This is a genomic window from Kushneria sp. AK178 (assembly GCF_053903105.1).
On sequence record NZ_CP096381.1, the window covers coordinates 2,977,723 to 3,208,408 of the forward strand.

Sequence of the window (230,686 nt, forward strand, 5' to 3'; positions counted from 1 at the left end):
TCACCGAAGAGGTCATCAAGACCATGCACGAGCACTGCCGCGAGCCGCTGGTCATGCCCCTGTCCAATCCGACCTCGCGCATCGAGGCCACGCCGCGCGATATTCTGGAGTGGACCAACGGCGAGGCGCTGGTCTCCACCGGCAGCCCCTTCAAGCCGGTGACCATCAATGATCGCAAAATCCCCATTGCCCAGTGCAACAACTCCTACATCTTCCCGGGCGTGGGGCTGGGGGCGATCACCGCGAAAGCCTCACGCATCACCGACGGCATGCTGATGGCCGCCTCGCGAGCGCTGGCCGACTGCTCGCCGGTCGCGCTTGAAGGCAAGGGCGCCGTCCTGCCGCCGCTGTCCGATATTCAGGACGTGAGCAGGAAAATCGCCACCGCCGTGGCCCGACGCGCCCAGGAGGATGGCGTGGCGCTGGAAACCAGTGACGAGACCATCCAGAAGGCGATCGAGGCCAACTTCTGGCGGCCGCGCTACCGTCAGTATCGCCGCGCCTCCTACTAAACCGACCAACCGACAACAAAAAGGGCGCCCGAAGGCGCCCTTTTTAATGACGCGACAACGGTCAGGTTCGCGCAGCCTGCCCTTTGGTACTGGCGGCCTTTTTGCGTCTGGCCGGGAAGAAGGTGCCATTGCGCAGATCCGCCTCGATCTCCTCCAGCGAGCGCCCTTTCGTCTCCGGCACGTAGCGCACGATGAATACCAGAGCGGCAATGGTGATCAACGCATAGAGCCAGAAGGTGCCCGAGGTGCCCAGCGCCGTGATCAGCGACAGCGTGGTCAGCGTCATCAGCAGATTGAAGATCCAGTGGCTGAAAGCGCCGACGCTGGCACCCTTGCCGCGCACGAAGAGCGGATAGACCTCGGCATTGATCAGCCACAGGCAGACGCCAAAGCTCGAGTTGAGCGCCATGTAGATGGCCAGACACGCCACCAGCGTCCACTGTGCCGCGGCGTTGTCCGGCGAGCCGCCGATGAACAGCGCCCCCATGATGATCAGCGCCACGGCCGAGCCCGGCACCATCCAGAGTAGAAAGCGCTTGCGACCGATGCGATCGACCAGAAAGATGCCCAGCACGGTGGCCAGATTGATCAGCACCGCCCCGCCCACGGCGGCCAGCACCGAGGCGCTGTCGCCGAAGCCGGCGTCACTGAGGATGGTGGGCGCGTAGTAGATCAGGGCGTTGTTGCCGGTAATCTGGGAAAACATGGCGATACCAAAGCCCGCAATCAGGGCCGGCCGCACCCATGAGCTGAACAGGTCCCGCCAGCTGCCTTCCGGCTGCGCGGCAATCTCCTTGATCTCGTCAAGCTCCTGCTGCGCGCCCTGTCGGTCGCCGCGTACGCGCTCCAGAATGCCCAGCGCTTCCTCCTCGCGATTCTTGCCCAGCAGCCAGCGCGGGCTCTCCGGCAGCAGCAGCATGCCGATCATCAAAACGACGGAGGGGATGATGCCGAGGCCGAACATCCAGCGCCACTGGTGCCCGAGGCCATAGCCGGTGAGATAGGCCACCAGAATGCCGAAGACCACCATGAACTGGAACATCACTACCAGCTTGCCGCGATGGGCCGGCGGGGTGACCTCGGCGATATAGACCGGAATGATCTGCGTGGCGCTGCCGGCGGACAGCCCGAGAATGAAGCGCGCCAGAATCAGCACGCCCACACTGGGCGCCGCCGCCGACAGGACCGATCCGAGCGTGAACACCAGTCCGACCAGGGCGATCGACCAGCGCCGCCCGATGCGATCGGAGATGGGGCCGGTCCCCAGACAGCCCACCAGCGCCCCGAGGATGATGGCACCGGTCACGATCTGCTTGAGCGTATCGTCGAGCGCAAAATCGCGCGCCAGCCCCAGCAGGGCCACCCCGATAATGCCGGTATCGTAGCCGAACAAAAGCCCGCCCAGCGCGGCAATGACAGATACCAGGGCGACCAGGGTCTTGCCCTGAGGCCCCTTGCGCGCACTCTCCGCGTGATGATTCATGAACACTCCTGAAGCCGGCTGAATCGTGTCAGCGTGACACTCAAAAAAATGCCCCGGCGATCAACGCCGGAGCCTGCTGGTCATGATTATAACCTGAAGTCACGCTGATGCCGCCCCGGCGACGTCACGGAAATGCCCCTGAATGGTGACATCGTGTTAAACCCCATCAAGGGTTTATAAAAACCGGATGCGTCCGCCATCCCAGCCGATGACACGATCGGCGCGCGCCCGGGTCCCCTCGATCCGCTCGGCATTGGGGCGGTCGGTGCTCGCCACCCAGGCCCGGGCGTCAGACGCGCTGCGGCCAAAGCGCATGTGACGCTCGACCAGCCACTCCTCGCGCAGCCCGGTGTCGACCTCGACATACCAGACCTCATCCAGCATTGCCTTGACCCGATCCCAGGGCGTTTCTTCCAGCAGCAGATAGTTGCCCTCGGTCACCACCAGCGGGGTTTCGGGCGACACGGCAATACTGGCGGCAATGGGCTCCTCGATTTCGCGGTAGAAGCCGGGCGCATAGACCGTCTCGCCCGCCTGTGGCGCACGCAGCCGCGTCAGCAGCGAGACATAACCGGCGCCATCAAAGGTATCCGACGCGCCCTTGCGCTCGGCGCGCCCCAGACGGGCCAGCTCGCGGTTGGAGAGGTGATAGCCATCCATCGGCACCACCTGCATATCGTCACCGAGATGCTTCAGCAGCGCCTCACTGACGCTCGACTTGCCGGCCCCCGGCGCCCCCACCAGCCCCAGCAGCGCCCGGGGCCGGTCACGGATCAGCGCCCGGGCCGCCGCGACGACCGCGTCATCGATCAAAATGTCCGCCACATCGTTTTCAGACGTCATCATCCCGTCCCGGAAATTTGTCAGCGCTTTCAAAGGGGTAGGACATGAAAAGGCCGGCCCTGTCAGGGGCCGGCCTTTTGACTCAAAACGCTGTGGTTACAGGCGCTTTTCGATCATGCCTTCCAGCTTTTCCTGATCCTCGGCAAACTTGTTGATGCCTTCGGCCAGCTTGTCGTTGGCCATGGGATCCTGGTTATGCTGCCAGCGGAACTCGGCCTCGGTCATTTTCTCGACCTTCTTGTCGCCGGCACCGGTGTCGGTCACCTTGCGCTCGACCTCGCCTTCAGCGTTGGCCAGCTCTTCCAGCAGCGCCGGGGAGATGGTCAGGCGGTTGCAGCCGGCCAGTGCCAGTACCTGATCGGTGTTGCGGAAGCTGGCGCCCATGACCACGGTGTCGTAGCCATAGTTGCTGGCGTAGTCGCATACGCCGCGCACGAACTTCACGCCCGGGTCTTCATCGGGGCTGTAGCTTTCCACGCCGTCACGCTGCTTGTACCAGTCGGTGACACGGCCCACGAAGGGCGAGATCAGGAAAACGCCGGCTTCGAAGCAGGCGCGCGCCTGGGCGTCGCTGAACAAAAGCGTCAGGTTGCAGTTGATGCCTTCGCCCTGAAGCTGCTCGGCGGCACGAATGCCCTCCCAGGTGGAGGCGAGCTTGATCAGAATGCGGTCGCGATCGACGCCGGCCTTTTTATAGAGATCGACCAGCTTGCGCGCCTTCTCGATGCTCGCATCGCGATCAAACGACAGCTTGGCCGCCACTTCGGTGGACACCAGGCCCGGCACCAGTTTGGTGATCTCGGTGCCCACGACCACCGACAGGCGATCCACGGCGTGCTCGAGACGTTCTTCGCGGCTCTGGCCTTCAGTCTCCTTCTTGACCTCGGCCAGTGTCTTGTCGATCAGCTCCTGATAGCCTTCCAGATCGAAGGCCTTGAGCAGCAGCGACGGATTGGTGGTGGAGTCATGGGGCTGGTATTTCTTGATCGCTTCCAGATCACCGGTATCGGCGACGACCTTGGAAATCGCCTTGAGGGACTCAAGTTGAGTTGCCATGTATCACTCCATCGAATCGATTGGGGCCAGCCGAAGCGTTGGCATCGACTGACCGCGATATTCATGCAGGGACGGCTCACGACCGTCTGCAACGAAATTCTACCGTGTCAGAGATTCAGGATAGCGGTCTTTAAGCATTTCGACATAGTCTGCGTAGACATCTGCATAGCGCGATACGTTATCCCTGTCAGGAGATGTGAGGGTAGATCGGTCAATATCAACCGCATGGCGGCAGATATCACTCAGTGACGTCTTGCGCCCCTGCATGTATTCATCGCACCACTGCGCCTGCAATGCCCCGCCCAGCGCGGCCGCCTCGCGAACCACCGGGCAGACCAGCTCCACGTTCATGATGTCGGCAATCATCTGTCGCCAGACGCCGCTGTTGGCACCGCCGCCCACCAGACGCAGCTGCTCGGGGCGAATATCGAAGGCTTCCAGCAGATCCAGTCCGTAACGAAGTCCGAAGCTGGCGCCCTCCATGACCGCCCGGCAGAGATTGTCCGCCGAGAAGTTGTGCGCCGACAGCCCCATAAAGCTGCCGGTGGCCTCCGGCAGCATGGGCACGCGCTCGCCGTTGAAAAACGGCAGCACCCGGACACCCTCGGCACCGATGGGCGCGCGCGCCACGGCCTCGTTGAAGGCCTTCACATCGTGTCCCAGCACACGGCCGAGCTGACTGGTGGCGGAGGTGACGTTCATGGTGCAGATCAGGGGCAGCCAGCCGCCGTGACTGGCGCAGAAATTGGCCACCAGCCCGTTGTCGGTAATCGCCGGCTGGCCGGCGCTGGCATAGATGGTGCCCGAGGTGCCCAGACTCATGGTGACGGCGCCGGTCTGGATATTGCCGGTGCCGATCGCCCCCATCATGTTGTCGCCGCCGCCGGAAGAGACGATCACGCTACTGCCCAGCCCCAGCCGATTGGCAATCTCGCGCCGCACGGTACCGGCCGGCTGATGCGGCTCGATCAGTCGCGGCAGCACGCGCTGCGGGTCCAGCTCGGGCGCCACTTTCGAGAACGCCTCCACATGCCAGCAGCGCTTGCGGGTATCGAACCAGCCGGTGCCCGAGGCATCGCCATATTCGGCGGTGTACTCGCCGGTCAGGTAGAAATTGAGATAGTCGTGCGGCAGCAGAATCCGGGCGATGCGGTCATAGGCATCGCGATGGTGGCGGCGCAGCCACATCACCTTGGAGGCGGTGTAGCCGGTCTGGGGCACCACGCCCAGCGTGTCCAGACAGCCCTTCTCGCCCCCCAGCGCCTCGATGTATTCCGCGTTTTCCTTCGAGGATTCGGTATCGTTCCAGAGCTTGCCCGGATAGACCGGCACGCCCTGATCGTCCAGGGCCACCATGCCGTGCTGCTGCCCGGAGATGCCGATGCCGCGAACGGCGCCGGCATCGATGCCGGCCGCCTCGATGGCCTGATGGAAGGCGGCTTCAAACGCCTGCACCCACCACTCGGGATTTTGCTCGCGGCGGCCGCTTTCACGGCTGATCAGCTCATGCGCCTGCTGCCCCTCCCCGATGATGACGCCGTTTTGCGCATCCAGCACCACCACCTTGGTGCTCTGTGTCCCACAGTCCACGCCGATATACATGGGCTCTTCCTGTTCGAAAATGCTGTTCTGGCGACGGCTCAGCGTACCGATTCCACCGTGGCCCGCGCCCCCTGCTGATGCAGACGGGACAGCGCCTCGGTATAGGCCTCGACAAAGCGCTCGTTATCGACCAGATCGCCGAACACTTCCCGGTTGTCGATAAAGGCCAGCGGATTGTCGCGGTTGCGCTGGGCAATCTCGTGAAGCTCATCTCTTATGCGGTCGATGATCTCGATCGGTTCATTCTGCTCGTCCACGCCTTCAGCGTAGCGGGCCCAGCTGGCCACCACCGCGGCCGAGCGCTTGATCTCGCCGTCACGCTCGAGCTGCTCGCGGATCACAGGCAACAGCCACTTCGGAATGCGATCGGAGCTCTCGGCGCACAGCCGCGCCAGGGTGTCGCGAATCTCGGGATTGGCGAAGCGCTCGATCAGCGTGCGGCGGTAGTCATCAAGGTCCACCCCGGGGACAGGCGCCAGCGTGGGCGTACCTTCCTCGACCATATAGTTGAGCAGAAAGTCGGCGTAGAGCTCGTCCTGGCAGACCTCGTGGGCGTAGCGGTAGCCGTCGAGATAGCCGAAATAGGTCAGCGCCTGGTGGCTGGCGTTCAAAAGGCGCAGCTTCATCAGCTCATAGGGCATGACGTCATCGACTACCTGCACGCCGACCTCGTCGTAAGCCGGGCGGCCCTGGTTGAAGTGATCCTCCAGCACCCACTGGGTGAAGGGCTCACACACCACGGGCCAGCCGTCCTCTATATCAAAGCGCCGCTTGATCTCGGCACGATCCTCATCGGTGGTCACCGGCGTGATGCGATCCACCATCGAGTTGGGAAAGTGCACCTGTTGCTCGACCCAGTCGCCCAGCGCCGGGTCGCGGCGCCGGGCAAAGGCCACGAAGGATGCCTTCGCCACGTCACCGTTGGCCTGAATGTTGTCACACGACATGATCGTAAAGGGCTCGATGCCCTTCTCGCGCCGGCGCGCCAGCGCCTCGGTAATCAGCCCGAAAAAGGTTTTCGGCGTCGCGTCGGCGTCCAGATCGTGACGCACATCGGGGTTGTCAAAATTGAACTCGCCGGTGACGTGATGGAATTTATAGCCGCCTTCGGTGACGGTCAACGAGACGATGCGGGTCGTCTCGGCCGCCAGGCGCTCGATGACCGTCTCGGGATCGTCCGGGGCATAGAGATAGTCCACGATCGAGCCGATCACCCGCGGTTCCCACTGGCCATCGGGATGCTTGAGCACCAGGGTGTAGAGGCCGTCCTGCGCTCTGAGCACCTCCTGCATGCGCCGATCCCCGGGCATGACGCCCACACCGCAGATACCGAACTCCAGCGCCCTGCCCTCGTTCATCAGTTCGTCGAGATACATGGCCTGATGGGCGCGGTGAAAGCCGCCAACGCCGAAGTGAAAGATGCCCACGCTGACATCGTCACGATTGTAGCGAGGCCGTGCCACCGCCTCGCCCAGCTGATCAAGATGGTCTGCCTTCAGCGCTGTCATGCCGTCACTCCCTGGGTTGTCGACCGTTCACACGGCCCGTTGCCGTCATTACGCGGTGGCCTGCGCCGAGGGTGCAGCCGGGGCCTCTGCCACCCCCAGCGCCTCGTCGCTTTCGATATCAAAAAGATGGACATGATCCGGGTCGAAGGCCAGCGTCAGCGTGTCACCGATTTGTATCCCGGGATGCGCCGCCAGCTGCGCCGTCACCAGCGTCTCGCCCACGCGCACCTGCGCCATGGTGACCGGTCGACGAAGGCATGTGCCGCCTCGGGGCTGTTAGGCATGAAAATTCCCTCAATCCGTCATGATCTGGTCACCATGGCCACCCGGGCCATGGACCTGATCGAGGACGCCCTGCACTCCGGCAGCCGACGAGGGACGCGCCAGGTGGTGCGGGGCCATCTTCACCTGCCCGACGAGACCGGCTGAGCACGCCTGCGCCCCGTTCAGGGCCGCGACGGTGCATCGTTGTCCGACGAAGCGGCGTCCGATGGCGCCTCAGTGTCTTCTTCATCACGTGATTCGGGCGGGGCCGCCATCACGTCAGGCTTCTCGGGCGGCTGATCTGCACCGGCTCCCTTTCCCTGCAGGTGCGCCAGCAGGCCATCGATGTTTTCCAGATGAATGCTGGTGCGCGGCACCGCCAGATCGAAGCCCTCCTCGTCCATGCGCCGCTTGAGGCGCAGATTGAACTCGCGGGTGACCTCCCACTGCATGACCGGCGCGGTACGAAAGCTGGCCCGCACGATGGCCGAGCCTTCGGTAAAGCTCTCCACGCCCTGCATCTCCAGCGCCGACCAGATCTTGAAGCGAAACAGCGGGTCGTTGCGCATGCCGCCGGCGGTCTCCTCGATCATCTCGATGGCCCGGTCGATGCTCATGCGCTGGGGCACGCGTACCCGGAACATGGCGTAGCCGAACTCGCGCGAATAGTTCTGCACCGCCTTGATCTGGCTGAAGGGTACCGAATGAACGATACCGTCCAGATCACGCAGGCGGATGGTGCGCAGGCTGAGCTTTTCGACCGTCCCCATGTTGCCGCCGACATCGACGAAGTCGTCGATGGCCAGGGTGTCCTCTACCAGAATGAAGATGCCGGTAATCAGGTCCTGTACCAGCGTCTGGGCTCCGAAGCCTACCGCCAGACCGATGACACCGGCACCGGCCAGCAGCGGCGTCACATTGACGCCCAGATTGGCCAGCGCCGCGATCGAGCCGATCACCACGATGGTGACAAACACCACATTGCGCATCAGCGGCGTGATGGTTTCGGCCCGCGCCCGGCGCGCCCGGCCACGCTGGGAGCGCGAGGTGGACGTCATGGCCCGGTGGATCGCCGTATCGGCAAGAATCCAGATCAGCCAGCAGATCAACACCGTCAGCCCGATACTGAACAGCGGCTGGGCAATACGCTCGCCCACCCCGCCGGTACGGCCAATATTCAATATCGAAAAGCCCCAGACCTGGGCGGCACACTCGGCAAAGACGACCCAGCAGGCCAGATGCGCCAGCACATAGCCGAACCGGGTCAGGCGCCGGGTATAGAGCGAACGCCGCGGTCGCTGGCGCACCTGCTGGCTGCTGCGGCGCAAAAGACCGGTCACGATCAGCGTCACGATCATGAGTGCGGCGGTCAGGATCGCCCGGGCAAAGACCGAGCGCACATCGCCGCTGTAGGTCAGGATCGCCAGCAGCGAGGCGGCCACGATCAAAAGCGCCGGGATGTGCCAGACCCGGCCCAGTACCTGAATCAGATCACTGATGGCCCCGCCCTCGCGACGCTGGCTCAGCGGTCGGTTGCGAATCAGATGGCGGATCGGGCGCCGAAAGCGCACCACGAAAAAGCCGGTCAGCACGACGGCCGCGATGTTGACCACCTCGGCGCTGAAGTTCGCCAGGTCACTGCCGAGCGCTTCGGTGAGCAGATTGGCATTGAGGGCATCCCCCAGCGCCGCCACGCTGCCAATGTAGAAAAGCGGCCAGGCCGCCTGCTGGCGCAGCAGACGCAGCGCCGTGCGTCGATGCCCCCAGGAGAACAGTGAAAAGACCACTTCACAGGCCGAGGCGAACACCATGCCGCACAGCGCCGCCCAGCCGAGCGTGGTCGCCAGGGTCATGCCGGGCGTGGGGCCCATCCGGAAGGTCACCGCCAGGGTACCGGCAAAGGCGACTCCCATGGGCAACAGCCGGCGCAGGCAATAGCGCATCAGCACCACGGCGGTGGGCTGCTCGGGCAACCGCTGTTCCACGCCGTAATGTTTGCCCACGGCACGAATCAGTGCATAAAGCAGCAGGCCTGCCGCCAGCTGCACCGCCAGCGTGATCAGAAAGTCCCGTATCAGTATCCAGCGACTGCCGCGCTCGCCGAATCGCTCGGCAAGGTCATCCAGCGCGCTATCGGCGCTTCGCTGCCAGCTCTGGGCCAGGCTGCGCCCTTCGCCCTCCTGGCCGGTCACCTCCTCGAAGGTGGTCGCCAGCGCCCCCAGCAGGCCGCGTCCGGTCGCCCCCGGCGGCCCCTGCGCCTCGTCGCTGTCGATGCGAGCCTGACTGGCCTGTCTTAAATCCCGCAGCCCCTGCAACAGCGACTCTCGCTGCTCGCTGTTTTCAAGCGTCGAGATCAGTTGATCGAGCGAGTCGCGAATCTGCTCGGGGGAGGCCTGCTCACTGTTGCCGTTGTCACCGCCGCCCGACCCCAGCCCGGCCAGCTCGGCGGCCGAACCATGGGCCCGGGGGACGCCCACCAGCACCATCAACATCAGCATCAAGATGACCGCGACCGCCCGGTGCATCGCTGTCGGCGGCCGGAGCCCTGTTATCGCCTGCATTGCCTGATATTCCTGTCACTTCAATCGGGGGCAGCGTGACCTGGTCGGGCCCGGCTCACAAGTCACGCGTGCCGGTCACGGTCGCCTCCCGCCATGACCGGCCGGTGCAGGCCCCTGAAAACGTCGCGATCGACCCGGCGCCTCTGGCCGGACCCGGCCGGAAAACGGTTGAAAAAATATTGACACTGGCTCATCATACCCGGCCATTAAATCTGGCTGACCAACATTTTTGCGGAGCGCGCCATGAAATCAGGCATCCACCCCCAGTACCGCACGGTGATCTTCCACGACACCAACGCCGATACACACTTCAAGATTCGCTCGACCGTTAATACCGGCGAAACCATCGAGTTTGAAGGCGAGACCTATCCGCTGGTACGTCTGGATATCTCTTCTGCCTCGCACCCCTTCTATACCGGCCAGCAGCGTCAGGCCAGCTCCGAAGGTCGTGCAGCGCAGTTCCGTCGTCGCTTCGGCAACTTCGGTACGCGCGGCGGGCAGTAAACTCCGGGCGCACGCCGCCCTCGTCGTACGGCCCTGTTCGGTCCGATATCCCGAACACCGCAGCGCTCCTGTATGCCCGAAAGTCTCTCTTTCGGGCGTCAGGGCTGCTCCCTCTGCGCCGCGCATGGCGTTTCCCGCTTCCGATAGCCCCCTTGTGACATAAATCAGACTGAATCACGCTCTCGGGCATGAACCCGCCACGCGCGCTATTGTCTTATTGTCAGCCATTTTGATTCAGCCACTACCCGTGAGGAGTGTTTACATGGCAGATCAAGGTTACAACGCCGCCTGGCGCATGGCCGAACAGATGAAGGCACGCGCCCGGGCCGCACAGCCCTCCCGTCAGCCCGGCGCCCTGAAAATGCTGGGCGCCTGGATGATCTTTGGCATCCTCCTGATGCTGGGCAGCGTATTGGCCCTGTTCTTTATCCTGCTGGGCTGGGCCATGATGCCGCTGGTGCGCCATCGCATGAAAAAGCAGGCCGGTCAGCAGGGCCACACCTGGCAGGGACAGACCGCCACCCCCAACGGCCATGCCACGCTGGAGGGCGAGTACGAGATTCGCCGCGACGCCCACGCTCAGCACCACTGATTTCCCTTCTACCCGGGGACTGAATAAAGCCGGCGCTGCCGGCTTTTTTAATGCTCGACCGTCATGCCGGCAGCCCCCTTGAATTACCGGCGACACGCCCCGACATCCTATATAATGAGCCTGCTAACGACATATTGGCAGCACACCCCTTTCGCCGTTTTTAGAGGCCACCATGTCCCTACTTGCCAATACCCGCCTGTCCGTTCTGGATCTGGCGCCCGTGCGTCAGGGCGGTGCCATCAGTGAGACGTTTGATAATACGGTCACGCTGGCACGCCACGCTGAATCGCTCGGGTATCACCGTTTCTGGCTGGCCGAACACCACAACGCGGCCGGCATCGCCAGTGCCGCCACCTCGGTGCTGATCGGTCACGTGGCCGGCGCCACGTCGAGCATCAGGGTCGGCTCCGGCGGCGTCATGCTGCCCAACCACCCGCCGCTGGTGGTGGCCGAGCAGTTCGGCACGCTGGCCACGCTCTATCCCGACCGCATTGATCTGGGGCTGGGTCGCGCGCCCGGCACCGACGGTGCCACCATTGCCGCGCTGGGCCGCAACCCGCAAAGCGGGGTTCACGATTTTCCTCAGCAGGTGGCGGAGCTGTCGCGCTATCTGGACGATGAAAAGCCCGGGCAGCGCGTCAGCGCCTGGCCGGGCCAGGGCACGCACGTGCCGCTCTGGCTGCTGGGCTCCAGCGGCTACAGCGCGCAGCTTGCCGCGCAGCTGGGACTGCCGTTTGCCTTCGCCGGCCAGTTCGCGCCGGGCTACATGATGGAAGCGCTGCGGCTGTACCGCACCAACTTCCAGCCCTCGAGCGTGCTCGATGCGCCCTACGCCATGGCGGGCATCCCGGTCGTCGCCGCCGACAGCGACGAAGAGGCGCAGTATCAGGCCACCACCCAGCAGCAGAAGTTTCTGTCGCTGATCCGGGGGCAACGCATTCAGCTGGCGCCGCCGGTGCGCGAGATGGACTGGAGCCCGCACGAGCAGGCCGCCATCGCCAACAACCTGGGCGCCTCCATTGTGGGCGGCCCGGACACCGTGCGCCGCGAGCTCGAGGCCTTTATCGAGCGTACCGGCGTTGACGAGGTGATGATCAACTCGGACTTTTATGAGCATGCCGACCGGCTGCGCAGCTACGAGATCATCGCTGACATTCGCTCGTGACGCCGTCAGGCGCCCCGAGCGCCGCGGGGCGTCAGGCCGTGCTGCCTGACGCCTCTGCCCGCTCCCGACCTGCCAGTGCTCGATTGGTCACGAATACCGCCACCGCGATCACCGCCCCGCCCAGATCGGTCCATAGCCCCGGGAAAATCAGCATCAGCGCCCCGGCAATGGCCAGCAGTCGCATCACTGCATTGACCCGCGTCCACAGATAGCCCTCGGCGGCCACCGCCAGCAGGGTCACCCCGGCAATGCTGGTGACCAGCACCATCGCAATGTTGCTGAGGGTGGAATCGATCATCAGCATCTCGTGGGCAAACACGAACATGAAGGGCACCACGAACCCGGCGATCGCCAGCTTCATGGCCTGAAAGCCCGTAGCGTTGGGCGAGCCGCCGCTGATGCCGGCACCGGCATAGGCGGCCAGCGCCACCGGGGGCGTCAGATTGGCAAAGATACCGAAGTAGAACACGAACATGTGCGCCACGAACACGGCCGTGTCGTTGCTGCCGGAGAGCTCGCGAAACAGCGGCAGGTTCAAAAGAATCGGCGCGGCCATGGTGCTGGTAATGATATAGGTCGGGATACTGGGCAGCCCCATGCCCAGCACGATGGAGGCCAGCATGGTCAGCAGCAGCGTGACCATCAGCTGGATTGTGGGACTGGGAATCTGCGAGCCCAGCGCCACCACGGCATCGGCCGCCTCCAGCGCCACGCCGGTGAGCGTGGCCACGCCCACGATGATGCCGACTGCCCCGCAGGCCACGGCCACCGGAATGGCATTGCGAATCCCGCCTTCCATGGCATCGACACAGTCCCGCGCGGTCATGGTCTCGGCCACGATGCCGCGACTGGCGCGCAGCGCGTTGATGATCATCGGCACCGCAATCACCGCCAGCAGCCACACTCGCCCGGCGGACACGGCCGGCACGTCCCGACCCATGACAAGCCCCGCCAGCTGCGGCTGGAAGATCAGCGCCAGCAGAATCAGTGACAGACCGATCACCACGCGACGCGTGCCGCAGATCAGGATCGTGGCGCCGATCGACCAGAAGGCGGCAAAAAATGGCGCGCGCCCGTCGGCCAGCAGCCAGATCAGCACGGCCATGGGAATCAGCAGATGGCCGCGCTCGATCATGACCGCCCGCACCGGCGAGAGCTGATCGCGCGGAATGCCCTTGAGGCCGTTGCGCAGGGCGCGCAGATGCACCTGGATCAGCACGCCCAGATAAAAGAGCAGCGCCGGGATGATGCCGGCCAGCATCACCTGGGTGTAGGGCACCGACAGCACCTCGGCCATGATGAAGGCCGCCGCCCCCATGATGGGCGGCAGAATCTGGCCGCCCACGCTGGCTGCGGCCTCCACGGCGCCGGCAAAATTGGGCTTGTAGCCGGTCCTTTTCATCAGCGGAATGGTGAAGGCCCCGGTGGTCACCACGTTGGCAATCGCCGAGCCGTTGATCGAGCCCAGAAAGCCGCTGGCAATCACCGCCACCTTGGCCGGTCCACCGCGGGAATGCCCCGCCACCGCCAGCGCCAGGTCGTTGAAAAGCTGGCCCAGTCCCGACTTGCCCAGAAAGGCGCCAAACAGAATGAACAGGATGATATAGCTGGCCGATACCGCGATCGCCGAGCCCAGCAGGCCCTCGGTGATGTAGACCAGATGCGACATCAGCTGACGGCCGATCGCCATCAGGATATCGGGGTTGAGCTGGGGGTAGAACGACAGCCGGGCGTAGAGGCCGTAGGCCAGAAAGGCGGTGGCCAGCAGCGTCAGCCCCCACCCGGTGACGCGCCGGGTGGCATCCAGCACCAGCAGGATGGCGATGATGCCGATCACCATGTCCAGGTCGGTGATGCGCCCGGCGGCCAGAATGATGCGCTGGGCGGAGACGATCATGTAAACCCCGATACCCAGCGCCAGAAGCGCCAGTATCACATCGCGGATCGGCACCCGGTCGCGTGCCCCCTTGCGGGTAAAGGGGTAGAGCACAAAGGCCAGCGCCAGCAGCGTATAGAGGTGGATGCTGCGCTGCTGAATATCGATCAGCGGCCCGGCCGTTGAGGTATACAGATGAAAGATCGCCAGCAAAACGGCCAGCACCGTCACCGCACGGGCAAACAGGGCCGGCAGGCTGTGGCGTACGGCACTTTCACGATCGTATTTTTCCAGTAGCGCCGGATCCAGCGCGGCGCTGTCATCCCTGCCCACCAGACCATCGGTCAGCTCGGCGCCATCGCGGTCATCCGCTTGTCTGCTCATGTTGTTGTCTCCGTGACGGCGCGACATGTTACTTGCTTGTCAGACGTCAGCCGATGCCACCACGGGCGCCACAGCCCCGTAAGCACCGCGATCACCGGCAGGCGCTGCGATTGAAAATGCAGCAGTGGCGCCGCGCCCAGGGCCCCGAGGTCGAAACAGTAGCCGCCGTAGCCCATGCGGTAATGCTCGCGCGATGCCGCCTGAACCAGCAGCGGGTCCACCGGCCGATGGAGGTCATTCAGCACCACCCAGCCGTGCTCGAGCTGGCTGACCGGCCCGATATCCGGCACCCCGGCACCGAAGGTCTTGAAGCGGCTGCCCACCACGTCAATGCCGCCAGCGGAAAGCTCGAAGATTTCGACCCAGTCCTCACGCTCCACCGAATGCTGCCAGCGCAGTGAAAATTGCGTGCCATCGCCGCCGGACAACACGTAGCGTTGTGCGCGCTCGCCCCCGGCGGTCAGCTCACTGACCACCAGCCAGGGGCGGGGCCAGCCCAGCATGACCGTCAACGCCAGCACGCACAGCGCCGGCCAACGTCGGCGACGTGGCACTGGAAGGATCAGCTGGCGTTCTGGCTCTCACCATCGCTGGCGCTGTCATCCTGCGACGCGCTGTCTTCGCGGCTGTCGTAGTAGCGCTGGGCACCGGGATGCACCGGCAGCACCAGGTCCTGATCCAGCGTATCGGCGCCCACTTCACGCAGGGCGCCCACGGCGACCTGGCCGGAGCCGAGATACTCGTCAAAGCGACGCGCCAGCTCCTCGGCCACGTCATCACGCATGCTGGCCGGCGCGATCAGGAGATTGCGGATGGCCACGGTATTGACCGGCTCGGAGAGGTCATAGCGCTCGGCGGCATCGGCCGGAATGGTATAGCGCTGATAGTAGGGATAGTCGTCCATCAGCGTCTGAGCAGTATCGCCGTCGATGTTGACGAAGTGGATATCGCGGCTCTGCATCAGACCGGTAATGTTGCTGTTGGGCACGCCGGAGGTGAAAAAGGCGGCATCAAGATTGCCGTTGCTCATTTCGGTGACGCTATCGGCATAGCCGGTATGGCTGACGCGCCCCAGATCGTCATAATCAAGGCCCGCCGAGGCGAGAGCGATTTTGGCGCTGGCTTCCACGCCCGAGCCGACCTGCCCCACGCCGATACGCTTGCCGGCCATGTCCTCGATGCTGTCGATGCCGCTGTTGTCGAGCGCCACGACCTGTACCACGTTGGGATAGAGCCCGGCGATGGCGGTAATGTCAGCGGCGCTGCCCTCGAACTGGTTCTGACCGTTTGCAGCGTCATAGGCCACATCGCTCATGACGATCGCCAGCTGGTTGAGCCCGTCCTGGATGTTCTGAATGTTCTGCACCGAGGCGCCGGTCGAGACCACCTGCACGTTGCTGACCAGCGAACTGTCCTCGAGCACGGACTTCAGCGCACCGCCCAGCGCATAGTAGGCGCCCGAGGTGCCGCCGGTGCCGAACACCAGCTGGACGGGCTCTGCCGCAGCCTCGCTGCTGTCGTTCGGGCCATCGCTGCCCTGCTGCTCGGCGTTTGCAGCGCTGTCGGTCTGCTGATCGTCGCTGTTATCGCCGCAGCCACCGAGCATCAGCAGTGCCAGCGAGGCCGCAATGAGTCCGCCCTTGTAAGTCATGATGCCTTCCCCTGATCCGTTGGTCTCGTGCGCTCTTGTTCGTCGAGCACTGTCGTGCGAGGCCAATGTATACAGGGGCCAGGGCGTAATACAACGCGCCCGGCGTCTGACAGGCACCGGGCGCGGCATCCATTGGTCGTATTGAAAAAATCACAATGTCATGATCTTTCCCGGGCCGACCGACCGACAAAATCATCGATGAGCGCCGCCAGTCGCTGCGGCATCTCCATGGGCAGCAGGTGCCCGTGATCGGGAATCACCTCGAAACGCGGCGAGGCAAACTGGCCCAGTACCAGCGCCTGCTGGGTCTGCGGCGGCAGTGAAGGGTCCCGGTCGCCCACGACGATCATCGTCGGGTAGTCCAGCACGCCCACCTCGGCGGCAAGATCCTCCCGGCTACCGTGGCGCGGCCAGGCCTGCCACGCGCCGGGCGAGGCGCGCATGGCATCCTCGACGGCGTCACGATGGCGCGCCGGAGAAATATCTTGCGCGATGGCACCGTCGATAAAGGCCTCGGCCTGCTCGCGGCTGTGGTCAAAGGCCTGCTGAAATTCACGCTCTTCGTCGCTGACCGGCTGCGGACCGGCCGGCGCCGGCGCCACCAGCACCAGCGAGGCAAGCCACGCCGGGCGTCGGGCGGCCAGCACCATGGCCACCTTGCCGGAAAAGGAGTGGCCGACCAGCACCACCCGCTCGAGCCCCAGCGCCTCGATGGTCTGTTCGACCTGATCCGCCATGGCGCGGGTATCGAACCCGTCCCGGTCGGCGGCATCGCCAAAGCCCGGCAGATCCAGCGCAATGCAGCGATGCTTTTGCTCCAGTTCGGGGATGACGTCGAGCCATTCGCGATGTGAATTGCCGAAAAAGTGCATCATCACCAGAGCGGTTTCGCTCCGGCCACGATCGATCAGTGGCAGCATGTGCTCTCCCTGTACACGCCTGGAATGTTCCCGCTGAGCATAGCTGGCGTTCGCGTCGCTGACAGCGATCGTTTGTCGATGACCGCGCAGGCATGCCTATACTGAGCCTCATGTTCAACATACGTCGGTGACACCGGTCACCCCTCGAACGACGACAGAGGATGCATGCCCATGGATACCAGCGGTTATATTATCGCCAGCGACAGCGCCATCATTGGTGTTGGAGAGACCATCAATGAGGCTGCCGAACAGGCGCTCGAGTGGAGTGATGATTACGATGGCGTCGAGGCGCTGATCGAGGATATGGAAGGCGATCTCGACAAGGCCCACGAAGAGGATGGCAAGCCCTATCTCCGCCGGGCCACCGCCGCGCTTATCGAGGCCGTGGAGAAGGGTGGCACGCCGGAGCAGTGGACCATCATCGACAATATCGCCTGTACCGCCGAGGAGGCCACGGAGCACAACAGCTAGCGCCATGCCACGGCGTCAGAGCAGACGCCGGATGCCCGGCAGCCCGCCCAGCCATTTCTGAGCCAGAACCAGCAGGTTGCCGGGTTCTCTGGTCAGGTGATGCTCCTGCTCGTTTTCATCCACGGTCACCCAAAAGAGTCGCCCCCGGTCATCCTGCTCGACCCTGAAGCTGCTGGCCGGGCTCAGCGCTCGCTCGATCACGTCATCCAGCTGTGACACCAGAGCGTCGTGATCCACGCGCAGCCCCATCTCGTTGTTCCACCAGGTCGAGCGTGGATCCACATTGAACGAGCCGATAAAGAGTCTTTTGTCGTCCATGACCATGGCCTTGCCGTGCAGGCTCGAGGCCATCGCGCCGAAGTGATGCATGCGCCGCCGGCGCGGCTTGTGGCCGTGGCGCAGCTCATACACGTGGGCGCCCCTTTCCAGAAAGCGCCGGCGCCAGGGCGCATACCCCCCGTTAACCGCCGGCATATCGCTGGACTTCAGGGAGTTGGTCAATACGGTGACATCGACGCCCCTTTCCAGCAGCGCCTCCAGATCGATCACGTCCCGCTCGCTGGGAATGAAGTAGGCCGAGACAATCTTTATCTGCTGTTGCGTCTCGTCAATCATGGCGCCGAGCGCCGGTCCCATGATGAACTCCCGCGGCGGATAGCCCGGCTGACAGGATTTGTCGGGATGATCCCAGTAGAGCTCGCCGCGGGCCTGCACCAGTTCGCCCAGCCCCGCGTCAAGCGCGCGCGACTCGTCATGGTAGATGGGCAGAAAGGGGGAATCCGCCAGCGACTCACCGGCAAGCGTGGTCCTGAGCTCATCGCGCAGCACCTGCCAGTCATAGCCCGACTCTTCGGGCACCAGCGCCGACAGGGTTCGCACGCAGCGCCCGTGCCAGTACCGACTGAAGCATTCGCGCATCTGATCGGCGATGCGGCCGCCAGCCACCAGCATGTCGAGATCGGCGAAGTTGTAGTCACTGTTGGTGATGAAGTAATCATCGCTGAGATTGCGTCCGCCCGCGATGCCGACCGCGCCATCCACCAGCCAGAGCTTGTTGTGCATGCGACGATGCGACCGGCGAATGGTCAGTGCCATCGCCAGCCGATGGCTCCAATAGTAGCGTCGCCAGAAGGTGACCGGGTTGAAAAGGCGCACCTCGATGCGCGGATGAGTCTCCATGGCGCGCAGCTTGCGCTGTACGTTAATGGCGCTCAGATCATCCACCAGCATTCTGACGTCGACACCCCGCTCGGCTGCAGCCAGCATTTCGGCCATCAGCACCTGGGTAGTCGTCCCATCCTCAAGGAGATAGGTCAGGCTGTCGATGCTGTGATGAGCGTGGCGCGCCAGATGTGCGCGCGTCTCAAAGGCCTCGACGCCGTCGGACAGCAGGCGCATGCCGCTATGATCATCCGATGCCGAGCCATGCTGGCGCGCCCAGTGCACCAGCGTATCGGTAGTGTTGTCATTGGTCATGGAAGGACTCATGGTCGCGGCGCTTCAGCGACCGATTGCGGTGATAACGGCGCAACAGCGCGGCATAAAGCGCTGCCACGAGCATGGCGGCCAGGACAAGCCCCTGGGATGGACGTTTCAGATGTTCAGGCAACAGGGTCTCAAAGAGCACGATCAGAATAAAGCCGAGCGTCTGGGTCGCAATGGCCAGAATACGTGGCGTATCGCGACGCGGGGAGCGGAAATCGGGCATGACAATCACCGGCAGCAACATGGATCGGCGAGCACCATCGGCCACGCCGGTCAGACAAGTCTAACGCATGATGGAAAAAACGGATGGGTCTTCTCGATAGCATCGGGCTGTTGTCGTCCCCGGTGCCTCTGGCCGTGGCGTGTGCCACGGTAACGCTGCTGGCAGCACACCGCTTCGGCCCGGCGCCACGTCCTGTCATGACACGCTGGGCGCTGGGGGCCCTGCTGTTCTGGTCGGCCGGCGCCGGACTCGCAGCATGGTACCTTCAGGGCATGCCCTTCCATGCGCCGTGGCCGGGCCCTGTATGGCACGCCGGCATGGCCCCCGCCGCCGGCCTGATCGCCCTGCTGATCTGGACGCTGTGGCACTGCCGCCGGCACCCGGCACTGCGCCGGCGACTCTGCGCCCTGATCATGATCACAAGCGGGCTCTGGTGGGGGCTGGAGCAGTGGCGATCGACCCTGCAGGCACCTCTGCCCGATGCCCTGCCTCCGCTGGCCTTCGAGTCGCTCGAGGGTCGCTCGGTCATTCCGGCCCATGATGACAACAGTCGCTATCTCCTGCTGTGGCGAAGCGACTGCAGGGCCTGCCGGCGATGGCTGCAGCAGCTGGCACAACGGCCTGCCGACCAGCGCCCCGCCATGGTGCTGGTCAATCAGGGCGAGACGCTTTTGAGCGTCATCCGCTATCTGGATCAACATCCCGACCAGCAGCTCGGACTCAAGGACACGGCCCTGCTGATGGACCCGCGACAGCGCCTGCTGGCCCTGACCCACCAGCGCCACCTGCCGGTGCTGCTGCACGTGGCAGCCGACGGCGCCCTGACGCTACGACATGAGCTGTCTGCACCGGCCGCGCCCACATTGCGGTAACACATGCTCACATCAACGCCCCGCAGACCGTCTCTTTTGGTTAAGATGGGCACCCTTTTCAAGGGTCATGGCAAGCGGCCCGTCGCTGCCACGACCTGCGACCGTCATGCACGGTCACTGACCGATTCACATCTGTACCCGCGCGCCCGCGAGGCGACACTGTCGAGGCATCATGAGCAATTTTATTCCCGGTCAACGCTTCATCAGCGACGGCGAAACCGAGCTGGGGCTTGGCACCATCTTGAGCTGCGATGCGCGCAGCGTGACCGTTTTGTTTGCCGCCAGCGATGAAACCCGCACCTACAGCGTGCGTGAAGCGCCCCTGACCCGCGTGGTGTTCGGGCGCGGCGACCGCATCGATACCGATGACGGCCAGAGCCTGAGGGTCAGCGAGCTGCGCGAGGAAGGCGGTCGGATCACCTACCTCGGCCAGGACGACAACGGCGAGCGCGAACTGCCCGAGTCGCGCATCAGCGATCGCATGCAGTTCCATCAGGCCCGCGACCGCCTGCTGACCGGCCAGATCGACCGCAACGACGCCTTCAACCTGCGCTATCGCAGCCTGCAGCATCTGGCCCGCATCGAGCGTCATCCCGGCTTCGGACTGTCCGGACCGCGCATCGATCTGATCCCCCATCAGCTACACATCGCCGAGGCCATTGCCGAGCGCCGTCTACCGCGCGTGCTGCTGGCCGATGAGGTGGGCCTTGGCAAGACCATCGAGGCCGGTCTGGTGCTGCATCGCCTGCTGCTGACCGGGCGCGTCGAGCGCGTTCTGATTCTGGTCCCGGACAGCCTCACGCATCAGTGGCTGGTCGAGCTGCTGCGCCGTTTCTCCATCGAGGTCACGCTGCTTGATGAGCAGCAGAGCGAGGCGCGCGGCGGCGACGGCAATCCGTTCGAGTCGACGCAGCTGGTGCTGGCCAGCCAGCAGTGGCTGTTTGCCAGCCCCGAGCGACAGAATCAGGCACAGGCCTGCCACTGGGACATGGTCATCGTCGATGAGGCCCAGCACCTCGAATGGGCCCCGGACAGCGGCGGCTATACCGGCTACCGCTGCGTTGAAGCCCTGGCGAGTCAGCGCACCGGCCTGCTGCTGCTCAGCGCCACACCGGAGCAGATGGGCGATGTCAGCCACTTTGCCCGGCTGCGCCTGCTCGACCCCGAGCGCTACCACGACCTTGAAGCCTTTCGCGCCGAGCAGCAGGATCACGCGGCGCTGGCCGACGCGATCGAGGCGCTCGAGCACCTGCCGGCCGACACGCAGCATTGCGACACGCTGCACCGCCTCGTGGCCGATGACGCCCAGGGCACGGGCCTGCTGAATGACCTGATGCAGGCCGGGGTGGACGAGCAGCCGTCGCTGCGCGAGTCGCTGCGACGCGTGCTGCTTGACCGCTACGGCATCGGCCGGGTCATGTTTCGCAACAGCCGTCGACATGTCAGCGGCTTTCCGGCCCGCCATCTGCACGTCAGCGAGCTGGAAAACCCGGGGGCCTATCGTCGCATCGAGCAGCGCCTCCAGCGCGATGAGGACTATCTCGACAACCTGCTGATCGAAACCGGTCTGGACTACCCGGAAATCCTGCTCTACCCCGAGGCGACCCTTGAGGCCCGCCGTCAGGACGCCGATGACAGTGACCGCTGGTGGCGCCTTGATCCGCGCATGACGTGGCTGCGCGAATGGCTCAAGGCGCACCCCAATGACAAGGCCCTGCTGATCTGCCATTACGGCGACACCGCGCGGGAGCTGGCCGCCGGGCTGCAGATTTTGACCGGCCTGCACGTGCCGGTGTTTCATGAAGACATGACGCTGATCGAGCGCGACCGCGCCGCGGCAGCCTTTGCCGAAGTCGAGGATGGCAGTCCGCTTTTGATCTGCTCGGAGATCGGCTCCGAGGGGCGCAACTTCCAGTTCTGTCACCATCTGATCCTGTTCGATCTGCCGCCCCACCCCGATCAACTGGAGCAGCGCATCGGCCGGCTGGATCGCATCGGTCAACAGCACGACGTCGAGATTCACCTGCCGGTCATGACGGGCAGCCCGACCGCGGCGCTGCTGCGCTGGTATCAGGAGGCCCTGGCGGCCTTCGAGGCCCCCGGCGGATTGGGCAGCGTGGTCAGCGATGCCCATGGCGATGCGCTGTTTGACGCTTTGCTGGATGATGAGGCGCTCGAGGCGGTGATCGAACAATCCCGGGCGCTGGCCGTGCAGACGCGCCGGGAGCGCGAGGCCGGTCGCGATCGCCTGCTGGGCTGGAGCTCGTTTGACCCCCGCCGCGCTGATGCCATGATCGAGGCGGTGCAGGCGCTGGACGAGGACGCGACGCTGGATCGCTATCTCGACCAGGCGCTGGATGTCTTCGGCATCGAGACCCGGGACACGGACGAAGGCCTGACCTATCTGCATCCGGGGTCTCACATGGTCGATGGCATGCCGGGACTGATTCGCGGTGAGGAGGGCTTTACCGCCACCCGCTCGCGAGCGCGGGCGCTGGCCCGTGATGACCTTCAGCGCCTGTCCTGGGAGCATCCATTGGTGCGTGAAATGCTCTCGCGGGCAACCAACGACAGCATGGGCAACACGGCGCTGGCACTACTGGGGCATCCGTCCATCCCTGCCGGGCGCTATATGCTGGAAGCCATCTTTCGAACGCGCACCAGTGCGCCGAAGACGCTGCACGTCAATCGCTTCTTCCCGCCGGCCACGGTGCGCGTGCTACTGGATGAATCCGGCCAGGTGCTCTCCGACAAGGTCTCCTTCGGTGGACTGGCGAAGAACCTGCGTCACGTCAAAAAGGGCGTGGCCCGGAATCTGATCCGTGAACGCCAGCAGCAGCTGCGCGAGCTGTTCGATCAGGCCGAGCAGCAGGCCGAGACAGAACTGCCGGCGCTGGTGGATCAGGCCAGAACGCAGATGACACAGCAGCTGGATGACGAGATCGAGCGGCTCGAGGCGCTGGCCCGGCGTAATCCGGACGTGCGCGACGAGGAGATCGAGATGCTGCGCCAGGAGCGTACGGCGCTTGAAGAGGCCATCGCCGGCACCCGCCTGCAGCTGGATGCCGTGCGTGTCATCGTGACCGTGGACCCGCAGTAAGCGGGTCACCTGGCCTGCCGCGCCGCTCAGGCGGCGCGATTTTCGATGGCCGCCAGGGCCTTCTCGAGGGTGGGGTACTCGAACCGGAATCCGGCGGCCTCGAGCCTTGCCGGCACCATGCGGGCCCCGGTCAGCAACAGCTGGGACATCTCGCCCAGTGCCAGCGAAATAGCACCGCCCGGTACGACAAAGGGCGCCGGCCGGTTCAGGCTGGCGGCCAGCGTGCGGGTAAATTCGGCGTTGGTCACGGGCTGGGGCGCCCCGGCGTTCCAGGCGCCGCCGACATCGTCACGCTCGAGCAGAAAGTCGATGATGCGTACCAGATCATGGCGATGGATCCAGGGCATGTACTGCTGCCCCTTGCCGAGGCGGCCGCCCACCCCCAGCCGGAACATGGGCCGCATGGGCTTGAGCATGCCGCCGTCGCGGTCCAGTACCAGACCGATGCGAAGACAGGCCACCGGCATCTGCTCGGTTTCCAGCTTCCGTGCCTCCTCTTCCCACTCCCGGCACAGCCGATGGGCGAACTCGTCATGGGGCGAGGTCTGCTCGGTGACTTCCCGGCTGCCCTGGTCGCCGTAATAGCCCATTGCCGAGCCTGAAATCACCTTCCCCGGCGGCTGTTCCAGACGCCGGCACAGCTCACCCACATCGCGCGTGGCCCTGACGCGAGAGTCGATCAATTGACGCTTTTGTGCGTCGCTCCAGCGGCGATTGAAAATGGGCTCGCCGGCCAGATTGACCACGGCATCTACCGACCGGTCGGCAAAGTCGACCGCGGCAGCGCGCGCCGTCACGGGCACACCGATGGTGGCGTGAGCCTTGTCGGGCTGACGCGACACCACCATCAGCGTATGCCCCTTGTCGTGCCAGTATTGACACAGCGCCTGTCCGACAAACCCGGTAGCGCCGGTAATGACTATATTCACGTTATCCCCCCGCTTGGCTGGCTGACGTTCGCGACCATCGACCATGGTAACCGGCCGTGTTTCAGGTATCCGGCAGCAGCGTTTTCAACGTCGATGCGCTTTCTGATACATATAATGTACAAGCTTTATGGCACGAACGCCCGGTGCCCCGGGCCGGCCCGGGGTCAAACACCTTCAGACAATTTGAGGCTTGCGTGGACTTCTTGCACAATATCGCCATTGTCGGTGCCGGCGTGGCCGGTCTGGCTGCAGCCCGGGCGCTGCAGCAGGCGGGGCACAACGTACAACTTTTTGACAAGGGGCGCCGCCCCGGTGGGCGCATGTCCACGCGTGCCAATACACACGGGGTGTTCGATCTGGGCGCCCAGTACTTCAGCGTGCGGGACCCCGAATTTGCCCGGCTTATCGAGACATTCGAGCAGCGCGGGGTGGTGACTCGGTGGCCCCGGGTCATGGCGCATGTCGATAGCGGCCGATGGCAGACGCGCCGTCCGGCGCATCCCCGCTACTCGGGAACGCCTTCCATGGCCGCGGTGACCGACGCCATGGCCGCATCACTGACGATCCATCGGCAGGTGCGTGTTACCGCCATGACGCGCCCCCGGTCAACATGGACGCTCGAGGACCACAACGGCGGCCGCTGGTCAGGATTCGATCACGTCATTCTGGCCCTGCCGGCGCCTCAGGCAGCCGAACTGCTGGGCGACGAAGTGGCGTCCCGCTTCTCCCTGCCCGCCATGTCGTCGTGCTGGAGCGCGTGGCTACGGTTCGAGGCCCCCCTGCCCATGCCGGCGGGGATCGAGACATGGCACGGCGCCCTGCTTGAAGATTCGCCGGTGCTGCGCTGGGCGGCTCGTAATCAGACCCGCCCCGGGCAGGCAGAGGGCGAGCGCCTGTCGCTGCTGGCCCGCGATGACTGGTCCGACCGGCACCTCGAAAGGGACGCGGCCGGGATAGCCGACGAGATGGTCAGCGCCTTTCGAGCGTGCTATCCCGAAACGCTGCCGGTCATCGAGGCGCATGGCGCCCATCGATGGCGCTACGCCCAACCCTGCCGCCAGCCGCCGGAAGGTGGCGACGGCTATCTCATCGATAACCCGATGGGCCTGTCCCTGTGTGGCGACTGGTGCATCGATGGACGCATCGAGGCGGCCTGGCAGTCGGGCACCCGCCTGGCACAGGCCCTTGGCCCCCGACCGACTCAATCCACTGCTGATCAAGGAATGAAACCGTCATGACAACCGCACTGATCGTACTGGCTCACGGCTCTACCGACAGCCGCTGGCAGGCCCCCTTCGAGACGCTGGAGCAGCGCCTCAAGGCACGCATGTCGTCGCCGGTACGGCTGGCCTACATGGAGCTCTGTGACCCGCTGCTCGAAGACGTGGTCCAGCAGCTGCACGCCGACGGGTTTGACAGCATCGATATCCTGCCGCTCTTTTTTGCCGCGGGACGCCATTTGCGCGAGGACGTACCGGGACAGCTGGACGCCCTGCGTCAGGAGCACCCCGGACTCTCCCTGACCCTGCTGGACCCGGTAGGTCAGCACCCCTCGTTTGCCGATGTCGTGGTGTCGATCGTGGCGGAGAATCAGCGTGACAGCAGTTGTACAGACTGAAGATTGACGTACAACACCTGTTCAAATACTGCTACACTCCCGTCATACACAGGTTAAATTTATTCGTTCGGCCGTGATCGTTGACGCAATCGTGTTTGCAGGTCGAACCGCTCATTTTCGCAACGTGGCGCACGCATCACATGTGGCGCCACGCTCCTGGCAGCAGGAAACGCGAAGGAGGCTCTCTTTACCATGACCGAGAAAGTGGCAAGTGCCGTTGGTGGACCGCTCTATCCCATCCGCGAAGTATCGCGCCTGACCGGCGTCAACTCGGTAACGCTGCGCGCCTGGGAGCGCCGCTACGGACTGATTCAGCCAAGACGAACGCCCAAGGGCCATCGTCTCTACGCGCGCGAGGATATCGAGCGGGTCGAGCGCATCCTGCAGTGGCTCAACCGCGGGGTGCCGGTCAGCCAAGTGGGAGAACTGCTTGACCAGGCATCCGGCGACACCCCCGCCGAGACACAGGACAGCGCCCCGACGTCGGCCACGACCGAAGAGGCAGCGCCGGATCACGACTGGGAAGGTCAGCGCCTCGAGGTCATCGATGCCGTGGCCGATTTTGATACCAACCGGCTCGAAAACCTGTTTACCCGCAGCATGGGGCTCTACCCGGTCAATACCGCCATCTCGCGTCTGTGGCAGCCCGTGGTCGAACGCCTCGAAAACACCCGGGCCGAGCAGGATACGCCCATGGCACAGCGCTGCTTTCTGGAATCCTTTTTGAGAACGCGGCTGGGTCTGCGGCTGTATCATGGCAACCATGAAAACACCGAGCCGCGCCTTTTGATGAGCTATCTTCCCGGCGGCTGCGGTGCTCTCTGGCAGCTGCTGCTGGCCTTTACGGCCAGCAGTGCCGGCTTCTATATCACGCTGTTTGATGGCCCGGTGCCCGTTGGCGAGCTCATCGACGCTGCTCGCAAGAAGGAAGCCAGAACCATCGTGCTTTCCGGCGCCATGGAAGCCGATATCGACGGCCTTCGTCACCAGCTTTCGCAGGCCGATTATCAGGGCATTCTGCCTATCCGCGTGGCGGGTTCGATCACCCGCCAGCTGCGCGACGTGGATGAGGAGAATCTCAGCGCGCTGGACAACGATCCGGCCCGAGCCATTGCACAGCTGAGACTGGCAACCGCCCGTCACGGCTGATGCCCACAACATCATGAACTGACCGCGACCCGCCTTTTGGCGGGTCGCTTGCGAAAGGAACGGGGCATGCTGCGTACCCAACGTCAGCTGGTCTGGTTTCGAACCGACCTGAGATGTGAAGACAACACCGCGCTTTATCATGCCGCACAGCGCGGTCCCGTGATCGGCGTGGTGTGCTGGACACCCAAGCAGTGGCGGCAGCACGGCCATGGCGATAACAAGCTCGATTTCTGGCGGCGCGGAATCGATGCCCTGTCCGAACAGCTGGGCAGACTCAATATCGCCCTGAAGATCATCGACGCCGACAGCTTCGATGTCCTGCCCGACCGGCTTTGCGAACTGGCCGACACGCTCGGGTGCGAGGCGCTGCATTTCAATGATGAATATGGCCTCAACGAGCGTCAGCGCGACCGTCGAGTCAGCGAGCGATTTCGCAATCATGACTACGAAGTGCATCGCTATACCGACCAGGTGGCCTTCACACCCGGCGAACTCAAAACCGGTGACGGCCGCTATTACAGTGTCTTCACGCCCTTTTACAAGAGCTGGCTCAAGAACATCGGCGCCGATCAGCTTCAGCAGTTTGAAACGCCCGAGGCGCAAACGGCGCCTGATGATGTCACTGCCGATGCCCGGCCCGAGCTCGATACCGGCAGCGCCGTCGTCGATGCCGACAGCTGGCCCGCCGGAGAAGAAGCCGCCCAGAAGCGTCTGGCCCGGTTTCTGCAGAAACGGGCGCATCACTACGATGAGGGACGAGACTTCCCTGCCATGAAGGCCACCAGCGGGCTATCGGCCTGGCTGGCACTGGGAATGATTTCATGGCGCCAGTGCCTCAACGCGGCGGCGGCCAGAAACGGCGGCCACCTGGGCGATGGCGACAGCAACCTGCAGAGCTGGATCAGCGAGATCATCTGGCGCGAATTCTATCAGCATGTGCTGGTAGGGTTCCCCCGCGTCAATTGCCATCAGCCGTTTCAGGAACATACGAAGGCCATGGCCTGGCGTGACAGTGACGAGGACTTCCAGCGCTGGTGTGAAGGCAATACCGGCTATCCGCTGGTCGATGCGGCCATGCGCCAGCTGACCACGACCGGCTGGATGCATAATCGCCTGCGCATGGTGACTGCCATGTTTCTCAGCAAGCATCTTTTGATCGACTGGCGTCGTGGCGAGGCGTTTTTTCTGCAGCATCTGGTGGATGGCGAACTGGGTTCCAACAACGGCGGCTGGCAGTGGGCGGCCTCCACGGGCACGGATGCGGCCCCCTACTTCCGTATCTTCAATCCGACCACACAGTCGAGACGCTTTGACCCGGAAGGCACATTTATTGCAGAGTTTGTGCCCGAACTGGCAAGCGTTGCCGCCAACAAGCGTCATGCGCCCGATGCCGCCACCTGCCGGCAGACGGGCTATCCGCGCCCGATGGTGGATCATCGCGCGGCGCGTCAACGCGCGCTGGACGCCTTCAAGGCATTGAGTTAAACGTAGCTGAAGAGTGATTCCGGAGCAGCAGGCTCACGCACCGGCCCTGGCGTGCATTTCGCCACCTCTATCAGTAAACTGGGCCCGCTCCTTCGGGAGACCCTATTCCTTTGATTTCCGGAACATGTCAGTGACCACGCAACACTCCTTTAACCGTGATCAGCTGCTTGCATGCAGTCAGGGCGAGCTTTTCGGCCCCGGCAATGCACAGCTGCCGGCACCGAACATGCTGATGCTGGATCGCATCACCAACATTCAGGAAGCGGGTGGCAGATACGACAAGGGCGAGCTGATCGCTGAGCTGGATATTCACCCCGATCTCTGGTTTTTCCAGTGTCACTTCCCGGGCGATCCTGTCATGCCCGGCTGCCTGGGTCTTGATGCCATGTGGCAGCTGGTGGGTTTCCATCTGGGCTGGCTGGGCAACCCCGGTCGCGGCCGCGCTCTTGGATGTGGCGAGGTCAAGTTCTCCGGACAGATTCTTCCGGATGCCGGAAAGGTCACCTACCATATCCATATCAAGCGGGTGATCACGCGCCGTCTGATCCTCGGCATCGCCGATGGCATCCTGTCCGTGGACGGCCGCGATATCTACGAAGCCAACGACCTGCGCGTTGGCCTGTTCACCTCCACTGCGAATTTCTGATGGGGAGGCTCCCATGCGACGAGTGGTAGTCACTGGCCTGGGCATTGTCTCCTGCCTGGGCAACGATCAGCATCAGGTACTTCAATCCCTGAAAGAAGGCCGTTCGGGCCTTCGCTTTCGCGACGAGTACGTCGAGCGCGGAATGCGAAGCCATGTGGCCGGCGTCGTGGACATTGATCTGGACGCTCTGGTCGATCGCAAGCAGCGCCGCTTCATGGGCGACGCTGCCGCCTATGCCTATGTTTCAATGCAGCAGGCCATCGATGACGCGGGACTCGAAAGCGATGACGTGTCCAACATGCGCACCGGTCTGATTGCAGGCTCCGGCGGCGCCTCTTCTGCCAACCAGGTGGAAGCGGCCGACGTTCTCCGTGACAAGGGGCTGCGCCGGGTCGGACCCTATCGGGTGACCCGGACCATGGGCAGCACCGTATCGGCGTGTCTGGCCACCCCTTTCGGCATCAAGGGCGTCAACTATTCCATCTCCTCGGCCTGCGCGACCTCGGCCCACTGCATCGGCAGCGCTGTCGAGCAGATTCAGCTGGGCAAGCAGGACATCGTCTTTGCCGGCGGTGGCGAGGAAGAGCACTGGACCCTGTCATGTCTGTTCGATGCCATGGGCGCCCTGTCCACCGCCTATAACGAGCAGCCCGACAAGGCTTCCCGCGCCTATGATACCGCCCGTGACGGCTTCGTTATCGCCGGTGGCGGTGCCATGCTGGTGCTTGAAGAGCTCGAGCATGCCAGAGCGCGCGGTGCAAAGATCTACGGCGAGGTCGTGGGTTACGGCGCCAATTCCGACGGTCACGATATGGTCGCGCCGTCCGGTGAAGGTGGCGCCCGCTGCATGCAGCAGGCGCTGGCGACCGTCGAGGGGGATATTGACTATATCAACACCCACGGCACCTCGACGCCGGTGGGCGATATGTGTGAGCTCAAGGCCCTGCGCAGCATCTTTGGCGACAGGGTACCGGCGCTCTCCTCCACCAAGTCCCTGACCGGTCACTCCCTGGGCGCCACCGGTGCCCAGGAAGCCATCTATTCGCTTTTGATGATGCAAAACGATTTCATCTGCGCCTCGGCCAACATCGATGAAATTGACCCGGAAGCGACGGATCTGGATATCGTGACCCGGCGTCGTGACGGGGTGCGCCTCGAGCGCGTGCTGTCCAACAGCTTCGGGTTTGGCGGGACCAACGCCTGCCTGATCTTCCAGCGCATGGCCGAGTAGCCCTGCTGCCGCACCGGCCGCTGAATCAAAAAGGGCGCCCTTCGGGGCGCCCTTTTTCATGTTCTCGTCTCCTGTGTTGTCCTACAGGGCGCTGGCAGAAGCCTCTTCGATAGTGGGCCGGGGGACGCTCGAGATGCGCGAGAGCTGCTGCTCGATCCACTGCTCGACCTCCCGGGTCACCTCATCCGGCGTACGATCCCTTGTCATGATGGGCTCGCCGATCACCACGTTGATCTGTCCGGGCCGTTTAATGAAGCTTTTGCCCGGCCAGTGCTCACCGGCATTGTGCGCCACCGGCAGTATCGGTGCCCCGGCCCGACAGGCCATATGAATACCGCTTTTATTGAAGCGGCGACGCTCACCGGGCGGTACTCGTGTCCCTTCGGGAAACAGCAGCACGGAAAGCCCGGAGGCCAGTCTATCGGCCCCCTCGCTCAGAACCGCTCTGAGCGCGCGGGACGGCCTTGATCGATCCAGCGGAATGGGTCTGAGCATTCGAAGCGCCCAGCCAAATACGGGAATTTTCAAAAGCTCCTGCTTGAGTACCGTACACATCGGTGACTTGATGGTCTGCAGAAACAGGGTTTCCCACTCACTCTGGTGGTTGGCCAGCACCACACAGGGCGCATCCGGGATATTGGCACGGCCCTCGACCCGATAGCGCACGCCGCAGCAGAGACCGAACCAGAAGACGATAAAGTGATTGTAGAGATTCAACACCCGAAAGCGGGCGTTGAGCGGCAGGCAAAATGCCAGCGGCACCAGGGTGACAGCGCTGACCATAATGGCTGCCAGATAGCCGGTATAAAACAAAAAACTGCGCAGCGCCCTCACGGAGCCTTCTCCTCGTCAAAGCGTGTCTGGCACCACTGCTCGAGCATGGTATCCAGCGCCAACCGCCAGGGCTTTTGATGGACACCAAAGGTTTCGAGCATCTGACGACAGTTGAGTACGCGCCGTAGCGGCTGATCATGATGGTGGTGCAGAGGCTGAATCCGGCCGGGCGTCAGGTCGAGATGCCTTCTGGCCAGCTGAATTTCCAGCTGATGACGCACCACGCCGTGAAAGGTATAGAGACTGACCGGTTCAACACCGGCAAGATGGTAAGTCCCCCACGCATTGGCGCCTGAAAACTGCTGCGCCAGCATGCCGATAACGGCACGCGCCACAGCCTGCACGGGCGTGGGACACACGATCTCGTCATCTGCCGCGCGCAGCGGCCGACCATCGACCATGGCGTCCAGCATGTCGGCCAGCCAGGCATTCCGGCCTTCCAGTGCCATCAGCGGTCCGATGCGCACAATAAAATGTCTGTCCAGCTGCCGGCGCAGCTGATTGCCCATTTCCAGTAGACGCTGCAGCCCTTCATCACGCGGCGCCGGCAGCGTGCTCTCCTCGATGGGCATGTCCGACCCGGCGTCAAAGATCTGATCACTGACAAACCAGACCAGCGGCACGCCGCAGGCGCGACAGGCGCTCATGACAGCCGCCACCTGATCGACGTGCGCAGCCATTTCAGCATAATCAACACTGACAGGGCACAGCAACGGCGGAAAAATGACAGCGTCCGGCGCCCATGCTTCAAGCTGTGATGGGCCACACTGATGCCCCGGCTCGGCGATCAGCTCGACATCGCTTCGCAGCGCGCTTTCATCGATCAGCGCCCGACCCAGACAGTGATCGGCATCAAGCAGTAATAATTTCATTGATTTTGCAGCCTGACAGGAAATGACGTCACTCTCGGCGGGCAGTGACGCGGCAGGCCCGACACTTTACAAAAAATTGCCGGGGGTTGCACTGTCCGCCCTGCATCATGGCCGCGGCGCGGCCGCCTCGCCTCGACCGCGTCATGATCGTCTATCCTCCATCCATGAGGATTAGGGCTCACATCATTCATGGATCGAAGTGCATACGCATGACAGAACAGGTCAGGACCGTCACCCGTCACCGCAGCGGCAAGGGATTCACCTACCGTGACGATCGGGGCAACACCTTCAGGGACCGTCAATGGCGTCAATGGATCAAGCGTCTGGCCATCCCGCCGGCCTGGCAGAACGTGGTGGTCACCCTCGATGTCGATGCCCGCATCCACGCCACGGGCCGGGACAGCGCCGGGCGCAAGCAGTATATCTATAACAGCGAGTGGCGCGAGCAGCGCGAGAAGATGAAATTCGACCGCATTGTCGACTTTGCCCAGCGGCTGTCGACGATGCGACGCATCACCGGTCAACACATGGTGCGGGAGGGCATGCCGCGCGAGAAGGTGCTGGCCTGCATGGTCAGGCTGCTGGATACTGCCTACTTCCGACCGGGCAACGACAGCTATCGGGAGCAGAACGACTCCTACGGCCTGACGACCATGCGCTCGCGCCATCTGATCATCAACGGCAGCGAGCTGATCTTCGACTATCAGGGCAAGAGCGGCCAGCAGCAGCACAAGGTGGTCGAGGATGAAAGACTGGCACAAATTGTCGGAGAGCTTGATGATATTCCCGGCTACGAAATCTTCAAGTACTTCGATGACGAAGGGCACAAGGTGCGCGTCGACAGCCACGACCTCAATGACTACATCCATGAGGTGATGGGCGAGCGCTTCAGTGCCAAGGATTTTCGTACCTGGGCAGGCACCTCGATCGCGGCCCTTGCGCTGGATGAACTCGGCATCGGGGATGACGACGACGCCAGTCAGCAATACATTCGTGACGCCGTGGAGCGGGTGGCCGGACAGCTGGGCAATACGCCCGCCATTGCGCGCTCAAGCTATATTGACCCGAGGGTAATCGAAAGCTATCTGGACGGCCGGCTCTTGCGCCACTTTCAGGAGCAGATCGAGGAGGCGCTGGCGCATGAAGAGCTGACCGGCCCCGAAGAGCGCGCCATTTTGAAACTGCTGCAGAGTCGTTTACAAAGGACCCCGCAGGACTACAACACTGCATCTGCATAGCCTGGTGTCGACGCCGATAGTAGGCTTGCCAAACTATTGTCAGCGATGTTTACCCCGGTAAATCGACACACCTGTTCACGCAGCCTTTTTCAGGGAGACAGGCGGCCTGCTGCTTATCGAACGGCACGAGCCGTACTTTCCCTGTCAGAATATTTACCCTGTACACACCGCTCTGGGGACGCTTTGAATGGAAAAACTGGTCGGCAAGAAAATTCACGTGGTCATCGATAATATAACGACCGGCGGCGGTATCGAGCGTGTCTGCAGCGTCATACTCCCGATGCTGGCGCAGGAAGCCAGCGTCAGGATCATCGGGTTGCTCGACACCGAATCACGCACCACCTATGACTTCCCCGATATCGACATTGTCCCGCTCAACAAGGATCACCTTTCCGGTCAGCTCGGCTACCTGAAACTGTTGTCGAAAGCCTTCGATATGATCAAGAGCGATCGGCCGGATGTTGTTCTCTATCCCAGCATGGGAAGACTGACCGTCTTTGCAGCCCCCTTTGTCATGAAGGACCGGCGCCTGTCGCGTCAGACACGCCATATTGCCTGTGAACATATCGCCTTTAGCAGCCATTCAGGCATGGTGTTGAAACTCAAGCGCGCCACGCTTCCGCGTTACGACCGGGTCATTTTTCTGACCTCGAGAGATGTCAGCAAATTCAGGGACCGGTCAAAATTTCTGTACATTCCCAATCCGTCTCCCTTCACGGAAGTTTCTCCCGCCAGAACCGCACCGTCCAGCAAGGTGGCCATTGGCGTGGGGCGACTGACTCATCAGAAAGGGTTCGACCTGCTGATTCCGGCGTGGAAAAGCTTTATCGCCAACCACCCCGACTGGAAGCTCATTATTGTTGGTGAGGGTGAAGACCGTGACAAACTGCAGTCGCTGATTCGCGAGCACGAACTGGAAAACCACTGCGAGCTTCATGGCAACAGCAACGATATCGGAGCGCTGTACCAGCGTGCTGACATCATGCTGATGCCGTCACGATTCGAGGGTCTGCCGATGTCATTGATAGAAGCGCAGTACCATGCGCTGCCTATCGTGGCCTTCGATTGCGAAACAGGACCGCGGGAAATCGTGACCGATGGCGAGGATGGGTATCTGGTCCCGACCTTCGATCAGCAGGCGTTTACCGATGCCATCGACAAGGCCATCTCGCCTGAAAGGTATGAAGCGCTGTCCCAGGCAGCCACCCGGAGCGCCAAACGCTTTGATCGCCAGGAAATCATTCATCACTGGAAACAGCTTTTCGCTTCCATGTCGGCGTAAGGGCATCCTTCACGATTTTCCGACATAAAAAAGTGCCTTCCATCAGGAAGGCACTGCAAAGTCTGCTTCAATCATCAAGCGATGAACGAGGGATCAAAACGGGATCTCGTCGTCGAAGTCATCGAAGCTGCCGGGGTTGGGCGCACCGTTGTTGTTGCCGCCCTGATTCCCCTGCTGCGGGTTCTGGCCATACTGATTCTGGCCGTAACCGCCCTGCTGCTGGCCGCCACCCTGCTGAGGACGGCTACCGCCACCGGACTGACCATAACTGCCGCCGCCCTGGGGTGCGCCCTGGCCGCCGAAGTCGCCGCCCTGGGCACCGCTGCGGCTGTCCAGCATCTGCATGTCGTTGGCCACGATTTCGGTCGAATAGCGGTCCTGACCATCCTGCCCCTGCCACTTGCGGGTCTGCAGGCGTCCCTCGACATAGATACGCGAGCCCTTTTTCACATACTGCTGCGCAATTTCGGCCAGCTTGTTGAACATGACAACGCTGTGCCACTCGGTACGCTCCTGCCGCTGGCCGCTTTGCCGGTCGGTCCAGCTATCGGTCGTTGCCAGACGCAGATTGCAGACAGGACTGCCGGAGGGCAGAAAACGTACTTCCGGGTCCTGACCCAGATTGCCGATCAGTATGACCTTGTTTACCCCACGGGCCATGTTTCTCTCCAGTGCCGACTGGCATGTTTGAACGAATGTGCTGCCCAGGACATTGCCTTGACATGATCGTCTATAATAACTGTATGGATATTCACTGCAATGCAGGCCTTGCCCCGTCTATCCCCGACAAGGCACGAGCCGTCCTTCAAACGGCTGCCTGTCGTGTCTTTTGACCGGCATTTGCCCCTTCATGGCGTGCAGCCGCCATTTTACCGGGCTGTGCACCACATGGAAAACGCTGTGCGCTGCATTTTGCGCCCTGCTTTCAACTCCTTCTATAGTGTCTTTCCGACGCCGGCGATGAGGTAGGTATGGATCGTATTTCGGTGAGTGGTGCCCGCACTCACAACCTGCAAAATATTGATGTCGAGTTACCCCGTGACAAGCTGATCGTCTTCACCGGGCTCTCCGGCTCAGGCAAGTCTTCTCTGGCCTTTGACACCCTGTATGCCGAGGGCCAGCGGCGCTACGTGGAATCGCTGTCGACCTATGCCCGACAGTTTCTCTCCATGATGGAAAAACCCGATGTCGATCACATCGAAGGGCTGTCGCCGGCCATCTCCATCGAGCAGAAATCCACGTCTCATAACCCGCGCTCGACCGTGGGCACCATCACCGAGATCTATGACTATCTGCGTCTTCTCTATGCCCGGGCCGGCACGCCACGCTGCCCGGACCACGAGCTTGACCTCGAGGCACAAACGGTCTCGCAGATGGTCGATCAGACGCTGGCGCTGGAGGAAGGCACCCGGGTCATGCTGCTGGCGCCCATTATCAAGGGGCGCAAGGGTGAACATCAGCAGGCTTTGACCGAGCTGCGTACCCAGGGGTTCGTACGCGTGCAGATCGACGGTCAGACCTACGAATTCGATGAGCTGCCCACGCTCGAAAAGAACAAAAAGCACGATATCAGCGTCGTGGTCGATCGTCTCAAGATTCGTCAGGACATCGAGCAGCGGCTGGCAGAGTCGTTCGAGACCGCTCTGGGGCTGTCCGACGGTGCGGCCATACTGCACTTCATGGACGGCGACCGCGAAGACATGATCTTTTCCTCGCGCTTTGCCTGCCCCATCTGCGGCTATTCGATCGCCGAGCTCGAACCCCGGATGTTCTCCTTCAACAATCCGGCCGGCGCCTGTCCGAGCTGTGATGGTCTGGGCGTGCATCAATTCTTTGATCCCGGCAAGGTCATTCGTCAGGACGATCTGTCGCTGGCAGAAGGCGTCATCAAGGGGTGGGACAGACGCAGCATCTATTATTTCAATCAGCTTGAAGCCGTGGCCGCGCACTACGACTTCGAGCTGGAAACGCCCTGGAAACAGCTGCCACAGCGCGTTCAGGATGTCGTCCTGCACGGCAGTGGGCGTGAGTCCATCTCGTTTTCCTACGTCAACGACCGTGGCAAAAAGGTCTCCCGGGAGCACGCCTTTGAAGGGGTACTGCCCAACATGGAGCGCCGCTACCGGGAAACCGATTCAAGCACGGTGCGTGATGATCTGTCGCGTCATCTTGCCGTGCGCCCCTGCCCCACCTGCCACGGCAGCCGGCTGCGCCGTGAAGCGCGCCATGTCTTCGTGGACGAGCACTCACTGCCGGCCGTGGTCACCAAGCCGATCGGCGAGGCGCGCACGTTTTTTGAGGCCATGGATCTTCCCGGACGCCGGGGCGAGATCGCCACGCGCATCCTGTACGAAATTACCAGCCGCCTCGAATTTCTGGTCAACGTCGGGCTTGATTATCTGACGCTGGAGCGCAGCGCCGATACCCTGTCAGGCGGCGAGGCCCAGCGCATTCGACTGGCCAGTCAGATCGGTGCCGGGCTGGTGGGCGTCATGTACATCCTTGATGAGCCCTCCATCGGCCTTCACCAGCGGGACAACGACCGCTTGCTGCAGACCCTGACCCGGCTTCGTGACCTGGGCAACACCGTCATCGTGGTCGAACACGACGAGGATGCCATCCGCTCCGCCGATCATGTGCTCGACATGGGTCCCGGCGCCGGCGTTCACGGCGGCCGGGTCGTCTCTCAGGGCACGCCGGAGGAGATTGAAGCCGACGAGGCATCGCTGACCGGTCAGTATCTGTCAGGCAGCCGCCGTATCGAGATCCCCTCACCGCGCACACCGGTGACCCCGGAAAAAATGCTGCGCCTGACCAAAGCCAGCGGCAACAATCTGGACAACGTCGACCTGTCGCTGCCGCTGGGGCTTTTTGTCTGTGTCACGGGGGTGTCGGGCTCGGGGAAATCGACCCTGATCAATTCCACCCTGATGCCCGTGGCTGCCCGCGAACTCAACAAGGCCACGACGCTGACGCCGTCACCGTTCAAGGATATCGAAGGGCTCGACCAGCTCGACAAGGTCATCGATATCGATCAGAGCCCCATCGGCCGTACGCCGCGCTCCAACCCGGCTACCTATACCGGCATCTTTACGCCGATTCGTGAACTGTTTGCCGGCACCCCCGAGGCGCGATCCCGCGGCTACAAGCCCGGGCGATTCTCCTTCAACGTCAAGGGGGGACGCTGCGAGGCGTGTCAGGGCGAGGGCATGATCAAGGTGGAAATGCATTTTCTGCCGGACATCTACGTACCCTGTGACGTCTGTGGCGGCCGCCGCTACAACCGGGAAACGCTGGACGTTCTCTACAAGGGACACAGCATTCATGACGTGCTGGAAATGACCATCGAAGAGGCCGTCGACTTCTTCTCGCCGGTGCCCGCCATCGCCCGTCGTCTGCAGACCCTGATGGATGTGGGGCTGTCCTACATCAAGCTGGGGCAGAGCGCCATCACGCTTTCCGGCGGCGAGGCACAGCGCGTCAAGCTGGCCCGCGAGCTGGCCAAACGGGATACCGGCAAGACGCTCTACATCCTGGACGAACCGACCACCGGGCTACACTTCGAGGATATTCGGCAGCTGCTGGGCGTACTGCACCGCCTGCGCGATCAGGGCAATTCGGTGGTGGTCATCGAGCACAATCTTGATGTCATCAAGACAGCCGACTGGATCATCGATCTGGGGCCCGAGGGCGGCTCGGGCGGTGGCCGTATCATCGCCGAAGGGACGCCGGAAGAGGTCAGCGAACAGGAGATCTCTCATACCGGACGCTTTCTGAAACCGCTGCTGGCACGGGGTTATTAGCAGGCCAGCCGCCCCGGGACAACGCCGGAAGCGACAGTGCTTCCGGCTTTTTCATGCGGCAGTGACTGCATCGATGCAGGCCGGGTCAAGCTCGGGCAGCGTTTCAAACGCCGGCCTTGCATAGTAATATCCCTGATGACGCATGATGCCGTGCTGATACAGCCAGCGCGCCTCTTCCAGTGTTTCCACGCCCTCCGCCACCAGCCCGACATCCAGCGCCTGCGCCATCGAGACCATCTGACGCACCAGCGTCTGCCGTCTCGCATCATGATCGATACCGGTGATCAACACTCGATCCAGCTTTAAATGGTGCGGCGTCAGCTCCGTCAAAAGATCGAGATTGGCATGCCCCGTTCCGAAGTCGTCCAGCGCTACCGTAAAGCCCATCTCGTGATACTGCTCGACGATATGGCGCAGGTGGTCGCGATCGACAACATGCTCGTTCTCGGTAATTTCAAAGATCAGCTCGCTGAGAGACCAGCTCACCCGCCTGGCGGCTTCAAGTGTGGCCCGAATGCAGGCGCGCGGCTCATAGACCGCGTTGGGCAGGAAGTTGATGGAAAGCTTCGAGGTCATGCCCAGCTGACCGGCCATTTCGATAGCCCGTACGCGGCAGGCCTGATCGAAAGCATAAAGATGTTCCGCCGTTACCCGTGACAGCACCGACCAGGCCGACTCACCGTTGACGCCGCGAACCAGTGCCTCATGGGCAAAGGCGGTTCGGGTTTGAAGATCGACGATAGGCTGAAAGGCCATGGTAAAAGCGAAAGGCAGGTCGTGCTGACAGTTCTCGCACGTTCCATTGACGAAATGACATCCCACGGCAGGTACTCAAAGGCTGACTGGATGGTCAGTATGCGCTATCTCGTCTTTTTCAGAGACAAAAAAAGCCGACCCGGAGGTCGGCTTTTCTGACGGTAGTAGAGAAGACAGCTTATTCTTCGCCGCTGGCTTCTGCTGCTACCGGACGATCCACCAGTTCGACGTACGCCATGGGCGCGTTGTCGCCGGCGCGGAAACCGCACTTCAGGACGCGAACATAGCCACCCGGACGGGTGTTATAACGCGGACCCAGCTCATTGAAGAGCTTGCCGACCGTATCCTTGGAACCGGTACGGCTGAACGCCAGGCGACGGTTGGCGACGCTATCATTTTTTGCCAGCGTGATCAGCGGCTCAATGTAGCGACGCAGCTCCTTGGCCTTGGGCAGCGTGGTTTTGATCATTTCATGCTCGACCAGTGAAATGCACATGTTCTGGAACATGGCATTGCGGTGCGAGCTGTTACGGCTTAGATGACGACCGGTTTTACGATGACGCATGGATTAGATTCCTTACCAATCTGGGGCGCGAGTCACCCGTTCAGGCAGAGGCCTTGTCGTCCTTCAGACTCGCCGGCGGCCAGTTGTCCAGCCGCATGCCAAGTGAAAGATTACGAGCCTCGAGAACGTCCTTGATTTCGTTCAACGACTTCTTGCCGAGATTGGGTGTTTTAAGAAGCTCTACTTCGGTGCGCTGAATCAGATCACCGATGTAGTAGATATTCTCGGCCTTGAGGCAGTTGGCACTTCGGACAGTCAATTCAAGATCGTCAACAGGACGCAGCAGAATCGGATCAATCTGATCTTCCTCTTCTTCTACTTCCTGCTCTTTCTCGGCTTCAAGATCGACGAAGGCGGCCAGCTGCTCCTGCAGAATGGTTGCAGAACGACGGATGGCTTCTTCGGGATCCAGCGTGCCATCGGTTTCCAGATCAATGACCAGCTTGTCGAGGTCGGTACGCTGTTCAACGCGCGCCGCTTCGACAGCATAGGAAACGCGGCGAACCGGCGTATAAGTGGCATCAAGCTGCAGTCGGCCGATGGCGCGAGACTCGTCATCGCGCTCGGCACGCACATCAGCCGGCTCGTAGCCACGGCCACGCATGACGCGCAGTTGCATCTTCAGTTCACAGCCATCATTGACATGGGCAATGACATGATCCGGATTGACAATCTCGATGTCATGATCAGCGGCGATATCGCCGGCTGTCATGATGCCCGGGCCCTGCTTGTTCAGCGTTAATACAACGTCATCGCGGCCATGCATCCTGATGGACACGCCCTTCAGATTCAGGAGGATCTCGATGACATCTTCCTGAACACCTTCGATTGCGCTGTACTCATGCAGAACGCCTTCGATTTCTGCTTCAGTAATCGCACATCCGGGCATGGATGACAGCAGAATACGACGCAGGGCGTTCCCGAGAGTATGACCAAAGCCGCGCTCGAAGGGCTCGAGCACGATCTTTGCATGATTCGCGCTGACTTCTTCGACCTTGATATCACGAGGTCTTAGAAACTCTGTCACTGAACGCTGCATATGAACACCTATCAGGCTGCCAAACGGTTAATCCAAAAAAGCTCAATGCTTATTTGGAGTACAGCTCGACAATCAGGTTTTCGTTGATGTCGGCAGACAGGTCGCCGCGCTCAGGCAGAGCCTTGAAAGTGCCTTCCATCTTCTTCGAGTCAACGTCGACCCAGCTCACATCGCCGCGGTTGCCGGCAAGTTCCAGAGACTGCTGAATGCGTGTCTGGTTCTTGGCCTTTTCGCGAACGCTGACTACATCGCCGGGACGGACCTTGTAGGAGGCGACATTGACAGTACGACCGTTGACAGCGATGGCCTTGTGGCTGACCAGCTGGCGAGCTTCGCTGCGGGTCGAGCCAAAGCCCATGCGATAGACGACGTTGTCGAGGCGAGTCTCGAGGAGCTGAAGCAGGACTTCACCCGTGGCCCCCTTCTGACGCGCGGCTTCCTTGTAATAGTTGCGGAACTGCTTTTCCAGCACGCCGTAATAACGACGGACCTTCTGCTTTTCACGCAGCTGCGAGCCGTATTCGGAAAGACGCTGACGGCGCTGACCGTGTTGACCCGGGGGAGTCTCTGATTTGCACTTCTTCTCGAACGCTGTAACGCCACTTTTCAGAAAGAGGTCGGTACCTTCGCGACGAGAGAGCTTGCACTTCGGACCAGTATAACGTGCCATGAGTGTGTCTCCTTAAACGCGACGCTTTTTCGGCGGGCGGCACCCGTTATGCGGAATGGGTGTCGCGTCGGTAATGCTCTGCACGCGAAAACCGGCGGCATTCAATGCGCGCACGGCGGACTCACGGCCGGGCCCCGGGCCCTTGACCAGTACGTCGACGTTTTTCACACCATACTCGGCTGCAGCGGTTGCTGCACGTTCACTTGCCACTTGGGCAGCGAACGGGGTGCTCTTGCGAGAACCACGAAAACCCGAACCACCGGCAGTGGCCCATGAAAGAGCGTTGCCCTGGCGGTCTGTGATCGTCACGATCGTATTGTTAAAAGAGGCATGGATGTGGGCAACCGCATCCACGACCTGCTTTTTAACCTTTTTACGGTTACTGCGCGGGTTAGCCATGTTTGATGTTCCTGAATTCTAAACGCCGGACATGCGTTTATTTGCGAATCGGTTTACGCGGGCCCTTACGGGTACGCGCATTCGTCTTCGTGCGCTGCCCGCGCATCGGAAGACTGCGACGATGGCGCAGACCACGGTAGCAACCCAGATCCATGAGACGCTTGATATTCAGCGTAATCTCACGGCGAAGGTCGCCTTCCACGGCATATTGGCCAACTGCAGTACGCACTTCGTCAAGTTTCTCGGCGGAGATGTCTCCAACCTTGACGTCGGGTGCGATACCTACCTGCGCACAGATTTCCTTTGCGCGGGTGCGACCAATACCGTAGATGTAGGTCAGCGAGATCGCCGCATGCTTGTTGTCCGGGATATTGACGCCTGCAATACGGGCCATCAGCTTTCTCCGAATTTGAGCGGCTTGCTCGGTTAATCGTCTGTAAAAGGCGCAATAGCATATCTCCCCTGACCGTTCATGGCAAGGGGTATGTATTGCAGCCTCTCTCTTTGGCAGTGAAGCAAGGGCTTGCTGCCCATACCGTTGTCACACCGGGACCGGATGACAACGCGATCAGACCCTGCGGTCTGAATGGTAAATGGCAGGCGCCCTCTGGCAGCCTGCCATTACCGGGCCATGTCAGCGCATGATGCCGCCGCTACCATAACCCTTGAGGTTTGACTTCTTCATTACGGACTCATACTGACTGGACATCAGATGAGACTGAACCTGCGCCATGAAGTCCATGACGACCACTACCACGATCAGCAGCGAAGTGCCGCCGAAGTAGAAGGGTACCTGCCAGGCCACCATGAGAAACTGTGGCATGAGCGAGACCAGCGTAATGTAGAGCGCACCAAACAACGTCAGACGCGTCATGACCTTGTCGATATAACGCGACGTCTGTTCACCGGGCCGAATGCCGGGCAGAAACGCCCCTGATTTCTTCAGGTTATCAGCTACATCCTTCGGGTTGAAAACCAGAGCGGTGTAGAAAAAGCAGAAGAAAACAACGGCAGTTGCAAACAGCAGGATATACAGCGGCTGCCCCGGACCCAGCGCCTGGGAAATGGTTGACAGCCATCCCATGTTTTCGCCCTGCCCGAACCACTGACCCAGCGATGCCGGGAAAAGAAGAATGCTCGAGGCGAAGATGGGCGGGATGACGCCGGCCATGTTGACCTTCATCGGCAGGTAGCTGCTCTGACCGGCATACATCTTGTTGCCGACCTGACGGCGCGGATAGTTGACCGTGATCCGGCGCTGTCCACGCTCGATAAAGACAACAAAGGCAACCGTTGCAATACCCAGCACGCCAAGCGCCAGCAGCGGCAGTATATTCCAGGCACCATCATTGCGCGCCAGCTCGAAGGACTGACCGAGAGCGCTGGGTAGACCGGCCACGATACCGGCAAAGATAATCAGCGAAATGCCGTTGCCGATCCCCTTTTCGGTAATCTGCTCGCCCAGCCACATCAGGAATACGGCACCTGCCACAAACGTGGTGACCGCCGTAAAGTAGAAGCTGAAATCGGCGCTGTAAGCGACCCCGTTACTGACAAGCCCTACTGACATGCCGATCGCCTGGATCAGCGCCAGTAACACCGTGCCGTAGCGAGTGTACTGGCTGATCTTTCGACGGCCGGCCTCGCCTTCCTTCTTCAGCTGTTCTAGCTGCGGCGAAACCACGGTCAGAAGCTGCATGATAATTGATGCAGAGATATAGGGCATGATGCCCAGTGCAAAAATGCTCATGCGCTCCAGAGCGCCACCCGAAAACATGTTGAACATGCTCAGGATGGTGCCCTGGTTTTCTCTGAACAAGGCAGCGAGCTGGTCAGGATTGATACCGGGGACTGGAATGTGGGCACCGATACGGTAAACCACGATTGCGATAAAAACGAATCTCAGGCGAGCCCAGAGCTCGCCCAGACCGCTTTGATTGTTAGCCGGTACTTTTCCTGACTTGGCCATTTAGTCCTCTACCTTGCCACCGGCGGCTTCAATGGCAGCCCGTGCACCCTTGGTGACTTTCAGACCGCGTACGGTAACGGCGCGATCAAGGCTGCCGGACAGCACAACCTTGGCATGACGCGTCGCATTCTTCAGTACGTTGGCCTTTTTCAGGCTGGTCATGTCGACGATGTCACCCTCGACACGCGCCAGCTCATTGAGGCGAACCTCTTCGCTGACCAGCGACTTGGCAGACGTGAAGCCGAACTTGGGCAGACGACGCTGCAGCGGCATCTGACCGCCTTCAAAACCCGGCTTGATCGAACCACCGCTGCGCGAGGTCTGACCCTTGTGGCCACGGCCGCCGGTCTTGCCCAGACCGGAACCGATGCCGCGTCCGACACGCTTTTCTGCGTGCTTGGAACCCGGCGCCGGGCTCAGGCTATTGAGTTTCATGGTCATTACTGAGCTCCTTCAACGCGAACGAGGTAGTTGACCTTGTTGATCATGCCACGAACGGCCGGCGTGTCTTCGAGCTCAACCGTATGGTTGATGCGACGAAGACCCAGACCGCGCATGGTGGCCTTGTGTTTTTCAAGTACGCCGATCGTGCTGCGCACCTGAGTAACCCTGATTGTGGCGGACATGGCGCTTACCCCGTAATCGCTTCAACGGACAGGCCACGCTTTGCCGCAACGTCTTCGGGAGAGCGCATCGAAGCGAGTCCCTTGACGGTTGCGCGCACGACGTTGACCGGATTGGTCGAGCCATAGCACTTGGCCAGAACGTCATGTACACCTGCCAGTTCCAGCACCGAGCGCATCGCACCACCCGCGATGATGCCGGTACCTTCGGAAGCAGGCTGCATGAAGACCTTGGAAGCACCATGGTTGGCACGTACCGGGTACTGCAGCGTATGACCGCGCAGCTCGACCTTGATCATGTTGCGATGCGCCTGGTCCATCGCCTTCTGGATCGCAACAGGCACTTCACGTGCCTTGCCGCGACCGAAGCCGATACGACCATTGCCATCACCTACGACGGTCAGAGCGGTGAAACCGAAAATACGGCCGCCCTTGACCACTTTGGCAACACGGTTGATCTGAACAAGCTTTTCCTGCAGATCGCCGTTGCCCCTCTGTTCATTATTCGCCATCGTAGAACCCTTTAGAATTGCAGGCCGCCTTCGCGCGCGGCATCAGCGAGGGCCTTGACCCGACCATGGTACCTGAACCCGGAACGGTCAAAGGCAACTTGAGTAATTCCCGCTTCCCTTGCACGCTCGGCCAGCAGTGTACCAACGCGAGCAGCAGCATCGGTATTGCCGGTCGCATCTTCACGCAGCGACTTGTCGAGCGTGGAGGCGCTGGCCAGTACCTGACCACCGTCTGCGGAAATGATCTGAGCGTACATGTGACGCGGCGTGCGATTGACGCTCAGACGACTGATACCAAGTTCGCGGATCTTGGCGCGCGTGCGGCGGGCACGACGGAGACGAGCTTCTTTCTTCGCGTTCATAACCCTGCCTTATTTCTTCTTGGCTTCTTTACGAAGGATGCGTTCATCGCTGTAACGAACGCCCTTGCCCTTGTAGGGCTCCGGCGGACGGAACGCGCGAATCTCGGCAGCCACCTGACCAAGACGCTGCTTGTCAGCGCTCTTGAGAACGATCGTGGTGTTTTTGGGCGTTTCAACTACCACGCCTTCCGGCACCTCGTAATCGATCGGGTGAGAGAAACCAAGTGTCAGGTTGAGTACCTGGCCGTTGGCCTGAGCGCGATAACCGACACCGGTGATTTCCAGTGAACGGGTAAAGCCCTCGGAAACACCAACGACCATGTTGTTGACCAGGGCACGGGTAGTTCCGGCCATGGCCCAATTCTTGGCTGAAGCGCTGGGTTCGAACGTCAGCTGATCATCCTGCTGATCAACCACAACATCGTTGTGAACGTTCATTTCCAGCTGCCCCTGACCGCCCCGGACGGTCAGCCTGCCTTCCTCGAGCGTGACTTCCACACCGCTGGGCAGCTTAACCGGGTATTTTGCAATCCTGGACATCATAGACTCCTAGAATACGGTGCAGATGACTTCACCGCCGACGCCTGCCTGGCGCGCCGCACGATCGGTCATGACACCTCTGGATGTAGACATGATGGCCACACCCAGACCGTCTGCTACGCGCGGCAGTTCGTCCTTGCCCTTGTAGTTGCGAAGGGAAGGCTTCGAGGCACGCTGAATGTGCTCGATAACCGGCTTGCCTTCGAAATACTTGAGGGTAATCGTCAGGTCAACCTTGACGTCGCCTTCAGTGGAGAAGTCGGCAATGTAACCTTCTTCCTTCAAAACACGCGCGACTTCGACCTTGATCTTGGACGACGGCATGGTCACCGTCTCCTTGGTCGCCATCTGCGCATTACGGATACGAGTCAGCATATCCGCGAGTGTATCCTGCATGCTCATTGATAACGCTCCTGATGCGATTACCAGCTGGACTTGGTCAGGCCGGGGACATCGCCGCGCATGGCTGCTTCACGCAGCTTGTTGCGCCCAAGTCCGAACTTGTTGTAATAGCCGTGCGGACGGCCGGTGACGCGGCAGCGATTGCGCCGGCGAACCGGGCTCGAGTTGCGCGGCAGTTTCTGCAGCTGCAGCTGCGCATCAAAGCGCTCTTCATCCGAGCTATTGACGTTGTGAATGATTGCCTTGAGTTCGGCACGACGGGCTGCGTACTTGTCTACCAGCTCGGCGCGCTTGCGCTCGCGCTCAACCATGCTCTTCTTTGCCATGATTACACCTTTATTTCCGGAAGGGGAAGTTCAGCGCACTCAACAGTGCACGAGCTTCTTCGTCGGTGCCGGCAGACGTCGTGATGGTGATATCCAGTCCGCGAACACGATCAACCTTGTCGTATTCGATTTCGGGGAAGATGATCTGTTCACGCACACCCATCGAGTAGTTCCCGCGGCCATCAAAGGATTTCGCATTGAGACCACGGAAGTCACGAATACGGGGAATCGCAATGTTGACCAGTCGATCAAGGAAATCCCACATACGCTCACGGCGCAGGGTCACCTTGGTACCGATCGGCCAGCCCTCGCGCACCTTGAAACCCGCAACGGACTTGCGAGCCAGGGTCACGATCGGCTTCTGACCGGAAAGCTTTTCCAGATCAACCACGGCATTATCGATCAGCTTCTTGTCGCTGGTCGCATCACCGACGCCCATGTTCAGGGTCACCTTGGTGATCCGGGGCACCTGCATTACGTTGGCGTAGCCAAACTGCTCTGTGAGCCTGGCCATCACCTCGTCTTTATACTGCTGTTTCAAGTTCGCCATGTTGCCACCCGAATCGCGTTAGGCGTCGATCTGCTTTTGCGTCGACCTGAAGATACGGATCTTGGTACCGTCGTCATTCATCTGAAAGCCGACCCGATCCGCTTTGCCGGTCTCCGTATTGAAGATGGCAACGTTGGACCCGTGGATCGGAGCCTCACGCTCAACGATACCCCCCTGATTACCGGCCATCGGGTTGGGTTTGGTGTGACGCTTGATCATGTTCACACCCGAAACCACGTAGCGCCCGTCCTGCAGAACCCGCTTGACGGTGCCGCGCTTGCCCTTGTCCTTGCCGGCGATGACGACGACTTCATCATCACGTTTGATCTTGCGCATAATTCCGCCTCGCTCCTTACAGCACTTCGGGCGCCAGGGAGATAATCCGCATGAACTTCTCGTTACGAAGCTCGCGGGTTACCGGCCCGAAAATACGAGTGCCTACCGGCTGCTCGTTGGCGTTGTTCAACAAAACCGCCGCATTGCCATCGAAGCGGATAAGAGAACCATCCGGACGGCGGATCCCGCTGCGTGTGCGTACGACAACGGCCTTGAGCACCTGGCCCTTTTTGACACGGCCACGCGGAATCGCTTCCTTGACCGTTACCTTGATGATGTCACCAACACGGGCGTAACGGCGGTGAGAGCCACCCAGGACCTTGATGCACTGGATCCTGCGCGCCCCGCTGTTGTCGGCGACATCCAGCATTGTTTGCGTTTGAATCATCGGTTTTCTCCAAACCTTAACTGATGCACGGGTTCAGGCAATTGCCTTACCCTCTGGCCTGCTCGACGACTTCAACCAGAGTCCATGCCTTTTTCTTTGAAAGCGGCCGACACTCTTCGATGGAAACCAGATCGCCGATGTGGGCCTGATTGGTTTCGTCGTGCGCATGCAGTTTGGTGGAGCGCTTCATGTACTTTCCGTAGATCGGATGGCGCTCACGACGCTCGATCATGACAACGATCGATTTTTCCATCCGATCACTCACCACACGTCCGGTGAGCCTGCGTGCTTGATTTGCCTGTTCTTCGGCCATTTCAGTCCACCTTCTCGTTGAGCACAGTCTTCACGCGCGCGATGTCGCGGCGAACCTGTTTGAGCAGATGGTTCTGGCTCAACTGACCGGTAGCCTTCTGCATCCGCAGGTTGAATTGCTCGCGCAGCAGTTCGAACAGCTGCTCATTGAGCGCTTCGGTCGACTTGTCACGAAGTTCCTGAGCTTTCATTACATTACCGTCCGTTTCACAAAGGTAGTGGCAACGGGCATCTTCTGAGCCGCGAGGCTGAACGCTTCGCGCGCAAGCTCTTCCGATACGCCTTCAATCTCGTAGAGGACCTTGCCCGGCTGAATCTGAGCGACCCAGTATTCGACAGAGCCCTTGCCCTTACCCATACGGACTTCGAGCGGCTTCTCGGAGATCGGCTTGTCCGGGAACACGCGGATCCAGATCTTGCCGCCACGTTTGACATGGCGCGTGATAGCACGACGGCCGGCTTCAATCTGACGAGCAGTGATGCGACCGCGACCGGTCGCCTTGAGGCCGTACTCGCCGAAGCTCACGCTGCTACCGCGATGCGCCAGACCGCGATTGCGGCCCTTTTGCTGCTTGCGGAATTTGGTACGCTTGGGCTGTAACATCGACTATCCCCTTACTTGGAACCTTTCTTCTTGCCGGGAGCGGCAGTCTGCGAGCTGTTCTGCTTCGCACGGACTTCGTCGATCCCACCAAGAATTTCGCCCTTGAAGATCCACACCTTGACACCGATGACACCGTAAGTGGTGTGCGCCTCATACACCGAGTAATCGATATCGGCACGCAGGGTGTGAAGGGGAACACGGCCTTCGCGATACCATTCCGTGCGCGCGATTTCTGCACCGCCGAGACGACCGGAAAGCTGAATCCGGATGCCCTTGGCGCCCAGGCGCATGGCGTTCTGGACGGCCCGCTTCATGGCACGACGGAACATGACACGACGCTCGAGCTGACCGGCAACGTTCTGCGCTACCAGCGCAGCGTCGAGTTCCGGCTTGCGGACTTCCTCAATGTTGACGTGCACCGGCACGCCCATGAGGTTGGTCAGATCGCGACGCAGGCGCTCGACATCTTCACCCTTTTTGCCGATCACGATACCCGGACGAGCGGTATGGATGGTAATACGGGCGTTGTTGGCCGGACGCTCGATGTGAATCCTGCTGACAGAAGCACTTTTCAGGCGCTCGGACAGGAAACTGCGAACTTCGAGATCGTTGTTGAGCTTATCGGCATAAGCGCCGCGCTCGGCGTACCACACGGAGGTGTGATCCTTGACGATCCCGAGACGAATACCGATTGGATTGACTTTTTGACCCATCTGGTCGACTCCTACTTCTCGGCTACCTTGACGGTGATATGGCAGGTACGCTTGTTGATGCGATCTGCACGGCCCTTGGCACGCGGCAGAATACGCTTGAGCGTCATGCCCTCATCGACACAGATGGTCGAGACGCGAAGCTCGTCGATGTCCATGCCGTTATTTTCTTCCGCGTTGGCGATAGCAGATTGCAGTACCTTTCTCACCAGCACCGCCCCTTTCTTGGGCGAGAATGCCAGGATATTCAGCGCTTCTGCGACCGGCTTGCCCCGCACCTGATCTGCCACCAAACGTGCCTTCTGGGCGGACAGGCGAGCGCCGCGCAATTTAGCAGCTACTTCTTCCATTGTGGTCCTCTCCCTTACCGCTTGGCTTTCTTGTCAGCCGCGTGACCGCGATAGGTGCGGGTGGCAGCAAATTCGCCCAGCTTGTGGCCCACCATCTCTTCGGAGACATGAACCGGTACATGCTGGCGACCGTTATGGACAGCAATGGTGAGTCCTACCATGTTCGGCAGGATCATCGAGCGACGCGACCAGGTCTTGATCGGTTTGCGGTCGCTCTTTTCCACAGCCGCCTCAACCTTCTTCAAAAGATGAAGGTCAATGAAGGGACCTTTCTTAAGTGAACGTGGCACAGCCGTTACCCCTTAAATACTGATGTTTGGCCTTGCGGCACCGTTTATCTGGCTTTGCGACGACGCACGATAAGCTTGTCGGTACGCTTGTTCTTGCGCGTCTTGTGACCCTTGGTCGGAATACCCCAGGGGGTTACCGGATGACGGCCACCACTGGTACGACCTTCACCACCACCGTGCGGGTGATCCACCGGGTTCATCGCAACGCCGCGAACTGTCGGGCGTACGCCTCTCCAGCGCTTGGCACCGGCCTTGCCGAGCTGCCCGAGGCTGTGCTCGGAGTTGCCGACCTCGCCCAGCGTGGCGCGGCATTCCGCCAGGATGCGACGCATTTCACCGCTGCGCAGGCGCACGGTGGCATAGTTGCCTTCACGTGCTACCAGCTGAGCACTGGTACCGGCGCTGCGTACAAGCTGGGCACCCTTGCCGGGCTTGAGCTCGATGCAGTGAATGGTCGAACCCACCGGCACATTGCGCAGCGGCAGAGCGTTGCCCTGACGAATCGGGGCATTGACACCCGATTCCAGGCGATCGCCTTCTGCAACACCCTTGGGGGCAATGATGTAACGGCGTTCACCGTCCATGTACTTCAGCAGTGCGATGTGGGCACTGCGATTCGGATCGTACTCGAGACGCTCGACGATGGCGGGTACGCCATCCTTGTTGCGCTTGAAGTCCACCAGACGATAGTGCTGGCGATTGCCACCACCCACGTGCCGGGTAGTGATACGACCGTAATTGTTGCGTCCACCCGAGTGCGACTGTGCTTCGGTCAGTGCCGCGTACGGACGACCCTTGTACAGCCCTTCGGTAACGACCTTCACCTTGTGGCGACGGCCGGCGGACGTTGGTTTTGTCTTGACTACTGCCATGATCCGTTCTCCTGCCTCACTCGGCGCCGGTGAAGTCTTCGAGCGTTTCGCCCGCAGCCAGGGTGACGTAGGCCTTGCGATAGCCGCTGCGATGACCTTCACCGCGGGCGTTGCGCTTGACCTTGCCCTTCATGTTCAGGACCTGGACGCTGTCGACCTTCTTTTCAAAAAGCGCTTCTACGGCTTTCTTGATTTCGGGCTTGGTAGCATCACTGGCGACCTTGAAGACGTACTGGTTACGCTCTGCAGCGTAAGCCGCCTTTTCGGTCATGTGCGGACCAAGCAGCACCTGGAATACGCGTTCCTGATTCATGCCAGCTTCTCCTCGAACTTGCGGAGGGCGGGTACGGTCATCAGCACCTTGTCGTAGGCAATCAGGCTGACAGGATCCGCGCTCGACGCTTCGATCACGTCCACATTGGGGATGTTGCGAGCGGCCAGATAAAGATTCTGATCCAGCTCATCAGTCACGATCAGCACCCTTTCCAGACCGAGCTCGGAAAGACGACCGACCAGCTGTTTTGTCTTCGGGCTGTCTACCGTGAAGGCATCAACGGCGACAAGACGCTCCTGACGCACGAGCTCCGAAAGGATGGAGCGCATGGCAGCGCGATACATCTTGCGGTTGACCTTCTGGGAGTGATCCTGCGGACGCGCCGCAAAGGTCACGCCGCCGGTACGCCAGATCGGCGAACGGATGGTACCGGCACGAGCACGACCGGTGCCCTTCTGACGCCACGGCTTCTTGCCGCCACCGCGAACTTCAGAACGGTTTTTCTGTGCACGAGTACCCTGGCGCGCACCTGCCATGTAGGCAGTCACGACCTGGTGTACCAGCGCCTCGTTGAATTCCTTGCCAAAGGTCTCGTCGGAAATCTCGACGGCTCCGGCTCCTGCACCTGCAAGATTGAGATTCATCGTTACCTACCCCTCAGCGAGCTTTGACAGCGGTGCGCACGATCACATCGCTACCGGCAGCGCCGGGAACGGCACCCTTGACCAGCAGCAGATTGCGTTCGGCGTCAACACGGACGATTTCAAGGCTCTGAACGGTGACACGCTCGTTACCCATCTGACCGGCCATCTTCTTGCCCTTGAAGACGCGACCCGGCGTCTGGCACTGGCCGATGGAACCCGGAGCGCGATGCGCCAGGGAGTTACCGTGGGTGTTGTCCTGCGTGCGGAAGTTCCAGCGCTTTACTGAGCCCTGGAAGCCCTTGCCCTTGGACGTACCAGTGACGTCAATGAGCTGGCCTGCTTCGAAGAGGGATACGGTGAGCTCGCTTCCAGCCTGCGGATCTTCCTCGCCTTCGGCAAGACGAAACTCCGCCAGGAAACGACCGGCCTCGACACCTGCACTGGCATATTGCCCGGCGATTGCCCTGGTGAGGTGCTTGGCCTTGCGCGAGCCTGCGGTTACCTGAACGGCACGGTAGCCATCGGACTCGAGAGTCTTGATGCGCGTGACGCGGTTGGGCTCGACTTCAATAACGGTTACCGGCACGGATGCGCCGTCTTCGGTGAAGATGCGGGTCATGCCGCTCTTCTTACCGACCAAACCGATAGACATGTTCAGTCTCCTTTAGTGTACGGGGCTATCACCCGCTATGGCTGCCCTTTCCAGAGCATTCCACTAGCACATTGTGTGACGCCATCACGGCGTGAGCGGCTGGACCAGGTCCCTGAATGCCGCGTAAGTGACTAGTGTTGGGTTAATCAACCTTGATCTGGACGTCTACACCAGCTGCCAGATCAAGCTTCATCAGGGCATCAACCGTTTTCTCGGTCGGCTCAACGATATCCAGCACACGCTTGTGGGTACGGATCTCATACTGATCGCGCGCGTCCTTGTTGACGTGCGGTGAAATCAGGATGGTATAGCGCTCGCGCTTGGTCGGCAGCGGAATCGGACCGCGAACCTGCGCGCCGGTGCGCTTGGCAGTATCCACAATTTCCTGTGCAGACTGATCGATGAGACGATGATCAAAGGCTTTCAAGCGAATGCGAATTTTCTGGTTCTGCATTACCCGGGACTCCAGGGAAATTCAAGACGATGTCGGACGCCGATGGGCGCCTGACCGCCTACGCACGTCTCAAAAGGATGCGCATTATAGGCAGGCACTCGCTCAGAGTCAAACATGCATATGACAAAGGGGCCTCCGGACGGAGGCCCCTTTAGATTTCGAGCAATGGAATCACTCGACGATCTTGGCGACAACACCGGCGCCAACGGTACGACCGCCTTCGCGAATGGCGAAGCGCAGACCGTCTTCCATGGCGATCGGGGCAATCAGGGTAACAACCATCTTGACGTTGTCGCCCGGCATGACCATCTCGACACCTTCCGGCAGTTCACAGGTACCGGTAACGTCGGTAGTACGGAAGTAGAACTGCGGACGGTAGCCCTTGAAGAACGGCGTGTGACGACCGCCCTCTTCCTTGGACAGGATGTAGACTTCGGACTCGAACTTGGTGTGCGGCTTGATGCTGCCCGGCTTGGCCAGAACCTGACCACGCTCGACATCATCACGCTTGGTGCCACGCAGCAGCGCACCAACGTTTTCACCGGCACGACCTTCGTCGAGCAGCTTGCGGAACATCTCGACACCGGTAACGGTGGTCTTGACGGTGTCCTTGAGGCCGATGATCTCGACTTCTTCACCTGTCTTGACGATACCGCGCTCAACACGACCGGTGACAACGGTACCACGACCGGAGATGGAGAAGACGTCCTCGATCGGCATCAGGAACGGCTGATCGATGGCACGCTGCGGCTCGGGGATGAACTCGTCCATGGCGCGAACAAGGTTGGCAACAGCGGTGGTGCCCATGCCGTTGTCGTCCTTGCCGTCCAGCGCCATCAGGGCGGAACCGATGATGATGGGCGTGTCATCGCCCGGGAAGTCGTACTCGGACAGGAGTTCACGAACTTCCATTTCGACCAGCTCGAGCAGCTCTTCGTCATCGACCATGTCCGCCTTGTTCAGGAAGACAACGATGAACGGAACGCCAACCTGACGAGACAGCAGGATGTGCTCACGAGTCTGCGGCATCGGGCCGTCGGCTGCGGAACAGACCAGGATGGCACCGTCCATCTGGGCGGCACCGGTGATCATGTTCTTGACATAGTCAGCGTGCCCGGGGCAGTCAACGTGCGCGTAGTGACGGACTTCGGACTGGTACTCAACGTGGGCCGTCGAGATCGTGATACCACGCTCGCGCTCCTCGGGAGCGTTGTCGATGGTATCGAAGGCACGCCAGTCACCACCGAATACCTCGGCGGAAACACGTGTCAGGGCTGCAGTCAGCGTAGTCTTGCCATGGTCAACGTGACCGATGGTGCCTACGTTTACGTGCGTCTTGGAACGTTCAAATTTTTCCTTGGCCACTGCTATAACCTCTTTGTCAGCTAACGGTTATCATTTCTGGTTGATGACGGCTTCGACGATGCTGGACGGTGCCTCATCGTACTTCGCAAACTCCATGGAGTAGCTTGCGCGGCCCTGGGTCTGAGAACGCAGATCGGTCGCGTAACCGAACATCTCACCCAGTGGCACAATGGCGCGGATGACCTGGCCTGCGCTGGTGTCATCCATGCCCTGAACAAGACCACGCCGACGGTTGAGGTCGCCCATGACGTCACCCATGAATTCTTCCGGGGTGACCACTTCAACACTCATCATCGGCTCGAGCAATACTGCTCCGGCCTTGCGTGCGCCCTCCTTGATCGCCATCGAAGAGGCAACCTTGAAGGCATTCTCATTGGAGTCAACGTCGTGATAGGAACCATCAAACAGCGTGACCTTGACGTTGATCATCGGGTAACCGGCGATGACACCGTTCTGCAGCTGCTCAAAGGCACCCTTTTCGACGGCCGGCACGTACTCCTTGGGAACCACACCGCCCACGATTTCGGAGTTGAACTTGAAGGTCAGCTCCGGGTCATCGCCGCGATCGGCATCCGTCATGGGTTCGATACGCAGATAGACGTGACCGAACTGGCCGCGACCGCCCGACTGGCGTACGAACTTGCCTTCCTGCTCGACACCGGACTTGATCGTCTCGCGATAAGCCACCTGCGGCTTGCCGATGTTGGCCTCGACCTTGAATTCGCGACGCAGGCGGTCCACAAGAATGTCCAGGTGAAGCTCGCCCATACCGGAGATAATGGTCTGCCCGGTCTCTTCATCGGTCTTGACGCGGAAGGACGGATCCTCCTGAGCCAGTTTGCCCAGTGCAGTCCCCATCTTCTCCTGGTCGGCCTTGGACTTGGGCTCTACCGCAACCGAAATAACCGGTTCGGGGAACTCCATGCGCTCCAGCACGATCTTGGAGTTGGGATCACAGAGCGTGTCACCGGTGGTCACGTCCTTGAGCCCGACACAGGCGGCAATGTCGCCGGCGTAGACCTGCTTGATTTCCTGACGGCTGTTGGAGTGCATCTGAACGATACGACCAACACGCTCGCGCTTGTCCTTCACCGAGTTATAGATCTGGTCGCCCGAATTGAGGACGCCTGAATACACGCGGATAAAGGTCAACGTGCCGACAAAGGGGTCGGTCGCGATCTTGAATGCCAGCGAGGAGAACGGCGCACTGTCATCGGCTTCACGGGTCTCGATGGTACCTGCAGCGTCATCGAGCTCACCCTCGATCGCCTTGACCTCGGTCGGCGACGGCAGGTACTCGATGACCGCGTCCAGCATGGCCTGCACGCCCTTGTTCTTGAACGCAGAGCCGCAGGTGACCAGCACGATCTCGTTGTCCAGCGTACGACGACGCAGACCGGCCTTGATCTCTTCGATGGAAAGATCGCCCTCTTCGAGATACTTTTCCATCAATTCTTCAGAGGCTTCGGCGGCGGCTTCGAGCATGTGCTCGCGCCATTCCTGAGCGGTCTGCTGAAGCTCGTCGGGAATGTCGACCAGGTCATAGGTCATGCCCCTGTCGGCTTCATTCCAGGCGATGCCCTTCATCTGCAGCAGATCGATAACGCCCTTGAAGTTATCTTCCGCTCCCCAGTTGATCTGGATGGGAACGGCATTGGCGTTCAGACGCTTGCGCATCTGCTCGACGACCATGAAGTAGTCGGCGCCCACGCGGTCCATCTTGTTGACGAACACCATGCGGGGAACTTCATACCGGTTGGCCTGACGCCAGACGGTTTCGGTCTGCGGCTGCACACCGGAGCTGCCGCACAGCACGACGATCGCACCATCAAGAACACGCAGGGAACGCTCGACCTCGATGGTGAAGTCAACGTGCCCCGGGGTGTCGATGATGTTGATGCGGTGCTCATCGAACTGCTGATTCATGCCGCGCCAGAAGCAGGTCGTTGCAGCGGAGGTGATGGTGATACCACGCTCCTGCTCCTGCTCCATCCAGTCCATGACGGCAGCGCCTTCATGAACTTCCCCGATCTTGTGGGAAAGGCCCGTATAAAAGAGCACGCGCTCGGTCGTCGTTGTCTTGCCGGCATCAACGTGGGCGCAGATACCGATATTGCGGTAGCGCTTGAGAGGAGTCTTGCGTGCCACGATAGCGTATCCTGTAGTTGGAAGCGCCTTCGCTGGAAGGCGTTTCTATTAGAAGCGGTAGTGAGAGAAAGCCTTGTTGGCTTCTGCCATACGGTGGACGTCTTCACGCTTCTTGACAGCAGCACCCTTGCCTTCGGCAGCATCCATCATCTCACCGGCCAGCCGTTGCACCATGGTCTTTTCACCACGATTGCGTGCGGCATCTACCATCCAGCGCATGGCCAGTGCCTGACGACGAGAGGGACGGACTTCAACGGGCACCTGATAGGTAGCACCGCCAACACGACGTGATTTGACCTCGACCATAGGCTGGATGGCTTCCAGAGCCTTGTCGAAGATGCCCAGCGGCTCATCATTGGAGCGTTCGGCGACGCGATCCAGCGCACCGTAGACGATGCGCTCGGCCGCGGACTTCTTGCCGCTGATCATCAGATGGTTCATGAACTTGGCCAGGCGCTCGCTTCCGAACTTGGGATCCGGCAGGATTTCGCGCTTCGCCGCAATACGTCTTCTAGGCATGATAAGCCCTCAGTCAGAAGAGTCTTTCAGGTAAACCCGGGACCAAACACCTTCAGGGTGCGCTGCCCGGCCTTACTCTTATCAGACCGTGTAAATTGTGTCGGTACCGATCAGGACTTCGGCTTCTTGGTACCGTACTTCGAACGTGCCTGCCGACGGTTCTGAACACCCGAGGTATCCAGCGCACCGCGTACCGTGTGATAGCGCACACCCGGAAGGTCCTTGACTCGGCCGCCGCGGATCAGAACCACGGAGTGTTCCTGAAGGTTATGGCCTTCACCGCCGATATACGAAGACACTTCGTAACCGTTGGTCAGGCGAACACGACAGACCTTACGAAGCGCCGAGTTCGGCTTCTTCGGCGTTGTTGTATAAACGCGCGTGCAGACACCGCGGCGCTGCGGGCAGGCCTGAAGCGCGGGGACGTCGCTTTTGGCCTGCTGGCGCTTGCGGGGCTTGCGCACCAGCTGATTAATCGTTGCCATAAAAGGCTCGCTCCAATGATGATGATACAAAACAGCAGGGACAGGACGCACCTGCCCCTACTGTTAAAGGCTGCGAATTCTAAGGGTTCGCCTGCAAGAGCGTCAAGTCCTGCGCCTCGTGGCGCAGAACCCTTCGTCCCTTAAAGATCGTCGTCAGCATCCAGCGCGGTCAGATGCTCGCCCAGCTGCTGTTCGACATCGTAGGCCGAAGGATGCGGATCGTGCGCGGCACCCTCCTTCCTGCGACGACGTTCGGCATGGTGGGTCAGGCCGGTTCCTGCCGGGATAAGGCGACCAACGACCACGTTTTCCTTCAAACCGCGCAGATAATCGCGCTTGCCGGTCACGGCTGCTTCGGTCAGCACTCGCGTGGTCTCCTGGAAGGAGGCGGCCGAAATAAAGGACTCGGTAGCCAGCGACGCCTTGGTAATGCCCAGCAGAACACGGTCGTATTTGGCCGGGAACTTCTCCTGCTCCTGCAGTCGTGCATTCTCGGCCAGAACGCGGACCAGCTCCACCTGATCACCCGGAATCAGCGTGCTGTCACCGGCATCGATGATCTCTACCTTGCGCAGCATCTGACGCACGATGACCTCAATGTGCTTGTCGTTGATGCCGACGCCCTGCAGTCGATAGACGTCCTGGATCTCAGCCGTGATGTACTTGGCCAGCTCGCTGACCCCCAGCAGACGCAGGATGTCATGCGGATTGCTCGGGCCATCGGAGATGACCTCACCGCGCTCGACGGTTTCACCCTCGAAGACACCGATCTGACGCCACTTGGGAATCAGCATTTCGATCGGATCGCCATCGTCCGGCGTAATCATCAGGCGACGCTTGCCCTTGGTTTCCTTGCCAAAGGTAATGGTACCCGTGGCTTCAGCCAGCACCGCGGCTTCCTTGGGCTTGCGCGCCTCGAACAGGTCGGCGACACGCGGCAGACCACCGGTGATGTCCTTGTTGCCGGACGCTTCTACCGGAATACGGGCGACTACCTCACCGATGCCGATTGCCGAGCCGTCATCGACGGAGACCACCGCATTACCCGGCAGCATGTACTGTACCGGCGTATTGGAGCCCGGCAGGGAGACCGCTTCGCCACGCTCGTCCTGCAGCATGATCATCGGGCGCTTGTCGCGGCCCGAGGTCGGACGGTTACCCGACTCGATCACCTCGATGGAGGACAGACCGGTCATCTCATCAACACTTCTGTTGATGGTGACGTTCTCTTCCATGTCGGTGAACTGAACGCGACCTTCCACTTCCGAGACGATCGGATGGGTGTGGGGATCCCACTTGGCCACGACCTGACCCGACTCGACAAAATCACCGTCCTTGATGGACAGCTCGGCCCCGTAGGGCAGCTTGTAGTACTCACGCTCGCGGCCATGCTCATCGGCCACGGCCAGAGCACTCGAACGCGAGACCACCACCAGCTTGCCGTCGCTGCGCTCAACATGCTTCATGTTGTGCAGACGTACCTTGCCGCCGTGCTTGACCTGGACACTGTCCACGGCCGAGGCACGCGAGGCCGCACCACCGATGTGGAAGGTACGCATGGTCAGCTGGGTACCCGGCTCACCGATCGACTGTGCCGCGATGACACCCACCGACTCACCGACATTGACCACATGGCCGCGGGCCAGATCACGGCCGTAGCAGGAGGAGCAGACGCCGTGCGCGGTTTCACAGGTGATGGTCGAGCGAACCACAATCTCATCGACACCCATGGTATCGAGACGGTTGCACCAGGCTTCATCCAGCAGGGTATTGCGCGGAATCAGCACTTCCTGTGTTTCCGGATCCACTACATCACGTGCTACCACACGACCCAGCACACGCTCGGCCAGCGACACGATGATGTCGCCACCCTCGATGACCGGATGCAGGGTCAGGCCCTCTTCCGTGTCACAGTCGGCCTCGGTCACGACCACGTCCTGAGCCACATCGACCAGACGACGCGTGAGATAACCGGAGTTGGCCGTCTTCAGTGCCGTATCCGCCAGACCCTTACGGGCGCCGTGCGTCGAGATGAAGTACTGCAGTACGTTCAAGCCTTCACGGAAGTTGGCCGTGATCGGCGTCTCGATGATCGAGCCATCCGGCTTGGCCATCAGGCCACGCATACCGGCCAGCTGACGGATCTGGGCGGCGCTACCACGCGCACCGGAATCCGCCATGATGAAGACGCTGTTGAACGATTCCTGCTCGACCTCGTTGCCCTCGCGATCGGTCACCATCTCCTTGGAGATGCCGGTCATCATGGCGCGGGCCACCTTGTCATTGGCCTTGGACCAGATGTCGATGACCTTGTTGTACTTCTCGCCGGCCGTCACGAGACCCGAGGAGAACTGGTCCTCGATCTCCTTGACCTCCTCCTCGGCCGACTCGATGATCTCCTTTTTGGAGTCGGGGATCACGAAGTCGTTGACACCGATGGACGCCCCGGACCAGGTCGCCAGGCGGAAGCCGGTATACATCAGCTGGTCAGCAAAGATGACCGTTTCCTTCAGCCCGACCAGCCGGTAGCCGGCGTTGATCAGCTGGGAGATCGCCTTCTTCTTCATCGGGCGATCCACCATATCGAACGGCATGCCGCGCGGTATGATGCGGAACAGCAGTGCACGACCGACCGTGGTGTCCTTGACCGACACCTGCTCGACAAGTTCGCCACTCTCTTCATCGCGCGACCATTCGCTCAGACGCACCCGGATGCGGGCGTGCAGGGCCACGCTCTGGGTACCAAAGGCACGCTCGACCTCATTGAGATCCGAGAAGGCCATGCCCTCGCCCTTCGCACCGATGCGCTCGCGGGTCATGTAGTAAAGACCCAGCACGACATCCTGCGACGGCACGATGATAGGATCACCGTTGGCCGGAGACAGTACGTTGTTGGTCGACATCATCAGCGCACGCGCTTCGAGCTGGGACTCCAGCGTCAGCGGTACGTGCACGGCCATCTGGTCACCGTCAAAGTCGGCGTTGTAGGCCGCACAGACCAGCGGGTGCAGCTGAATGGCCTTGCCCTCGATCAGCATCGGCTCAAAGGCCTGGATGCCCAGACGGTGCAGCGTCGGTGCGCGGTTAAGCAGTACCGGATGCTCGCGGATGACGTCGGCAAGAATGTCCCATACCTCGGGCATTTCGCGTTCGACCATCTTCTTGGCCGCCTTGATGGTCGAGGCCTGGCCGCTCCCCTGCAGCTTCGAATAGATGAACGGCTTGAACAGCTCGAGCGCCATCTTCTTGGGCAGACCGCACTGGTGCAGACGCAGCGTCGGCCCCACGGTAATGACCGAGCGACCGGAGTAGTCGACACGCTTGCCCAGCAGGTTCTGACGGAAGCGCCCCTGCTTGCCCTTGATCATGTCGGCCAGCGACTTCAACGGACGCTTGTTGGAGCCCGTAATGGCGCGACCGCGACGGCCGTTGTCCAGCAGGGCATCCACCGACTCCTGCAGCATGCGCTTTTCGTTGCGCACGATGATATCCGGGGCCGACAGGTCCAGCAGACGCTTGAGACGGTTGTTACGGTTGATCACACGACGATAGAGGTCGTTGAGATCGGAAGTGGCAAAACGGCCGCCATCCAGCGGTACCAGCGGCCGCAGATCCGGCGGCAGTACCGGCAGCACTTCCATGACCATCCAGCCCGGATGATTGCCCGAGCGATAGAAGGCTTCCAGCAGCTTGAGGCGCTTGGAGAGCTTCTTGATCTTGGTATCCGAATTGGTCTGGGGGATCTCTTCACGCAGACGCTCGATCTCTTCACCCAGATCGATATCGGACAGCAGGGCCTGAACGGCTTCGGCACCCATGCGGGCATCAAAGTCGTCACCGAACTCTTCGAGGGCTTCGAAATACTGCTCGTCGTTGAGCAGCTGACCGCGCTCCAGCGTGGTCATGCCCGGGTCGATGACCACAAAGGATTCGAAATAGAGCACACGCTCGATATCACGCAGGGTCATGTCCAGCAGCAGACCGATGCGCGACGGCAGTGACTTCAGAAACCAGATGTGGGCGACCGGCGAGGCCAGCTCGATGTGACCCATCCGCTCGCGGCGTACGGAGGCCTTGGTGACCTCAACGCCACACTTTTCGCAGATAATGCCGCGGTGCTTCATGCGCTTGTACTTGCCGCACAGGCACTCGTAATCCTTTACCGGACCAAAAATCTTGGCACAGAACAGGCCATCGCGTTCCGGCTTGAACGTTCGATAGTTAATGGTCTCGGGCTTTTTGACCTCGCCAAACGACCAGCTGCGGATCATGTCCGGAGAAGCAAGCGAGATCCGAATGGCATCAAATTCTTCGGACTGCGCCTGCGATTTAAGAACTTTGACCAGATCTTTCATGGGGTCGGCTCCGTTGCGGAGTTGTCATGAGCGGGGCCCGATTCATCAGGACCCCGCGGACCTTCATAGGGTAAAGGTGGCGCTTAGCCTTCCAGCTCGATGTCGATACCCAGCGAGCGGATTTCCTTGACCAGTACGTTGAAGGATTCAGGCATACCTGCCTGCATGCTGTGATCACCGTCGACGATGCTCTTGTACATCTTGGTACGACCTTCCACGTCGTCGGACTTGACCGTCAGCATCTCCTGCAGCGTATAGGCCGCGCCATAGGCTTCGAGTGCCCAGACTTCCATCTCGCCGAAGCGCTGGCCGCCGAACTGCGCCTTGCCGCCCAGCGGCTGCTGGGTAACCAGCGAGTACGAGCCGGTCGAGCGGGCGTGCATCTTGTCATCCACCAGGTGGTTGAGCTTGAGCATGTACATGTAGCCTACGGTGACCGGGCGATCGAACTTCTCACCGGTACGCCCGTCGTAGAGATCCATCTGACCGGATTCCGGCAGATCCGCCAGGCTCAACAGCCCCTTGATCTCCTGCTCGCGAGCACCGTCAAAGACCGGCGTGGCGATCGGTACACCGCCCGACAGGTTTTTGGCCAGTGCCAGTACTTCCTCGTCGCTCAGCTCATCAAGGTTTTCCTGACGACCACCGCTGGTGTTGTAGACCTTGTGGAGGTACTCGCGGATCTCGGCAAGCTGCTGGCCTCGTGCATCATGCAGCATGCGATCGAGCTTGCGACCCAGACCGTGTGCCGCCATGCCGAGGTGCGTCTCTAGAATCTGACCGACGTTCATTCGCGACGGAACGCCCAGCGGGTTGAGCACGAGATCAACCGGCGTGCCTTCATTGTCAAACGGCATGTCCTCGACGGGCATGATGGCTGAGATAACACCCTTGTTACCGTGGCGGCCGGCCATCTTGTCACCGGGCTGGATGCGACGCTTCACGGCCAGATAGACCTTGACGATCTTCAGGACACCCGGCGCGAGATCATCGCCCTGGGTCAGCTTGCGCTTTTTGTCCTCGAAACGCTCTTCCATCTCCTTGCGACGGGTCTCGAGCTGCTCGTCGGCCTGGTGCAGAAGTTCGTTGAGACCGTCATCCTGCAGGCGCAGCTTCGACCACTGGGCACGCGGCAGCTCTTCGAGATACTCGTCGGTCAGAACATCGCCCTTGGAGAGGCGCGGACCGCCGTTGACCGGCTGGCCGGACAGGGCACGCTGCAGACGCTCGTAGGTCGCGTTTTCGGCGATACGATAGGTTTCCTGCAGATCCTTGCGGACTTCATCCAGCTGCTGCTGTTCGATGGAGAGCGCACGGGCATCCTTGTCCACACCGTCGCGAGTAAAGACCTGAACGTCGATGACCGTACCGCGCATACCGGTGGCGGCGCGCAGGGACGTATCCTTCACATCAGAGGCCTTTTCGCCGAAGATGGCACGCAGCAGTTTCTCTTCCGGCGTCAGCTGGGTTTCGCCCTTTGGCGTCACCTTGCCGACCAGAATATCGCCCGGATTGATTTCGGCACCGATGTAGACCACGCCGGACTCATCCAGCTTGCCCAGCGCTGCCTCACCCACGTTGGGAATATCCGAGGTAATCTCTTCGGCGCCCAGCTTGGTATCGCGCGACACACAGGTCAGCTCCTGGATATGGATCGTGGTAAAGCGATCCTCCTCCACGACACGCTCCGAGATCAGCATCGAATCCTCGAAGTTGTAGCCGTTCCAGGGCATGAAGGCGATACGGATGTTCTGTCCCAGCGCCAGATCGCCGGTATCCACCGACGGCCCGTCTGCCAGGATGTCGCCGATGGCCACCCGATCCCCCTGGTGTACGATCGGACGCTGGTTCTGACAGGTGTTCTGGTTCGAGCGTACGTATTTGGTCAGGTTGTAGATGTCAACGCCGGCTTCGCCACCGATGATTTCATCTTCGTTGACCCGGATAACGATGCGCTTGGCATCCACGGAATCAACCACACCACCACGGCGGGCCACGGCGCAGACACCCGAATCGCGCGCCACGAAGCGCTCCATGCCGGTGCCGACCAGCGGTTTGTCCGCCTTCAGGGTCGGTACCGCCTGACGCTGCATGTTCGACCCCATCAGGGCGCGGTTGGCGTCATCGTGCTCAAGGAACGGAATCAGGGCCGCAGCCACCGAGACGACCTGACGCGGCGACACATCCATCAGGGTCACCTTGTCGGGCGCCATGAAGGTGGTCTCGCCGCGGTGACGGACCTGCACCAGGTCATCGATCAGCTGACCGTTCTCATCCACCGTGGCGGAGGCCTGGGCGATGATGAAATCACCCTCCTCGATCGCCGACAGATGCACGACCTCATCGGTGACCTGACGATTTTCCACCTTGCGGTAGGGCGTCTCGAGGAAACCGTAGTGGTTGGTATGACTGTAGGTGGCCAGCGAGTTGATCAGACCGATGTTCGGGCCTTCCGGCGTTTCGATCGGGCACAGACGACCATAGTGCGTGGCGTGAACGTCACGCACTTCAAAGCCGGCACGCTCGCGGGTCAGACCGCCCGGCCCGAGCGCGGACACACGACGCTTGTGCGTGACCTCGGACAGCGGGTTGTTCTGGTCCATGAACTGGGACAGCTGTGAAGAACCGAAGAACTCCTTGACCGCCGCCGCAACCGGCTTGGCATTGATCAGATCCTGCGGCATCAGGCCTTCGCTTTCCGCCATGGACAGGCGTTCCTTGACTGCGCGCTCGACACGCACCAGCCCCACACGGAACTGGTTTTCGGCCATCTCGCCGACACTACGGATGCGGCGGTTGCCCAGGTGGTCGATATCGTCAACGTCGCCAAAGCCGTTACGGATATTGATGAGCTCCCGGAGCACATCAATGATGTCGTCATGGGTCAGAACACCCGGGCCTTCGTCGCTGTCGCGACGCAGACGGCGGTTGAACTTCATGCGGCCCACGCCGGACAGGTCATAGCGGTCTTCGCTGAAAAACAGGTTGTTGAACAGCGATTCGGCCGCTTCCTTGGTGGGCGGCTCGCCCGGACGCATCATGCGATAGATTTCGACCAGCGCTTCCAGCTGCGACCCGGTGGAATCAACACGCAGGGTGTCGGAAATGAACGACCCGGTATCGAGGTCGTTGGTATACAGCGTCTCGATGGTGGTAATACCGGCCTGACCCAGCTTTTCGAGCAGTTCGAGAGTCAGCTCGGTGTTGCAGGCCACCAGCAGCTCGCCGGTATTGGGATCGACCTGATCCCTGGCCAGCGTCTTGCCCAGCAGGTACTCCATCGGCACATCGAGGCGATCGATGCCGGCCTTTTCAAGCTGACGGATGTGCTTCTGGGTAATACGGCGCCCTTCTTCGACAATGACGTTGCCGTCGTTGTCGGAAATATCAAAGCTTGCCGTATCACCGCGCAGACGCGCCGGTACCAGCTCGACGGAGAAACCGTTTCTCTCGACGTGGTAGACATCGGTATCAAAGAAATGCCCGAGAATATCTTCGGCACTGTAACCCAGCGCGCGCATGAGCACGGTGGCCGGCAGCTTGCGGCGACGGTCGATGCGCACGAAGACGTTGTCACGCGGATCGAATTCGAAATCCAGCCATGAGCCGCGATAGGGAATGACGCGTGCCGAATACAGCAGCTTGCCCGACGAGTGGCTCTTGCCCTTGTCGTGATCAAAGAACACACCCGGGCTGCGGTGGAGCTGAGAAACAATAACGCGTTCGGTACCGTTGACCACAAAGGTACCGTTTTCGGTCATCAGGGGGATTTCCCCCATGTAGACTTCCTGCTCCTTGATATCCTTGATCGCCTTGTTGGAAGACTCGCGATCGTAGATGATCAGGCGTACCTTGACGCGCAGGGGCGCTGAGTAGGTCACGCCCCGCAGCTGACACTCCTTGACGTCAAAGGCCGGCGTGCCGAAGCGGTAACTGACATACTCGAGTGCCGCGTTGCCCGAAAAGCTTTCGATCGGGAACACGGATTTGAAGGCGGCATGCAGACCAATATCATGGCGACCTTCAGGGGCACGATCCTGCTGCAGGAAGTCATAATAGGAATCAAGCTGGATGGCCAGCAGGTAGGGCACATCCATTACTTGGGGCAGTTTGCCGAAATCCTTGCGGATGCGTTTTTTCTCAGTGTATGAGTAAGCCATCTGTAATCCCCAGCTTGTTCACCATGAGTGACTGGCGTGATCGGTACACCAGCGGATTGGCTCCATCAGGCGCCAACGGCAAGCCCCCGGAAGAAGGCTCGCCGCTTGAAGTTTTCCGGATCGCCTTAGCGTACTGATGCTCTCTACGTGAGCACGCTAAGCCCATCCGGCAACAGAAAAAGGCCGGCGGCGGTCAGCTCATCTGACCGCCACCAGCCGTCATGCTATAACGCTTTCAGGCAGAACACTGATTACTTGAGTTCCACGGTAGCGCCAGCTTCTTCCAGCTGCTTCTTGGCTTCTTCAGCATCTTCCTTGGACATGCCTTCCTTCAGGGTCGCCGGAGCGCCGTCAACGGCACCCTTGGCTTCCTTGAGGCCAAGACCGGTGATTTCACGAACCACCTTGATGACGTTGACCTTCTTGTCACCCGGTGCTGTCAGGATCAGGTCAAATTCGGTCTGCTCTTCAGCCGCTTCGGCTTCACCGCCGCCGCCGGGGCCTGCGACAACAGCTGCTGCTGCGCTGACGCCGAACTTCTCTTCCATTGCTTCGATCAGTTCGACAACTTCCATGACGGACATTTCAGCAACAGCGTTGATGATGTCTTCTTTACTCAGTGCCATGATTGCATTCCTGTACTTTGCGGGGCAAATGTCTGCCCTGTGAAATTTTTCCGAACGACGTGCCGATCAGGCCGCTTCTTCTTCGCCCTGCTTCTGGTCGCGCAGCGCTGCCAGCGTGCGAACCAGTTTGCCGGCGGAAGCTTCCTTCATGACGGACATCAGCTTGGCGATGCCTTCGTCATAGGTTGGTATGCTCGCCAGACGATCGATGTTCTGTGCATCGATGTACTCGCCGTCGTAGGCCAGCGCCTTGACTTCAAACTTGGGCTGCTCACGAGCGAAATCCCTGAACAAGCGCGCACCGGCGCCCGGATGTTCAAGAGAAAACGCCAGCAGAGACGGACCAACAAAAGTCTCGTTCAGGCACTCCCAGGAAGTGCCCTGCAGGGCGCGACGCGCCAGCGTGTTACGCACAACGCGCAGCTGGACGCCATTTTCGCGGGCCTTTTTGCGCAGCGCCGTCATGGCGCCAACGTCAACGCCGCGAGAGTCGGCTACGACAACGGAGAGCGCCTGTCCGGCAGTTTCGCTGACCTCAGCGACAATTGCCTTCTTGTCTTCAAGACCCAGGGGCATATTTTCACTCCTCGTGTCGGCCATTCGGAAGAATGGCCATCGTGGTTACCATCTACTGATGACATACAGCAGAAGGGTTGATGGCGAGTTATCGATCGATAACCGGCGCCATCTGCGCAGGCCACTTACCCGGGGTAAGTGATTAAGCTGCCCGACGGGGCAACACCTGCGGTCTTTGACGGCGCCCCGCCCCACCACGGGCACGGGGACCGCAAAGCAATCGGTAGATGACGATCAATTCATGTAGGAATGATCGACGGTAAGACCAGGACCCATGGTCGTGGACAGGGAAACCTTCTTGAGGTAAACCCCCTTGGAAGTGCTGGGCTTGAGCTTTCTCAGGTCGTTGATCAGCGCTTCCAGGTTGCCACGCAGGGCTTCGGCCGTGAAATCGACCTTGCCGATGCCCGCATGAATAATGCCGTTCTTGTCGGTACGAAAGCGCACCTGACCGGCCTTGGCGTTCTTGACGGCAGTCGCCACATCCGGCGTTACGGTACCCACCTTCGGGTTGGGCATCAGACCGCGCGGCCCCAGAATCTGACCCAGCTGACCGACAACGCGCATGGCGTCCGGCGCAGCGATGACAACGTCAAAATCAAGGTTGCCCTTCTTGACGTCCTCGGCCAGCTCATCCATGCCGACAACTTCAGCGCCTGCTTCACGAGCCGCGTCAGCCGCCGCACCCTGAGCAAAGACCGCGACACGAACATCACGACCGGTGCCATTGGGCAGTACGGTAGCACCACGTACCACCTGATCCGATTTACGCGGATCAACACCCAGGTTGACAGCAACTTCCACACTTTCCTTGAACTTCACCGAGGAAATTTCGGACAGCAGTGCCGTGGCTTCATCAACGCTGTAAACGCGCGAGGTATCAACACGGTCGCGAATCAGCTTCATGCGTCTTGAAAGCTTGGCCATGATCAGAGACCCTCCACGTTCAGGCCCATGCTGCGTGCAGTACCAGCAATGGTGCGCAATGCAGCTTCAAGGTCGGCAGCCGTCAGATCAGGCTCCTTCGTGCGTGCGATCTCTTCGATCTGATCACGCGTTACCGTGCCGACCTTGTTCTTGTTCGGCTCGCCGGAACCGGACTTGATGCCTGCAGCCTTCTTGAGCAGCACCGGCGCCGGCGGCGTCTTGGTGACAAATGTAAAGCTGCGATCGGCATAAACCGTGATAACGACGGGTGTCGGAATACCGGCTTCCATATCCTGGGTTTCTGCGTTGAACGCCTTGCAGAACTCCATGATGTTGACGCCGTGCTGACCGAGTGCCGGACCGACCGGCGGACTGGGATTGGCCTTACCAGCTGCAACCTGCAGCTTGATATAAGCCTGAACTTTCTTGGCCATGATGAACTCCGATTGGGTAATAGCGCCTTGCGGCTCCCCTGACTATCGATGCAGCCCTGCTGCACCACCAGCTGCCCCTGATACTAGAGCTTCTCGACCTGCGAGAACTCCAGCTCCACGGGCGTAGAGCGCCCAAAGATCAGGACACTGACCTGCAGACGACTCTTTTCATAATTGACTTCTTCCACTACGCCATTGAAATCCGCGAAAGGACCATCGGCCACTCGAACGGTCTCACCGGCATCGAACATCGTTTTCGGACGCGGTTTTTCAGTACCGTCCTGCACGCGACGCAGGATGGCTTCTGCTTCGTTCGGCGTAATGGGAGCAGGCTTTTCTGGCGTCCCACCGATAAAGCCCATGACTCGAGGGGTCTCGTTGACGAGATGCCAGCTACGGTCATCCATCTCCATTTCGACCAGCACGTAACCGGGATAAAACTTGCGCTCGCTCTTGCGGCGCTTCCCATCGCGCATTTCAACGACTTCTTCAGTGGGCACCAGTATTTCGCCGAAATGATCTTCCATCTCATAAAGCTTCACGCGCTCGTTGAGCGAGCGCATGACCTGCTTTTCAAAACCGGAATAGGCGTGGACAACGTACCAGCGCTTAGTCATGCAAGCTCCTAACCAATAAGAGTCGACACCAGCCAACCGAAGAACATATCAATCAGCCAGAGCAACAGGCCCACAATGACGACTGCGCCCAGCACGATAGCGGTCGTTTGAAAGGTTTCCTGGCGGGTCGGCCAGACAACGCGCTGAATTTCCTTCTTGGCGTTTCTGGCAAGCGATGTCAGCTCACGTCCTCGACCGGTCGTCAATGCAATGCCCAGAGCGGCCACTACCAATACGACCACACCGATCACGCGATAGATCATCGGCTGATCGGCAAAATAGACATTGCCCGCTACCGCGACAGCAACAAGCACCACAGCAGCAGCCCACTTGAGCGCATCAAAACGGGTATCCTGCACTTCGGCGGTCTGTTTCATGGGGAAGAAAACTCCTCAGGAGTGCGGCAATCGATGTACACACAAAAGCTGCCAATCCGAGGAAGACTGGCAGGCCAGGAGGGACTCGAACCCCCAACCTGCGGTTTTGGAGACCGCTGCTCTGCCAATTGAGCCACTGGCCTGTAACATTGTCGTCGTGATCGCCTTTGCGAGCGGCGTGCACGATATCAAAACGCCCGACACACAACAACCCACACATCGGACTAAAAAGGGCGACCCTGTCGGCTCGCCCTGAATGGAGCTCATGGACGGATTTGAACCGTCGACCTCACCCTTACCAAGGGTGTGCTCTACCCCTGAGCTACATGAGCATAACCCTTTGCCACAACTGGAGCGGGCAGCGGGGATCGAACCCGCATCATCAGCTTGGAAGGCTGAGGTTCTACCATTGAACTATGCCCGCTTGCCCAATCTTTCGACCGACGGCGCGATCGAAAAAAAATCTTGGTGGAGGGAGGAGGATTCGAACCTCCGAAGCTTTCGCGGCAGATTTACAGTCTGCTCCCTTTGGCCACTCGGGAATCCCTCCAACTTGGCGGCAAATTATACCGGCATAGACAGGCTTGTCAAGCCCTGCTTCTTTTGCCGGAACGCCCTGTCTCTACAACGACATGGCCTGCCCCTGGAACGCGACGCATTCTGTCAGAGCAGCTGAGTGAAAGCAAGTGCCTGACGCAATTCATCTAGATCCGCCGGAGCCATCACATCAGGCATACCGGCCAGCCGTCCCTGCTTTTCGTTGAGGGTCAGCGGGAAAAGCGCTTCAAGACCGGCATAAACCATATCCGGCCAGTGAGCATGCGGCACTCGAAGACCACGTGATACCAATGCCGCATCCCCGCCGGTGATCAGTAGTGGCAGTGCAATGCCCCGGGCATCACAGATTTCCATGTAAAGCCGGTTGATGGCACTGGTGGCCGCCATGAATACGCCGTGGTTGACGGCATCCACGGTGTTGGTCCCCGGCGAGAGTATGTGCAGTGCATCCTGCTCGGGGTCGATCGCCACCTTGCGGGTCCCGAGTTTGAGGCTCTCCTTCATAAGCCTGAGCCCCGGAACAATATAGCCTCCGATGTGCTGTCCATCAGGCAATACCGCATCCATGGTGATGGCACTGCCACAGTCCACCGTACAACAGCCGCCGGTCAGCTGGTGACCGGCCAGCACACCGAGCCATCGATCCACGCCCAATCGCTCGGGCGCGTCATATCCGTTACGAACACCCAGTGCTTCAACAGTGGAATGCGCAATATGGATTTCATCGACGCGCCGCTTCAAAAGACGGACGGTATCTTCCAGTACATCCTGACGGGCTACATTCGATATCCGAATGGCGTCAACGATTTCCAGATCGGGAATGTCCGAGCCCGAACGCCATTCATCCCGTGTCCACATGGCTCCGCGAGCCCGAATGTCACTGGTCTGCCGGTCCTTCAGGCGCCACTTTGATAACGTGTTGCCAATATCAAGGTCCAGAATCATGAGCGACCACGCAGACTGATTTCGCCACCTGCAAAGTGCTTGCACTCATCACCGATCTTGACAACGAGATTACCCGTGTCATCAACGCCCTGGGCAATACCCTCACTCACCGTATTGCCCTGATGAATCCGAACCGGCTGCTCCCGGTAGACATGGTAATCGTTCCAGCGATCACGCCAGGAATAAAATCCGGTTTCCTCGAAACGCTCCAGCATCCGTATATGCCCTTCGATCATCGCACCAACCAGCGCATTGCGCGATATCCCGGGCGCCAGATCCGCGAGGGTGGTCACCGGCTGTCCGATGTCTGTCCGCCCCCTGACGGAAAGACGAACGTTGATGCCCACGCCGATCACCACCTGACAGGGGCCGGCAGTATCTCCCCGGACTTCGACCAGTATTCCGCCAAGCTTTGAAACGCCCGAAGGCGTCGGAACCAGAAGATCGTTGGGCCATTTCAGTGCGATGTTGACGCCCTGCTCTGCCAGCAGATCCGCCATGACCACGCCCACCGCCAGACTCAACCCCTCCAGCGCCCCCACACCGCTTTCAAACTGCCAGCCGATGGAGAAGTGAATATTGCCGCCCCACTCACTGTAGAAAGAGCGACCGCGCCGACCACGCCCGGCGCTCTGCCACTCGGCCAGGCAGACCTCGCCGTGGCCGGCGCCCTGCATAAAGCGCTCCAGCAGGAAGGTATTGGTAGAACCGATCGAATCTTCCACGAACAGATGCCTGAGATGCTGACGTGCAGAGCGTGACAGACCTGCCACAATACTGGTACCGCGCAGGGGCTCCGGTGGATCAACAAGGCGATATCCACGTCCTCTTGCTGTCTCGACAGCAAGCCCAAGCCCCTCGAGCTTGCGCAGCTGCTTCCAGACAGCGGTGCGTGACACGCCAACCTCTCTGCCCAGCGCTTCCCCCGAATGGAAGTCGCCATCGCTCATCAGTCTGATCAGATCACTGACACTCATGGGATTGCATTCATATCCTGGAACCCTTGTATACGACCCGGCCCGTGACGAGCACTGTTTTTTAATGCCCGGCAAGGCTCGAAAACAAAAAGGGTACCCCTTTGGGTACCCTTTGTAATCCACGAACGTTGTATTTGAACTCAATGATAGCCCTCGCCGGCGCGCACCTTGCCTCGAAAGACATAGTAACTGTAGGCCGTATAGGTGAGCACGATGGGCACCAGAATCACATATCCCACAATCAGAAACGTCTGGCTGGCGCGGGCCGAAGAGGCATCCCAGAGCGTAATATCGGGAGGAATGATCAACGGGAAAAAGCTGATCACCAGCCCCGACAGCCCGAGGAAAAACAGCCCCAGCACCTTGAAAAAGAGTCGGCGCTCGTGGGAATGCGTCACGTCGTTCCAGATACTCCAGGAAAACAGCGCCACCAGAATCGGTACCGGGGCAAACCAGGCGATATTGGGGAAGGTAAACCAGCGCTCGGCAATACGCCCGTTGGAAAGAGGCGTCCAGACACTGATCACGACCATGGCCGTCACCAGCAACAGCGTCAGGGGACGGGCCAGTTGATAGAAACGCTGCTGAAGATCTCCTTCCGTTTTCATGATCAGCCAGCCGGCGCCCAGCAGCGCATAGCCTGCCATGAGTGCCACCCCCGTAAAGAGCGCAAAGGGCGAAAACCAGTCAAAGGCACCGCCCTGATAGGCGCGCTCCGACACGGTCAGCCCGTTGATGATGCCGCCCAGCACGACTCCCTGACTGAAGGTGGCCACCATCGCACCGCCGCTGAAGGCCAGGTCAAACCACTTGCGCGAACGATTTGACTTGAAGCGGAATTCGAAAGCGATCCCACGGAAAATCAATGCCAGCAGCATCAGGATCAGGGGAAGATACATGGCCGGCAGAATCACCGAGTACGCCAGTGGGAAGGCGCCATACAGGCCTGCCCCTCCCAGAATCATCCACGTCTGATTGCCATCCCATACCGGGGCCACGGTATTCATCATGACATCCCGTTTCTCATCCCCCTGAATAAAGGGGAACAGAATGCCTACTCCCAGACTGAAGCCATCCATCATCACGTACATGGCGACAGCGAAACCGATCAGCAAATACCAGATGACGGGTAGATCAATTGTCATGCTCATGGCTCCCAATCAATTTTGCTCTTCGAAGCTGCCATCGGCTGCCGACATGGGACGCTTGGGCTGACGTTCATGGCCGGGCCCCCCTTCGGGCACCATTTTCATGGGCTCTGATTTGATCAGCTTCAACATGTAGTAGATCCCGATACCAAAGATGATGGCGTAAACCACCATGAAACCGATCAGCGTTGTCACCATGCTCGCCAGACCATGCGCTGACACGGCGTCCTCGGTTCGCAGCATCCCGTAGACCACCCAGGGCTGACGACCCGCTTCTGTCGTGATCCAGCCTGCCAGCAGGGCAATGAAGCCCACCGGCGTTGTGAACAGTGCCACGCGCTGGAACCAGCGCGCGTCGTAAAGCTGCCCCTTCCAGCGCAGAAACAGCCCCAGCACACCGATTCCCAGCATCAGCATGCCCAGCCCCACCATGATCCTGAAACTCCAGAACACCAGCGGCACATTGGGCCATTCGTCGCGGGGCCAGTCACTGAGCCCCTGAATCTGACCATCGAGGGTGTGGGTCAGTATCAGGCTACTGGCATAGGGGACGGTCAGCTCAAATCGATTAGTCCCCTCGTCCATGTCCGGCAGGGCAAACAGGACCAGCGGCATTCCTTTCTGCCCCGGCTCGTTCTCCCAGTGCCCCTCCATGGCCGCCACCTTGGCAGGCTGATGCTCCAGCGTATTCAGACCGTGCATGTCCCCGGCGATGATCTGCACCGGCAATGCGACCAGAATGGCCCACATCGCCATGGAAAACATCTTGCGCGCTGCCGGGTCGCGACGATTGCGCAACAGGTGATAGGCCCCGACGCCACCAACAACAAAACCGACCGAGATAAAGGCGGCCAACCCCATATGAACGATGCGATACGGAAAGGAGGGGTTGAACATGATCTCGAGCCAGTTGGCTGGCTCAAAGCGGCCATCGATGACTTCATAGCCGGCAGGGGTCTGCATCCAGCTGTTGGACATCAGAATCCAGGTCATCGAAATCAGGGTACCCACGGCCACCAGACAGGTCGCCGTAAAATGCAGGCGCTTGCTGACCCGGCCTTCCCCAAACAGCATGATGCCGAGAAAGCCTGCCTCCATGAAAAAGGCCGTCAACACCTCATAGGTCAACAGCACCCCTGTGATATCACCTGCCGTTTCGGCAAAACCACTCCAGTTGGTGCCGAACTCGTAGGCCATGACCACACCCGAGACGACACCCAGGCCGAAAACCACGGCAAAGATGCGCACCCAGAAGCGATACAGATTATGGTAAATCTCGTTGCCCGTTTTTAACCACAGTCCTTCCAACACCATCAGGTAGCTGGCAAGTCCGATCGAAAAGGCGGGAAAAAGAATATGAAAGGAGACGGTAAAGGCGAACTGGAAGCGCGCCAGATCTAAAGCATCAAACCCCAGCATTGGCTTGGCTCTCCTGCCTTGGGTTCTGAACGGTCACGGAATCTATGAAGTTAGAGCATTCCAGCAACAAAGTGAAACCCTCGGGACATCATGTCGCATGGCGTACGCTCCGGGTCGAGAAGCGCCATGGAAGGCGATAATCAAGAGCAATGCTGCTCGACAAGGCGTCGATACAGCATTGGAGGGGACTAGACGTGGAGGGCAGGCACCGGATCGGGCCACGCCGCCGCAGTGCGGGATTCCGGGTCTCGGTAATCGATGGCCATGACCGCACTCAAAACGGTCACGACCAGTATCGAAATGCCGAACAGCTGGCGAGCCCAGCGACTATCATCTTCCCGGTGATAACGAGCAATGGCGATATAAAGCCAGTAGAGCGTTATGACAGTCATGACCGCCAGATAGATGTAACCGGTATACCCTGCGAATGTGAGCAGCATTGCAGCAATGCCGAATGCGACGATATAGACAACGGTCTGACGCTTGGCAGATGCCACGCCTTTTGCAACCGAGAGCACGGGTATGGAAGCCGCTCGATAATCCTCCAGTCGAAAAATGGCGATCGCATAGGAATGCGGCATTTGCCAGAGGCTGAAAATCAGCAGTACCAGCACCGCCCCCAGATTGAACTGATTGCTGACGGCACAGTAGCCGATGACCGGAGGGGCGGCACCTGACAAACTGCCGATCAGCGTGCCATGCACTGAATGACGCTTGAGCCAGAGACTGTAGGCGCCGACGTAAATGGCAAAGCCGAACAGGGCCACTGCTGCTGCCAATGGATTGGCCACCAGCAATAAAAGTAACAGGCCTGCTGCACCCAGCAGGCCGGCCATGATCAGCGCAGAGCGAACATCGATCGTGCCTTCGACAAGCGCACGCTTGCGCGTACGCGCCATGTTCTCGTCAATGTCACGATCGATGACATTGTTGAATACACAGCCGGAAGCAACGACCAGCGACACCCCGATGACGGTGGCGAAAAACAGCAGCAGGTCGATGCTTCCTCTCGAAGCCAGAAAGAACCCCCCTGTTACCGAGATCAGATTGCCGAAGACAATGCCCGGCTTCGTTAGCAGGAGATATCTTTTAAGCATCGGGACGGGCTTACATCCCGACCATGGTGTTGTGGTTAAGGTGGTACATGATCCATACCGAGCCCACCACCAGAATGCCGACTATGATCAGAGTGAACCAGATCGACAGGCTGTTCCAGTAAGAGCCTTCGGGCTCCTTGAGATGCAGGAAGTAAACAACCTGCACCACGATCTGGACCACTGCCGTGACCACGATCACCGCCAGAGCCACGGTCTGTGGCAGCACACCGGTCATGACGATGCCAAAGGGGATGACCGTCAGGATGATCGAAAGGATCAGCCCGGTGGTGTAGGACTTGAGACTGCCATGCTCATGCTCATCATGAGCCGGGTTTTGATTGGACATTACAAGACCCCCATCAGATAGACGATGCTGAATACGCAGATCCAGATGATGTGCAGGAAGTGCCAGAAAAGGCCCAGACACATCAGGCGTGACTTGTTGCCTTCATTAAGCCCCTTGCTGGCAATCTGCAGCACTAGAATGATGCCCCAGATGATGCCCGAGGTAACGTGCAGACCGTGGGTGCCGACCAGGGTAAAAAAGGACGACAGGAAAGCACTGGTCTGCAGCATGGCCCCTTCGTGTACGAAGTGGACAAATTCGTAAACCTCGAGACCGACAAAGACAGCTCCCAGTATCAGCGTAACGATCAGCCACTGTATGGTTCGCTGCTTCTGGCCGGCGTTGAAGGCAAGCGTTGCCAGACCGATGGCAAAGCTGCTCGCCAGCAGTACGAAGGTGTTGAGCAAAACGATCGGCAGCTCAAAGAGCTCGTCGGCGGTCGGGCCGCCTGCGTAGTTGCCCCCCAGTACGGCATAGACCGCAAACAGGGTAGCGAACAGTACGCAGTCGCTCATGATATAGATCCAGAAGCCGAAAACCTTGGTTTCCGTCGGATCGGGGTGATGTTCATGATGCTCATGCCCTCCGGCATGAGCGTCCTGATGGTTCACAGATTGAGTCGACATGAGTTACGCCTGATTTGACAATTTTTGATAACGCCGACTTTCGATGCGCTCTACTTCGGCAGCGGGAACGTAGTAGTCAATATCGTCATTGAAGGTTCGGTGCACCATGGCGCCGAAGATCACCACCAGCGAGGCGATGGCCAGCCACCAGATGTGCCAGATCAGAGCAAAACCGAACACCGCGGAAACAATACCGATCACGAAGCCGATCGCGGTATTTTTCGGCATATGGATATCCTGGTATTCGGCAGGCTTTTGCTCGCTGATGCCCTTTTCCTTCATGTGCCAGAAGGCATCGCGCTCTTCAACCACGGGCGTATGCGCGAAGTTGTAGAAGGGCGCGGGTGAAGGAATGGACCATTCCAGCGTACGACCGCCCCACGGATCGCCCGTCTCGTCGATCAGCTCATGACGCTTGCGGAAGCTGACAAACACCTGCAGCAGCTGCAGACCGATACCCGCGGCGATGATAAGCGCCCCGATGGCTGCCACGATCAGCGGGAACTGCCACTCGGGATTGTCGTAGCTGGCAAGACGACGCGTCATGCCCATGAAGCCCAGCGCGTAGAGCGGCATGAACGCCGTGAAAAAGCCCACGATCCAGCAGAGCGCCGACGCCTTGCCAAGCTTCTCATCAAGCTTGAAGCCACATACCTTCGGGAACCAGTAGGCAAGGCCTGCCAGGTAGCCAAAGACCACGCCACCGATAATGACGTTATGGAAGTGGGCAATCAAAAACAGACTGTTGTGCAGCACGTAGTTGGCGCCCGGTACGGCCAGCAGTACCCCGGTCATGCCACCGATGGTAAAGGTAATCAAAAAGCCGATGGTCCAGATCATGGGAACACTGAACTGAACGCGTCCCTCATACATGGTAAACAGCCAGTTGAAGATTTTGACCCCGGTAGGTATCGCGATGATCATCGTCGTGATGCCGAAGAAGGCGTTGACGTTGGCACCGGCACCCATGGTGAAAAAGTGATGCAGCCATACCACAAACGACAGGATCGTGATCGCGACCGTGGCGTACACCAGCGACGTGTAGCCAAACAGGCGCTTTTTGCAGAAGGTCGCCACAACCTCGGCAAAGACACCAAACGCAGGCAGCACCAGGATGTAGACCTCGGGGTGGCCCCAGGCCCAGATGAGGTTCACATACATCATCTGGTTGCCACCCATGTCGTTGGTGAAGAAATGGGTGCCAAGATAACGATCAAGCGTCAGCAGCGCGATGGTCGCCGTCAGGATCGGAAACGCCGCAATGATCAGCACGTTGGTGCACAGGGACGTCCAGGTGAAAATCGGCATCTTCATCAGCGTCATGCCCGGCGCACGCATGCGCAGGATGGTGACGAAGAAGTTCACCCCGGTCAGCAGTGTCCCCACACCGGCTATCTGTAGACTCCATATCCAGTAATCCACGCCGACGCCCGGACTGTACTCGATACCCGAAAGAGGTGGATAGGCCAGCCAGCCGGTTGCCCCGAACTCGCCCAGAAAGAGCGACACGTTGATCAGGATGACACCTGCTACAAACAGCCAGAAACTCAACGAGTTCAAAAACGGATAGGCGACGTCACGCGCACCGATCTGCAGCGGCACCGCGATGTTCATAAGGCCTGTCATGAACGGCATGGCCATGAAAAAGATCATGATGACGCCATGCGCGGTAAAGATCTGATCGTAGTGGTGCGGTGGCAGATAGCCTTCGGCACCGCCGGCGGCGATCGCCTGCTGGGAGCGCATCAGCAGCGCATCCGAGAAGCCGCGCAACAGCATGACCATCGCCACGATGATGTACATCACGCCGATACGCTTGTGATCTACCGAGGTAATCCACTCCTTCCAGAGGTAACCCCATTTGCCGTAGCGGGTAATCGCTACCATTATCGCCAGACCTATCAGTGCGGCGCCGCCGACGGCGCCCCACACGATAGGATCCATGACGATCGAATCCCATGAGAGTTTTCCGAACATATCTACTCCTCGGCCCCGTCAAGTTCGTTGAATTGCGAGCTTAAATCCGGTCTTGCGAAACTGTTGATGACATCGTTGTAAAGCCCGGGAGTCACGTTGGAAAAATACTCGATCTCGTTTTTCTCGGTGGGCTTGATGAGCTCCTTGAGCGTGGCGGGGTCCAGCGTGCGCGAGGACTGCTCGGCGTTGGCCACCCACTGATCGAACTCTTCCTGCGTCATCGCCAGCGTACGGAAATTCATGTAGCTGAAACCGGCGCCGCTGTAGTTGGCAGAAGTGCCAAAAAAATCACCCGTACTGCTTGCCATCAGATGTACGGTGTTTTTCATGCCCGCCATGGCGTAGATCTGGCTGCCCAGACGGGGCACAAAAAACGAGTTCATGACAGAGCTTGAGGTCACCTCGAACTCGATCGGCGTATTCACAGGGATGGCCAGTTGGTTGATGGAGGCCACGCCCTGCTCGGGGTAGATGAACAGCCACTTCCAGTCCATCGACATGACCTGGACCGTTATGGGCGGATTATCGGCATCAAGGGCCGCTTTTGGGTCAAGAGCATGCGTGCTGCGCCAGGTGATCACGGCCAGAATCGCGATAATGATCAGCGGTATGCCCCATACCACCACCTCAATCTTGTTGGAGTGGGACCAGTTGGGCGAGTACTTGTGGTTTCTGATGTAGTTATAGCGCCAGGCAAACAGGATCGTCATGATGATGACCGGGATGACCACGATCAGCATCAAAAGCGTTGACGTAATGATAAGCCGCTTTTGCGTTTCGCCGATCGGACCCTGAGGATCAAGCACACCATAACCGCACCCGCTGAGTAGCAATGCCACAGCAGCAAACAGCGACACCCTCTTAAGAATGTCCGAATAGTTCCATTTTCTCATCTCACGCTCTCTTGAACGGCCAGCTTGAACACTTCGCTTTTGCCCGGCCGGAGGGGCCGGAAATGCGTGACAGGTACCTGCCTGCTTCCGATTACGGTCTGACAGCAACGTTTACGGATAGCATCTACTGCGCCAGACAGCCTGACGTTACAGGAGTATCTGATGGTTTTATCGTTGGAAATGACTGTCCTGGACGGATGCTCCCCGCCTGTAACCGCTCCCAGCAGGGAGGTGACTGAAAGTCATCTGACTGGCTGAAAGCGGCAGGCATGACAGCCCTGCATGGCGCTATATGCTGCCACCGCTATTGTTCAGTTTTTTACCTGCTGACTTCAAGTGCCGCGACAAAAGCTTATTTAGACTTTAGCATTAAAATGCATGCCCTCAAGAGGCGTTAAGGTCAGTGGGCACTTCGCCCCAAAGCCTTATATGATCAGCTTTTTGCAGCGACAGAAGCCGAAAGCATCAATTGAACAATGTTAAATCACTGCGACAAAACACCGCGGCATGATACATGGAACCTTTAACCGATTCCATTCGTCACATAAGAGCCTGCTTCCATTCATTCTCCGGTTCGACATTTGCAGGACCGGCTTGATGTACTGTCAGACCATATACAAATTTCCTGCGACCTGACCAGGCCGTTAAAATAGAGCCCTGCCTCAAGGTTTTCGGAGAATCATGAAACAAATTTCACTGAACGCGGGTGAATACCGTGCTGTCGCCGGCCTGGGCATGTTGTATGCCTTTCGCATGCTGGGACTTTTCATGGTATTGCCCGTGCTTGCCCTTTACGCCCGGGAGCTGGAAGGGGCAACCCCTTTTCTGATCGGTATTGCGCTGGGAGGCTATGGTCTGGCACAGGCCATTTTTCAAATTCCCTTCGGCACACTGTCGGATCGTCTGGGCCGCAAACAGATTATTGCCCTTGGACTGCTGCTCTTTTTTGCCGGCAGTGTCATGGCAGCTCTTTCGACTTCCATTTACGGTGTCATTGCCGGACGCTGCCTGCAGGGTAGCGGCGCTATCGCCGGCGCATTGATGGCACTGCTGGCAGACAAGACACGAGAAGAAACAAGAACCACTGCCATGGCGGCCATCGGCATGAGCATTGGCCTGGCCTTCGGTCTGGCAATGGCGCTCGGTCCGTTTCTGGCAGAAGTGTTCGGGCTTTCAGGTGTTTTCTGGAGCACGGCCCTGCTCGCGCTGGTTGGCCTGCTGATTCTCTGGCGACTGGTGCCCTCGGCGCCGGCCAGACAGCATCGTGATGTGGGCGTGGACCCGCGTCAGTTAACGAAGATGCTGTTCCAGCGTGAACTCCTGCGCCTGAATTTCTCGATCTTTGCCCTGCATGCCATCCTGACAGGTTGCTTCATTGCCCTGCCTCTGAGACTCGAAAGCCTCGGCATCGACGCTCAATATCACGGCTGGGTCTATCTTCCCGTCATGGCAGTCGGTTTTTTTGCCATGGTGCCATTAATCATTGCTGCAGAAAAATATCGGCACATGAGAGCGGTCTTCATGGGGGCCGTTGCTGCCATGACACTGGCACTTCTGGCACTGGGTGAAGCAGGCCATGCCAAATGGTCACTGCTCTTGTTGTTATTGGTGTTCTTTACCGGCTTTAACCTGATGGAAGCCATGCTGCCTTCCATGATCAGCAAGCTCTCCCCTGCCGGCGCCAAGGGCACTGCCATGGGCGTGTACTCTACCTGTCAGTTTTTAGGTGCCAGCGTCGGCGGCGGTCTGGGGGGGGCAGTTGCCGGTCACTTCGGTATCGATGCTGTCTTTCTTTTTGCCGCGGCGTTGGCGGCACTCTGGTTTTTGAGCATTTTGAACATGACCGTTCCCAGACACCTTTCCAGTGAAGTTGTCTCCCTGCAGGGAAAGAACGTTGCTGACATTAATGAGTGCAGCAGACAACTCAGGAGCATCACCGGCATCGAGGATGCGCTGGTCGTCAGGGAGGAAAATGTGGCTTACCTGAAGATTGATCGTGACACCATTGATCGGGAAGCGCTGACACGCTGGCTACAGAACACATCGTAATTCAGGCCCTGTTTTCGGCCATGATTTCAATAAAAGGCACCCTTCGGGGTGTCTTTTTATTGTGTTTTATTTGGACAACAAAGAAGGAATGCTCGTCTTTTAGAAGGCTTTCTCATGACAGGGAACGGCACTCCGAGCGCTTGTATATTTTCATGGACCGTTGGCAGCGACGAGGAGATCACGGCGCTGCGGGCGATGGCGACCGCATAGGCGCCGCGCGCCGGTCACGTCAGTGACCGGCGGCCGCGGCCCGGCGGTTTTTTCGAGCGCACATAAAAGAACCCCGGTCCTTTGGGACCGGGGTTCGGAAGGGGTGCCTGACGATGACCTACTCTCACATGGGGAGACCCCACACTACCATCGGCGCGGAGCCGTTTCACTGCCGAGTTCGGGATGGGATCGGGTGGGACCGGCACGCTATGGTCGTCAGGCAATTCTGCAGACCGGCTGCTTTCGAGCAGCGGGTCGTAATCGGGATCATGCTGATCGATACGTTCCGTGTATCCGGCGTCGTGTGACGCGAACCACTTGGGTGTTATATGGTCAAGCCTCACGGGCAATTAGTACGCGTCAGCTCAATGCATTGCTGCACTTACACACCGCGCCTATCGACCTCGTCGTCTTCGAGGGCCCTTCAGGGAGCTCGAGGCTCCAGGGAAGTTTCATCTTGAAGGGGGCTTCCCGCTTAGATGCCTTCAGCGGTTATCCCGTCCGCACATAGCTACCCGGCGGTGCCATTGGCATGACAACCGGTACACCAGCGGTGCGTCCACTCCGGTCCTCTCGTACTAGGAGCAGCACTTCTCAAACTTCCGACGCCCACGGCAGATAGGGACCGAACTGTCTCACGACGTTCTAAACCCAGCTCGCGTACCACTTTAAATGGCGAACAGCCATACCCTTGGGACCGACTTCAGCCCCAGGATGTGATGAGCCGACATCGAGGTGCCAAACACCGCCGTCGATATGAACTCTTGGGCGGTATCAGCCTGTTATCCCCGGAGTACCTTTTATCCGTTGAGCGATGGCCCTTCCATACAGAACCACCGGATCACTAGAACCTGCTTTCGCACCTGCTCGACATGTCCGTCTCGCAGTCAGGCACCCTTATGCTCTTGCACTCATTGCACGATTTCCAACCGTGCTGAGGGTACCTTCGTGCTCCTCCGTTACACTTTGGGAGGAGACCGCCCCAGTCAAACTACCCACCACACACTGTCCTCACACCGGATCACGGTGCGGAGTTAGAACGCCGATGATGCCAGGCTGGTATTTCAAGGTTGGCTCCACCCCGACTGGCGTCGGGGTTTCAAAGCCTCCCAGCTATCCTACACAAGCAACATCAGCGTCCAGTGTGAAGCTATAGTAAAGGTTCACGGGGTCTTTCCGTCTAGCCGCGGGTACACTGCATCTTCACAGCGATTTCAATTTCACTGAGTCCCGGGTGGAGACAGCGTGGCCATCATTACGCCATTCGTGCAGGTCGGAACTTACCCGACAAGGAATTTCGCTACCTTAGGACCGTTATAGTTACGGCCGCCGTTTACCGGGGCTTCGATCAGGAGCTTCGCCCCGAGGGGCTAACACCATCAATTAACCTTCCGGCACCGGGCAGGCGTCACACCCTATACGTCCGCTTACGCGTTGGCAGAGTGCTGTGTTTTTAATAAACAGTTGCAGCCACCTGGTCACTTCGGCCGGTCGCCGCTCGAGCCGCGAGGGCTGTCACGGTTACCGGCGCACCTTCTCCCGAAGTTACGGTGCCATTTTGCCTAGTTCCTTCACCCGAGTTCTCTCATACGCCTTGGTATTCTCTACCTGACCACCTGTGTCGGTTTGGGGTACGATCGCATGTTATCTGAAGCTTAGAGGCTTTTCCCGGAAGCGTGGCATCAGTGACTTCCAGACCGTGGTCTGTTCGTCTCGTGTCTCGGCTTGAAGAGGACCGGATTTGCCTGATCCTCAGGCCTACGCACTTTCACCGGGGCAACCAGCGCCCGGCTCACCTAGCCTTCTTCGTCCCCCCATCGCAATAACATCCGGTACGGGAATATTGACCCGTTTCCCATCGACTACGCCTTTCGGCCTCGCCTTAGGGGTCGACTCACCCTGCTCCGATTGTCGTCGAACAGGAACCCTTGGTCTTCCGGCGGGGCGGGTTTTCACCGCCCTTGTCGTTACTCATGTCAGCATTCGCACTTGTGATACCTCCAGTATACCTCACGATACACCTTCGCAGGCCTACACAACGCTCCTCTACCGCGCATCCAGAAGGATGCACCCGCAGCTTCGGTACCCGGTTTGAGCCCCGTTACATCTTCCGCGCAGGCCGACTCGACCAGTGAGCTATTACGCTTTCTTTAAAGGATGGCTGCTTCTAAGCCAACCTCCTGGCTGTCTGTGCCTTCCCACATCGTTTCCCACTTAACCGGGATTTTGGGACCTTGGCTGGCGGTCTGGGTTGTTTCCCTTTTCACAACGGACGTTAGCACCCGCTGTGTGTCTCCCACGCTGTACTCACCGGTATTCGGAGTTTGCCTCGGGTTGGTAAGCCGGGATGGCCCCCTAGCCGAAACAGTGCTCTACCCCCGGTGGTAATACGTGAGGCGCTACCTAAATAGCTTTCGAGGAGAACCAGCTATCTCCGAGCTTGATTAGCCTTTCACTCCGATCCACAGCTCATCTCAGCATTTTTCAACATACTTGAGTTCGGACCTCCAGTCAGTGTTACCTGACCTTCATCCTGGCCATGGATAGATCGCCCGGTTTCGGGTCTATTTCCAGCAACTAGTTCGCCCATTTAAGACTCGGTTTCCCTGCGCCTCCCCTATTCGGTTAAGCTCGCTACTGAAAATAAGTCGCTGACCCATTATACAAAAGGTACGCAGTCACCTAACAAGTAGGCTCCCACTGCTTGTACGCACACGGTTTCAGGTTCTATTTCACTCCCCTCGCCGGGGTTCTTTTCGCCTTTCCCTCACGGTACTGGTTCACTATCGGTCAGTCAGGAGTATTTAGCCTTGGAGGATGGTCCCCCCGTCTTCAGTCAGGGTTTCACGTGCCCCGACCTACTCGATTTCACAATGCTCGGATTTCGGCTACGGGACTATCACCCGCTATGGTCAGACTTCCCAGACTGTTCGCCTATCGGTTGCACTGCTTAAGGGCTGCTCCCCGTTCGCTCGCCGCTACTGAGGGAATCTCAATTGATGTCTTTTCCTCGGGGTACTTAGATGTTTCAGTTCTCCCGGTTCGCCTTCATGAGTTATGTATTGGCTCATGAATACTTACCTGATGGTAAGTGGGTTTCCCCATTCGGAAATCGCCGGGTCGCAGGTCATTTGCCACCTCACCGACGCTTATCGCAGGCTGTCACGTCCTTCATCGCCTCTGACTGCCTAGGCATCCACCGTGTGCGCTTGATCGCTTGACCATATAACCCCAAGGGGTCCGGTCACGATCACACGACATTTCGCCGGATACGTCCAAAACGTATCACAACTTTTACGTTGTCTGCCGGCCGGGTCACAACGCTCATCGCGGAGATGAGGTGTTCACCGACCGGCAGGTCAGCATGATCCACATTGTTAAAGAGCGGTACTGTTGAAAAACAACAGTCAGAAATCATGTCGATGATTGTCATCATCATGACTTTTGACTGTGGCTTCATCAAGGAAAGTAGAAGACTGACCACCGGGCTGTATGGTGGAGCCAGGCGGGATCGAACCGCCGACCTCCTGCGTGCAAGGCAGGCGCTCTCCCAGCTGAGCTATGGCCCCGACAGGTTGGTGGGTCTGGGCAGACTTGAACTGCCGACCTCACCCTTATCAGGGGTGCGCTCTAACCAACTGAGCTACAGACCCAAGCAGTCTTCGCTCTATCCGATCAGGCAATTTGTGTGGACGCGCTGACTCGCGAGAACACGTTAGTCGTTTAAGGAGGTGATCCAGCCGCAGGTTCCCCTACGGCTACCTTGTTACGACTTCACCCCAGTCATGAACCACACCGTGGTGATCGCTCTCCCGAAGGTTAAGCTAACCACTTCTGGTGCAGTCCACTCCCATGGTGTGACGGGCGGTGTGTACAAGGCCCGGGAACGTATTCACCGCGCCATTCTGATGCGCGATTACTAGCGATTCCGACTTCACGGAGTCGAGTTGCAGACTCCGATCCGGACTGAGGCCGGCTTTTTGGGATTGGCTTCACCTCGCGGATTCGCAACCCTTTGTACCGGCCATTGTAGCACGTGTGTAGCCCTGCTCGTAAGGGCCATGATGACTTGACGTCGTCCCCACCTTCCTCCGGTTTGTCACCGGCAGTCTCCCTGAAGTTCCCGGCCGGACCGCTGGCAAAAAGGGATAGGGGTTGCGCTCGTTACGGGACTTAACCCAACATTTCACAACACGAGCTGACGACAGCCATGCAGCACCTGTCTCTGCGTTCCCGAAGGCACTCTCCCATCTCTGGGAGATTCGCAGGATGTCAAGAGCAGGTAAGGTTCTTCGCGTTGCATCGAATTAAACCACATGCTCCACCGCTTGTGCGGGCCCCCGTCAATTCATTTGAGTTTTAGCCTTGCGGCCGTACTCCCCAGGCGGTCGACTTATTGCGTTAACTGCGCCACCAAACCCTCAAGGGGTCCAACGGCTGGTCGACATCGTTTACGGCGTGGACTACCAGGGTATCTAATCCTGTTTGCTACCCACGCTTTCGCGCCTCAGCGTCAGTGTCAGTCCAGAAGGCCGCCTTCGCCACTGGTATTCCTCCCGATCTCTACGCATTTCACCGCTACACCGGGAATTCCACCTTCCTCTCCTGCACTCTAGTCTGCCAGTTCCGAATGCCGTTCCCGGGTTGAGCCCGGGGCTTTCACATCCGGCTTGGCAGACCGCCTACGCGCCCTTTACGCCCAGTAATTCCGATTAACGCTTGCACCCTCCGTATTACCGCGGCTGCTGGCACGGAGTTAGCCGGTGCTTCTTCTGTGGGTGATGTCCTTCATGCCGGGTGTTAACCGGCATGCCTTCTTCCCCACTGAAAGTGCTTTACAACCCGAGGGCCTTCTTCACACACGCGGCATGGCTGGATCAGGGTTTCCCCCATTGTCCAATATTCCCCACTGCTGCCTCCCGTAGGAGTCCGGGCCGTGTCTCAGTCCCGGTGTGGCTGATCATCCTCTCAGACCAGCTACGGATCGCGGCCTTGGTGAGCCGTTACCTCACCAACAAGCTAATCCGACATGGGCTCATCCGATAGCGCAAGGTCCGAAGATCCCCTGCTTTCTCCCGTAGGACGTATGCGGTATTAGCTCGGGTTTCCCCGAGTTATCCCCCCACTACCGGGCAGATTCCCATGCATTACTCACCCGTCCGCCGCTCGTCAGCGGGTAGCAAGCTACCCCTGTTACCGCTCGACTTGCATGTGTTAGGCCTGCCGCCAGCGTTCAATCTGAGCCATGATCAAACTCTTCAGTTCAAGATGAAGCTTTGAGATTCTTTAATCGACACTGCAAAAGCAGTCTCGAAAGGCGAATCAATCCGGGCTCGAGGTCAAACTAGTACTCTTGACGAGTGTTCGTCTGCTCGATTATCTATGTGACTGGTGCCACACGAGCCAGACGCCCACACAAATTGCCTGATCGACTTGTTAAAGAGCGTCTCGAAGATGTTGTCAGCTGCCGTTGGCGGCTGCTTCGAGAGAGTGGGCATTTTACAGCCCTGCATCGAAAGGTCAACTACTTTTTTTCGATGCGGAAGTCAGCGGCTGGAATCAAATCCTGATTGAAGCGACCAAAACATTAGTCAAAACAATCACCTGCAGACTTCCCCGCTGCCTCGTCGCCGTGTGCTCCGTGGCAGCGGATGCGTACTTTATAGATCAGACCGGGTGCGTGCAACCCCTTTCGACAAAAGATTTTACCGACATGCATAACCAGGCATCAACGTTCCCGGCCAGAGCAAACACTTCCCGTCCATCGTATAAAGAAAAGGCCCGCAGCTCATATCGTCTGCGGGCCTCATGGATCTTCCTGACCCCGTAACACCACCGTCCATGGTGGCGTCTCTGAAATTTACACCGAGGCTTCCCTTCCATGGGTGCAACGCTTCCGTACGTCCGCTGCCTCGGTGTATGTACAACCTACCTGACTGTAGCGGTCATGTCCAACTTTTTTACAGAAAAACTGCTGCAGGTGTATGACTTGTCCAGGAATAAGGTTATCCCTTGTATAAGTGGACTCTGGCGTAGCGCTTTTTGCCGGCCTGAATCACGTACTCATGACCTGTTGCGAGCATATGCCCCGGCTCGATCTTGTCCCCATCCACCCAGACACGCGCGTTTTTCAGCATGTCCTTTGCCTGAGCACTATTGTTGGCGAGTCCCGCGCGGTTGAGGATCAGGGCGATGGGCGCCTCATCCATTTCCTCGACAGTAACCTCTACTTCCGGCAGATCGTCGGGCAGCTCCCCCTCCTTGAGCTGATTGCCACTGGCACGGTGTGCCCCGGCGGCCGCCTCTTCACCATGAAAGCGGGCGACCAGCTCGCGTGCCAGCACCATTTTTACATCACGCGGGTTGGCGCCATTGTCCACCTCGCTCATCAATGCCCTGACCTCGTCCATCGGCTTGAGCGAGAGCAGTTCGAAGTAGCGCCACATCAGCGAGTCCGGCATGGACACGATCTTGTTGAACATTTCGCCGGGGCGGTCGGTAATACCGACATAGTTGCCCAGCGACTTGGACATCTTCTGTACACCATCCAGTCCCTCCAGCAGCGGCATGGTCAGTACAACCTGCGGCGACTGCCCGTAATGCTTTTGCAGCTCGCGCCCCATTAACAGGTTGAACTTCTGATCGGTGCCGCCGACCTCGATGTCGGCCTCCAGCGCGACCGAGTCATAGCCCTGAATCAACGGATAAAGAAACTCATGGATGGCGATCGGCTGGTTGCCGCGATAGCGCTTTTCGAAATCATCGCGCTCGAGCATGCGCGCCACCGTTGACTGGGCCGCCAGCCCGATCATGTCGGCAGCAGACATGGCGCTCATCCATTCGGCATTGAACACCACTTTTGTACGCTCGGGATGGAGCACCTTGAAGACCTGCTCCTGATAGGTGCGCGCGTTGGCCATGACGTCTTCTTCCGTCAGCGGCTTTCGGGTCACGCTCTTGCCGGTGGGATCACCGATGCGACCCGTAAAATCCCCGATCAGAAACAGCACCTCATGGCCCAGATCCTGAAACTGGCGCAGCTTGTTCAAAAGCACCGTATGCCCCAGATGAAGATCGGGCGCCGTGGGATCAAAACCGGCCTTGATGCGCAGCGGCCGGTCCAGAGAGAGCTTTTTCTCCAGCTCCTCCTCTATCATCATCTCGTGGACACCGCGCTTGATCAGCGCCAGCGCATCGGCAACATCGGCCATGACCTGCATCTCCTGTTGTCAGGTAATTGCAACTGCCCCTCCCGGCCCTCGGCTCGTGGAAGAACAGCAAGAAATGTGGCGCATGATAGCATGGTGTCAAAAGCGGCGACCGCCCCGTCAGGAGTGAGTAAATGAGTCTTGTGATAGGTCTGATGTCCGGCACCAGCCTGGATGGTATCGATGCCGCCCTGGTGGAATGCGGCCCTCATCAGCGCCCCGTGCTGCTGGAAGCTACCGGCCTCGACATGCCGGAGCCTCTGCGCCGCCAGCTGTGGCAGCTGTGTCACGCCAGGGAAGCGGCCTTCGAAACGCTGGCCGACACCGAAGAGGCCTTCTGCCGGCTCCAGGCACAGGCCGTCAGCGCGCTGCTCGCCAAAAGTGGCCATACGGCCCGGGAGATCGACGCCATCGGCAGTCACGGCCAGACCATCGAGCACCGGCCGGACGGCCCCTCTCCTTATACATGGCAGCTGGACAACCCATCGCGTCTGGCCGAACTGACCGGCTGCCGCGTTGTGGGCGATTTTCGCCGGCGCGATCTTGCCGCCGGCGGCCAGGGCGCGCCGCTGGCGCCCGCCTTTCATGATGCGCTCTTTCGCGATGCACGACAGTGGCGCGTACTGCTCAACCTGGGGGGCTTTGCCAATGTCACCCTGCTGCCCCCCGAAGGCAGCAGCACACCGGTCGTCGGTTTCGACACCGGTCCGGCCAACGCCCTGCTGGATGGATGGTATGCCCGCCATCACAACGGCCGGTTCGATCTCGATGGCGCATGGGCAGACCAGGGGCGCTGTCAGCCGGCCCTGCTGACACGTCTATTGAGTGATCCCTTCTTTGACACCATGCCGCCCAAGAGCACCGGCCGGGAACACTTTCATCTGCAGTGGCTGGAGGCCCATCTGGAGGATGAATCACCGGCAGATGTTCAGGCCACGCTCCTGACGCTGACCGTTGAAAGCATTGCCCGCGATCTGGAGCGCCATCTTTCTGACGAGGCTCGAGCCGCTACCAGCGTTATTCCCTGCGGCGGTGGCGCACACAACCGTGCCCTGATGGCCGCACTGGCGGCACGCCTGTCGCCCGTTGGCATCGAATACTGCGAATCGCTGGGCTGGTCGCCGGACTGGCTGGAGGCCGGCGCCTTTGCCTGGCTGGCATGGCGGCGACTGGAAGGGCTGCCGGGCAATCTGGCCTCGGTGACCGGCGCGGCGGGACCACGCGTTCTGGGGGGCCTTTATGAGCGCTGACACTGTCCGATAACAGCCGGGGCGTCATGCTGCCCGAATGCCCGGGCTATGGGCCCTGCTCATCCCGAACGATCAGGCCCTCGGCCGCCAGCCTGGATACGGCCGTCTCCATGGTCTGCATGCCCAGTCCGCCGCCGGTCTGCAGGGCCGAATGGATCTGCGCCACCTTGTCTTCCCGGATCAGATTGCGGATGGCCGGCGTCGCAATCAGTATCTCGTGTGCCGCAAGCCGCCCGCCACCGATACGCCGGACGAGCTGCTGGGAGACCACCCCCTGCAGCGATTCGGAGAGCATGGCGCGCACCATCGCCTTTTCATCACCGGGGAAGACATCCACGATGCGATCCACCGTTCGAGCCGCGGACGTGGTATGCAGCGTGGCCAGCACCAGGTGTCCGGTTTCGGCAGCCGTCAGCGCCAGACGCATGGTTTCCAGATCGCGCATCTCGCCGACCAGTATCACGTCGGGGTCCTCGCGCAGGGCCGAGCGCAGGGCACTGGCCACACCATGCGTATCGCGCTGCACCTCACGCTGATTGATCAGTGCCCGGCGGGAGTGGTGGACAAATTCGATGGGGTCCTCGATGGTGAGGACATGCTGGGGACGCGAGGCGTTGATATGATCCACCATGGCCGCCAGCGTGGTCGACTTGCCCGAGCCGGTAGGTCCGGTCACCAGTACCAGACCGTGCGGACAGGACGCCAGCCGTCGAAAGACATCACCGAGCCCCAGCGACTCGAGACTGGGTACATGCGCAGGAATGGTGCGAAAGACGCCGGCCACGCCTCTATCCTGATGGAAGGCGTTGACCCGAAAGCGTGACACGCCGGGCACGTCAACGGAGAAATCGATCTCCAGCGCCTCCCTGAACAGCTGCTGCTGCGTCCGTGTCATGACCGCCGTCAGCAGCCGATGGACATCGTCGTTTTCAAGTGCCGGGGCGTTCAGACGGCGAATGTCGCCATCGACACGCATCATGGCAGGCAGACCCGCCGACAGGTGCAGATCCGAGGCACCCTGTTTTGCCGTAAAAGCCAGCAGTTCGGTAATATCCATGCGTTCGCAGTTCCGGACGTCACAAAGAGCGATCACTCATGAGCGATCAGCAGTCACGCGCGACCCCAGATCAGGGCCACCCGGTACAGGGCAATATCGTCGCGGCCCGCCGCCGACTTGAGCAGGCGCTGTCAAACGCCCATCGGGAGGCGAACAGTGCCGCCCTGCTGGCCGTGAGCAAGACCAAACCGGCGGCCATGCTGCGCGAGGCACATGAAGCCGGTCAGCGCCTGTTCGGCGAGAACTATCTGCAGGAGGCGCTGGAGAAGCAGCACTCGCTGGCAGACCTTGAAGACATCGAATGGCACTATATCGGCGCGCTTCAGTCCAACAAGACACGCGAGGTCGCCGAGCACTTCAGCTGGGTCCATACCGTGGACCGCGAAAGGATTGCCCGGCGTCTGAGCGAGGCACGTCCGACCGCCCTGGAACCGCTCAACGTCTGTCTGCAGGTCAATATCAGCCGGGAGGTCTCGAAGTCGGGCGTAACACCAGAGGGGCTGCCGGCGCTGGCCGGACAGGTACTGGCCCTGCCGAACCTTCGCCTGCGCGGACTGATGTCGATTCCGGCCATCAGCGATGACCCGGCACAGCAGCGTGCGCCTCACGCCGCACTGCGCCAGCTTTTCGAGCAGCTGATCGAACGCTATCCCGATGCGCCGCTGGACACCCTGTCCATGGGCATGAGCGGCGACCTGGAGGCCGCCGTCGACGAAGGCGCCACGCTGCTCAGACTGGGAACGGCCATTTTCGGCAGCCGCGACTGAACCCTCCGACCACAAGGACGCTTTTCATGGCAAGTCAACTGACCTTTATCGGCGCCGGCAACATGGCCAGCGCCATCTTTGGCGGATTGATCGACAATGGCTACCCGGCCGGCGCCATCACGGCCACCTCCCCGGATGAAGCAGTGCTCGAGCAGCACCGGGCCCGCTACGGCATTCAGACCACCACTGACAATGCAGCCGGTGTCAGCGAAGCCGATGTCGTCATTCTGGCCGTCAAGCCGCAGATCATGCGTGAGGTCTGCGAGCCGCTGCAGGACGCGCTGCAGATCAGTCGCCCGTTGATCATCTCCATTGCCGCCGGCCTTACCCTCGACACCCTGGGGCAATGGCTGGGCGATGACAGTCTGCCGATCGTGCGCTGCATGCCCAATACGCCGGCACTGGTGGGCAAGGGCGCGACGGGCCTTTATGCACCGCCCGGTCTTGGCGAGGATCACCGTGCGCTGGCCGGGGATCTGCTCTCGGCCGTGGGTATCGTTGAATGGGTCGAGGAAGAAAGCCAGCTCAGCGCCGTGACGGCGATCGCCGGCAGCGCACCTGCCTACTTCTTCTACATGCTGGAAGCCATGGAAAATGCCGGCGTGGCGCGCGGCCTGTCACGCGAGACTGCCCGTCGACTGGCCGTGCAGACGGCGCTGGGAGCGGCCCACATGGCGAGTGAAAGCGAACATGACCCGCAAACGCTCAAGCAACAGGTCATGTCGCCGAAAGGTACTACGGAGCGCGCCGTTGCCAGTTTCGAGCAGGCCGGCTTCGAGAAAATGGTGGATGATGCCACACTGGCCTGTTTCGAGCGTGCCGAATCGCTGGCACGTGAACTGCGGGATCAGTAAATTCACTGTATCTGTCATTTCGTGACGACATAACGGAGAGTCTCCATGGGGAGCGCACTGGGCGACACCGGCATCATGCTGGTCAACACCCTGATCAACCTTTATCTGTTTGTGCTGATGCTGCGCTTTTTGCTGCACGCTTCACGTGCCGACTACTACAACCCCATCAGCCAGGCGATCGTCAAGGCGACCTCGCCGGTGGTGGCCCCCTTGCAGCGCGTATTGAGACCTGCCGGCCCGATCGATATCGCCACACTGGTGGTCGCGCTGATCTTCAAGATGGTGGGCATCGCCCTGATCTGCATGGCCATCTTCGGCTTCCCGCCCATCGGCCTTCTGGTCATTGCGGCGCTGGCCGGCGTGGTCAATGCCATTTTGAAGATCTATTTCTTTGCCCTGATCATCATGATCATCCTGAGCTGGGTGGCCCCCCAGTCCGGCCATCCCGGCGCGCTGCTGGTGTTTCAGATCACCGAGCCCATCATGGCGCCGGTACGACGCGTCATCCCCTCCATCGGCATGATCGACCTCTCTCCCATCGTGGTCTTTTTGCTGATCAACGTGCTCGACAGCTTCCTGGTGGGCTCTCTCAGCCGCGCCGCCGGACCGCTGGCCCCGCTGATATAGCGACCGACAGGCTGTCGTGTCCGGCCACGACAGCCTCCTCACCGACCTCTCGCCCGCCGCCTGCGGCGATATGCTACAGTGCGGCTGCGACGGTGGGTCACGACTTCGGCCTGCCCTGTCTGACCGGATTTGAGTGCTGATGCCCGAGACACTGTCTTCTACGTCGGTTGGCCTGGTAACCCCGCAGGTCGCCCGCTTCGATACGCCCCTGATGCTGGCCTGCGGCCGTGAACTCCCCGCCTTCGAGCTGGTGTATGAGACCTACGGTACGCTCAACGAAACCGCCAGCAATGCGATTCTGATCTGCCATGCCCTGTCAGGGCATCACCACGCGGCCGGCTACCACCATGTGGACGATCGCAAGCCCGGCTGGTGGGATGCCCATATCGGTCCCGGCAAGAGCATCGACACCCGACGCTTTTTTGTCGTGTCGGTCAATAATCTGGGCGGCTGTCACGGCAGTACCGGCCCCTCCAGCGTCAATCCGGCCACCGGCCGCATCTGGGGGCCCGACTTCCCGCTCATGACGGTCATCGACTGGGTCAACAGCCAGGCGATGCTGGCCGACCGGCTGGGCATCCAGCGTTTTGCCGCCGTGGTGGGCGGCAGCCTGGGTGGCATGCAGGTGCTGCAGTGGGCCATGAGCCTGCCCGAACGGGTCGCCAACGCCGCCGTCATTGCCGCCACGCCGCGACTTTCGGCCCAGAACATTGCCTTCAACGAGGTCGCACGCCAGGCCATTCGCTCCGACCCCGAATTCTTTGACGGCTGGTACAGCGAACATCAGACCCTGCCCCGACAGGGGCTGCGACTGGCACGCATGGTTGGCCATATCACCTATCTGTCGGAGCACTCGATGGGCGCCCGGTTCGGGCGTGACCTGCGTACCGACAGCCTCAACTACGGCTATGACGTCGAATTCGAAGTCGAGTCCTATCTGCGCTATCAGGGCGATACCTTCTCGACGCGCTTTGATGCCAACACCTACCTGCTGATGACCAAGGCGCTCGACTATTTCGATCCGGCCGGCGAACATGACGATGACCTGCCCCGGGCGCTGTCGACAGCGACGTGCCGCTTTCTGGTGGTCAGTTTCACCACCGACTGGCGCTTTGCCCCGGCCCGCTCGCGCGAACTGGTCGATGCCCTGCTGCGCGCCGGCAAGCATGTCAGCTATGCCAATATCGACTCCTCCCATGGCCATGATGCCTTTTTGCTGCCCAACGAACGCTATGAAGCCGTGCTGGGCGGTTTCATGACGCGGATCGCCAATGACGTGGAACGTGCCGCCGGAGACAATGCGTAATGCGTGCCGACCTTGCACTGATTTATGACTGGGTGCCCCACGGCGCTCGCGTTCTGGACCTGGGCTGTGGCGATGGCACCCTGCTGGCGGCGCTGGCCGGTCACAAGCAGGTCACGGGCTATGGACTGGAGATCGACAGCGACGGCATTTCGCGCTGCCTTGAAAAGGGGGTGGATGTCATCGAGCAGGATCTGGACCAGGGGCTGGCCAACATTCCCGACGATGCCTTTGATCTGGTGGTCATGACCCAGGCCCTTCAGGTGCTGAGACGTCCCGACCTGATGCTCGATGAGATGCTGCGGGTCGCCCATGAATGCATTATTGCCTTCCCCAACTTTGCCTGGTGGCGTCATCGCCTGTCACTGGGAATCAGGGGCCGCATGCCGGTATCACGCGCCCTGCCGCATGCCTGGTACGACACACCCAACATTCACCTGTCGACCTTTCGGGACTTCGCCGATCTGTGCCGCATGCAGGGGCATACCATTACCGACCGCGCAGTGGGCAACGGCAGCAAGGAAGGACAGTGGCGCCACAGGCGCTGGCCCAACCTGTTCGGCCAGGACGCCATCTTTCGGGTACGCCGCTGAGACACGAGACGCCCAATGTCATAGACTTTGGTATAATGGGTAGATTCTTTGACGCTCAGCGAGGCCTGAACATGAACTTTCATACCCGCAAGTGGATCAAGCCCGAGGACCTCAACCCCAACGGCACGCTTTTCGGCGGCAGCCTTTTGAAATGGATCGACGAAGAAGCCGCCATTTACGCCGTCATTCAGCTGGGCAATTCGCGCGTGGTGACCAAGTACATGTCCTCCATCAACTTTGTCTCCAGCGCGCGTCAGGGCGATATCATCGAGCTGGGCATTACGGCCACCCGGTTCGGCAAGACATCGCTGACCCTGCACTGCGTGGTACGCAACAAGATCACCCATAAAAATCTGCTGACCATCGACGAGATCGTTTTCGTCAACATGGGGGATGACGGCAAACCCGCCGCCCATGGCAAGACCGAGATCACCTATCTGCGCGACCGTGAGCTGGAAGGCCCCGACAGCGTCACCTGAAGCTAATCAAGACGGCGGTAGCGACAGGCCGTGATATGGTCCGGCGTGATGTCACAGCCCAGCATCATGATCTCGACACCGGCCTCGCATGCCGACTCAAGGGTGCGGGCATAGTCGGGGTCCAGATGCGCCGCCGGCCGGACATGGTTGATACCGGTATGAGCGGCCAGAAAGATCAGCACCGCCCGGTCGCCGTTGGCGCGCAGCGCCATCAGGGTGTCCAGATGGCGCCGGCCGCGCGCGCTGACCGAATCCGGAAAGTAGCCACAGCCGTCGGCTTCCTTCAGCGTGACCTGCTTCACTTCCAGCCAGACAGGCGCCTCTCCTTCCGGTGTCAGACAGAAATCGAGCCGTGATGCCCCGGTTTTCACCTCGCGCCGCAGGGTCCAGGGCTTGCGAAACGGCAGCAGTGCGCCGGTTTCCAGCGCTTCCTGTACCAGCGCATTGGCACGCCCGGTATGAATGGACGCCAGCGACCCATCCGGCAGCTCGATCAGCTCCCAGGTCCACGCCAGACGCCGCTTCGGGTTGTCGTGCCAGGAGACCCAGACCCGGCAACCGGGCACGTTGACGGCGCGCATCGACCCCGTATTGGGACAGTGAGCCGTAATGATGCGCCCGTCATCGAGACGAATATCGGCCAGAAAACGCTTATAGCGTGCCACGAGCACGCCGGACCACAACGGCGGCAGCTTCATGTTGTGTCAACCTCGGCCGATATCCTGTTCTGCAGCGTCATGAGGCGGTCTCCGTACCGTCTGACTTTCGTGGAAACCGGGTTGCAATCAACATGGTTTTCCTATAAATAGCACTACCCTGAATCACGCGATGCGGTACTCAAAAAGACGCTTGCGGGCCTACGGCATCGCGCTTACCTGCAGTGAGGCAATTTCCCATGGCAGTAGCCGAGACGCAGTCGCCTGATACCTTCACGCCCTATGAGCCCTCGCCGGGCGAAGCGTACATGAACGAGCAGCAGCTGGCACACTTTCGCCGGATCCTGCTCGGCTGGAAAGCCGACCTGATGGCCGAGGTCGATCGCACCGTACGCCACCTCCAGGAAGATGCCAACAACTACGCCGACCCTGCCGATCGTGCCACGCAGGAAGAAGGCTTCAACCTTGAGCTGCGCACACGCGATCGCGAACGCAAGCTGCTCAAGAAGATCAACGAGACCATCGAAAGAATCGATGACGATGACTACGGCTTCTGCGAGGCCTGTGGCATCGAGATCGGCATCCGCCGTCTGGAAGTCCGCCCCACGGCCACGCTGTGCGTTGACTGCAAGACGCTGTCGGAGCTGAAGGAAAAACAGCTCGGAGGCTGAATGCCGGGCACGACTCGCATTGAACATGGCCCCGCGGTCGTTGGTCGCTTTGCACCGACGCCCTCGGGGCCACTGCATTTCGGATCGCTTCTGGCCGCGCTGGCCAGCTGGCTTGACGTTCGCGCGCGCCGCGGGCGGTGGCTGCTGCGCATCGAGGATATCGACCCGCCCCGCTGCCCGCCCGGTGCCAGCGATACCATTCTTCGGCAGCTCGAAGCCTTCGGGCTTTACCACGACGGCCCCGTTGCTTATCAGCACGACCATGACGGCGACTATCAAAAGGCTCTGGAAACGCTTGTGGCCCGCGGCATGGCCTATCCCTGCAGCTGCACGAGAAAGGAGTGGCAGCACTCGGGCATCTATCCGGGCTGGTGTCGACACGCCCCGCTGCATCCCGAACGGGACTGCGCCTGGCGCTTGCGAACCGATCTCGGTGCCCCCGATATCTGCTGGCAGGATCGCCGGCTGGGCAAACAAAGCTGGTCGCTGCAGGAGCTGGGCGACGTGGTGCTCAAGCGACGCGACGGCCTCTGGGCCTATCAGCTGGCCGTCGTGGTTGACGACGCGCGTCAGGGCGTTACGGATATCGTCCGCGGTGCCGACCTTCTCGACAACACGCCCTGGCAGGTTCGACTGCAGCAGGCGCTGGGCCATTCAACTCCCGACTATCTTCATCTCCCGCTGGTTATTGCCGACAACGGCCAGAAACTGTCCAAGCAGAACCTTGCGCCCGCCCTGCCGCTGCAGGATCACGCCGTGCGCCCGCTGCTGCATGAGGCGCTCACGCTGCTGGGACAGACGCCGGACCCTGCGCTGCGTCATGCCCGGGTCGATGAACAGCTGAAAAACGCCGTCATGCATTGGCAGCCGCACAATCTGTCCCGTCGGAATGTTCAATGCACGACATCAAAGTGACCCATATCGACCATCGTCGTCTTTTTTTACGCCATGTTGCGCGTATGCTGATCCTAGCCAACAAGGACAATGCACCAATAAAAAGCATCTGTGCAGCGTTTTTGCACCTTAAAAGTGCAATAGAGACCGCGAGGCACGCCCTGCGTCAGTGAAGCGGCTCTGCCGTACTATTAAAAAACGCATAAGCACATGAAATAAAAGATTTATTTTTTGGATGGCACGTATTCTGCTCCGACACGACTGACTAAAAAAATAACAGCGATCGTTCGAATCGGCTTCCAACAACAACAATGCCGACTCCCGATCAGACGGCCTTTAACAACAACAATAAAAGGTCTGTCACAAACACGGTGGTTAGTGAGCCGATAACAACAAGGGCTCGACAGCACAAGAGACGTTACAACAACAACAAGCGTCTTTCGCTATCAGAATACGGTGTCACGGCAGCGCTGCATGACAATAACAACACAGCGCTGCGACACTCCGGAACAACAACAATATCGCCGGAGCAGCCCTATGGCTGTCGTCATGGAAGATTGTTTTGAATACGAGATGTTCGCAGCCGTCGGAGCACAACAACAAGAGACCGCGGCAGGTCGCGTTTGGTGAACATGGTACGTATTCAGGGCGATGCGCCATCACGAAGAAAAATCACGATGCAACATGATTGCCGGGGAGACGACATGTCTCCCCGTTTTCATTACTGGAAGCAGCGTTATATGACAGTCTGCTTTGCAAGCTTTTGTTGCTCGGCTACACTGAGCCTCTGATCGGCGTGCCGGCTTTACAGGGCGCGGACAGATCGGAGCTTCATGGCCGATTGATGGATGGTCGGCTCCGGAATTTTCATCAGGTCAACATGGCTTCACCTTGACGCCCACCATTCTTCCGCGTGATCAACATCCCATTTCCCGACGAATGCTCAGCGACAATGCGCTGAAGGTTCTTTATCGTCTCAATCAGGCAGGTTTTGAAGCCTATCTGGTAGGGGGATGTGTCAGAGACTCCCTGCTCGGACAGGTGCCCAAGGATTTCGATGTCGCCACCAGTGCCACACCGGAACAGGTCCGAGGCGTCTTTCGCAACGCCCGCCTGATCGGCCGGCGCTTTCGCATCGTTCATGTCCGCTTTGGTCGCGAGATCATCGAGGTCACCACCTTCCGCGGCGGCCATGACAACGAGCAGGCCGATCGACACTCGCACCAGTCCGAAGAGGGACTGCTCCTGCGTGACAACGTCTGGGGCAGCGTCGACGAAGACGCCCTGCGCCGCGACTTTACGGTCAACGCGCTCTACTACAGCGTCCGCGACTTTGCCATTCATGACTGGACCGGCGGTCTGGAGGATCTCGAACATCGCGTATTGCGCCTGATCGGTAATCCGGACCAGCGCTACCGTGAAGACCCGGTACGCATGCTTCGTGCCGTACGCTTTGCCGCCAAGCTGGACTTTACGCTGGCTGATGAGACCGAAACACCGCTGGCGGCGCTTGCCCCGCTGCTGTTGCAGATTCCACCGGCACGCCTGTTTGAAGAAGTCCTCAAGCTCTTTTTGTCCGGCCACGCCCTGAGTACCTTTCACGGCCTGCGTCGCCATGGCCTTTTCGCCATGCTGTTCCCGGGCACCGAGGAGTCGTTTGCTCAGCTGAGCTGGGCGCAGCCGATGGTCGAACAGGCGCTGATCAATACCGATGAGCGCATTCGTGCCGACAAACCGGTCACCCCTGCCTTTTTGTATGCCGCCCTGCTCTGGCCGGCCACGGTCGCGCAGACCGCCCAGCTGATCGAGGACGAGATCCCGCCGGTCCCGGCGGCGCAGCAGGCTTCCCAGCAGGTCCTCAATCGCCAGCTGCAGCATACCTCCATTCCCAAGCGTTTCAGCCTGCCCATGCGCGAGATCTGGGACATGCAGCTGATGCTGCCGCGCCGGCGCGGCAAGCGGCCCTTTCAGACGCTGGCCCATCAGCGCTTTCGCGCCGCCTATGACTTCCTGCTGCTCAGGGAGTCGGCCGGTGAAATCGACTCGGGCCTGGGGCAGTGGTGGACGCGCTTTCAGGACGCCAGCGAAAGTCAGCAGCGTGAGATGGTACAAAAGGTAGAGCAGGGGCAGGACGACACGGCCATCGACGACGACGCGCCCGAAAGCATGCCCATGCCCTCCCGCAAGCCCAGACGCCGCCGACGACGGCGTCCGCCCCGGGATGATCAGACGTGAGTCATACCGTCTGGATCGGACTGGGCAGCAACCTGGACTCTCCCCATCAACAGGTCCTGACCGCGCTGGAGGGTCTGGCGGGGCTGCCGCTGACCCGGCTCGATGCCCGCTCTTCCCTTTACAGCAGCCGGCCGGTGGGGCCGCAGGATCAGCCCGACTTCGTCAACGCCGTGGCCGTACTGAACACACGGCTGTCGCCGCTTGCCCTGCTGGACCAGCTTCAGGCGCTGGAGCAGCGCCATCGACGCGTGCGAAAGCAGCACTGGGGGCCACGGACGCTGGATCTGGACATGCTGCTGTATGACGACCGGGTACTCGATCTGGCGCGCCTTGTCATCCCTCATCCCCGGCTTGGCGAACGCGCCTTTGTGGTCCAGCCCATGCTGGAGATCGCCCCCGATCTGCGTCTGCCGGGCGAGCAGCCATTGCACCGGCTATCGGCCGCCCGCCCCTCGAATGACTTGAAGCGCCTGGCGCTGTGACCCTAGACTCGAGCAGCCGTATCGGCTGCCGACCGTCGAGGGATGCATGACCCACCCCACTACCATTCAGACACTGAACGAACGTCGTTCACAGGGACAGCCCTTCAGCTGTCTCACCGCCTATGACGCCACCATGGCAACCCTGGCCGCCAATGCCGGCATCGAGGTTTTGTTGATCGGAGACTCGCTGGGCATGGTACTGCAGGGGCATGGCTCCACCCTGCCCGTGACGCTGGACGACATGATCTATCACACCCGCTGTGTGGCACGGGCCGACACGACCAGTCTGATCATGGCGGATCTGCCCTTCATGACCAACACCACGACCACGCAGACACTGCAGGCGGCCGGGCAGCTGATGCAGGCGGGCGCCCACATGGTCAAGATCGAGGGCGAGGCGTGGCTGGCCGAGACAGTAACCGCACTGACACAGCGCGGCGTGCCGGTCTGCGTTCACATGGGATTGACGCCGCAAAGCGTCAACGCACTCGGGGGTTACCGCGTGCAGGGGCGCGACGCGCAGCAGGCCGACGCCATGCTCGACGCCGCCCGAACGCTGGAACAGGCCGGCGCCGCCGTCATTCTGCTGGAGTGCGTCCCTCGTGAACTGGCAGGGCGCCTTCGTGACGCCCTTGAAGTGCCGGTCATCGGCATCGGCGCCGGGCCTGACGTGGATGGCCAGATTCTGGTCATGCACGACATGCTGGGGGCCACCACGAGCCGCCCGCCACGGTTCGTCAAGGATTTCATGGCAGACACCGGCACCATCAGCGGCGCGTTCAAGGCCTATCATGAGGCGGTCACGACACGCCGCTTTCCCGCTACGGAACACTGCTTTTAACATCGGAACAAGGCATGCAAACGTTTGACGATATTCCGGCTCTACAGCGGACCCTGGCCGGCTGGCGGCGCGAGGGACTACGGATGGCGCTGGTGCCCACCATGGGCAATCTCCATGAAGGCCACCTGAGACTGGTCGATGCGGCACGCCAACACGCGGACCGCGTCGTGGCGACCATCTTTGTCAATCCGCTTCAGTTTGGCCCGAACGAGGATCTGGCGCGCTACCCGCGCACTCTGGCGGAGGATCAGCGCCTGCTGGCCGAGCGCGGCTGCGATGTGCTGTTCGCTCCGAGCGTCGACACGCTCTATCCCGAAGGTCAGAGCGGTCTGACGCGGGTCAGCGTACCGCAGGTTTCGGAAGGGCTCTGCGGCGCTCACCGTCCGGGCCACTTCGACGGGGTGGCGACGGTGGTCAGCCTGCTGTTCAATCTGACCCGCCCCGATGTGGCCTGCTTTGGCGAGAAGGATTTTCAGCAGCTGGCCGTCATTCGCAAGCTGGTCCGCGATCAGCACATGCCCATTGATATCGTGGGCGTGCCCATCGCCCGCGACGACGACGGGCTGGCACGTTCATCGCGCAACGGCTATCTGGATCACGACGCGCGAGCGCGGGCCGGTCAGCTGTATCAATGTCTGATCGATAGCGCCCGGCGCCTTGACCACGGGGAAAGCAGCGAAGCGGTGCTGGCACAGGGCCAGCAGCAGCTGGAGAGCGCCGGGTTTCGCCCCGACTATCTGGCGCTTTGTGACGCCATGACCCTGCAGCCCGTCAGCACCTGGCAGCCCGGATCGGTGCTGCTGGTCGCGGCCTGGCTGGGCAATACCCGTCTGATCGATAACCTCCCCTGCCGATCATGATGCTCTGGCGCCCGGCACGTCTCGAGGATGTGAAAACGCTGTCGGACTGGATCGACTCACCCGAGGCACTCGCCCGGTGGGGCGGCCCATCGCTGACATGGCCGGTGATCCCCGAAACGCTGTGGCAGCAGATCGAGGCAGACGCCTTCCCTTCTGCGGCCCTGGAAAACCACGGTACGCTCCAGGCCTTCGGGCAGCTGGCCCCCCCGTGACACGGCTTCGACATGGCATCTGTGTCGGCTGATCGTGGCACCGCACTGCCGGGGTCAGGGGCTGGGCGAGAGGCTCTGTCGCCACCTCATCGAGCAGGCCACCCGGATGGGCGCCACGCAGGTCACGCTCAACGTCGCCATAACCAACGAGCACGCCGTTCGGCTGTATCGGCGCCTCGGCTTCGTCAATGCCGGCCCCGTCAACGATCGCGGCATACAGGCCATGACGCTGTCGCTACAACCCTGCGCTCCCCGCCACTCATGAAAAAGGGCCTGACCCCGGAAGATTCCGGCATCAGGCCCTGCTCTGTCACTGCCGCATGGCACGGCGCCCATTGAACGGACGCCGTGCTGCCGGCAACGCTGAAGACTTACTCTTCCAGCGTTGCTTCGAAAGCAGCCTTTTCTTCTTCGCCGATCTCCTTGATGGACAGCTTGACGCGCCCGCGGTTGTCGATGTCCAGTACCTTGACGGTGACCATCTGGTCCTCGCTGAGGTAGTCGCGAACATCGTTGACGCGCTCGGGAACGATCTGGGAGATGTGGACCAGCCCATCGGTGCCCGGCATGAAGTTGACGAAGGCCCCAAAGTCGGCAATACGGACAACCTTGCCGCGATAGAGCTTGCCGACCTCGGCTTCAGCCGTGATGCCGAGCACGGTATCCATCGCCTTCTGGGCGCCGGCCTTGGTCTCGGCGTAGATGCGCACGCTGCCGTCATCGTCGATATCGATCGAGGCGCCGGTATCTTCACAGATCTGGCGAATGGTGGCGCCGCCCTTGCCGATCACATCACGGATCTTTTCGGGGTCGATCTTGAGACGCGCCATGGTGGGCGCATGCTCGGCCACTTCGCCGCGGCTCTGCGCGATCACGCGATTCATTTCGCCCAGGATATGCTGACGGGCATGGAAGGCCTGCTCCAGCGCCTTTTCCATGATCTCTTCATTGATCCCTTCGATCTTGATGTCCATCTGCAGCGCCGTGATGCCCTCGGCGGAGCCGGCCACCTTGAAGTCCATGTCACCGAGGTGATCCTCATCACCCAGGATATCGGTCAGCACGGCGAAGCGATCATCTTCCTTGACCAGCCCCATGGCGATACCGGCCACCGGGGCCTTCAGCGGCACACCGGCATCCATCAGGGCCAGCGAGGAGCCGCAGACGGAAGCCATCGAGCTGGAACCGTTGGACTCGGTAATTTCGGAGACCACGCGGATCGAATAGGGGAAATCATCGGCAGACGGCAGCATGGCGGAAACGCCACGGCGTGCCAGACGACCGTGGCCGATTTCACGACGCTTGGGAGAGCCGATGAAGCCGGCCTCGCCCACGCTGTAGGGCGGGAAGTTGTAATGCAGCATGAAACGGTCGTGGCGCTCACCGTCCAGGCCTTCGACCATCTGCGCATCGCGAGTGGTGCCCAGGGTCGTGGTCACGATCGCCTGGGTTTCGCCGCGGGTAAAGATGGCGGAACCATGCGTGCGCGGCAGTGCGCCCACTTCGATGTCCAGCGCCCGAACGGTAGAGTGATCACGACCGTCGATACGCGGCTCACCGCTGAGCACGCGCTCTCGCACGATACGCTTTTCGAGCCTGGCAAAGCCGTTGCTGATGTCTTCATCGCTGTAGAGCGCGGCGTCACCCTCGGCAAGCTGGGCCTTCGCCTGCGCCTTGAGTTCGTTCAGACGATCCTGGCGCGCCATCTTGTCGGTAATCCGATAGGCCTCGCCGATGCCCGCTTCATAGCCGCTGGCCAGCGCGTCCTTGAGCGCCGAATTCTCGGCCTGCGGCTGCCAGTCCCATTTGGCCTTGCCGCCTTCATTCACGAATTCGTTGATGGCCCTGATGGCTGTCTGCATCTCTTCGTGGGCAAAGAGCACGGCACCGAGCATTTCATCCTCGGACAGCTCCTTCGCCTCGGACTCGACCATCAGCACGGCCTTCTCGGTACCGGCGACGACCATGTCGAGTTCGGAGCCCTGCAGCTCTTCCTGAGAAGGGTTGATGAAATAGCCTCGCTCATTGGTGAAGGCCACGCGCGCCGCGCCGATCGGCCCGGCAAAGGGAACGCCGGAGATGGCCAGCGCCGCCGAGGTGCCCAGCATGGCAGCGATGTCGGGATCCTGATGGCGCTCGGCCGAAAGGACCGTGCAGACCACCTGGACCTCGTTCATGAAGCCCTTGGGAAACAGCGGACGGATCGGGCGATCGATCAGGCGCGAGGTGAGCGTTTCCTTTTCACTGGGACGCCCTTCACGCTTGAAAAAGCCGCCGGGGATCTTGCCGACCGAATAGGTCTTTTCCTGATAGTGCACGGACAGCGGGAAGAAATCCTGCCCGGGCTTGATGTCCTTTCTGGCCACGACCGTACACAGCACCACCGTGTTGTCCATGGTGACCAGTACACTGCCGGTAGCCTGACGGGCCAGACGGCCGGTCTCCAGCGTGACGCTGTGATTGCCGTATTGAAATGTCTTTTTTACCGCGTTCAATGCGTTGTCCTTTTCTCGTAAACCATTCATCCGCTTCGATGTCATCTTAAAATCAAACGCCCCGGGTGTCACTCTTGCGCCGGGCCATAACAAAAACAGGCGGCTCCCGATCGGGAGCCGCCTGTCAGTGTCTACCGGAAAAGTGACGCAATCAGCGACGCAGACCCAGACGAGAGATGATCTGCTGATAGCGATCAAAATTCTTGCGCTTGAGGTAATCCAGCAGCTTGCGGCGCTGGTTGACCATGCGGATCAGACCACGACGCGAGTGGTGATCCTGCTTGTGATCCTTGAAGTGGCTCTGCAGCGTGACGATGTTGTCCGTCAGCAGGGCGATCTGAACTTCCGGCGACCCGGTATCGTTGTCGCCAGTACCGAATTCCTTGACGATTTCGGCCTTGCGTTCGGCAGTCAGTGCCATGTTACTTCTCCAGTCCAATATGCCTGAGCATTGATAAGTGTCGAAGACCACGCATATTTGCAGTCTTCGCGAAAACTACCGGCCCTCGCCGGCAGTATTGATCAACCGTCGGGGCGAACACTGCCCCGACGCATTGATCGTGACCACGCCCAGAAGCGCGTGATCGTGATAGAGCCTTGCAACGCTGCCTTCGGCCAGACCGGCCGTCTCGAGCGAGATGGCCTGGCCGTGCATGATGCGCCGGGCACCTGCAGCGTCGGTTACCAGTACCGGAAGATGCTGAATCAGCACATCGACGGGCAAAAGCCTCTCGAGACGCTGCTCGTCGCTCATGGCTTCCAGCGCTTCGAGATCCAGCATATTGCTGCCATCGAAGGGACCGGTTCCGAGTCGGCGCAGCCCTTCAAGATGGGCCCCACAGCCGAGGCGCTCGCCGATATCCTCGGCCAGCGTGCGAATATAGGTGCCCTTGCTGACGCTGACATCCAGCGCAAACCCCTGGTCATGTCGCGATGTGAGCGCCATATCATAAATGCTCACGCGCCTGGGTGCACGTGCAATCTCCCGCCCGGCACGCGCATGCTCATAGAGCGGTTTGCCCTGATGCTTGAGCGCCGAATACATGGGCGGCACCTGATCGATGTCGCCGATAAAATCGGCCAGCACGGTGTCAATGTCACTGTCATTCAGCGAAGGCACGGTGGTCTGCCTGAGTACTTCGCCTTCACGATCGCCGGTATCGGTCACCGTACCCAGACGCACATCGGCCAGGTAGCGCTTGTCGGCATCCAGAAGCCAGGAGGAGAACTTGGTGGCCTCTCCCAGACAGATGGGCAAAAGACCGGTCGCCATGGGATCCAGTGTTCCGGTATGGCCGGCCTTTTGCGCCTGATAGAGACCGCGCACCTGCTGCAGGGCACGGTTGGAGGTTACGCCCTCACGCTTGTCCAGCAGCAGCACCCCGTTAATGGGACGCCCGCGACGTCGTCTTGCCATCAGTCGCTGCGCTCCGGGCCCTGATCGTCATCCTCGGGGGCCCGGTCACGATCGGACTGCACGGCACGTTCGATCAGACTCGACAGCTCGTGACCGCGCGTGACGGACTCATCGAAGTGAAACCGGAGCTCGGGCACATGTCGAAGCTTCATGGTCCGGGCAACGCGCGAGCGCAGAAACCCGCCGGCCCGCTTGAGCACGGCGAGGTTTTCACGGATGCGCTCCGGATCATTTTCTCCCATCAGGGTGACGTGAACATCGGCATAGCTCAGGTCACGACTGACATCGGCCGAGGTGACCGTCACCATGCCCAGCCGGGGGTCCTTGACCTCCCGCTGGATAAGCTGCGCCAGCTCGTGTGCCAGCTGCTCGCCGACCCGATCCGTACGACTGAATTCACGCATGAACCGCTCCCGTCATGGGTACAGCGCTCACAGGGAGCGCTGAACCTCGATCTGGTCGAAGACTTCGATCTTGTCGCCGACCTGGACATCATTGTAGTTACGTACCCCGATGCCGCACTCCATGCCGTTGCGCACTTCGTTGACGTCATCCTTGAAGCGGCGCAGGGATTCCAGCTCCCCTTCGTAGACCACCACGTTTTCACGCAGGACACGGATACGCTTGTTGCGGTGTACGTTGCCCTCGACCACCATGCAGCCGGCGACCGCGCCGATCTTCGGTGCCCGGAAGACATCGCGCACTTCGGCCACACCGACGATGTCTTCACGCCACTCCGGTGCCAGCATGCCGCTCATCGCCTGCTTGACCTCGTCGATGAGCTGGTAAATGACGCTGTAGTAGCGCAGGTCCAGCCCTTCACGATCGACAATATCCCGCGAGGAGGCATCGGCACGAACGTTGAAGCCAACGATGATGGCGTTGGAGGCAACGGCCAGGTTGGTGTCGGTTTCGGTGATGCCACCGACGCCGGAAGAGACCACTGCAACCTTGACCTCATCGGTGGAGAGCTCTTCAAGCGCCCCACGAATGGCCTCGAGCGAGCCCTGCACGTCGGCCTTGAGCACGATATTGACGGTGGCGGTTTCGTCCTGGCCCATCTGGCTGAACATGTTCTCCAGCTTGGCCTTTTGCTGACGCGCCAGACGTACTTCGCGATACTTGCCCTGACGGAAGTTGGCCACTTCGCGCGCCTTCTTCTCGTCGGCCAGCACCATGAAGTCGTCACCGGCTTCCGGCGTACCGCCCAGACCGAGAATCTCGACCGGCATGGAAGGCCCGGCTTCGTCGACCTGCTTGCCCAGTTCGTTGACCAGAGCGCGGACACGACCGTAATGGAGTCCGGCCAGCACGACATCGCCCTTTCTGAGCGTGCCGGTCTGTACCAGCACGGTGGCTACCGGACCGCGGCCGCGATCCAGACGGGATTCAACCACAACCCCCTTGCCGGGTGCCTCGGGAACGGCCTTGAGCTCCAGAACTTCGGAGACCAGCAGGACCGCTTCCAGCAGCCCGTCGATGTTCTCGCCACTCTTGGCGGAAACATGGACGAACTGGGTGTCACCGCCCCACTCTTCCGAAATCACGCCGCGCTGTGACAGTTCGTTGCGCACGCGGTCCGGATCGGCACCGGGCTTGTCGATCTTGTTGACCGCCACGACCAGCGGTACGCCGGCAGCCTTGGCATGCTCGATGGCCTCGACCGTCTGCGGCATGACGCCGTCGTCGGCGGCGACCACCAGGATGACCACGTCCGTGGCCTGCGCCCCGCGAGCACGCATGGCAGTAAAGGCCGCGTGACCCGGCGTGTCCAGAAAGGTCAGATCGCCGTTGTCATGTTCGACGTGATAGGCGCCGATATGCTGGGTAATGCCGCCGGCCTCGCCGGTGGCGACCTTGGTGCGACGGATATAGTCCAGCAGCGAGGTCTTGCCGTGGTCAACGTGACCCATGACGGTCACGACCGGCGCACGCGTGATCTGCTCGCCCTCATAGGAGATGTTCTCGAGCACTTCGGTCTCGAGCGCATCTTCCTTGACCAGCTTGGGCGTGTGGCCCATCTCCTCGACCACGATCGCGGCAGTATCCTGATCGATGGTCTGATTGATGGTCACGGCCGCGCCCATCTTGAACATGGCCTTGATGACTTCGTTGGACTTGATGGCCATCTTGTCGGCAAGGTCTGCCACGCTGATGGACTCAGGAATCGGCACTTCACGTACGATGTTCTGTACCGGTTTCTGGAAGCCATGAGCGTTGTCACTGCGATTGCTGCCACCACGGCGGCTGCCACGGCGCTGCTCGGCACGCTTGACCTTCTTGCCGCCACGCTTGCGTTCGTTGCGCTCGCTGCGTTCGTCGGCATTATCACGGCGCTCGTCACGACGCCCACCGGAGGACTTGCCACCCTCACCACGACGGGTGTTACGCCGGCTGTTGTCATTGCGCGGCTCGCGTGGCGGCGCATCCACGGCCGGCGCGCCTTCTTCGACGCTTTCCTCTGCCACCGGTGCCACGACCTCTTCTACCGGCGCCGCCTTGTCGGTAACGCTCTGGGTCGACTCGGCGCTCTCCTGTACGGGAGCCGTCTCGGCAACTTCGGGCGTCGCTGTACTCTCGGGGGCCTCGACCGCCTGATCACCGTTGGTGACCTGCTCGGCCGCAGGCGCCTGCTCTTCCTGTTCCTGCTCCTGCTCGCCGTTTTCCTCGTCACCACGCTTGACGTAGGTACGCTTTTTGCGCACCTGCACCTCGATGGTCTTGTTGCGGCCATCGCCGGTACGAATCTTGCTGCGGGTCTTGCGCGTCATGGTAATCCGGTTCTTGTTACCGCGCGCGCCGGCACCGCCGTGGCTTTTGGTGAGATAATCGAGCAGCGTCTGCTTGTCTTCTTCCGATACCGCATCGTTTTCTGCCTTGTGCGGCAGGCCTGCTTCACTCATCTGCTCGAGCAGGCGGCTGACATCACGCCCCACCTTGCCGGCAAATTCCTTGACTGTTGTTTCTGCCATTTATGACCTCCTGAGCCCGTGACCTGTCGCGATACGATGGATTATTCGAACCACGGCGCCCGGGCCGTCATGATCAGTGCCGCAGCACGCTCTTCATCCATTCCCTCAATATCCTTGAGGTCTTCAATGGACTGCTCGGCAAGATCTTCCATGGTGATAATTCCTCGCCCGGCCAGCCGGTAGGCAAGATGCTGATCCATGCCCTCCATCGAGAGCAGATCCTCGGCGGGTGCGGTGCCATCCAGTTCTTCTTCGGACTTGATTGCCAGATTGAGCAATTCATCCTTGGCCCGCGCCCGCAGCTCCTCGACCAGCGACTCGTCAAAGCCTTCGACTTCCAGCATCTCTTCCAGCGGGACGTAGGCGACTTCCTCGAGTGAAGTGAAGCCTTCTTCCACCAGCAGCCTTGCCAGCTCTTCATCGACATCAAGATGATTGATGAAGTATTCGATATAGCTGTCGAGCTCCTGCTCGCGACGCCCCTTGGCTTCCTCCTCCGTCATGACGTTGAGCGTCCAGCCGGTCAGTTCGCTTGCCAGACGCACGTTTTGTCCGCTGCGACCGATGGCCTGCGCCAGATTGTCCTCGCCGACCGCGACATCCATGGCATGGGTATCTTCATCCACCAGGATGGAGGCCACATCAGCAGGCGCCATGGCATTGATGACCAGCTGAGCAGGATTATCGTCCCAGAGCACGATATCCACACGCTCGTTGCGAAGCTCATTGGATACGGCCTGCACCCTGGAACCGCGCATGCCGACACAGGCGCCCACCGGATCGATGCGACGGTCATTGGTCTTGACGGCGATCTTGGCGCGGGAACCCGGATCACGTGCCGCCCCCTTGATCTCGATCAGCTGCTCCGAGATTTCGGGTACCTCAATGGTAAAGAGCTCTACCAGAAATTCCGGACGCGTTCGTGACAGGATCAGCTGTGCACCGCGCGCCTCGGGATCCACACGCCAGAGCAGCGCCCTGACACGCTCATTGAGACGATAGCGCTCGCCCGGGATCATTTCACCGCGCGGCAGAAACCCTTCGGCGTTGTCGCCCAGATCAATGATCAGGCCGTCACGAGTGGTTTTCTTGACATTACCGCCGACCAGCTCACCTTCGCGTTCAGTGTACTGGCGCACGATTTCGGAACGCTCGGCTTCGCGTACCTTTTGTACAATAACCTGCTTGGCGGTCTGAGCAGCGATGCGGCCAAATTCGGCCGACTCGATCTGCTCTTCCACGACCTCGTTCAGATCCAGCGGATCGTCGCGCTCTTCTGCCGCGCCCAGCGGTATCTGACGTGCCGAGGTGGTGTACTCCTCATCAGGCACGACCGTCCAGCGCCTGAAGGTTTCGTAATCGCCGGTACTGCGATCGATGCGTACGCGAATGTCGACATCCTTGCCTTCGTAGCGCTTGCGGGAGGCGCTGGCCAGCGCCGCCTCGACGGCTTCGAAAATAATGTCGCGGGGGACACCCTTTTCATTCGATATTGCATCGACGACCAGCAAAATGTCCTTGCTCATGCCTGTGCCTCGCCAGAAAAGTCCTTGTTGTCATCAAGCATCAGTTATCAAACCCGGGCACAACGCGTGCCTGCTCAATGGTCTCGATAGGAAATCCATACTCTTCGTCGTTGAACTGCAGCAGCACTTCATCACCCTCGACACCTGCCAGCAGCCCCTTGAAACGACGCTGCCCCTCAAAGGGCGCACGCAGCTTCAATGTGACGGTATGACCGGCAAAGCGGGCAAAATGTGACAGGGAATAAAGCGGGCGATCCATCCCGGGAGAGGACACTTCAAGCTGATACTGTCCGGGGAGAGGGTCTTCTACGTCCAGAAGAGCACTGACCTGCCGACTGACATCGGCACAGTCTTCAACGCTGACACCGTTTTCATGGTCGATATAAACGGTCAATTTTGAATGCTTGCCCTGAGCATTGTAATCGATGCCCCAGAGCTCAAAGCCGAGCGCTGCAACGGCGGGTTCTATCAGCGTATGCAGTGTTTCTTGCCTGGTTGGCACGACATGGCCTCCTGCAGTGGCATCAGGCACCTGAGCGAAAATACAGGAGAGCAGATGAGGTGACTGATGAGCGATCTTGTTGCGCTGTAACAAAAAGCCCCTTCGATGGAAGGGGCTTTTCGGGAAAAATTGCCATCCAGTGACTCATGGATGGTAGCGGGGGCCGGATTTGAACCGACGACCTTCGGGTTATGAGCCCGACGAGCTACCAGGCTGCTCCACCCCGCATCAATAGCGCAATCAGTATAAGGACTTTGTCCTGCCGAATCAACATGATCCGTCTGTCGCGGCTTGCAGTTCCGATGGTGCCGAAGGCGGGACTTGAACCCGCACGACCGTAGGGTCACTACCCCCTCAAGATAGCGTGTCTACCAATTCCACCACTTCGGCTTTCGGTTGAACAGAATCTGCATCCTGTTCTGTCTGACGACCTTCTGCCAGACAAATGATGAAGCGCTATCGGGCGGGCGCCTCATCACTGGCGCGAGATTATGCATCCCCTGACCCGATTCGTCAAGCGATACATGGCCTCCCGTTTTAATCGCTGCTGCTGTCGCTGCTGGAAGGCACTGTCAGGCCTTCGGCGCCCTCATCGCTTTCCTGCTGGGCGGCAGGAGCACGAGGCGCATCATCGCCATCATCCAGACTTGGTGCGCTGCTGCGCTGCTGCTCGATGACCCGCGCGTCGGGAATACCGCTCCGGGAGTCGGCACTGCCGCCGCTGTTGACCAGCCAGGCAAGTCCGAGCGAGGTCGCGAAAAACAGGGCGGCAAGCACTGCCGTCAGGCGTGCCAGCGTCTTGGAGGCGCCCTGCGAGCCCAGTACCGTTTGCGAGGCACCGCCTCCAAAGGAGGCACCAGCTTCGGCCCCCTTGCCGCGCTGCAAGAGCACCAGCGCGATCAGGCTGATGGCAAGGAGAACGTGAATCAGAATGATGGCAACGTACATTTAATCAACCTGCTGCGTGACAAATCGCAATAAAGTCATCGGGTTTGAGCGAGGCGCCGCCTATCAGCCCCCCATCGATATCCGGTCGGGAAAGAAGATCGGCAGCGTTATCGGCTTTCATGCTACCGCCATACAGCAGTCGCATGCCCTCTCCCAGTGCCGGATCCCTGTCGGACAGCCACGAGCGAATCATGGCATGAACCTGCTGCGCCTGCTCGGGGGTTGCCGTGCGGCCTGTACCGATGGCCCAGACCGGCTCGTAGGCAATGACCAGCCGTGAGCGCTCTTCCACGGCCAGGGCGTCAATGACGGTGCTGACCTGTCCCAGCACCACCGTCTCTACCCTGTCCGCTTCTCGTTCCTCAAGCGTTTCGCCAATACACAATATCGGCGTCAGCCCGCCATCCAGTGCGGCCCTGACACGAGCCAGTACGGCCTGATCGTCTTCGCCGAACAGGGTTCGACGCTCGGAGTGGCCAACCAGTACGTGAGTGACGCCGCACTGTACAAGCATGGGAGCACTGATCTCACCGGTGTAGGCACCCGATGATTCGGGGTGAAGCGTCTGAGCACCGAGAGCGACCGGGCTGCCTGCCAGCAATCCCTGCGCCGATGTGAGCAGCGTAAAGGGCGGGATAATGGCAACGTCAACGCTTGAGGAAATCTGCGCCGACATCAGCGCCTGCGTCATTGTTTCCAAAAGCTCCGGCGAGCCGTTCATCTTCCAGTTGCCGGCAATCAGCGGCTTACGCATGGTGACTTCTCCCTAGCCTGTCGGGAACAGGAAAGTATTGGTAGACGCCTCCGCAGGGAGGGCGATGGTAATGGAGCGATGGCGTGAGCACAACCACGCCCCGCTTTCTTCACTCCCGGACAGCCGACATGCCCCGTTCGATTTCGTCGGCGATCTTTTGTGCCAGCGCCTGAACGTCAAAGCGCGGGCGGCCTTCCACCATGACGCGGATCAGCGGCTCCGTGCCTGAAGGTCTCAACAGCACGCGTCCGGAATCGCCCAGCGTCTGCTCGACATCCCTGACCGCAGCAGCCACCGGCGCGCTCTCCATCAGCGCCGCCTTGTCGATGCCCGGCACCAGACGCACGTTGACCAGGGCCTGCGGCGCCTTTTCCATGCCTTCCAGCAGTTCATCGAGACGTCGCTCTTCGATCACCATGGTGACCAACACCTGAAGCGCGGAGACAATACCGTCACCGGTGGTCTGGGCATGGCCGCAAAGAATATGCCCGGAGGATTCACCGCCCAGCTGCCAGTCTCGCGCCTGCATCTGTTCGATGACGTAGCGGTCACCGACCCTTGCACGCTCAAAGGGAACCCCCAGCTCTTCCAGCGCTGACGCCAGCCCGAAATTGCTCATCAGGGTACCGACGACACCGCCACCCAGCACACCACGACGCTGACGGTCACGGGCAATGATGTAAAGGATGTCATCACCATCCACGATGCGACCGGCGTGATCCACCATGATCACACGATCCCCATCGCCATCAAAGGCGATGCCGAGATCGGCTCCGGTTTCGAGTACCCTGTCGCGCATGGCTTCCGGATGGGTAGAGCCGACCTGCTGATTGATGTTGAGCCCGTCGGGCGTTACCCCCATCGTGATGACTTCGGCGCCCAGCTCGCGAAAGACATTGGGCGCGATGTGATAGGTCGCCCCGTTGGCACAGTCGACGACGATTTTCAGACCGTGCAGGCCGAAGCGATTGGGCACCGTCGACTTGCAGAATTCGATGTAGCGGCCGGCGGCATCCTCGATACGCACCGCCTTGCCCAGCCGGTCGGGGCCTACCGTTTCCTGAAGCCCATCGAGCTCGCGCTCGATCTCGTCTTCCAGGGCGTCAGGCAGCTTGGTGCCATGCTGGGAGAAAAACTTGATGCCGTTGTCCTGATATGGATTGTGCGAAGCGCTGATGACCACTCCGGCACTGGCGCGCAGCGTGCTCGTCAGATAGGCAATGCCCGGCGTCGGCATGGGCCCCAGCAGCGCCACGTCCACACCGGCTGCCGAAAAACCGGCCTCCAGCGCAGACTCGAACATATAGCCGGAGATACGGGTATCCTTGCCGATCAGTACGCGTGCCCGTCGGTTCTGACGCGCAAAGACCCGTCCGGCCGCCCATCCCAGACGCAGCATGAAATCTGCCGTAATGGGGGCCTGACCGACCGTGCCGCGAATCCCATCCGTACCGAAATATTGTCTTGCCATTGCTATTTGCCTTCCTTGAGTACTGCACGAGTCATGCCAACGGCATCCGCGCTGGCAGCAACATCATGTGTTCTGATAATCCAGGCCCCCTTGCTGATGGCAAGGCCCGTCAGCGCCAGCCCACCATAAAGGCGCTCATCTACCTCGCGCGACAGCACACGACCGATCATGCCCTTGCGTGAGGTTCCCACCAGCAGCGGATACCCCAGACGCTGGAGATACTCTAGGCGATTCATCAGGCGCAGATTGTGCGCAAGCGTCTTTGCAAAACCAAAGCCCGGGTCGACCAGCAGCCGTTCGGCAGCGATGCCGGCGTCATGGCAGCGCGCAATCTGTTGCTCCAGAAAGATCGCCACCTCTTCCTCGATAGGGCGCTCGTAATATGGATCATTCTGCATGTTATCGGGCTCGCCCACCATATGCATGAGGCAGATGGGCAGTCCCGAAGCCGCTGCCGCCTCAAGCGCTCCCGGGCGTCTCAACGAGCGCACATCATTGATCATGCCCGCGCCCGCTGCCGTTACGGCGGTCATGACCTCCGGCGCGCTGGTATCCACTGACACCAGCGCACTCAGCTCACTTGTCAGTCGCTCCACGATCGGTACCACCCGATCCAGCTCCTGCTGGAGGCTTACCGGCGTGGCCCCGGGTCGCGTGGACTCGCCGCCAACATCGATGATGTCAGCCCCCTCGCGAAGCATCTGCTGCGCCCGGCGCAGGGCCGCATCGCCTGCGGCATGCCGGCCCCCGTCGGAAAAGGAGTCCGGGGTAACGTTGAGGATGCCCATGACATGGGGGCTGTCCAGCGTCAGCTGGTGACGCTCGCCGCACGCCATGAAAGTCGCTGCATTCGACATGATGATTCCTGAAACATGAACTGACGATCTGCATTGTAATCGGCAGGCATAAAAAAACCGCCCCGAGGGGCGGTCATGATACGTAAAACGTGAATCAATGTCCGGAGGAGCCTCCCAGCGGATCGGAGGGGCGACGCCGCGTATCATCATCGGTGTTATCCCCCTCCGGCTCATCGACCGGACGAACATCCGAAGGGCTGGTGTCGGATACTCCCAGACCACCGCTCGGGCCACTGCCCCCCGGCTCCTTCGGCGGACGCGGATCCCGCCCATCCATGATATCGCTGATCTGATCGACATCGATGGTTTCATACTTGATCAGCGCCTCGGTCATCGCATCCAGCTTGTCGCGATTGTCGTGCAGGATCTGCTCGGCCTGCTGATAGCACTCATCGATGATGCGGCGAATCTCGCGATCCAGTCTCGACGAGGTTTCTGCCGAGGTGAACTTGCCGCCACCGCCACCCGGACCACCCAGGAACTGATGCGACTCGTCCTCGTCATACATCAGCGGCCCCATCTCCTGCGACAGGCCCCACTTGGCCACCATGTTGTGGGCAAGCTCCGTGGCACGCTTGATGTCGTTGGAAGCGCCGGTGGTGACACCGTTGGGCCCCAGCGTCATCTCCTCGGCGATACGGCCACCGAATAATGAGCAGATCTGGCTGATAATCTGCTGACGCGTAAAGCTGTAGCGGTCCTCATTGGGCAGGAACATGGTGACACCCAGCGCCCGACCACGAGGAATGATGGTGACCTTGTAGACCGGGTCGTGCTCCGGCATCAGCAGACCAATGATCGCGTGGCCCGACTCGTGATAGGCCGTGTTGCGCTTTTCCTTTTCGGACATGACCATCGAGCGCTTTTCGGCCCCCATCATGATCTTGTCCTTGGCCTGCTCCAGCTCATTCATGCTGATCAGGCGACGGTTCTTGCGGGCGGCAAACAGGGCGGCCTCATTCACCACGTTGGCAAGCTCCGCCCCCGAAAAGCCCGGTGTACCACGCGCGATCATCTCGGGTTTAACGTCATCGGCCAGCGGCACCTTGCGAAGATGCACGCCCAGAATATGCTCGCGCCCCCGGATATCGGGCAGACCCACAGTGACCTGACGGTCGAAGCGACCGGGGCGCAACAGCGCGGGGTCAAGGACGTCAGGGCGGTTGGTCGCGGCAATCACGATGATGCCTTCGTTGGCTTCGAAGCCGTCCATCTCGACCAGCAGCTGGTTGAGGGTCTGCTCACGCTCGTCGTGTCCCCCACCCATGCCGGAGCCACGCGAACGACCCACGGCATCGATCTCGTCAATAAAGATGATGCAGGGCGCCTGTTTCTTGGCCTGCTCGAACATGTCACGGACACGAGAGGCGCCCACGCCGACGAACATTTCGACGAAGTCGGAACCCGAGATGGTGAAAAAGGGGACCCTGGCCTCGCCGGCGATTGCCTTGGCGAGCAGTGTCTTGCCGGTACCCGGGGGCCCCACCATCAGGACACCGCGGGGAATCTGCCCGCCGAGTCGCTGAAACTTGGAAGGGTCCTTGAGAAAGTCGACCAGCTCTTCAACCTCTTCCTTGGCCTCATCGCAGCCGGCCACATCCTTGAAGGTTGTCTTGACCTGCTCATGGGACAGCAGCTTGGCCTTGGACTTGCCAAAGCTCATCGGCCCGCCCTTGCCGGAACCGCCGCCCTGCATCTGCCGCATGAAAAACAGGAAGATGCCCAGAATCAGCAGAATGGGGAAGCTGGCAATCAACAACCGTGACCAGATGCTCTGCTGATCGGGCTCCTTGCCGATCACGGTCACATCATGGCTGAGCAGATCGTCCATCAGACGTGGATCTTCAGCAGACGGCCGGATGGTCTGGAAATTGGAACCGTCCTCGCGCTCACCACGGATATCGTAACCATCAATGGTAACCTGACGAATCTGGTTGTTTTGCACCTGCTCGACAAACTGGGAGTAGTTCATCGCCTGCGGCGAATTATCGACGCTGAAGTTGTTGAACACCGTCAGCAGAACCGCTGCGATAATCAACCATAGGATCAGATTCTTGGCCATGTCGTTCAAGGGGACACCCTCACTACGTGATTCTGCCTGCCAGGCGCGGCCCGGTATGTGTCGGATAGTTTGGGGCGCAGCCTGCCGATTACAAGCTCAAGCGCGGAAACCACGCCCCAGTAGATATACTTCTCGCGATCTTGGGCGCGATGCATCGGGTTTGCGGGTAACTACCTTATCGAACCGAAGACGCATTTCCTTTAGATACTGATCAAACCCCTCACCCTGAAAGATCTTGGTCAGGAAATCGCCGCCCGGCGTCAGCACCTGCTGCGCCATGTCGAGCGCCAGCTCGACAAGATACATGGCGCCCGGCTGATCGATGGCCCTTTGCCCGCTCATGTTGGGCGCCATGTCCGACAGGACCACGTTGACCGGCCGGTTGCCGAGCGCCCTGAGCATAGCATGCAGCGTCTGCTCTTCCGTAAAGTCACCCTGAATGAAGTCCACTCCCGCAATGGCATCCATTTCGAGGATGTCAGTGGCGATGACCTGCCCATGATCACCGACGCGTGCCATGGCGACCTGACTCCAGCCGCCCGGCGCCGCCCCCAGGTCCACCACATTCATGCCCGGTGCCAGCAGACGATCACGATCGTCTATTTCAAGCAGCTTGTAACTGGCGCGGGAACGATAGCCATCGGCCCAGCTGCGCTTTACCCAGACGTCATCAAAGTGTTCCTTCATCCAGCCGTTATCGGCGGAAGTCTTTTTGCCGGCAGACGGCTTTCTGGCGCGTGTCACATTAACTTCCGAAAGCAGGGATTGCAGTGCTACAGCGATCAAACGCCAGAGTAACAACGCCGCAATGCGCCGAACGTGCGACAACCGTTGGCGCCACTACCGCTGTCTGGAGTAAGATGAGTGCACATGAAAAGGGATCGAGAGTTTTCAACATATCATGAGCCTTACAGCGGCACAAAAGAAAACCCTGCGCAGCGTCGGCCATATTCTCAATCCGGTTGTCCGGATCGGTGACAAGGGCCTGACCGAGGGTGTCATGGGAGAGCTCGAACGCGCGCTCGCCGATCACGAGCTGATCAAGGTCAGCATTGCCGGCGCCGAACGCGACGAGCGAGCCGAAATCATCAATCATCTGCTGGCACAGTCCGGCGCCGAGCTGGTACAGAGCATCGGCAAGACCGCCCTGCTGTATCGTCACAATCCACAAGCGGACCCCAGACTCTCCAACGTGGCACGCTACACCGAGTAGCCGCCCCGGTACATGCGTCTTCGAGACAGAAGGTCCGAATCAAAAGGCCCCCGACAGTGTCGGGGGCCTTTTTCATGACGGGGCCGATATCCCCCGAATCAGGCGATATGTTCGACGCTGTCGATTTCGTATTCAACGTCGCCACCGGGCGTGCGCACGTTGACGACATCCCCCTCGGACTTGCCGATCAGCGCGCGCGCAATGGGGGAGTTGACCGAAATCTTGCCGTTTTTGATGTCGGCTTCATCCTCGCCCACGATGCGGTAGGCCACCTCTTCTTCGGTCTCGAGGTTCAAAAGCCTGACCGTGGTACCAAAGATGACGTTGCCGTTATGTGGCATTTTGGTGACATCGATGACCTGGGCATTGGACAGGCGCGCCTCGATCTCCTGGATACGCCCCTCGATGAAACCCTGCTGCTCGCGCGCGGCGTGATACTCGGCGTTCTCCTTCAGGTCGCCGTGTTCGCGCGCCTCGGCAATGTCCGCGATCACTCGCGGACGATCAACACTCTTGAGCTGGTTGAGCTCTTCACGCAGGGCCTGCTCGCCCTGCACCGTCATCGGCACCCTGGTGGTCATGCGGTTACACTCGTATGGAGTTCCTGAAGTCGCCGCACGGTAATCTCGTTACCATACTCAAGCGCCATGCACACGGCACGCGCCCCGGCCAGGGTCGTGGCATAGGGCACCTTGTGCGACAGCGCCGAGCGGCGAATCATGGAAGAATCGTTAATGGCCTGCCGTCCCTCGGTCGTATTGACGATGTAGGCAACCTCATCGTTTTTGATCATGTCGACAATGTGGGGACGGCCTTCAAACACCTTGTTGACCGGCTCGACCGGCAGATCGGCAGCCTCGAGGGCCCGTGCCGTACCGCTCGTCGCGATCAGCGTGAAACCCAATGTTAACAGAGAACGCGCCACGTCAATAACGCCCTCCTTGTCGGGGTCACGGACCGAAAGGAACGCCCGGCGGTCGCCGCTCAGCGCCGGGATGGCCTCGCCGGCACCCAGCTGGGCCTTGTAAAAGGCCTCGGCAAAGGTCGCTCCGGTCCCCATCACTTCGCCGGTCGACTTCATTTCCGGCGTCAGGATCGGGTCCACGCCCGGGAACTTGTTGAAAGGGAAGACCGCCTCCTTGACGCTGTAGAAATCCGGAATGTGCTCCCGGGTAAACTCGAGCTCGGACAGCGTCTTGCCGGCCATGACGCGCGCCGCCAGCTGTGCCAGCGAGCGCCCGATGCACTTGGAGACAAACGGCACGGTACGCGAGGCGCGCGGATTGACCTCGATGACATACACTTCGCCATCCTGCCAGGCCAGCTGCACATTCATCAGCCCCACGACGTTGAGCTCCAGCGCCATACGCTGCACCTGATCGCGCATGCGATCCTGCACCTCTCCCGGCAGCGAATAGGGCGGCAGCGAACACGCCGAATCCCCGGAGTGGACGCCCGCCTGTTCGATGTGCTGCATGATGCCGCCGATCACGACATTCTTGCCGTCACTGATGGCATCGATATCCACCTCGATGGCGGCATTGAGGAAATGGTCCAGCAGCACCGGCGAGTCGTTGGAGACCTTGACCGCATGGGTCATGTAGTTCTCGAGCTCGTCGGCCGAATAGACGATCTCCATGGCGCGTCCGCCCAGCACATAGGAGGGCCGCACGACCAGCGGGTAACCGATCTTTGCCGCCTTGACGAAGGCGTCTTCAAAGCTGCGTGCCGTGGCGTTATTGGGCTGTTTGAGGCCGAGCTTGTCGATCATCTGCTGGAAGCGTTCGCGATCCTCGGCGCGATCGATGGCGTCCGGCGCGGTGCCGATAATGGGCACGCCCGCGGCCTCCAGATCGCGCGCCAGCTTCAGCGGCGTCTGGCCACCGAACTGAACGATCACGCCCGCAGGCTTCTCGGTTTCGACAATGGCCAGCACGTCCTCGAGCGTGACCGGCTCGAAGTAGAGACGATCGGAGGTGTCATAGTCGGTCGACACGGTCTCCGGGTTGCAGTTGACCATGATGGTCTCATAGCCGTCCTCGCGCATGGCGAGCGCGGCGTGAACGCAGCAGTAGTCGAACTCGATACCCTGACCGATCCGGTTGGGACCGCCCCCCAGCACCATGATCTTCTGTCGATCGCTGGGGTCGGCCTCGCACTCCTCTTCGTAGGTGGAGTACATGTAGGCCGTCGAGGTCGGAAACTCGGCCGCGCAGGTATCGACCCGCTTGAAGACCGGACGCACATCCAGCGTCTGGCGACGCTCCCGGAACGCCTTTTCACTGACGCCGATAAGACGGGCCAGGCGCGCATCGCCAAAGCCGCGACGCTTGTAGAAGTAGACCTGCTTGCGGCTGAGATCATTCAGGGACGTCTTGGCGATCTGACCTTCCAGCACGATCAGCTCCTGAATCTGGATCAGGAACCAGCGATCGATTTTGGTGAAGTTGAACACCTCATCCAGCGAATGACCGGCCCGGAAGGCATCTGCCACGTAGAAGATGCGATCGGCACCGGGGCGCTGCAGCTCGCCCTGCATCAGCTGCCGCGACGCCTCATCGAAATTCGACAGCTTGGGGTCCAGGCCATCCACGCCGATTTCGAGTCCCCGCAGCGCCTTTTGCAGCGATTCCTGGAAGGTGCGCCCGATGGCCATGACCTCGCCCACCGACTTCATCTGGGTCGTCAGACGGTCGTTGGCCTGCGGGAATTTTTCGAAGGTAAAGCGCGGAATCTTGGTGACCACATAGTCGATGGCCGGTTCAAACGAGGCCGGTGTGGCACCGCCGGTGACCTCGTTTTGCAGCTCATCGAGGGTGTAGCCCACCGCCAGCTTGGCGGCGACCTTGGCGATCGGGAAGCCGGTCGCCTTGGAGGCCAGCGCCGACGAGCGCGACACGCGCGGGTTCATCTCGATCACCACCATACGCCCGGTATCCGGATCAACGCCGAACTGCACGTTGGAGCCGCCGGTTTCCACGCCGATCTCACGCAGCACCGCAAGCGATGCGTTACGCATGATCTGGTATTCCTTGTCGGTCAGCGTCTGGGCCGGGGCCACGGTAATGGAGTCACCGGTATGCACGCCCATCGGATCGAAGTTCTCGATGGCGCAGACGATGATGCAGTTGTCGCTTTTATCGCGCACCACCTCCATCTCGTACTCTTTCCAGCCCAGCAGCGACTCGTCGATCAAAAGCTCATGGTTGGAGGAGAGCTCGAAACCGCGATGGCAGATCTCTTCGAACTCTTCGCGATTATAGGCCACGCCGCCACCGGAGCCGCCCATGGTGTAGGACGGGCGGATGATGCAGGGAAAGCCCAGTTCGGCCTGAATCTCCCAGGCCTCTTCCATCGCATGCGCGACGCGAGCCCTGGGGCACTCAAGCCCGATGTTTTTCATCGCCTTGTCAAAAAGGTCGCGGTCCTCGGCCTTTTCGATCGTCTGGGCGTTGGCGCCGATCAGCTCGACCCCATACTCGTCGAGCACGCCGCGGCGGTCCAGCTCGAGCGCACAGTTCAGCGCGGTCTGCCCGCCCATGGTGGGCAGCACGGCATCCGGGCGCTCGCGTTCGATGATGCGCGCCACCGCCTCCCAGGTCACCGGCTCGATATAGGTCGCATCGGCCATGACCGGGTCGGTCATGATGGTGGCCGGATTGGAGTTGACCAGAATGACCCGGAACCCCTCCTCGCGCAGCGCCTTGCAGGCCTGGGCGCCGGAATAGTCGAACTCACAGGCCTGACCGATAACGATGGGGCCGGCGCCAATGATCAGAATGCTTTTCAGGTCGGTACGTTTTGGCATGACGATTTCACTGCGTCGAAAAATGGGATGCGAACAAGTCGAATACGAGGGCAAGCCGGCCGCCGCGGACGGCGACCGGGTCGAGTCAGGCCGGCTGGCGGCGCGTCTCCATCATGGCCACGAAGCGATCAAACAGCGGTGAAACATCATGTGGCCCGGGACTGGCTTCCGGATGGCCCTGAAAGCTGAAGGCCGGCGTATCGGTCAATTCAATGCCCTGCAGGGTATTGTCAAACAGCGACCGATGGGTGGCGCGAATATTGGCCGGCAGCGACGCCTCGTCAACGGCGAATCCGTGGTTCTGACTGGTGATCATGACATGGCCGCGATCGATATCCAGCACCGGATGGTTGGCCCCGTGGTGGCCCTGCTTCATCTTGACGGTGGTCGCCCCGCCGGCCAGCGCCAGCAGCTGATGGCCCAGACAGATGCCAAAGACCGGCGTGCCGGTGGCCAGAATTTCCTGAATGGCCTTGATGGCGTAGTCACAGGGCTCGGGGTCGCCGGGGCCGTTGGCCAGAAAGACGCCGTCAGGGTTCATCGCCAGCACCTCGCTGGCCGGTGTCTGCGGCGGTACCACGGTCAGGCGACAGCCGCGGCTGGTCAGCATGCGAAAGATGTTGTGCTTGGTGCCATAGTCATAGGCCACCACGTGCCGGGCGCGGTCGCGCTGGCGAAAGTCGGCGTAGCCCTGGCCGAGCTGCCATTCGCCGTCGTGCCACTCATGAATCTCGCGGGTGCCGGCCTCACGCGCCAGATCCATGCCCTTGAGACCCGGGAAGTCGCGGGCGGCGGCCAGCGCACGCGCCACGGCCTCATCACCCTGGGCCTCCGCGCCGGCGACAATGGCACCGTTCTGTGCGCCCTTGTCGCGCAGCAGGCGCGTCAGACGGCGCGTGTCGATATCGGCAATGCCCAAAATGCCGTGGGCGGCCAGATAGTCGTCGAGGGCGCGGACGCTGCGGAAGTTGCTGACCAGGCGCGGCAGATCGCGAATGACAAGGCCGGCGGCATGAATGCGGTGGGATTCGACATCTTCTTCATTGATGCCGGTGTTGCCGATATGGGGATAGGTGAGCGTGACAATCTGGCGAGAATAGGAAGGGTCGGTCAGGATCTCCTGATATCCTGTCATGGCCGTATTAAAGACCACCTCGCCACTGGTTTCTCCGTCGGCGCCAATGGAGACACCGTGAAATACGCTGCCATCCTCGAGCGCCAGAATCGCGGGTTTGATCAATGCAACGTCCTCCACAGGGCAAAAGAGACTGTCAGCGCAAGCGACATGCCACAACGCTGAGTGCAAAACCGGCCGTCTGGCGACCCCGTTGACCATGCCCGCGGCGCGCCCTGACTGAAAGCGCGACCCCGGGCTGCAAAAAAGCGGGACAAAACCCCGAAGGGTTTCATCCCGCTTTTGCTATCGCCATGGTCTGCGGGTTCGACCCGGCCAAATTGCGCCGATGATATCGGATTTCATCGGCGCGTGCCATTATGCGATGACCGTCGGTGGTCAATGTCGCCGATAAACCCCGTTTACTTGAGCCCCAGCACGTCCTGCATGTCGTACTGTCCGGCATGCTGATCCATCAGCCAGTGCGCCGCCCGGACCGCACCGCGACCAAAGGTCAGCCGGCTGGAGGCCTTGTGGGTAATCTCGATGCGCTCGCCTTCGGCGGCAAACAGTACGGTATGCTCGCCCACGATATCGCCGCCGCGCACGGTGGAAAAGCCGATTTCGCGGGCACTTCGCGGGCCGATCTGCCCGACGCGCTGGTAGACACCGTCCGCCTTCGGATCACGCCCCAGCGGCTCGGCCACGGCGCGCCCCATCATCAGGGCCGTACCGGACGGCGCATCCACCTTGTGGCGATGGTGGGCCTCGATGATCTCGATATCAAAGCCGGCATCGCCCAGCGCCCGCGCCGCTGTGGACAGCAGATTGAGCGACAGATTGACCCCGGTGCTCATGTTGGCGGCAAACACGAAGGGGACCCTCGTGGCGTAGCCTTCAAGCGTCTCCAGCTGGGCATCATCGAAGCCGGTCGTGCCGATCACGAGGCGCTTGCCGTGCTCGGCGCACACGGCCAGATTGTCGAGCGTCAGCGCCGGCGTGGTGAAATCGATCACGACATCGATGTCATCGATGATCGTCTCGAGGCTGCCGGCAAGCGTGACGCCCAGCCGTCCCTGACCGGCCAGCTCCCCGGCATCGGCGCCGACCAGTGAGCTGTCGGGGCGCACCACGGCGCCGGTCAGCCGGGCGCTGTCATCCCCGTGGACGGCCTCGATCAGCATTTTGCCCATGCGCCCTGCAGCGCCCATGATGGCGATTCGTGTCACGCGTCCTCCTGCCTGTTGATTCATGACCGTTATTGATGAGCGTTCAATGCGTGCCACTATAGCGTATCCCCGCCCATGATCGGATGCCCCATGACAGACAGGCCTTTCTCCCGGTATCTCTCCGTGTCATTGCTGGCCCTGTGCCTGACGCTGCTGCCCGGCTGTACCCGGGCGGGCATCGTGGACCCCGGCGGCCCGGCGGGCGGCTCGCGCCCCGAGCGTCTCGAGTGGTGCGGCATGCTGGAACTGCCGGATCGCATGCCCGATGGCCGGCCGCTGGGCGGGCTGTCGGAACTGGCCTTCGATCCGGACAGCACCCTGTTGTACATGCTCTCCGATCGCGCCCGGCTCTATCGCGCCCGCCCCCATTTTGATGACCGCCAGCAGCTGAGTCGCCTTGAACTGCTCGACTCGACACCCCTGCGTGATCACAAGGGGCAGCCGCTCGAGATGCCACGAGCCGACAGCGAATCCATGGTACTGATCGAGGGAAACAACGGTGAGACGCAGCTGCTGATCGGCTTTGAACGTCAGCATCGACTGCAGCGTTTCACCACTGACGGCCGGCCGCTGGGGAAGGCCCTTCAACCCTCGGCACTGGCAGGGGCAGCCTACAACGGCAGTTTGGAAGCGCTGGCCAACTCTCCGGTCCACGGCATCATCGCCGGACTGGAGTTTGCCTCACAGGGCATGGCCGCCAATGAAAGCCGCCTGTTCGATCTCGACGGTCGCCAGTGGCGCTGGCAGCGCGCCGGGGACAATAGCGGCCTGACCGCCATGGCGCCGCTGGACGATGACCTCCTGCTGCTGGAACGGGACTTCGAGGTCGGCAGGCCCCTGACCATCTCGCTGCGCCGCGCTCGTATCACCGATACGCCGCAGGGCAGCGTGGTTCCCGGTGACACCATCGCCCGGCTGGCCAGCGACGAGGGCTGGCGGCTGGACAACTTCGAGGGGCTGACCCGTATCGCTGCGCAGCGCTATCTGATGGTCAGCGATGACAACTTCAGCTGGCTGCAGCGCTCGCTGCTGGCCTGCTTCGAGCTTCCCGACGAGGCGGGCCCCGGCTCGTGACGGCCCCTCCCGTGGCAGCGCCGGTACGGCTCAGGCCTCTTTTGCGTTATCCGCCAGCAGTGCCTCGAAGGTCGTGATGTCACCACAGCGATCCGGTGCATAGCCGTTGAGCGCCGCCACCTCCCTCAGAAAGCCCTGCGAGCTCATGTGGGCGAGCAGCGCCTGCAGATTGTCCTGCATCAGCCGATCGCGGTGGCAGATCAGCAGATAGTGCTCGGTGGCCAGAGGCACGAAGCCGAGTCCGAACTGTGCTGCCGCCGCCTCGACGCCGAAGCCGGCGTCGGCCATGCCGGCCGCCACATAGGCGGCCACCGCCGTATGCGTGAACTCCTCATGGCGCGCGCCGTGGAGCTCGGTTTCGTCGACCCCGTGCGCCGTTCGCAGCAGATCGAACAGCATGCGCGTGCCGGAGCGCTCGTTGCGGTTGATGAACCGGACCTCGGAGCGCACCAGATCCCCCATGCCGCGGACCCGGTCGGCATCCTCGCGGCGCAGCATCAGCCCCTGACGCCGGGTCACGAAGCGAATGACCGCCAGCTCCTGCGTCATCAGCCAGGGCTTGTAAAACGCCATGACCTGCTCGGCCAAATGCGGATCGCTGGGCACGTGAAAGCTGGCCAGATCACACTCGTCGCGGCGCAGCGCCTCGAGCGCCTCGATGGAGGAGCAGTAGCGCAGGTCCAGATCGCCCGGGAACTCCGGCAGCAGCGATACGGCATAGCCGTGGCTGGCATGCAGACGCAGGACCGGATGGGCGCCGTCCAGCAGCTGCTGCAGCTGATGGTTGAGCTCGGAGGCCATGCTGTCGATCTGGGGCCCCAGCCGCGCCCGCACCCGCTGCTCCGCCCACAGCAGCTTCTCGCCCAGCGGCGACAGCTGCGTCCCGTGCCCCCGGCGCATCTCCACCAGCGCCATGCCGAAAAAGGCCTCGCCCCGGTTGAGCAGGTTCCAGGCGTGGCGATAGGAGATGTTCGCCTCGCTGGCGGCACGGGTGAGCTTGCCGGTCTCGCGCAGCCCTGCCAGCAGCACGAACAGTACCGGGTCGAGCAGCTCGCCATCCTCGCGGTAAAAGCGCCATGACGGGACGATGTTCAACTTTGTGCTAAGCATTTTTGTTCATATTTTGCCGCCGTATCGGGAGTGCTAATTTGGTCACGAACGTGACCCTGACATAAAGCAGTTATGCACAACGATTCCTATAAGACGATCGGATGAGCGCTGTCGCTTCAATCCTCCGACCTGATGAGATCCGGCCATGTCACAGACTTATTCTCCCGTCGCCGACGCCTGGACACCGGCGCAGCTGCAGGCAGTGATCGACGCCCATCGTTCGATGCCGGGCGCCATGCTGCCGACGCTGCACGCCATCCAGGACCGCTTCGGTTTCATCCCCGATGCCGCGGTCCCCATGATCGCCGAGGCGCTGCGCCATACCCGCGCCGAGGTCCACGGCATCATCAGCTTCTATCACCATTTTCGTACCCATCCACCGGGGCGCAGCGTGATCCAGATCTGTCGCGCCGAGGCGTGTCAGTCGGTCGGCAGCCGCCGGCTCGAGGCGCACGCCAAAAAGACCCTGGGCGTGGATTATCACCAGACCACGCCGGATCATGAGTTCACGCTCGAGCCGGTCTACTGTCTGGGCAACTGCGCCTGCGGCCCCTCGGTGCGCGTCAATGACGACGTCTATGGACGCATGACGCCCGAGCAGTTCGATGAACTGACCGATGAGCTGTCGGCGACCGTCGTGGAGGTGAAGTGATGGCCATTACCGTTTATGTCCCCCGGGACACCACCGCCCTCGCCCTCGGCGCCGATCGCGTGGCGGCTCGGCTGGAGCGCGGCGCCCGGCAACGCGGCGTGGAGATCAATCTTGTGCGCAACGGCTCCCGCGGGCTGTTCTATCTGGAGCCGCTGGTCGAGGTCGAGACCGCCGAGGGGCGCCTCGCCTACGGTCCGGTCACGCCGGGCGATGTTGAGGGTCTGATCGAGGCCGGTCTGTTCGAGGGGCGCCAGGCGCACTCGCTGGCGCTGGGGCCGACCGAAGAGATCGACTATCTCAAGCGCCAGCAGCGCCTGACCTTTTCGCGCATCGGGATCACCGACCCGGTATCGCTCGAGGACTACACCACCCTGCGCGGCTTCGAAGGGCTGAAAAAGGCGCTGGCGCTGGACAGCCAGGCCGTTGTCGACGAGGTCAAGACCTCGGGGCTGCGCGGTCGCGGCGGCGCAGCCTTCCCGACCGGCATCAAGTGGCAGACCGTGCACGATCAGCCGCCGGGCCAGAAATATGTGGTCTGCAACGCCGACGAGGGCGACTCCGGCACCTTCGCCGACCGGCTGGTCATGGAGTGTGACCCCTACATGCTGATCGAGGGTATGGCCATCGCCGGCCTCGCCGTGGGCGCCGAGCAGGGCTACATCTATCTGCGCTCGGAATATCCGCTGGCCCACGACATTCTCGACGACGCCATCGCCCGGGCCATCGCTGCCGGCTACCTGGGCGACAACCTCCTCGGCAGCGGCCGCGCCTTTCATCTGGAGGTGCGTCTGGGGGCCGGCGCCTACATCTGCGGCGAGGAGACTTCCCTGCTGGAGAGTCTTGAAGGCAAGCGCGGGCTGGTCCGTGCCAAGCCGCCGCTGCCCGCCATCGAAGGGCTGTTCGGCCGCCCGACCGTGGTCAACAACGTGCTGTCGCTGGCGGCGGTTCCCTTCATCCTCGATCAGGGCGGTCAGGCCTACGCCGATTATGGGCTGGGCCGCTCCCGCGGCACGGTGGCCCTTCAACTGGCCGGCAATGTTCAGCGCGGCGGGCTGGTCGAGCTGGCCTTTGGCACCAGCCTGCGGGAACTGATGGAGGGCTTTGGCGGTGGCACCCTGAGCGGCCGCCCTCTCCGGGCCGTGCAGGTCGGCGGTCCGCTGGGTGCCTATCTGCCCGAAAACCAGTGGGACCACCCCATCGATTACGAAGGATTTGCCGCCTTTGGCGGCGTGGTGGGCCACGGTGGCGTGGTGATGTTCGACGACAGCGTCGACATGGGCGACCAGGCCCGCTTTGCCATGGAGTTCTGCAGCGTTGAGTCCTGCGGCAAGTGTACGCCCTGCCGGATCGGCGCAGTGCGCGGCGTGGAAGTCATCGACCGCATCCGCGACGGGGAATCGGCGGAGAAGAACCTCGCCCTGCTCACCGATCTCTGCGACACCATGGTGGATGGCTCTCTGTGTGCCATGGGCGGCATGGCGCCGTTCCCGGTCCAGAGCGTCATGCAGCACTTCCCTGATGATCTGACACCTCGACAGGCCGCAACGGCAGGAGGTACGACATGCTGAATTATTTCGATCCCAAACAGGTCGATGCCCAGCAGTTCAATGCGGGACTGGGCGGCGTCGGCGACTACCAGAACGCCTTCAACCCGGCGTTTTTCGACCGCGATATGGGCACGCCGGCACGCACGTCGGAAACCCCGGTCGAGCTGACCATCGACGGCACCGCGATTCGCGTGCCGGAAGGCACCTCGGTGATGCGCGCCGCCGCGCTGGCCGGCATCACCATTCCGCGCCTGTGCGCCTCGGACAATCTCGAGGCGTTCGGCTCCTGCCGGCTCTGCGCCGTCGAGATCGAGGGGCGCCGCGGCATGCCGGCCTCGTGTACCACGCCGGTCACCGAAGGCATGGCGGTCACCACGCAGAACGCCAAAATCGCGAAGCTGCGCCGCAACATCATGGAGCTCTACATCTCCGACCACCCGCTGGACTGCCTGACCTGTCCGGCCAACGGCGACTGCGAGCTGCAGGACATGGCCGGCGTGGTCGGGCTTCGCGAGGTGCGCTACGGTTATGAGGGCGCCAACCATCTCGACGCCGAAACCGACGACTCCAACCCCTACTTCAGCTTCGACCCCAGCAAGTGCATCGTCTGCTCGCGCTGCGTGCGCGCCTGCAACGAAGTGCAGGGCACCTTTGCGCTGACCATCGAAGGGCGCGGTTTCGATTCGAAGGTGGCCGCCAGCCAGAACGAGCCGTTCATGGACTCGGAATGCGTCTCCTGCGGCGCCTGCGTGCAGGCCTGCCCCACCTCGACGCTGATGGAGAAAAGCGTGATCGAGGAGGGCGTGCCGGAGCACAGCGTCATTACCACCTGTGCCTACTGCGGCGTGGGCTGCTCGTTCGAGGCACAGATGAAGGGCGACAAGGTGGTCCGCATGGTGCCGTACAAGGGCGGTGACGCCAATCACGGCCACTCCTGCGTCAAGGGCCGCTTCGCCTTCGGCTACGCCACTCATAAGGATCGCATTCGCGAGCCGATGATTCGCGATTCGATCGACCAGCCCTGGCGGGCCGTCTCCTGGGAGGAGGCGATCAGCTTTGCCGCGCGTCGCCTCAAGGAGATTCAGGGCCAGTACGGACGTGAAAGCGTCGGCGGTATTACCTCGTCGCGCTGCACCAACGAAGAGACCTATCTGGTTCAGAAGCTGGTCCGCGCTGCCTTTGGCAACAACAATACCGACACCTGCGCCCGTGTCTGTCATTCGCCCACCGGCTATGGTCTCAAGACCACGCTGGGCGAGTCCGCCGGCACCCAGACGTTTGACTCGGTCATGAAGGCCGACACCATACTGGTGATCGGCGCCAATCCGACCGATGCGCATCCGGTGTTTGCCTCGCAGATGAAGCGCCGGCTGCGTCAGGGCGCCACCCTGATCGTGGCCGACCCGCGCCGCATCGATCTTTTGAAGACACCCCACGGCGGCGGGGGCATGCACCTGGCGCTCAAGCCGGGCACCAACGTGGCACTGGTCAACGCCCTCGGCCATGTGGTCGTCACCGAAGGCCTGGAGGACACCGACTTCATCGCTCGCCGCTGCGAGACCGATGCCTATCAGCGCTGGCGCGAGTTCATCTCCGAGCCCCGCCACGCCCCGGAAGCGGTGGAAGCCGAAACCGGCGTGCCGGCCGACCAGGTGCGTCGGGCGGCCCGCGCCTATGCCAGCGCCGGCAATGGCGCCATCTACTATGGCCTGGGCGTCACCGAGCACAGCCAGGGCTCCACCACGGTCATGGCGATTGCCAACCTGGCGATGGCGACCGGCAACATCGGTCGTGAAGGCGTCGGGGTCAATCCGCTGCGCGGCCAGAACAACGTGCAGGGCTCCTGCGACATGGGCTCGTTCCCGCACGAGCTGCCGGGCTATCAGCACGTGGCCGACCCGGAGATCCGCCAGCGCTTTGAAAGCGTGTGGAACGCAAAACTCGACGACGAGCCGGGGCTGCGCATTCCCAACATGTTCGATGCCGCCATCAACGGCACCTTCAAGGCGCTTTACGTGCAGGGCGAGGATATCGCGCAGTCCGACCCCAACACCCAACACGTCGAGTCGGCCCTGTCAGCGCTGGACTGTCTGATCGTGCAGGACATCTTTCTCAACGAGACGGCGAAATACGCTCACGTGCTGCTGCCGGGCGCCACCTTCCTCGAGAAAAACGGCACCTTCACCAACGCCGAGCGGCGCATCAACCGCGTGCGCCGGGTCATGCCACCGGTGGCCGGCAAGGAGGACTGGGAGGTCACCCAGGATCTGGCCAACGCGCTGGGCTATCCCATGAACTACAGCCACCCCTCCGAGATCATGGACGAGGTGGCCAGTCTGACGCCGACCTTTACCGGGGTGAGCTACGACAAGCTCGAGCAGCTCGGCAGCATTCAGTGGCCCTGCAACGATGACTACCCGCTCGGTACCCCCACCATGCACGGTGTGGACTTCCCGATCGGCAAGGGGCACTTTGCCATCACCGAGTACGTGGCCACCGATGAACGGGTCAATCCGCGCTATCCGCTGCTGCTGACCACCGGACGCATTCTCAGCCAGTACAACGTCGGCGCGCAGACACGGCGCACCGCCAACAGCAGCTGGCATGAGGAAGATGTACTGGAGATCCACCCGGCGGATGCCGAGGATCGCGGCCTCAACGATGGCGACTGGCTGGGGATTCGCAGCCGCGTGGGGCATACGGTACTGCGCTGTCGCATCAGCGATCGCATGGCACCGGGCGTGGTCTACACCACCTTCCACCATCCGGGCAGCGGCGCCAACGTGATCACGACCGACAACTCCGACTGGGCCACCAACTGTCCCGAGTACAAGGTGACAGCCGTCCAGGTCGAGAAGGTCTCGCAGCCGTCGTCGTGGCAGCAGCAGTTCCAGCGCTTCGACGAGCGCCAGCAGCGCTATCTGGCCGATGCCGATGCCCCGGAGCCGGCGCTCAAATGAGTGCCGGTGGTCATGACCCTATCGGGAGTGGACACCTGACATGAACGATCCCAATGCACCGCTGATCAAGATGGTCAATCAGATCAGCGCCAACAATCGCCATCATGACAGCGATGAGGCGGCGGCCGAGCAGATTGCCGGCCATCTCAAGAAGTTCTGGGCCCGCGACATGAAGCGTCAGATCATCGACTACGCCGAGACAGACGGCAGCGAGCTGGACCCGGTAGCCCGCCTGGCGGTGATTCGACTCAAGACCATGTCGGGCATCGTGAGAGACTGGGAGGAAACCTCCGACGCCGGATGATCCGCACGTCCTGTTGTTCCAGGACATAACGATGGGCCCCGCTCGCGCCGGCGAACGGGGCCCTTTTCATGTCTGAGCCCCGGCCCGGAGGCTCTCCTGTCACCTGAAGCCATTCTGCTCGCACTGCGAATTTTCGCCCGACACCGCTCGACGCCCTGCCGGAAAGTTCGCATAATGCCGAAAAACGCAAATGATAAACCTTATCATCCCATGACAGGGCGTTTCCCGATGCTGCCCTGGCAGCGCGCCCACCTCTCTGGCCACGACAATTCCCATGAAACGACATCTTCTGCTGACCGCTTTTATCGCGCTTGCCCTGCTCTCCTGTGTCGCCCAGGCCCGGGAGGTGGTTGTAACCGACGTGGCCGGCCGCCAGGTGCCTGTCGATACCCCGGTCGAACGCATGATCCTGGGAGAAGGTCGCCAGATCTATCTCTTGAGCGCTCTGCAGCCCGAGGCGCCCTTCAGGGGGGTGGTAGGCTGGCGTGATGATCTCTCTCAGGCCGACCCGGAAACCTGGGAGGCGTATGCCGACAGATTCCCCGAAATGAAGGAGATTCCGACCTTTGGCGGTTTCAAGGACGGCACCTTTGACGTGGAGCAGGCCGCCGCGCTGAGTCCCGACGTGGTTTTCATGAACATCGAGGCCAGAACGGCCACCGAGGATGCCGGCTACGAGGACAAGCTCGCCGCACTGGGGATTCCCATCGTCTATGTCGACTTTCGCGAAAACCCCATCAGGGACACGCCGGCCTCGATCCGGCTCATGGGGCAACTGCTGGGCAAGGACGAGGCTGCCGAGCGCTTTATCGACTTCTCCAGCGAGCAGATGGCGCGTGTGACCGACGTGATCGAAAAGGCCGACCCGGAACGCCCGCGTGTCTTCATTGATCGCGCCGGCGGCTACTCCGATGACTGCTGCATGAGCTTTGGCCCGCACAACTTCGGTGACTACGTGCGCATTGCCGGCGGGCAGAACATCGCCGATGACATCATTCCGGGCACCTTTGGCACCCTCAACCCCGAACAGATCATCGCCTCCAACCCCGAGCAGGTGGTGGTCACCGGCGGAGACTGGGAAGCCTACGTGCCCGGCGGCGCCTGGGTGGGTGTCGGCCCGGGCGCGGACATGACCGAGGCCCGGCGCAAGCTCGAGGCCCTGACGCACCGCACCGCCATGACCGGTATCGAGGCCGTCAAAAACGACCAGGTCCACGCCATCTGGCATCAGTTCTATAACAGCCCCTACTACTTCGTGGCGGTGCAGCGACTGGCCAAATGGTTTCACCCCGGGCTGTTCGAGGACCTTGACCCCGATGCCACCATGGCCGAACTTCACGAGCGCTTTTTGCCGCTGACCTATCAGCCGGGCTACTGGGTATCGCTCGAGACGAAAAATGACTGATACAACGGCTGCCATGACCGCCTCCGAACAGGGACGTACCTTCTATCGCGCCACGGTGCTGCGCCGCCAGCTGATCCTGCTGGGGCTTCTGGGGGCGCTGTTTCTAAGCTTTTGCGTCGATCTGGCACTGGGGCCGGCCCGCTATGACCTGATGCAGGTACTGAAGGCGCTGATCACGCCCGGCTCGGTCAGCGAGCAGGTCAATGTCATTGTCTGGCAGATCCGCATGCCGGTGGCACTGATGGCGATCGTGGTCGGCGCCAGCCTGTCGATTGCCGGCGCACAGATGCAGACCATCCTGAGCAACCCGCTGGCGAGCCCCTTTACGCTGGGCATTTCGGCCGGCGCCGGCTTCGGCGCGGCCCTGGCGCTGGCGTTCGGGGTGTCGATCATTCCGGCGGCCGTGGACTATATCGTGCCGATCAACGCCTTTCTGGTCGCCATGCTGACGGCACTGATGATTCATCTGTTGAGCATGCGCCGCGGCGTGACGATCGAAACCATCGTGCTTTTGGGCATCGCCATGGTGTTTATCTTCAACGCCCTGATGGCGCTGATCCAGTTCTTTGCCAGCCAGCAGGCGCTGTCGGCCGTGGTGTTCTGGACCATGGGCAGCCTGACCAAGGCGACCTGGCCCAAGTTCTGGGTGGCGCTCACGGTGCTGGCGATGGCGATACCGCTGCTGGCTCGCCATGGCTGGGCGCTGACCGCCATGCGGCTGGGTGATGCCAAGGCCGAGAGCATGGGCGTGCGCCCGCGACGGCTGCGGCTTCAGGTGTTGATGCTGGTGTCGCTGCTGGCGTCAGTATCGGTGGCCTTTGTCGGCACGATCGGTTTTATCGGACTGGTAGGGCCGCACATCGCGCGGATGCTGGTAGGCGAAGATCAACGCTTCTTTTTGCCGGCCTCGGCCCTGTGCGGCGCCCTGATCCTGTCGGTAGGCTCGGTGATTTCCAAGATGCTGATCCCGGGCACGGTGATCCCCATCGGAATTATCACCTCGCTGGTGGGCATCCCGTTTTTCCTCTTTCTTGTTCTCAACCAGAAGAAATCGACATGGTAAGCCTGACGCTGGAACAGGTCACCGCCCACTACGGCAAGCGTGAAGTGCTTTCAAGCATTACTACGCCGACGCTGTCGGGCGGTCAGGTGGTGGCGCTGCTGGGGCCCAACGCCGCGGGCAAGTCCACGCTGTTTCGACGCATTCTGGGGCTATTGTCCGGCGGCGGCCATGTCCGGATTGCTGGCACCAGTGCCGAGCGGCCGGTGGCCTACATGCCGCAGGAAACCCGCATCGATGCGGTACTGAGCGTCTATGAAAGCGTGCTGCTGGCGCGAATGCAGGGGCGTCGCCTCAAGGTACAGCCCGAGGATCTGGCGCAGGTGGACGCCGCGCTCGATGAGCTCAATCTTGTGCCGCTGGCCCGGCGGTATATCAGCGATCTCAGCGGCGGACAGCGCCAGCTGGTCAGCGCCGCCCAGGCGCTGGTACAGGCCCCGGATATCCTGCTGCTCGATGAGCCCACCTCCGCGCTGGACCTGCATCGCCAGATCGGGCTTTTGAGCGTGCTGCGCCGGCTGGCCGAGCAGCGTCAGATGCTGATCATTGTGGCCCTGCACGATCTGGGCCACGCGCTGCGCTTTACCGATCAGGCCATCGTGCTGGCCGGGGGCGCCCTGAAAGCATGTGGCCCGACGCGAGCCGTGGTGACTTCCGAGCTGCTGCGGGAGGTCTATCAGGTCGAGGGGCGCATCGAGACCTGTTCGAGGGGCACGCCGCTGCTGGTGGTCGAGACGGCGCTTTAAGGGGCGCAGCCGACACGTGGCGGCGCCGCGTCAGCAGGACCGGGCGGCGCGCCCGCCTTCGGGCTACTCCAGCACTTCGAGCCTGACCGGCGCCACGCCGCTGCGGATCATCCCGATCCGACCGGCGGCCGCACGGGACAGATCGATCACGCGCCCGCCCGTAAAGGGCCCCCGGTCGTTGATGCGAACGACCGCCTGGCGCTGATTGTTCAGGTTGGTCACCCGCACCCGGGTGCCGAAGGCGAGCGTGCGGTGGGCCGCCGTCATGGCGTTTTTGTCATAGCGCTCGCCGCTGGCCGTTTGTGCGCCCTGATATCGATCATTGTACCAGGAGGCTTCTCCCGTGGCGGTAGCGCCCGGGGCGTCGGACAGCTGATGACCGGCACAGCCGCTCAGCACCAGCAGACACAGCAGCGCTGCCAGCCACGACCCCCTGTTTGACCGGTCCTCGACCGGCATTGATCCTGTCGACATGCGTTCACACTCTCCATAAAAAACGCCCCGCAGTCTATCAGAGCTGCGGGGCGTTTTTTACGAAGCGTTTGTGAAGGTTATTGCCCCTTCACCTCGATATCGACCTGAATATTGCCGCGTGTGGCCTTGGAGTACGGGCACATCTCATGGGCCTGAGCGATCAGCTTTTCCGCCTCGTCCTGAGGCAGGGCGACCTCCGCCGTCAGCTTGACCGTCAGGTTGTAGTCATGATTTTCGGAATTCAGCGCGACATGGGCCGCGACCGGAATGTCTTCCAGCTTGTGACCCTGCTGGCGTGCCACGCCCATTGCGGCGCTGGCAAAGCAGGCCGCATAGCCGGCCGCAAAGAGCTGCTCCGGATTGGTGGCGTCGGTGCCGCTGCCCGGCATGGCAAGATCGACGTCGAGAATGCCATCGTCGCTTCTGGCGTGGCCCTTGCGTCCACCGGACACATTGACGGTGGTTTCATACATGACTGACATGATGCGCTCCCTGTCGTGAAAACCTGTGGCAAGCGTAGCCGATACTTCTTCACCACGCCCGGTTAAAAAATGGCCATAAAAAACCCTGCCGGATGGCAGGGTTGTGATATCGATACGAACGCTTATGAGCGCATGTCATCGAAAAACTTCTTCACGCCATCAAACCAGCGGCTCTTGCGCGGCGAATGACGCGTGTCCGTGCCGTCCAGGCTCTCCTGGAACTGACGCAGCAGCTGCTTTTGCTCCTCGTCGAGATTGACCGGCGTTTCCAGTACCACCTTGCACATCAGATCGCCCGGCGCACCGCCACGAACCGGCTTGACGCCCTTGCCGCGCAGGCGGAACAGCTTGCCGGTCTGGGTTTCGGGCGGAATGCGCAGCTTGACGCGACCTTCCAGCGTCGGCACTTCCAGCTCGCCACCGAGCGTGGCATCCACGAAGTTGATGGGCACTTCGCAGTAGAGATCGCGCCCGTCACGCTCGAAGATGGCGTGCGCCTTGATGGCCACCTGGACATACAGATCGCCTGCCGGGCCGCCGTTGACGCCGGCTTCGCCTTCACCGTTGAGACGAATGCGATCTCCGGTATCGACACCGGCCGGAATCTTGACCGACAGGGTACGCGTTTCCTGGATGCGCCCTTCGCCGTGGCACTTGCGGCACGGCGTATCGACGCTTTGCCCCTGACCGTGACAGGTCGGGCAGGGCTGCTGCACGGCAAAGAAGCCCTGCTGCATGCGAACCTGGCCCATGCCGTTACAGGTCGAGCAGGTGCGCTTGCTGGTGCCGGGCTCGGCGCAGTCACCATGGCAGCGATCACACTCGACCAGACGCGGCACGCGAATGTCGACAGTGGTACCGGCGACGGCCTCTTCCAGATCGATCTCAAGGTTGTAGCGCAGATCCGAGCCGCGCGCAGCACCGCCCGGGCCACGACGCCCGCCGGCACCGCCGAAGATGTCGCCGAAGACATCACCAAAGATGTCGCTGAAGCCACCCGCGCCGCCGGCACCGCCAAAGCCGCCGCCGCCAAAGCCGCCCCCCTGACCGTCTACGCCGGCATGACCGAACTGGTCGTAGGCCGCCCGCTTGTCGCTGTCGGCCAGGACTTCATAGGCGTCAGAGACCTCGCGGAACTTTTCGGCAGCAGTCTCATCATCCGGGTTGCGGTCGGGGTGATACTTCTGCGCCAGACGGCGATAGGCCTTTTTGATTTCACGGTCGTCGGCGCCGCGCTCGACGCCGAGGACCTCATAGTAGTCGCGCTTGGACATGGTGTAACGGATCCTCCGAAGTCTGACACCTGCAAAAACAACGCGGGAGCCAGGCTCCCGCGTTGGACAGCTTAGCCGTGAAAGGCCTTACTGCTTTTTCTTGTCGTCGTTGACTTCTTCGTAGTCCGCATCGACCACATCATCACCGCTCTTTTGCTGCTCGCCTTCCGGCTGCTCACCCTGCGCCTGTTCGTCGCCCTGCTCGGCGTACATCTTCTGCGCCAGGTTGCCGGACGCTTCGGTCAGGGCATCCAGTTTCGGCTGGATCTGTTCCTGATCGTCGGTCTTGAGCGCTTCTTCCAGCTCGGAGATGGCGTTTTCGATGCTCTGACGATCTTCGTCAGTAGCCTTGTCACCCGCTTCATCCAGCGTCTTGCGCGAGGCGTGGATCATGCCGTCGGCCTGGTTGCGCAGCTGTACCAGCTCCTCGAACTTCTTGTCCTCGGCCTCGTGCGCCTCGGCGTCCTGAACCATCTGATCGATCTCTTCATCGGAGAGACCGCCGGAGGACTTGATGACGATCGACTGTTCCTTGCCGGTCGCCTTGTCCTTCGCGGTGATGTTCAGGATGCCGTTGGCGTCGAGATCGAAGGCTACCTCGATCTGCGGCACACCACGCGGTGCCGGCGGAATGTCGGCCAGGTCGAAGCGACCCAGCGACTTGTTCTGCCCCGCCTGCTTGCGCTCGCCCTGCAGCGCATGGATGGTCACCGCGGTCTGGTTGTCCTCGGCCGTGGAGAAGGTCTGTGTCTTCTTGGTCGGGATCGTGGTGTTTTTCTCGATCAGCGGCGTCATGACACCACCCATCGTTTCGATGCCCAGCGTCAGCGGTGTGACGTCGAGCAGCAGCACGTCCTTGACGTCGCCGCCGAGTACGCCGCCCTGGATCGCGGCGCCCATGGCCACGGCTTCATCGGGGTTGACGTCCTTGCGGGCATCCTTGCCGAAGAACTCGGCAACCTTTTGCTGGACCAGCGGCATGCGCGTCTGGCCGCCCACCAGGATGACGTCCTGAATCTCGCTGTTGGAGAGACCGGCGTCCTGCATGGCGGTCTTGCACGGACCGAGCGAGCGCTGAACCAGGTCCTCGACCAGCGATTCAAGCTTGGCGCGGGTTACCTTGACGGCCATGTGCTTGGGACCGGTCTGGTCTGCCGTGATGTAGGGCAGGTTGACTTCGGTCTGCTGCGCGGAGGACAGCTCGATCTTGGCCTTCTCGGCAGCTTCCTTGAGACGCTGCATGGCGAGCGAGTCGCCGGACAGGTCGATGCCGGCGTCGGTCTGGAACTGCTGCACGAGATAGTCGATCAGCTTCAGGTCGAAGTCTTCGCCGCCCAGGAAGGTATCGCCATTGGTGGCGAGTACTTCAAACTGCTTCTCACCGTCGACATCGGCCACTTCGATGATGGAGATATCGAAGGTACCGCCGCCCAGGTCGTAGACTGCGATGGTGCGATCGCTGCCCTTGCTGTCCATGCCGTAGGCCAGCGCTGCCGCGGTCGGCTCGTTGATGATGCGCTTGACTTCAAGACCTGCGATGCGACCGGCGTCCTTGGTGGCCTGACGCTGGGAATCGTTGAAGTAGGCCGGCACGGTGATGACCGCTTCGGTCACTTCTTCACCGAGATAGTCCTCGGCGGTCTTTTTCATCTTCTTCAGGACTTCGGCGCTGACCTGCGGCGGCGCCATCTTGTTGTCGTTGACCTGGACCCAGGCATCGCCGTTGTCGGCTTCGATGATGCTGTAGGGCACCATCTTGATGTCCTTCTGGACAACGTCGTCCTTGAACTTGCGGCCGATCAGACGCTTGACCGCATACAGGGTGTTGTTCGGATTGGTCACGGCCTGGCGCTTGGCCGCCTGACCGACCAGTGTCTCGCCGTCATCGGTGTAGCCGATGATGGAAGGCGTGGTACGTGCGCCTTCGGCGTTTTCGATTACGCGGGTCTTGTCACCATCAAGCACAGCCACACAGGAGTTGGTTGTGCCAAGGTCGATACCGATAATGCGTCCCATAGAATCACCTCGAAAAATCTTCTGAACCAAAAATGCTTTCGATGCGCAGCCAGCGCTGCGTGGATGTCTGCCTATGTGTGGGCATTACGTCGCTTTTCAAGACCCCACACGACTCATTGTCGACAAATCATCCCCGGCCGGGTCAGGCCTGCTTGCTTACCACCACCATGGCCGGACGGACCAGGCGGCCATTGAGCGTGTAGCCCTTCTGCATGACGTCCATGACGGTGTTGGGATCCATTTCCGGATTGGCCACCTGGGTCATGGCTTCATGATATTGCGGATCGAAGGGCTCGCCGTGCGGGTCGATCTGCTCGACGCCAAACTTGTTGAGGACATCAAGCTGCAGCTTCAACGTCATCGATACGCCCTCACGGTGCGTTTCGCTGACATCCTCACTCATGCTCTCGAGCCCCTTTTCAAGGCTGTCCACGACCGGCAGCAGTTCCTTGACGAACTTCTCCAGTGCAAACTTTTTCGCCTTGTCGGCATCCTGTTCGGCACGACGCCGGGCGTTCTGCGCCTCGGCGGCTGCCCGGACCTGCTGATCCTTCGCCTCGGCCAGCTGCTGCTCGAGCTCTGCCACGCGACCGGCCAGCACGTCGGCCTCCTGATCGCTCTGGCTCAGCATTTCCTCGTCGTCCGTCTGCAGCACGCCTTCGATATCCTCGATGGCATCCGTGTTGTCGGCGTCAAACGACTGCGGCTCGGCGTCGCGGTCGGCGCGCTCGAGCTCTTCATCCTTCGGATCATGCGGCTTGTTGGCCATACCCCACTCCTGACTCGCTGTGTCGACTTTGGTCATGGCGCTCATTCTGCGCGGGCAGTACGCGACCGGCTGTCAGTGCGTCATCCTGTAGAGCGACATGGGTGCTGAAAACTGTTTACCCAGATGGGGCATTCAAGTCGCGATCTCAAGGCGTGAGGGCAACGAAATTACCAATTCAGGGTATTGAAGCCCGATGGGAGCCGCTGTATAAAAACACATTCACTGTATATAAAGTCAGTTACCAACCCACTGAACCCAGCCATTTGCGACCACGCAACGGGAGTGGCCATGCTGTCTCAGCTATCCATCAGTAACTACGCCATCGTCGAACACCTTGAACTGGATTTCCGGGATGGCATGACGGCCATCACCGGTGAAACCGGGGCCGGCAAGTCCATCCTTCTGGATGCACTTGCCCTGTGTCTTGGCGAGAGAGCCGATGCCGGCAGCGTACGTCACGGTGCCAGCCGGGCCGACCTGGCGGCTCGCTTCGATGTGGCGCATCTACCTGATGCCCGCGCCTGGCTTGCCGAGCGCGACCTGGACGAGACGGAATGCCTGCTGCGTCGCTCGGTCACCGCCAATGGGCGCTCGAAGGCCTGGATCAACGGCGTGCCGGCCACGCTGTCCGATGTAAAGGCGCTGAGCGAACACCTGATCGATATTCACGGCCAGCATGCGCATCAGACCCTGATGCGAGAAGAGACACACCTGCGCCTTCTGGATGACTTTGCCGGCCATCGCGACGAGGTCGAGCAGCTCACGCAGATCCATCGCCAGTGGCAACAGGCCAGTCGCCGTCTGAAAGCGGCACGGGAAAGCGGTGACGAGCAGCAGGCGCGCTATCAGCTGCTGCGCTACCAGGTAGAAGAGCTCGATGCTCTGGCCCTGGGCGAGGAAGAGCTTTCCGCACTGGAAGATGAACAGACCCGGCTGGCCAATGCCGAGGAGCTGATCACCCAGGCACAGTTTGCCGCGGACTGCTGCGATGACGATGACAGTAGCGCCCTTTCGCAACTGACACAGGCCCGACAGCGTCTGGAGCAGCTGCCCGGCAGCGACAGCGGCTCTCTGGCCAACATCCTGAGCATGCTGGGTGATGCCTGCATTCAGCTGCAGGAGGCCGGCTACGAGCTGCATCGCTACATTAACGATACCGAGCTCGACCCTGATCGCCTGATGACGGTCGAGTCCCGTCTGGCGGAGATTCACCGCATCGCCCGCAAGCATCACGTCATGCCCGAGGAAGTACCGGCGTTGCATCAGCGTCTGCAAAGGGAGCTTTCCGCGCTGCAAAACAGCGGCGAAGACATGGATACTCTGGTAGAAGCCACGGAAACGGCGCGCAATGCCTGGCGCGAACTGGCTCAAAAAATCTCCGAGCAGCGCACTGAAGCGGCTCGCCGCATGGGCGAAGAGGTGCAGTCCCAGCTGGCTTTTCTGGGCATGGAAAAGGCGGGCTTCACCGTCGATATTGCACGCCGGGAGAGTGCTCAGCCGGAAGGCATGGATCGAGTCGGTTTTCTGATCAGTGCCAACCCCGGACAGCCGGCCCGGGCGCTGACCCGCGTGGCGTCGGGCGGTGAGCTGTCACGCGTCAGCCTTGCCATCCAGGTCGTGGCGGCACAGCACAGCACCATACCAACGCTGGTCTTTGACGAAGTGGATGTGGGCATTTCGGGCGCCACGGCAGAAATTGTCGGGCAGCTACTGCGTCAGCTGGGCAGTCACGGCCAGATCCTGTGTGTCACCCACCTGCCTCAGGTGGCCGCGCAGGGCCATCAGCACCTGCACATCGAAAAGCAGGCGGACGAGCAAACCACCCATACCACCATGGCGCTGCTTGATGAGAGCGGACGCGTGCGGGAACTGGCACGCATGCTGGGCGGTGTGCATCTTTCGGAGCGCACGCTGGCTCATGCTCGTGAAATGCTGGATGTCAGCCAGCGCTCCGCCCATTGACCGACCCGGCTGCCCCTGACGTCAAAACGCCGCGAATCATCGCGGCGTTTTCGTGATCACCCCTGGCTGCGCGGCCCTGATCAACGGCGATTGCCGCCATCCTGGCGTGTGGCGCTTGACCCCTTGGGCCGAACGTAAAGTACCAGAGCGTGATCCACCAGTTCATAGCCACGCTCTTCGGCCAGCTCACGCTGACGACGCTCGATATCGCGATCGAAGAACTCGACGACCTCGCCGGTCTCGAGACACAGCATGTGATCGTGATGCTCTTCCTGAGACATCTCGAATACGGCATGGCCACCATCAAAGTTGTGACGCACCACAAGGCCTGCGGATTCAAACTGTGTCAGTACACGATAAACCGTGGCCAGACCAACGTCTTCACCGGAATCCAGCAGCGCCTTGTAGACGTCTTCGGCGCTCATGTGCAGATCCTCTTCGCGGGTTGCCTCGAGGATCTGAAGGATTTTTACGCGAGGCAGGGTCACCTTGAGCCCCGCCTTGCGTAACTCCTGATTTCTATCGGCCATGGTAGCTCTTCGCAGTCTCTGGATGTATCGGGTATGATCGATCAAGGCAAACGATAGGGAAAGTCCCAGGCAAATGCAAAACACGCTCAAGCTTATAATTTTTTCTTTTCTGGTCAGCCTGTTAGCAGCATGCGTGTACAAGCGCGACCTGCCACAGGGCAATCTCATCACCCCCGATATGGTGTCGCAGTTACAGCCCGGCATGAGCCGTCAGCAGGTGGTACAGGTCATGGGGAGCCCCCTGATGTACAACGCCTTTGACGATTCACGCTGGAACTATGTCTATCGGCTGAAGGATGCTGATGACAATATCACTGAAAAGCAGGTTTCGCTTGTCTTTAATGGCAATCAGCTGGCCGATGTTCAAACCTCCGGAGATATCGGTGCAAGCCCCGACATCGAGCAGCGGGATGCTCCCGCCTCTGCCGCTGCTGCGGGGCCCGGGGAGACCATTTCACCAATGGGCAACCCGACCTCGAACCCCGAAGGCGGCTCGAACGATCCCACCCTGTAACCCCCCGGGCCTGCCGCCCTTTCAGACCTTTCGCCGGGCCCGGGCCCGGCGAGCCTGTTTGGGATCGATCTGAAGCGGTCGGTAGATTTCGATACGCTCTCCCTGCCGGATGACCCGTTCGGCAGGTGATTTGACATGCTCACCAAAGATGCCCAGGTGCAACGAGTGAAGGGGCATCCCTGCCAGCGCTTCTATCCGCTGGCAGAGCCCCGAGGCTTCAAGCGCCGCCAGCACTGTCGTGCCCTGCGCCACGGTTACGGTCTCAAGGTACTGCCTTTCGGGTGTCGCCCAGGCCACTTCGCAGGTAATACTGCTGTCATTGCCCTTCATCAACGGCCATACACCCTGTCTGCGCGCTCGATAAAGGCATCGACCAGCTGGCCTGCCAGCTGATTGAAAAGGCGCCCGAAGGCCATGCCCAATAGCCGATTCGAAAATTCGAATTCCAGATGCAGCTCCACCCGGCAGGAGCGATCATCAAGTGCCACGAATTTCCAGTAGCCTTCAAAACGCTTGAATGGGCCGCTGGCCAGTGACAGGTCGATACGGTCAAAGGGCTTGAGTTTGTTGTGAGTCCGAAAGGTCTGCTCGATGCCGCCCTTGCCCAGGGTCAGCTCGCCTATCAGGTAGTCTTCCCCCTTCTCTACCGTACGCGCATTGCGACAGTTGGGTAGAAACTCGGGGTAACGCTCGAAATCATTAACCAGCTCAAACATCTGCTGATCGGTATGGCGCACCATCGCGGAGCGATCAACGGTGGGCATGCCCTTCTCCCATGACGCAGGCACGCTCAGCGCGTACCATGGTTGACGTTTTTTCACACATGCTTGAATGATATCACGCCTCCCCCCATTTCAAGGTGAGCACGCGCATGTGATGCATTGCATGATTCCTATAGTCAAGGAGATGACATTTCGATGGGCAAGAAGAAACACCAGCCCTCAGGCAATCTGATTGCCCAGAACCGCAAGGCGCGCCATGAGTACCATATCGAGGAGAGCTTCGAAGCAGGGCTCGCGCTGTCAGGATGGGAAGTCAAGAGCCTGCGTGCCGGCAAGGCTCAGCTGACGGATACCTACATTCTGGTACGCCGTGGCGAAGCATGGCTGCTGGGCGCCCATTTTACTCCGTTGAGCACCGTCAGCACGCATGCCGTGGCAGAGCCGGACCGCACGAGAAAACTGCTGTTGCACAAAAAGGAGATTGCCAGGATCTTCTCGCGTACCCAGGACAAGGGGCATACCTGTGTGCCGCTGCGCCTTTACTGGAAAGGCCATATCGTCAAGTGCGAACTGGCACTGGTGGTGGGCAAGCAAAAGCATGACAAGCGGGAAACCGAAAAGCGCCGCGATTGGGAACGGCAAAAGGCGCGCGTGATTCGTGAACAGCGCTAGTCCAACAATTCGGCCACATGGCAGTGGCGGCATGAAAGGCAAGATGACGCGGCCCTGTCATGGCAGGCGATTGGCGTCAGCAGGAATTGTTGCTATAATCTTTCAGTGATTCGGGGGCGTTCTGGATTCGACGCCGGTTGCAGATCCTGAGGTGCATGCCGAGAGCGTAACGTATCTCGTAAATACCACGTTACTTTAAAATAGTCGCAAACGACGAAAACTATGCTCAAGAGGGCGCGCTGGCAGCATAAACCCTGCCGGTAACCTTCTTACCCCGAAGCGATGTGCCTGTTCATCGTGACGGGGCTACGAGCCAAAGCTGACAGGATCGCGGTTGGTTTTGTTCTCGCATCAACCGCTAAACATTAGAGAGCCCGCTGTATCGGATCCTGCTCGTCGGAGCCAATACGGTTGAAACAAAAGACGAAACTAAGCATGTAGAGCTGATGGACGAGTGCCGGCGGACGGGGGTTCAACTCCCCCCGCCTCCACCAAACATCAAAAGGGCCGCTGAAAATCAGCGGCCCTTTTTATTGGCATATGGCCATTGCCAAAGGCAAGGACGCAAGGCAAGCCCTGCACGGAATTTTAAAATGATGTTGCCTTTAAGAAAATATCTAAATTTTTAGTAACATTTAAATATTTTAATTTTTCTATCCTTTTTTGGACTGTATTCTCCCGGCTTTTGTATGTGCGCTGCAAGTTATTGAATTGACAACTACCACCGTCTGAACAACATCTGTCTGCTATTCTGAAATAGTATCTACTGTCACTTTGCGCGATCCAGCCTACCTGTCAGCAGGTGCAACACGATTTAATGGCGTGGACCATTTAATCCGTTTTTTAATTTCCCTGGTTGGCAGCGCTAACTGTGCAGAAAGTAACAAAAGTTACATAAAGCGACCTGCAGCACCACTTCGGCACATCGCAGTGGCAGGCACGCTGCCAACATTGATGCAATCGCAGCTAACGCCTATCGGAATGATGTTTTCCATGGATGGCGCTATACCATTTTTCAGGTCAAACTGAAAAATGGTGTGAGTACCTTCATACACGGTTCAGCGAACCTTTATTCATTCGTTAACCGGCAGGGCTATCCATGGCCGACTCCGGGCATCATCCGATACCCCCCCGTTTCAGGGGACAGCTGTATCGCAGGGGTATCCAAGAATGAAGGAGGGCATATGCCCAGGGCCGTAAAAAACCTGTTTGCCGACTCGCTGACGGCTGATTCGGAGCCTCAAATGAACAAGCAGGACAGCAGTATTGTCGATGTGGAAAAGAAGGACCACATCGGGGAATTCCTGCGCCTGGCGCGTCGCAGCATCATGAATGTTCTTCCTGACAAGTGGCATACGGCGCTGCGTTATCGACGAGTGTTTGGCGAATTCCCCGATCTCAGGAATCCGCGCACCTTCAATGAAAAGATCTGCTATCGCAAGATTAATCCGCAGCCCATCTACTCCGTCCTGAGCGACAAGATTGCAGCGCGTGATTATGTGGCCCATACCATTGGCGAGCAGTATCTGGTGCCCTGCTATGCGATAGAGTCCGAGCCCACACCGGCAACCTATTCAGCATTGCCGGAAAGCTTTGTCATGAAAGCCAATCATGGCTTCGGCTACAATCTGCTCGTACGCGACAAGGCCGATCATCCGTTTCCACAGATATATAATCTGGGACAGCACTGGTTGAGCCAGGATTTCTACGATGTCTGCCGCGAAGCCCACTATCGCGAGATCAAGCCCCGCCTGATCTTTGAAAAGCTGCTGGTGGATGACCTTGGCAACATCCCCAAGGACTTCAAGTTCCACTGCTTCCAGCGGGAAGGCGAAGAACCGGTTGTTTTTATTGAAGTAACTCACGACCGTTTTACCAATTACAAGGTCGATTTTTATAATCAGGACTGGGAACTGGTAGAGATCCGTCAGCCCGAGGTCAGCACCGGGCAGGCCATGCCCCGGCCCCAGCAGCTTGATGAAGCTCTCGAGCTGGCGCTCAAGCTTGCCAATGGTTTCTCTTATGTGCGTGTGGATTTCTATCTGGTCGGGGATGCGATCTATTTCGGTGAGATGACCTTCACGCCGACTGCCGGCCTGACCAAGTTCAAGGATCGTGATACCGATCGTCAGTGGGGCGCTCTGTTCGACGTTTGAGTCCCCTGTCTGGACATGGCAATCACGCGATTGCCATGTCCAGCACTACTCGCCCTGTTGCGCGTCGGTATTCACCGGCATGCGAAGATCACGCTGCCATCGACGCACCTTCAGACGCTGACGGCGCTTGCCCAGCTGCTGGGTACCAATCGTTTCAGGCACAAGGCTCAGCTTCCTGTCATCGTCATACTTCATGTTGAACCGCCGACTGGCACCTATCGGGCTTGTCTCGGCGCCAAAAATCATGATCAGACGAATTTCAATGGTACTAAAGCCCTCGTCGCCGGTTGGACGACAGCTTTCATCCACACTGATGCCATGTTCGCTGGCGACCTTTTGCAACAGGGCCCTGAAGGTGCCCGCATTCATGTATTCACCGGACCCCAGCGGCCCCTGTCGCGTTACCTGACGCAGTTCCTTCGTGTCAACGCCGCTGCTGCTTTCTCCCTGCTCATCCACCGTATCGGTCACATCCGTCACGTACTGGCCATCACTGGTTTCGAGCTTGACGATAATGCTGTCTACAAAAACGGCGGACTGACTCATGTTACTGACGATACAGCGTGAATCGATGCCGCGCCCATAACCGTGGTTGATAATGATCTGGGGTCGTCGCTGCACGCGAAAGTTATGCAGGAGAAGCTGCAGGTAGACGCCCCATATCACCAGCATGCCGACACTGGTCAAACCGCTGAAAACCGTGGCGTTTTCCTGTATCCAGTCCCATAGATTACTTAAAAAATAGATCACTGCCGTCCCCTGAAACGTATGCGTCCGGATACCATCCTGCCCCGCCCCTGAACACGCTCTCTATCAACACAAGCATGGCTGAAAAAGCGACTGTCTGCCCGGACCTGCGCCCCATCGACCAATTGATGCCCTGACAGCCCACATCGGATGACAAGAGCCGGCTATAGTATTAATGAGGCCGCCGCCACCCTGCGGCCAGCTGCGTGAAACATGTCGTATGTCAGTGACATCAACACTGTTTGGACCTCGGATGGTCCTGGGAGTGCATCATGATTCATCATGTCTGGGGCCTGATGGCTCACCCTCATCGAGAGTGGAAACACATCAAGGGGGAACACGAAAGCGCAACACACATGTACGCCAGCCATGTTCTGCTGCTGGCCACCATACCTGTCGTTTGTGCCTTTATCGGTACCACTACCGTGGGCTGGGGCTTTGGTCGCTCTGCCGTAGTGACCCTGTCGGTCACCAGCGCCCTCCAGCTGGCCATCATCTTCTACCTGGCCATCCTCGGCGCCATCGCCCTGATGGGACTGGTCATTCATCGCATGGCGCAGCGATACCCCTCCCACCCGGACCTGAATCAATGCATCGTGTTTGCAGGATATGTGGCGACCCCCATGTTTCTGGCCGGACTGGTCGCGCTTTACCCGCTGCTATGGCTGTGCGTACTGGCCGGTGTCGCAGGCCTTTGCTACACGGGCTATCTGCTCTATCTGGGGATTCCGGGCTTTCTGGATATTGATCGCAAGGAGGGCTTTATTGTCTCCAGCTCAACGCTGGGTATCGGTGTGCTGGTGCTTGAAGTGCTTCTTGCCATTGCCGTGCTGCTCTGGGGATATGGCGCCCATCTGGTCTATTGAGAAGACAGGCTGTTGCAGCAGGTATCAATAAAAAGGGAGCTGCCGGTGGCAGCTCCCTTTACGGCAGATAATATCTACCGACTTACTCGGGGCGGATGGCAGAAGCCTGCAGACCCTTTTTACCCTGAGTGACGTTGAAGGAGACCTTCTGGCCTTCCTGCAGCGATTTGAAACCTTCTGCCTGGATTTCGGAAAAGTGTGCGAACAGATCGTCGCCACCGTCGTCAGGAGAAATAAAACCGAAACCCTTGCTGTCGTTGAACCACTTGACTGTGCCAGTTGCCATGCGTTTGATACCTGTGCAATAGATTAATGATGGTCAGCCCCGAGCGGGCAAAACAGGATAGCCATTCATGTGCTCTCGACAGGATCGATTACAACTGACGATATGCTGCCTTGTTAACCACCTCGGTTCATAGTGCACCCATCCCCCCACCCGGTCAAGCAACCCTTTAGCAGGGAAGGTAATAAATACGGGAGGATCGTTGATGTATGACATGACTGACGCCGTTCGATCACACCGGCAGGACCATGTCGCCACGCAGTGATCAACAGCATAACGATGTCATGACATCGTGCCATCGGACAGGCATAAAAAAACCGCCTGTGGAGGCGGTTTCTTTTTTCGAATCACATCAGGTGATATCGAAATGGTGCCGGCTGAAGGAGTCGAACCCTCGACCTACTGATTACAAGTCAGTTGCTCTACCAACTGAGCTAAGCCGGCATATTCAGCATGACAGATACTGAAGTGGCTGGGGTACCAGGACTCGAACCTGGGAATGCCGATACCAAAAACCGGTGCCTTACCACTTGGCTATACCCCAGCAGATGGTGGCCAGAGACGGAATCGAACCGCCGACACGAGGATTTTCAATCCACTGCTCTACCGACTGAGCTATCTGGCCGCTGCCAACGGCTGCGTATTAAATCGAAAACCGCCTTGCGGGTCAACACCCATTGCCGAATTATTTCAAAAAATTATTGGGAGGGCGGCACATAGCCTTCGGCACTGTCGGTTTCCTCGTTGTTGAAAAACCGCGTCATTTGCGCCATCAGGTAATCCCGCGTCTCGGGATCAAGCATGTTGAGCCGCTTCTCGTTGATCAATCTGGTCTGCAGCGCCTGCCACTCCTCCCAGGCCTGTCTGGAAACATTGTCGTAGATGTCCTGGCCCTTGGCGCCAGGCAGGGGCGGCATCTGCAGTCCTTCCATCTCCTGCTGATACTTGCGGCAAAATACCGTACGAGTCATTGAAATACCTTTTAGCGGATGCGTTTCTACAGCAGCGTAGATGATGACAGCGACGCCAGCAGTGCCTTGACCGGCGCCGCCAGTCCAATACTGTCGGGCTGGTCCGGATCATACCATCGCCAGCCGGCTGCGGCGTCATCATGACCTCGCCCTGCCAGATGCGCCTGAACCGGCGTGATCTCGAATCGAAAATGGGTAAAGGCATGTGTAAAGCATTGCCACTGCCCCTGAACCTCACTGCCGGGCATGGCGTCGAAAAGCCAGGCGCGCAGGGCGTTTTGATCGTCAAACTGCGGCAGCCCCCACAGACCACCCCAGAGCCCGCTGGCGGGGCGCTGTTCGAGCAGCACACGACCGTCATCATCACGCAGCATCAGCATCACGGTCTGACGAACGGGCTTTTCCTTTTTCGGTTTCGATTCGGGAAAGCGGTGCTCTTCTCCACGGGCATGTGCCACGCAGTCCTTCTCAAAGGGACACAGCAGGCAGCTGGGGCGTCGACGCGTACAGAGCGTGGCGCCCATGTCCATCATGGCCTGCGTGAAATCGGCACAGCGCCAGTGCGGTGTATAGTACTCCGCCAGCTGCCAGAGCCTGCGCTCGATATCCGACCTGCCGGGCCAGCCTTCCACGCCATGGAGCCGCGTCAGCACCCGTTTGACGTTGCCATCCAGAATGGGCGCGCGCTCATCGGTTGCCTGGGCAATAATGGCTCCGGCCGTCGAGCGGCCGATGCCCGGCAGGGCGCTCAGGGCCTCCACACTTTCGACCGGAAACCGGCCGCCATGCTCCTCGACCACGCAGCGGGCAGCCCGATGAAGATTGCGGGCGCGGGCGTAATAGCCCAGCCCTGTCCAGAGATGAAGCACCTCATCCTGCTCGGCCGCCGCCAGCGCTTCTACATCCGGAAAGCGCTGCATGAAGCGCTCGAAATAGCCGATAACGGTGGCGACCTGCGTCTGCTGCAGCATGATTTCCGACACCCAGACACGATAAGGGCTCCTGTCCTGCTGCCACGGCAGATGGGTGCGGCCATACTGATCAAACCATCCCAGCAGCCGGGTGCGAAAATATTCGGCATCCAGCGGCTGCGGGGCCTCTACAAAAGTACTCACGAATTGGCACTCGTTTGGAAATGAAACACGAAAAGCGCAGGCGCCACACCCATTGAGGCGCCTGCCATACGACGTGATTACTGAAAAAGTCCCTTGATGGCGTTTTTCAGATTGCTGCCGGACTCCTCACCCAGCTTGTCTTCGATACGCTGGCCCAGTCTGCCCTCGAGCTGGCGGTCCAGATGCTCGCGCAGTGTCTCCCTCCCCTCGCTGGCCGCCGTTTTCTGCAGGATGGTGCGAAAGGCATCGGTATCGAACCGGCACCACTGACCCGGCGACGCCTGCAGATCCCCCGAACAGCGCAGCGGCAGCTGTATCCGACCCAGGCTGTCGCTGACCGGGCACCCGCGGACATCGGCGGTATTGACCAGCCGGGCGGCCAGCGCCATATCCAGCTTCTGCGCCCCCAGATCGACTCGACCGCCGCCGGTCATATCGATGCCCGGCAGCGCCACCGCCAGATCGTCGTTTTTGACGACACCATCGACAATATCGAACGTGGCCGAAAACTCGTCGAACCTGGTATCGCTGCCCCACTCGTGCGAAGTGCTGTTGCCCTGCAGCATGGCTGCCGTGGTGCAGAGCTGTCCCGGCAGGTTGACCCCTATCATGGCGCCATCGGTAATCTCGAACGCGGCCTCGCCATTCAGACCGGCCAGCAGCGAGACCGGCGCTTCAAGCGTGGAGGACAGCGTCGCGCTGGCCTCGAGCGTGCCGCGAAAGAGATCATCACGACCCAGCGCATCGTGCAGCAGGGGTTGCAGCGCCACCCCCGACAACCGTGGCTCAAACGACAGCGCCGCCGATGAGGCATCAACGTTCATGGCACCACTGGCCCTGAGCGCTCCCTCATAAAGATCGGCCACCAGCCTCGGGAGACGGTAGCGTCCGTCGCGCCCCTGTGCCTGCAGCGCCACGTTCTCGAGATGAAGGCCATGCACGTCGAGCGCCTCGAGTCGCAGGTTCAGATCAAGATCAAGCTCACGTGCCAGCGCCTGAATCCTGTCACTCAAGGGGCGCTCCTGCCCGGCGTCCTGCGCACCCTTTTCTTCCTGCTCCTGCGAGGGCTGCGGCGTGCTGTCTGTCCGAGGCGCCCTTGTCGGCTCCGGCGGCAGGTAGCGATCCAGATCCAGGGCGCCGCCTTCGATGTCGGCATGCAACAGCGGCGGCTCAAGGCCCAGCGACGCACTGCCCTCGAAGGCAGTACCATCGACATCAAGGGTGAGATCCGTCAGGTGCGCCGTCTCCCTGTCGCCCTCGACGCGGGCGGCAAATCCCACACGCTGCAGCGCCTGGGCATCGGCGGTCGCCGGCAATTGACCCAGACGCTCCAGCCAGCTGCGCAGATCGCCCGGCGCCATCTCGAGCTGCCCCTGCCAGTTCAGATCCCCCCTCAGGTCACGGGCTTCGCCGCTGCCGGTGAGACGCAGCAGCTGGCCACTACCGAGCGTCAGATGGTTCAGGATGGCAAGCTCCTCCTTGAGCGACACCTCACCGCTGACGTTACCGTTCAGCGGCAGGGCATGCTCGCCCAGTCCCGGCCAGTGAAGGGTGCTGTCAAATGTCGCCTTGTCGAAGCTGTAGCGCTGCTGTCCCAGATCCGCAGCCAGCCTCGAGGCATCGACGCTGAAGCGCTGATCATTGGCATCATCCAGTGCCGGCAGACGTGCTGCTCCCTTCATTGTCAGTCCGTTCAGGGTGTACACGGCACTGTCGAGATCGACACTGGCCTGACTTTTCAGATTGATCCTGCCGGTCATTTCGGGCCGGGTACTTTCCATGGCAAAGGAGAGCTCCAGCGGAAAATTGCCCCCTGACGTCACATTGGAGGCGGTCAGGGCCAGCGAGGAGAGCGTGATCTCGCGGTCGTGCTGCTGATCATCCAGATGCACCCGGCCGTCGCTGATCTGCACGCTGGCAATATTCATGGCCAGAGGACGCTCGCCTGCCGTGGTGACGCGCTGGGGCCGCCGCGATGTCGAACTCGGTGGCGCACTCTCCTGGCGCGCGGCGGTATCGATCAGCGGCTCCCAGTTGCCGCGCCCCTGCTCGTCACGTCGCAGATTGAGACGCAGCCCATCCAGCGTAAAGCCGTCGACTTCGATGTTGCCGGTCAACAGCGGCGCGAACCGTATCCGCGCCTCGGCCTGTCGAAAGGCGGCAAAGGGCGCGTCGTCATCGCTCTGATCCGGAAGACGCGCCGAGGCGTCTTCAACGGTGATACCGATGCGCGGATAGAAGGTCCAGGACAGCGGACCGTTCAGCGACAGCTCCAGCCCCGTACGTTCGCGCACGGCATCCGCCAGCCTCGGCTTGAGGTCGTTGGGGTCAAGAAAGGTCGTCGCATAAATGACTACGGCCACTGCCAGCAGTCCCAGCACACCCATCGCCGCCAGCACTATCCTGAACAACGCTTTCATTGATACTCTCCAGAAGACCCTTCACACCCGACACCCCCTGACGGGGCCTGTCGTCATGCCATGAGCCGGTTCATCAGTGGCGCTCGCCAGTGTAGCGGATGGTGATTGCCCTTCTCTATAATGGCACGCCGGCGCAAGCGCTCGAGCGCCCCATCATCGGCATGCCCCGGCGCATCGATTCGCGCAGGCGTGACCCGCTTTTGGTATCGTTGTTACCCATTACGCCTTCGAGGCGGTGAGCCGTTTTCTACAGGGAGCCTTCATGACCCAGTCGCCGCGACGCGCCAGTATTTCACGTCATACCAGCGAAACGCGTATCAGCGTCTCGCTTGACCTTGACGGCCAGGGCGAACTCAACGCCGATACCGGCGTGCCCTTTTTCGAGCACATGCTCGACCAGATCGCGCGCCACGGCATGATCGATCTGTCAGTCCATGCCGATGGCGACCGGCACATCGATGACCACCATACGGTGGAAGACACCGGCATCACGCTGGGCCAGGCCTTCGCCGAAGCGCTGGGCGACAAGCGCGGCATTCATCGCTACGGTCACGCCTATGTCCCGCTGGACGAGGCGCTCTCGCGCGTGGTGATCGATTTCTCCGGTCGCCCGGGGCTTTTCATGAACGCCGCGTTCACGCGTGACACCATCGGTGCCTTCGACACCCAGCTGGTGTCCGAGTTCTTCCAGGGCTTCGCCAGCCATGCCCGTGCCACCGTGCATATCGACAATCTGAAGGGCGACAACGCCCACCATCAGGTCGAAACCATTTTCAAGGCCTTCGGCCGCGCCCTGCGCATGGCCGTCTCCCCGGATGAGCGCATGACGGGGCGGATCGCCTCGACCAAGGGCAGCCTGTAACCCAATACCGTCCGGTCGGCGCAGTGCCGGCCGGCAAGGAGCGTGTTCAGCATGACGATTGCCATCATCGACTACGGCATGGGCAACCTGCACTCGGTGGCCAAGGCCATCGAGCATGTCAGCCCGGATGAGCGGGTCACCATCACGCGGGATGCCCGTGCCATCAAGGGGGCTTCCCGCGTGGTGCTTCCCGGTCAGGGCGCCATCCGTGACTGCATGGGAGAGCTCGAACGCACCGAGCTGACCGGTCTGGTCAAGGAGCTTCTCCTTGACGCCAGCAAACCGCTGCTGGGCATCTGCGTCGGCCAGCAGATGCTGATGGACAAAAGCGAGGAGAACGGCGGCGTACGCTGTCTGGGCTACATGCCCGGTCGAGTGACGCGCTTTGACGACTCGGCCCTGGACGATCAGGGCCAGCGGCTCAAGGTCCCCCACATGGGATGGAACCGCGTCCACCAGCACCACATGCACCCGCTCTGGGAGGGCATCCCGACCGGCGAGCGCTTCTATTTCGTGCACAGCTACTTCGTCAGGGCCGATGACGACGCCCACGCGATGGGGTATATCGATTACGCCGGCAGCCGGGCCCATGTCGCCACCGGCCGCGACGCCGTCTTTGCCGTACAGTTCCATCCGGAAAAGAGTGCCGATGCCGGCCTCAGGCTGCTGGCCAACTTTGTGACCTGGTCGCCCTGAGCCCGGCAGCGTCCAACCCCTTTCACGACAAGGATAAAGGAATCCCCATGCTGGTCATCCCCGCCATCGACCTGAAAGACGGTCAGTGTGTTCGCCTCAAGCAGGGCCGTATGGAAGACTCGACCACCTACGGTGAAGACCCGGTCGCCATGGCCCAGCGCTGGGTGGATGCCGGCGCACGACGACTGCACCTGGTCGATCTCAACGGCGCCTTTGAGGGCCGCCCGGTCAACGCGGACGCCGTCAGGGCGATTGCCGAGCGCTTTCCGGATCTGCCCATCCAGATCGGCGGCGGCATCCGCACCCGGGAAGTGATCCAGAGCTATCTAAACGCCGGTGTCAGCTGGGTCATCATCGGCACCCAGGCCGTGCGCGACCCCGACTTCGTTCGACAGATGTGCCGAGAGTTCCCCGGTCATATCATGGTCGGGCTCGACGCCCGTGATGGCTATGTGGCCACCGACGGCTGGGCGGAAGTCTCCACCATGCGCGCCGTGGATCTGGCCCGCCATTTCGCCGAGGATGGCGTCAGTGCCATTATTTATACCGACATTTCGCGCGATGGCATGATGAGTGGCGTCAATATCGAATCAACGGTTGAAATGGCCAGCTACGGTGGGGTACCGGTCATCGCCTCCGGCGGCGTGACCGATATCGAGGACGTGCAGAAGCTGGCGGATGTGGCCGCTGCCGGGATCGTCGGCGCCATCACCGGACGCGCCATCTATGAAGACAAGCTTGATCTGGCCGAAGCCCAGATCCTGTGTGACGCCATCGACGCGCGGCGCGGCTGACGCCCCGGAGAAGCACATGACACTGGCCAAACGCATTATCCCCTGTCTGGACGTCGATCGCGGTCGCGTAGTCAAGGGCGTCAATTTTCTGGGCATCCGGGATGCCGGCGACCCGGTCGAGGTTGCCCGGCGCTACAACGAGCAGAATGCCGACGAGATCACCTTTCTCGACATCACCGCCAGCCACGAGGCGCGTGGCACCACGCTCGACATGGTCAGCCGGATTGCCGGCGAGGTCTTTATCCCGCTGACCGTTGGCGGCGGCATCCGCAGCTGCGACAACATTCGCGCCCTGCTCAATGCCGGAGCCGACAAGGTCTCGATCAACACGGCCGCCGTCACCGACCCCGACTTCGTGTATGAAGCCGCCGAGCGGTTTGGCAGCCAGTGCATCGTCGTGGCCATCGACGCCAAGCGGGTCAGCGAGGACGGCGAGCCGCCGCGCTGGGAGATCTTTACCCACGGCGGACGCCGGCCGACCGGCCTCGACGCGGTCGAATGGTCGCGCAAAATGGTGGACTACGGCGCCGGTGAGCTGCTGGTGACCAGCATGGACCGTGACGGCACCCGGGAGGGCTTCGATCTTGGCGTCACGCGGGCCATCAGCGACGTTGTGTCGGTGCCGGTGATCGCCTCGGGCGGCGTCGGCAGTCTTGACCATCTGGCCGCAGGGGTGAAGGAAGGTGGCGCGGATGCGGTGCTGGCCGCCAGCATCTTTCACTTCGGCGAGTACACCATCGAGCAGGCCAAGCAGTACATGGCCGATCAGGGCATCGAAATGCGCCTGTAAGCCGGCCCGGCACGGCGTCGATTCCCGGCGCCGTGTCTCTGCCCGGTTACGCCTCGCCCGGGTCGGCCGTCAGCCCCAGATTGCTGACGCCCTCGTTTTTCCCCAGCGTTCGCAGCTCGCGAAGACCGGCGCGGTCCAGCGTCTGCGTCTCGACCGTCTCCAGCACCGCCAGCTGAAAGGCCCGCTCATCACTCATCAGCTCGTGATCGTCGATCAGGGCCTCGCGTTCGGCATCGTCATCGATCGCCTCACCGGCACTCATCTCGACAAAGCGCTCGATGCCACCGATGGAGAGGCGACTGACGTCGACGGCTGCCTCGACCGCCGGTCCTGACAACACGTCCATGCAGGCCGAAAGCGCCAGCGTCAGGTCCCGCGCGATGCGCGCCCCGAAGCTGTCGTCATCTTCCGGCGGCTCACAGGCAGCAAGCTTTTCCGCCTGGCGCTCAAAGTTGATGCGGGCATCGCGCACGCCAAGGCTTTCCCACACCAGTGCCAGGATACTGGTCACGCCGTGGGCATCCCCCGCCGCGCCGACCTCGGCATAGAGACGGTAATTGGGCATCAGCCGCTCGCTCAGCGCGGCCATGAAGGCGAGCGCCTGACGCGACGACAGCGCCCGCAGACGCGTTTCAAACCCCGGTGCGATCATGGTGGGCATTGCTTCTGCTCCCTGCTCGGAATACATCATGGTGAGATGGCTGGTGTCATGACGGCAGCGCCGGTTGCCCTGACTCCGGTCAGGGCCAGAAAAAGCGCTCGGGGATGCGCCCGCGCGCATTGAACACCACGCCTTCGGCACTCAGCAGTTCGCGCTGCTCACGAGCGCCGTCATGGTCGGCCAGGCGACCGCCGGCGGCCACCACGCGATGCCAGGGCAGCGCATGCCCCTGCGGCAGTGTTCGCAGCAGCGCCCCGATCGAGCGGGCCGTGGCGCCCTCCGTCATTCCGGCGATGGCCCCGTAGGTCGTCACACGTCCTTCAGGAATGCGGGCAATAATGGTCGTGGCCTGCTCCCGTACCGCGTCGCGCATGGCATGTCCCGGTGTCTGTCCATATCGGTGTATGCTGGACGATCAGACTCTCGTTATCCATCATGGCCCTATCATGCATATCTATTTTTTACAGCATGCGTCGCATTTTGGACCGGCCCGACTCGCGGACTGGTTGACCAGCATGGGCCACAGTTTCAACGTCTGTCGGCTCGACGTCGACGAAGTGCCGCCGCGCCCCGGCGATTTCGACGCCCTGATCGTGCTGGGCGGCCCCGAGCAGATTGTTCAGCACGGCTGGGCCAAACGCGAGCAGCATCTTATCGAGCGCACGCTCAAGAGTTCAAAGCCGATGATGGGGCTGGGCTACGGCGCGGAGCTGATTGCCGCCTCGCTGGGTGCCATTGTCTCCCCCAATACCCACGGCGAGTTCGGCTGGCAGGCGGTGCGCGGCAACGAGGACGGCGATCTCGATCTGCCGACACGCTTCGAGGCCTTTCTCTGGCACCGACGCATTTTCGGCCTGCCGGAAGGCGCCATTTCGATCGGTGCCAGCGAGGCGAGCCCCCTGCAGGGCTTTACCTGGGATGGCGCGCGCGTGGTGGCCATGCACTGTCACCTGGAGGCCACGCCGGACTGGGTTCGAACGCTGACCGAGCTCGAGGCGCAGAGTCTTTCAACGCCGGGGCGCTGGGTGCAGTCGCGTGACGAGATGCTCGAGGACAGCCGGCGCTTCGCACAGCAGGCGGCCATCCTGGACCGGGTCATGATCGACTGGTTGCGCCTTTGAGCATTACCCGGCGCCGTCGCTTCGGCGCTGCTGATCGACGGCCTCACGCACGAACGCCAGCACCTCCTGCCAGGTGCCGGTAAAGGCGGGGCCCTGCTCGGCCTGGCGCAGCTGATAGCGATACATGGGATCGTAGTATTCACTCAGAAGCGGCGACAGCCAGCCATCGTGGGCCTGACTGTCGCCCGTGGTGACATGCGCCTCAAAGGCCTGCTGCTGCAGTTTTAAAAGCCGCTCCAGGCGGGCACTGCCCAGGCGCTTTTTCAGGCGCACCAGCGCGCTGACCAGCTGACGACGCATCAGCGCCCAGCCCAGCCAGGGGCCATAGGCGCTGCGATACTGGCTCCAGAGATCGTCGATATAGTCACGGCGTATCTGGGCCAGGCGCCACGCCAGCGGCATCTCGATCAGCACCCGGGGTGCCGTGCAGAGACCCTGCCAGAGCGACAGCGGGATCTCGACGCTGCCGATACGCCGGGATTCATCCTCGAAGATATAGGGTGCCCGACGATCGGCAAGATCCATCGCCAGCGCATGTTCAAAATCGATCTGCGCTGGCGGCTGCCCCGGCTGACGGCCAAAGCTCGAGCCCTTGTGACGTGCATGCCCTTCCAGATCGATGCCGCTATCGAGCGCCTTGATCAGGTCGGTCTTGGCACAGCCGGTCAACCCGGCAATCACCAGCGACGGTGCGCCGGCGGCCTCCTCGGTGAGTGCCATCAGGGTGCGCCGCGCCGCCTTGAACCCGCCTTTCAGCCGCGGCACGTCAAGGCCTTCCTCCGCCAGCCAGCGCTGGGCAATGCCTGAACGCTGGCCGCCGCGCGCGCAGTAGATCACCGCATCGGGGTGACGTTCGATGGCGTCGCGCCAGGCCGCCAGGCGACTGTCGCGCAGGGGGCCGCTGACCAGTTGATGGCCCAGCCTGAGGGCGGCATCGCCGCCGCTCTGTCGATAGCAGGTGCCGACCTGCGTCCGCTCGTCGTCATCCATCAGCGGCAGATTGATGGCCCCGGGCAGCGCGCCCTGGGCAAACTCGACCGGCGCACGCACATCGATCAGCAGTGAGGGCGCCCTGAGCTGCTCGAGCGTCGGGCTCAGCTGTTCGCCCTGTTTAGTGCTGGACATGAAAGACGGCATCGCCCTGTCGGGTAACACATTCGCCGAAGGCTTCCAGGGTCAGGCCGTGCTCGCGACCGATGCGTTCGACATCATCCTCATAGGCGGGGTCCACGGCCAGTACCAGACCGCCGGAGGTCTGCGGGTCGCAGAGCCACTGCCAGTGATAGTCATCCATGGCCGGCATCAGTGAACCCATGGCGTGATGGTTGCGCTCCGTACCGCCCGGTACCGCACCCTGGCGCAGGTAGCCATCCGCCTCGGGAATACGCGGCAGGCGCTTGAAATCGATCCGGGCGGCAACATTGCTGGCCGTACAGATCTCCCCCAGATGCCCGGCCAGTCCGAATCCGGTGACATCGGTCATGGCATGAACGCCGGGCACGGTGGCCAGTTTCTGTCCGATGACATTGGTGCGCAGCATGGTGTCGCGCGCCAGCCCATGATGCTCCGGGGCCAGCAGGCCGCGCTTTTCGGCCGTGGTCAGCACCCCAACGCCCAATGGCTTGGTCAGATAGAGCCGATCACCGGGGCGCGCGCCGCTGTTGCGCTTGAGATGCTCGAGCTGAACCAGCCCGTTGACGGCCAGCCCGAAGATGGGCTCGGGCGCATCGATGGAGTGACCACCGGCCAGCGCCAGACCCAGCTCGCGACACACCGACTGGGCACCGGCCAGCACCTCACCGGCAATCTTCGGTGAGAGCGTGTCCACCGGCCAGCCCAGGATGCCCAGCGCCATGATGGGCCGCCCGCCCATGGCAAAGACATCGCTGATGGCATTGGTGGCGGCAATGCGCCCGAAATCGAAGGGATCATCCACGATCGGCATGAAAAAGTCGGTCGTGGCGATCAGACCCTGACCGTCGCCCAGATCGTAGACGGCGGCATCCTCACGGTCCTGATTGCCGACGATCAACTTGTCGCTGAAAGCGCCGGGACCGGCATTTTTCAGCATCGTGTCCAGCACATCCGGGGCAATCTTGCAGCCGCAACCGGCGCCGTGACTGTACTGGGTAAGACGAATCTGTGTCATGAACTGCTCCCTGTATGATCCGCAATAAAATCGATGACGCCACCGCACTGTGCCATTGCGGCCGGACCCCGGCCAGCGCACCGAGGGGCCACCCGATTGGACTAGATGGCCTCGAGCGCCTCGGAGAGCCGGTCGACTGCAATGACCTCCATGCCGGCCGGTGCCTTTTTCGGCGCGTTGCCTCGCGGGACGATGGCGCGGGTAAAGCCGTGCTTGGAGGCCTCGACAATGCGCTCCTGGCCGCTGGGGACCGGACGAATTTCACCCGAGAGCCCGACCTCACCGAACACCACCAGCTCGCGTGGCAGCGAGCGGTTCTGAAGGCTCGAGACCACGGCCAGCAGTACCGCCAGATCCGCACTGGTCTCCAGCACCTTCATGCCACCCACCACGTTGATGAATACGTCCTGATCGCCGGTAAACAGGCCGCCGTGACGATGCAGTACTGCCAGCAGCATGGCCAGGCGCTGGGCATCAAGGCCGACCGCCACGCGCCGGGGATTGCCCAGTGCCGATTCATCCAGCAGCGCCTGTACTTCCACCAGCAGCGGCCGGGTGCCTTCCCAGACCACCATGACCAGACTGCCGGGGGCCATTTCTTCGCCACGGGACAGGAAGATGGCGCTTGGATTCGTCACCTCCCGCAGCCCCTGCTCCAGCATGGCGAACACCCCCAGCTCGTTCACCGCCCCGAAACGGTTTTTCTGTCCGCGCAGGGTACGAAAGCGCGAGTCCGAGCTGCCCTCGAGCAGCAGCGAGGCATCGATCATGTGCTCCAGCACGCGGGGCCCCGCCAGAGCGCCATCCTTGGTGACGTGCCCTACCAGCATCAACGCCGTGCCGGTCTGCTTGGCAAAACGGGTCAGCGCCGCGGCCGATTCACGCACCTGTGCCACGCCGCCCGGGGCCGAGGAGATATCTTCCAGATGCATGGTCTGGATGGAGTCAATGATCAGCACGGCAGGTTTTTCCCGCTCGGCCATGCCCAGAATGGTCTCCACGCTGGTTTCGGCCAGCATGGAAAGCCCCTGGGTGGGCAGCGAGAGACGATGGGCGCGCATGGCAACCTGAGACAGCGACTCTTCACCGGTGACATAGATCACGCGATGCTGCTGTGCGAGATGACAGGCCGTCTGCAGCAGCAGCGTCGATTTGCCCGCCCCGGGATCACCACCCAGCAAAATGGCGCCGCCGGGTACCAGCCCGCCACCCAGAACGCGGTCAAACTCGCCATAGGTGGTCGAAAAACGCGGCAGCTCGCTCAAATCGACCTTTGACAGGTCGGTCAGCGCCACGCCGGCGCCACCGGCATAGCCCTGACGCGCCGTACCCGCGCCGCCACCGGTACGAGAGGCGCCTGACAGGCGTATTTCGGTCAGCGTATTCCATTCACGGCAGTTGCTGCACTGCCCCTGCCATTTGGAATATTCAGCACCGCACTCGGTGCATACAAATGCGCTTTTGGCTTTTGCCATGCTGCCTGTCCGGTCTTTTGAATAATGTCAGACATGAAAAAGGGCGGCCTGACGCCGCCCTTTGGTCAACACTGCCATCAGGGCAGCATCACCGGTCTTACTGCTGTCGGGTCAGACGCAGGGTCTCGCCGTTTTCGAAACGACGCAGCTGCGGGTCCACCAGTTCGAGCGTCGAATCGTTAACACGCTCGAAGTAGTACACCTGCCCCTCACCGGAAGGCGTCAGCTCATACACGGTGGCCGAGGGATCATCCTGCATGCCGCTGATCACGTCCCAGTTGCCGCTGTAGGTTTCGGTGGGCGGGTTCTGGGGATGCCCCTGATACTGGGCATCCAGCTCGAACGTGCGATCCTGCGGATCGGTCGCGTTCTCGTCGCCCTGCAGATCGACCGTCAGCGCGATACCGTTACAGTTGCGACACGGCAGCGTGCCCGTGTAGGTGCGCGTTTCGCTCTGTGCCTGTGAGGACGGGGCCGTCGCCCCCGCGCTATCGGTCCCCTGCTCACCGCCAGTGCCGGCACAACCGGCCAGCAGCGCCATCAGAGCCGAACCGGCCAGCAACGTTTTCATCTGCATGAAGCTTACTCCTGATGCATGTTTTCTGGTCGTCTGAACGACCGGTGCCCCCTAGCATAGCTGCTTGTCGGGGGCCCCGGAAAGACACCAGAGCACATAGAGTCACTACGGCAGGGTCAGAAACCGTTAGCGTGCCTGCTCATCCAGAAAGGGATAATCGGTATAGCCCTTTGCGTCGCCACCGTAGAAGGTATCGGGGTCGGGTTCGGCCAGCTCGGCGCCGAGTCGAAAGCGCTCGGGCAGATCGGGATTGGCAATGAAGGGTCGGCCGAAGACAGCCGCATCGCCGATACCGCGCTCGATCAGATCCACTTCGCCCTGGGCCGTGTAGTGGCCGCAGAAAAGCAGTGCGCCGTGACGGAAACGGGCGCGCAGGGCGCGACGGAAATCGTCGGTCAGGTGGATATCATCGCCGGCCCAGTCAGGCTCGTTGACGTGCAGATAGGCGAGCTCACGCACGTTGAGCTGCTCGGCCAGGTAATAGGCCATCTGTTCGGATTCGTCATCCTTGAGACCGAAAATCTCGATAAAGGGCGATATGCGCAGACCGACCCGGTCATAGCCAAAGACACTGGCGACGGCATCCACGATCTCGAGCACCACGCGGGCGCGGTTTTCGATCGAGCCGCCGTAGCGGTCGGTGCGCTGGTTGGAGCCGGTGGCCAGAAACTGCTGCAGCAGGTAAGCATTGGCGGCGTGGACTTCGATCATGTCAAAGCCGGCACGCAGCGAGCGTACAGCAGCCTGACGATAATCCTCGACCAGCCCGGGAATTTCTTCGGTTTCCAGCGCTCTCGGCGTGCTCGCGTCCTCGCGGCCGGCGCTGCCATCCTCGAATTCCACGAAGGCCTGGGCGCCTTCGCCGCGCAGGGCGCTGGGCGCGACCGGCTGCTGCCCGTCGGGCTGAACGCGCTCGTTGGAGACCCGGCCGACATGCCAGAGCTGCAGCGCGATGCGACCACCGTGAGCATGCACGGATTCCACCACACCTTTCCAGCCGGCTTCCTGCTCATCGGTCCAGATGCCCGGCGTATAAACATAGCCCGCAGCCGTCGGCGAGATATTGGTCGCCTCGGCGATGATCAGCCCGGCCCCGGCCCGCTGACCGTAGTAGATCTCCTGCAAGCGCCCCGGTACACGATCCGGCGTACGGGCGCGGGTCAGCGGCGCCATGATGACGCGGTTGGGAATTTCCAGTGACCCCAGTTGAAGCGGCTCGAATAGAACATCATGCATGGTGGGAACCTCCGTGTTCGATGACACTGATATCATCAGGAATTGTCAGTCAGCCTCGTATATGGAGACTGTTAGCCTGCTTATCAAGTCATTGAACAACAAATCCTTCAGTGCTTCGTCACGAAGGTCCAAATCCTTCAATCAAACGCTGGCGCAGAGCGTCCATTCCCCAGCGGGCACTGTCCTGATCCGGCAGCATGCCCGAACGCCAGCCCCACTCGCCAAACTGCTGCAGTACGCTCGTATCCCGGCTCATGACATGGACGGGGACGTCCAGACTGGCGCCCTCTCCGGTAATGATGGAGGCTGGCTGATGATCGCCCATGGCGATAACCACCAGATCATCATCACCGTAATGCGTCACGAATGACGCCAGCGTCTCGAGCGCATAGTCCACGGATTTGAGGTACTGGGCACGCACACGGTCGCTGTCCTGCCAGACCACATCGGGCGGGTCGCCGGCGCTGGCCCACTGATTGAAGATGCGACCCTCCCCGACATCTGCCCAGTCGATCAGTGGCGGGATCGGTGTCCAGGGGGCGTGGCTGCTCAGGGTGGCCATTTCTGCCATGACGGGGGCACGCTCGGTGTCAGCAAGCTCAAGGCGCTGCAGTGCCGAATACGTGTACTGATCCGGCATGGTGACCCAGTTGAAGGGTGCTCCCTCATAGCCAAGATTGCGCACATCATAGACCTGGTCAAAGCGGTAATAGCGGTTGGCCGGCCATTCACGCGTCAGGGCCGGCTCCACGGCCAGGGTGCGCCATCCGGCGCGATTGAACAGGCGTGTCAGCGAGACGCGCTCGGTGTCCAGCAGCCAGTTGTAGCGCCGCTGTGAGTTGATCCAGAGCCCCGACTGCAGCGTGGCGTGCGCCAACCAGCTCTGGCCGCCGACCGTGGGAGATATCAACCAGGCGCTACGGGTGCCAAACCCTGCCTGCCCCAGTTCGTCGTCAATGGCGGCCATGCGCGCGCGCATGACACCGGCATAGCGCTCATCTTCCAGCGCCGTGCGCCCATAGGACTCGATGAAGACGAACAGCACATCACGACCTCTCAGACCCTGCAGGAGCTGCTCGGCGGGTATCTCTGCGACGGGATCCTGTCCGGCATGTTCCTTGAGAGCGGCAAGGTCCTGAAGGTTCTGCCGGGACTGCGACACGTGCTCGACAATCAGCCGTGAGGATTCTGCCGGCCGGGCAGTGTCATGCCAGAAACTACTCGCAAGGGACGCCACCAGCAGCCCTGCCACAACGGACCAGAGCGTCACGCGTGATCGTCGCGGACCGTCCAGTGCGCCATGGCGCCCCAGAAGCCACAGTCCGATGATCAAAAGCGCCAGCACCAGCAGCAGTATCATGACCAGCCCGGCGGCCAGCAGCCACGCCCTGTCGGTGCCGATCGTGCCGCTGAGCACATTCCATCCCGGCCCCAACAGACGCCAGTCCGAGACAGGATCGAAGATTCGCCAGTAGGCCTGCAGGGCGATCATATCAGCCAGCTTGATCAGCACCAGCAGCAGCAGCGCAATCGCCAGCAGCGGGGATAGAACCGCTCTCGCTCGACGCGGGGCGCACCACAGCACCATCAGCATTAACGGTAGTTCGAGCGGGGGCAGCCATGCATCAAACTGATTGAGCGCCGTGGTTTCGTTGGGCAACGTCAGCACGAGATACCCCAGCAGAAGCGTTGCCCCCATGGCGCTCATGCGTCCGATGTTTCCAGTCACCGCTCCGTCTCCCGGCCATTCGATAAAGCCGTCCATATTAGCAGCTGCGGGCGCACGGACGAGGCTTGCGAACCTTACGGGCAGGGGTCAACATGCGCTTACCGTATTGTCCCCTGGCAGAGAGCAGCGATGAGCAAGTTCTGGAGTCCCGGCGTTGACGCACTGACGCCCTATGTCCCCGGTGAACAGCCGCGGCAGCGCATGATCAAGCTCAATACCAACGAGAATCCCTATCCACCATCAAAGGGGGTCGAACAGGTCCTCAGGCAATTCCCGTGTGAACAGCTGCGCCGCTATCCGGACCCCGAGTCCCTGGCACTGCGTGACATGCTGGCCCGGACCTATAACGTGACCCGGGATCAGGTGTTCGTGGGTAACGGCTCGGATGAGGTGCTGGCCTTTGCCTTTCGTGCCTTTTTTCAGCGTGAAGGCGAGGCACTGGCGATTCCGGAGCACACCTACAGTTTCTACCCGGTCTACTGCCAGCTTTACGGCATCGATCTGCAGAGAATCGCATTGAACGATCGCTGGGAAATCCCGCTGGCGCATTTCCCGGAGACGGGCCATGCCGGCATTGCCTTTGCCAACCCGAACGCACCCACGGGCCATGCTCACGATCGTCAGGCCATCAAATCACTGCTGGAGCGTCAGCATGAACGCGTGGTGCTGGTGGATGAGGCCTATCACGGCTTCGGCGGTGAGAGCGCTGTGCCGCTGATCGATGACTATCCCAATCTGCTGGTTACGGGCACCTTCTCGAAATCCCGCAGTCTGGCAGGCATGCGTATCGGTTTCGCCATCGGCTCAAGAGAGTTGATCGAGGGGCTGGAGCGCATCAAGGACTCCTTCAACTCCTACCCGCTCGATCCGCTGGCCAGCGCCGTGGGGATCAAAGCCCTTGAAGATACGCAGCATTACGATGAGTGCTGCCACGCCATCATGGCAACACGTGATCGCACGGCTCAGGCACTGAAGGATCTGGGGATGGAGGTGCTGCCCTCACGGGCCAACTTCCTGTTTGTCCGGCCGGGGCAACAAGACGCCGCGTCGGTGGCGGCCGGCCTGCGCGCCTCCGGTATCCTGGTGCGTCACTTCTCAAAGGCTGGTCTGTCCGACTGGCTACGGATTTCGATCGGCAGTGACGAAGAGATGACGGCGCTGGTTGATGCGCTGCGGGCGATGGCGACCGCGTAGCGCCGCGCGCCGGTCACGTCAGTGACCGGCGGGCGCGGCCGGCGATTTTTTCGAGCGCACATAAAAGAACCCCGGTCCTTTGGGACCGGGGTTCGGAAGGGGTGCCTGACGATGACCTACTCTCACATGGGGAGACCCCACACTACCATCGGCGCGGAGCCGTTTCACTGCCGAGTTCGGGATGGGATCGGGTGGGACCGGCACGCTATGGTCGTCAGGCAATTCTGCAGACCGGCTGCTTTCGAGCAGCGGGTCGTAATCGGGATCATGCTGATCGATACGTTCCGTGTATCCGGCGTCGTGTGACGCGAACCACTTGGGTGTTATATGGTCAAGCCTCACGGGCAATTAGTACGCGTCAGCTCAATGCATTGCTGCACTTACACACCGCGCCTATCGACCTCGTCGTCTTCGAGGGCCCTTCAGGGAGCTCGAGGCTCCAGGGAAGTTTCATCTTGAAGGGGGCTTCCCGCTTAGATGCCTTCAGCGGTTATCCCGTCCGCACATAGCTACCCGGCGGTGCCATTGGCATGACAACCGGTACACCAGCGGTGCGTCCACTCCGGTCCTCTCGTACTAGGAGCAGCACTTCTCAAACTTCCGACGCCCACGGCAGATAGGGACCGAACTGTCTCACGACGTTCTAAACCCAGCTCGCGTACCACTTTAAATGGCGAACAGCCATACCCTTGGGACCGACTTCAGCCCCAGGATGTGATGAGCCGACATCGAGGTGCCAAACACCGCCGTCGATATGAACTCTTGGGCGGTATCAGCCTGTTATCCCCGGAGTACCTTTTATCCGTTGAGCGATGGCCCTTCCATACAGAACCACCGGATCACTAGAACCTGCTTTCGCACCTGCTCGACATGTCCGTCTCGCAGTCAGGCACCCTTATGCTCTTGCACTCATTGCACGATTTCCAACCGTGCTGAGGGTACCTTCGTGCTCCTCCGTTACACTTTGGGAGGAGACCGCCCCAGTCAAACTACCCACCACACACTGTCCTCACACCGGATCACGGTGCGGAGTTAGAACGCCGATGATGCCAGGCTGGTATTTCAAGGTTGGCTCCACCCCGACTGGCGTCGGGGTTTCAAAGCCTCCCAGCTATCCTACACAAGCAACATCAGCGTCCAGTGTGAAGCTATAGTAAAGGTTCACGGGGTCTTTCCGTCTAGCCGCGGGTACACTGCATCTTCACAGCGATTTCAATTTCACTGAGTCCCGGGTGGAGACAGCGTGGCCATCATTACGCCATTCGTGCAGGTCGGAACTTACCCGACAAGGAATTTCGCTACCTTAGGACCGTTATAGTTACGGCCGCCGTTTACCGGGGCTTCGATCAGGAGCTTCGCCCCGAGGGGCTAACACCATCAATTAACCTTCCGGCACCGGGCAGGCGTCACACCCTATACGTCCGCTTACGCGTTGGCAGAGTGCTGTGTTTTTAATAAACAGTTGCAGCCACCTGGTCACTTCGGCCGGTCGCCGCTCGAGCCGCGAGGGCTGTCACGGTTACCGGCGCACCTTCTCCCGAAGTTACGGTGCCATTTTGCCTAGTTCCTTCACCCGAGTTCTCTCATACGCCTTGGTATTCTCTACCTGACCACCTGTGTCGGTTTGGGGTACGATCGCATGTTATCTGAAGCTTAGAGGCTTTTCCCGGAAGCGTGGCATCAGTGACTTCCAGACCGTGGTCTGTTCGTCTCGTGTCTCGGCTTGAAGAGGACCGGATTTGCCTGATCCTCAGGCCTACGCACTTTCACCGGGGCAACCAGCGCCCGGCTCACCTAGCCTTCTTCGTCCCCCCATCGCAATAACATCCGGTACGGGAATATTGACCCGTTTCCCATCGACTACGCCTTTCGGCCTCGCCTTAGGGGTCGACTCACCCTGCTCCGATTGTCGTCGAACAGGAACCCTTGGTCTTCCGGCGGGGCGGGTTTTCACCGCCCTTGTCGTTACTCATGTCAGCATTCGCACTTGTGATACCTCCAGTATACCTCACGATACACCTTCGCAGGCCTACACAACGCTCCTCTACCGCGCATCCAGAAGGATGCACCCGCAGCTTCGGTACCCGGTTTGAGCCCCGTTACATCTTCCGCGCAGGCCGACTCGACCAGTGAGCTATTACGCTTTCTTTAAAGGATGGCTGCTTCTAAGCCAACCTCCTGGCTGTCTGTGCCTTCCCACATCGTTTCCCACTTAACCGGGATTTTGGGACCTTGGCTGGCGGTCTGGGTTGTTTCCCTTTTCACAACGGACGTTAGCACCCGCTGTGTGTCTCCCACGCTGTACTCACCGGTATTCGGAGTTTGCCTCGGGTTGGTAAGCCGGGATGGCCCCCTAGCCGAAACAGTGCTCTACCCCCGGTGGTAATACGTGAGGCGCTACCTAAATAGCTTTCGAGGAGAACCAGCTATCTCCGAGCTTGATTAGCCTTTCACTCCGATCCACAGCTCATCTCAGCATTTTTCAACATACTTGAGTTCGGACCTCCAGTCAGTGTTACCTGACCTTCATCCTGGCCATGGATAGATCGCCCGGTTTCGGGTCTATTTCCAGCAACTAGTTCGCCCATTTAAGACTCGGTTTCCCTGCGCCTCCCCTATTCGGTTAAGCTCGCTACTGAAAATAAGTCGCTGACCCATTATACAAAAGGTACGCAGTCACCTAACAAGTAGGCTCCCACTGCTTGTACGCACACGGTTTCAGGTTCTATTTCACTCCCCTCGCCGGGGTTCTTTTCGCCTTTCCCTCACGGTACTGGTTCACTATCGGTCAGTCAGGAGTATTTAGCCTTGGAGGATGGTCCCCCCGTCTTCAGTCAGGGTTTCACGTGCCCCGACCTACTCGATTTCACAATGCTCGGATTTCGGCTACGGGACTATCACCCGCTATGGTCAGACTTCCCAGACTGTTCGCCTATCGGTTGCACTGCTTAAGGGCTGCTCCCCGTTCGCTCGCCGCTACTGAGGGAATCTCAATTGATGTCTTTTCCTCGGGGTACTTAGATGTTTCAGTTCTCCCGGTTCGCCTTCATGAGTTATGTATTGGCTCATGAATACTTACCTGATGGTAAGTGGGTTTCCCCATTCGGAAATCGCCGGGTCGCAGGTCATTTGCCACCTCACCGACGCTTATCGCAGGCTGTCACGTCCTTCATCGCCTCTGACTGCCTAGGCATCCACCGTGTGCGCTTGATCGCTTGACCATATAACCCCAAGGGGTCCGGTCACGATCACACGACATTTCGCCGGATACGTCCAAAACGTATCACAACTTTTACGTTGTCTGCCGGCCGGGTCACAACGCTCATCGCGGAGATGAGGTGTTCACCGACCGGCAGGTCAGCATGATCCACATTGTTAAAGAGCGGTACTGTTGAAAAACAACAGTCAGAAATCATGTCGATGATTGTCATCATCATGACTTTTGACTGTGGCTTCATCAAGGAAAGTAGAAGACTGACCACCGGGCTGTATGGTGGAGCCAGGCGGGATCGAACCGCCGACCTCCTGCGTGCAAGGCAGGCGCTCTCCCAGCTGAGCTATGGCCCCGACAGGTTGGTGGGTCTGGGCAGACTTGAACTGCCGACCTCACCCTTATCAGGGGTGCGCTCTAACCAACTGAGCTACAGACCCAAGCAGTCTTCGCTCTATCCGATCAGGCAATTTGTGTGGACGCGCTGACTCGCGAGAACACGTTAGTCGTTTAAGGAGGTGATCCAGCCGCAGGTTCCCCTACGGCTACCTTGTTACGACTTCACCCCAGTCATGAACCACACCGTGGTGATCGCTCTCCCGAAGGTTGAGCTAACCACTTCTGGTGCAGTCCACTCCCATGGTGTGACGGGCGGTGTGTACAAGGCCCGGGAACGTATTCACCGCGCCATTCTGATGCGCGATTACTAGCGATTCCGACTTCACGGAGTCGAGTTGCAGACTCCGATCCGGACTGAGGCCGGCTTTTTGGGATTGGCTTCACCTCGCGGATTCGCAACCCTTTGTACCGGCCATTGTAGCACGTGTGTAGCCCTGCTCGTAAGGGCCATGATGACTTGACGTCGTCCCCACCTTCCTCCGGTTTGTCACCGGCAGTCTCCCTGAAGTTCCCGGCCGGACCGCTGGCAAAAAGGGATAGGGGTTGCGCTCGTTACGGGACTTAACCCAACATTTCACAACACGAGCTGACGACAGCCATGCAGCACCTGTCTCTGCGTTCCCGAAGGCACTCTCCCATCTCTGGGAGATTCGCAGGATGTCAAGAGCAGGTAAGGTTCTTCGCGTTGCATCGAATTAAACCACATGCTCCACCGCTTGTGCGGGCCCCCGTCAATTCATTTGAGTTTTAGCCTTGCGGCCGTACTCCCCAGGCGGTCGACTTATTGCGTTAACTGCGCCACCAAACCCTCAAGGGGTCCAACGGCTGGTCGACATCGTTTACGGCGTGGACTACCAGGGTATCTAATCCTGTTTGCTACCCACGCTTTCGCGCCTCAGCGTCAGTGTCAGTCCAGAAGGCCGCCTTCGCCACTGGTATTCCTCCCGATCTCTACGCATTTCACCGCTACACCGGGAATTCCACCTTCCTCTCCTGCACTCTAGTCTGCCAGTTCCGAATGCCGTTCCCGGGTTGAGCCCGGGGCTTTCACATCCGGCTTGGCAGACCGCCTACGCGCCCTTTACGCCCAGTAATTCCGATTAACGCTTGCACCCTCCGTATTACCGCGGCTGCTGGCACGGAGTTAGCCGGTGCTTCTTCTGTGGGTGATGTCCTTCATGCCGGGTGTTAACCGGCATGCCTTCTTCCCCACTGAAAGTGCTTTACAACCCGAGGGCCTTCTTCACACACGCGGCATGGCTGGATCAGGGTTTCCCCCATTGTCCAATATTCCCCACTGCTGCCTCCCGTAGGAGTCCGGGCCGTGTCTCAGTCCCGGTGTGGCTGATCATCCTCTCAGACCAGCTACGGATCGCGGCCTTGGTGAGCCGTTACCTCACCAACAAGCTAATCCGACATGGGCTCATCCGATAGCGCAAGGTCCGAAGATCCCCTGCTTTCTCCCGTAGGACGTATGCGGTATTAGCTCGGGTTTCCCCGAGTTATCCCCCACTACCGGGCAGATTCCCATGCATTACTCACCCGTCCGCCGCTCGTCAGCGGGTAGCAAGCTACCCCTGTTACCGCTCGACTTGCATGTGTTAGGCCTGCCGCCAGCGTTCAATCTGAGCCATGATCAAACTCTTCAGTTCAAGATGAAGCTTTGAGATTCTTTAATCGACACTGCAAAAGCAGTCTCGAAAGGCGAATCAATCCGGGCTCGAGGTCAAACTGATACTCTTGACGAGTGTTCGTCTGCTCGATTATCTATGTGACTGGTGTCACACGAGCCAGACGCCCACACAAATTGCCTGATCGACTTGTTAAAGAGCGTCTCGAAGATGTTGTCAGCTGCCGTTGGCGGCTGCTTCGAGAGAGTGGGCATTTTACAGCCCTGCATCGAAAAGTCAACTACTTTTTTTCGATGCGGAAGTCAGCGGCTGGAATCAAATCCTGATTGAAGCGACCAAAACATTAGTCAAAACAATCACCTGCAGACTTCCCCGCTGCCTCGTCGCCGTGTGCTCCGTGGCAGCGGATGCGTACTTTATAGATCAGACCGGGTGCGTGCAACCCCTTTCGACAAAAGATTTCATTTTTCTGTCACGACGATATGGATGTCGGGTCAGAACGCAGATAGCCGTTTTCTTCAAGACAGGCTTCCAGTGCCTCCCTGCCCTTGACCAGATGCGCGCGCATGCCCAGCCTCCGGGCAGCCTCAACGCACTCCGGGTTGTCGTCCAGAAAGGTGATCCATGAGGGCGTACATTCAAGTGCGTCAAAAACGTACTGCCAGGCACGCGGGTCCGGCTTGCGGTAACCGATTTCGTGCGAAAGGAAGACCGCATCAAAACAGGCCGCCAGACCGGTACGCTCCACGACCGGCCAGTGCAGGGCGTTATTGTTGCTGAGAATGGCCATGTAAAACCGCGGATCGATTCTTTCGAGCAGCTCGAGCGTGCCGGGATAGAGGCCGGTCACCCAGCCGGCATAGTGCCGACCGAACGCTTCGGGCGTCATATCCAGCGCAAGGGCGTCGACGGCAGCCTCGAGAAAGCCTTCGGAAGACGCCCTGCCGGTTTCGAAGGGCTCGAGCGGGGCGAACTCCAGCCAGAATCGACGTGCCTCCTCCCGGCTCAGCCGTCCATTCGTCAACGCGACAAGCGGCGTCGTGCCGTCCCAGTCAGCCAGCACACCGCCGACGTCAAACAGAAGTATCTCGCGCTGCATCATGTTCCTCTCTCCAGAATCGGGTTACCCCCAGAGGGCCCATAGCCTGCTGCCGATATTCTGTAGCGCTCCATAGGGCGGCAGCCAGGGCGTCATCGACACCATCACGACGCCCATGAGCAGTGCCGTTTGAGGCGTACCGTAATCGTAGAGCTTGAAGGCCGTGCCAAAGGAGCGTTTCAGACGTCGCCCCTCGATGTCGATACTGTAGATCTCATCCAGCAGGAGATGAATGAGTACGCCGATCAACATCGCGCCAGCAAACAGCCATGACTGGGTCGCAGTCTGTATGAAGAGATGGTAGCTCACCGCTGCCACGGCAAGTGCCGACAGCACTGCCGCCAGCAGGGAGTGCCAGATGCCGCGATGCACGGAGAAACGCTTGAAAAGGGTACTCAAGGGATATCGAACCAGAAGATAGGCACCTATCCCCACACCGCTCAGCTCGACCAGGGAAAGAAAGGGCTGCAGGGCCGACACACAGCCGATCACGGCGAGCATGGCCATTAGTGTAAAGATCAGGCGCACCGCGCGTGACTGATCGGCATCGATGTCCGGCACCACACCGCCCAGTGCCACCAGCCCTGCGATCGGAACACCATCGACAAAGGGCCAGAGGCCGGCCTGCCAGCCCAGCCCCCCGATCAGCGCCCCGCCTGCAGCAGCCACCGTAAAATGCGTTGTAAAATTGGCCATGATTCAAATACTGGATAAAAACCCATATTATGGCGCAATTTTTCCAACAACAACAATGATCTAGAGAATGCCGAAAACGATATTATCCGTTTTCTTCGGCCAGAAACTCATCCTTGAGGGCGACGTAATTGGCCGCCGAATACTCAAAGAAGCGATATTCGGCCTCCTTGAGCGGCCGCAGCTGGCGCACCGGATTGCCGCCATAAACGTAGCCGCTTTCCAGATGCTTGCCGGGTGGCACCACGGCCCCCGCCGCCACCAGCACCTCACTTTCCACCACCGCGCCATCGAGCACCGTGGCATTCATGCCGATCAGTACCTTCGAGGCGATGGTGCAGCCATGCAGGATGGCGCGATGCCCGACGGTCACATCATCGCCGACCGTCAGCGGGTAACCCCCGGGGCTATAATCACTGGCGTGCGTGATATGAAGAACCGAGCCATCCTGAATGCTGGTGCGAGCGCCGATGCGGATATGGTGCATGTCGCCGCGAATCACGGCAGTGGGCCAGACCGAGGTATCATCCCCCAGCGTGACGTCTCCCAGCACCACGGCGGTATCATCGATAAACACGCGCTCGCCCAGCGCCGGCGACATGCCCCTGAAGCTTCGAATACTCATCTCAACTCTCCCTGCCCGATGTGTGATACCAGTCTGCAACACGCACAGCCATGCCGCCAGCCTCTCTCCCTGTTCTGCCGGTCCGGTCCGATCAGCCGGATTGACCGCTCAGGAAAAAGCCCAGCAGCACCACCAAAAGCAGTGGAATGGACACCCAGCGCACCACCCCCCGCCAGAGCCGATAAAAGCGCTCCCCGGCACCGATGGCCGCTACCGCACGGGGAGCATCCATGACCCAGGCCGCAAAGACGGCAATCAGCAGGCCTCCAACGGGCAGCATGATATCGATCGGTAGCGTCGTGGCCAGATCAAACAGGGTCATCTCCCCGACAGGGCGAACATCCGACCAGACAGAGAAGGAAAGCGCCGAGGGCAGTCCCATCAGCCAGACCCCGGCACCGATCACGAGAGCGGCCACCCGGCGCGTCATGCCGAGATCGCCCAGCATGGCCACCATGGGTTCGGCCAGATTGATGGAGGAGGTCCAGGTCGCCAGCAGCAAAAGGACAAAAAAGGCGCCCAGCCACAGGGCGCCCCCGGGAAGATCGGCAAAGGCGATGGGCAGCGTCACGAACATCAGCCCCGGCCCGGAATCCGGCGCCATGCCCTGAGAGAAGACAATCGAAAAGATGGCGATACCGGCCAGCAGCGCCACGGCCACATCGAGGATGGCCACGGTCACCACGGCCCGGGGCAGACTCTGATCGTCGGGCATATAGGCCCCGTAGGCCATCAGCGCGCCAGCCCCCACCGCCAGGGTAAAGAAGGCATGTCCCATCGCATTGAAGACCGCCATGGGCGTCAGCGCCGAAACATCAGGCTTGAAAAGCCATGCCAGTGCGGTCGCGAATCCGCTGGTGGTAAAGGCATAACCCACCAACAGGATCAATAGTCCATACAAAAGCGGCATCAGCAGATTGTTGAGCCGCTCCAGGCCGCCACCTACACCGAGGGCCACCACCGACATGGTCAGCAGCAAAAAGAGGCTGTGATTGAGCAGCACCCGCCCGGGGCTTGCCAGAAAGGCCTCAAAGGCCCCGCCGATCTCCTGTGGTGAGCGCGAGGAGAAGCTGCCGCTCAGCGCCTCTATCAGATAGTCGATCGACCAGCCGGACACCACCGAGTAGAAGGAGAGAATCAAAAACAGGGTGATACCGCCGAAAAGTCCGAGCCAGCCCCAGTGTCGGCTTTTTTTTGCATCGCGTGCCAGAAAGATCAGCGCCTGCATCGGCGCACGTCGGCCGGCGCGCCCGATCATGATCTCGGCCATCATCACCGGCAGGCCCAGCAGCACGAGAAATATTACATAGAGCAGCAGGAAGGCAGCACCGCCGTTTTCACCGGTCATCCAGGGAAAGCGCCATATGTTGCCCAGACCTACGGCCGCCCCCGTCACTGCTACAATAAACGCACGGCGTGATCCCCAGCGCTCCACCACCTCGGACATGTCCTGCATCCCTTCCATCGCGCCATGAGGCGCACCGAATCAGCTCACGATGCCGCGTGCCCGCATTGAAACCGGCACCCGACACCCTCATTGTCAACAGTATATCTTTCGCCAACCGCGAGGTCGCTTCATGTCTACCAATCCCCTGCTCGAATCCCATGCGCTTCCCCCTTTCGAGGCCATTACGCCGGACAGCATCGAGCCGGCCGTGGACGAGCTGCTCGCGCGCAACAAGGCCGCCATCGAAAGACTGGTCGAGGAAGGCAATCATACCTGGCAGGGGCTGGCCGCACCGCTTGAAGCGATCAACGACCAGCTTTCCCAGGCCTGGTCGCCGGTGTCACACCTCAATGCCACCATGAACTCACCGGCCCTGCGCGAGGCTTATCAGGCCTGCCTGCCGAAGCTGTCGGCCTATGGCACCTGGCTGGGTCAGCATGAAGGCCTTTTCAGGGCGTTCCAGACGCTGGCCGAAAGCGACGAGTACCGCCAGCTTGATCAGGGCCAGCGCAAATCGATCGACAACACCCTGCGCGATTTCCGTCTGGCCGGTGTTGACCTGCCGCCTGAAAAAAAGGCCCGATTCGGCGAGATTCAGGCCCGCCTCTCGACACTCTCCAACACCTTTTCCAACAACGTGCTGGACGCCACCCAGGCCTGGCATCTGGATGTCCCGCGGGAGCGTCTGGGCGGGCTGCCACAAAGCGCGCTGGACACGCTGGCCGCCAATGCCGAAGCCAAGGGCGTCGAGGGTTATCGCATCACGCTCGACTTCCCGAGCTTTTTCCCGATCATGAGCCACGCCGATGACCGCGCCCTGCGCCAGGAGGTCTATACCGCCTTCGTCACCCGCGCCTCCGATCAGGGGCCCAACGCCGGCGAATTCGACAACTCCGACGTCATGGCCGAGATCGTGACGCTGCGACAGGAGCTCGCCGGGCTGGCCGGCTTTGACACCTACGCCGACTACTCGATGGCCACCAAAATGGCCGACAGTCCGGATCAGGTGCTCGATTTCCTTCATGATCTGGCCAGCCGCGCCGTACCGCAGGCGCGGGAAGAGTTCCAGACACTCAGCGACTTTGCCCGGGACGAGCTTGGCATTGAAGAACTGGCCCCCTGGGACACCGGCTACGCCAGCGAAAAGCTTCGTGAAGCGCGCTACGCCATCTCACAGGAAGAGCTGCGCCCCTACTTCCCGGCGCCCGGCGCCGTCGACGGGCTGTTCCGGGTCATCGGCAAGCTCTTCAACGTCAGCTTTCAGGAAAACACCGACGCCCCGCGCTGGCACAGCGACGTGCGCTTTTTCGACATCCTGGAAAACGGTCAGCCCATCGCCGGCTTCTATCTCGACCTCTATGCCCGGGAAGGCAAGCGCGGCGGCGCCTGGATGGATGAATGTCGCGTCCGACGCGAGCGCGGTGATGGCGAGACCCAGCTGCCGATCGCCTATCTGACCTGCAACTTTACCCGTCCGGTGGGGGATCGGCCGGCGCTTTTGACCCATGATGAAGTCCTGACCCTCTTTCACGAGTTCGGTCACGGGCTGCATCACATGCTCACGCGTCAGACGGTGGCGGATGTCTCCGGCATCAACGGTGTGGCGTGGGACGCCGTCGAGCTGCCCAGCCAGTTCATGGAAAACTTCTGCTGGGTGCGCGAAGGCCTTGATCTGATCGCCGCTCACGTGGATACCGGTGAACCGCTGCCGGACGACCTGCTCGAACGTCTTCAGGCGGCCAGAAACTTCCATTCCGCCATGACCATGGTGCGCCAGCTCGAGTTCTCGCTGTTCGATCTGCGCCTGCACCGCGAGCATCGTGCCCCGCAGGCCGACGACATCCAGTCCCTGCTCAACAGCGTTCGCGATCAGGTCTCGGTTGTGCCCAGAGTTGACTTCAACCGCTTCCAGCACGGCTTCAGCCATATCTTCGCCGGTGGCTATGCGGCCGGCTACTACAGCTACAAGTGGGCCGAGGTCCTCTCCGCGGATGCCTGGTCGGCCTTTGAGGAGGCCGGTGTCTTCGATCAGGCCACCGGCATGCGCTTTCGCACCAGCATCCTGGAACAGGGCGGCGCCCGGGATGCGGCCGTTTTGTTTCAAAAATTTCGTGGACGCGAGCCCAGTATCGAACCGCTGCTTCGCCACAGCGGTATCCACCGGGCGGCCTGATCCCCCGTATCATGACCGGCAGTCACTACTGCCGGTCCGGAGGTCTGATGAATCAGCAAACACCCAAACGGTTTATTGCCGGCGCCATCTGCCCGCGCTGTAACGCCATGGATCGCATTCGTAGCTGGGAAAGCAACGGCACCCGCTATCGCGAGTGCGTCAGCTGCGACTTTTTTGAACAGCTGCCCATGGATGAAGAAAGTCTCGATCCGCTGGATACGCGTGTTTCCAAAAACCGTCCCGAACCGGAAAGCGACGATTTTCAGCCGGTCAAAATCATCGATCCGGGCAAGCACTAGCGCCTGCCGCGGGATCAGCATTAAAAAAGGCCCTGCCGGGTAACCGGCAGGGCCTTTTAATCATCGGCACGGGTGATCAGCTGTTGTCTTCGATCACACCGCAGGCCCAGCGGCCGCCGCCGCCGCCCAGGTGCGGGGGCTCGCTGTAAGTGTCACCGCCTTCGTGAATGACGACCGCATGGCCGGCCAGATCACTTTCTGTCAGGCGAGGCGCCAGCACCGGCGTGTTGATGTTGCCATCGTTGTCCGCGACCACCAGCGGCATATCGCCCAGGTGGCTGTCCTCGACATACGGGCCGGCATGCGTATCCGTCTCTTCCGGATCAAAGTGCCCGCCGGCAGCCCCGGCCGGTGTCACTTCCCCATCGCTGGTGGAAGGCTCGCAGCTGGGATTGGCGTGCAGGTGAAAGCCGTGCATCCCCAGGCCCGGCAGACCGGAAATATCGGGCGTGGCCAGCAGCCCGTACTCGGTATCCTCGAAGGTCACGGTGCCCACGGAATCGCTTACGCCCTCATCCGTTGCCTTGTGCAGTTCAACGGTGGTCTCTGCCATGGCCAGGGGCGCTACTGCCAGCAGTGCTGATGCCAGAAACAGTCTTTTCATTGGAAGTCCTCTCGAGTCGGCCCGTTAACGGTTGGTATCTCTCAAAGACTAGTTCGTCTGCCGGCCCGCGACCAATCCGGGTCGAGGCGTCTCAAGCGACAGCTCAGTGACGATATTCGTGCAGGCCTCTGCCTGATTGAGCGTATAGAAGTGCAGACCCGGCGCCCCCTGGTCCAGCAGCTGCTGGCAAAGGCGCGTCACCACCTCATGGCCGAAGGCGCGAATGCTCTCGCTGTCATCACCGTAGGCTTCCAGCTGACGACGCACCCAGCGCGGAATCTCGGCCCCGCACATCTCGGAGAAACGGGCGAGTTTGGTGTAGTTGGTGATCGGCATGATGCCCGGGATGATCGGCACGTCCACGCCGCGGGCCCGGACCCGATCCACGAAATGATGATAGGCATCGGGATTGAAGAAGTACTGCGTGATGGCCATGTCGGCGCCGGCACGCACCTTGTCGGCAAAGTGATCGATATCGCGCTCGAAGCTGCTCGCCTGCGGGTGGCATTCGGGATAGGCCGCCACGGTCAGATCGAAATGATCGCCGGTCTCCTCCCGGATGAAATCGACAAGGTTGCGCGCATAGCGAAACTCCCCGACGCCCATCATGCCCGAGGGCATGTCGCCCCGCAGGGCCACGATCCGTTGGACACCGTGGTCACGGTACTGCGTCAGAAGCCGGCGAAGATCGGCCCGGTCGCTGGCCACGCAGGAGAGATGTGGCGCCGTGCAGATGCCGGTATCGCGGGCAATGTTTTTGACCGCGTCGAAGGTGAAATCACGCGTGGAGCCGCCGGCGCCAAAGGTGACCGAAAAAAAGCGCGGATCGAGTGTCGCCAGGCGGTTGTAGACCTCCGGCAGCCGGTCACGACCGGCGTCGGTGCGCGGCGGAAAGAACTCGAAGCTGATATCGGGTGAACGCAGGTCACTCATGGGTCTGAAGGTCCTTTTGACGAATCACGGCGTCGACCGCACAGGACGCAATGCCATGTCTGCGACCTGCCTGCTACCGGCAGCGGTCAACCATCGATTGATGTCATGTATTGTGACGACGCCAGCGGACCGGGCCAAATGAAAGATTCGGGGGCACTGATCAAGCAGGATTCATGTTCGGGCGACAGACACGTTCAGGGCGAACGACAGGCGCAGGGAGCGATTTTATCGCGAAACACAAAGCGATGGCGGAAAGGCGTGGGAGTCGAACCCACCAGGGACTGCTGGCAGCCCCTCTCGGGTTTGAAGCCCGAGCGCCCCACCGGGGAACGAAGCCTTTCCGAGGTCAGACAGTTTCAGCACGTGTTACAACGTGGCCGCATGATAGCCTAATTAATGCCACATGTCGGCCCGGCGCACGATGTGATCATCACGCACCCGCCGTGTATAGCCGATTCGATCAAAAAATTCGAGAATCAGAACCGCCAGCTTGCGCCCGACCCCCAGCCGGTCGCGGAAGCTTGCCACATGCGCGGCACCCTGCTGCGTTTCAATTTCCCGGATCATGTCGGCCATATCAGATACGGCGCGGGCCAGAAAGAAATGGTCCCGACGCACGTGATAAACACGCCCCAGTCGGGCCGCCGCGGTCAGCACCTGGCGCACCCGCGCCTCTTCGATATTTTCCAGTCCGGCCAGGTCACGCACGCGGGGCGGGTCGAAGGGCGCCTCGGCCAGTCGGGGCTGCAGCTGCTGCCAGAGGGTTTCATCCTCGGTGGACAGCGCCGCCTGATGCGCCGGCAGCGACAGGAAAGGCCCCTGCTGCTTCAGCACCCCATCGCTCATCAGTGGCTGGAGAATCTGACGAAACAGCGCGCTGGGCATGTTCGGCACCACCTGACGACGCAGGCGTTCGCGCTCGGTGCCCAGCATGGCCGGCTCACGCTCGTGGTTTTCGGTAATCACCTCGACAATGCGCGTACGCAGACGCTCGAGCATCTCGGGTGAAAAGGCCCGCATGTCCTGCCCCGCGCTGATGACCCGGGCGCCCAGCGCCTCGAACTCGCGGGCCAGCGAGGCCGGTGTGCGATTGAAATTGCGCGCCAGACCACGAACATCCGGGCCGTCCTGACGCAGGCTCAGGGCCACCCGAAGCGGCTCGGCCAGGGCCATGGTGCTGCCGGCACTGCCCATGACCGCCTGACGACAGCTTTCCAGCCACTGCAGCCGCGCCGGCGAGCGCTGCCCGCGGCGCGGCGGCGTGCCATCAAGCACGACGGCACCGCCGATGGTATGCCGTGCTCCGTGGTCCCGGACGATGACCCGATCCCCCATGCAGGCATGCAGCGGCGTTTCCAGAATCATCTGCGCCAGCATGCGCTGGCCGGGCAGCAACTGCTGCCCTTCCAGCAGGGAAATACGCCCGATGACATGCGATGCCCCCAGGTGCAGATGCACACCCGACCAGTGACTCAAGGGCGGCGCATCCTCGAGAAGCTCCAGGGCGATATCCACGCGCGTCAGCGCCGGCGTGGGCAGCGCCTGTGCCACCACCCAGTCACCGCGCTGCACGGTTTCCCGGTCGATGCCGGGGCCGGCCAGATTCAGTGCCAGCCGGTCGCCCTGACGAGCGTGTTCCGCCACCCGACCCTGACGACGAAGTCCCCGGACGCGCGCCTCATGGTCCGAGGGAAACAGCCTGACGCTGTCACCGACCGCAATGTCGCCGGCCACGACCGTGCCTGTCACCACAAGGCCCGAGCCGGTCTTGGTAAAGGCGCGATCCACGGCCATGCGGAAGTTGCCCTGCACCACCTCGGCCTCATTGGCCCGGGCCCGCTGCCAGAGCGTTTCCTTCAATGCAGCAACGCCCTCGCCGGTGCGGCTGGAGACCTCCAGAACATGAGCGTCTTCCAGCGGCGAACCGGCCAGCAGCGCCCGGATCTGCTCGTGCACCGCTACCAGCCGCTGCCGGTCGACCAGGTCACACTTGGTCAGTGCGACCACGCCGCGACCGATACCCAGCAGACGCAGTATCTGCATGTGCTCCCGGGTCTGTGGCATGACGCCATCATCGGCGGCCACGACCAGCAGCATGGTGTCGATGCCCGCCACTCCCGAGAGCATATTGTGGATAAAGCGCTCGTGGCCGGGCACATCGATAAAGCCCAGTTCGACATCGCCGACCATCTCCGGATAGGCGTAGCCGGCCTCGATGGTCAGACCGCGCGCCTGCTCCTCCTGCAATCGATCGGTGCTGATACCGGTCAGCGCGTGAATCAGGGCTGTCTTGCCATGATCGACATGGCCTGCCGTGCCTACAATCATGATCCGCTGTCCTCGTCGAGCGAGAGATGGCAGAGCTGGTCCACAAAGGCGCGCTCATCGAGCTCGCTGTGCAGACAGCGCAGGTCGAGCCACAGGGCGCCGTCGTGCAGTCGTCCGATCACCGGTCGCGGCAGCTGCCTGAAGGCGGCCTCGATCCGGCGCAGCGCGCGCTCGCCGAAACGGCGCTCATGGGCGGGCGGCGCGATGACCAGCGCCCGGCTGGGCAGACGATCCACCGGCAGCGCCCCGCTGCCCAGCTGGCTTTTGCATGTTTCGATACTGACCTGCATGCGGGGCAGCTGCTCGGCCAGAACGGGCTGCAGGCGCTCTGCCGTGGCCGCGATATCGGTTTCATGGCGGGTCAGCAGTGCCAGGGTCGGAATATCGCGCGCGATGTCGTCACTGTCCCGGTACAGCTGCAGGGTGGCTTCCAGCGCCGTCATGATCAGCTTGTCCACCCGCAGCGCCCGCTTGAGCGGATGGCGGCGGATGCGATCGATACAGTCACGGCTGCCCACGATCAGACCGCACTGCGGACCGCCAAGCAGCTTGTCGCCGCTAAAGGTCACGACATCCGCACCGGCCTCGATGCTCTGTCGGGGGCGGGCCTCGTCGGGCAGCCCCAGAGCAGCCATGTCGGTCAGGGCGCCGCTGCCCAGATCCACGATAAAGGGTACTCCGCCGGCGTGTGCGATGCGGGCCAGTTCGCTCTCCTCCACGGCGGCCGTGAACCCTTCAACGGCGTAATTGGACGTGTGCGCCTTGAAGATCATGCCGGTGGCATCATTCATGGCCTGCTCGAAATCGCGTGAATGCGTGCGGTTGGTCGTGCCGACTTCGCGCAGATAACAGCCGGAGGTATGCATGATGTCGGGCAGACGAAACGACCCGCCGATCTCGATCAGTTCGCCACGCGAAATCACGGCTTCGCGACCGGCCCCCAGCGCCGACAGCGTCAGCACGACGGCCGCAGCGTTGTTATTGACCACGGTGGCCGCTTCGGCGCCGGTCAGCTCACACAGCAGCGACTCGACGACCTGGTCGCGATCGCCCCGGTGCCCGCTGTCGACGTCGTATTCCAGTGCCAGTGACTGTCGGGCGGCCCGCGTCATGGCCTCGATGGCGGACTCGGCCAGCGGTGCCCGCCCCAGATTGGTATGAATGACGGTGCCGGTCAGGTTGAACACGCCCGGCGCGCGGGAAGCGGCCAGTGTCCGGGCTCGGTCAAGCGCCTTCGCGGCCAGCTGCGCCGGATCGAGAAGCGCCTCACCGGGCCGGGAGAGACGCTCGCGTTCACCGGTCAGCAGCTCGCGTACGGCACGCCGTTTGAGACGATGGCTGACCGACGAACGCTCCATCACTGGATGAGACAGCAGCACATCAACCGCCGGCAGGTAACGTCGCGGGTCATCCATCAAGGGCTCCTTTCATGGGCGAGCGTGTCTGGGATAAACACATGTCTCATTCTTCAATGCATGCCCCATCATCCACTCACGCACCGGCGACAGGACAGGCAACAATCTGCTTGGAATCGGACCATACGGTACACCATCAATCAAGTCGGCCATCATCCCTTAAAAAAGTGTTGAGACAAGCCTCGAGGCGCTTTTGCAGAGAATGTTTCGCTATAACAAAATAAAAAAACGCGCTCATGATGAGCGCGTTCGAGACAGGCGAGGCGGGTCGTCACCCGGCAACCAGCCAGGGATTATAGCTGCTGCGTCCGATATCACGCTCGTTGGCGATCATGATATCCAGCCCGAGACTGGCCAGATCGTCCGCCAGGGCATCGGCATCCACCTCGGTGTCGAGATGCACGATCTTCACATAGCTCTCACAGGCACCGCAGGTTTCTGCCCTGACCGGGAGCGGGCGCTTGCCGTCTTCGCCTTCAAGACCGACATAATCGAGCTTGCCGGTTTCAAAGCAGGTCGTACAGCGCGCCCGTTCCATGTACCACTCGGTGGCACAGATCGAGCACTGCATATAGCGCACGCGTGACCGCTCACGCCCGACCTGGATGAGGCTGGCCACCGGCAGCGCACCGCAGCAGGGGCAGACCGTCTGCGCCGTGCCCTCTGCCCGCTTTGGAGGCCGCGGCAGGGCGCTGCTCTGACGCAGCCAGGCCACCTGCAGCGCCGCTGCGACCAGCGGCATGAAGGCACGGGTCTCTTCCGTGCCGCTGCCGGCCCCGAGAACCTCCGAGGCGATTGCCTGTCGTGTCGTCTGATCCAGCTCGCGCAGCTGGCGGATCAGCTGCTGCTGCGCCTGCCCCACGTTGAGCTCCAGTGCATCGCAAATCGCCTCCAGATCCGCCTGCCAGTCCAGATCCGCCTGCAGCGATTGCACCGACAGGGGCGGCATGCCGTGCTCCAGCGCCAGATCAAAGGCCTGACTGTCGGGGGCAAAGGTGCTGGTACGCTTTTGCAGGACCTGATGCTGGGCCTGCGCCAGACGTGCGGCGAAACCGAGGAAATCGGCCATCGAGCGCATGCGCCGGGACAGATCGCGCAGGCGGCGCGCCCGGTGACTGAAAAGACGCCGCTCGGGCAGCACCACAGCGGGGGGTTCAACCACCCCGCCGGGGGCCGTACCGTAATCATGTTCAGCCTGATGTTCGGCCGTCATGGCGAGCTCCGTGATGGGATGTCGTGTCACGCCCGTGAGCGTTCTCGTCTCCCGCGCGCTGCGAAGGATCCTTCATCTCTTCTTCATACCAGAGGGGATGATGATGCTTCGCCCAGGCATGCGTTACCCGCCCGCGGGTCATGGCCTTGACCGATCCCTTGACCCAGATGGCGGCATACACATGCACGATGATGGTGGCAATGCCGACAAAGGCGGCCAGAGCGTGCACAAGGCTGGCCACGCGGATCAGCGGAATGGGGAAGAAGCCGGCAAACCAGGGCCGCCACATGATCACACCAGTGATCAAAAGCACCGGAATGCAGATGACCAGCGCCCAGTACACCATTTTCTGGCCCGGGTTGTACTTGCCGATGGCCGGCAGCTTGTCATCCCGGTTATTGAGCACATCGCCCATCTGGCGCATCCACTGCACATCGTTTTTCATCAGCATGTTGTACTTGAGCTGTCGTACCGCAATGATGACGAACAGCACAAACAGCACCACACCGATGAAGGGGTGCAATACCCGCGACCAGACCGGCCCGCCCAGCGAGTGGCTGAAAAAGAAAAACGGTGGATGAAAGAAGGCAAGTCCTGACAGCGTCAGCAGAACGAAGGCGACTGCCATGGCCCAATGGTTGGCCCGGGTACCAGGGCCGTAACGCAGCATGGTCTTTTGTTTCTTGAAGTTCATGACCGATGCTCCTCTTCACGTGAGACACGATGATGATCATCGTTTTCGCCAAAGACTTCCTCATCCGTGGGCTCTTCCTTCGGGCCCTTGGTAATGTAATGGAAGAAACCGGCAAAGGCCGTGATCCCCAGAATCGCGGACATGATGGGCTTGGTAATGCCCTTCCAGGCACCGACGACCGGCGAAATGCGCGGGTCCTTGGCCAGACCGCTGTAGAGCCCGGGCTCATCGCTGTGATGCAGCACATACATGACGTGCGTGCCGCCCACGCCGGCCGGGTCATAGACGCCGGCCTGCTCATAGCCCCGCTCTTTCAGGTCGTTCACACGCTTGTCGGCGCGCGCCAGCATGTCCTTTTTGCTGCCAAACTCGATGCAGTTGGTCGGACAGGCCTTGACGCAGGCCGGCTCCAGACCGACGTTCACGCGATCAGAGCACAGGGTGCACTTGTAGGACTTGCTGTCCTTTTCCGAGATACGCGGAATGTCAAACGGACAGCCGGTAATGCAGTAGCCGCAGCCGATGCAGTTGTTGGAGTCGAAGTCGACGATGCCGTTGGCATACTTGACGATTGCCCCCGGGGCCGGGCAGGCCTCCAGGCAGCCCGGCTCGGCGCAGTGCATGCAGCCATCCTTGCGGATCAGCCAGGACAGCTCCTTCTCCCGGCTGACGTCATCACCGCCCACGAAGTCCGTTTCCACTTCGTTGAAGCGCATCACCGTCCATGACTCGGCGGTCAGATCCATGGGGTTGTCATACACCCCATGGCACTCACCCACGTCATCACGCAGGTCATTCCACTCCATGCACGCGACCTGGCAGGCCTTGCAACCGATGCACTTGGAGACATCGATGAGCTTGGCCACTTCTACCACGTCATCGCGGACATGCGGTGCCGGCAGAGTCGTCGCGGAACGGGCAACGATATTTTGTGAGTTGATCATATGCCCTCCCTTATGCCTTCTCGACCTTGACGATGAATGACTTGTATTCCGGTGTCTGGGTATTGGCATCACCCACGACAGGCGTCAGGGCATTGATCAGATAGCCCTTTTTCGCCACGCCGGTAAAGCCCCAGTGAATCGGAATACCCACGTGATGCACGTCACGATCCCCGATGCGCATCGGCTGCATGCGTTGGGTCACCACCGCTACGGCCTTGATAAAGCCGCGGTTGGAGGAGACCCGCACCCAGTCACCCGCCGCCACGCCGATCTCGTCGGCGAGCTGATGGCTGATTTCCACGAACTGCTCCGGCTGCACGATGGCATTGAGCTTTGCGTGCTTGGTCCAGAAGTGGAAATGCTCGGTCAGACGATAGGTCGTGGCTGCATGCGGGAACTCTTCCCGAGTGCCGAGCGCCTCGCGATCCCCGTCATATATCCGGCCGGCCGGGTTATTCTTCGCCAGTGGATTGTTCGGATGCAGCGGGTTGTTATCGATCGGCGACTCAAAGGGTTCGTAATGCTCCGGGAACGGACCGTCCACCATGCTCTGGCCGCCGAAGAAATTGCCGCCGCCGGAGGGCTGCATGATGAACGGGCCCTGACCCTTTGCCGGATCGGAGGTGATCGGGAAATCCGGAATATCGGCACCCACCCAGCGACCCTGCTCGCTGCTCCACCACACGAACGCCTTCTCGCGACCCCAGGGCCTGCCCTGCGTATCGGCACTGGCACGGTTGTAGAGCACGCGGCGGTTGGCCGGCCATGCCCACGCCCAGCCCAGCGTATTGCCGGTACCGTACGGGTCGGAGTTGTCGCGCCGCGCCATCTGGTTGCCGTCCTGCGTCCAGCAGCCGGAAAAGATCCAGCAGCCCGAGGCAGTACGGCCATCGCCTGTCATTTCGGAGAACCCGGAAAGCAGCTCACCGGCGCGACGGATCACATTGCCGTTGTCATCGGTCAGATCGACCAGCGCACGCCCGTTGTACTCCTGCGCCAGCTCTTCCGAGGAAGGGGCTTCGGGAATGTCGTAGTCCCACTTCAGATTCAGGATCGGGTCGGGGAAGACACCGCCCTCCTGCCGATACAGCTCACGAAGCCGAATGAACAGATCCCCCATGATGCGGGTATCCGGGCGCGACTCGCCGGGCCCCTGCGCGGCCGCCCAGTGCCACTGCAGCCAGCGGGCACTGTTGACGATCGAGCCGTCATCCTCGGCAAAACAGGTCGTGGGCAGACGAATGACCTCGGTCTGGATCTGCGACGGATCCACATCATTGTATTCGCCGTAGTTCTTCCAGAACTCGCTGGTTTCGGTATTCAGCGGGTCCATGACGACCAGGTACTTCAGTCGCGACAGGCCTTCGGTCACCTTCTGGCGGTTGGGGAACGACGCCAGCGGGTTGAAGCCCTGACAGAAGTAGCCGTTGATCTCGCCCTTGTGCATGCGCTCGAAGGTATCGAGAACGTCATACAGCGGTCTGGAGAGCTTGGGCAGCCAGTCAAAGCACCAGTTGTTCTCCTCGGTGGCGGCATCGCCGAACCAGGATTTCATCAGGCTGACATGGAATTTCTCGTAGTTTTTCCAGTACGAGACCTCGCCTTCCAGAATCGGCTGCTTGGCGCGCTTCTGGATATACGCGGGATAGTCCTGCTCGGCAGCATTGGCCAGGCTCATGTAGCCCGGCAGCAGCTGCGACAGCAGCCCCAGATCCGTCAGCCCCTGGATGTTGGAGTGGCCACGCAGGGCGTTGACGCCCCCACCCGGCATGCCCATGTTGCCCAGCAGCAGCTGGACCATGGCCGCGGTACGAATGATCTGCGAGCCGATGGAGTGCTGCGTCCAGCCCAGCGCATAAAGAATCGTCATGGTCTGGTGCGGCACGGCCATTTTGCCGATTTCCGCCCAGATATGCTCGATATGCTCTCGGGGCATGCCACAGATGCTCGACACCGTATCGATGTCATAGCGGCTGTAGTGCTCGCGCATCAGCTGATAGACGCACCTCGGGTGCTGAAGCGACATGTCACGCACGGCGTAACCGTCATCGCCCAGCTCATACATCCAGGACGACTTGTCGTCGTAGGCGCGCTTTTCGGGGTTGTAGCCGGTGAAGATACCGTCTTCGAAACCATAGTCTTCACGCACCAGAAGCGAGGCATCGGTGTAGTGAAGCACGTATTCATGCTGAATCTGATCGGTCGTGATCAAATAGTGAATCAGACCGCCCAGAAACGTGATATCGGTTCCGGTACGAATAAAGGCCTTGTAGTCGGCGACTGCACAGGTACGCGTATAGCGCGGATCAATGCAGATCAGCTTGGCCTTGTTGTGCTCGATGGCCTCGGTGACCCAGCGAAAACCCACGGGGTGAGCTTCGGCAGAGTTGCCGCCCATCGAAAGAATCATGTTGGCATTGCGGATGTCGACCCAGTGATTGGTCATGGCACCGCGACCGAATGTTGGGGCAAGACCTGCCACCGTCGGTCCGTGTCAGACGCGCGCCTGGTTGTCGAACGCTACCATGCCAAGATTGCGCACCACCTTGTGGGTGATGTAGCCGGCTTCGTTGGAAGCGCCGGAGGCGGCCAGAAAGCCGGAAGTCGTCCAGTGATTGACGGTCTGGCCGCTCTCGTCACGCTCGACGAAGTTGGCATCGCGGTCATCCTTGATGTGACGTGCGATCTTGTCGAGTGCCTCATCCCAGCTGACGCGCTTCCACTCATCGGAGCCCGGCGCGCGGACCTGCGGATACTCGAGGCGGCCTTCGCTGCGCACGAAATCCAGCAGCCCCGAGCCTTTCGGGCACAGGGAACCACGGGATACCGGATGGTCCGGGTCCCCCTCGATGTGGAAGATTTCCTGGCGGACGTTCTTGGAACCGTCGCCATGGCTGTAGATCAGGATGCCGCAACCCACCGAGCAGTAGGTGCAGTTGTTACGGGTTTCCTTGGCGTGCGTCAGCTTGAAATGACGCACGGACGCCTCAGCCGACTCCGGGGCGAACCCCATCATCGCCATGCTGGAAGAAGCAACACCTGCCGCCCCCAGCTTGAAGAACTGTCTTCGGGTTACATTAACCGTCATGGGTCAATCTCCTCATCGCCTGCCGGATACCAGCTGTCAGGGGGCAGGCGTCATGCTTGAACATCGGCCCGGGGGCGCGATGCGGCCGGTCACTGTTTATCGGCACGACACTACCGATTATTGATACGTCCCATGCCTGGGATGTTTTTTATCGGATACTGCAAAGAAGGGGATCGGGATCGGATGACGCCCGTGGCGTCGTGAAGACAAAATGTCGCACAAACCGATCTTCCGGGACATTCTACGTTTGGTCATCGTCGGGTTTCAAAAGTAAACGTCACTATTTTTTAACGCTTTTCAAAACCCGATTAAATTCAGTCTGTTATATTCGAAGCGCGATGACCCGGTCATAATGCTTTTTTAATCCCGGGCCACGGCGGTCTCCTCATCGGCCAGCCAGTCCTCCGCTTCGGTCTTTTCACGCTGCCCCGACGGCGGTCTCGGATCGTCCACCAGGGTCCTGTTTTGCCAGTCGACCAGACGCAGCCGGCCATCAAACTCCTCGACCAGCGCCGTGCAGTTTTCGACCCAGTCGCCGTCGTTGCAGTAGACGAAGCCTTCACACTCACCGAAAAACGGAATGTGAATGTGGCCGCCGATATAGCCATCCACATTTTCGCGACGCACGCGCGCCAGCGCTGACTGACGAAAGGCGCCGGCGAAGTGCTTGACGTTGCTGGACCGGCGCTTGAGCGCCGCCGACAGCGACCAGTACGGGCGCCCCATCCGGCGACGCGCCTGTACTGTCCAGCGGTTGGTGCGGCGCATGGTGTGAAGCGCCATCTCGCCGACAACCAGCTTCCAGCGGGGCGCCTTGAAGTGGCCGTCGAACTCGTCGCCATGGCTGACCAGCAGCCGCCTGCCGTCTCGGGTGACGTGCACGGCGTCGCGGCGGACCTCGATGCTGCGAAAGGTCTCGCCACAGAAGGTGCGAAAGGCGGCGTCGTGATTGCCCGGGATGTAGATCACCTCGCAGCCGGTACGGGCCAGCCGCAGGATGTGGCGCACCAGCCGCTGCTGATGAGCATCCAGGACCGAGATGGCCCGGCGCTTCATGGCAATCAGATCAAAGACATCCCCGACCAGATACAACCGCTCCGGGCGCACCTGCTGCATTAAATGAAGCAGCAGAATGGCCTGCGCATCGGGGGTCCCCAGATGAAGGTCAGAGACAAACAGGGTGCGTACATTGGGCCGCATGGCCATCATGATCCTCCGGACACTCTTGACAACGCCCACCGGCATCAGCCGAACTTTGAGCCAGAACCCTCAATTATCGACATAACACCGAGCTACGTCGAATTGCCGCATTCCGGCCATCCCCCGAATGACTACGCTGTCAGTGCAGGACAGGATAAATCCCCCTTTCAAGGAGACCTTCAATGTCTGCGCCCAGCGAAAAAGTCTTTATCAGTCCCGCCCGCTATGTCCAGGGGGCCAACACACTCTCCCGCGCCGGCCACTACGTGTCGCAGCTGGGTCGGCAGGCGCTGGTCATTGCTGACGATCTTGTCTGGAAGATGGCAGGCGAGACGTTGAGCGACAGCCTCAAGGGCAGCGATATGCGCTTTGAACGGGCCATCTTTGAGGGCGAATCCTCCACTGCCGAAATCGACCGGCTCATCGAACAGGGCGAGCGGTACGGGGCCGATGTGGTCATCGGCTTTGGTGGCGGCAAGACGCTCGATACCGCCAAGGGCGTGGCCGACAGGATGAACGCGGCCTGCGTCGTACTGCCCACCACCGCCTCAACGGATGCCCCGACCAGTGCGCTGTCGGTCATCTACAGCGACGAGGGCGAATTCGAATCCTACCGCTTCTATGACAGGAACCCCAACCTGGTACTGGTCGACACGGCCATCATCGTCAAGGCACCGCCGCGCTTTCTGGCCTCCGGCATTGCCGATGCGCTGGCCACCTGGGTCGAGGCGCGTGCGGCCATTCGAACCAGCGCTACCAACATGGCCGGCGGCCAGACCACCATTCTCGGTCAGACCATCGGCGAGAAGTGCGAAGAGGTGCTCTTTGATCACGCCCTGCTCGCTTATCAAGCCAACGAAGCCCAGATCGTCACGCCCTCCTTTGAGGCCGTGGTCGAGGCCAATACGCTGCTCAGCGGGCTGGGCTTTGAAAGCGGCGGTCTGGCCGGGGCACACGCCATTCATAACGGCTTTACCGCCCTGCACGGCGAGATTCACGAACTCACCCACGGCGAAAAGGTCGCGTTTGGTACCGTAGCGCAGCTGATTCTGGATCAGACGTCCCAGGCCGAGCTGGAAGAGTACCTGGATCTCTACCTGGCCCTGGGGCTACCGGTGACGCTGGAAGCGCTCAAGCTCAAGGACGTCAGCGACGACGACCTGTATCGCGTGGCCGAGGCCGCCCTCAAGGAAGGGGAGTCGATTCACAACCTGGCCTACTCGCTCACGCCGGATCAGGTTGTGTATGCCATCAAGGCGGTCGATGTTCATGCCCGTGCCTACATGGAAAAGCTCGGCTGGGAGTAATCAGCCGCCTCTCAAAAGGGCCGCCCGGCGGCCCTTTTTGATGCCTGCCATCGACCGCTTTTGATGTCATGCAACCAAAAGGGACCAGGGGCCCGCTATGCTGACAGCACCCCTGACCCTTTTCATGTGACCGGATCGAAGGCCGAGACTCATGCAAAACGCCGATATTGCCCGCACCCTTGAGCGCCTGGCGAACCTGCTGGATATCGAGGGGGCCAACGCCTTTCGCGTGCGCGCCTATCGCAGTGCCGCACAGACCATCGGCGCCCACCCTTGCGCCCTGCAGGAGATGGTAGCCCGTGACGAGGCGCTTACCGAGCTGCCCGGTATCGGCCGCGATCTGGCCGACAAGATCACCGAGCTGATCAACACCGGGCGCCTGTCGGTACTTGAAGAGGCCGAAAAGCGCCTGCCGCCCGGGCTGCTACAGCTGATGCGCGTCAGTCAGCTGGGCCCCCGCCGCGTGCAACAACTTCACGAGGCACTGGGCATCGACAGTCTCGAGGCCCTAAAAAAGGCTGCCCGGGAGGGGCGGATCAGCGCCCTTGACGGCTTTGGCCAAAAGACCGAAGCCGGCATTCTCAAGGAGGCCGAGCGTCTGGAGGATGCCCCACTACGCACCCGACTTGATGAGGCCCGGCAGGCTGCCGAGGATCTGGTCAGCTGGCTCGAGCGCGCCGACGGCGCACAGCGACTCAGCACGGCCGGCAGCCTGCGCCGCGGGCTGGAGACGGTGGGCGATCTCGACATTCTGGTCAGCAGCGATGACGGCCCGACTCTCATGGCACATCTGATGAGTTACCCGGATATCGCCGAGACCGTCTCTCACGGCACAACGAAATCCACCATTCGTTTGCACTCGGGACTGCAGGTGGATGTTCGCGTGGTGAATGATGAGAGCTTCGGCGCCGCCCTTTACTACTTCACCGGCTCGCAGGCGCACAATATTGCCACCCGCAAAATGGCCACCGAGCGCGGTCTGAAGATCAACGAATACGGTATCTACAGGGGTAAAAAGCAGCTGGCAGGCCGTACCGAAGAAGAGGTGCTGGCCCGGATCGATCTACCCTGGATTGCCCCCGAACTGCGGGAAAACCGCGGCGAGATCGAGGCCGCGCAGAATGGCACGCTGCCCGAACTGGTCACGCTCGACGACATCCGCGGCGATCTGCACATGCACACCACCGCCTCCGACGGCAAGGCAGGCCTGGAAGAGATGGTGCGCGCCGCCAAACGGCGCGGCTATCGCTATATCGCCATCACCGATCACTCAAAGCGCCTGGCCATGGCCAACGGTCTGGATGCCGGACGCCTGCGCGAGCAGATGGCCGGAATCGATGCCCTCAATGACCGGCTGAAAAACTTCACCGTGTTAAAGGGCAACGAAGTCGATATCCTGGAAGACGGCGCACTGGATCTGCCCGATGACGTGCTCCGGGAACTCGATGTCTGCGTCTTCTCGGTACACTCGAAGTTCAACCTGTCCCGCGAAAAGCAGACCAGCCGCATCCTGCGCGCCATGGACAACCCGCACGTCAATATTCTGGCGCACCCCACCGGGCGCATCATCAACGGTCGTGAGGGGTATGATGTGGATATCGAGGCCGTGCTGCGCGGCGCCAGAGAGCGCGGCGTCTTTCTTGAAATCAACGCCCAGCCCGCCCGGCTCGACCTGGCCGAGCACTGGATCCGCATGGCGCGCGACATCGGCGTCAGACTTGCCATCAACACCGACGCCCACGCTATTGATCAGCTGGGCCACATGGCACTGGGCGTGACCCAGGCCCGCCGCGGCTGGCTGGAAAAGGAAGACGTGCTCAACACTCGCACCGTGACCCAGCTCAGGAAACTGATGCGACGCTGACACCTCCCCAGAGCGTAGTGACTTCGCCGGGAAAACCGCTGCACTTTCGTTACCCGACAGACAAACAAAAACGCCGCCCCGACCGGGGCGGCGTTGATGCTTCACCAGAGGTAATCAGTAACGATACTCATCCGGCTTGAACGGCCCTTCCTGCGGCACGCCAAGGTACTCGGCCTGCTTTTGGGTCATCCGGGTGAGCGTGCCACCAAAGCCTTCGACCATGTAGCGGGCGACTTCTTCATCGAGCTGCTTGGGCAGCACTTCCACCGTCACGGCCGGGCGCTCGGCGACCGGGATATCGGCGAATTTGCGCTCGAACAGATGGATCTGCGCCAGCACCTGGTCGGCAAAGGAGCCATCCATGACGCGCGACGGGTGACCGGTGGCGTTGCCCAGATTGACCAGACGGCCTTCGGAGAGCAGCAGCAGGTAGTCATCGCTTGCCGGGTCGAAATTGCCCGGCGTACTGTCACGATAGATCTTGTGCACCTGTGGCTTGATCTCTTCCCAGGCCCAGTTTTCGCGCATGTAAGCGGTATCGATCTCGTTGTCGAAGTGGCCGATGTTGCAGACCACGGCGCCCTTTTTGATCGCACCCAGCATGCCGGCGTCGCAGACGTTGATGTTACCGGTGGTGGTCACCAGCACATCGATTCTGCCCAGCATGGCGGTGTTGAGGTTGCTGCCGGACTCGTCGTTGGTGCCATCGAGATAGGGCGAGACAACCTCATAGCCGTCCATGCAGGCCTGCATGGCGCAGATCGGATCGACTTCGCTGACCTTGACGATCATGCCCTCGTTGCGCAGACCGGCAGCCGAGCCCTTGCCCACGTCGCCATAGCCGATCACCAGTGCCTGCTTGCCGGAGAGCAAGTGATCGAGGCCGCGCTTGATGGCGTCCGACAGCGAGTGACGGCAGCCATACTTGTTGTCGTTTTTCGACTTGGTGACCGAGTCGTTGACGTTGATGGCCGGCACGCGCAGCGTACCCTTGCGCATCATCTCGACCAGACGATGCACGCCGGTAGTGGTCTCTTCGCTGATGCCGTGAATGGCGTCGAGAAGCTCGGGATGCTCATCGTGGAGCATCAGGGTCAGATCGCCGCCGTCGTCGAGCACCATGTTCGGGCGCCAGCCGTCCGGACCCTCAATGGTCTGCTGGATGCACCACCAGAACTCCTCCTCGGTCTCGCCCTTCCATGCAAAGACCGGCGTCCCGGCGGCGGCGATTGCGGCAGCGGCCTGATCCTGGGTCGAGAAGATGTTGCACGACGACCAGCGCACGCTGGCACCCAGCTCGATCAGCGTCTCGATCAGCACCGCGGTCTGAATCGTCATGTGAATGCAGCCGGCAATGCGGGCGCCCTTGAGCGGCTGCTGGTCGCGATACTTGGCGCGGATCTTCATCAGCGCCGGCATTTCGGTCTCGGCGATGCGGATTTCGCGGCGGCCCCAGTCGGCCAGACCGATATCGGCGACCCTGTAATCCTGATTGACGGCGTTTTCGGCAGTAGCCATGAAACACTCCTGGCAGATAGCGGGCGCCGTTGAATCCGGAGTATCCAGCCCGAGCCTCGCAAAACGCCTGGCTTTGCTGCAGCGCCCCTCGGGTGGACATGCCCCTCACAACAATGTGAGGCGCAAAATGCTGGTGCAGATTATAGCGGGCTGTCGGCTTGAATGGTCAACACTGACGACAACGACCGCTTGCCTGCCCTGGTGTTATCGGCACGTCCGCGTGAAACACGAGCATGCCGCTCAGTGATGGCTCGACTCCCCGGATGACGGGTCGACCCCCGGCACGACGCGCCCTACCAGCTTCCCGATGGTCAGCCCCTGCACCAGAATCGAAAACAGCACGATGATGTAGGTAATCATCACGATCGGTTCGCGATACTCGCTTGCCGGCAGACCCAGCGCCAGCGCCACCGAAATGCCGCCGCGCAGCCCGCCCCAGGTCAGCACCCGAACGGTACCGCGGCGATAATCGACCCACTGGCGCATCGCCATCATGGGCAGCCCGATGGTCACCAGACGTACCGCCAGAATAATCAGAATCAAGGGGCCGGCCACCAGCAGATAGCTGCCCTCAAACGGAATCAGCAGAAGCTCCAGCCCGATCAGGACAAACAGCACGGCGTTGAGAATCTCGTCGATCAGCTCCCAGAAGCCATCCACGTAGCGCCGGGTGTTGTCCGACATGGCGTGCTCGCGGCCGCGATTGCCGATGAAAAGCCCGGCAATGACCATCGCGATCGGGCCCGATACCTCAAGCGCGGTGGCCAGCGCGTAGCCGCCCAGCACCAGCGCCAGGCTGATCAGCACCTCGACCTGATACTGATCGATGCTTTTCATCATCTGATAGGCGACATAGCCCATCACCAGACCCAACAGCAGGCCGCCGCCGGCTTCCTCGCCAAACAGCAGCAGTGAATGCGTCGCGGTAAGCTGCTCACCGGCGGTGGCCGCGCCCGCCAGCAGGGTGAAGACCACTACCGCCACGCCGTCGTTGAACAGCGATTCGCCGACGATCTTGAGCTCCATGTCCTCCGGTGCGCCGGCGCTTCGCATGATGCCCAGTACCGCGATCGGGTCGGTGGGCGAAATCAGGGCGCCAAGCACCAGGCAATAGAGATACGGCACCTCGATATGAAAGGTACTGAACAGCCACCAGGCCGCGCTGCCGATCGCCAGCGTCGACACCACCACGCCGATCGAGGCCAGAAAGCCGATCGAGTATCGATAGCGCTTGAGCTTGTCGATATCCACGTGAAGAGCACCGGCAAAGAGCAGAAACGACAGCATGCCGTCCATCAACAGCGCATTGAAGTTGATGCTGCCCAGCCACTGCTCGGTCAGGTCCGTCACCCGGGTGAAGCCCAGATGGTCCAGCGCGATCAGCGCCAGTGACATGACCAGCGCGATCACCATCACACCGATGGTGGCCGGCAGGCGGACAAAGCGGTAGTTGAACCACGAAAACAGCGCAGTGATCGTGACGAAAAGTGCAGCAATATTCAGCATGGGAAACGGGCTCGATCGAGAGGTCGGTCTGTTCGGGATGCAACAGGTGTCCTGAGCATAGCCAATCTTCAGACATAAAAAAGCCCACGCAAGCGTGGGCCTTTCACTCGATGCCGCGATATTTTCTTCGCCTGTCGGACAGTACTTACAGCCCGGCCGCGTCGCGAAGGGCCTCGGCCCGGTCGGTCTTCTCCCAGGGGAAGGCGGTAAAGGTCTCGGTCTGCGTCTCGCCGTTGACGTCACGCCAGGTATAGGTGTGCTCGAACGGCTCGCGCCCGAAGTGGCCATAGGAGGCGGTGAGCTGATACATCGGATGGAGCAGATCCAGCATCCGGGTGATCGCATAGGGGCGCAGGTCGAAATGCTCGCGCACCAGTTCGATGATCTTGTCATCGCCGATCCTGCCGGTACCGAAGGTATTGACCGACACCGAGGTCGGCTGGGCCACGCCGATGGCATAGGAGATCTGGATCTCGCACTTGTCGGCGATGCCGGAGGCCACCACGTTCTTGGCCACATAGCGCCCGGCATAGGCCGCACTGCGATCCACCTTGGACGGATCCTTGCCGGAGAAGGCACCGCCACCGTGGCGCGCCATGCCACCGTAGGTATCGACGATGATCTTGCGCCCGGTCAGGCCGCAGTCGCCGACCGGCCCGCCGATCACGAACTTGCCGGTCGGGTTGATGTGAAAGCGTGTCGACTCGGTAATCCACTCGGCCGGCAGCACATCACGAATGATCAGCTCCTCGACCGCATGACGCAGCTCTTCCTGCGAGATGCTGTCATCGTGCTGCGTGGACAGCACCACCGCATCAACGGCCACCGGCCTGCCATCGTCGTCGTAGCGGAAGGTCACCTGGCTCTTGGCATCCGGGCGCAGCCAGGACAGCGTGCCGTTGCGACGCAGCTGCGACTGACGCTCGACCAGCCGGTGCGAATAGTGGATCGGCGCCGGCATATAGGACGGCGTTTCGTTGGTCGCATAGCCAAACATCAGCCCCTGGTCGCCTGCGCCCTGATCCTCGGGTTTGGAGCGGTCCACGCCCTGGGCGATATCGATGCTCTGCTTGCCGATCAGGTTGAGCACACCACAGGTGGCGCCATCAAACCCGACTTCGGAGGAGGTATAGCCGATATCCGAAATCACGCGGCGCACCAGATCTTCCAGATCCACCCAGGCGTTGGTGGTAATCTCGCCGGCCACGATCGCCACACCCGTCTTGACCAGCGTCTCGCACGCCACGCGCGCCTGCTTGTCCCGGGCAATGAGGGCATCAAGCACGGCATCGGAAATCTGATCGGCAATCTTGTCGGGGTGACCTTCGGATACGGATTCGGAGGTAAACAGGGAGTATTCGCTCATGAAAGCTCTGGGTCCTTTTATCGCTCATTCCTGAGCAGGGAGAGTTAAAAAAGCAGGCCACGTCGTACGCCACGCACGCCTGTCATCGATCCGGATACCGACCTTGTCGACACAGATCAAAAAGTTTACACCCGGTAAACGCAAAGTGCCTAACCAGCCCCCGTGCAGTGTCTTCAAGACCATCACGCACGGCGTTCATGCCCTGTCCGGACGCTCGATGCCTCATGGGTAACGCCCTCAACAAGAGCCGGCCCTGCGATCACAGACTAGATTACAGGGGGTACGGCTGTAATCCTTGTTCCCTACACGTTCAAAAAAGGGTGGGCACATGTCATCACCGCAATCCCTTCTGGCCTATATCGGCTGCGGCGGCGCCGGCGAGATCTGCCTGGTGCGCTTCACCGGCAACCGCCTCGAGCTGCTCGAGCGCGTCACGCTGCCCGGTCTTGAAAAGGCCGGCGGCTCCATGCCGCTGTGTCTGAGTCCGGACCGACGCCATCTGCATGCTGCCGGCCGGGGCACGCCCATGGGCATCTTCACGTTTGCCATCGATGCGCACAGCCATCGTCTCTCGCCGGTATCGACCTTCCCCATCGAGGAGAGTGTGGCCTATCTCGCCTGCACCACGCGGGACAATCGCCTCTACTCGGCCTCCTACCACCACCACCTTGTCACCGCCTACGACATCTCTTCCGAAGGGGGCGTCAAGGGTGAGCAGGCGCGCCGGGCCACCGAACCCAACGCTCACTGCATTCTCCCCGACCCGGAGCAGCGTAACCTGCTGTTCACCAGCCTCGGCGGCGACCGGCTCTACTGCGCCAGTCTCGAAGCGCAGCCGCCCTTTTCCGACACGACCGAGGTGACCCTGCCCGACGGCACCGGTCCCCGGCACCTGATCTTCAACGCTGCCGGTACGCGGCTCTATCTGCTGGGCGAGCTGGATGGCTCCATCACGCTGTTCGACTACGACAGCCGCACCCGGGCGCTGAAGGAGAAACAAAGGGTCGCGGTGGACAAGGGCGAGGCCGACACCTTCTGGGCGGCGGATATTCATCTCGACGCCGAAGGTCGCTATCTCTACGCCTCCGAGCGCAGCAGCTCGCTGGTGACCTCCTTCGAGGTGGATGCCGACAGCGGCGAACTGACGCGCGTTGGCGCCTTCGAGGTCGAAGCGCAGCCCAGAGGATTCGCGCTGGATGCGACCGGACAGATGATGCTGGTGGCCGGCCAGGCCTCACACCATGTCGCGGCCTATCGCCTCGATGAGGGCAGGCCTGAATTCATCGATCGCGTTGAAGTCGCGCAGTCACCGGACTGGGTGGAAATGGCCTGAACGCGGATCAGAAAACGCGCCCGCAGACGCCATTGGCACCTGCGGGCGTTAGCTGTCAGTGGGTTTCGCGGGCTTCTTGCTGCTCGGCCGCGTCGCTTTGGTCCACCTTCAGCCAGTGGAGCATCACGAAGGCGCAGGCGTAGAGCGCCACGAAGGACCAGACCACCCCGGCATTACCGACCAGCGGCTGCATGAGCGCCACCACGCCGGTGCCGAGGAAGATCGCACCGCCGGCCGCGGTGGTGTACATCGCCATCGCCGCGCCCTTGTGGGCGGGTACCAGCGCCGGCATGATCGCCCCCATCGGCACGAAGCCGGCCAGCATGATGCCAAAGACGGTGCCGGCCGCCAGCGAGGCAAAATAGCCCCAGTCGGAGCCGGGCGGCACCATGTGCGGGACGTACCACCACAGCAAAAGCCCCACGGCAGAGCCCACTACGCCGAACCAGCGCACCGTGCGCGTCCAGCCCCACTTGTCCCCCAGCGTCCCGAAGGCGGCGTTGAACAGGATATTGCCGGCATAGACCACCGTGGTCATCAACAGCCAGCGCGACTGCCCCCAGCCCAGATCATCGGCGATCACCGCCGGCAGCACCACAAACATGCCGAACTGCGGTGCGGTATTGATCAGGCGCACCAGAAAGCCCATCGCCACTCGCGGCTCGCGAAAGGTCAGGCGCAGTCCGCTGAGCATTACCTCGGTGCCGGACTCCCCCTCGGGTGCCAGCCGCAGGCGTCCGGTGGGCTCACGCACGCCAAACCAGGCGATCAGAAAGCCCAGCACGACCAGCCCCATCGATGCCCACATGGTGGCCGACTCACCCGGATGGCCGCCGCCGAAGGCGGGAATGGCGATGACCGCAAACAGCGAGCCCAGCGTCGGCAGGCCGCCGGTAAACATCACGTAGAACCAGCCCACTGCGGCGCCGTTGCGGCTGCGCGGCGCCACCGCGTTGATCCAGACCAGAAACGCGAAGGCAAACAGGGGAAAGCCAAAACCGCGAAAGAAATAGCTCAGAAAGACCAGCGTCACCGAATCGATACGCAGTGACAGCAAAAAGAGAATCTCGAAGACCACCCAGATGCCAAAGCCCAGCAGCATGACACGCCGCGGCCCGAACAGATCGGCCAGCGCGCCGGAGAGATAGGAGGCGATCAGCACCGCCAGGCTGTACATGGCAATAATGGTCGGCACCAGGGGGGCGCCGGCCTCGCCGAGCGCGTTGCTCATGTGGGGCGCGATGAAGTTTGACTCGACACCGTTGCCGGTCATGAAGATCAATACACCCAGAAACCCCCAGCGCAGGCTGTGGGGTATTCCGATACGGTCGAGACGGGTCTCGCCCGCCTCACCGGCCACCGCTTTGGTCGTCATTACAAACCCCGTGGGCCGTCGGTCAGGTCATTCACAGATGGCGCACAAAAAACAGCGCGGCGTATTCGCCGCGCTGTCTGCATGGTGCGCTTAAGGTACCAGTACGATCTTGAGCGACTTCGCGCCGCTGGTCATGAGCTCAAAACCTTCATTGAACTTCTCCAGCGGCATTTTGTGCGTGACCACACCATCAGTGGGGAAATCGCCGTTTCTGATGCCCTCGATCACCAGCGGATAGCAGTACGGCCCCAGGTGCGAACCGAGCACATCGAGCTCCTTGCGATCGGAGATGATGCTCCAGTCGACGCTGACCGGGTCCTTGAACACGCTGAACTCGACGAAACGGCCCAGCTTGCGAATCATCGACAGGCCCTGCTCGACCGATTTCGGGTGACCGGTGGCCTCGATGTAGACATCACAGCCGTAGCCGCCGGTCATCTCCTTGATGATCGACACCACATCGTCATTTTTGGGGTTGAGCACCATGTCGGCACCGAACTGTCTGGCCAGCTCCAGACGGTCGTCAAAGAGATCCAGCACGATCAGCTTCTCGGCGCCGGCCTTTTTGGCGGCCCCGACCATGCCAAGGCCCAGTGTCCCGGCGCCGGAGAGCACTACCACATCGCCCAGCTCGATTTTGGCGCGCTGAACGGCGTGCAGCGAGCAGGCGTACGGCTCGATCAGTACCGCCTTTTCCAGCGGCAGCTCTTCGGGCACGTGATAGTTGATCGCCTCCTTCGTGAACTTCATGTACTCGGCCATGCCGCCGTTCACGTTGTTCTGGAAGCCGTAGAGATCGTGCTTTTCACACATCCAGTACTGGCCGCGTCCGCAAAAACGACAGTCCCAGCAGGGCACGATCTGCTCGGAGATCACGCGGTCACCGGGCTTGTAGTCGGTGACCGCATCCCCGACCTTCACCACGCGGCCGATGAACTCGTGGCCCGGGATCATCGGCGCCTTGATGTAGGCCGGCTGATACTCGTCGCCCCAGAAACTCGGTGCCCCGTCGAAGGACTTGATGTCGCCGGCACAGATACCACAGCCCTCGACCTTCACCAGGATCTCGCGATCGTTGTCCAGCGTCGGAACCGGCACCTCTTCATAGCGATAGTCGCCGGGGCCATAGGCGACCACGGCGTTCATGGTTTTGGGAATCTCGTGCTGGGAAACGTTGTCCTGCGTCAGTGTGTCAGACATGGTTACCTCGTGGCGCTCTGGAAAATCATTTGTTCCTGCCGTGGACAAATGAAATAACGCCACTGACCGCGGCCGGTCAATCAAATGCCGTCCTCGAGGGCTTATACTTTAGGGCAACAACCAATCTACAAAGCTGATTTCAATAAAAATTTTAAAATCTCTTCGTGAACACTCCGCGGCTTTATTACGGCACGCACCGCCTCGTGGATGATCGAGCATCGAACATATGAACAGCTTTGAATCGACCCTCGATGCCCGGCAGTCCATCCCTTCCGATCTCCCATGACATGAATCAAGGAAGCCGCCATGACAGGCGGCTTCAATGCTGATCCAGAACGGATCAGAACGCTTACTGTTCCAGCACGAAGGGAGAGGTGACCTGATCGACGTTGTCCGGGGTGATCAGCATGCAGTCAAAGAGCTGCTTTTCGCTGTCCATGCCGGTCTCGCCGGTACGGATGAACTGATCGGCCAGCTCCACGGCGCGCCTTGAAAAGATCGCCACCGGCTGCAGCACGGTATAGGCCATGTCACCGGCGCTGACGGCCTCGACCGCATCCGGCGATCCATCGAAACCGCCGACCACAACATCCTCCAGCTTGCCCGACTCGCGCAGCGCCGCAATCGCACCCAGCGCCATCTCATCGTTGCCGCTGATCACGCCCTGAATATCCGGATTGGCCTGCAGCATGCTCTGCGTCTTGTTGTAGCCCTGGGTGCGGTCCCAGTTGGCCACGTCGGACGCCACCAGCTCGAGATCCGGATACTGGCTCAGCACGGTCTGATAGCCGTTGGAACGGGTCGCCGCGTTGTTGTCGGACGGTGCGCCCTTGAGCTCGACATAGCGCGCACTGTCACCCGCCGCCTCGATCCACTGCTGCGCGCCCAGCGCCGCGCCCTGAGCATTGTTGGAAACCAGCTGCGCCTTTGCCAGCCCCTGCTGGTTGATCTCGGCATTGACGATAAAGACCGGAATGCCGGCATTGACCGCCTTCTTCACGGCCCCGATCGAGCCATCGGCATTGGCCGGGTCCAGAATGATGGCCTCTGCCTGATTGGTGATCGCGGTATCGACCTGACGGCTTTCAGCGTTGGTATCGCCCTTGTGGGCGCTGACGTTGGCGCTATAGCCCATCTCCTCGGCCGTTTCGCGAGCGATCTGTCCCTCGGTAAACCAGTACGGGTTGGAGGTGTCATTGACGATGATCGAAATCAGGCCCTTTTGCTGGTTTTGCTCCTGCGCCAGCGCACTGCCGCCGAGCACCATGGCCCCAACGGCCAGGCCCGCTACCAGAAGACGCTTTCCCTTTTTCAGCATGATGATGCTCCTTGCCTTGACGGTTGATGTGCCGGCGAACCGGCGTTTCGATGCCGCACGAGCCGACCTACGCCGCTCCGGAAGAGGCCGGCGTCTTCTTTTGCTCCTCGGTACTTGCGGCGCGCTTTTTGCGAGGCTTGTACTGAATACTGTTGAGAAGCACCGCCAGTACAATCACCGCGCCCATGAAAACGGTCTGCCAGTAGGAGGAGACGCCGATAATGACCAGGCCATCGGAGAGAAAGCCGATCACGAACGCCCCCAGCAGCGTGCCGCGCACGTTGCCGCGCCCGCCGGTCAGTGCCGCACCACCGATGACGACCCCGGCAATCGCGGTCAGCTCATAGGTGTTACCGGCCGTGGGGCCGGCCGAGGTCAGCTGCGAAGAGAGCACCAGCCCGGCGATGGCAGCGCAGACGCCGGAGAGCACATAGACCCATACCTGCACCCGCTTGACCGGTACCCCGGAGAGCTCCGCGGCGCGCGCGTTGCCGCCGGTGGCGTAGACCCAGCGCCCGAAGGGCGTGCGATTGAGTGCAAACATGCAGGCGATGGCGACCGCGGCGAAAATCAGTACCCCCACCGGCACGCCGAACAGACGATTAAAGCCCAGCCAGTCAAAACCGGTGTTGCCGAATTCGGGATTGCCGCCCAGATTGTTGTAGGTCAGCCCGTCGGTCATCAAAAGCGCCACGCCGCGCGCCACGTAGAGCGTGCCCAGGGTCGCCACGAACGCCGGCACCTTGAACATCGATACCAGTACCCCGTTGATCATGCCCACAAAGGCGCCGGCCACACAGGTCAGTATCACCACGGCCCAGACCGGCGGATAGAGCGTCACGCCGAAAATATCCAGCGATACCCCCTGCATCAGAAAGCCCGCGATAACGCCCGCCAGCCCCATGGTCGAGCCGACCGACAGATCGATGCCGCCGGTCAGGATCACCAGCAGCATGCCGATCGACAGCAGCCCGAAGATGGCCACGTGCGACGACATGGTCAGAAAATTGCTGGTCGAGAAATAGACCGGCGAGAGAATCGAAAAGATGATGATGATGGCAATCAGGGCAAAAAAGGCGCGCCCTTCCAGAAGAATACGCCCCAGATCAAATCCACCGGAGCGACTCGGCGCCGACCGGGAAGAGCGCTTGTCGGCGGTGGCGGATGACGCATGTTTTTGAACATCGGACATGTTGATGATCCCTGCTATACGCTTGTTTCAGCCCTCGGCGGATTATTCTCCGGAGGCCGCCATGATCTCTTCGCGGGTCACATCGGACCCGAACTCGGCACTGATACGCCCGCGGCTCATCACCACGATGCGATGCGCCACGCTCAGACACTCCCCCACTTCCGAGGTCGAGTAGATGACGGCCAGTCCCTTTGAAGCTCCCTCGGCCAGCAGCCGGAACACCTCGGCCTTGGCGCCGATATCGATGCCGCGGCTGGGCTCGTCGAGCAGCACCACGCGCGGGTGCGTGGCCAGCATCTTGCCGATGACCACCTTCTGCTGGTTGCCGCCGGACAGGGAACCGATACCGGCCGCGCCGCCATCGGTCTTGATGTGCACGTTGCGGATCGAGTCGTCGATGACGGTCTGCTCGCGCCGGCGCGAGGTCAAAAGCCCGCGGGTAAAGGCGCCAATGCTGGCCAGCGACAGGTTTTCGCCCACCGCCATGGTCTGGACCAGGCCATCGCGCTGACGGTCTTCGGGCACCAGTACCAGCCCGCGCTCGATACGCTCGGCGATGCTCAACCGGGAGATATCCTCGCCTTCCAGCATGACCCGTCCACCGCTGGGCGACACGCGCCCGGCGGCGCACTCCAGAAGCTCCGTGCGCCCGGCCCCCATCAGGCCGTAAATGCACACGATCTCGCCGGCACGCACCGACAGCGACAGCCGATCCACCACCGAGCGCTCCGGCACGGCCACATCCGCCACGCTGATGTTATCGAGCGACAGCGCCACCTCGCCCATCGTGTAGCCGGTCGGCGGCGAGCCCAGATCGAAGTTCTCCCCCACCATGTGGCGCACGATCCACTCCAGGTCGATCTCGCTGCGCTCGGCGTAGGCCGTCATGGCCCCGTCGCGCAGCACCACGGCGTGGTCGGTGATGGTCAGCGCCTCTTCCAGATGGTGCGAGATATAGACGATCGACACCCCACGGCTTTTCAGATCCGCAATGACCCGGAAGAGCACCTCGACCTCGGAGGCCGACAGCGCCGAGGTCGGCTCATCCATGATCAGAATGCGCGAGTCGACCGACAGCGCCCGGGCAATCTCGACGATCTGCTGCTGCCCCAGCCGCAGGTCCTCCACCAGCGTCAGCGGATCGATGGGCTCGTCGAGCTCGGCCATCAGCCGCTCGGTTTCGCGCGACTCTGCGGCGTAGTTCACACCGCCCGGCCCGCCGATTTCACGGCCCATGAAGATGTTGTCGCGCACGGTCATGTTGGGCGCGAGGCTCAGCTCCTGGTGAATGATCGAGATGCCGTGGCGCTGGGCATCCACGGTGGAATCAAAGCTGACCGGACGGCCATCGAGCACGATCTCGCCGGCGCTGGGCTGCATCACCCCGGAAAGAATCTTCATCAGCGTCGACTTGCCCGCGCCGTTTTCGCCGAAAAGGGTGGTCACCTGCCCGCGGCGGATATCGAAATTGACGCTTTTGAGCGCATGCACGCTGCCAAAGGACCTGGACACGTTGCGCGCCGACAGCACGACCTCACCCGTCTCGCGTGACGGCGATGCCGGTTTGCCCATGACACTCTCTTCACTGCTCATGAGACGCTCCCGTTATTGCCCGGCCTGTTGCACATCCAGCGCCACCGGCGTAATCAGCCAGTTGTTGGGATTGATCATCTGGAAGACGCCGGTGATCTCAACGGTCTTGCCGCTCAGGTTCGCGGTATCCACGTCCTCGAGTACCTCGGCCTTCATGGCATCGTTGATCGACGCCCCGGCATTCTGATATTCGATCTGGTTGGTGAACTGGCCGAAGCTGATCTCGCCGGTGGCGTCACGCAGCACCGTGCCGTTGATCGCCGGACCCGTCTGGACCCGCACCGTGGTACCTTCCGGCATGTCGGGAATATCGATCGTGTAGATACCGGATTTGCCCTCTCCAGCCGTGCCGGTGAACTGAACCGGAAAGATCGGGCCAATACCGCTGGCCACGCCATAGCGCTCGCCGGCGGCGCTGGCATCCTCACTGAGCGCCTGCGCCAGCGCCGGCGCCTCGACGGCACGCGACTCGACGCTGTCACGGATCTGCGGGAACTGCTCCTGCCCGTAGCGCTCGGCCGAAAACTGTCCGCTCTGGGCATCGGACTGCGCGCCCTGCTCGACCACGTGCGTATCCCAGGCAATGGCGGCGGCTACCACAACGACCACCACGGCCGTTACGGCACGACCATATTTTTTGCGACCACGAGGGCGGGGATGGGTACTGGCATCTGCTGTCATATCAAACCGGTCTCCGCTGCGGGGCAGGTGTGTTGTATAAACGCCTTTGGACGCTGTGGGCGCGGTATCAACCGTGCCTGTCCAAATCATTTGACCTGCCTTCGTTCAAATGTATTAACGCCGCGACGCCTTCGGGCTGCAATGCCCTGACCTGCATCAAGCGCTAAGACTTTGTGTTTAACGTTTTTAACGCTTTGAAATAAAAGGCAATAAATGGAGTAATCGGAAGGGATTGCGACTAAAGTTAGTCACTGCGGAGAGCGTTGATAATGCGAACATTTCTTCAGATAAAGATCATTGGCACGGCAGTTGCCTGCATTTGTTGACAGTCTACAATGGCCAAAAGAGCTATCCTGACCCATGTATTACCGCCTTCACAGGAACGGCCCATGAGCATCAAACGTCTTCAGCGCACCACGCTTCGTGACCAGTGTCTGGACGGGTTGCGCTCCGCGATCACCTCCGGGCAGCTGCCGGCCGGGCATCATCTGGTAGAAACCGATCTGTCGACCGCCTTCGGTGTCAGCCGCGGTACGCTGCGCGAGGCGATGCGCCGGCTCGAACAGGAGGGGCTGCTGATCGCCGGCCCACGGGGCCAATTGCGGGTAAGAGAGATCCATGAAGGAGACATCGGTCATCTCTATCAGGTCCGTACGGCTCTTGAAGTACTGGCGGCACACAATCTCTGTCGCCATGACGACTTTTCGGCGCGCCTGGAGACCCTGCGTGATTGCCTGCAGCGACTGTACGAGGCTCAGGGTGATCTGGGTGAACAGATCGAGGCGGATCTGACCTTTCACCGTACCCTGTGCGAACTGAGTGATAATCCGGTGTTACTGTCGAGCTGGCTGGCTCTGGAAGGGCCGATTCGAATCACGATCATGCATGCCGGTCTCGAACGCGCACTGCACAATATATCGGCGGATCGTCACGACCACCTGCTGGATGCGATCGCTCGACGCGAGCCGGCGCATATCGAACGGGTGCTCGTTGAGCACATGGATGAGGCGGCCCGGCGCCTGACGCTGGCCATGGAAGCACAGGGCACCGGTTGATCGACCGGCGCCCCGTTGCGGGGCGCCCTGTCATTGATGGAACACCTGGCGCATCAGTACATGTGCATGCCGCCGTTGATGTCCAGCGCCGCACCGGTGGTGTAGGAAGAGAGCTCGGAGGCCAGAAACAGAAAGCCCCGCGCCACATCATTGGCGTCACCCAGACGGTTGAGCGGAATCCCGGTCAGGATCTGCGTTCTCATCTCGTCGGTCAGCTTGCCACCGGTGATATCGGTCTGGATCAGCCCCGGCGTCACCGAGTTGACGCGGATATTGTGCACGCCGAATTCACGCGCCATCGCCTTGGAAAGCCCCAGCATGCCCGCCTTGGCGGCACTGTAGTGCGGTCCACCAAAGATACCGCCGCCACGCTGCGCCGATACCGACGAGGTATTCACGATCGCACCCCCCTTTTGCTCCACCATCCAGGGCAGTACCGCCTGAGACATGTACAACATGCCGCGCAGGCTCACATCGGTCACCTGCTCGTAGTTCTCCGGCGTAATGTCCAGCGTCTTGAGCGGCTGGGTAATCCCGGCATTGTTGATCAGCACATCGATCCGCCCGTACTGATCCCCCACCCGTTTGGCGGCCGCTTCGCAGGACGCCTTGTCGGTGACGTCGCAGACCACACCCATGGTGCGCTCATCGGCAATTTCCGCGGCCGCTTCCTGACTTTTGGTCTCATCCAGATCGGCGATCACCACGATGGCGCCGTGCTCGTGAAACAGCCGTGCTGCCGCCTTGCCGATGCCTCGCGGACCGGCACCGCCGGTGATGATGCATACCTTGTCTTCCAACAGTCCTTTCATGATGTACTCCCGAAGAGGGTGAAACGTGGATGACCACGGGTGATTACAAACCTGGATGGTGCTGTGCCATCCAGCGCAGGGACGCCGCCACACCCTGCTCGATCTCATCGATCGGCAGCGGTTCGGGTCGTTTGTCGGGCTGGGCGTGCGCATCGCGCCGCAGCCGGAAGGGCAGCTCGAGGCTGAAGGGCAGCCCGCGGGCTGCCAGCGCCTCGACGATGGGCGCATAGTCGATATCGCCGGTACCCAGCGCGCCGAAGCGATAGCCATCGGACTCGCGACTGACCGCCTTGAGGTGCAGGTGCTCGCTCAGGGGTATCGCCTCGAGCGCATCCTCGACCGGCGACAGCGCCGGGCGATGCGAGATCAGATTGCCCGGATCGTAGTTGATGCCGGTCGCGGTGGTATCGAGTCGCGCCAGCAGCGCTGGCAGGTCATTGGCCTGGTTGATCAGGTTATTGCTGCCATCGCCGGGGTTTTCGAACAGCAGTTTGACGCCGGCCTCGCGCGCCGCCGCCATCATGTGATCAAGGCCCTGCTCGAAAGGCTCACGCCCGGCAAGGCCCGCCGCATTGGAAATCAGATAGCGTGCCCCCAGGGCGGCGGCAAAGCGGATGCGCACTGCCATGCTTTCTGCAGCGCCGGGCTCGCCGAGATCGATATGCGCCGAGAGCACCGTGCAGCGCTGACCGTGCCGGGCCATCAGGGTGCACAGCTTCCGAGCCAGTTCATCGTTCAGGTCGGCATCGGTAAACTCGTTGACGTAGCCCTTGATAAACGCCAGTTCCACATCGGCGATATTGAGCCGCGCCATCGACGCGAAAATCTCGGGCCAGTCGTAGCCGTCCCATGCCGCAGTACTGACCGCCATACCGATATCACGCATCTGTTCGGCATCGGGTAACGTGGCCTTCATGACAGCCCCCCCGGAAAACGATGACCCCGCATGCGGCCTCCTTTTGTTGACTGTTAACAACAAGAATGAACAAACTCTGGCGCGGCGCCTCATGAAGGCGCCGCGCCCCCGATCAGCCGGACGGGAACAGCGCCGGCACGTAGCTCACCAGCATCAGCACGATGATGGCGAAGATATAAAACGGCACCAGTGCCCGGGCGGTCTGTTCAATCCGCACGCCGGCAATCGAGGACGAAATGAACAGCGTCGTCCCCACCGGCGGCGTGAACAGCCCAATGGCCAGGTTGAGCACCATCATGATGCCCAGCTGGATCAGGCTCATGTCGATCGACTCGGCCAGCGGAATCATGATGGGCGCCAGCAGCAGGATGGCCGGCGTCATGTCGATCACGGCGCCCACGACCAGCATCAGCAGGTTCATGAACACGATCACCAGTACATCGGCCAGCCCCAGACCATTGATGAAGTCCACCAGTCTGGAAGGCAGCTGATCCACGGTCATGATCCATCCCAGTACCGAGGAGGCCATGATCAGAAGCAGCACCGCGCCGGTGGCCTGACCGGCGCTCAGCACCGAGCCGAGCAGCCCGCGCGGGGTCAGGTCGCGATAGCACACCCGTACGATCAGGGCGTAGAACACCGCCACCACGCTGATCTCGGTGGGCGTGGCGATCCCGCCGATCAGCGCGCCCAGAATGATCACCGGCATCAGAAGCGCCGGCAGCGATGCGACAAAACCGCGCATGACGGGCCCAATGGCAAAGGGCTGACTGCTGCGGGGAAAATCGCCACGCAGGGCGATCAGATAGACCGCCACCAGACTCGCCAGAACGAAGATCAACCCCGGCACTATACCGGCCAGAAAGAGTGCGCCCACCGAGACCTGAGAGACACTGGAATAGATGATCAACGGGATCGAGGGCGGAATAATGACGCCGATCACCGAACTGGCCGAATTGACCGCCGCGGCAAAGGGGGCGGGATAGCCTTCCCGCTTTTGCCAGGGGATCAGCACCGACCCCAGCGCCGAGGCATCCGCCACCGCCGAGCCGGAAACACCGGCGAACAGCATCGAGGTCACCACGCTCACCTGTCCCAGTGCACCACGCACCCGGCCGACCAGAATGCCGGCAAAGTGGATGATGCGCTGACCCAGGGTACCGGCAATCAGCAGCTCACCGGCCAGAATGAAAAACGGGATCGCCAGCAGCAGCGAACTTTGCGTCGCATCGAAAAAGCGCTGTGCAGCGATCGATAGCGGATAGCTGCCGCTCAGGGCAATGCCGATGCTGCTGGCCCCCAGCAGCGCATAGCCAATCGGCAGCGCCATGACCAGCAGCAGCAGAAACAGCGGTAGCGCGATGACGGTCATGGGGTGAGCTCCTCCTGGATGGGGGACTCGGCACCGCTGGCCACCCCGATCAGATCGATAACGGCCAGCAGCAGCACCCCGGCGGCGCCCAGCGGCAGGCTATAAAAGGACCATGTGGCCGGCCAGCCCAGCACCGGCGTGGTCTGATACTGCATGAACTGCATCAGGGCAAACGATTGCTGGATCAGCATGACCATCAGGGCGACCACCATCAGTCGCACCACGATCATCAGCACCCGGGCCGCCGTCGATGACAGCTTGCGGGCAAAAAAATCCACGCCCAGGTGCTGATGGCGCGCGGCCGCCATGACCACCCCCCCCATGATCAGCCACGGAAACAGGATCACCGGCAGCTCGTTGCCCCAGGCCAGCGAGCCGGCCAGAAAATAGCGCACGATGACACCGGCCATCAGAGTGATGCCGATCACCGCCGTGGTGACCACCACCACCGTGCTGCCAATGACATAAAACAGCTCACGGCCACGGTTCAGCCACCGCAACAGCGGTGGTGTCGAGGTGGAATTGTCTGCCTTCATTGCGTCATGCCCCTGACTCATTGTCGTCTCCCTCGCATCAGGGCCCGGCGTTCACCGGGCGATCATCAGGACGCGGACGCCCCGCCGGTGGTGGCCTGATGGGCCTGGTTGGCCTCGTCGGCGGCCTTGCGGGCACGCTCGACGATATCGCCCAGCTTGTCCTGCCAGATGTCATAAACCGGCCTTGTGGCTTCACGGAAGGCGTCGGTATCCACGGTATTGATCTCCATGGCGCCGCTGTCGCGCAGCTGCGACAGCAGGTCGTCGGTCTGCTCGATCAATGTCTGGCGCTGAAAGTCACCGGCCTCCCGGGCGGCCTGCTGCAGCGCCTGCCGGTTCTCTTCGGAAAGACGCTGCCAGGTCGGCATGCCGATCACGACCGGCGTGGTTTCATAGCGATAGTCGGACAGCGACAGATACTGCTGCACCTCTTCAAGATGAGAGGACATGATGTTGACCACCGGGTTTTCCTGACCGTCCACGGTGCCCTGCTTGAGCGCGACATAGAGTTCGCCGAAGGCCATCGGTGTGGGGTTGGCGCCCAGCGTGCTCAGGATATCGATGGTCACCGCGTCCTGGGAGGTACGTATCTTGAGGCCCTTGATATCCTCGGGGGACTTGATCGGGCGCACGTTGTTGGTGAACTGGCGCAGACCGTTGTCCCACCAGGCCAGCACCTTCAGGCCACGCTGTTCGGCCTGCTCGGCCACTTCATCACCGATCGGGCCGTCCGCGACTTCCCAGGCCGCCTGCGGCGAATCAAACAGGAACGGCAGGCCGAATACGTTGGCCTTGGGCACAATGGAGGCCAGCGATCCCTGACTGTTGGCGGTCAGACCGATCGCCCCGCTCTGGGTCTGCTGCAGCATCTGAACATCCGACCCCAGCTGTTCCGAGCCCTGAACGCGCAGTTCGAGATCGCCATCGCTGTACTGTGACGCCAGCTCGGCCATGCGATCGGCAGCCAGTGAACGCGGATTGCCGGAAGCGGCGCCATGGCCCAGCACCAGCGTCTGGGCCTGCACCACCCCACCCACTGCGGCAGCCGCCAGTCCGGCACCCAGTATCAGTGCGGTTTTGAAGCCCTGCTTCCTGCCTTTCCGTACCGTCCGGGCCCGGGCCCTTGCGACATCTTTCATGGGTCTCTCCTGACGAGTGAAAGGATCGGGCCGCAGCTTGCTGACGCATGAAACGCCCCGACCGACTCTGTTCCTGCAGTATTCGGATCCATTGTTAACAGTCAACCAAAGCAGCTGTTCAACTTTAGACTCATGCAACAAGCAATTGTTTTGAAAGGGCAAAACACCGCAATAACCCTGCCCTGCGACCAAAGACCAGGCATCCCCGGCCTCCGATTATCGTGATTTGGTCGACCAATAGCGGTCCATCACCGCCTCACAGGACCGGGAATCGACCAGAGTATTACGAGATTCATTAAAGGGATTCTGCAAATCGTTTCTTATTGGTACTACCAATTTATCGCAACCGTGTTGCTCGGAAACCGACATGCAGGTACAGACATCAACACCTGACCGCGACATTTCACTTGATGGGCGCACCTTCCGGCGTCACCGGAGAGCGCTGAGGATGGACGAGGTTCAGTGGCAGGGGCATGTCGGCCAGCCCCCCTGGCGTGGTCAACGTACCGGCAGTGGCCTGTTTCCACGCCGCCCGCCATCAGGCCAATGCCCCGGAACGGGAAGAACAAAGTCGTTTCTGCTCTCCGTCGGTCACTACGCTATCGTCCTCTACGCCGCGCCTGCTGCTGCGCCGGGTCGGCATACGTCTGCTTTTTTCATCTGCCCGACCTGCGGATCATGTGATGCCTGTTCATTGAGCACGCCATGCTGTTGCGTCATGGGTCTGCTCTCATCCTTCACCATCAGGTCGTACGACAAACGGGCGGCGACACGGGTACACCGCCGCCCGACAAGAGACTCAGTCTGCGCCCGAGGAGTGCTCGTTGGCTTTTTCTGCCGCCTGTCGGGTCCGACTGACGAGGTCGCCAAGCTTTTTCTCCCAGGCAGCATCCACTGGTCCGGTGGCCGCGCGAAACGCCTGTGTATCCACATCGTTGATGGCAATGGCATTGTCGCTGCGCAGTTGCTCCAGCAGTTCTTCGGTCTGGTTGACCAGGGTCTGTCGTTGGAAATCAGTGGATTCTTCGGCGGCTTTCAAAATGACCTGCTGATCCTCTTTCGAGAGCCGCTGCCAGGTCGACATACCGATCACTACCGGGGCGACCTGATACATGTAGTCGGACATCGACAGATACTGCTGCACCTCATCCAGGTGTGAGGAGACGATGTTGACCACCGGGTTTTCCTGACCGTCCACGGTGCCCTGCTTGAGCGCGACATAGAGCTCGCCGAAGGCCATCGGTGTGGGATTGGCACCCAGCGCACGCAGGGTATCGATGATGACGGCATCCTGCGGCGCACGTATCTTCAGCCCCTTCATGTCGGCAGGTGTTTCGATCGGACGAACGTTGTTGGTGAACTGACGCATGCCGTTGTCCCACCAGGCCAGCACCTTGAGGCCACGCTGCTCGGCCTGCTCGGCCACTTCATCGCCAATCTCGCCGTCCACGAGCTCCCAGGCCGCCTCCGGGGAATCAAAGAGAAACGGCAGGCCGAAGACGTTGGCCTTGGGCACGATATTGCCAAGCGCACCCTGACTGTTGGCGCTCAGCCCCAACGCCCCACTTTGTACCTGTTGCAGCATCTGCAGGTCCGATCCCAGCTGCTCCGAGCCCTGAATGTTCAGTTTGAGCTCGCCGTTGCTGTACTCATTGACCAGTTCGGCCATGTGGTCTGCGGCCAGTGAACGCGGATTGCCGGGAGCAGCGCCATGGCCCAGCACCAGCGTCTGGGCCTGTACGATCCCACCCACTGCGGCAGCCGCCAGTCCGGCACCCAGTATCAGTGCGGTTCTGAAACCGTGCTTTTTGCCCTGCCGTACTGCCGGGGTCTGTGCGACATCTTTCATGGTCTCTCTCCTGACGAGTGAAAGGATCGGGCCGCAGCTTGCTGAATCATGAAACGCCCGGCCGACTCTGTTCGTGCAGTATTCGGATTCGTTGTTAACAGTCAATCAAGGCAGCTGTTCAACTTTAGGCTCATGCAACAAGCGACTGTTTTGAAAGAGTAAAAACACCGCAAAAACCCCGGTCTACGACCAAAGATCAAGCATTCCCGGCCCCAACCATCACGTTTTGGTCAACCAATAACAACCCACACCACCTCGCAGAATCGGCAATCAACCAAGGTCTTATGTGATTCATCAAAGAGATTCTGCAAACTGCCTCTCATTGGTACTACCAATTTATCGCAACCGTGCCACTCGGGAGCTGACATGCAAGCACAGACATCAACACCTGACCGCGACATTTCACTTGATGAGCGCGCCTTCCGGATTCGCCAGAAAGCGCTGAGGATGGGCGAGGTCCAGGGGCAGGGCTATGTCGGCCAGGCCCTTGGCGTAGCCGACGTACTGGCAGTGGCCTATTTCCACGCCACCCGCTACCAGGCAGATGACCCGGAATGGGAAGGACGGGATCGTTTTCTGCTCTCCATCGGTCACTACGCCATCGCCCTCTACGCCGCGCTGCTGGAAGCGGGGTTCGTGGATGAAAGCGAGCTTGAAAGCTATGGCAGTGATGACAGCTGCCTGCCGATGTCCGGCATGGCGGCCTATACGCCGGGCATGGAGATTACCGGCGGCTCGCTGGGCCATGGCATGGGTATCGCGGTAGGCATGGCGCTGGGGATCAAGCGCAAGAAGTCGGATTCGTTCGTCTACAACCTGCTCTCCGATGGCGAGCTCAACGAAGGCTCCACCTGGGAGGCGGCCATGTCCGCCTCACACCACAAGCTCGACAACCTGATTGCCATTGTTGATGTCAACAATCAGCAGGCGGATGGCCCCTCCCCCATCACCCTGGGCTACGAGCCGCTGGTGGATCGCTGGGAGGCGTTCGGCTGGTACGCCCAGCGCGTTGATGGCAACGACATCGAGGCGCTGGTAGAGGCCTTTGACAATGCACGCCAGCATCCGGAAGCCAAGCCGCGCATCATCCTGTGCGACACGCTGATGGGCAAGGGCGTGCCTTTTCTGGAAGAGCGCGAAAAGACCCACTTCATTCGTGTCGATGCCGATGAGTGGCAAAAGGCACTGGAGGCGCTGGAAGCCGGATACAAGGCGTCCTGAACCGCTCGCCTGCCATAGACGCCTTTCGCCATCTACCGCTGGAGTAAAGAACATGAGCCAGGCTCAACAGACACAACCCCGCAAGAAACTGACCACGTCAGCGATGATTGCCTCCATCGCCGATGAAAACCAGCCGACCCGACCGGCGCCCTTTGGCCACGCACTGGTAGAGCAGGCCCGCCAGCGCGAAGAGATCGTCGGCCTGTCGGCGGATCTGGCCAAGTACACCGATCTGCATATCTTTGGTCAGGCGTTCCCGGAGCGCTTTTATCAAATGGGCATGGCCGAGCAGCTGCTCTTTGGTGCCGCCGCGGGCATGGCGCGCGAAGGGTTTATCCCCTTTGCCACGACCTACGGGGTGTTCGCCTCTCGCCGCGCCTATGACTTTATTGCCATGGGCATTGCCGAGGAGAAGCTCAACGTCAAGATCGCCTGCGCCCTGCCGGGGCTGACCACCGGCTACGGCCCCAGCCACCAGGCGACCGAGGACGTGGCCATCTTCCGCGGCATGCCCAACCTGACCATCATCGACCCGTGCGATGCGCTGGACATCGAGCAGGCCGTACCGGCCATGGTCGAGCATCAGGGCCCGGTCTACATGCGCCTGTTACGCGGCAAGGTACCGGTCGTTCTGGATGACTACGCCGACTACCGCTTCGAAATCGGCAAGGCCAAGCCCCTGACCGACGGCAACGAGGTACTGCTGATCTCATCGGGCTTCATGACCATGCGTGCGCTGGAAGCTGCCGAAAGGCTGCGGGCCGACGGCATCGGCGTGCGCGTGCTGCACTCGCCCACCATCAAGCCACTCGATGAACAGACCATCCTCCAGGAGGCGCAGAACAACGGCCGGCTGGTCGTGGTGGCCGAGAACCACTCCGAAGTGGGCGGACTGGGCGAGGCCGTGGCGTCACTTCTGATGCGGCGCGGCATCAACGTGCCCTTCAAGCAGATCGCCCTGCCGGACGCCTTTCTGGATGCCGGCGCCCTGCCGACCCTGCATGACCGCTACGGCATCTCCACCGACGCCATGGTGAATCGCATCCGCGGCTGGATGTAATTCCCGGGCAGGCACTGCCTGCCTGTGCATGACTTGTCTTTACATTGGCGGGTCGGAAGATGACAGAATGTCTTCCGACCCTTTTTATTGCGACGCTGCCATGACCGACACTCTGCTGGCCCGCCTGCGCGAGCTGGTTACCATTACCCGCATGGATGAACAGGGCCGCCTGCGGCTGCCGCCCGAGCGTGAGCTGGCCACGCACTTCGGTCTGCAGCGTTCAAGCCTGCGCGAACATCTGGCAACGCTTGAGCACCTGGGGTTTATCGAGCGCACCCAGGGGCGCGGTACCTTTTTGAAAATGCCCCGGCCGGATTTCGTGCAGCTCTATTTCGATCTGGCCCTGCAGTTGAACTATGTCTCGGTCGAGGCGCTTGAAAGCGCCCGCGAGATGATGGAACGGGAAATCGTTCAGCAGGCCGCACGGCTTGCCGAAGACCGGGATGTGGCGGCCCTGTCGGCGCTGCGCGATCGCATCAAGAATGCGGCCAGTATCGAGGAGGGCATCAACGCCGATTACGAGTTTCATGAACAGCTGGTCTGGATGACCCGCAATCCGGTGATCATGATGCTCTTTCAGGGTCTGGCCTCCGTGCTCAAGCAGGTTTTGCACCACCGCCGCGTGCTGGTCCGACGCTCAAGCGACAGTACCGAGCAGACCAATGCCACGCACGATGCCATCGTCGAGGCCCTGATAGCACGTGACCCCGAAGCGGCGCGGCAGGCCATGAGCGCCCATTTCGAAGTGTGGAACGAGCAGTCGCTGCGCATACAGACCCTGCGCAGCGTCTCGGGAGAAGCCCCCGCCCATCAGGACTGATGACGCGAGGCCTCATCCAGATGCAGGATGGTGTGCGCATTGGTGGCGGTGGTGGCCAGCACATCGATGACCCCGGTGCGCAGCGCCCCGAGGATACCGGCGGCCTTGGTGCTTTCGCTGGCGATCGCGATGACTTCGGGAATGCGCGCCAGATCCGGGATGGTCAGCCCGATCACGCGGCCCTGCATGGGCGTGGTGGAGGCATTGCCGTTCAGGTCGATGAAGTCGTAGCCCATCATGTCGCCGACCGTACCGGACAAACGCGCCTCGGCAATCTCCTGCGGCGAGAACCAGCCCATGCGCACCATGTTGCTGTCCTCGGAGAGATCGCCCACGCCGATCATGGCGATATCGGCGCGCCGGGCGCGATCCAGCGTCTGGCGCACGGTGGGATTGTCCAGCATGGCATCACGCAGCTCGGCGCTGGCTACCATGGCCGGCGCGTAGAGTGTCTCGCTTTCGCCACCGAACTTCGCCGCCAGCCGGCGGCAGATATGATCGGGGTTCATGTACTCCCCGGCGCGCAGCGAGCCGCCGATGGCGCAGATGAACGAGCACTGCCGGGTGCGCTGGGTAAAGACGTTATCCGCCACGGTGCCGACATTGCGCCCCATGCCGACGGCCACCATGGTGCCATTCTCCAGCGTACGCGAGAGATGATCGGCCACCAGACTCGAGACCTCGTGGCGCTGCTGCTCGGCATCGGCGCAGTCGAGCGCGATCAGCGCCCGGCGAATGCCGAAACGACGGATCAGCGCCTGTTCGATTTCGGCGGCCACCGAGGGGTGATGACGCACGCGGACATCGACAATGCCTTCGGCCTGGGCCCGCTTGAGCAGACGTCCGACCTTGATGCGTGACATGCCCATGCGTCCGGCGATCGCCTCCTGGGTCTCGCCCTGCATGTAATACAGGCTGGCAATCTCTGTCATCAGCGCGATATCGGGATCGGCACGCTCGTTCATGGGGTCTCCGGTTCAGCCGCATGGGTTTCAGTGACGCGGGAAGATACCTGCCGGCACCGCCCGTGTCACAGCAGGGCACAGAAAAGGGGCAGTACGCCAGCCGGCCATACTGCCCCTGTTTTGGCGCGTGGCGCCTCGTATCCTCTCCCGGATTACGCCTTGCCGGCCTGCTCCTGCTCATAGGCCTTGATGCGATCCACCTTGGCCTGCGAGCCGCCGCCGCTGAACTCGCTCTCCAGAAAGGACTCGGCGATTGTCTTGGCAAGCTCGACACCGATCACGCGCGCGCCCATGGTCAGGATCTGGGCGTCGTTGCTCTTGCGCGCCCGCTCGGCGGAGTAGGTGTCATGCGCCTGCGCGGCACGAATGCCCGGCACCTTGTTGGCCGAGATGGCCACGCCAATACCGGTGCCGCAGATCAGGATGGCGCGATCGACCCTGCCGTCCTTGACCGCATGCGCGGCGGCAAAGGCGATGTCCGGATAGAGTACCGGCTCGGCATCATAGGTCCCGAAATCCTCGACCTCGTGACCCAGCGAGCGAACGTGCTCTACCATGGCCTGCTTCATCTCATAGGCTGCTTCGTCACATCCCAGTGCAACCCGAAGCTTTTTGCTCTCTGCTGTCATGATCTCTCCTGGTGACCTGTCACCGTCTGCATTGACACCCTTCTAGCGTACGCCCTGCCGATCATATGAACAAAGCGCATTCATATGAAAAATATTCCAGCTTGCTCACCATGACCGGGAAAACGCTTTCATGGCCCGATGATATCACCCATTTACCCCGGGTTCGGCAGTTTCACCCCCTACAAAAGGCGATATTAAAACCAAAGTCTCATGCGAAGCGACGCGGTGCAGCGCTAATATGGACTGAACGTTTTTAACAAATGTACATGTCAGGATCATATTATCGTTCTGACGGTTGCCCGTTCGAGTGCTCATCACACGCGAACGGGAAGGGGCATCAAGCGGCCCGAAGGGCCGCGCGCGATGCCTGATCATTGTCGCCTCATCAGGAGTACGCCCCATGACACGTCTTTTCAACGACCCCGTTGCCTTTGTCGATGAAGCTACCGAAGGCTTTGTGGCCGCGCATCCCCATCGGGTACGCCAGGTGCCCGGCGGTGTGATTCGCAGTACGAAAAGCGAGCCGAATACCGTCGCGGTCGTCATCGGCGGCGGCTCCGGCCACTATCCCGCCTTTTGCGGCCTGGTCGGTCAGGGCCTGGCGCACGGGGCCGCCATGGGCAACCTGTTTGCCTCGCCCTCCGCCCAGCAGATCTATTCGGTCGCTCGCGCGGCCAACAACGGCGCGGGCGTGCTGTTGAGCTACGGCAACTACGCCGGTGACGTGCTGCACTTCGGCCAGGCCCGGGACCGCCTGATCAGCGAAGGCATTCCGTGCGAAATGGTCAAGGTCATCGACGACGTTTCCAGCGCCAGCCTCGACGAGATTCGAAAGCGCCGCGGCATCGCGGGCGACCTGACCGTGTTCAAGACCGCCTCGGCAGCTGCCGAAGCCGGCTATTCGCTTGAAGAAGTGGTGCGTGCCACAGAAGCTGCCAACCTGCGCACCCGCTCCTTCGGTGTGGCCTTTGACGGCTGCACCCTGCCCGGTGCCGATGACGCCCTCTTCCACGTCCCGGAAGGCAAGATGGCCGTGGGCCTTGGTATTCACGGCGAGCCCGGCATCAGCGAGCAGGACATCCCCACCGCCGATGAGCTGGCCGAGCTGCTGGTCAAGCGCCTGCTCGAAGAGCTGCCCGAAGGGGTCAGCAGTGCCAGGGGCGCCCGGGCCGCGGTGCTGCTCAACGGCCTGGGCACGGTCAAGTATGAAGAGCTGTTCGTGGTCTATCGCCGCGTCAATCAGCTCCTGAAGGAGGCGGGCCTCGAGATTGTCGAGCCCGAGGTCGGCGAGCTGGTCACCAGCCTCGACATGGCCGGCGCTTCCCTGACGCTGTTCTGGCTCGACGACGAGCTCGAGAAATTCTGGAGCGCGCCCTGCGACACGCCCGCCTACAGCAAGGGCAGCGTGGTATCCGCCGAACAGCTGGGGGAAGCCGAGCTCGACATTCCCGACCCGGACGCCATCCCCGAGGCCACTGACGCGTCGAAGGAGACCGCTGACAAGGTGCTGGCAGCGCTGGAAGCCACCTATAAGGTCATCGAGGACAACGAGGAAGAGTTCGGCCGCATCGACGCCGTGGCCGGCGACGGTGACCACGGCATCGGCATGGCGCGCGGTGGCAAGGCCGCCGTCGAGAAGGGCCGCGAGGTGAAGGAGCGCGGTGCCGGCGCCGGCACGCTGCTGCGCATGGCGGGCGATGCCTGGGCCGATCGCGCCGGCGGCACCTCGGGTGCTATCTGGGGGGCGGCGCTGCACTCGCTGGCCATGGCCATCGGCGACGAGCAAAAGCCCGATGCCGCGCGTATCGCCCAGGGCGTCCGGGATGCCCGGGACAACATCATGCATTTCGGCAAGGCACAGGTTGGTGACAAGACCCTCATCGACGTGCTGGTGCCCTTCAGTGAGGTGCTCAGCGAGCGGGTCGAGGCCGGCGATGACCTGAAAACGGCCTGGCAGGCCGGCGCCGAGCGCGCCGAGCAGGCAGCGCAGGAAACCGCCGATCTGGTCCCGAAGATCGGTCGCGCCCGCCCGCTGGCGGAAAAGAGCAAGGGCACACCGGATGCCGGCGCCGTGTCGCTGTCCATGATCATCCGCGCTGTCGTGGATGTGCTGTAATTCACGCTCTGATCACAGGAGTAGAGACATGGCCGCGCCCCTGCTTATCGGCACCAGCCTCAAGATGTATTTCGGCTATCAGCAAACGCTTGACTGGTGTCGTCAGGTCACGGAGATCGCTCGTCAGCATCCCGCCGTGACGCAGGGCCACGCGGCGCTGTTCATCATGCCCTCCTTTCCGACACTCGCGCCGGTACTGGAGATTGTGCGCGACACCGATATCCGCATCGGCGCGCAGAACATGAGCGATCAGCCGCCCGGCGCCTGGACCGGTGAGGTCAGCGCCGCCATGCTCGCCGAAATGGGCTGTCGCTGCGTCGAGATCGGTCACGCCGAACGCCGCCGCCATTTCCATGAAGAGGAAGCGCAGGTGGCCGCCAAGACAGCCCTGGCCATGGACAGTGGCCTTGCCCCCGTGCTGTGTGTCGGCGAGGTCGAGGAAGGCGATCCGGAAGTGGCTGCCGCCGAGTGCATTCGTCAGGTGGAAAGCGCGCTGGGAGGCGCGTCCACCCCCCGGGAAGCCGATCTGATCGTGGCCTACGAGCCGCACTGGGCGATCGGTGCCAGCCAGCCGGCCTCGAATGAGCACATCAGTGCCGTGTGCCTGAAACTTCAGGCCTGGCTGGACGGTCACGGCGGCGGACGCGTCATCTATGGCGGCAGCGCCGGCCCGGGGCTGTTGTCCCGCCTTGAAGGCAGCGTTCAGGGCATGTTTCTGGGACGTTTCGTTCACGATGCCCGCGCCTTTGAAGAAATTCTTGATGAAGTCATGACGCTTCAACAAGCGTCTCGCTGAAGCCGACACGCCAACGCGCCTCCGGTTCCCGTCTCCCTTTCCCGGGTTCAGGGGGCGACATCATCGGTTCATGCAGCTACTCTTGTCGAATAGACAACTTTCGGAATCGATGCGGGTCCGGCAGCAGTAACGTCTCGACGTGCTTGATGAAGCCGCGGCCCCCTTTCATTACCACCAGCAGGCAGGAGTTTACTCAGCTATGACCTCGCGTCGTCACCTCGCCAATGCCATCCGTGCACTTTCGATGGATGCCGTGCAGAAGGCCAACTCCGGCCATCCGGGTATGCCGATGGGCATGGCCGATATCGCGGAAGTGCTCTGGAACGACCACCTCAGACACAATCCGGCCAACCCGGACTGGGCTGAACGTGACCGCTTTATCCTCTCCAACGGCCACGGCTCGATGCTGCACTATTCGCTGCTGCACCTGACCGGCTATGACCTGCCGATGGAAGAGCTCAAGAACTTCCGCCAGATTGGTTCGAAGACGCCGGGCCATCCGGAGCACGGCTACACGCCGGGCATCGAGACCACTACCGGCCCGCTGGGTCAGGGACTGGCCAATGCCGTGGGCATGGCCGTTGCCGAGCGTACGCTGGCCGCCCAGTTCAATCGCGACGGCCACGACATCATCAACCACCGCACCTGGGTCTTCGCCGGTGACGGCTGCATGATGGAAGGCATCAGCCACGAAGCGTGCTCGCTGGCCGGCCATCTGGGCCTGGGCAATCTGGTGGTCTTTTATGATGACAACGGCATCTCCATCGATGGCGAAGTCGCCGGCTGGTTCTCCGACGACACCGCCAAGCGCTTTGAAGGCTATCACTGGAACGTCATTCGCGACGTGGACGGCCACGATGCCGAGCAGATCGATGCCGCCATCCGCGAAGCGAAGGAGGTCACCGACAAGCCGACCCTGATCATCTGCAAGACCGTGATCGGCTTCGGCTCGCCCAACAAGGCCGGCAAGGAAGAGAGCCACGGCGCGGCGCTGGGTGACGAGGAAGTCGAAGCGGCTCGCCAACAGCTGGGCTGGGAGCACGGCGCGTTCGAGATTCCCGACGACCTCTACAAGGCGTGGGATGCCCGTGACAAGGGCCAGCAGCTCGAAGACGAGTACAAGCAGAAGATGGCCGAGTATGAAAAGGCCTATCCCGAACTCGCCAAAGAGCTTCAGCGTCGCTACAACGGCGAGCTGCCGGAGAACTTCGACGGCAATGCGCTGATCCAGCGCGCGCAGGAGAAGATGGAAACCACCGCCTCGCGCAAGGCCTCGCTTGCTGTACTCAACGAGCTGGCCCCCGATCTGCCGGAACTGTTCGGCGGCAGCGCTGACCTGGCACCGTCCAACCTGACGCTGTGGAAGGGCGCGAAAGCAGTCAGCAAGGACAACTTCGACGGCAGCTACCTGCACTACGGTGTGCGCGAATTCGGCATGGGCGCGATCGCCAACGGCATCGCCACCCACGGCGGCTTCATCCCCTATGACGCCACCTTCCTGGTGTTCATGGAGTACATGCACAACGCCGTGCGCATGTCGGCCCTGTCGCACACGCGCATCATCCACGTCTTTACCCACGACTCCATCGGTCTGGGCGAGGACGGCCCGACGCACCAGCCGGTCGAGCAGCTTGCCGATCTGCGCAACCTGCCGGGACTGGCCACGTGGCGCCCCTGTGACGCCACCGAAACCGCCGCCGCCTGGGTCGAGGGTCTCGAGCGTGAAACCGGCCCCACCGCGCTGATCTTCTCGCGTCAGGACCTGCCGGCCCAGTCGCGTGACCAGGAGCAGGTGAAAAACATCCGCCGCGGCGGCTATATCCTGCGCGACTGCGACGGCCAGCCGGACCTGCTGCTGATCGGCACCGGCTCCGAGGTCGATCTGGCCATGCAGGCCGCCGAGCAGCTCGAAGGCAAGGGCCACAAGGTGCGCGTCGTCTCCATGCCCTGCACCAGCAAGTTCGACGAGCAGGATCAGGGCTACCGCGACTCCGTGCTGCCGCCGTCGGTGCGCAACCGTCTGGCGATCGAAGCGGCCATCCCGTCGACCTGGCACAAGTATGTCGGCCTCGACGGCGATGTCTTCGGCATGACCACCTACGGCGAATCCGGCAAGGGTGGCGAGCTGTTCAAGCACTTCGGCTTTACTCCCGACAAGGTCGTCGAGCGCGCGGAAAGCATGCTCAAGGCGTAATGTCTCGCCACATCCGGGCGGCGCACGCCGTCCGGTCTCCCTTGTGATGGGTCAGTACCCGAGAGCGCATGACAAGGCCAAAAGAAAGGGCCCGGCAAGTGATTGCCGGGCCCTTTTGCGTATCGAAAAGCGTCAGGACAGCGCCATCAGGCGATGGTGACGTCCTTGTTCAGGTAGACGTCCTGAATCGCGTTCAACAGCGCCACGCCTTCTTCACGGCTCTTCTGGAACGCCTTGCGCCCCGAGATCAGACCCATGCCGCCGGCACGCTTGTTGATGACCGCGGTACGTACGGCCTCGCCCATGTCGGAGTGGCCCTTGGAGCCGCCGCCGGAGTTGATCAGGCCGGCACGCCCCATGAAACTGTTGACGACCTGATAGCGCGCCCAGTCGATCGGGTTGTCGCTGACGAGCTCGTCATAGACGCGATCGTGGGTGTGACCGAAGCCGACCGCGCGATAGCCGCCGTTGTTCTCCGGCAGCTTCTGCTTGACGATATCGGCATTGATGGTCGCTGCCAGATGAACCGCCTGGCTGGTCAGGTCGGAAGAGACGTGATAGTCGGTGCCGTCCTTCTTGAACTCGGGGTTGCGCAGGTAGGACCACAGCACGGTGACCATGCCCAGCTCGTGGGCGCGTTCGAACGCTTCGCTGATCTCCTGGATCTGGCGGCGGCTTTCCGGCGAGCCGAAGTAGATGGTGGCACCGACCGCGACACAGCCCATGTCATGGGCCTGCTCGACCTGCGCGAACAGCGTCTGGTCGTAGATGGCCGGATAGGTCAGCGTCTCGTTGTGGTTGAGCTTGACCATCATCGGGATGCGGTGCGAATAGCGACGCGCCACCGAGGAGAGCACACCCAGCGTGGAGGCCACGCAGTTGCAGCCGCCATCGATGGCCAGCTCAACGATGTTTTTCGGATCAAAGTATTGCGGGTTGGGGGCAAAGGACGCACCGGCGGAGTGCTCGATGCCCTGATCCACCGGCAGCATGCTGACATAGCCCGTGCCGGCGAGTCGGCCGTGGTTGAAGATGCTCTGCATGTTGCGCAGTACGTGCGGCGAGCGGTTGCTGTCCATCATGACCCGATTCACGAAATCGGGACCCGGCAGGTGCAGGTCTTCTTTCCTGAACCCGGCACAGGTATGGTTCAACAGGCTATCCGCTTCCTCTCCCAGCAGCCTGGCGATATCGGTCATTATCTTCATCCTCTTTTCTACGAAAGATTTTGCATTGCCAACGGCCAGTGCCGCGGCCTGAACAGCATAAGCAACTATACGTGGCAGTTCATGTCATGTTTTGTCAGTGGTATTCACGCATGAAAGGCGCTGTATCGCATGCCTGTCATGGACGACAACGTATTCGAAACCGCCATGACCGACTTGCATTGTGCGGCGCGGCCCGCCCATGCCACTTGGCCGCGGTGTGCGCTACCTTCCCGCCCTGGACCAAAGTCTCATGCTCACTCCCCGGCGGCGCACCCTGGCGCCCGGTGCGACTGTCTTCGTTTTCCGTGTCCCTGCTATGCTGAAGACAGTTTTCAAACCGGCCCTGTCAACACCGGGGCCATCGCACCGCTCAATGCAGACCACTTAACGCCAATACGGGAGTAGCGACATGACTGTGCGCAAGATGTCCGAGCTGAATCTCGCCGGCCAGCGTGTCCTGATTCGTCAGGATTTCAACGTGCCGATCAAGGATGGAAAGGTCACCTCGGATGCCCGCATTCGGGCCAGCCTGCCCACCATTCGCACGGCCCTTGAGCAGAACGCGCGCATCATGCTGATGAGCCATCTGGGACGCCCCACCGAAGGGGAACCCAGCGATGACGAGTCGCTGGCGCCGGTGGCCAATCATCTGGGCGAGCTTTTGGGCATGACGGTACGCCTGGAGCGCGACTACCTGGATCAGGATCCCGAAGTGCAGGAAGGGGAAGTCGTGCTGCTGGAGAACGTGCGCTTCAACAAGGGCGAGAAAAAGGATGACGAGTCGCTGGCGAAGAAATATGCCAGCCTCTGCGATGTCTACGTGATGGACGCCTTCGGCACCTCACATCGTGCCGAGGCCTCGACCCACGGTGTGGCCCGCTTTGCCCCGGACGCCTGTGCCGGACCGCTGCTCTCCTCGGAGCTGGACGCGCTCGAAAAGGCCCTGTCCAGTCCGAAACGCCCGATGGTCGCCATCGTCGGCGGCTCCAAGGTCTCGACCAAGCTGGAGGTGCTCAACGCCCTGTCCGACCGGTGCGATCAGCTGATCGTGGGCGGTGGCATCGCCAACACCTTCATCGCCGCCGCCGGTTACAACGTCGGCAAGTCGCTGTACGAGGCCGACCTGGTGGATCAGGCCAGGGCACTGATGGACAAGGTCAACGTGCCCCTGCCCATCGATGTGGTAGTGGCCACCGAATTCTCCGACAAGGCCGAGGCGGTCACCCGCAACGTCGATGAGGTCCGCGATGACGAGATGATCCTCGATGTCGGCCCGCAGACGGCACAGACCTACGCCGACGCCCTGCGCGAAGCCGGCACCATCCTCTGGAACGGCCCGGTGGGCGTGTTCGAGATCGAGCAGTTCAGCGCCGGCACGAAGGCCATGGCCCGCGCCATCGCCGACAGCAACGGCTTCTCGATCGCCGGCGGCGGCGACACCCTGGCGGCCATCGATCAGTTCAGCGTCACCGACGATATCTCCTATATCTCCACCGGCGGCGGCGCCTTCCTCGAATACGTGGAAGGCAAGACCCTGCCGGCCGTCAGCGCCCTGCGCGACGCCGCCAAATAGCGGGCTTGATGCGTGAAAGGGCCCTGTTCCCGCCCGGGAACAGGGCCCTTTTTGTAACACCGTTTTGTCACCATGTTTCCGTCACGCGCACACGGCGATACACTGCGACAAAGTGCAAAACAGGCCATCCATGAACAAACGACTCTTTTATGCCGGTAGCTGGCCCGATTCGGCCGCCCTGCTCGAAGGCGCCCTCTGGGTCGGCTATGGCTGGAGCATTCAGTGGTCGCTGGTCAATCATCAGAGTCTCGTCTTTTTGCTGACCACCCTGCTGGTGCTGGTCTGTGCACTCGCAACGCTGTCCTGGCAACCGCTGAAGCTGACGCTGTCACGCTACCGGGTCAGAAAGCGCCGCACCGAAATGTGGATGCACATCCTCTACCCCCCGCTGCTGCTGGCCCCACCCCTGTGGTGGCTGCTGGAGCGCCTGGTGGGCAGTCTGCCCGACGCCCAGCAGTGGACCCTGGCCTGTCTTTTGATGACGGTCGGCTGGCTGGTGTTTCTCATCTCGCTTTTGATCAAGCGCCTGATCCGCCAGTACCGTCAGTCGCTGGGCAAATACAGCGCCGACTGACGGCCCGGCGTCTCCCTGCTCTCCCCTAGAAGCTCGCCCACTCCTCGACTGCCGTCGTCCGGGACGGGGCACGGTCACTTCCGACGCTGGCGCCCTTTACGACAGGTGTCTGATGCCCGTTTCTGGATGCCGGGGCCAGGCGCGGCGCGGTAGCCAACCCGCGGGCCCGGCCGGTGTCTTCGGTGACCGGGCCCGCCGTACGGCCCAGACGAAAGACCGAGACGGCCTCGACCAGGGCCTGCGACTGCTGATAGAGCCGGCGGGACGCTTCACCGTTTTGCTCGACCATGTGGGCATTATGCTGCGTGGTCTGATCCAGCTGGCCAATGGCGTCGCCCACCTGGCTTACCCCGGTGCTCTGCTCGGCACTGGCGCGGCTGATATCGCCCATGATGTGGTGAACGCGCCTGATGGAGGTCACCACCTCCTCGATGGTCTGACCGGCCTGATCCACCAGCGCGGTTCCCTCTTCGGTACGGGTCACACTTTCCGAGATCAGCGCATTGATTTCACGCGCGGCTTCGGCGCTGCGGCTGGCCAGGTTTCTGACCTCGCCGGCCACGACCGCAAAGCCCCGGCCCTGCTCGCCGGCCCGGGCCGCCTCGACCGAGGCGTTGAGCGCCAGGATGTTGGTCTGGAAGGCGATATTGTCGATCACGCTGATGATCTCCGAGATGCGCCGGGCACCGTCGTTGATCCCCTTCATGGTGACCACAACGCTGTCGAACACGTCACCCCCCCGTTCGGCCACACCGGCGGCGCGGGTCGCCAGCTGTTCGGCATCGCGAGCGTTATCGGCATTCTGGCGCACCGTGGCACTGAGCTCTTCCATGGCGGCGGCCGTCTGCTCCAGCGCACTGGCCTGCTGCTCGGTGCGCGACGAGAGCTGACTGTTGCCCTGTTCGATATGACCGCTGGCATGCGCGACCTCATGAGCGGTGCGGCGCACGTTGGCCACCGTCTCCTGCAGACGATCGGTCGTACGGCTCAGGGCGGCCATGATGCTGCGATCCTGCTCACGGTACGTCCGGCGGGAGACGTCAAGCTCGCCACGGCCGATCGCCTCGGCCAGGGCACGTACCTCGCCGGGCTCGGCGCCCAGGGTGTTCAAAAGCCCTCGTGTGATCAGCGTGGCAATCGCAATGCCCAGCAGTACCGCCAGCACACACAGGGTAATCATGGTCGCCTGAAAGCCACCACTGATGCCGCGCACCACACTCGCCTCGGCCTGGTTCGTGGCCTCCTGATGATCGATAAAGGCATTGATCGCGGCCAGCCAGTCAACAAAGGCGGGGGCCGCCTGCGACAGCAGCAGGGCCCGGGCACCCTCGATATCCCCGGCCCGGCGCACGTCGAGTACGCGATCGATCAGCGGCATGGTGCGATCATGCACCGCATTGATGCCGGTCAGAAGGCGCCGGTCATCGGCTGAAAAATTCTCGGCGTCCGATGCCATGACCGCCATGCTGGCCGCAGCGGCCTGATAGTCGGCCGTTAGTTGATCGATCAGTGCGATGACCCGGGGCAGTGCCGCATCGCCCACCAGCGTGGCATCCCGCAGCGCAATGGCCCGGTCATGGACGCTGCCGCGATAGTCGATGGCGTGACGCTGCTGGACGCTGTTGACGTCGTTGATGCGGGCAAGCCCGCGGTCGATCTCGTCAACCCGCCACACCCCGATGGCGGTCAGCAATACGATCAAAAAGAGCACGGCAGAGAAGCCGAGGATCATGCGGGTGCGCACACGCATGTTCGAAAGAGTTGAAACGCCTGACGTCATGTCCATGTGAGCCACCCGGTTTATTAATGCACTCTATAGTAGTGCACTAGTTATATGAATAACCTTTATCGACCGGCGCCGTCAGGGCTTGAGGAACAGAGGCTCAAAATCTCCTATAGCGGCAATAGACGCTGCCACCGGCGTGACACGCCCGGCGGATGGCCGGGCTGATCAACGGATTACTGGCGCTTCAGCACCAGTAGCGGGTCGATACGGGTATCGAACCAGTTCATGCCCCAGTGCAGATGCGGCCCGGTGGCGCGGCCGGTGGCCCCCACTTCCCCGATCACATCTCCCTGCGCCACGCGATCCCCCACCTCAACATCGAGTTTTGACAGATGCAGGAAGTTGGAGCTGATGCCGTAGCCGTGATCCAGCAGCACCGTGCCGCCGGTCAGATACAGATCCGGATTGGCAAAGGTCACGATGCCGCCGGCCGGCGCCCTGACCGGCGTACCCGTGGCCGCGGCGATATCCATGCCCGAATGCGCCGAGCCCGGCGTGCCGTTGTAGACGCGTTGATTGCCAAAGCGTCCGCTGATGCGCCCCTTCACCGGCCAGATAAAGTCTTCGGTAAAGTCGGTGATGCGCTCATCGCGGGTGCGGGCCTCGCTGACGCCGGCCTGCTCGCGGCGAATGCGCTCGGCGATCTCCGGCGGCGGTGACACCGTTTTGGGCGGCACGCCATCGATGCGCTCGACGGGGAAATCGCGCCCGGTGACCCGAATGCCGACCGTCCGCGGCGATGCCCCGGGCGG

208 protein-coding genes, 14 tRNA genes, 6 rRNA genes, 1 other RNA gene and 1 riboswitch (2 of these 230 running past the window's edge) are annotated in these 230,686 nt (G+C 61.0%); of the genes, 68 read left to right on the plus strand and 161 right to left on the minus strand.

The window, feature by feature from the left end; translation table 11 throughout:
- Positions 1-512: the final stretch of an NAD-dependent malic enzyme gene (locus M1D97_RS13635; protein WP_456268270.1), read on the plus strand. Its footprint begins 1,180 nt before the window's first position; the window shows 512 of its 1,692 coding nt (coding positions 1,181-1,692); its start codon lies beyond the left edge, outside the window; its stop codon occupies positions 510-512.
- A gap of 61 nt (positions 513-573) precedes the next feature.
- Here the strand turns inward: M1D97_RS13635 and M1D97_RS13640 are convergent, their stop codons facing one another.
- From M1D97_RS13640 to M1D97_RS13665, 6 genes are all read right to left on the minus strand, one after another.
- Positions 574-1,995 carry a sugar porter family MFS transporter gene (locus M1D97_RS13640; protein WP_456268271.1) on the minus strand — a complete coding sequence of 474 codons (1,422 nt, stop codon included), beginning with the start codon at positions 1,993-1,995 and terminating at the stop codon, positions 574-576.
- 174 nt (positions 1,996-2,169) lie between these two features.
- A complete protein-coding gene (locus tag M1D97_RS13645; RefSeq protein WP_456268272.1) occupies positions 2,170-2,838 on the minus strand; it encodes a nucleoside/nucleotide kinase family protein in 669 nt (222 codons plus the stop codon).
- A gap of 96 nt (positions 2,839-2,934) precedes the next feature.
- Positions 2,935-3,894 carry a transaldolase gene (gene tal / locus M1D97_RS13650; protein WP_456268273.1) on the minus strand — a complete coding sequence of 320 codons (960 nt, stop codon included), beginning with the start codon at positions 3,892-3,894 and terminating at the stop codon, positions 2,935-2,937.
- Between the two features lie 99 nt (positions 3,895-3,993).
- Positions 3,994-5,496 carry a xylulokinase gene (gene xylB, locus M1D97_RS13655; protein ID WP_456268274.1) on the minus strand — a complete coding sequence of 501 codons (1,503 nt, stop codon included), beginning with the start codon at positions 5,494-5,496 and terminating at the stop codon, positions 3,994-3,996.
- 38 nt (positions 5,497-5,534) lie between these two features.
- Positions 5,535-7,004 carry a mannitol dehydrogenase family protein gene (locus tag M1D97_RS13660; protein ID WP_456268275.1) on the minus strand — a complete coding sequence of 490 codons (1,470 nt, stop codon included), beginning with the start codon at positions 7,002-7,004 and terminating at the stop codon, positions 5,535-5,537.
- A 48-nt stretch (positions 7,005-7,052) separates the two neighbouring features.
- Positions 7,053-7,241 carry a TOBE domain-containing protein gene (locus M1D97_RS13665; protein ID WP_456268276.1) on the minus strand — a complete coding sequence of 63 codons (189 nt, stop codon included), beginning with the start codon at positions 7,239-7,241 and terminating at the stop codon, positions 7,053-7,055.
- Between the two features lie 45 nt (positions 7,242-7,286).
- Between M1D97_RS13665 and M1D97_RS13670 the strand changes: the two genes are divergently transcribed.
- The gene (locus M1D97_RS13670) at positions 7,287-7,433 is read left to right on the plus strand and encodes a hypothetical protein (RefSeq protein WP_456268277.1); all 147 of its coding nucleotides are present in this window, start codon (positions 7,287-7,289) and stop codon (positions 7,431-7,433) included.
- A gap of 17 nt (positions 7,434-7,450) precedes the next feature.
- Here M1D97_RS13670 and M1D97_RS13675 read toward each other — a convergent pair whose 3' ends face one another.
- Positions 7,451-9,829 (minus strand): mechanosensitive ion channel family protein, encoded by a 2,379-nt coding sequence (locus M1D97_RS13675; protein WP_456268278.1) that lies wholly within the window; start codon positions 9,827-9,829, stop codon positions 7,451-7,453.
- A 243-nt stretch (positions 9,830-10,072) separates the two neighbouring features.
- On the opposite strand from M1D97_RS13675, the gene M1D97_RS13680 reads away from it, so the two are divergent.
- The 3 genes from M1D97_RS13680 to M1D97_RS13690 all read left to right on the plus strand — a co-directional run bounded on the left by M1D97_RS13680 (position 10,073) and on the right by M1D97_RS13690 (position 12,090).
- Positions 10,073-10,333, plus strand: coding sequence for a type B 50S ribosomal protein L31 (locus M1D97_RS13680; RefSeq protein ID WP_456268279.1), 261 nt, complete (start codon positions 10,073-10,075; stop codon positions 10,331-10,333).
- Positions 10,334-10,595: 262 nt separating this feature from the next.
- The gene (locus tag M1D97_RS13685) at positions 10,596-10,925 is read left to right on the plus strand and encodes a hypothetical protein (protein WP_456268280.1); all 330 of its coding nucleotides are present in this window, start codon (positions 10,596-10,598) and stop codon (positions 10,923-10,925) included.
- A 172-nt stretch (positions 10,926-11,097) separates the two neighbouring features.
- A complete protein-coding gene (locus M1D97_RS13690) occupies positions 11,098-12,090 on the plus strand; it encodes an LLM class flavin-dependent oxidoreductase (RefSeq protein WP_456268281.1) in 993 nt (330 codons plus the stop codon).
- 31 nt (positions 12,091-12,121) lie between these two features.
- Here the strand turns inward: M1D97_RS13690 and M1D97_RS13695 are convergent, their stop codons facing one another.
- The 4 genes from M1D97_RS13695 to M1D97_RS13710 form a co-directional block, all read right to left on the minus strand.
- The gene (locus tag M1D97_RS13695) at positions 12,122-14,350 is read right to left on the minus strand and encodes a TRAP transporter permease (protein ID WP_456268282.1); all 2,229 of its coding nucleotides are present in this window, start codon (positions 14,348-14,350) and stop codon (positions 12,122-12,124) included.
- Complete coding sequence (locus M1D97_RS13700; protein WP_456268283.1) at positions 14,347-14,871, minus strand: DUF1850 domain-containing protein; 525 nt, start codon at positions 14,869-14,871, stop codon at positions 14,347-14,349. Before M1D97_RS13700 ends, M1D97_RS13695 begins: the two co-directional genes overlap by 4 nt.
- Before the next feature lie 41 nt (positions 14,872-14,912).
- Positions 14,913-16,001: a TAXI family TRAP transporter solute-binding subunit gene (locus M1D97_RS13705; protein ID WP_456268284.1), complete on the minus strand. Its 1,089-nt coding sequence runs from the start codon at positions 15,999-16,001 to the stop codon at positions 14,913-14,915.
- A gap of 158 nt (positions 16,002-16,159) precedes the next feature.
- Positions 16,160-16,921, minus strand: coding sequence for an alpha/beta fold hydrolase (locus tag M1D97_RS13710; protein WP_456268285.1), 762 nt, complete (start codon positions 16,919-16,921; stop codon positions 16,160-16,162).
- Between the two features lie 171 nt (positions 16,922-17,092).
- Between M1D97_RS13710 and M1D97_RS13715 the strand changes: the two genes are divergently transcribed.
- Complete coding sequence (locus M1D97_RS13715; protein ID WP_456268286.1) at positions 17,093-17,392, plus strand: hypothetical protein; 300 nt, start codon at positions 17,093-17,095, stop codon at positions 17,390-17,392.
- Between the two features lie 15 nt (positions 17,393-17,407).
- On the opposite strand, the gene M1D97_RS13720 is transcribed toward M1D97_RS13715, so the two are convergent.
- Both M1D97_RS13720 and M1D97_RS13725 read right to left on the minus strand, forming a co-directional pair.
- Positions 17,408-18,868, minus strand: coding sequence for a phospholipase D-like domain-containing protein (locus tag M1D97_RS13720; RefSeq protein ID WP_456268287.1), 1,461 nt, complete (start codon positions 18,866-18,868; stop codon positions 17,408-17,410).
- Complete coding sequence (locus tag M1D97_RS13725; protein ID WP_456268288.1) at positions 18,858-19,100, minus strand: hypothetical protein; 243 nt, start codon at positions 19,098-19,100, stop codon at positions 18,858-18,860. The genes M1D97_RS13720 and M1D97_RS13725 overlap by 11 nt, the downstream gene beginning before the upstream one ends.
- Positions 19,101-19,183: 83 nt before the next feature.
- Here M1D97_RS13725 and M1D97_RS13730 point away from each other — a divergent pair, with 83 nt between their 5' ends.
- Positions 19,184-19,972, plus strand: coding sequence for a TlpA family protein disulfide reductase (locus M1D97_RS13730; protein ID WP_456268289.1), 789 nt, complete (start codon positions 19,184-19,186; stop codon positions 19,970-19,972).
- Positions 19,973-20,144: 172 nt separating this feature from the next.
- Positions 20,145-23,072 (plus strand): RNA polymerase-associated protein RapA, encoded by a 2,928-nt coding sequence (gene rapA, locus M1D97_RS13735; protein WP_456268290.1) that lies wholly within the window; start codon positions 20,145-20,147, stop codon positions 23,070-23,072.
- Positions 23,073-23,098: 26 nt separating this feature from the next.
- Here the strand turns inward: rapA and M1D97_RS13740 are convergent, their stop codons facing one another.
- Complete coding sequence (locus tag M1D97_RS13740) at positions 23,099-24,001, minus strand: TIGR01777 family oxidoreductase (protein ID WP_456268291.1); 903 nt, start codon at positions 23,999-24,001, stop codon at positions 23,099-23,101.
- Positions 24,002-24,195: 194 nt separating this feature from the next.
- Between M1D97_RS13740 and M1D97_RS13745 the strand changes: the two genes are divergently transcribed.
- From M1D97_RS13745 to fabB, 6 genes are all read left to right on the plus strand, one after another.
- Complete coding sequence (locus tag M1D97_RS13745) at positions 24,196-25,239, plus strand: NAD(P)/FAD-dependent oxidoreductase (RefSeq protein ID WP_456268292.1); 1,044 nt, start codon at positions 24,196-24,198, stop codon at positions 25,237-25,239.
- Entirely contained in the window at positions 25,236-25,619 is a 384-nt protein-coding gene (locus M1D97_RS13750) for a sirohydrochlorin chelatase (protein WP_456268293.1), read from the plus strand. Before M1D97_RS13745 ends, M1D97_RS13750 begins: the two co-directional genes overlap by 4 nt.
- A 192-nt stretch (positions 25,620-25,811) precedes the next feature.
- Entirely contained in the window at positions 25,812-26,768 is a 957-nt protein-coding gene (locus tag M1D97_RS13755) for a MerR family transcriptional regulator (protein WP_456268294.1), read from the plus strand.
- A 66-nt stretch (positions 26,769-26,834) separates the two neighbouring features.
- Positions 26,835-28,253, plus strand: coding sequence for a deoxyribodipyrimidine photo-lyase (gene phrB / locus M1D97_RS13760; RefSeq protein ID WP_456268295.1), 1,419 nt, complete (start codon positions 26,835-26,837; stop codon positions 28,251-28,253).
- A 130-nt stretch (positions 28,254-28,383) separates the two neighbouring features.
- Positions 28,384-28,899: a 3-hydroxyacyl-[acyl-carrier-protein] dehydratase FabA gene (fabA, locus tag M1D97_RS13765; RefSeq protein WP_456268296.1), complete on the plus strand. Its 516-nt coding sequence runs from the start codon at positions 28,384-28,386 to the stop codon at positions 28,897-28,899.
- Positions 28,900-28,912: 13 nt separating this feature from the next.
- Positions 28,913-30,130, plus strand: a complete 1,218-nt coding sequence (fabB, locus tag M1D97_RS13770; protein ID WP_456268297.1) for a beta-ketoacyl-ACP synthase I — start codon at positions 28,913-28,915, stop codon at positions 30,128-30,130.
- Positions 30,131-30,211: 81 nt separating this feature from the next.
- On the opposite strand, the gene M1D97_RS13775 is transcribed toward fabB, so the two are convergent.
- A complete protein-coding gene (locus M1D97_RS13775) occupies positions 30,212-30,964 on the minus strand; it encodes a lysophospholipid acyltransferase family protein (protein WP_456268298.1) in 753 nt (250 codons plus the stop codon).
- On the minus strand, positions 30,961-31,836 hold the full coding sequence (locus tag M1D97_RS13780) for a sugar nucleotide-binding protein (protein ID WP_456268299.1): 876 nt from the start codon (positions 31,834-31,836) through the stop codon (positions 30,961-30,963). The genes M1D97_RS13775 and M1D97_RS13780 overlap by 4 nt, the downstream gene beginning before the upstream one ends.
- A 209-nt stretch (positions 31,837-32,045) precedes the next feature.
- On the opposite strand from M1D97_RS13780, the gene M1D97_RS13785 reads away from it, so the two are divergent.
- Together M1D97_RS13785 and M1D97_RS13790 are read left to right on the plus strand one after the other, a co-directional pair.
- Positions 32,046-33,074, plus strand: coding sequence for a DNA topoisomerase IB (locus M1D97_RS13785; RefSeq protein ID WP_456268300.1), 1,029 nt, complete (start codon positions 32,046-32,048; stop codon positions 33,072-33,074).
- Positions 33,075-33,261: 187 nt separating this feature from the next.
- A complete protein-coding gene (locus M1D97_RS13790) occupies positions 33,262-34,356 on the plus strand; it encodes a glycosyltransferase family 4 protein (protein WP_456268301.1) in 1,095 nt (364 codons plus the stop codon).
- A gap of 93 nt (positions 34,357-34,449) precedes the next feature.
- Here M1D97_RS13790 and M1D97_RS13795 read toward each other — a convergent pair whose 3' ends face one another.
- The gene (locus M1D97_RS13795) at positions 34,450-35,016 is read right to left on the minus strand and encodes a single-stranded DNA-binding protein (RefSeq protein ID WP_456268302.1); all 567 of its coding nucleotides are present in this window, start codon (positions 35,014-35,016) and stop codon (positions 34,450-34,452) included.
- Positions 35,017-35,327: 311 nt separating this feature from the next.
- Between M1D97_RS13795 and uvrA the strand changes: the two genes are divergently transcribed.
- Positions 35,328-38,159 (plus strand): excinuclease ABC subunit UvrA, encoded by a 2,832-nt coding sequence (uvrA, locus tag M1D97_RS13800; protein WP_456268303.1) that lies wholly within the window; start codon positions 35,328-35,330, stop codon positions 38,157-38,159.
- 51 nt (positions 38,160-38,210) lie between these two features.
- Here uvrA and M1D97_RS13805 read toward each other — a convergent pair whose 3' ends face one another.
- From M1D97_RS13805 to cyoA, 53 genes are all read right to left on the minus strand, one after another.
- Positions 38,211-38,915, minus strand: a complete 705-nt coding sequence (locus M1D97_RS13805; RefSeq protein ID WP_456268304.1) for an EAL domain-containing protein — start codon at positions 38,913-38,915, stop codon at positions 38,211-38,213.
- A gap of 178 nt (positions 38,916-39,093) precedes the next feature.
- A complete protein-coding gene (rplQ, locus tag M1D97_RS13810; RefSeq protein ID WP_456268305.1) occupies positions 39,094-39,480 on the minus strand; it encodes a 50S ribosomal protein L17 in 387 nt (128 codons plus the stop codon).
- Positions 39,481-39,520: 40 nt separating this feature from the next.
- Positions 39,521-40,519, minus strand: a complete 999-nt coding sequence (locus tag M1D97_RS13815; protein WP_456268306.1) for a DNA-directed RNA polymerase subunit alpha — start codon at positions 40,517-40,519, stop codon at positions 39,521-39,523.
- Positions 40,520-40,568: 49 nt separating this feature from the next.
- On the minus strand, positions 40,569-41,189 hold the full coding sequence (gene rpsD, locus M1D97_RS13820) for a 30S ribosomal protein S4 (RefSeq protein WP_456268307.1): 621 nt from the start codon (positions 41,187-41,189) through the stop codon (positions 40,569-40,571).
- 12 nt (positions 41,190-41,201) lie between these two features.
- A complete protein-coding gene (gene rpsK, locus M1D97_RS13825) occupies positions 41,202-41,588 on the minus strand; it encodes a 30S ribosomal protein S11 (protein WP_009723883.1) in 387 nt (128 codons plus the stop codon).
- A gap of 37 nt (positions 41,589-41,625) precedes the next feature.
- Positions 41,626-41,982 carry a 30S ribosomal protein S13 gene (rpsM, locus tag M1D97_RS13830; RefSeq protein WP_086620776.1) on the minus strand — a complete coding sequence of 119 codons (357 nt, stop codon included), beginning with the start codon at positions 41,980-41,982 and terminating at the stop codon, positions 41,626-41,628.
- Between the two features lie 240 nt (positions 41,983-42,222).
- Positions 42,223-43,557 (minus strand): preprotein translocase subunit SecY, encoded by a 1,335-nt coding sequence (secY, locus tag M1D97_RS13835; RefSeq protein ID WP_456268308.1) that lies wholly within the window; start codon positions 43,555-43,557, stop codon positions 42,223-42,225.
- The gene (gene rplO, locus M1D97_RS13840) at positions 43,558-43,992 is read right to left on the minus strand and encodes a 50S ribosomal protein L15 (protein ID WP_456270231.1); all 435 of its coding nucleotides are present in this window, start codon (positions 43,990-43,992) and stop codon (positions 43,558-43,560) included.
- Between the two features lie 5 nt (positions 43,993-43,997).
- The gene (rpmD, locus tag M1D97_RS13845) at positions 43,998-44,183 is read right to left on the minus strand and encodes a 50S ribosomal protein L30 (protein WP_086620778.1); all 186 of its coding nucleotides are present in this window, start codon (positions 44,181-44,183) and stop codon (positions 43,998-44,000) included.
- Between the two features lie 5 nt (positions 44,184-44,188).
- Entirely contained in the window at positions 44,189-44,692 is a 504-nt protein-coding gene (rpsE, locus tag M1D97_RS13850) for a 30S ribosomal protein S5 (RefSeq protein ID WP_115854539.1), read from the minus strand.
- Positions 44,693-44,703: 11 nt separating this feature from the next.
- The gene (gene rplR, locus M1D97_RS13855; protein ID WP_456268309.1) at positions 44,704-45,054 is read right to left on the minus strand and encodes a 50S ribosomal protein L18; all 351 of its coding nucleotides are present in this window, start codon (positions 45,052-45,054) and stop codon (positions 44,704-44,706) included.
- Between the two features lie 9 nt (positions 45,055-45,063).
- Positions 45,064-45,594: a 50S ribosomal protein L6 gene (rplF, locus tag M1D97_RS13860; RefSeq protein WP_456268310.1), complete on the minus strand. Its 531-nt coding sequence runs from the start codon at positions 45,592-45,594 to the stop codon at positions 45,064-45,066.
- Between the two features lie 9 nt (positions 45,595-45,603).
- A complete protein-coding gene (gene rpsH / locus M1D97_RS13865; protein WP_456268311.1) occupies positions 45,604-45,996 on the minus strand; it encodes a 30S ribosomal protein S8 in 393 nt (130 codons plus the stop codon).
- 20 nt (positions 45,997-46,016) lie between these two features.
- Positions 46,017-46,322 carry a 30S ribosomal protein S14 gene (gene rpsN, locus M1D97_RS13870; protein ID WP_456268312.1) on the minus strand — a complete coding sequence of 102 codons (306 nt, stop codon included), beginning with the start codon at positions 46,320-46,322 and terminating at the stop codon, positions 46,017-46,019.
- 10 nt (positions 46,323-46,332) lie between these two features.
- Positions 46,333-46,872, minus strand: coding sequence for a 50S ribosomal protein L5 (gene rplE, locus M1D97_RS13875; RefSeq protein ID WP_456268313.1), 540 nt, complete (start codon positions 46,870-46,872; stop codon positions 46,333-46,335).
- 18 nt (positions 46,873-46,890) lie between these two features.
- Positions 46,891-47,208 (minus strand): 50S ribosomal protein L24, encoded by a 318-nt coding sequence (rplX, locus tag M1D97_RS13880; protein WP_090130898.1) that lies wholly within the window; start codon positions 47,206-47,208, stop codon positions 46,891-46,893.
- A 16-nt stretch (positions 47,209-47,224) separates the two neighbouring features.
- On the minus strand, positions 47,225-47,596 hold the full coding sequence (gene rplN / locus M1D97_RS13885) for a 50S ribosomal protein L14 (protein ID WP_019951449.1): 372 nt from the start codon (positions 47,594-47,596) through the stop codon (positions 47,225-47,227).
- A 46-nt stretch (positions 47,597-47,642) separates the two neighbouring features.
- The gene (rpsQ, locus tag M1D97_RS13890) at positions 47,643-47,909 is read right to left on the minus strand and encodes a 30S ribosomal protein S17 (protein ID WP_456268314.1); all 267 of its coding nucleotides are present in this window, start codon (positions 47,907-47,909) and stop codon (positions 47,643-47,645) included.
- Between the two features lies 1 nt (position 47,910).
- Complete coding sequence (rpmC, locus tag M1D97_RS13895; protein WP_086620788.1) at positions 47,911-48,099, minus strand: 50S ribosomal protein L29; 189 nt, start codon at positions 48,097-48,099, stop codon at positions 47,911-47,913.
- Complete coding sequence (rplP, locus tag M1D97_RS13900; protein WP_456268316.1) at positions 48,099-48,512, minus strand: 50S ribosomal protein L16; 414 nt, start codon at positions 48,510-48,512, stop codon at positions 48,099-48,101. Before rplP ends, rpmC begins: the two co-directional genes overlap by 1 nt.
- Positions 48,513-48,523: 11 nt before the next feature.
- Positions 48,524-49,225: a 30S ribosomal protein S3 gene (gene rpsC, locus M1D97_RS13905; protein WP_456268317.1), complete on the minus strand. Its 702-nt coding sequence runs from the start codon at positions 49,223-49,225 to the stop codon at positions 48,524-48,526.
- A gap of 11 nt (positions 49,226-49,236) precedes the next feature.
- Positions 49,237-49,572, minus strand: a complete 336-nt coding sequence (gene rplV, locus M1D97_RS13910) for a 50S ribosomal protein L22 (RefSeq protein ID WP_090130891.1) — start codon at positions 49,570-49,572, stop codon at positions 49,237-49,239.
- 14 nt (positions 49,573-49,586) lie between these two features.
- Entirely contained in the window at positions 49,587-49,862 is a 276-nt protein-coding gene (rpsS, locus tag M1D97_RS13915; RefSeq protein ID WP_008959165.1) for a 30S ribosomal protein S19, read from the minus strand.
- 44 nt (positions 49,863-49,906) lie between these two features.
- Positions 49,907-50,734 (minus strand): 50S ribosomal protein L2, encoded by an 828-nt coding sequence (gene rplB, locus M1D97_RS13920; RefSeq protein ID WP_456268318.1) that lies wholly within the window; start codon positions 50,732-50,734, stop codon positions 49,907-49,909.
- Between the two features lie 16 nt (positions 50,735-50,750).
- The gene (rplW, locus tag M1D97_RS13925; RefSeq protein WP_086620792.1) at positions 50,751-51,047 is read right to left on the minus strand and encodes a 50S ribosomal protein L23; all 297 of its coding nucleotides are present in this window, start codon (positions 51,045-51,047) and stop codon (positions 50,751-50,753) included.
- Complete coding sequence (gene rplD, locus M1D97_RS13930) at positions 51,044-51,652, minus strand: 50S ribosomal protein L4 (RefSeq protein WP_456268319.1); 609 nt, start codon at positions 51,650-51,652, stop codon at positions 51,044-51,046. The genes rplW and rplD overlap by 4 nt, the downstream gene beginning before the upstream one ends.
- Positions 51,653-51,665: 13 nt before the next feature.
- On the minus strand, positions 51,666-52,304 hold the full coding sequence (rplC, locus tag M1D97_RS13935) for a 50S ribosomal protein L3 (RefSeq protein ID WP_456268320.1): 639 nt from the start codon (positions 52,302-52,304) through the stop codon (positions 51,666-51,668).
- A 142-nt stretch (positions 52,305-52,446) separates the two neighbouring features.
- Positions 52,447-52,758 carry a 30S ribosomal protein S10 gene (rpsJ, locus tag M1D97_RS13940; protein ID WP_090130883.1) on the minus strand — a complete coding sequence of 104 codons (312 nt, stop codon included), beginning with the start codon at positions 52,756-52,758 and terminating at the stop codon, positions 52,447-52,449.
- Between the two features lie 171 nt (positions 52,759-52,929).
- Positions 52,930-54,123 carry an elongation factor Tu gene (gene tuf, locus M1D97_RS13945; RefSeq protein ID WP_456268321.1) on the minus strand — a complete coding sequence of 398 codons (1,194 nt, stop codon included), beginning with the start codon at positions 54,121-54,123 and terminating at the stop codon, positions 52,930-52,932.
- Positions 54,124-54,153: 30 nt separating this feature from the next.
- Positions 54,154-56,271 (minus strand): elongation factor G, encoded by a 2,118-nt coding sequence (gene fusA / locus M1D97_RS13950; protein ID WP_456268322.1) that lies wholly within the window; start codon positions 56,269-56,271, stop codon positions 54,154-54,156.
- 48 nt (positions 56,272-56,319) lie between these two features.
- Positions 56,320-56,790 (minus strand): 30S ribosomal protein S7, encoded by a 471-nt coding sequence (rpsG, locus tag M1D97_RS13955; protein ID WP_456268323.1) that lies wholly within the window; start codon positions 56,788-56,790, stop codon positions 56,320-56,322.
- Positions 56,791-56,900: 110 nt separating this feature from the next.
- Positions 56,901-57,275 (minus strand): 30S ribosomal protein S12, encoded by a 375-nt coding sequence (rpsL, locus tag M1D97_RS13960; RefSeq protein ID WP_090130873.1) that lies wholly within the window; start codon positions 57,273-57,275, stop codon positions 56,901-56,903.
- 140 nt (positions 57,276-57,415) lie between these two features.
- Positions 57,416-61,630, minus strand: a complete 4,215-nt coding sequence (rpoC, locus tag M1D97_RS13965; RefSeq protein WP_456268324.1) for a DNA-directed RNA polymerase subunit beta' — start codon at positions 61,628-61,630, stop codon at positions 57,416-57,418.
- A gap of 83 nt (positions 61,631-61,713) precedes the next feature.
- Positions 61,714-65,790, minus strand: a complete 4,077-nt coding sequence (rpoB, locus tag M1D97_RS13970) for a DNA-directed RNA polymerase subunit beta (protein WP_456268325.1) — start codon at positions 65,788-65,790, stop codon at positions 61,714-61,716.
- A gap of 251 nt (positions 65,791-66,041) precedes the next feature.
- A complete protein-coding gene (gene rplL / locus M1D97_RS13975; RefSeq protein ID WP_456268326.1) occupies positions 66,042-66,416 on the minus strand; it encodes a 50S ribosomal protein L7/L12 in 375 nt (124 codons plus the stop codon).
- A gap of 66 nt (positions 66,417-66,482) precedes the next feature.
- Complete coding sequence (rplJ, locus tag M1D97_RS13980; protein WP_456268327.1) at positions 66,483-66,992, minus strand: 50S ribosomal protein L10; 510 nt, start codon at positions 66,990-66,992, stop codon at positions 66,483-66,485.
- Between the two features lie 234 nt (positions 66,993-67,226).
- Positions 67,227-67,919 (minus strand): 50S ribosomal protein L1, encoded by a 693-nt coding sequence (gene rplA / locus M1D97_RS13985; protein ID WP_456268328.1) that lies wholly within the window; start codon positions 67,917-67,919, stop codon positions 67,227-67,229.
- Between the two features lie 2 nt (positions 67,920-67,921).
- A complete protein-coding gene (rplK, locus tag M1D97_RS13990; RefSeq protein WP_456268329.1) occupies positions 67,922-68,353 on the minus strand; it encodes a 50S ribosomal protein L11 in 432 nt (143 codons plus the stop codon).
- Positions 68,354-68,436: 83 nt separating this feature from the next.
- Positions 68,437-68,970, minus strand: a complete 534-nt coding sequence (nusG, locus tag M1D97_RS13995) for a transcription termination/antitermination protein NusG (protein WP_456268330.1) — start codon at positions 68,968-68,970, stop codon at positions 68,437-68,439.
- Between the two features lie 8 nt (positions 68,971-68,978).
- Positions 68,979-69,347: a preprotein translocase subunit SecE gene (gene secE / locus M1D97_RS14000; protein ID WP_456268331.1), complete on the minus strand. Its 369-nt coding sequence runs from the start codon at positions 69,345-69,347 to the stop codon at positions 68,979-68,981.
- A gap of 67 nt (positions 69,348-69,414) precedes the next feature.
- Positions 69,415-69,490, minus strand: a tRNA-Trp gene (locus tag M1D97_RS14005).
- A 114-nt stretch (positions 69,491-69,604) separates the two neighbouring features.
- Positions 69,605-69,679, minus strand: a tRNA-Thr gene (locus M1D97_RS14010).
- An 18-nt stretch (positions 69,680-69,697) separates the two neighbouring features.
- A tRNA-Gly gene (locus M1D97_RS14015) sits at positions 69,698-69,771 on the minus strand.
- A 42-nt stretch (positions 69,772-69,813) separates the two neighbouring features.
- Positions 69,814-69,897, minus strand: a tRNA-Tyr gene (locus M1D97_RS14020).
- A gap of 113 nt (positions 69,898-70,010) precedes the next feature.
- On the minus strand, positions 70,011-70,850 hold the full coding sequence (locus tag M1D97_RS14025; RefSeq protein WP_456268332.1) for a type III pantothenate kinase: 840 nt from the start codon (positions 70,848-70,850) through the stop codon (positions 70,011-70,013).
- Positions 70,847-71,827: a biotin--[acetyl-CoA-carboxylase] ligase gene (locus M1D97_RS14030; RefSeq protein ID WP_456268333.1), complete on the minus strand. Its 981-nt coding sequence runs from the start codon at positions 71,825-71,827 to the stop codon at positions 70,847-70,849. The genes M1D97_RS14025 and M1D97_RS14030 overlap by 4 nt, the downstream gene beginning before the upstream one ends.
- Positions 71,828-71,967: 140 nt before the next feature.
- Positions 71,968-72,972, minus strand: coding sequence for a cytochrome d ubiquinol oxidase subunit II (gene cydB, locus M1D97_RS14035; protein ID WP_456268334.1), 1,005 nt, complete (start codon positions 72,970-72,972; stop codon positions 71,968-71,970).
- 15 nt (positions 72,973-72,987) lie between these two features.
- Positions 72,988-74,394: a cytochrome ubiquinol oxidase subunit I gene (locus M1D97_RS14040; RefSeq protein WP_456268335.1), complete on the minus strand. Its 1,407-nt coding sequence runs from the start codon at positions 74,392-74,394 to the stop codon at positions 72,988-72,990.
- 188 nt (positions 74,395-74,582) lie between these two features.
- Positions 74,583-75,491 (minus strand): heme o synthase, encoded by a 909-nt coding sequence (cyoE, locus tag M1D97_RS14045; RefSeq protein WP_456268336.1) that lies wholly within the window; start codon positions 75,489-75,491, stop codon positions 74,583-74,585.
- A 10-nt stretch (positions 75,492-75,501) separates the two neighbouring features.
- Complete coding sequence (cyoD, locus tag M1D97_RS14050; protein WP_456268337.1) at positions 75,502-75,837, minus strand: cytochrome o ubiquinol oxidase subunit IV; 336 nt, start codon at positions 75,835-75,837, stop codon at positions 75,502-75,504.
- Positions 75,837-76,463, minus strand: a complete 627-nt coding sequence (gene cyoC, locus M1D97_RS14055; protein WP_456268338.1) for a cytochrome o ubiquinol oxidase subunit III — start codon at positions 76,461-76,463, stop codon at positions 75,837-75,839. Before cyoC ends, cyoD begins: the two co-directional genes overlap by 1 nt.
- Positions 76,464-76,466: 3 nt before the next feature.
- Positions 76,467-78,440, minus strand: coding sequence for a cytochrome o ubiquinol oxidase subunit I (cyoB, locus tag M1D97_RS14060; RefSeq protein WP_456268339.1), 1,974 nt, complete (start codon positions 78,438-78,440; stop codon positions 76,467-76,469).
- A 2-nt stretch (positions 78,441-78,442) separates the two neighbouring features.
- On the minus strand, positions 78,443-79,246 hold the full coding sequence (gene cyoA, locus M1D97_RS14065; protein WP_456268340.1) for a ubiquinol oxidase subunit II: 804 nt from the start codon (positions 79,244-79,246) through the stop codon (positions 78,443-78,445).
- Positions 79,247-80,014: 768 nt separating this feature from the next.
- Between cyoA and M1D97_RS14070 the strand changes: the two genes are divergently transcribed.
- On the plus strand, positions 80,015-81,382 hold the full coding sequence (locus M1D97_RS14070; RefSeq protein ID WP_456268341.1) for an MFS transporter: 1,368 nt from the start codon (positions 80,015-80,017) through the stop codon (positions 81,380-81,382).
- Positions 81,383-81,697: 315 nt separating this feature from the next.
- Here M1D97_RS14070 and rrf (M1D97_RS14075) read toward each other — a convergent pair.
- The 6 genes from rrf (M1D97_RS14075) to tyrS all read right to left on the minus strand — a co-directional run bounded on the left by rrf (M1D97_RS14075) (position 81,698) and on the right by tyrS (position 88,803).
- Positions 81,698-81,813, minus strand: a 5S ribosomal RNA gene (gene rrf / locus M1D97_RS14075).
- Positions 81,814-81,921: 108 nt separating this feature from the next.
- Positions 81,922-84,815, minus strand: a 23S ribosomal RNA gene (locus M1D97_RS14080).
- Positions 84,816-85,085: 270 nt separating this feature from the next.
- Positions 85,086-85,161, minus strand: a tRNA-Ala gene (locus M1D97_RS14085).
- A gap of 7 nt (positions 85,162-85,168) precedes the next feature.
- Positions 85,169-85,245: transfer RNA gene (locus M1D97_RS14090), tRNA-Ile, on the minus strand.
- Between the two features lie 71 nt (positions 85,246-85,316).
- A 16S ribosomal RNA gene (locus M1D97_RS14095) occupies positions 85,317-86,857 on the minus strand.
- The 16S, 23S and 5S rRNA genes sit together here with 2 tRNA genes alongside, the layout of an rRNA operon.
- A 740-nt stretch (positions 86,858-87,597) precedes the next feature.
- The gene (gene tyrS, locus M1D97_RS14100; protein ID WP_456268343.1) at positions 87,598-88,803 is read right to left on the minus strand and encodes a tyrosine--tRNA ligase; all 1,206 of its coding nucleotides are present in this window, start codon (positions 88,801-88,803) and stop codon (positions 87,598-87,600) included.
- Positions 88,804-88,934: 131 nt separating this feature from the next.
- On the opposite strand from tyrS, the gene M1D97_RS14105 reads away from it, so the two are divergent.
- Positions 88,935-90,050 (plus strand): anhydro-N-acetylmuramic acid kinase, encoded by a 1,116-nt coding sequence (locus M1D97_RS14105; protein ID WP_456268344.1) that lies wholly within the window; start codon positions 88,935-88,937, stop codon positions 90,048-90,050.
- 46 nt (positions 90,051-90,096) lie between these two features.
- Here the strand turns inward: M1D97_RS14105 and M1D97_RS14110 are convergent, their stop codons facing one another.
- Positions 90,097-91,107: a type IV pilus twitching motility protein PilT gene (locus M1D97_RS14110; protein WP_456268345.1), complete on the minus strand. Its 1,011-nt coding sequence runs from the start codon at positions 91,105-91,107 to the stop codon at positions 90,097-90,099.
- Between the two features lie 38 nt (positions 91,108-91,145).
- On the opposite strand from M1D97_RS14110, the gene M1D97_RS14115 reads away from it, so the two are divergent.
- The 6 genes from M1D97_RS14115 (at position 91,146) to M1D97_RS14140 (ending at position 95,730) form a co-directional block, all read left to right on the plus strand.
- Positions 91,146-91,874 (plus strand): YggS family pyridoxal phosphate-dependent enzyme, encoded by a 729-nt coding sequence (locus tag M1D97_RS14115; RefSeq protein WP_456268346.1) that lies wholly within the window; start codon positions 91,146-91,148, stop codon positions 91,872-91,874.
- A 26-nt stretch (positions 91,875-91,900) separates the two neighbouring features.
- Positions 91,901-92,728, plus strand: a complete 828-nt coding sequence (gene proC, locus M1D97_RS14120; RefSeq protein WP_456268347.1) for a pyrroline-5-carboxylate reductase — start codon at positions 91,901-91,903, stop codon at positions 92,726-92,728.
- A gap of 45 nt (positions 92,729-92,773) precedes the next feature.
- Positions 92,774-93,355 (plus strand): YggT family protein, encoded by a 582-nt coding sequence (locus M1D97_RS14125; RefSeq protein ID WP_456268348.1) that lies wholly within the window; start codon positions 92,774-92,776, stop codon positions 93,353-93,355.
- 139 nt (positions 93,356-93,494) lie between these two features.
- Entirely contained in the window at positions 93,495-94,661 is a 1,167-nt protein-coding gene (metX, locus tag M1D97_RS14130) for a homoserine O-succinyltransferase MetX (RefSeq protein WP_456268349.1), read from the plus strand.
- Positions 94,661-95,251 carry a methionine biosynthesis protein MetW gene (gene metW, locus M1D97_RS14135; protein ID WP_456268350.1) on the plus strand — a complete coding sequence of 197 codons (591 nt, stop codon included), beginning with the start codon at positions 94,661-94,663 and terminating at the stop codon, positions 95,249-95,251. Before metX ends, metW begins: the two co-directional genes overlap by 1 nt.
- Positions 95,252-95,322: 71 nt before the next feature.
- The gene (locus M1D97_RS14140; RefSeq protein WP_456268351.1) at positions 95,323-95,730 is read left to right on the plus strand and encodes an acyl-CoA thioesterase; all 408 of its coding nucleotides are present in this window, start codon (positions 95,323-95,325) and stop codon (positions 95,728-95,730) included.
- Between the two features lie 2 nt (positions 95,731-95,732).
- On the opposite strand, the gene sfsA is transcribed toward M1D97_RS14140, so the two are convergent.
- Complete coding sequence (gene sfsA, locus M1D97_RS14145) at positions 95,733-96,428, minus strand: DNA/RNA nuclease SfsA (protein WP_456268352.1); 696 nt, start codon at positions 96,426-96,428, stop codon at positions 95,733-95,735.
- A 197-nt stretch (positions 96,429-96,625) separates the two neighbouring features.
- Here sfsA and dksA point away from each other — a divergent pair, with 197 nt between their 5' ends.
- From dksA to M1D97_RS14185, 8 genes are all read left to right on the plus strand, one after another.
- Complete coding sequence (dksA, locus tag M1D97_RS14150) at positions 96,626-97,057, plus strand: RNA polymerase-binding protein DksA (protein WP_456268353.1); 432 nt, start codon at positions 96,626-96,628, stop codon at positions 97,055-97,057.
- Positions 97,058-97,972, plus strand: coding sequence for a tRNA glutamyl-Q(34) synthetase GluQRS (gene gluQRS / locus M1D97_RS14155; protein WP_456268354.1), 915 nt, complete (start codon positions 97,058-97,060; stop codon positions 97,970-97,972).
- A gap of 918 nt (positions 97,973-98,890) precedes the next feature.
- Positions 98,891-100,186: a polynucleotide adenylyltransferase PcnB gene (pcnB, locus tag M1D97_RS14160; RefSeq protein ID WP_456270232.1), complete on the plus strand. Its 1,296-nt coding sequence runs from the start codon at positions 98,891-98,893 to the stop codon at positions 100,184-100,186.
- A complete protein-coding gene (gene folK / locus M1D97_RS14165) occupies positions 100,183-100,668 on the plus strand; it encodes a 2-amino-4-hydroxy-6-hydroxymethyldihydropteridine diphosphokinase (RefSeq protein ID WP_456268355.1) in 486 nt (161 codons plus the stop codon). Before pcnB ends, folK begins: the two co-directional genes overlap by 4 nt.
- A 46-nt stretch (positions 100,669-100,714) precedes the next feature.
- Positions 100,715-101,509: a 3-methyl-2-oxobutanoate hydroxymethyltransferase gene (gene panB / locus M1D97_RS14170; protein WP_456268356.1), complete on the plus strand. Its 795-nt coding sequence runs from the start codon at positions 100,715-100,717 to the stop codon at positions 101,507-101,509.
- A 14-nt stretch (positions 101,510-101,523) separates the two neighbouring features.
- Positions 101,524-102,369: a pantoate--beta-alanine ligase gene (panC, locus tag M1D97_RS14175; RefSeq protein WP_456268357.1), complete on the plus strand. Its 846-nt coding sequence runs from the start codon at positions 101,524-101,526 to the stop codon at positions 102,367-102,369.
- Complete coding sequence (locus M1D97_RS14180) at positions 102,366-102,581, plus strand: hypothetical protein (protein WP_456268358.1); 216 nt, start codon at positions 102,366-102,368, stop codon at positions 102,579-102,581. Before panC ends, M1D97_RS14180 begins: the two co-directional genes overlap by 4 nt.
- Before the next feature lie 34 nt (positions 102,582-102,615).
- Positions 102,616-102,846: a GNAT family N-acetyltransferase gene (locus M1D97_RS14185; protein WP_456268359.1), complete on the plus strand. Its 231-nt coding sequence runs from the start codon at positions 102,616-102,618 to the stop codon at positions 102,844-102,846.
- Positions 102,847-102,952: 106 nt separating this feature from the next.
- Here the strand turns inward: M1D97_RS14185 and pnp are convergent, their stop codons facing one another.
- The 15 genes from pnp to rlmE all read right to left on the minus strand — a co-directional run bounded on the left by pnp (position 102,953) and on the right by rlmE (position 118,272).
- A complete protein-coding gene (gene pnp, locus M1D97_RS14190; RefSeq protein WP_456268360.1) occupies positions 102,953-105,076 on the minus strand; it encodes a polyribonucleotide nucleotidyltransferase in 2,124 nt (707 codons plus the stop codon).
- A 151-nt stretch (positions 105,077-105,227) separates the two neighbouring features.
- Positions 105,228-105,497: a 30S ribosomal protein S15 gene (gene rpsO / locus M1D97_RS14195; protein ID WP_090136039.1), complete on the minus strand. Its 270-nt coding sequence runs from the start codon at positions 105,495-105,497 to the stop codon at positions 105,228-105,230.
- A 75-nt stretch (positions 105,498-105,572) separates the two neighbouring features.
- Complete coding sequence (gene truB / locus M1D97_RS14200; protein ID WP_456268361.1) at positions 105,573-106,493, minus strand: tRNA pseudouridine(55) synthase TruB; 921 nt, start codon at positions 106,491-106,493, stop codon at positions 105,573-105,575.
- On the minus strand, positions 106,493-106,897 hold the full coding sequence (gene rbfA, locus M1D97_RS14205) for a 30S ribosome-binding factor RbfA (RefSeq protein ID WP_456268362.1): 405 nt from the start codon (positions 106,895-106,897) through the stop codon (positions 106,493-106,495). The genes truB and rbfA overlap by 1 nt, the downstream gene beginning before the upstream one ends.
- Positions 106,898-106,924: 27 nt before the next feature.
- On the minus strand, positions 106,925-109,465 hold the full coding sequence (gene infB / locus M1D97_RS14210) for a translation initiation factor IF-2 (protein ID WP_456268363.1): 2,541 nt from the start codon (positions 109,463-109,465) through the stop codon (positions 106,925-106,927).
- A 41-nt stretch (positions 109,466-109,506) separates the two neighbouring features.
- Positions 109,507-110,991 carry a transcription termination factor NusA gene (nusA, locus tag M1D97_RS14215; RefSeq protein WP_456268364.1) on the minus strand — a complete coding sequence of 495 codons (1,485 nt, stop codon included), beginning with the start codon at positions 110,989-110,991 and terminating at the stop codon, positions 109,507-109,509.
- Between the two features lie 40 nt (positions 110,992-111,031).
- On the minus strand, positions 111,032-111,493 hold the full coding sequence (gene rimP / locus M1D97_RS14220; protein WP_456268365.1) for a ribosome maturation factor RimP: 462 nt from the start codon (positions 111,491-111,493) through the stop codon (positions 111,032-111,034).
- Positions 111,494-111,644: 151 nt separating this feature from the next.
- Positions 111,645-111,721 (minus strand) — tRNA-Met (locus tag M1D97_RS14225).
- Between the two features lie 75 nt (positions 111,722-111,796).
- Positions 111,797-111,883, minus strand: a tRNA-Leu gene (locus tag M1D97_RS14230).
- Positions 111,884-112,030: 147 nt separating this feature from the next.
- Entirely contained in the window at positions 112,031-112,441 is a 411-nt protein-coding gene (secG, locus tag M1D97_RS14235; RefSeq protein ID WP_456268366.1) for a preprotein translocase subunit SecG, read from the minus strand.
- A 4-nt stretch (positions 112,442-112,445) separates the two neighbouring features.
- Positions 112,446-113,195: a triose-phosphate isomerase gene (gene tpiA / locus M1D97_RS14240; RefSeq protein WP_456268367.1), complete on the minus strand. Its 750-nt coding sequence runs from the start codon at positions 113,193-113,195 to the stop codon at positions 112,446-112,448.
- Positions 113,196-113,304: 109 nt separating this feature from the next.
- Positions 113,305-114,666 carry a phosphoglucosamine mutase gene (gene glmM, locus M1D97_RS14245; protein WP_456268368.1) on the minus strand — a complete coding sequence of 454 codons (1,362 nt, stop codon included), beginning with the start codon at positions 114,664-114,666 and terminating at the stop codon, positions 113,305-113,307.
- A gap of 2 nt (positions 114,667-114,668) precedes the next feature.
- Positions 114,669-115,523, minus strand: coding sequence for a dihydropteroate synthase (folP, locus tag M1D97_RS14250; RefSeq protein WP_456268369.1), 855 nt, complete (start codon positions 115,521-115,523; stop codon positions 114,669-114,671).
- Between the two features lie 94 nt (positions 115,524-115,617).
- Positions 115,618-117,594, minus strand: a complete 1,977-nt coding sequence (gene ftsH, locus M1D97_RS14255) for an ATP-dependent zinc metalloprotease FtsH (protein WP_456268370.1) — start codon at positions 117,592-117,594, stop codon at positions 115,618-115,620.
- An 87-nt stretch (positions 117,595-117,681) separates the two neighbouring features.
- Positions 117,682-118,272: a 23S rRNA (uridine(2552)-2'-O)-methyltransferase RlmE gene (rlmE, locus tag M1D97_RS14260; protein WP_456270233.1), complete on the minus strand. Its 591-nt coding sequence runs from the start codon at positions 118,270-118,272 to the stop codon at positions 117,682-117,684.
- A 214-nt stretch (positions 118,273-118,486) separates the two neighbouring features.
- Here rlmE and yhbY point away from each other — a divergent pair, with 214 nt between their 5' ends.
- Complete coding sequence (gene yhbY / locus M1D97_RS14265; protein ID WP_456268371.1) at positions 118,487-118,798, plus strand: ribosome assembly RNA-binding protein YhbY; 312 nt, start codon at positions 118,487-118,489, stop codon at positions 118,796-118,798.
- A gap of 98 nt (positions 118,799-118,896) precedes the next feature.
- On the opposite strand, the gene greA is transcribed toward yhbY, so the two are convergent.
- The 4 genes from greA to dapB form a co-directional block, all read right to left on the minus strand.
- The gene (gene greA, locus M1D97_RS14270) at positions 118,897-119,379 is read right to left on the minus strand and encodes a transcription elongation factor GreA (RefSeq protein WP_456268372.1); all 483 of its coding nucleotides are present in this window, start codon (positions 119,377-119,379) and stop codon (positions 118,897-118,899) included.
- Positions 119,376-122,606, minus strand: a complete 3,231-nt coding sequence (gene carB, locus M1D97_RS14275) for a carbamoyl-phosphate synthase large subunit (RefSeq protein WP_456268373.1) — start codon at positions 122,604-122,606, stop codon at positions 119,376-119,378. The genes greA and carB overlap by 4 nt, the downstream gene beginning before the upstream one ends.
- Before the next feature lie 85 nt (positions 122,607-122,691).
- Positions 122,692-123,846 carry a glutamine-hydrolyzing carbamoyl-phosphate synthase small subunit gene (gene carA, locus M1D97_RS14280; RefSeq protein WP_456268374.1) on the minus strand — a complete coding sequence of 385 codons (1,155 nt, stop codon included), beginning with the start codon at positions 123,844-123,846 and terminating at the stop codon, positions 122,692-122,694.
- Between the two features lie 296 nt (positions 123,847-124,142).
- On the minus strand, positions 124,143-124,949 hold the full coding sequence (gene dapB, locus M1D97_RS14285; protein ID WP_456268375.1) for a 4-hydroxy-tetrahydrodipicolinate reductase: 807 nt from the start codon (positions 124,947-124,949) through the stop codon (positions 124,143-124,145).
- 90 nt (positions 124,950-125,039) lie between these two features.
- Here dapB and M1D97_RS14290 point away from each other — a divergent pair, with 90 nt between their 5' ends.
- Positions 125,040-126,023 carry an esterase-like activity of phytase family protein gene (locus M1D97_RS14290; protein ID WP_456268376.1) on the plus strand — a complete coding sequence of 328 codons (984 nt, stop codon included), beginning with the start codon at positions 125,040-125,042 and terminating at the stop codon, positions 126,021-126,023.
- Between the two features lie 30 nt (positions 126,024-126,053).
- On the opposite strand, the gene M1D97_RS14295 is transcribed toward M1D97_RS14290, so the two are convergent.
- Positions 126,054-127,133, minus strand: a complete 1,080-nt coding sequence (locus M1D97_RS14295) for a substrate-binding domain-containing protein (protein WP_456268377.1) — start codon at positions 127,131-127,133, stop codon at positions 126,054-126,056.
- A gap of 145 nt (positions 127,134-127,278) precedes the next feature.
- On the opposite strand from M1D97_RS14295, the gene M1D97_RS14300 reads away from it, so the two are divergent.
- The 7 genes from M1D97_RS14300 to M1D97_RS14330 all read left to right on the plus strand — a co-directional run bounded on the left by M1D97_RS14300 (position 127,279) and on the right by M1D97_RS14330 (position 135,807).
- On the plus strand, positions 127,279-127,785 hold the full coding sequence (locus M1D97_RS14300; protein ID WP_456268378.1) for a formate dehydrogenase subunit gamma: 507 nt from the start codon (positions 127,279-127,281) through the stop codon (positions 127,783-127,785).
- The gene (locus tag M1D97_RS14305) at positions 127,785-129,353 is read left to right on the plus strand and encodes a formate dehydrogenase beta subunit (RefSeq protein ID WP_456268379.1); all 1,569 of its coding nucleotides are present in this window, start codon (positions 127,785-127,787) and stop codon (positions 129,351-129,353) included. The genes M1D97_RS14300 and M1D97_RS14305 overlap by 1 nt, the downstream gene beginning before the upstream one ends.
- On the plus strand, positions 129,347-132,292 hold the full coding sequence (fdhF, locus tag M1D97_RS14310) for a formate dehydrogenase subunit alpha (protein WP_456268380.1): 2,946 nt from the start codon (positions 129,347-129,349) through the stop codon (positions 132,290-132,292). Before M1D97_RS14305 ends, fdhF begins: the two co-directional genes overlap by 7 nt.
- 40 nt (positions 132,293-132,332) lie before the next feature.
- Positions 132,333-132,596, plus strand: coding sequence for a formate dehydrogenase subunit delta (locus M1D97_RS14315; RefSeq protein WP_456268381.1), 264 nt, complete (start codon positions 132,333-132,335; stop codon positions 132,594-132,596).
- Positions 132,597-132,870: 274 nt separating this feature from the next.
- Entirely contained in the window at positions 132,871-134,001 is a 1,131-nt protein-coding gene (locus M1D97_RS14320) for an ABC transporter substrate-binding protein (RefSeq protein WP_456268382.1), read from the plus strand.
- A complete protein-coding gene (locus tag M1D97_RS14325) occupies positions 133,994-135,064 on the plus strand; it encodes a FecCD family ABC transporter permease (protein WP_456268383.1) in 1,071 nt (356 codons plus the stop codon). Before M1D97_RS14320 ends, M1D97_RS14325 begins: the two co-directional genes overlap by 8 nt.
- Positions 135,058-135,807, plus strand: a complete 750-nt coding sequence (locus tag M1D97_RS14330) for an ABC transporter ATP-binding protein (RefSeq protein ID WP_456268384.1) — start codon at positions 135,058-135,060, stop codon at positions 135,805-135,807. The genes M1D97_RS14325 and M1D97_RS14330 overlap by 7 nt, the downstream gene beginning before the upstream one ends.
- Positions 135,808-135,870: 63 nt before the next feature.
- On the opposite strand, the gene M1D97_RS14335 is transcribed toward M1D97_RS14330, so the two are convergent.
- The 5 genes from M1D97_RS14335 to grpE all read right to left on the minus strand — a co-directional run bounded on the left by M1D97_RS14335 (position 135,871) and on the right by grpE (position 140,822).
- A complete protein-coding gene (locus M1D97_RS14335) occupies positions 135,871-136,281 on the minus strand; it encodes a septal ring lytic transglycosylase RlpA family protein (RefSeq protein WP_456268385.1) in 411 nt (136 codons plus the stop codon).
- 77 nt (positions 136,282-136,358) lie between these two features.
- Positions 136,359-136,763 carry an Ohr family peroxiredoxin gene (locus M1D97_RS14340; RefSeq protein ID WP_456268386.1) on the minus strand — a complete coding sequence of 135 codons (405 nt, stop codon included), beginning with the start codon at positions 136,761-136,763 and terminating at the stop codon, positions 136,359-136,361.
- 122 nt (positions 136,764-136,885) lie between these two features.
- Complete coding sequence (gene dnaJ / locus M1D97_RS14345; protein ID WP_456268387.1) at positions 136,886-138,037, minus strand: molecular chaperone DnaJ; 1,152 nt, start codon at positions 138,035-138,037, stop codon at positions 136,886-136,888.
- An 87-nt stretch (positions 138,038-138,124) separates the two neighbouring features.
- Positions 138,125-140,053, minus strand: a complete 1,929-nt coding sequence (gene dnaK, locus M1D97_RS14350) for a molecular chaperone DnaK (protein WP_456268388.1) — start codon at positions 140,051-140,053, stop codon at positions 138,125-138,127.
- A gap of 142 nt (positions 140,054-140,195) precedes the next feature.
- On the minus strand, positions 140,196-140,822 hold the full coding sequence (gene grpE, locus M1D97_RS14355; RefSeq protein WP_456268389.1) for a nucleotide exchange factor GrpE: 627 nt from the start codon (positions 140,820-140,822) through the stop codon (positions 140,196-140,198).
- A 288-nt stretch (positions 140,823-141,110) separates the two neighbouring features.
- Between grpE and recN the strand changes: the two genes are divergently transcribed.
- Positions 141,111-142,784: a DNA repair protein RecN gene (gene recN, locus M1D97_RS14360; RefSeq protein WP_456268390.1), complete on the plus strand. Its 1,674-nt coding sequence runs from the start codon at positions 141,111-141,113 to the stop codon at positions 142,782-142,784.
- Between the two features lie 80 nt (positions 142,785-142,864).
- On the opposite strand, the gene fur is transcribed toward recN, so the two are convergent.
- Complete coding sequence (fur, locus tag M1D97_RS14365) at positions 142,865-143,314, minus strand: ferric iron uptake transcriptional regulator (protein ID WP_090136096.1); 450 nt, start codon at positions 143,312-143,314, stop codon at positions 142,865-142,867.
- A gap of 73 nt (positions 143,315-143,387) precedes the next feature.
- On the opposite strand from fur, the gene M1D97_RS14370 reads away from it, so the two are divergent.
- On the plus strand, positions 143,388-143,828 hold the full coding sequence (locus M1D97_RS14370; RefSeq protein ID WP_456268391.1) for an outer membrane protein assembly factor BamE: 441 nt from the start codon (positions 143,388-143,390) through the stop codon (positions 143,826-143,828).
- A 21-nt stretch (positions 143,829-143,849) separates the two neighbouring features.
- On the opposite strand, the gene M1D97_RS14375 is transcribed toward M1D97_RS14370, so the two are convergent.
- Together M1D97_RS14375 and M1D97_RS14380 are read right to left on the minus strand one after the other, a co-directional pair.
- The gene (locus tag M1D97_RS14375; RefSeq protein WP_456268392.1) at positions 143,850-144,158 is read right to left on the minus strand and encodes an RnfH family protein; all 309 of its coding nucleotides are present in this window, start codon (positions 144,156-144,158) and stop codon (positions 143,850-143,852) included.
- Entirely contained in the window at positions 144,158-144,592 is a 435-nt protein-coding gene (locus M1D97_RS14380) for a type II toxin-antitoxin system RatA family toxin (RefSeq protein WP_456268393.1), read from the minus strand. Before M1D97_RS14380 ends, M1D97_RS14375 begins: the two co-directional genes overlap by 1 nt.
- Before the next feature lie 153 nt (positions 144,593-144,745).
- On the opposite strand from M1D97_RS14380, the gene smpB reads away from it, so the two are divergent.
- The 3 genes from smpB (at position 144,746) to M1D97_RS14395 (ending at position 147,378) form a co-directional block, all read left to right on the plus strand.
- Positions 144,746-145,222, plus strand: coding sequence for an SsrA-binding protein SmpB (smpB, locus tag M1D97_RS14385; RefSeq protein WP_456268394.1), 477 nt, complete (start codon positions 144,746-144,748; stop codon positions 145,220-145,222).
- A gap of 112 nt (positions 145,223-145,334) precedes the next feature.
- Positions 145,335-145,716, plus strand: a transfer-messenger RNA (tmRNA) gene (gene ssrA, locus M1D97_RS14390).
- Between the two features lie 750 nt (positions 145,717-146,466).
- Positions 146,467-147,378, plus strand: coding sequence for an ATP-grasp fold amidoligase family protein (locus M1D97_RS14395; protein WP_456268395.1), 912 nt, complete (start codon positions 146,467-146,469; stop codon positions 147,376-147,378).
- Between the two features lie 45 nt (positions 147,379-147,423).
- Here M1D97_RS14395 and M1D97_RS14400 read toward each other — a convergent pair whose 3' ends face one another.
- Positions 147,424-148,128 carry a hypothetical protein gene (locus M1D97_RS14400; RefSeq protein WP_456268396.1) on the minus strand — a complete coding sequence of 235 codons (705 nt, stop codon included), beginning with the start codon at positions 148,126-148,128 and terminating at the stop codon, positions 147,424-147,426.
- Positions 148,129-148,421: 293 nt separating this feature from the next.
- On the opposite strand from M1D97_RS14400, the gene M1D97_RS14405 reads away from it, so the two are divergent.
- Positions 148,422-148,991 carry a Yip1 family protein gene (locus tag M1D97_RS14405; protein WP_456270234.1) on the plus strand — a complete coding sequence of 190 codons (570 nt, stop codon included), beginning with the start codon at positions 148,422-148,424 and terminating at the stop codon, positions 148,989-148,991.
- Positions 148,992-149,073: 82 nt separating this feature from the next.
- On the opposite strand, the gene M1D97_RS14410 is transcribed toward M1D97_RS14405, so the two are convergent.
- From M1D97_RS14410 to M1D97_RS14440, 7 genes are all read right to left on the minus strand, one after another.
- A complete protein-coding gene (locus tag M1D97_RS14410; RefSeq protein WP_086620861.1) occupies positions 149,074-149,277 on the minus strand; it encodes a cold-shock protein in 204 nt (67 codons plus the stop codon).
- Positions 149,278-149,642: 365 nt separating this feature from the next.
- Positions 149,643-149,718, minus strand: a tRNA-Thr gene (locus tag M1D97_RS14415).
- Positions 149,719-149,743: 25 nt separating this feature from the next.
- A tRNA-Gln gene (locus M1D97_RS14420) sits at positions 149,744-149,818 on the minus strand.
- A 5-nt stretch (positions 149,819-149,823) separates the two neighbouring features.
- Positions 149,824-149,899 (minus strand) — tRNA-Phe (locus M1D97_RS14425).
- 73 nt (positions 149,900-149,972) lie between these two features.
- Positions 149,973-150,245, minus strand: coding sequence for an oxidative damage protection protein (locus M1D97_RS14430; protein ID WP_456268397.1), 273 nt, complete (start codon positions 150,243-150,245; stop codon positions 149,973-149,975).
- 26 nt (positions 150,246-150,271) lie between these two features.
- Positions 150,272-151,360: an A/G-specific adenine glycosylase gene (gene mutY / locus M1D97_RS14435; protein ID WP_456268398.1), complete on the minus strand. Its 1,089-nt coding sequence runs from the start codon at positions 151,358-151,360 to the stop codon at positions 150,272-150,274.
- Between the two features lie 77 nt (positions 151,361-151,437).
- A complete protein-coding gene (locus tag M1D97_RS14440) occupies positions 151,438-153,780 on the minus strand; it encodes an AsmA family protein (RefSeq protein ID WP_456268399.1) in 2,343 nt (780 codons plus the stop codon).
- Between the two features lie 262 nt (positions 153,781-154,042).
- Between M1D97_RS14440 and hisB the strand changes: the two genes are divergently transcribed.
- From hisB to hisF, 4 genes are read left to right on the plus strand one after another with little or no spacing between them, the layout of a single operon-like run.
- On the plus strand, positions 154,043-154,642 hold the full coding sequence (gene hisB / locus M1D97_RS14445) for an imidazoleglycerol-phosphate dehydratase HisB (protein ID WP_456268400.1): 600 nt from the start codon (positions 154,043-154,045) through the stop codon (positions 154,640-154,642).
- Between the two features lie 51 nt (positions 154,643-154,693).
- Positions 154,694-155,338, plus strand: a complete 645-nt coding sequence (gene hisH, locus M1D97_RS14450) for an imidazole glycerol phosphate synthase subunit HisH (protein WP_456268401.1) — start codon at positions 154,694-154,696, stop codon at positions 155,336-155,338.
- 47 nt (positions 155,339-155,385) lie between these two features.
- Positions 155,386-156,132 (plus strand): 1-(5-phosphoribosyl)-5-[(5-phosphoribosylamino)methylideneamino]imidazole-4-carboxamide isomerase, encoded by a 747-nt coding sequence (gene hisA, locus M1D97_RS14455; protein WP_456268402.1) that lies wholly within the window; start codon positions 155,386-155,388, stop codon positions 156,130-156,132.
- 16 nt (positions 156,133-156,148) lie between these two features.
- Entirely contained in the window at positions 156,149-156,922 is a 774-nt protein-coding gene (gene hisF / locus M1D97_RS14460; protein WP_456268403.1) for an imidazole glycerol phosphate synthase subunit HisF, read from the plus strand.
- A gap of 46 nt (positions 156,923-156,968) precedes the next feature.
- Here hisF and M1D97_RS14465 read toward each other — a convergent pair whose 3' ends face one another.
- Complete coding sequence (locus M1D97_RS14465) at positions 156,969-157,583, minus strand: YjaG family protein (RefSeq protein WP_456268404.1); 615 nt, start codon at positions 157,581-157,583, stop codon at positions 156,969-156,971.
- Between the two features lie 79 nt (positions 157,584-157,662).
- Positions 157,663-157,956: an MGMT family protein gene (locus tag M1D97_RS14470; protein WP_456268405.1), complete on the minus strand. Its 294-nt coding sequence runs from the start codon at positions 157,954-157,956 to the stop codon at positions 157,663-157,665.
- A gap of 142 nt (positions 157,957-158,098) precedes the next feature.
- On the opposite strand from M1D97_RS14470, the gene M1D97_RS14475 reads away from it, so the two are divergent.
- Positions 158,099-158,704 (plus strand): type 1 glutamine amidotransferase, encoded by a 606-nt coding sequence (locus tag M1D97_RS14475; RefSeq protein WP_456268406.1) that lies wholly within the window; start codon positions 158,099-158,101, stop codon positions 158,702-158,704.
- Between the two features lie 3 nt (positions 158,705-158,707).
- Here the strand turns inward: M1D97_RS14475 and mnmH are convergent, their stop codons facing one another.
- From mnmH to M1D97_RS14505, 6 genes are all read right to left on the minus strand, one after another.
- On the minus strand, positions 158,708-159,829 hold the full coding sequence (mnmH, locus tag M1D97_RS14480) for a tRNA 2-selenouridine(34) synthase MnmH (RefSeq protein WP_456268407.1): 1,122 nt from the start codon (positions 159,827-159,829) through the stop codon (positions 158,708-158,710).
- Positions 159,816-160,853, minus strand: coding sequence for a selenide, water dikinase SelD (gene selD, locus M1D97_RS14485; RefSeq protein ID WP_456268408.1), 1,038 nt, complete (start codon positions 160,851-160,853; stop codon positions 159,816-159,818). The genes mnmH and selD overlap by 14 nt, the downstream gene beginning before the upstream one ends.
- Before the next feature lie 101 nt (positions 160,854-160,954).
- Positions 160,955-162,328 (minus strand): DNA repair protein RadA, encoded by a 1,374-nt coding sequence (radA, locus tag M1D97_RS14490; protein ID WP_456268409.1) that lies wholly within the window; start codon positions 162,326-162,328, stop codon positions 160,955-160,957.
- 97 nt (positions 162,329-162,425) lie between these two features.
- Positions 162,426-162,905 (minus strand): copper resistance protein NlpE N-terminal domain-containing protein, encoded by a 480-nt coding sequence (locus M1D97_RS14495; protein ID WP_456268410.1) that lies wholly within the window; start codon positions 162,903-162,905, stop codon positions 162,426-162,428.
- A gap of 126 nt (positions 162,906-163,031) precedes the next feature.
- The gene (locus M1D97_RS14500; protein WP_456268411.1) at positions 163,032-164,141 is read right to left on the minus strand and encodes an alkene reductase; all 1,110 of its coding nucleotides are present in this window, start codon (positions 164,139-164,141) and stop codon (positions 163,032-163,034) included.
- A 118-nt stretch (positions 164,142-164,259) separates the two neighbouring features.
- Entirely contained in the window at positions 164,260-165,870 is a 1,611-nt protein-coding gene (locus tag M1D97_RS14505; protein ID WP_456268412.1) for a sulfatase-like hydrolase/transferase, read from the minus strand.
- Positions 165,871-165,999: 129 nt separating this feature from the next.
- Between M1D97_RS14505 and hisC the strand changes: the two genes are divergently transcribed.
- Complete coding sequence (gene hisC / locus M1D97_RS14510) at positions 166,000-167,064, plus strand: histidinol-phosphate transaminase (protein WP_456268413.1); 1,065 nt, start codon at positions 166,000-166,002, stop codon at positions 167,062-167,064.
- Positions 167,065-167,167: 103 nt separating this feature from the next.
- Here hisC and rrf (M1D97_RS14515) read toward each other — a convergent pair.
- From rrf (M1D97_RS14515) to M1D97_RS14555, 9 genes are all read right to left on the minus strand, one after another.
- A 5S ribosomal RNA gene (rrf, locus tag M1D97_RS14515) occupies positions 167,168-167,283 on the minus strand.
- A 108-nt stretch (positions 167,284-167,391) separates the two neighbouring features.
- A 23S ribosomal RNA gene (locus tag M1D97_RS14520) occupies positions 167,392-170,285 on the minus strand.
- A 270-nt stretch (positions 170,286-170,555) separates the two neighbouring features.
- A tRNA-Ala gene (locus tag M1D97_RS14525) sits at positions 170,556-170,631 on the minus strand.
- Between the two features lie 7 nt (positions 170,632-170,638).
- Positions 170,639-170,715: transfer RNA gene (locus tag M1D97_RS14530), tRNA-Ile, on the minus strand.
- A 71-nt stretch (positions 170,716-170,786) separates the two neighbouring features.
- Positions 170,787-172,326 (minus strand): 16S ribosomal RNA (locus M1D97_RS14535).
- Between the two features lie 451 nt (positions 172,327-172,777).
- Entirely contained in the window at positions 172,778-173,407 is a 630-nt protein-coding gene (locus tag M1D97_RS14540; protein WP_456268414.1) for an HAD family hydrolase, read from the minus strand.
- Between the two features lie 21 nt (positions 173,408-173,428).
- Positions 173,429-174,100, minus strand: a complete 672-nt coding sequence (locus tag M1D97_RS14545) for a metal-dependent hydrolase (protein WP_456268415.1) — start codon at positions 174,098-174,100, stop codon at positions 173,429-173,431.
- 82 nt (positions 174,101-174,182) lie between these two features.
- Positions 174,183-174,722, minus strand: a complete 540-nt coding sequence (locus tag M1D97_RS14550; RefSeq protein ID WP_456268416.1) for a gamma carbonic anhydrase family protein — start codon at positions 174,720-174,722, stop codon at positions 174,183-174,185.
- Between the two features lie 91 nt (positions 174,723-174,813).
- The gene (locus M1D97_RS14555) at positions 174,814-176,169 is read right to left on the minus strand and encodes a sodium-dependent transporter (protein WP_456268417.1); all 1,356 of its coding nucleotides are present in this window, start codon (positions 176,167-176,169) and stop codon (positions 174,814-174,816) included.
- Positions 176,170-176,299: 130 nt separating this feature from the next.
- Here M1D97_RS14555 and prlC point away from each other — a divergent pair, with 130 nt between their 5' ends.
- Together prlC and M1D97_RS14565 are read left to right on the plus strand one after the other, a co-directional pair.
- Positions 176,300-178,342, plus strand: coding sequence for an oligopeptidase A (prlC, locus tag M1D97_RS14560; RefSeq protein WP_456268418.1), 2,043 nt, complete (start codon positions 176,300-176,302; stop codon positions 178,340-178,342).
- 47 nt (positions 178,343-178,389) lie between these two features.
- Positions 178,390-178,641, plus strand: coding sequence for a YheV family putative zinc ribbon protein (locus M1D97_RS14565; RefSeq protein ID WP_456268419.1), 252 nt, complete (start codon positions 178,390-178,392; stop codon positions 178,639-178,641).
- 76 nt (positions 178,642-178,717) lie between these two features.
- On the opposite strand, the gene sodC is transcribed toward M1D97_RS14565, so the two are convergent.
- The 10 genes from sodC to M1D97_RS14615 all read right to left on the minus strand — a co-directional run bounded on the left by sodC (position 178,718) and on the right by M1D97_RS14615 (position 191,069).
- Positions 178,718-179,245 carry a superoxide dismutase [Cu-Zn] SodC gene (gene sodC / locus M1D97_RS14570; RefSeq protein ID WP_456268420.1) on the minus strand — a complete coding sequence of 176 codons (528 nt, stop codon included), beginning with the start codon at positions 179,243-179,245 and terminating at the stop codon, positions 178,718-178,720.
- 48 nt (positions 179,246-179,293) lie between these two features.
- Positions 179,294-180,178 (minus strand): methylenetetrahydrofolate reductase [NAD(P)H], encoded by an 885-nt coding sequence (gene metF / locus M1D97_RS14575; protein ID WP_456268421.1) that lies wholly within the window; start codon positions 180,176-180,178, stop codon positions 179,294-179,296.
- A gap of 246 nt (positions 180,179-180,424) precedes the next feature.
- Positions 180,425-180,520 (minus strand) — tRNA-Sec (locus tag M1D97_RS14580).
- A gap of 51 nt (positions 180,521-180,571) precedes the next feature.
- Positions 180,572-182,506, minus strand: a complete 1,935-nt coding sequence (gene selB, locus M1D97_RS14585) for a selenocysteine-specific translation elongation factor (protein ID WP_456268422.1) — start codon at positions 182,504-182,506, stop codon at positions 180,572-180,574.
- A complete protein-coding gene (gene selA, locus M1D97_RS14590) occupies positions 182,503-183,921 on the minus strand; it encodes an L-seryl-tRNA(Sec) selenium transferase (RefSeq protein ID WP_456268423.1) in 1,419 nt (472 codons plus the stop codon). Before selA ends, selB begins: the two co-directional genes overlap by 4 nt.
- Positions 183,922-184,192: 271 nt before the next feature.
- Positions 184,193-185,134 (minus strand): formate dehydrogenase accessory protein FdhE, encoded by a 942-nt coding sequence (gene fdhE, locus M1D97_RS14595; protein WP_456268424.1) that lies wholly within the window; start codon positions 185,132-185,134, stop codon positions 184,193-184,195.
- A complete protein-coding gene (locus M1D97_RS14600) occupies positions 185,112-185,828 on the minus strand; it encodes a formate dehydrogenase subunit gamma (RefSeq protein WP_456268425.1) in 717 nt (238 codons plus the stop codon). The genes fdhE and M1D97_RS14600 overlap by 23 nt, the downstream gene beginning before the upstream one ends.
- Positions 185,825-186,772 carry a formate dehydrogenase subunit beta gene (fdxH, locus tag M1D97_RS14605; RefSeq protein ID WP_456268426.1) on the minus strand — a complete coding sequence of 316 codons (948 nt, stop codon included), beginning with the start codon at positions 186,770-186,772 and terminating at the stop codon, positions 185,825-185,827. Before fdxH ends, M1D97_RS14600 begins: the two co-directional genes overlap by 4 nt.
- Positions 186,773-186,782: 10 nt before the next feature.
- Positions 186,783-189,860 (minus strand): formate dehydrogenase-N subunit alpha, encoded by a 3,078-nt coding sequence (gene fdnG, locus M1D97_RS14610; RefSeq protein ID WP_456268427.1) that lies wholly within the window; start codon positions 189,858-189,860, stop codon positions 186,783-186,785.
- Positions 189,861-190,220: 360 nt separating this feature from the next.
- A complete protein-coding gene (locus tag M1D97_RS14615) occupies positions 190,221-191,069 on the minus strand; it encodes a UDP-2,3-diacylglucosamine diphosphatase (protein WP_456268428.1) in 849 nt (282 codons plus the stop codon).
- Positions 191,070-191,242: 173 nt separating this feature from the next.
- Between M1D97_RS14615 and M1D97_RS14620 the strand changes: the two genes are divergently transcribed.
- Both M1D97_RS14620 and polX read left to right on the plus strand, forming a co-directional pair.
- On the plus strand, positions 191,243-192,367 hold the full coding sequence (locus M1D97_RS14620; protein ID WP_456268429.1) for a glycerol dehydrogenase: 1,125 nt from the start codon (positions 191,243-191,245) through the stop codon (positions 192,365-192,367).
- A 151-nt stretch (positions 192,368-192,518) separates the two neighbouring features.
- The gene (polX, locus tag M1D97_RS14625) at positions 192,519-194,231 is read left to right on the plus strand and encodes a DNA polymerase/3'-5' exonuclease PolX (protein ID WP_456268430.1); all 1,713 of its coding nucleotides are present in this window, start codon (positions 192,519-192,521) and stop codon (positions 194,229-194,231) included.
- Positions 194,232-194,345: 114 nt separating this feature from the next.
- On the opposite strand, the gene ahcY is transcribed toward polX, so the two are convergent.
- The 3 genes from ahcY to metK all read right to left on the minus strand — a co-directional run bounded on the left by ahcY (position 194,346) and on the right by metK (position 198,621).
- Complete coding sequence (ahcY, locus tag M1D97_RS14630) at positions 194,346-195,749, minus strand: adenosylhomocysteinase (protein ID WP_456268431.1); 1,404 nt, start codon at positions 195,747-195,749, stop codon at positions 194,346-194,348.
- Between the two features lie 14 nt (positions 195,750-195,763).
- Positions 195,764-195,845, minus strand: a riboswitch (S-adenosyl-L-homocysteine riboswitch).
- Positions 195,846-195,989: 144 nt separating this feature from the next.
- Positions 195,990-197,255: a cation:proton antiporter gene (locus M1D97_RS14635; RefSeq protein WP_456268432.1), complete on the minus strand. Its 1,266-nt coding sequence runs from the start codon at positions 197,253-197,255 to the stop codon at positions 195,990-195,992.
- A 145-nt stretch (positions 197,256-197,400) separates the two neighbouring features.
- Positions 197,401-198,621: a methionine adenosyltransferase gene (gene metK, locus M1D97_RS14640; protein WP_456268433.1), complete on the minus strand. Its 1,221-nt coding sequence runs from the start codon at positions 198,619-198,621 to the stop codon at positions 197,401-197,403.
- Positions 198,622-198,949: 328 nt separating this feature from the next.
- On the opposite strand from metK, the gene M1D97_RS14645 reads away from it, so the two are divergent.
- A complete protein-coding gene (locus M1D97_RS14645; RefSeq protein ID WP_456268434.1) occupies positions 198,950-199,954 on the plus strand; it encodes a lactonase family protein in 1,005 nt (334 codons plus the stop codon).
- Positions 199,955-200,009: 55 nt separating this feature from the next.
- Here the strand turns inward: M1D97_RS14645 and M1D97_RS14650 are convergent, their stop codons facing one another.
- The 6 genes from M1D97_RS14650 to M1D97_RS14675 all read right to left on the minus strand — a co-directional run bounded on the left by M1D97_RS14650 (position 200,010) and on the right by M1D97_RS14675 (position 207,313).
- Positions 200,010-201,329 (minus strand): MFS transporter, encoded by a 1,320-nt coding sequence (locus M1D97_RS14650; protein WP_456268435.1) that lies wholly within the window; start codon positions 201,327-201,329, stop codon positions 200,010-200,012.
- 90 nt (positions 201,330-201,419) lie between these two features.
- Positions 201,420-202,529: an MDR/zinc-dependent alcohol dehydrogenase-like family protein gene (locus tag M1D97_RS14655; protein ID WP_456268436.1), complete on the minus strand. Its 1,110-nt coding sequence runs from the start codon at positions 202,527-202,529 to the stop codon at positions 201,420-201,422.
- A 349-nt stretch (positions 202,530-202,878) separates the two neighbouring features.
- Positions 202,879-203,847: a substrate-binding domain-containing protein gene (locus M1D97_RS14660; protein ID WP_456268437.1), complete on the minus strand. Its 969-nt coding sequence runs from the start codon at positions 203,845-203,847 to the stop codon at positions 202,879-202,881.
- A 67-nt stretch (positions 203,848-203,914) separates the two neighbouring features.
- Entirely contained in the window at positions 203,915-205,039 is a 1,125-nt protein-coding gene (locus M1D97_RS14665) for an ABC transporter permease (protein ID WP_456268438.1), read from the minus strand.
- Between the two features lie 42 nt (positions 205,040-205,081).
- On the minus strand, positions 205,082-206,632 hold the full coding sequence (locus tag M1D97_RS14670) for a sugar ABC transporter ATP-binding protein (RefSeq protein ID WP_456268439.1): 1,551 nt from the start codon (positions 206,630-206,632) through the stop codon (positions 205,082-205,084).
- Positions 206,633-206,644: 12 nt separating this feature from the next.
- The gene (locus M1D97_RS14675; protein ID WP_456268440.1) at positions 206,645-207,313 is read right to left on the minus strand and encodes a DUF2291 family protein; all 669 of its coding nucleotides are present in this window, start codon (positions 207,311-207,313) and stop codon (positions 206,645-206,647) included.
- 389 nt (positions 207,314-207,702) lie between these two features.
- Here M1D97_RS14675 and M1D97_RS14680 point away from each other — a divergent pair, with 389 nt between their 5' ends.
- Complete coding sequence (locus M1D97_RS14680) at positions 207,703-208,368, plus strand: GntR family transcriptional regulator (RefSeq protein WP_456268441.1); 666 nt, start codon at positions 207,703-207,705, stop codon at positions 208,366-208,368.
- Positions 208,369-208,421: 53 nt separating this feature from the next.
- Here the strand turns inward: M1D97_RS14680 and M1D97_RS14685 are convergent, their stop codons facing one another.
- The 6 genes from M1D97_RS14685 to M1D97_RS14710 all read right to left on the minus strand — a co-directional run bounded on the left by M1D97_RS14685 (position 208,422) and on the right by M1D97_RS14710 (position 214,992).
- Complete coding sequence (locus M1D97_RS14685) at positions 208,422-209,180, minus strand: SDR family NAD(P)-dependent oxidoreductase (protein ID WP_456268442.1); 759 nt, start codon at positions 209,178-209,180, stop codon at positions 208,422-208,424.
- A gap of 43 nt (positions 209,181-209,223) precedes the next feature.
- Positions 209,224-210,096, minus strand: a complete 873-nt coding sequence (locus M1D97_RS14690) for a sugar phosphate isomerase/epimerase family protein (protein ID WP_456268443.1) — start codon at positions 210,094-210,096, stop codon at positions 209,224-209,226.
- A 112-nt stretch (positions 210,097-210,208) separates the two neighbouring features.
- Entirely contained in the window at positions 210,209-211,468 is a 1,260-nt protein-coding gene (locus M1D97_RS14695) for a TRAP transporter large permease (protein ID WP_456268444.1), read from the minus strand.
- The gene (locus M1D97_RS14700; protein WP_456268445.1) at positions 211,465-212,025 is read right to left on the minus strand and encodes a TRAP transporter small permease; all 561 of its coding nucleotides are present in this window, start codon (positions 212,023-212,025) and stop codon (positions 211,465-211,467) included. The genes M1D97_RS14695 and M1D97_RS14700 overlap by 4 nt, the downstream gene beginning before the upstream one ends.
- A gap of 44 nt (positions 212,026-212,069) precedes the next feature.
- Positions 212,070-213,143 carry a TRAP transporter substrate-binding protein gene (locus tag M1D97_RS14705; RefSeq protein ID WP_456268446.1) on the minus strand — a complete coding sequence of 358 codons (1,074 nt, stop codon included), beginning with the start codon at positions 213,141-213,143 and terminating at the stop codon, positions 212,070-212,072.
- Positions 213,144-213,942: 799 nt separating this feature from the next.
- Positions 213,943-214,992 (minus strand): TRAP transporter substrate-binding protein, encoded by a 1,050-nt coding sequence (locus M1D97_RS14710; RefSeq protein WP_456268447.1) that lies wholly within the window; start codon positions 214,990-214,992, stop codon positions 213,943-213,945.
- Between the two features lie 366 nt (positions 214,993-215,358).
- Here M1D97_RS14710 and M1D97_RS14715 point away from each other — a divergent pair, with 366 nt between their 5' ends.
- The 3 genes from M1D97_RS14715 (at position 215,359) to M1D97_RS14725 (ending at position 218,093) form a co-directional block, all read left to right on the plus strand.
- The gene (locus tag M1D97_RS14715; protein WP_456268448.1) at positions 215,359-216,213 is read left to right on the plus strand and encodes a transketolase; all 855 of its coding nucleotides are present in this window, start codon (positions 215,359-215,361) and stop codon (positions 216,211-216,213) included.
- A 52-nt stretch (positions 216,214-216,265) separates the two neighbouring features.
- Positions 216,266-217,273, plus strand: coding sequence for a transketolase family protein (locus tag M1D97_RS14720; protein WP_456268449.1), 1,008 nt, complete (start codon positions 216,266-216,268; stop codon positions 217,271-217,273).
- Positions 217,274-217,340: 67 nt separating this feature from the next.
- Positions 217,341-218,093 carry a FadR/GntR family transcriptional regulator gene (locus M1D97_RS14725; RefSeq protein WP_456268450.1) on the plus strand — a complete coding sequence of 251 codons (753 nt, stop codon included), beginning with the start codon at positions 217,341-217,343 and terminating at the stop codon, positions 218,091-218,093.
- Here M1D97_RS14725 and M1D97_RS14730 read toward each other — a convergent pair.
- The gene (locus M1D97_RS14730; RefSeq protein ID WP_456268451.1) at positions 218,084-219,058 is read right to left on the minus strand and encodes a sugar-binding transcriptional regulator; all 975 of its coding nucleotides are present in this window, start codon (positions 219,056-219,058) and stop codon (positions 218,084-218,086) included. The two genes, M1D97_RS14725 and M1D97_RS14730, sit on opposite strands and share 10 nt — an antisense overlap.
- A 152-nt stretch (positions 219,059-219,210) precedes the next feature.
- Positions 219,211-219,687: a ribose 5-phosphate isomerase B gene (gene rpiB / locus M1D97_RS14735; protein ID WP_456268452.1), complete on the minus strand. Its 477-nt coding sequence runs from the start codon at positions 219,685-219,687 to the stop codon at positions 219,211-219,213.
- Positions 219,688-220,087: 400 nt separating this feature from the next.
- Here rpiB and M1D97_RS14740 point away from each other — a divergent pair, with 400 nt between their 5' ends.
- The 3 genes from M1D97_RS14740 (at position 220,088) to tkt (ending at position 224,793) form a co-directional block, all read left to right on the plus strand.
- A complete protein-coding gene (locus tag M1D97_RS14740) occupies positions 220,088-221,803 on the plus strand; it encodes a dihydroxyacetone kinase family protein (protein WP_456268453.1) in 1,716 nt (571 codons plus the stop codon).
- Positions 221,804-221,831: 28 nt separating this feature from the next.
- Positions 221,832-222,599, plus strand: a complete 768-nt coding sequence (locus M1D97_RS14745; protein ID WP_456268454.1) for a triose-phosphate isomerase family protein — start codon at positions 221,832-221,834, stop codon at positions 222,597-222,599.
- Positions 222,600-222,798: 199 nt separating this feature from the next.
- Positions 222,799-224,793, plus strand: a complete 1,995-nt coding sequence (tkt, locus tag M1D97_RS14750; protein ID WP_456268455.1) for a transketolase — start codon at positions 222,799-222,801, stop codon at positions 224,791-224,793.
- A 146-nt stretch (positions 224,794-224,939) separates the two neighbouring features.
- Here the strand turns inward: tkt and M1D97_RS14755 are convergent, their stop codons facing one another.
- The gene (locus tag M1D97_RS14755; RefSeq protein ID WP_456268456.1) at positions 224,940-225,992 is read right to left on the minus strand and encodes a class I fructose-bisphosphate aldolase; all 1,053 of its coding nucleotides are present in this window, start codon (positions 225,990-225,992) and stop codon (positions 224,940-224,942) included.
- Positions 225,993-226,410: 418 nt separating this feature from the next.
- Here M1D97_RS14755 and M1D97_RS14760 point away from each other — a divergent pair, with 418 nt between their 5' ends.
- Together M1D97_RS14760 and M1D97_RS14765 are read left to right on the plus strand one after the other, a co-directional pair.
- A complete protein-coding gene (locus tag M1D97_RS14760) occupies positions 226,411-227,574 on the plus strand; it encodes a phosphoglycerate kinase (protein ID WP_456268457.1) in 1,164 nt (387 codons plus the stop codon).
- 130 nt (positions 227,575-227,704) lie between these two features.
- A complete protein-coding gene (locus M1D97_RS14765; protein WP_456268458.1) occupies positions 227,705-228,148 on the plus strand; it encodes a hypothetical protein in 444 nt (147 codons plus the stop codon).
- A 25-nt stretch (positions 228,149-228,173) separates the two neighbouring features.
- On the opposite strand, the gene M1D97_RS14770 is transcribed toward M1D97_RS14765, so the two are convergent.
- Together M1D97_RS14770 and M1D97_RS14775 are read right to left on the minus strand one after the other, a co-directional pair.
- Positions 228,174-229,934: a methyl-accepting chemotaxis protein gene (locus M1D97_RS14770; protein ID WP_456268459.1), complete on the minus strand. Its 1,761-nt coding sequence runs from the start codon at positions 229,932-229,934 to the stop codon at positions 228,174-228,176.
- Between the two features lie 173 nt (positions 229,935-230,107).
- Positions 230,108-230,686, minus strand: partial view of a M23 family metallopeptidase gene (locus M1D97_RS14775; RefSeq protein ID WP_456268460.1) — the 3' portion only. The gene runs 264 nt beyond the window's last position; only the last 579 of its 843 coding nucleotides appear in the window; its start codon lies beyond the right edge, outside the window — the gene reads right to left on this strand; its stop codon occupies positions 230,108-230,110.

Excerpts from the sequence above, each read along its gene's own strand:
- polX (WP_456268430.1), top strand. The coding sequence starts at position 192,519 with ATGCAAAACGCCGATATTGCCCGCACCCTTGAGCGCCTGGCGAACCTG.
- grpE (WP_456268389.1), bottom strand. The coding sequence starts at position 140,822 with ATGGCCAACAAGCCGCATGATCCGAAGGATGAAGAGCTCGAGCGCGCC.
- M1D97_RS14335 (WP_456268385.1), bottom strand. The coding sequence starts at position 136,281 with ATGTCGACAGGATCAATGCCGGTCGAGGACCGGTCAAACAGGGGGTCG.
- M1D97_RS14725 (WP_456268450.1), top strand. The coding sequence starts at position 217,341 with ATGTCTTCCGACCCTTTTTATTGCGACGCTGCCATGACCGACACTCTG.
- M1D97_RS14410 (WP_086620861.1), bottom strand. The coding sequence starts at position 149,277 with ATGGCAACTGGCACAGTCAAGTGGTTCAACGACAGCAAGGGTTTCGGT.
- tpiA (WP_456268367.1), bottom strand. The coding sequence starts at position 113,195 with ATGCGTAAGCCGCTGATTGCCGGCAACTGGAAGATGAACGGCTCGCCG.
- rpsJ (WP_090130883.1), bottom strand. The coding sequence starts at position 52,758 with ATGCAGAACCAGAAAATTCGCATTCGCTTGAAAGCCTTTGATCATCGT.
- rplD (WP_456268319.1), bottom strand. The coding sequence starts at position 51,652 with ATGAATCTCAATCTTGCAGGTGCAGGAGCCGGAGCCGTCGAGATTTCC.
- M1D97_RS13690 (WP_456268281.1), top strand. The coding sequence starts at position 11,098 with ATGTCCCTACTTGCCAATACCCGCCTGTCCGTTCTGGATCTGGCGCCC.
- rpoC (WP_456268324.1), bottom strand. The coding sequence starts at position 61,630 with ATGAAAGATCTGGTCAAAGTTCTTAAATCGCAGGCGCAGTCCGAAGAA.
- M1D97_RS13705 (WP_456268284.1), bottom strand. The coding sequence starts at position 16,001 with ATGACTTACAAGGGCGGACTCATTGCGGCCTCGCTGGCACTGCTGATG.
- M1D97_RS14470 (WP_456268405.1), bottom strand. The coding sequence starts at position 157,956 with ATGCGCGACGCGGTACGGGAGCAGGCCACGACCATTATTGCCCGCATT.
- rplX (WP_090130898.1), bottom strand. The coding sequence starts at position 47,208 with ATGCGCAAGATCAAACGTGATGATGAAGTCGTCGTCATCGCCGGCAAG.
- fdhE (WP_456268424.1), bottom strand. The coding sequence starts at position 185,134 with ATGACGGCCGAACATCAGGCTGAACATGATTACGGTACGGCCCCCGGC.
- M1D97_RS13755 (WP_456268294.1), top strand. The coding sequence starts at position 25,812 with ATGACCGAGAAAGTGGCAAGTGCCGTTGGTGGACCGCTCTATCCCATC.
- M1D97_RS14380 (WP_456268393.1), bottom strand. The coding sequence starts at position 144,592 with ATGCCCACCGTTGATCGCTCCGCGATGGTGCGCCATACCGATCAGCAG.
- M1D97_RS13675 (WP_456268278.1), bottom strand. The coding sequence starts at position 9,829 with ATGCAGGCGATAACAGGGCTCCGGCCGCCGACAGCGATGCACCGGGCG.
- M1D97_RS14430 (WP_456268397.1), bottom strand. The coding sequence starts at position 150,245 with ATGACTCGTACGGTATTTTGCCGCAAGTATCAGCAGGAGATGGAAGGA.
- M1D97_RS14720 (WP_456268449.1), top strand. The coding sequence starts at position 216,266 with ATGAGCCAGGCTCAACAGACACAACCCCGCAAGAAACTGACCACGTCA.
- rplR (WP_456268309.1), bottom strand. The coding sequence starts at position 45,054 with ATGAACGCGAAGAAAGAAGCTCGTCTCCGTCGTGCCCGCCGCACGCGC.
- rpsK (WP_009723883.1), bottom strand. The coding sequence starts at position 41,588 with ATGGCTAACCCGCGCAGTAACCGTAAAAAGGTTAAAAAGCAGGTCGTG.
- dksA (WP_456268353.1), top strand. The coding sequence starts at position 96,626 with ATGGCAGTAGCCGAGACGCAGTCGCCTGATACCTTCACGCCCTATGAG.
- cyoB (WP_456268339.1), bottom strand. The coding sequence starts at position 78,440 with ATGTTCGGAAAACTCTCATGGGATTCGATCGTCATGGATCCTATCGTG.
- M1D97_RS13715 (WP_456268286.1), top strand. The coding sequence starts at position 17,093 with ATGGATACCAGCGGTTATATTATCGCCAGCGACAGCGCCATCATTGGT.
- M1D97_RS14475 (WP_456268406.1), top strand. The coding sequence starts at position 158,099 with ATGGGCCACAGTTTCAACGTCTGTCGGCTCGACGTCGACGAAGTGCCG.
- M1D97_RS14040 (WP_456268335.1), bottom strand. The coding sequence starts at position 74,394 with ATGCTGGGGTTTGATGCTTTAGATCTGGCGCGCTTCCAGTTCGCCTTT.
- M1D97_RS13785 (WP_456268300.1), top strand. The coding sequence starts at position 32,046 with ATGACAGAACAGGTCAGGACCGTCACCCGTCACCGCAGCGGCAAGGGA.
- xylB (WP_456268274.1), bottom strand. The coding sequence starts at position 5,496 with ATGTATATCGGCGTGGACTGTGGGACACAGAGCACCAAGGTGGTGGTG.
- cyoD (WP_456268337.1), bottom strand. The coding sequence starts at position 75,837 with ATGTCCAATCAAAACCCGGCTCATGATGAGCATGAGCATGGCAGTCTC.
- rplL (WP_456268326.1), bottom strand. The coding sequence starts at position 66,416 with ATGGCACTGAGTAAAGAAGACATCATCAACGCTGTTGCTGAAATGTCC.
- carB (WP_456268373.1), bottom strand. The coding sequence starts at position 122,606 with ATGCCAAAACGTACCGACCTGAAAAGCATTCTGATCATTGGCGCCGGC.
- selD (WP_456268408.1), bottom strand. The coding sequence starts at position 160,853 with ATGACACAGATTCGTCTTACCCAGTACAGTCACGGCGCCGGTTGCGGC.
- M1D97_RS14110 (WP_456268345.1), bottom strand. The coding sequence starts at position 91,107 with ATGGATATTACCGAACTGCTGGCTTTTACGGCAAAACAGGGTGCCTCG.
- M1D97_RS14770 (WP_456268459.1), bottom strand. The coding sequence starts at position 229,934 with ATGGACATGACGTCAGGCGTTTCAACTCTTTCGAACATGCGTGTGCGC.
- smpB (WP_456268394.1), top strand. The coding sequence starts at position 144,746 with ATGGGCAAGAAGAAACACCAGCCCTCAGGCAATCTGATTGCCCAGAAC.
- rplN (WP_019951449.1), bottom strand. The coding sequence starts at position 47,596 with ATGATTCAAACGCAAACAATGCTGGATGTCGCCGACAACAGCGGGGCG.
- rpsL (WP_090130873.1), bottom strand. The coding sequence starts at position 57,275 with ATGGCAACGATTAATCAGCTGGTGCGCAAGCCCCGCAAGCGCCAGCAG.
- folP (WP_456268369.1), bottom strand. The coding sequence starts at position 115,523 with ATGTCGAATGCAGCGACTTTCATGGCGTGCGGCGAGCGTCACCAGCTG.
- M1D97_RS13645 (WP_456268272.1), bottom strand. The coding sequence starts at position 2,838 with ATGACGTCTGAAAACGATGTGGCGGACATTTTGATCGATGACGCGGTC.
- pcnB (WP_456270232.1), top strand. The coding sequence starts at position 98,891 with ATGCTCAGCGACAATGCGCTGAAGGTTCTTTATCGTCTCAATCAGGCA.
- M1D97_RS14755 (WP_456268456.1), bottom strand. The coding sequence starts at position 225,992 with ATGACCGATATCGCCAGGCTGCTGGGAGAGGAAGCGGATAGCCTGTTG.
- M1D97_RS14615 (WP_456268428.1), bottom strand. The coding sequence starts at position 191,069 with ATGATGGCCATGCGGCCCAATGTACGCACCCTGTTTGTCTCTGACCTT.
- hisA (WP_456268402.1), top strand. The coding sequence starts at position 155,386 with ATGCTGGTCATCCCCGCCATCGACCTGAAAGACGGTCAGTGTGTTCGC.
- M1D97_RS14325 (WP_456268383.1), top strand. The coding sequence starts at position 133,994 with ATGACTGATACAACGGCTGCCATGACCGCCTCCGAACAGGGACGTACC.
- rpsQ (WP_456268314.1), bottom strand. The coding sequence starts at position 47,909 with ATGGCCGAAGAACAGGCAAATCAAGCACGCAGGCTCACCGGACGTGTG.
- M1D97_RS13725 (WP_456268288.1), bottom strand. The coding sequence starts at position 19,100 with ATGCCCGATTTCCGCTCCCCGCGTCGCGATACGCCACGTATTCTGGCC.
- rplE (WP_456268313.1), bottom strand. The coding sequence starts at position 46,872 with ATGGCGAACTTGAAACAGCAGTATAAAGACGAGGTGATGGCCAGGCTC.
- M1D97_RS13815 (WP_456268306.1), bottom strand. The coding sequence starts at position 40,519 with ATGCAGCGTTCAGTGACAGAGTTTCTAAGACCTCGTGATATCAAGGTC.
- M1D97_RS14330 (WP_456268384.1), top strand. The coding sequence starts at position 135,058 with ATGGTAAGCCTGACGCTGGAACAGGTCACCGCCCACTACGGCAAGCGT.
- tkt (WP_456268455.1), top strand. The coding sequence starts at position 222,799 with ATGACCTCGCGTCGTCACCTCGCCAATGCCATCCGTGCACTTTCGATG.
- rapA (WP_456268290.1), top strand. The coding sequence starts at position 20,145 with ATGAGCAATTTTATTCCCGGTCAACGCTTCATCAGCGACGGCGAAACC.
- M1D97_RS14600 (WP_456268425.1), bottom strand. The coding sequence starts at position 185,828 with ATGAACTTCAAGAAACAAAAGACCATGCTGCGTTACGGCCCTGGTACC.
- M1D97_RS14440 (WP_456268399.1), bottom strand. The coding sequence starts at position 153,780 with ATGAAAGCGTTGTTCAGGATAGTGCTGGCGGCGATGGGTGTGCTGGGA.
- M1D97_RS14620 (WP_456268429.1), top strand. The coding sequence starts at position 191,243 with ATGTCTGCGCCCAGCGAAAAAGTCTTTATCAGTCCCGCCCGCTATGTC.
- ahcY (WP_456268431.1), bottom strand. The coding sequence starts at position 195,749 with ATGGCTACTGCCGAAAACGCCGTCAATCAGGATTACAGGGTCGCCGAT.
- nusA (WP_456268364.1), bottom strand. The coding sequence starts at position 110,991 with ATGAGCAAGGACATTTTGCTGGTCGTCGATGCAATATCGAATGAAAAG.
- M1D97_RS14545 (WP_456268415.1), bottom strand. The coding sequence starts at position 174,100 with ATGGCCAATTTTACAACGCATTTTACGGTGGCTGCTGCAGGCGGGGCG.
- M1D97_RS14695 (WP_456268444.1), bottom strand. The coding sequence starts at position 211,468 with ATGACCGTCATCGCGCTACCGCTGTTTCTGCTGCTGCTGGTCATGGCG.
- M1D97_RS14290 (WP_456268376.1), top strand. The coding sequence starts at position 125,040 with ATGACAGACAGGCCTTTCTCCCGGTATCTCTCCGTGTCATTGCTGGCC.
- rplF (WP_456268310.1), bottom strand. The coding sequence starts at position 45,594 with ATGTCCAGGATTGCAAAATACCCGGTTAAGCTGCCCAGCGGTGTGGAA.
- dnaK (WP_456268388.1), bottom strand. The coding sequence starts at position 140,053 with ATGGGACGCATTATCGGTATCGACCTTGGCACAACCAACTCCTGTGTG.
- M1D97_RS14700 (WP_456268445.1), bottom strand. The coding sequence starts at position 212,025 with ATGAGTCAGGGGCATGACGCAATGAAGGCAGACAATTCCACCTCGACA.
- M1D97_RS14645 (WP_456268434.1), top strand. The coding sequence starts at position 198,950 with ATGTCATCACCGCAATCCCTTCTGGCCTATATCGGCTGCGGCGGCGCC.
- rpsN (WP_456268312.1), bottom strand. The coding sequence starts at position 46,322 with ATGGCAAAGAAGAGCATGGTTGAGCGCGAGCGCAAGCGCGCCGAGCTG.
- rplK (WP_456268329.1), bottom strand. The coding sequence starts at position 68,353 with ATGGCCAAGAAAGTTCAGGCTTATATCAAGCTGCAGGTTGCAGCTGGT.
- rplB (WP_456268318.1), bottom strand. The coding sequence starts at position 50,734 with ATGGCAGTAGTCAAGACAAAACCAACGTCCGCCGGCCGTCGCCACAAG.
- M1D97_RS14140 (WP_456268351.1), top strand. The coding sequence starts at position 95,323 with ATGAACTTTCATACCCGCAAGTGGATCAAGCCCGAGGACCTCAACCCC.
- hisF (WP_456268403.1), top strand. The coding sequence starts at position 156,149 with ATGACACTGGCCAAACGCATTATCCCCTGTCTGGACGTCGATCGCGGT.
- fdxH (WP_456268426.1), bottom strand. The coding sequence starts at position 186,772 with ATGATCAACTCACAAAATATCGTTGCCCGTTCCGCGACGACTCTGCCG.
- M1D97_RS14690 (WP_456268443.1), bottom strand. The coding sequence starts at position 210,096 with ATGAAGGCCACGTTACCCGATGCCGAACAGATGCGTGATATCGGTATG.
- rlmE (WP_456270233.1), bottom strand. The coding sequence starts at position 118,272 with ATGAAGGAACACTTTGATGACGTCTGGGTAAAGCGCAGCTGGGCCGAT.
- M1D97_RS14705 (WP_456268446.1), bottom strand. The coding sequence starts at position 213,143 with ATGAAAGATGTCGCAAGGGCCCGGGCCCGGACGGTACGGAAAGGCAGG.
- secG (WP_456268366.1), bottom strand. The coding sequence starts at position 112,441 with ATGTACGTTGCCATCATTCTGATTCACGTTCTCCTTGCCATCAGCCTG.
- M1D97_RS14760 (WP_456268457.1), top strand. The coding sequence starts at position 226,411 with ATGACTGTGCGCAAGATGTCCGAGCTGAATCTCGCCGGCCAGCGTGTC.
- M1D97_RS14340 (WP_456268386.1), bottom strand. The coding sequence starts at position 136,763 with ATGTCAGTCATGTATGAAACCACCGTCAATGTGTCCGGTGGACGCAAG.
- rpsO (WP_090136039.1), bottom strand. The coding sequence starts at position 105,497 with ATGGCACTGACTGCCGAACGCAAGGCCGAAATCGTCAAGGAATTCGGT.
- rplO (WP_456270231.1), bottom strand. The coding sequence starts at position 43,992 with ATGAAACTCAATAGCCTGAGCCCGGCGCCGGGTTCCAAGCACGCAGAA.
- selB (WP_456268422.1), bottom strand. The coding sequence starts at position 182,506 with ATGATTGTAGGCACGGCAGGCCATGTCGATCATGGCAAGACAGCCCTG.
- selA (WP_456268423.1), bottom strand. The coding sequence starts at position 183,921 with ATGGATGACCCGCGACGTTACCTGCCGGCGGTTGATGTGCTGCTGTCT.
- M1D97_RS14320 (WP_456268382.1), top strand. The coding sequence starts at position 132,871 with ATGAAACGACATCTTCTGCTGACCGCTTTTATCGCGCTTGCCCTGCTC.
- M1D97_RS13750 (WP_456268293.1), top strand. The coding sequence starts at position 25,236 with ATGACAACCGCACTGATCGTACTGGCTCACGGCTCTACCGACAGCCGC.
- metK (WP_456268433.1), bottom strand. The coding sequence starts at position 198,621 with ATGAGCGAATACTCCCTGTTTACCTCCGAATCCGTATCCGAAGGTCAC.
- M1D97_RS14635 (WP_456268432.1), bottom strand. The coding sequence starts at position 197,255 with ATGCTGAATATTGCTGCACTTTTCGTCACGATCACTGCGCTGTTTTCG.
- fdhF (WP_456268380.1), top strand. The coding sequence starts at position 129,347 with ATGCTGAATTATTTCGATCCCAAACAGGTCGATGCCCAGCAGTTCAAT.
- mnmH (WP_456268407.1), bottom strand. The coding sequence starts at position 159,829 with ATGTCCAGCACTAAACAGGGCGAACAGCTGAGCCCGACGCTCGAGCAG.
- M1D97_RS14670 (WP_456268439.1), bottom strand. The coding sequence starts at position 206,632 with ATGAGCAGTGAAGAGAGTGTCATGGGCAAACCGGCATCGCCGTCACGC.
- rpsG (WP_456268323.1), bottom strand. The coding sequence starts at position 56,790 with ATGCCTAGAAGACGTATTGCGGCGAAGCGCGAAATCCTGCCGGATCCC.
- M1D97_RS14030 (WP_456268333.1), bottom strand. The coding sequence starts at position 71,827 with ATGAGTGTCAGTGATCTGATCAGACTGATGAGCGATGGCGACTTCCAT.
- hisB (WP_456268400.1), top strand. The coding sequence starts at position 154,043 with ATGACCCAGTCGCCGCGACGCGCCAGTATTTCACGTCATACCAGCGAA.
- hisH (WP_456268401.1), top strand. The coding sequence starts at position 154,694 with ATGACGATTGCCATCATCGACTACGGCATGGGCAACCTGCACTCGGTG.
- M1D97_RS13695 (WP_456268282.1), bottom strand. The coding sequence starts at position 14,350 with ATGAGCAGACAAGCGGATGACCGCGATGGCGCCGAGCTGACCGATGGT.
- M1D97_RS13730 (WP_456268289.1), top strand. The coding sequence starts at position 19,184 with ATGGGTCTTCTCGATAGCATCGGGCTGTTGTCGTCCCCGGTGCCTCTG.
- cyoE (WP_456268336.1), bottom strand. The coding sequence starts at position 75,491 with ATGCTTAAAAGATATCTCCTGCTAACGAAGCCGGGCATTGTCTTCGGC.
- M1D97_RS14765 (WP_456268458.1), top strand. The coding sequence starts at position 227,705 with ATGAACAAACGACTCTTTTATGCCGGTAGCTGGCCCGATTCGGCCGCC.
- prlC (WP_456268418.1), top strand. The coding sequence starts at position 176,300 with ATGTCTACCAATCCCCTGCTCGAATCCCATGCGCTTCCCCCTTTCGAG.
- rplJ (WP_456268327.1), bottom strand. The coding sequence starts at position 66,992 with ATGCCCCTGGGTCTTGAAGACAAGAAGGCAATTGTCGCTGAGGTCAGC.
- M1D97_RS14125 (WP_456268348.1), top strand. The coding sequence starts at position 92,774 with ATGGGGAGCGCACTGGGCGACACCGGCATCATGCTGGTCAACACCCTG.
- phrB (WP_456268295.1), top strand. The coding sequence starts at position 26,835 with ATGCTGCGTACCCAACGTCAGCTGGTCTGGTTTCGAACCGACCTGAGA.
- proC (WP_456268347.1), top strand. The coding sequence starts at position 91,901 with ATGGCAAGTCAACTGACCTTTATCGGCGCCGGCAACATGGCCAGCGCC.
- rpiB (WP_456268452.1), bottom strand. The coding sequence starts at position 219,687 with ATGACAGCAGAGAGCAAAAAGCTTCGGGTTGCACTGGGATGTGACGAA.
- metX (WP_456268349.1), top strand. The coding sequence starts at position 93,495 with ATGCCCGAGACACTGTCTTCTACGTCGGTTGGCCTGGTAACCCCGCAG.
- M1D97_RS13670 (WP_456268277.1), top strand. The coding sequence starts at position 7,287 with ATGAAAATTCCCTCAATCCGTCATGATCTGGTCACCATGGCCACCCGG.
- tal (WP_456268273.1), bottom strand. The coding sequence starts at position 3,894 with ATGGCAACTCAACTTGAGTCCCTCAAGGCGATTTCCAAGGTCGTCGCC.
- secY (WP_456268308.1), bottom strand. The coding sequence starts at position 43,557 with ATGGCCAAGTCAGGAAAAGTACCGGCTAACAATCAAAGCGGTCTGGGC.
- rpsE (WP_115854539.1), bottom strand. The coding sequence starts at position 44,692 with ATGGCGAATAATGAACAGAGGGGCAACGGCGATCTGCAGGAAAAGCTT.
- M1D97_RS14540 (WP_456268414.1), bottom strand. The coding sequence starts at position 173,407 with ATGATGCAGCGCGAGATACTTCTGTTTGACGTCGGCGGTGTGCTGGCT.
- M1D97_RS13685 (WP_456268280.1), top strand. The coding sequence starts at position 10,596 with ATGGCAGATCAAGGTTACAACGCCGCCTGGCGCATGGCCGAACAGATG.
- rbfA (WP_456268362.1), bottom strand. The coding sequence starts at position 106,897 with ATGCGTGAATTCAGTCGTACGGATCGGGTCGGCGAGCAGCTGGCACAC.
- rpoB (WP_456268325.1), bottom strand. The coding sequence starts at position 65,790 with ATGGCTTACTCATACACTGAGAAAAAACGCATCCGCAAGGATTTCGGC.
- M1D97_RS14375 (WP_456268392.1), bottom strand. The coding sequence starts at position 144,158 with ATGAAGGGCAATGACAGCAGTATTACCTGCGAAGTGGCCTGGGCGACA.
- M1D97_RS14740 (WP_456268453.1), top strand. The coding sequence starts at position 220,088 with ATGACACGTCTTTTCAACGACCCCGTTGCCTTTGTCGATGAAGCTACC.
- rplC (WP_456268320.1), bottom strand. The coding sequence starts at position 52,304 with ATGTCTATCGGTTTGGTCGGTAAGAAGAGCGGCATGACCCGCATCTTC.
- M1D97_RS14295 (WP_456268377.1), bottom strand. The coding sequence starts at position 127,133 with ATGCTTAGCACAAAGTTGAACATCGTCCCGTCATGGCGCTTTTACCGC.
- M1D97_RS14655 (WP_456268436.1), bottom strand. The coding sequence starts at position 202,529 with ATGTCTGACACACTGACGCAGGACAACGTTTCCCAGCACGAGATTCCC.
- M1D97_RS13710 (WP_456268285.1), bottom strand. The coding sequence starts at position 16,921 with ATGCTGCCACTGATCGATCGTGGCCGGAGCGAAACCGCTCTGGTGATG.
- rplQ (WP_456268305.1), bottom strand. The coding sequence starts at position 39,480 with ATGCGTCATCGTAAAACCGGTCGTCATCTAAGCCGTAACAGCTCGCAC.
- M1D97_RS14395 (WP_456268395.1), top strand. The coding sequence starts at position 146,467 with ATGAACAAGCAGGACAGCAGTATTGTCGATGTGGAAAAGAAGGACCAC.
- M1D97_RS14500 (WP_456268411.1), bottom strand. The coding sequence starts at position 164,141 with ATGCATGATGTTCTATTCGAGCCGCTTCAACTGGGGTCACTGGAAATT.
- M1D97_RS14105 (WP_456268344.1), top strand. The coding sequence starts at position 88,935 with ATGAGTCTTGTGATAGGTCTGATGTCCGGCACCAGCCTGGATGGTATC.
- M1D97_RS13660 (WP_456268275.1), bottom strand. The coding sequence starts at position 7,004 with ATGACAGCGCTGAAGGCAGACCATCTTGATCAGCTGGGCGAGGCGGTG.
- infB (WP_456268363.1), bottom strand. The coding sequence starts at position 109,465 with ATGGCAGAAACAACAGTCAAGGAATTTGCCGGCAAGGTGGGGCGTGAT.
- M1D97_RS13795 (WP_456268302.1), bottom strand. The coding sequence starts at position 35,016 with ATGGCCCGTGGGGTAAACAAGGTCATACTGATCGGCAATCTGGGTCAG.
- metW (WP_456268350.1), top strand. The coding sequence starts at position 94,661 with ATGCGTGCCGACCTTGCACTGATTTATGACTGGGTGCCCCACGGCGCT.
- sfsA (WP_456268352.1), bottom strand. The coding sequence starts at position 96,428 with ATGAAGCTGCCGCCGTTGTGGTCCGGCGTGCTCGTGGCACGCTATAAG.
- M1D97_RS13720 (WP_456268287.1), bottom strand. The coding sequence starts at position 18,868 with ATGACCAATGACAACACTACCGATACGCTGGTGCACTGGGCGCGCCAG.
- M1D97_RS14305 (WP_456268379.1), top strand. The coding sequence starts at position 127,785 with ATGGCCATTACCGTTTATGTCCCCCGGGACACCACCGCCCTCGCCCTC.
- fur (WP_090136096.1), bottom strand. The coding sequence starts at position 143,314 with ATGGCCGATAGAAATCAGGAGTTACGCAAGGCGGGGCTCAAGGTGACC.
- M1D97_RS14710 (WP_456268447.1), bottom strand. The coding sequence starts at position 214,992 with ATGAAAGATGTCGCACAGACCCCGGCAGTACGGCAGGGCAAAAAGCAC.
- M1D97_RS13805 (WP_456268304.1), bottom strand. The coding sequence starts at position 38,915 with ATGGCCTTTCAGCCTATCGTCGATCTTCAAACCCGAACCGCCTTTGCC.
- M1D97_RS14715 (WP_456268448.1), top strand. The coding sequence starts at position 215,359 with ATGCAAGCACAGACATCAACACCTGACCGCGACATTTCACTTGATGAG.
- rplV (WP_090130891.1), bottom strand. The coding sequence starts at position 49,572 with ATGGAAGAAGTAGCTGCTAAATTGCGCGGCGCTCGCCTGTCCGCCCAG.
- cydB (WP_456268334.1), bottom strand. The coding sequence starts at position 72,972 with ATGACAATTGATCTACCCGTCATCTGGTATTTGCTGATCGGTTTCGCT.
- M1D97_RS14685 (WP_456268442.1), bottom strand. The coding sequence starts at position 209,180 with ATGAAAGGACTGTTGGAAGACAAGGTATGCATCATCACCGGCGGTGCC.
- M1D97_RS14115 (WP_456268346.1), top strand. The coding sequence starts at position 91,146 with ATGAGCGATCAGCAGTCACGCGCGACCCCAGATCAGGGCCACCCGGTA.
- panC (WP_456268357.1), top strand. The coding sequence starts at position 101,524 with ATGCAAACGTTTGACGATATTCCGGCTCTACAGCGGACCCTGGCCGGC.
- M1D97_RS13665 (WP_456268276.1), bottom strand. The coding sequence starts at position 7,241 with ATGGCGCAGGTGCGCGTGGGCGAGACGCTGGTGACGGCGCAGCTGGCG.
- truB (WP_456268361.1), bottom strand. The coding sequence starts at position 106,493 with ATGGCAAGACGACGTCGCGGGCGTCCCATTAACGGGGTGCTGCTGCTG.
- tyrS (WP_456268343.1), bottom strand. The coding sequence starts at position 88,803 with ATGGCCGATGTTGCCGATGCGCTGGCGCTGATCAAGCGCGGTGTCCAC.
- M1D97_RS14745 (WP_456268454.1), top strand. The coding sequence starts at position 221,832 with ATGGCCGCGCCCCTGCTTATCGGCACCAGCCTCAAGATGTATTTCGGC.
- M1D97_RS14465 (WP_456268404.1), bottom strand. The coding sequence starts at position 157,583 with ATGCCCACCATGATCGCACCGGGGTTTGAAACGCGTCTGCGGGCGCTG.
- M1D97_RS14315 (WP_456268381.1), top strand. The coding sequence starts at position 132,333 with ATGAACGATCCCAATGCACCGCTGATCAAGATGGTCAATCAGATCAGC.
- M1D97_RS14675 (WP_456268440.1), bottom strand. The coding sequence starts at position 207,313 with ATGACAGCAGATGCCAGTACCCATCCCCGCCCTCGTGGTCGCAAAAAA.
- M1D97_RS13780 (WP_456268299.1), bottom strand. The coding sequence starts at position 31,836 with ATGAAATTATTACTGCTTGATGCCGATCACTGTCTGGGTCGGGCGCTG.
- M1D97_RS14680 (WP_456268441.1), top strand. The coding sequence starts at position 207,703 with ATGAGCATCAAACGTCTTCAGCGCACCACGCTTCGTGACCAGTGTCTG.
- M1D97_RS14555 (WP_456268417.1), bottom strand. The coding sequence starts at position 176,169 with ATGTCCGAGGTGGTGGAGCGCTGGGGATCACGCCGTGCGTTTATTGTA.
- M1D97_RS14550 (WP_456268416.1), bottom strand. The coding sequence starts at position 174,722 with ATGAGTATTCGAAGCTTCAGGGGCATGTCGCCGGCGCTGGGCGAGCGC.
- rpsD (WP_456268307.1), bottom strand. The coding sequence starts at position 41,189 with ATGGCACGTTATACTGGTCCGAAGTGCAAGCTCTCTCGTCGCGAAGGT.
- fabB (WP_456268297.1), top strand. The coding sequence starts at position 28,913 with ATGCGACGAGTGGTAGTCACTGGCCTGGGCATTGTCTCCTGCCTGGGC.
- M1D97_RS13790 (WP_456268301.1), top strand. The coding sequence starts at position 33,262 with ATGGAAAAACTGGTCGGCAAGAAAATTCACGTGGTCATCGATAATATA.
- M1D97_RS14565 (WP_456268419.1), top strand. The coding sequence starts at position 178,390 with ATGAATCAGCAAACACCCAAACGGTTTATTGCCGGCGCCATCTGCCCG.
- M1D97_RS14370 (WP_456268391.1), top strand. The coding sequence starts at position 143,388 with ATGCAAAACACGCTCAAGCTTATAATTTTTTCTTTTCTGGTCAGCCTG.
- sodC (WP_456268420.1), bottom strand. The coding sequence starts at position 179,245 with ATGAAAAGACTGTTTCTGGCATCAGCACTGCTGGCAGTAGCGCCCCTG.
- rplA (WP_456268328.1), bottom strand. The coding sequence starts at position 67,919 with ATGGCCAAGCTTTCAAGACGCATGAAGCTGATTCGCGACCGTGTTGAT.
- M1D97_RS14730 (WP_456268451.1), bottom strand. The coding sequence starts at position 219,058 with ATGAACGAGCGTGCCGATCCCGATATCGCGCTGATGACAGAGATTGCC.
- M1D97_RS13680 (WP_456268279.1), top strand. The coding sequence starts at position 10,073 with ATGAAATCAGGCATCCACCCCCAGTACCGCACGGTGATCTTCCACGAC.
- metF (WP_456268421.1), bottom strand. The coding sequence starts at position 180,178 with ATGAGTGACCTGCGTTCACCCGATATCAGCTTCGAGTTCTTTCCGCCG.
- uvrA (WP_456268303.1), top strand. The coding sequence starts at position 35,328 with ATGGATCGTATTTCGGTGAGTGGTGCCCGCACTCACAACCTGCAAAAT.
- M1D97_RS14025 (WP_456268332.1), bottom strand. The coding sequence starts at position 70,850 with ATGATTCTGGACCTTGATATTGGCAACACGTTATCAAAGTGGCGCCTG.
- greA (WP_456268372.1), bottom strand. The coding sequence starts at position 119,379 with ATGACCACCAGGGTGCCGATGACGGTGCAGGGCGAGCAGGCCCTGCGT.
- rpsH (WP_456268311.1), bottom strand. The coding sequence starts at position 45,996 with ATGAGCATGCAGGATACACTCGCGGATATGCTGACTCGTATCCGTAAT.
- gluQRS (WP_456268354.1), top strand. The coding sequence starts at position 97,058 with ATGCCGGGCACGACTCGCATTGAACATGGCCCCGCGGTCGTTGGTCGC.
- glmM (WP_456268368.1), bottom strand. The coding sequence starts at position 114,666 with ATGGCAAGACAATATTTCGGTACGGATGGGATTCGCGGCACGGTCGGT.
- M1D97_RS14180 (WP_456268358.1), top strand. The coding sequence starts at position 102,366 with ATGATGCTCTGGCGCCCGGCACGTCTCGAGGATGTGAAAACGCTGTCG.
- rplP (WP_456268316.1), bottom strand. The coding sequence starts at position 48,512 with ATGTTACAGCCCAAGCGTACCAAATTCCGCAAGCAGCAAAAGGGCCGC.
- M1D97_RS14660 (WP_456268437.1), bottom strand. The coding sequence starts at position 203,847 with ATGCTGAAAAAGGGAAAGCGTCTTCTGGTAGCGGGCCTGGCCGTTGGG.
- rpsC (WP_456268317.1), bottom strand. The coding sequence starts at position 49,225 with ATGGGTCAAAAAGTCAATCCAATCGGTATTCGTCTCGGGATCGTCAAG.
- recN (WP_456268390.1), top strand. The coding sequence starts at position 141,111 with ATGCTGTCTCAGCTATCCATCAGTAACTACGCCATCGTCGAACACCTT.
- rpsM (WP_086620776.1), bottom strand. The coding sequence starts at position 41,982 with ATGGCCCGTATTGCAGGCGTCAATATCCCGGACAACAAGCATGCGGCG.
- rpmD (WP_086620778.1), bottom strand. The coding sequence starts at position 44,183 with ATGTCCGCCACAATCAGGGTTACTCAGGTGCGCAGCACGATCGGCGTA.
- M1D97_RS14495 (WP_456268410.1), bottom strand. The coding sequence starts at position 162,905 with ATGCAGATGAAAACGTTGCTGGCCGGTTCGGCTCTGATGGCGCTGCTG.
- M1D97_RS14405 (WP_456270234.1), top strand. The coding sequence starts at position 148,422 with ATGGCTCACCCTCATCGAGAGTGGAAACACATCAAGGGGGAACACGAA.
- hisC (WP_456268413.1), top strand. The coding sequence starts at position 166,000 with ATGAGCAAGTTCTGGAGTCCCGGCGTTGACGCACTGACGCCCTATGTC.
- dnaJ (WP_456268387.1), bottom strand. The coding sequence starts at position 138,037 with ATGTCCAAGCGCGACTACTATGAGGTCCTCGGCGTCGAGCGCGGCGCC.
- radA (WP_456268409.1), bottom strand. The coding sequence starts at position 162,328 with ATGGCAAAAGCCAAAAGCGCATTTGTATGCACCGAGTGCGGTGCTGAA.
- M1D97_RS14665 (WP_456268438.1), bottom strand. The coding sequence starts at position 205,039 with ATGTCCGATGTTCAAAAACATGCGTCATCCGCCACCGCCGACAAGCGC.
- secE (WP_456268331.1), bottom strand. The coding sequence starts at position 69,347 with ATGAAACAGACCGCCGAAGTGCAGGATACCCGTTTTGATGCGCTCAAG.
- M1D97_RS14650 (WP_456268435.1), bottom strand. The coding sequence starts at position 201,329 with ATGACGACCAAAGCGGTGGCCGGTGAGGCGGGCGAGACCCGTCTCGAC.
- M1D97_RS14070 (WP_456268341.1), top strand. The coding sequence starts at position 80,015 with ATGAAACAAATTTCACTGAACGCGGGTGAATACCGTGCTGTCGCCGGC.
- nusG (WP_456268330.1), bottom strand. The coding sequence starts at position 68,970 with ATGACTAAGCGCTGGTACGTTGTCCACGCCTATTCCGGTTTTGAAAAG.
- panB (WP_456268356.1), top strand. The coding sequence starts at position 100,715 with ATGACCCACCCCACTACCATTCAGACACTGAACGAACGTCGTTCACAG.
- rpmC (WP_086620788.1), bottom strand. The coding sequence starts at position 48,099 with ATGAAAGCTCAGGAACTTCGTGACAAGTCGACCGAAGCGCTCAATGAG.
- cyoC (WP_456268338.1), bottom strand. The coding sequence starts at position 76,463 with ATGTCGACTCAATCTGTGAACCATCAGGACGCTCATGCCGGAGGGCAT.
- M1D97_RS14300 (WP_456268378.1), top strand. The coding sequence starts at position 127,279 with ATGTCACAGACTTATTCTCCCGTCGCCGACGCCTGGACACCGGCGCAG.
- M1D97_RS13640 (WP_456268271.1), bottom strand. The coding sequence starts at position 1,995 with ATGAATCATCACGCGGAGAGTGCGCGCAAGGGGCCTCAGGGCAAGACC.
- rplW (WP_086620792.1), bottom strand. The coding sequence starts at position 51,047 with ATGAATCAGGAACGCGTATTCCAGGTGCTGCTTGGTCCGCACATGACC.
- yhbY (WP_456268371.1), top strand. The coding sequence starts at position 118,487 with ATGAGCCTTACAGCGGCACAAAAGAAAACCCTGCGCAGCGTCGGCCAT.